Origin of the sequence: Paracoccus isoporae, assembly GCF_900101865.1 — a bacterium.
Taxonomy (GTDB): Bacteria; Pseudomonadota; Alphaproteobacteria; order Rhodobacterales; family Rhodobacteraceae; genus Paracoccus; species Paracoccus isoporae.
The window spans coordinates 1-221,653 of record NZ_FNAH01000004.1 but is presented as its reverse complement, the minus strand read 5'-3'; the positions used below and the strand labels follow the sequence as shown (position 1 = coordinate 221,653).

Annotated in this window: 227 protein-coding genes and 2 pseudogenes (1 of these 229 cut by a window edge); 124 read left to right on the top strand and 105 right to left on the bottom strand. The window is 66.9% G+C overall.

Annotation, left to right across the window (positions count from 1 at the left end):
* Window positions 1–623: the 5' portion of an OmpP1/FadL family transporter gene (locus tag BLT73_RS08990; protein ID WP_090523004.1), read on the bottom strand. It extends 538 nt beyond the left edge of the window; 623 of the gene's 1,161 nt are visible here — the first part of the coding sequence; the start codon lies at window positions 621–623; its stop codon lies beyond the left edge, outside the window.
* 430 nt (window positions 624–1,053) lie between these two features.
* Between BLT73_RS08990 and guaB the strand changes: the two genes are divergently transcribed.
* The 9 genes from guaB (at window position 1,054) to paaZ (ending at window position 10,032) form a co-directional block, all read left to right on the top strand.
* Window positions 1,054–2,502 carry an IMP dehydrogenase gene (gene guaB / locus BLT73_RS08985; protein ID WP_090523002.1) on the top strand — a complete coding sequence of 483 codons (1,449 nt, stop codon included), beginning with the start codon at window positions 1,054–1,056 and terminating at the stop codon, window positions 2,500–2,502.
* Between the two features lie 602 nt (window positions 2,503–3,104).
* Window positions 3,105–4,094 (top strand): 1,2-phenylacetyl-CoA epoxidase subunit PaaA, encoded by a 990-nt coding sequence (gene paaA / locus BLT73_RS08980; RefSeq protein WP_090523000.1) that lies wholly within the window; start codon window positions 3,105–3,107, stop codon window positions 4,092–4,094.
* 6 nt (window positions 4,095–4,100) lie between these two features.
* Window positions 4,101–4,448, top strand: coding sequence for a VOC family protein (locus tag BLT73_RS08975; protein ID WP_090522998.1), 348 nt, complete (start codon window positions 4,101–4,103; stop codon window positions 4,446–4,448).
* Window positions 4,449–4,485: 37 nt separating this feature from the next.
* The gene (gene paaB, locus BLT73_RS08970; protein ID WP_090522996.1) at window positions 4,486–4,770 is read left to right on the top strand and encodes a 1,2-phenylacetyl-CoA epoxidase subunit PaaB; all 285 of its coding nucleotides are present in this window, start codon (window positions 4,486–4,488) and stop codon (window positions 4,768–4,770) included.
* A complete protein-coding gene (paaC, locus tag BLT73_RS08965) occupies window positions 4,770–5,615 on the top strand; it encodes a 1,2-phenylacetyl-CoA epoxidase subunit PaaC (protein ID WP_090522994.1) in 846 nt (281 codons plus the stop codon). The genes paaB and paaC overlap by 1 nt, the downstream gene beginning before the upstream one ends.
* A gap of 1 nt (window position 5,616) precedes the next feature.
* Complete coding sequence (paaD, locus tag BLT73_RS08960) at window positions 5,617–6,123, top strand: 1,2-phenylacetyl-CoA epoxidase subunit PaaD (RefSeq protein WP_090522992.1); 507 nt, start codon at window positions 5,617–5,619, stop codon at window positions 6,121–6,123.
* Between the two features lie 10 nt (window positions 6,124–6,133).
* Window positions 6,134–7,210: a 1,2-phenylacetyl-CoA epoxidase subunit PaaE gene (paaE, locus tag BLT73_RS08955; RefSeq protein WP_090522990.1), complete on the top strand. Its 1,077-nt coding sequence runs from the start codon at window positions 6,134–6,136 to the stop codon at window positions 7,208–7,210.
* Between the two features lie 15 nt (window positions 7,211–7,225).
* Window positions 7,226–7,969: a Phenylacetic acid catabolic protein gene (locus BLT73_RS08950; protein WP_090523137.1), complete on the top strand. Its 744-nt coding sequence runs from the start codon at window positions 7,226–7,228 to the stop codon at window positions 7,967–7,969.
* Window positions 7,970–7,980: 11 nt separating this feature from the next.
* Entirely contained in the window at window positions 7,981–10,032 is a 2,052-nt protein-coding gene (gene paaZ / locus BLT73_RS08945) for a phenylacetic acid degradation bifunctional protein PaaZ (protein WP_090522988.1), read from the top strand.
* A 72-nt stretch (window positions 10,033–10,104) separates the two neighbouring features.
* Here paaZ and BLT73_RS08940 read toward each other — a convergent pair whose 3' ends face one another.
* Window positions 10,105–10,857 carry a Bax inhibitor-1/YccA family protein gene (locus BLT73_RS08940; protein ID WP_090522986.1) on the bottom strand — a complete coding sequence of 251 codons (753 nt, stop codon included), beginning with the start codon at window positions 10,855–10,857 and terminating at the stop codon, window positions 10,105–10,107.
* 476 nt (window positions 10,858–11,333) lie between these two features.
* Here BLT73_RS08940 and BLT73_RS08935 point away from each other — a divergent pair, with 476 nt between their 5' ends.
* From BLT73_RS08935 to mgtE, 3 genes are all read left to right on the top strand, one after another.
* The gene (locus tag BLT73_RS08935; RefSeq protein ID WP_090522984.1) at window positions 11,334–11,693 is read left to right on the top strand and encodes a helix-turn-helix domain-containing protein; all 360 of its coding nucleotides are present in this window, start codon (window positions 11,334–11,336) and stop codon (window positions 11,691–11,693) included.
* 63 nt (window positions 11,694–11,756) lie between these two features.
* Complete coding sequence (gene hisN / locus BLT73_RS08930) at window positions 11,757–12,569, top strand: histidinol-phosphatase (protein ID WP_090522982.1); 813 nt, start codon at window positions 11,757–11,759, stop codon at window positions 12,567–12,569.
* 64 nt (window positions 12,570–12,633) lie between these two features.
* Complete coding sequence (gene mgtE / locus BLT73_RS08925) at window positions 12,634–14,091, top strand: magnesium transporter (protein ID WP_090522980.1); 1,458 nt, start codon at window positions 12,634–12,636, stop codon at window positions 14,089–14,091.
* Window positions 14,092–14,392: 301 nt separating this feature from the next.
* Here the strand turns inward: mgtE and BLT73_RS08920 are convergent, their stop codons facing one another.
* Window positions 14,393–16,672, bottom strand: a complete 2,280-nt coding sequence (locus BLT73_RS08920; RefSeq protein WP_090522978.1) for an NADP-dependent malic enzyme — start codon at window positions 16,670–16,672, stop codon at window positions 14,393–14,395.
* A gap of 262 nt (window positions 16,673–16,934) precedes the next feature.
* Here BLT73_RS08920 and BLT73_RS08915 point away from each other — a divergent pair, with 262 nt between their 5' ends.
* The 6 genes from BLT73_RS08915 (at window position 16,935) to BLT73_RS08890 (ending at window position 22,634) form a co-directional block, all read left to right on the top strand.
* Window positions 16,935–17,333 (top strand): cytidine deaminase, encoded by a 399-nt coding sequence (locus BLT73_RS08915; RefSeq protein WP_090522976.1) that lies wholly within the window; start codon window positions 16,935–16,937, stop codon window positions 17,331–17,333.
* Window positions 17,330–18,643, top strand: coding sequence for a thymidine phosphorylase (locus BLT73_RS08910; RefSeq protein WP_090522974.1), 1,314 nt, complete (start codon window positions 17,330–17,332; stop codon window positions 18,641–18,643). Before BLT73_RS08915 ends, BLT73_RS08910 begins: the two co-directional genes overlap by 4 nt.
* Complete coding sequence (locus BLT73_RS08905) at window positions 18,640–19,824, top strand: phosphopentomutase (RefSeq protein ID WP_090522972.1); 1,185 nt, start codon at window positions 18,640–18,642, stop codon at window positions 19,822–19,824. Before BLT73_RS08910 ends, BLT73_RS08905 begins: the two co-directional genes overlap by 4 nt.
* A 24-nt stretch (window positions 19,825–19,848) precedes the next feature.
* A complete protein-coding gene (locus tag BLT73_RS08900; RefSeq protein WP_090522970.1) occupies window positions 19,849–20,829 on the top strand; it encodes an adenosine deaminase in 981 nt (326 codons plus the stop codon).
* 17 nt (window positions 20,830–20,846) lie between these two features.
* Window positions 20,847–21,482 (top strand): uracil phosphoribosyltransferase, encoded by a 636-nt coding sequence (upp, locus tag BLT73_RS08895; RefSeq protein ID WP_090522968.1) that lies wholly within the window; start codon window positions 20,847–20,849, stop codon window positions 21,480–21,482.
* Window positions 21,483–21,548: 66 nt separating this feature from the next.
* Window positions 21,549–22,634, top strand: coding sequence for an SPOR domain-containing protein (locus BLT73_RS08890; RefSeq protein WP_090522966.1), 1,086 nt, complete (start codon window positions 21,549–21,551; stop codon window positions 22,632–22,634).
* 184 nt (window positions 22,635–22,818) lie between these two features.
* Here the strand turns inward: BLT73_RS08890 and BLT73_RS08885 are convergent, their stop codons facing one another.
* From BLT73_RS08885 to BLT73_RS08875, 3 genes are read right to left on the bottom strand one after another with little or no spacing between them, the layout of a single operon-like run.
* Window positions 22,819–23,859 carry a hypothetical protein gene (locus BLT73_RS08885; protein ID WP_090522964.1) on the bottom strand — a complete coding sequence of 347 codons (1,041 nt, stop codon included), beginning with the start codon at window positions 23,857–23,859 and terminating at the stop codon, window positions 22,819–22,821.
* 50 nt (window positions 23,860–23,909) lie between these two features.
* Window positions 23,910–24,815 carry an RNA polymerase sigma factor RpoH gene (gene rpoH, locus BLT73_RS08880; protein ID WP_090522962.1) on the bottom strand — a complete coding sequence of 302 codons (906 nt, stop codon included), beginning with the start codon at window positions 24,813–24,815 and terminating at the stop codon, window positions 23,910–23,912.
* A gap of 19 nt (window positions 24,816–24,834) precedes the next feature.
* Window positions 24,835–25,878: an RluA family pseudouridine synthase gene (locus BLT73_RS08875; RefSeq protein ID WP_090522960.1), complete on the bottom strand. Its 1,044-nt coding sequence runs from the start codon at window positions 25,876–25,878 to the stop codon at window positions 24,835–24,837.
* An 88-nt stretch (window positions 25,879–25,966) separates the two neighbouring features.
* Between BLT73_RS08875 and BLT73_RS08870 the strand changes: the two genes are divergently transcribed.
* Window positions 25,967–26,239: a DUF6476 family protein gene (locus BLT73_RS08870; RefSeq protein ID WP_245727201.1), complete on the top strand. Its 273-nt coding sequence runs from the start codon at window positions 25,967–25,969 to the stop codon at window positions 26,237–26,239.
* Here the strand turns inward: BLT73_RS08870 and BLT73_RS08865 are convergent.
* A complete protein-coding gene (locus tag BLT73_RS08865) occupies window positions 26,230–26,490 on the bottom strand; it encodes an accessory factor UbiK family protein (RefSeq protein WP_090522958.1) in 261 nt (86 codons plus the stop codon). The genes BLT73_RS08870 and BLT73_RS08865 overlap by 10 nt on opposite strands.
* Window positions 26,491–26,599: 109 nt before the next feature.
* Between BLT73_RS08865 and lgt the strand changes: the two genes are divergently transcribed.
* Genes lgt through pgeF form a run of 3 tightly spaced genes read left to right on the top strand, consistent with a single transcriptional unit; the run spans window position 26,600 to window position 29,288 of the window.
* Window positions 26,600–27,463 carry a prolipoprotein diacylglyceryl transferase gene (lgt, locus tag BLT73_RS08860; RefSeq protein ID WP_090522956.1) on the top strand — a complete coding sequence of 288 codons (864 nt, stop codon included), beginning with the start codon at window positions 26,600–26,602 and terminating at the stop codon, window positions 27,461–27,463.
* Window positions 27,460–28,527: a class I SAM-dependent methyltransferase gene (locus BLT73_RS08855; protein WP_090522954.1), complete on the top strand. Its 1,068-nt coding sequence runs from the start codon at window positions 27,460–27,462 to the stop codon at window positions 28,525–28,527. Before lgt ends, BLT73_RS08855 begins: the two co-directional genes overlap by 4 nt.
* Window positions 28,524–29,288 (top strand): peptidoglycan editing factor PgeF, encoded by a 765-nt coding sequence (gene pgeF, locus BLT73_RS08850; protein ID WP_090522952.1) that lies wholly within the window; start codon window positions 28,524–28,526, stop codon window positions 29,286–29,288. The genes BLT73_RS08855 and pgeF overlap by 4 nt, the downstream gene beginning before the upstream one ends.
* 27 nt (window positions 29,289–29,315) lie before the next feature.
* Here the strand turns inward: pgeF and BLT73_RS08845 are convergent, their stop codons facing one another.
* A complete protein-coding gene (locus BLT73_RS08845; protein ID WP_090522950.1) occupies window positions 29,316–29,813 on the bottom strand; it encodes an Lrp/AsnC family transcriptional regulator in 498 nt (165 codons plus the stop codon).
* 150 nt (window positions 29,814–29,963) lie between these two features.
* On the opposite strand from BLT73_RS08845, the gene trxB reads away from it, so the two are divergent.
* Together trxB and BLT73_RS08835 are read left to right on the top strand one after the other, a co-directional pair.
* Entirely contained in the window at window positions 29,964–30,953 is a 990-nt protein-coding gene (gene trxB / locus BLT73_RS08840) for a thioredoxin-disulfide reductase (RefSeq protein ID WP_090522948.1), read from the top strand.
* Window positions 30,954–30,957: 4 nt separating this feature from the next.
* Window positions 30,958–31,461 carry a hypothetical protein gene (locus BLT73_RS08835; RefSeq protein ID WP_245727200.1) on the top strand — a complete coding sequence of 168 codons (504 nt, stop codon included), beginning with the start codon at window positions 30,958–30,960 and terminating at the stop codon, window positions 31,459–31,461.
* A 27-nt stretch (window positions 31,462–31,488) separates the two neighbouring features.
* Here the strand turns inward: BLT73_RS08835 and BLT73_RS08830 are convergent, their stop codons facing one another.
* From BLT73_RS08830 to BLT73_RS08820, 3 genes are all read right to left on the bottom strand, one after another.
* A complete protein-coding gene (locus BLT73_RS08830) occupies window positions 31,489–31,893 on the bottom strand; it encodes a GFA family protein (RefSeq protein ID WP_176805012.1) in 405 nt (134 codons plus the stop codon).
* An 89-nt stretch (window positions 31,894–31,982) separates the two neighbouring features.
* Window positions 31,983–32,282 carry a hypothetical protein gene (locus BLT73_RS08825; protein ID WP_090522944.1) on the bottom strand — a complete coding sequence of 100 codons (300 nt, stop codon included), beginning with the start codon at window positions 32,280–32,282 and terminating at the stop codon, window positions 31,983–31,985.
* Between the two features lie 14 nt (window positions 32,283–32,296).
* Window positions 32,297–33,370 carry a zinc metalloprotease gene (locus BLT73_RS08820; protein ID WP_090522942.1) on the bottom strand — a complete coding sequence of 358 codons (1,074 nt, stop codon included), beginning with the start codon at window positions 33,368–33,370 and terminating at the stop codon, window positions 32,297–32,299.
* Window positions 33,371–33,711: 341 nt separating this feature from the next.
* Between BLT73_RS08820 and BLT73_RS08815 the strand changes: the two genes are divergently transcribed.
* The 3 genes from BLT73_RS08815 (at window position 33,712) to BLT73_RS08805 (ending at window position 37,085) form a co-directional block, all read left to right on the top strand.
* Window positions 33,712–35,421 (top strand): bifunctional sulfate adenylyltransferase/adenylylsulfate kinase, encoded by a 1,710-nt coding sequence (locus BLT73_RS08815; protein WP_090522940.1) that lies wholly within the window; start codon window positions 33,712–33,714, stop codon window positions 35,419–35,421.
* 81 nt (window positions 35,422–35,502) lie between these two features.
* Window positions 35,503–36,282, top strand: coding sequence for a hypothetical protein (locus tag BLT73_RS08810; protein WP_090522938.1), 780 nt, complete (start codon window positions 35,503–35,505; stop codon window positions 36,280–36,282).
* A complete protein-coding gene (locus tag BLT73_RS08805) occupies window positions 36,270–37,085 on the top strand; it encodes a glycosyltransferase family 2 protein (RefSeq protein ID WP_245727198.1) in 816 nt (271 codons plus the stop codon). Before BLT73_RS08810 ends, BLT73_RS08805 begins: the two co-directional genes overlap by 13 nt.
* 173 nt (window positions 37,086–37,258) lie before the next feature.
* Here BLT73_RS08805 and BLT73_RS08800 read toward each other — a convergent pair whose 3' ends face one another.
* Both BLT73_RS08800 and BLT73_RS08795 read right to left on the bottom strand, forming a co-directional pair.
* Complete coding sequence (locus tag BLT73_RS08800) at window positions 37,259–37,486, bottom strand: DUF1150 family protein (protein WP_090522935.1); 228 nt, start codon at window positions 37,484–37,486, stop codon at window positions 37,259–37,261.
* Window positions 37,487–37,498: 12 nt separating this feature from the next.
* Window positions 37,499–37,909 carry an Hsp20 family protein gene (locus BLT73_RS08795; RefSeq protein WP_090522933.1) on the bottom strand — a complete coding sequence of 137 codons (411 nt, stop codon included), beginning with the start codon at window positions 37,907–37,909 and terminating at the stop codon, window positions 37,499–37,501.
* 181 nt (window positions 37,910–38,090) lie between these two features.
* Between BLT73_RS08795 and BLT73_RS08790 the strand changes: the two genes are divergently transcribed.
* The 4 genes from BLT73_RS08790 (at window position 38,091) to BLT73_RS08775 (ending at window position 40,375) form a co-directional block, all read left to right on the top strand.
* On the top strand, window positions 38,091–38,309 hold the full coding sequence (locus tag BLT73_RS08790; RefSeq protein WP_090522931.1) for a YdcH family protein: 219 nt from the start codon (window positions 38,091–38,093) through the stop codon (window positions 38,307–38,309).
* Between the two features lie 71 nt (window positions 38,310–38,380).
* Window positions 38,381–38,881, top strand: a complete 501-nt coding sequence (purE, locus tag BLT73_RS08785) for a 5-(carboxyamino)imidazole ribonucleotide mutase (RefSeq protein WP_090522929.1) — start codon at window positions 38,381–38,383, stop codon at window positions 38,879–38,881.
* Entirely contained in the window at window positions 38,874–39,923 is a 1,050-nt protein-coding gene (locus tag BLT73_RS08780; RefSeq protein ID WP_090522927.1) for a 5-(carboxyamino)imidazole ribonucleotide synthase, read from the top strand. The genes purE and BLT73_RS08780 overlap by 8 nt, the downstream gene beginning before the upstream one ends.
* Before the next feature lie 2 nt (window positions 39,924–39,925).
* Window positions 39,926–40,375: an NUDIX domain-containing protein gene (locus tag BLT73_RS08775; RefSeq protein ID WP_090522925.1), complete on the top strand. Its 450-nt coding sequence runs from the start codon at window positions 39,926–39,928 to the stop codon at window positions 40,373–40,375.
* Between the two features lie 36 nt (window positions 40,376–40,411).
* Here the strand turns inward: BLT73_RS08775 and BLT73_RS08770 are convergent, their stop codons facing one another.
* The 5 genes from BLT73_RS08770 to BLT73_RS08750 form a co-directional block, all read right to left on the bottom strand.
* Window positions 40,412–41,587 carry a dipeptidase gene (locus BLT73_RS08770; RefSeq protein WP_090523130.1) on the bottom strand — a complete coding sequence of 392 codons (1,176 nt, stop codon included), beginning with the start codon at window positions 41,585–41,587 and terminating at the stop codon, window positions 40,412–40,414.
* Window positions 41,551–42,072 (bottom strand): GNAT family N-acetyltransferase, encoded by a 522-nt coding sequence (locus BLT73_RS08765; protein ID WP_090522923.1) that lies wholly within the window; start codon window positions 42,070–42,072, stop codon window positions 41,551–41,553. Before BLT73_RS08765 ends, BLT73_RS08770 begins: the two co-directional genes overlap by 37 nt.
* A 146-nt stretch (window positions 42,073–42,218) precedes the next feature.
* Window positions 42,219–44,054, bottom strand: coding sequence for a M3 family oligoendopeptidase (locus BLT73_RS08760; RefSeq protein ID WP_090522921.1), 1,836 nt, complete (start codon window positions 44,052–44,054; stop codon window positions 42,219–42,221).
* A 48-nt stretch (window positions 44,055–44,102) separates the two neighbouring features.
* Window positions 44,103–45,077 carry an alpha/beta fold hydrolase gene (locus tag BLT73_RS08755; RefSeq protein ID WP_090522919.1) on the bottom strand — a complete coding sequence of 325 codons (975 nt, stop codon included), beginning with the start codon at window positions 45,075–45,077 and terminating at the stop codon, window positions 44,103–44,105.
* Window positions 45,078–45,112: 35 nt separating this feature from the next.
* Window positions 45,113–45,400 (bottom strand): SCP2 sterol-binding domain-containing protein, encoded by a 288-nt coding sequence (locus BLT73_RS08750; RefSeq protein ID WP_090522917.1) that lies wholly within the window; start codon window positions 45,398–45,400, stop codon window positions 45,113–45,115.
* Window positions 45,401–45,552: 152 nt separating this feature from the next.
* On the opposite strand from BLT73_RS08750, the gene BLT73_RS08745 reads away from it, so the two are divergent.
* Genes BLT73_RS08745 through BLT73_RS08735 form a run of 3 tightly spaced genes read left to right on the top strand, consistent with a single transcriptional unit; the run spans window position 45,553 to window position 49,542 of the window.
* Window positions 45,553–46,011 (top strand): hypothetical protein, encoded by a 459-nt coding sequence (locus BLT73_RS08745; RefSeq protein ID WP_143025651.1) that lies wholly within the window; start codon window positions 45,553–45,555, stop codon window positions 46,009–46,011.
* Window positions 46,012–46,034: 23 nt separating this feature from the next.
* Window positions 46,035–48,935 carry a helicase-related protein gene (locus tag BLT73_RS08740; protein ID WP_245727196.1) on the top strand — a complete coding sequence of 967 codons (2,901 nt, stop codon included), beginning with the start codon at window positions 46,035–46,037 and terminating at the stop codon, window positions 48,933–48,935.
* A 4-nt stretch (window positions 48,936–48,939) separates the two neighbouring features.
* Window positions 48,940–49,542, top strand: coding sequence for a pyridoxamine 5'-phosphate oxidase family protein (locus BLT73_RS08735; RefSeq protein ID WP_090522914.1), 603 nt, complete (start codon window positions 48,940–48,942; stop codon window positions 49,540–49,542).
* Between the two features lie 82 nt (window positions 49,543–49,624).
* Here the strand turns inward: BLT73_RS08735 and rpsD are convergent, their stop codons facing one another.
* Window positions 49,625–50,245 carry a 30S ribosomal protein S4 gene (gene rpsD, locus BLT73_RS08730; protein WP_090522912.1) on the bottom strand — a complete coding sequence of 207 codons (621 nt, stop codon included), beginning with the start codon at window positions 50,243–50,245 and terminating at the stop codon, window positions 49,625–49,627.
* Window positions 50,246–50,413: 168 nt separating this feature from the next.
* On the opposite strand from rpsD, the gene BLT73_RS08725 reads away from it, so the two are divergent.
* Window positions 50,414–51,211: a glycosyl transferase gene (locus BLT73_RS08725; RefSeq protein WP_090522911.1), complete on the top strand. Its 798-nt coding sequence runs from the start codon at window positions 50,414–50,416 to the stop codon at window positions 51,209–51,211.
* Window position 51,212: 1 nt separating this feature from the next.
* On the opposite strand, the gene BLT73_RS08720 is transcribed toward BLT73_RS08725, so the two are convergent.
* Window positions 51,213–52,178, bottom strand: coding sequence for a glycosyltransferase family 8 protein (locus BLT73_RS08720; protein WP_176805010.1), 966 nt, complete (start codon window positions 52,176–52,178; stop codon window positions 51,213–51,215).
* Between the two features lie 133 nt (window positions 52,179–52,311).
* Between BLT73_RS08720 and proS the strand changes: the two genes are divergently transcribed.
* On the top strand, window positions 52,312–53,664 hold the full coding sequence (gene proS, locus BLT73_RS08715; protein WP_090522907.1) for a proline--tRNA ligase: 1,353 nt from the start codon (window positions 52,312–52,314) through the stop codon (window positions 53,662–53,664).
* A gap of 46 nt (window positions 53,665–53,710) precedes the next feature.
* On the opposite strand, the gene hisG is transcribed toward proS, so the two are convergent.
* From hisG to hisS, 3 genes are read right to left on the bottom strand one after another with little or no spacing between them, the layout of a single operon-like run.
* A complete protein-coding gene (gene hisG / locus BLT73_RS08710) occupies window positions 53,711–54,388 on the bottom strand; it encodes an ATP phosphoribosyltransferase (RefSeq protein WP_090522905.1) in 678 nt (225 codons plus the stop codon).
* The gene (locus BLT73_RS08705; protein ID WP_090522903.1) at window positions 54,382–55,443 is read right to left on the bottom strand and encodes an ATP phosphoribosyltransferase regulatory subunit; all 1,062 of its coding nucleotides are present in this window, start codon (window positions 55,441–55,443) and stop codon (window positions 54,382–54,384) included. The genes hisG and BLT73_RS08705 overlap by 7 nt, the downstream gene beginning before the upstream one ends.
* On the bottom strand, window positions 55,437–56,927 hold the full coding sequence (hisS, locus tag BLT73_RS08700) for a histidine--tRNA ligase (protein ID WP_090522901.1): 1,491 nt from the start codon (window positions 56,925–56,927) through the stop codon (window positions 55,437–55,439). The genes BLT73_RS08705 and hisS overlap by 7 nt, the downstream gene beginning before the upstream one ends.
* 46 nt (window positions 56,928–56,973) lie before the next feature.
* Here hisS and BLT73_RS08695 point away from each other — a divergent pair, with 46 nt between their 5' ends.
* On the top strand, window positions 56,974–57,177 hold the full coding sequence (locus BLT73_RS08695; protein ID WP_090522899.1) for a SlyX family protein: 204 nt from the start codon (window positions 56,974–56,976) through the stop codon (window positions 57,175–57,177).
* A gap of 72 nt (window positions 57,178–57,249) precedes the next feature.
* On the opposite strand, the gene BLT73_RS08690 is transcribed toward BLT73_RS08695, so the two are convergent.
* The 5 genes from BLT73_RS08690 to BLT73_RS08665 all read right to left on the bottom strand — a co-directional run bounded on the left by BLT73_RS08690 (window position 57,250) and on the right by BLT73_RS08665 (window position 62,583).
* Window positions 57,250–57,606 (bottom strand): SUF system Fe-S cluster assembly protein, encoded by a 357-nt coding sequence (locus BLT73_RS08690; RefSeq protein WP_090523126.1) that lies wholly within the window; start codon window positions 57,604–57,606, stop codon window positions 57,250–57,252.
* Between the two features lie 466 nt (window positions 57,607–58,072).
* A complete protein-coding gene (locus BLT73_RS08680; RefSeq protein WP_090522895.1) occupies window positions 58,073–59,434 on the bottom strand; it encodes a mechanosensitive ion channel domain-containing protein in 1,362 nt (453 codons plus the stop codon).
* Window positions 59,434–60,267 carry a 3-deoxy-8-phosphooctulonate synthase gene (kdsA, locus tag BLT73_RS08675; protein WP_090522893.1) on the bottom strand — a complete coding sequence of 278 codons (834 nt, stop codon included), beginning with the start codon at window positions 60,265–60,267 and terminating at the stop codon, window positions 59,434–59,436. Before kdsA ends, BLT73_RS08680 begins: the two co-directional genes overlap by 1 nt.
* Window positions 60,264–61,946: a KpsE/RkpR family capsule polysaccharide export protein gene (locus BLT73_RS08670; protein ID WP_090522891.1), complete on the bottom strand. Its 1,683-nt coding sequence runs from the start codon at window positions 61,944–61,946 to the stop codon at window positions 60,264–60,266. The genes kdsA and BLT73_RS08670 overlap by 4 nt, the downstream gene beginning before the upstream one ends.
* Window positions 61,930–62,583, bottom strand: coding sequence for an ABC transporter ATP-binding protein (locus tag BLT73_RS08665; RefSeq protein ID WP_090523124.1), 654 nt, complete (start codon window positions 62,581–62,583; stop codon window positions 61,930–61,932). Before BLT73_RS08665 ends, BLT73_RS08670 begins: the two co-directional genes overlap by 17 nt.
* Before the next feature lie 181 nt (window positions 62,584–62,764).
* Between BLT73_RS08665 and BLT73_RS08660 the strand changes: the two genes are divergently transcribed.
* Both BLT73_RS08660 and BLT73_RS08655 read left to right on the top strand, forming a co-directional pair.
* Complete coding sequence (locus BLT73_RS08660; RefSeq protein WP_090522889.1) at window positions 62,765–63,364, top strand: uracil-DNA glycosylase family protein; 600 nt, start codon at window positions 62,765–62,767, stop codon at window positions 63,362–63,364.
* Entirely contained in the window at window positions 63,351–64,112 is a 762-nt protein-coding gene (locus BLT73_RS08655; protein ID WP_090522887.1) for an SseB family protein, read from the top strand. Before BLT73_RS08660 ends, BLT73_RS08655 begins: the two co-directional genes overlap by 14 nt.
* A 21-nt stretch (window positions 64,113–64,133) precedes the next feature.
* Here the strand turns inward: BLT73_RS08655 and BLT73_RS08650 are convergent, their stop codons facing one another.
* From BLT73_RS08650 to folK, 11 genes are all read right to left on the bottom strand, one after another.
* Entirely contained in the window at window positions 64,134–65,036 is a 903-nt protein-coding gene (locus tag BLT73_RS08650; RefSeq protein ID WP_090522885.1) for an NAD(P)-dependent oxidoreductase, read from the bottom strand.
* Between the two features lie 79 nt (window positions 65,037–65,115).
* The gene (gene rodA / locus BLT73_RS08645; RefSeq protein WP_090522883.1) at window positions 65,116–66,255 is read right to left on the bottom strand and encodes a rod shape-determining protein RodA; all 1,140 of its coding nucleotides are present in this window, start codon (window positions 66,253–66,255) and stop codon (window positions 65,116–65,118) included.
* Window positions 66,255–68,201 carry a penicillin-binding protein 2 gene (mrdA, locus tag BLT73_RS08640; RefSeq protein WP_090522881.1) on the bottom strand — a complete coding sequence of 649 codons (1,947 nt, stop codon included), beginning with the start codon at window positions 68,199–68,201 and terminating at the stop codon, window positions 66,255–66,257. Before mrdA ends, rodA begins: the two co-directional genes overlap by 1 nt.
* Complete coding sequence (locus tag BLT73_RS08635; protein WP_090522879.1) at window positions 68,201–68,731, bottom strand: hypothetical protein; 531 nt, start codon at window positions 68,729–68,731, stop codon at window positions 68,201–68,203. The genes mrdA and BLT73_RS08635 overlap by 1 nt, the downstream gene beginning before the upstream one ends.
* The gene (mreC, locus tag BLT73_RS08630; RefSeq protein ID WP_090522877.1) at window positions 68,728–69,669 is read right to left on the bottom strand and encodes a rod shape-determining protein MreC; all 942 of its coding nucleotides are present in this window, start codon (window positions 69,667–69,669) and stop codon (window positions 68,728–68,730) included. Before mreC ends, BLT73_RS08635 begins: the two co-directional genes overlap by 4 nt.
* Window positions 69,670–69,684: 15 nt before the next feature.
* The gene (locus BLT73_RS08625; protein ID WP_090522875.1) at window positions 69,685–70,719 is read right to left on the bottom strand and encodes a rod shape-determining protein; all 1,035 of its coding nucleotides are present in this window, start codon (window positions 70,717–70,719) and stop codon (window positions 69,685–69,687) included.
* Between the two features lie 203 nt (window positions 70,720–70,922).
* A complete protein-coding gene (locus BLT73_RS08620; protein WP_090522873.1) occupies window positions 70,923–72,485 on the bottom strand; it encodes a 2-isopropylmalate synthase in 1,563 nt (520 codons plus the stop codon).
* A 213-nt stretch (window positions 72,486–72,698) separates the two neighbouring features.
* Window positions 72,699–73,376, bottom strand: coding sequence for a DUF2062 domain-containing protein (locus tag BLT73_RS08615; RefSeq protein WP_090522871.1), 678 nt, complete (start codon window positions 73,374–73,376; stop codon window positions 72,699–72,701).
* Window positions 73,377–73,422: 46 nt separating this feature from the next.
* Window positions 73,423–75,549 carry a RelA/SpoT family protein gene (locus BLT73_RS08610; protein WP_090522869.1) on the bottom strand — a complete coding sequence of 709 codons (2,127 nt, stop codon included), beginning with the start codon at window positions 75,547–75,549 and terminating at the stop codon, window positions 73,423–73,425.
* Between the two features lie 18 nt (window positions 75,550–75,567).
* Window positions 75,568–75,924 (bottom strand): DNA-directed RNA polymerase subunit omega, encoded by a 357-nt coding sequence (gene rpoZ / locus BLT73_RS08605; RefSeq protein WP_090522867.1) that lies wholly within the window; start codon window positions 75,922–75,924, stop codon window positions 75,568–75,570.
* A gap of 20 nt (window positions 75,925–75,944) precedes the next feature.
* Entirely contained in the window at window positions 75,945–76,565 is a 621-nt protein-coding gene (gene folK / locus BLT73_RS08600; RefSeq protein WP_090522865.1) for a 2-amino-4-hydroxy-6-hydroxymethyldihydropteridine diphosphokinase, read from the bottom strand.
* A 74-nt stretch (window positions 76,566–76,639) separates the two neighbouring features.
* Here folK and BLT73_RS08595 point away from each other — a divergent pair, with 74 nt between their 5' ends.
* Window positions 76,640–77,206, top strand: a complete 567-nt coding sequence (locus BLT73_RS08595; protein ID WP_090522863.1) for a LabA-like NYN domain-containing protein — start codon at window positions 76,640–76,642, stop codon at window positions 77,204–77,206.
* Window positions 77,207–77,292: 86 nt separating this feature from the next.
* Here the strand turns inward: BLT73_RS08595 and BLT73_RS08590 are convergent, their stop codons facing one another.
* Window positions 77,293–78,474: a PQQ-dependent sugar dehydrogenase gene (locus BLT73_RS08590; protein WP_090522861.1), complete on the bottom strand. Its 1,182-nt coding sequence runs from the start codon at window positions 78,472–78,474 to the stop codon at window positions 77,293–77,295.
* A gap of 109 nt (window positions 78,475–78,583) precedes the next feature.
* Here BLT73_RS08590 and ispH point away from each other — a divergent pair, with 109 nt between their 5' ends.
* The 4 genes from ispH (at window position 78,584) to rnhA (ending at window position 81,325) form a co-directional block, all read left to right on the top strand.
* Complete coding sequence (gene ispH / locus BLT73_RS08585; RefSeq protein ID WP_090522859.1) at window positions 78,584–79,540, top strand: 4-hydroxy-3-methylbut-2-enyl diphosphate reductase; 957 nt, start codon at window positions 78,584–78,586, stop codon at window positions 79,538–79,540.
* A 66-nt stretch (window positions 79,541–79,606) separates the two neighbouring features.
* Window positions 79,607–80,212 (top strand): glutathione S-transferase family protein, encoded by a 606-nt coding sequence (locus BLT73_RS08580; RefSeq protein WP_090523122.1) that lies wholly within the window; start codon window positions 79,607–79,609, stop codon window positions 80,210–80,212.
* Window positions 80,209–80,811, top strand: coding sequence for a LysE family translocator (locus tag BLT73_RS08575; protein ID WP_090522857.1), 603 nt, complete (start codon window positions 80,209–80,211; stop codon window positions 80,809–80,811). Before BLT73_RS08580 ends, BLT73_RS08575 begins: the two co-directional genes overlap by 4 nt.
* 40 nt (window positions 80,812–80,851) lie before the next feature.
* Complete coding sequence (gene rnhA, locus BLT73_RS08570; protein WP_090522855.1) at window positions 80,852–81,325, top strand: ribonuclease HI; 474 nt, start codon at window positions 80,852–80,854, stop codon at window positions 81,323–81,325.
* Window positions 81,326–81,533: 208 nt separating this feature from the next.
* Here rnhA and BLT73_RS08565 read toward each other — a convergent pair whose 3' ends face one another.
* Both BLT73_RS08565 and BLT73_RS08560 read right to left on the bottom strand, forming a co-directional pair.
* The gene (locus BLT73_RS08565; protein ID WP_245727194.1) at window positions 81,534–81,980 is read right to left on the bottom strand and encodes a GFA family protein; all 447 of its coding nucleotides are present in this window, start codon (window positions 81,978–81,980) and stop codon (window positions 81,534–81,536) included.
* Window positions 81,981–82,068: 88 nt separating this feature from the next.
* Window positions 82,069–82,596: a YceD family protein gene (locus BLT73_RS08560; RefSeq protein WP_090522852.1), complete on the bottom strand. Its 528-nt coding sequence runs from the start codon at window positions 82,594–82,596 to the stop codon at window positions 82,069–82,071.
* A gap of 124 nt (window positions 82,597–82,720) precedes the next feature.
* Here BLT73_RS08560 and BLT73_RS08555 point away from each other — a divergent pair, with 124 nt between their 5' ends.
* On the top strand, window positions 82,721–83,161 hold the full coding sequence (locus tag BLT73_RS08555) for an outer membrane protein assembly factor BamE (protein ID WP_090522850.1): 441 nt from the start codon (window positions 82,721–82,723) through the stop codon (window positions 83,159–83,161).
* Window positions 83,162–83,221: 60 nt separating this feature from the next.
* A complete protein-coding gene (locus BLT73_RS08550) occupies window positions 83,222–84,415 on the top strand; it encodes an AI-2E family transporter (RefSeq protein ID WP_090522848.1) in 1,194 nt (397 codons plus the stop codon).
* Between the two features lie 148 nt (window positions 84,416–84,563).
* On the opposite strand, the gene msrB is transcribed toward BLT73_RS08550, so the two are convergent.
* A complete protein-coding gene (gene msrB, locus BLT73_RS08545; protein ID WP_090523119.1) occupies window positions 84,564–84,956 on the bottom strand; it encodes a peptide-methionine (R)-S-oxide reductase MsrB in 393 nt (130 codons plus the stop codon).
* A gap of 85 nt (window positions 84,957–85,041) precedes the next feature.
* Here msrB and BLT73_RS08540 point away from each other — a divergent pair, with 85 nt between their 5' ends.
* Window positions 85,042–85,797, top strand: coding sequence for a GNAT family N-acetyltransferase (locus BLT73_RS08540; RefSeq protein WP_090522846.1), 756 nt, complete (start codon window positions 85,042–85,044; stop codon window positions 85,795–85,797).
* A gap of 81 nt (window positions 85,798–85,878) precedes the next feature.
* On the opposite strand, the gene BLT73_RS08535 is transcribed toward BLT73_RS08540, so the two are convergent.
* A complete protein-coding gene (locus BLT73_RS08535) occupies window positions 85,879–86,625 on the bottom strand; it encodes a MipA/OmpV family protein (RefSeq protein ID WP_090522843.1) in 747 nt (248 codons plus the stop codon).
* 193 nt (window positions 86,626–86,818) lie between these two features.
* Window positions 86,819–88,666, bottom strand: a complete 1,848-nt coding sequence (locus tag BLT73_RS08530) for an ABC-F family ATP-binding cassette domain-containing protein (RefSeq protein WP_090522841.1) — start codon at window positions 88,664–88,666, stop codon at window positions 86,819–86,821.
* A gap of 91 nt (window positions 88,667–88,757) precedes the next feature.
* Between BLT73_RS08530 and BLT73_RS08525 the strand changes: the two genes are divergently transcribed.
* From BLT73_RS08525 to BLT73_RS08500, 6 genes are all read left to right on the top strand, one after another.
* Window positions 88,758–89,531, top strand: coding sequence for a hypothetical protein (locus BLT73_RS08525; RefSeq protein ID WP_090522839.1), 774 nt, complete (start codon window positions 88,758–88,760; stop codon window positions 89,529–89,531).
* A gap of 254 nt (window positions 89,532–89,785) precedes the next feature.
* Entirely contained in the window at window positions 89,786–90,208 is a 423-nt protein-coding gene (ndk, locus tag BLT73_RS08520) for a nucleoside-diphosphate kinase (RefSeq protein ID WP_090522837.1), read from the top strand.
* Window positions 90,209–90,323: 115 nt separating this feature from the next.
* A complete protein-coding gene (gene fabD, locus BLT73_RS08515) occupies window positions 90,324–91,253 on the top strand; it encodes an ACP S-malonyltransferase (protein ID WP_090522835.1) in 930 nt (309 codons plus the stop codon).
* Complete coding sequence (locus tag BLT73_RS08510) at window positions 91,253–91,963, top strand: aspartate/glutamate racemase family protein (protein WP_090522833.1); 711 nt, start codon at window positions 91,253–91,255, stop codon at window positions 91,961–91,963. Before fabD ends, BLT73_RS08510 begins: the two co-directional genes overlap by 1 nt.
* A complete protein-coding gene (fabG, locus tag BLT73_RS08505; protein ID WP_090522831.1) occupies window positions 91,956–92,693 on the top strand; it encodes a 3-oxoacyl-ACP reductase FabG in 738 nt (245 codons plus the stop codon). Before BLT73_RS08510 ends, fabG begins: the two co-directional genes overlap by 8 nt.
* Before the next feature lie 215 nt (window positions 92,694–92,908).
* Window positions 92,909–93,142 carry an acyl carrier protein gene (locus BLT73_RS08500; RefSeq protein ID WP_090522829.1) on the top strand — a complete coding sequence of 78 codons (234 nt, stop codon included), beginning with the start codon at window positions 92,909–92,911 and terminating at the stop codon, window positions 93,140–93,142.
* An 88-nt stretch (window positions 93,143–93,230) separates the two neighbouring features.
* Here the strand turns inward: BLT73_RS08500 and BLT73_RS08495 are convergent, their stop codons facing one another.
* Window positions 93,231–93,851, bottom strand: a complete 621-nt coding sequence (locus tag BLT73_RS08495; protein ID WP_090522827.1) for a DUF1190 domain-containing protein — start codon at window positions 93,849–93,851, stop codon at window positions 93,231–93,233.
* A gap of 2 nt (window positions 93,852–93,853) precedes the next feature.
* Window positions 93,854–95,077, bottom strand: a complete 1,224-nt coding sequence (locus tag BLT73_RS08490) for a glutathionylspermidine synthase family protein (protein ID WP_090522825.1) — start codon at window positions 95,075–95,077, stop codon at window positions 93,854–93,856.
* A gap of 148 nt (window positions 95,078–95,225) precedes the next feature.
* Between BLT73_RS08490 and BLT73_RS08485 the strand changes: the two genes are divergently transcribed.
* From BLT73_RS08485 to BLT73_RS17575, 3 genes and pseudogenes are all read left to right on the top strand, one after another.
* Window positions 95,226–97,496 carry a M10 family metallopeptidase C-terminal domain-containing protein gene (locus tag BLT73_RS08485; RefSeq protein WP_090522823.1) on the top strand — a complete coding sequence of 757 codons (2,271 nt, stop codon included), beginning with the start codon at window positions 95,226–95,228 and terminating at the stop codon, window positions 97,494–97,496.
* 212 nt (window positions 97,497–97,708) lie between these two features.
* A pseudogene (locus tag BLT73_RS17580) lies at window positions 97,709–98,281 on the top strand (efflux RND transporter periplasmic adaptor subunit); the annotation flags it as partial.
* 88 nt (window positions 98,282–98,369) lie between these two features.
* A pseudogene (locus BLT73_RS17575) lies at window positions 98,370–99,230 on the top strand (efflux RND transporter permease subunit); the annotation flags it as partial.
* A gap of 71 nt (window positions 99,231–99,301) precedes the next feature.
* Here the strand turns inward: BLT73_RS17575 and BLT73_RS08470 are convergent.
* Entirely contained in the window at window positions 99,302–100,000 is a 699-nt protein-coding gene (locus BLT73_RS08470) for a TetR/AcrR family transcriptional regulator (protein WP_176805008.1), read from the bottom strand.
* A gap of 449 nt (window positions 100,001–100,449) precedes the next feature.
* Between BLT73_RS08470 and BLT73_RS08465 the strand changes: the two genes are divergently transcribed.
* Genes BLT73_RS08465 through BLT73_RS08450 form a run of 4 tightly spaced genes read left to right on the top strand, consistent with a single transcriptional unit; the run spans window position 100,450 to window position 108,099 of the window.
* The gene (locus tag BLT73_RS08465) at window positions 100,450–101,757 is read left to right on the top strand and encodes an efflux RND transporter periplasmic adaptor subunit (RefSeq protein ID WP_090523117.1); all 1,308 of its coding nucleotides are present in this window, start codon (window positions 100,450–100,452) and stop codon (window positions 101,755–101,757) included.
* On the top strand, window positions 101,754–104,810 hold the full coding sequence (locus tag BLT73_RS08460; RefSeq protein ID WP_090522814.1) for an efflux RND transporter permease subunit: 3,057 nt from the start codon (window positions 101,754–101,756) through the stop codon (window positions 104,808–104,810). Before BLT73_RS08465 ends, BLT73_RS08460 begins: the two co-directional genes overlap by 4 nt.
* Window positions 104,807–105,976: an RsmB/NOP family class I SAM-dependent RNA methyltransferase gene (locus BLT73_RS08455; protein ID WP_090522812.1), complete on the top strand. Its 1,170-nt coding sequence runs from the start codon at window positions 104,807–104,809 to the stop codon at window positions 105,974–105,976. Before BLT73_RS08460 ends, BLT73_RS08455 begins: the two co-directional genes overlap by 4 nt.
* A gap of 59 nt (window positions 105,977–106,035) precedes the next feature.
* Window positions 106,036–108,099 (top strand): hybrid sensor histidine kinase/response regulator, encoded by a 2,064-nt coding sequence (locus tag BLT73_RS08450; protein ID WP_090522810.1) that lies wholly within the window; start codon window positions 106,036–106,038, stop codon window positions 108,097–108,099.
* Here BLT73_RS08450 and BLT73_RS08445 read toward each other — a convergent pair.
* On the bottom strand, window positions 108,081–108,665 hold the full coding sequence (locus BLT73_RS08445) for a sulfotransferase family 2 domain-containing protein (RefSeq protein WP_090523115.1): 585 nt from the start codon (window positions 108,663–108,665) through the stop codon (window positions 108,081–108,083). The two genes, BLT73_RS08450 and BLT73_RS08445, sit on opposite strands and share 19 nt — an antisense overlap.
* A 208-nt stretch (window positions 108,666–108,873) precedes the next feature.
* Between BLT73_RS08445 and recA the strand changes: the two genes are divergently transcribed.
* The 3 genes from recA to BLT73_RS08430 all read left to right on the top strand — a co-directional run bounded on the left by recA (window position 108,874) and on the right by BLT73_RS08430 (window position 112,223).
* Window positions 108,874–109,923 (top strand): recombinase RecA, encoded by a 1,050-nt coding sequence (recA, locus tag BLT73_RS08440; protein ID WP_245727192.1) that lies wholly within the window; start codon window positions 108,874–108,876, stop codon window positions 109,921–109,923.
* A gap of 243 nt (window positions 109,924–110,166) precedes the next feature.
* A complete protein-coding gene (locus tag BLT73_RS08435) occupies window positions 110,167–111,147 on the top strand; it encodes an imelysin family protein (protein WP_090522808.1) in 981 nt (326 codons plus the stop codon).
* Entirely contained in the window at window positions 111,147–112,223 is a 1,077-nt protein-coding gene (locus tag BLT73_RS08430; RefSeq protein WP_090522805.1) for a DUF1513 domain-containing protein, read from the top strand. Before BLT73_RS08435 ends, BLT73_RS08430 begins: the two co-directional genes overlap by 1 nt.
* Here the strand turns inward: BLT73_RS08430 and BLT73_RS08425 are convergent.
* Window positions 112,220–112,552 (bottom strand): hypothetical protein, encoded by a 333-nt coding sequence (locus BLT73_RS08425; RefSeq protein ID WP_090522803.1) that lies wholly within the window; start codon window positions 112,550–112,552, stop codon window positions 112,220–112,222. The two genes, BLT73_RS08430 and BLT73_RS08425, sit on opposite strands and share 4 nt — an antisense overlap.
* A gap of 74 nt (window positions 112,553–112,626) precedes the next feature.
* Window positions 112,627–114,501: an extracellular solute-binding protein gene (locus BLT73_RS08420; protein ID WP_090522802.1), complete on the bottom strand. Its 1,875-nt coding sequence runs from the start codon at window positions 114,499–114,501 to the stop codon at window positions 112,627–112,629.
* 233 nt (window positions 114,502–114,734) lie between these two features.
* Here BLT73_RS08420 and BLT73_RS08415 point away from each other — a divergent pair, with 233 nt between their 5' ends.
* On the top strand, window positions 114,735–115,517 hold the full coding sequence (locus BLT73_RS08415) for a 3-hydroxybutyrate dehydrogenase (RefSeq protein WP_090522800.1): 783 nt from the start codon (window positions 114,735–114,737) through the stop codon (window positions 115,515–115,517).
* A 186-nt stretch (window positions 115,518–115,703) separates the two neighbouring features.
* On the opposite strand, the gene BLT73_RS08410 is transcribed toward BLT73_RS08415, so the two are convergent.
* Window positions 115,704–116,606, bottom strand: a complete 903-nt coding sequence (locus BLT73_RS08410) for a LysR substrate-binding domain-containing protein (RefSeq protein ID WP_090522798.1) — start codon at window positions 116,604–116,606, stop codon at window positions 115,704–115,706.
* 209 nt (window positions 116,607–116,815) lie between these two features.
* Here BLT73_RS08410 and BLT73_RS08405 point away from each other — a divergent pair, with 209 nt between their 5' ends.
* Window positions 116,816–117,076: a hypothetical protein gene (locus BLT73_RS08405; RefSeq protein WP_090522796.1), complete on the top strand. Its 261-nt coding sequence runs from the start codon at window positions 116,816–116,818 to the stop codon at window positions 117,074–117,076.
* A gap of 63 nt (window positions 117,077–117,139) precedes the next feature.
* Here BLT73_RS08405 and BLT73_RS08400 read toward each other — a convergent pair whose 3' ends face one another.
* On the bottom strand, window positions 117,140–117,523 hold the full coding sequence (locus BLT73_RS08400) for a host attachment family protein (RefSeq protein ID WP_090522794.1): 384 nt from the start codon (window positions 117,521–117,523) through the stop codon (window positions 117,140–117,142).
* A 46-nt stretch (window positions 117,524–117,569) separates the two neighbouring features.
* Window positions 117,570–118,778: a pyridoxal phosphate-dependent aminotransferase gene (locus BLT73_RS08395; RefSeq protein WP_090523111.1), complete on the bottom strand. Its 1,209-nt coding sequence runs from the start codon at window positions 118,776–118,778 to the stop codon at window positions 117,570–117,572.
* Between the two features lie 70 nt (window positions 118,779–118,848).
* On the opposite strand from BLT73_RS08395, the gene BLT73_RS08390 reads away from it, so the two are divergent.
* On the top strand, window positions 118,849–119,172 hold the full coding sequence (locus tag BLT73_RS08390) for an FAD assembly factor SdhE (RefSeq protein ID WP_090522792.1): 324 nt from the start codon (window positions 118,849–118,851) through the stop codon (window positions 119,170–119,172).
* Between the two features lie 55 nt (window positions 119,173–119,227).
* Window positions 119,228–119,728 (top strand): MarR family winged helix-turn-helix transcriptional regulator, encoded by a 501-nt coding sequence (locus BLT73_RS08385; protein ID WP_090522790.1) that lies wholly within the window; start codon window positions 119,228–119,230, stop codon window positions 119,726–119,728.
* 424 nt (window positions 119,729–120,152) lie between these two features.
* Here the strand turns inward: BLT73_RS08385 and BLT73_RS08380 are convergent, their stop codons facing one another.
* The gene (locus BLT73_RS08380) at window positions 120,153–120,578 is read right to left on the bottom strand and encodes a VOC family protein (protein WP_090523109.1); all 426 of its coding nucleotides are present in this window, start codon (window positions 120,576–120,578) and stop codon (window positions 120,153–120,155) included.
* A 112-nt stretch (window positions 120,579–120,690) separates the two neighbouring features.
* Between BLT73_RS08380 and BLT73_RS08375 the strand changes: the two genes are divergently transcribed.
* The gene (locus BLT73_RS08375; RefSeq protein ID WP_090522788.1) at window positions 120,691–121,524 is read left to right on the top strand and encodes a thymidylate synthase; all 834 of its coding nucleotides are present in this window, start codon (window positions 120,691–120,693) and stop codon (window positions 121,522–121,524) included.
* Window positions 121,524–122,000 carry a dihydrofolate reductase gene (locus tag BLT73_RS08370; protein WP_090522786.1) on the top strand — a complete coding sequence of 159 codons (477 nt, stop codon included), beginning with the start codon at window positions 121,524–121,526 and terminating at the stop codon, window positions 121,998–122,000. The genes BLT73_RS08375 and BLT73_RS08370 overlap by 1 nt, the downstream gene beginning before the upstream one ends.
* A gap of 4 nt (window positions 122,001–122,004) precedes the next feature.
* On the opposite strand, the gene BLT73_RS08365 is transcribed toward BLT73_RS08370, so the two are convergent.
* The 8 genes from BLT73_RS08365 to BLT73_RS08330 all read right to left on the bottom strand — a co-directional run bounded on the left by BLT73_RS08365 (window position 122,005) and on the right by BLT73_RS08330 (window position 128,680).
* Window positions 122,005–122,847, bottom strand: a complete 843-nt coding sequence (locus BLT73_RS08365) for an alpha/beta fold hydrolase (protein WP_090522784.1) — start codon at window positions 122,845–122,847, stop codon at window positions 122,005–122,007.
* Window positions 122,844–123,494: a haloacid dehalogenase type II gene (locus BLT73_RS08360; protein ID WP_090522782.1), complete on the bottom strand. Its 651-nt coding sequence runs from the start codon at window positions 123,492–123,494 to the stop codon at window positions 122,844–122,846. Before BLT73_RS08360 ends, BLT73_RS08365 begins: the two co-directional genes overlap by 4 nt.
* Complete coding sequence (locus tag BLT73_RS08355; RefSeq protein ID WP_090523107.1) at window positions 123,491–124,279, bottom strand: enoyl-ACP reductase FabI; 789 nt, start codon at window positions 124,277–124,279, stop codon at window positions 123,491–123,493. Before BLT73_RS08355 ends, BLT73_RS08360 begins: the two co-directional genes overlap by 4 nt.
* A 5-nt stretch (window positions 124,280–124,284) precedes the next feature.
* Complete coding sequence (fabB, locus tag BLT73_RS08350) at window positions 124,285–125,514, bottom strand: beta-ketoacyl-ACP synthase I (protein WP_090522780.1); 1,230 nt, start codon at window positions 125,512–125,514, stop codon at window positions 124,285–124,287.
* 196 nt (window positions 125,515–125,710) lie between these two features.
* On the bottom strand, window positions 125,711–126,385 hold the full coding sequence (locus BLT73_RS08345) for a hypothetical protein (RefSeq protein ID WP_090522778.1): 675 nt from the start codon (window positions 126,383–126,385) through the stop codon (window positions 125,711–125,713).
* A gap of 83 nt (window positions 126,386–126,468) precedes the next feature.
* Window positions 126,469–126,978 carry a bifunctional 3-hydroxydecanoyl-ACP dehydratase/trans-2-decenoyl-ACP isomerase gene (gene fabA / locus BLT73_RS08340; RefSeq protein ID WP_090522776.1) on the bottom strand — a complete coding sequence of 170 codons (510 nt, stop codon included), beginning with the start codon at window positions 126,976–126,978 and terminating at the stop codon, window positions 126,469–126,471.
* 113 nt (window positions 126,979–127,091) lie between these two features.
* Window positions 127,092–127,952: a hypothetical protein gene (locus BLT73_RS08335; RefSeq protein WP_090522774.1), complete on the bottom strand. Its 861-nt coding sequence runs from the start codon at window positions 127,950–127,952 to the stop codon at window positions 127,092–127,094.
* Window positions 127,949–128,680, bottom strand: coding sequence for a hypothetical protein (locus BLT73_RS08330; protein ID WP_090522772.1), 732 nt, complete (start codon window positions 128,678–128,680; stop codon window positions 127,949–127,951). Before BLT73_RS08330 ends, BLT73_RS08335 begins: the two co-directional genes overlap by 4 nt.
* A gap of 27 nt (window positions 128,681–128,707) precedes the next feature.
* Here BLT73_RS08330 and infC point away from each other — a divergent pair, with 27 nt between their 5' ends.
* The 4 genes from infC to BLT73_RS08310 are packed head-to-tail and all read left to right on the top strand — an operon-like array spanning window position 128,708 to window position 133,042.
* On the top strand, window positions 128,708–129,379 hold the full coding sequence (infC, locus tag BLT73_RS08325) for a translation initiation factor IF-3 (RefSeq protein WP_090522770.1): 672 nt from the start codon (window positions 128,708–128,710) through the stop codon (window positions 129,377–129,379).
* A gap of 48 nt (window positions 129,380–129,427) precedes the next feature.
* Window positions 129,428–129,886, top strand: coding sequence for a dUTP diphosphatase (gene dut, locus BLT73_RS08320; protein WP_090522768.1), 459 nt, complete (start codon window positions 129,428–129,430; stop codon window positions 129,884–129,886).
* 57 nt (window positions 129,887–129,943) lie between these two features.
* A complete protein-coding gene (locus BLT73_RS08315) occupies window positions 129,944–130,978 on the top strand; it encodes a HesA/MoeB/ThiF family protein (RefSeq protein ID WP_090523105.1) in 1,035 nt (344 codons plus the stop codon).
* A gap of 39 nt (window positions 130,979–131,017) precedes the next feature.
* Window positions 131,018–133,042 (top strand): M3 family metallopeptidase, encoded by a 2,025-nt coding sequence (locus BLT73_RS08310; protein ID WP_090522766.1) that lies wholly within the window; start codon window positions 131,018–131,020, stop codon window positions 133,040–133,042.
* Between the two features lie 25 nt (window positions 133,043–133,067).
* Here BLT73_RS08310 and selD read toward each other — a convergent pair whose 3' ends face one another.
* Window positions 133,068–134,093, bottom strand: a complete 1,026-nt coding sequence (selD, locus tag BLT73_RS08305) for a selenide, water dikinase SelD (protein WP_090522764.1) — start codon at window positions 134,091–134,093, stop codon at window positions 133,068–133,070.
* 106 nt (window positions 134,094–134,199) lie between these two features.
* Here selD and BLT73_RS08300 point away from each other — a divergent pair, with 106 nt between their 5' ends.
* From BLT73_RS08300 to glmM, 5 genes are all read left to right on the top strand, one after another.
* Window positions 134,200–136,743 carry a putative PEP-binding protein gene (locus tag BLT73_RS08300; protein WP_090522762.1) on the top strand — a complete coding sequence of 848 codons (2,544 nt, stop codon included), beginning with the start codon at window positions 134,200–134,202 and terminating at the stop codon, window positions 136,741–136,743.
* A gap of 230 nt (window positions 136,744–136,973) precedes the next feature.
* A complete protein-coding gene (locus BLT73_RS08295; RefSeq protein WP_090522760.1) occupies window positions 136,974–137,489 on the top strand; it encodes a cell wall hydrolase in 516 nt (171 codons plus the stop codon).
* Window positions 137,490–137,586: 97 nt separating this feature from the next.
* Complete coding sequence (locus BLT73_RS08290; RefSeq protein ID WP_090522758.1) at window positions 137,587–138,369, top strand: dihydroneopterin aldolase; 783 nt, start codon at window positions 137,587–137,589, stop codon at window positions 138,367–138,369.
* Window positions 138,366–139,358: a dihydropteroate synthase gene (folP, locus tag BLT73_RS08285; protein WP_090522756.1), complete on the top strand. Its 993-nt coding sequence runs from the start codon at window positions 138,366–138,368 to the stop codon at window positions 139,356–139,358. Before BLT73_RS08290 ends, folP begins: the two co-directional genes overlap by 4 nt.
* The gene (gene glmM, locus BLT73_RS08280) at window positions 139,355–140,701 is read left to right on the top strand and encodes a phosphoglucosamine mutase (RefSeq protein ID WP_090522754.1); all 1,347 of its coding nucleotides are present in this window, start codon (window positions 139,355–139,357) and stop codon (window positions 140,699–140,701) included. The genes folP and glmM overlap by 4 nt, the downstream gene beginning before the upstream one ends.
* Window positions 140,702–140,707: 6 nt before the next feature.
* On the opposite strand, the gene BLT73_RS08275 is transcribed toward glmM, so the two are convergent.
* Together BLT73_RS08275 and dksA are read right to left on the bottom strand one after the other, a co-directional pair.
* Window positions 140,708–141,838, bottom strand: a complete 1,131-nt coding sequence (locus BLT73_RS08275; RefSeq protein ID WP_090522752.1) for an FAD-dependent monooxygenase — start codon at window positions 141,836–141,838, stop codon at window positions 140,708–140,710.
* A gap of 40 nt (window positions 141,839–141,878) precedes the next feature.
* A complete protein-coding gene (dksA, locus tag BLT73_RS08270) occupies window positions 141,879–142,301 on the bottom strand; it encodes an RNA polymerase-binding protein DksA (protein ID WP_090522750.1) in 423 nt (140 codons plus the stop codon).
* Between the two features lie 161 nt (window positions 142,302–142,462).
* On the opposite strand from dksA, the gene BLT73_RS08265 reads away from it, so the two are divergent.
* Window positions 142,463–143,305 carry an AAA family ATPase gene (locus BLT73_RS08265; protein WP_090522748.1) on the top strand — a complete coding sequence of 281 codons (843 nt, stop codon included), beginning with the start codon at window positions 142,463–142,465 and terminating at the stop codon, window positions 143,303–143,305.
* 12 nt (window positions 143,306–143,317) lie between these two features.
* Complete coding sequence (gene aroQ / locus BLT73_RS08260) at window positions 143,318–143,749, top strand: type II 3-dehydroquinate dehydratase (protein WP_090522746.1); 432 nt, start codon at window positions 143,318–143,320, stop codon at window positions 143,747–143,749.
* Window positions 143,750–144,177: 428 nt separating this feature from the next.
* On the opposite strand, the gene guaA is transcribed toward aroQ, so the two are convergent.
* Window positions 144,178–145,731, bottom strand: a complete 1,554-nt coding sequence (gene guaA / locus BLT73_RS08255; protein ID WP_090522745.1) for a glutamine-hydrolyzing GMP synthase — start codon at window positions 145,729–145,731, stop codon at window positions 144,178–144,180.
* Window positions 145,732–145,862: 131 nt separating this feature from the next.
* Here guaA and BLT73_RS08250 point away from each other — a divergent pair, with 131 nt between their 5' ends.
* Window positions 145,863–146,435, top strand: a complete 573-nt coding sequence (locus BLT73_RS08250) for a CAP domain-containing protein (RefSeq protein WP_090522743.1) — start codon at window positions 145,863–145,865, stop codon at window positions 146,433–146,435.
* 99 nt (window positions 146,436–146,534) lie between these two features.
* Here the strand turns inward: BLT73_RS08250 and BLT73_RS08245 are convergent, their stop codons facing one another.
* The 6 genes from BLT73_RS08245 to BLT73_RS08220 all read right to left on the bottom strand — a co-directional run bounded on the left by BLT73_RS08245 (window position 146,535) and on the right by BLT73_RS08220 (window position 152,377).
* Window positions 146,535–147,875 (bottom strand): branched-chain amino acid ABC transporter permease, encoded by a 1,341-nt coding sequence (locus BLT73_RS08245; protein ID WP_090522741.1) that lies wholly within the window; start codon window positions 147,873–147,875, stop codon window positions 146,535–146,537.
* Between the two features lie 14 nt (window positions 147,876–147,889).
* Window positions 147,890–148,894, bottom strand: coding sequence for a branched-chain amino acid ABC transporter permease (locus BLT73_RS08240; RefSeq protein ID WP_090523103.1), 1,005 nt, complete (start codon window positions 148,892–148,894; stop codon window positions 147,890–147,892).
* A gap of 70 nt (window positions 148,895–148,964) precedes the next feature.
* Window positions 148,965–149,444, bottom strand: a complete 480-nt coding sequence (locus BLT73_RS08235; protein WP_143025650.1) for a hypothetical protein — start codon at window positions 149,442–149,444, stop codon at window positions 148,965–148,967.
* Between the two features lie 4 nt (window positions 149,445–149,448).
* Window positions 149,449–150,279: an ABC transporter ATP-binding protein gene (locus tag BLT73_RS08230; RefSeq protein ID WP_090522737.1), complete on the bottom strand. Its 831-nt coding sequence runs from the start codon at window positions 150,277–150,279 to the stop codon at window positions 149,449–149,451.
* Entirely contained in the window at window positions 150,276–151,058 is a 783-nt protein-coding gene (locus tag BLT73_RS08225; protein WP_090522735.1) for an ABC transporter ATP-binding protein, read from the bottom strand. Before BLT73_RS08225 ends, BLT73_RS08230 begins: the two co-directional genes overlap by 4 nt.
* Window positions 151,059–151,195: 137 nt before the next feature.
* Entirely contained in the window at window positions 151,196–152,377 is a 1,182-nt protein-coding gene (locus BLT73_RS08220) for an ABC transporter substrate-binding protein (protein WP_090522733.1), read from the bottom strand.
* 187 nt (window positions 152,378–152,564) lie between these two features.
* On the opposite strand from BLT73_RS08220, the gene BLT73_RS08215 reads away from it, so the two are divergent.
* Window positions 152,565–153,971, top strand: a complete 1,407-nt coding sequence (locus tag BLT73_RS08215) for a class II 3-deoxy-7-phosphoheptulonate synthase (RefSeq protein WP_090522731.1) — start codon at window positions 152,565–152,567, stop codon at window positions 153,969–153,971.
* Between the two features lie 160 nt (window positions 153,972–154,131).
* On the opposite strand, the gene BLT73_RS08210 is transcribed toward BLT73_RS08215, so the two are convergent.
* Window positions 154,132–154,455 (bottom strand): hypothetical protein, encoded by a 324-nt coding sequence (locus BLT73_RS08210; RefSeq protein WP_143025649.1) that lies wholly within the window; start codon window positions 154,453–154,455, stop codon window positions 154,132–154,134.
* A gap of 203 nt (window positions 154,456–154,658) precedes the next feature.
* The gene (locus BLT73_RS08205; RefSeq protein WP_090522727.1) at window positions 154,659–155,282 is read right to left on the bottom strand and encodes a thiamine phosphate synthase; all 624 of its coding nucleotides are present in this window, start codon (window positions 155,280–155,282) and stop codon (window positions 154,659–154,661) included.
* Window positions 155,283–155,381: 99 nt separating this feature from the next.
* On the opposite strand from BLT73_RS08205, the gene BLT73_RS08200 reads away from it, so the two are divergent.
* From BLT73_RS08200 to BLT73_RS17005, 10 genes are all read left to right on the top strand, one after another.
* The gene (locus BLT73_RS08200) at window positions 155,382–156,122 is read left to right on the top strand and encodes an RNA methyltransferase (RefSeq protein ID WP_425438812.1); all 741 of its coding nucleotides are present in this window, start codon (window positions 155,382–155,384) and stop codon (window positions 156,120–156,122) included.
* A gap of 32 nt (window positions 156,123–156,154) precedes the next feature.
* Window positions 156,155–156,322 (top strand): hypothetical protein, encoded by a 168-nt coding sequence (locus tag BLT73_RS17280; protein ID WP_176805006.1) that lies wholly within the window; start codon window positions 156,155–156,157, stop codon window positions 156,320–156,322.
* Window positions 156,322–157,602, top strand: a complete 1,281-nt coding sequence (murA, locus tag BLT73_RS08195) for a UDP-N-acetylglucosamine 1-carboxyvinyltransferase (protein WP_090522725.1) — start codon at window positions 156,322–156,324, stop codon at window positions 157,600–157,602. Before BLT73_RS17280 ends, murA begins: the two co-directional genes overlap by 1 nt.
* Complete coding sequence (locus tag BLT73_RS08190) at window positions 157,595–158,074, top strand: DUF2948 family protein (protein ID WP_090522723.1); 480 nt, start codon at window positions 157,595–157,597, stop codon at window positions 158,072–158,074. Before murA ends, BLT73_RS08190 begins: the two co-directional genes overlap by 8 nt.
* Window positions 158,071–158,604, top strand: a complete 534-nt coding sequence (locus BLT73_RS08185) for a GNAT family N-acetyltransferase (RefSeq protein WP_090522721.1) — start codon at window positions 158,071–158,073, stop codon at window positions 158,602–158,604. The genes BLT73_RS08190 and BLT73_RS08185 overlap by 4 nt, the downstream gene beginning before the upstream one ends.
* A 47-nt stretch (window positions 158,605–158,651) precedes the next feature.
* A complete protein-coding gene (gene hisD / locus BLT73_RS08180; RefSeq protein WP_090522720.1) occupies window positions 158,652–159,965 on the top strand; it encodes a histidinol dehydrogenase in 1,314 nt (437 codons plus the stop codon).
* The gene (locus BLT73_RS08175; protein WP_090522718.1) at window positions 159,962–160,441 is read left to right on the top strand and encodes a UPF0262 family protein; all 480 of its coding nucleotides are present in this window, start codon (window positions 159,962–159,964) and stop codon (window positions 160,439–160,441) included. The genes hisD and BLT73_RS08175 overlap by 4 nt, the downstream gene beginning before the upstream one ends.
* 3 nt (window positions 160,442–160,444) lie before the next feature.
* Window positions 160,445–160,903: an arsenate-mycothiol transferase ArsC gene (locus BLT73_RS08170; RefSeq protein WP_090522716.1), complete on the top strand. Its 459-nt coding sequence runs from the start codon at window positions 160,445–160,447 to the stop codon at window positions 160,901–160,903.
* A gap of 39 nt (window positions 160,904–160,942) precedes the next feature.
* A complete protein-coding gene (locus BLT73_RS08165) occupies window positions 160,943–162,148 on the top strand; it encodes an acetyl-CoA C-acyltransferase (protein ID WP_090522714.1) in 1,206 nt (401 codons plus the stop codon).
* 262 nt (window positions 162,149–162,410) lie between these two features.
* Window positions 162,411–162,755, top strand: coding sequence for a DUF4440 domain-containing protein (locus tag BLT73_RS17005; protein ID WP_143025648.1), 345 nt, complete (start codon window positions 162,411–162,413; stop codon window positions 162,753–162,755).
* 145 nt (window positions 162,756–162,900) lie between these two features.
* On the opposite strand, the gene edd is transcribed toward BLT73_RS17005, so the two are convergent.
* Entirely contained in the window at window positions 162,901–164,703 is a 1,803-nt protein-coding gene (gene edd / locus BLT73_RS08160; protein WP_090522712.1) for a phosphogluconate dehydratase, read from the bottom strand.
* 155 nt (window positions 164,704–164,858) lie between these two features.
* Here edd and BLT73_RS08155 point away from each other — a divergent pair, with 155 nt between their 5' ends.
* From BLT73_RS08155 to pgi, 5 genes are all read left to right on the top strand, one after another.
* A complete protein-coding gene (locus tag BLT73_RS08155; protein ID WP_090522710.1) occupies window positions 164,859–166,052 on the top strand; it encodes an RSP_2647 family RNA methyltransferase in 1,194 nt (397 codons plus the stop codon).
* Window positions 166,052–166,594 (top strand): RSP_2648 family PIN domain-containing protein, encoded by a 543-nt coding sequence (locus BLT73_RS08150; RefSeq protein WP_090522707.1) that lies wholly within the window; start codon window positions 166,052–166,054, stop codon window positions 166,592–166,594. Before BLT73_RS08155 ends, BLT73_RS08150 begins: the two co-directional genes overlap by 1 nt.
* 65 nt (window positions 166,595–166,659) lie before the next feature.
* Window positions 166,660–168,108 carry a glucose-6-phosphate dehydrogenase gene (zwf, locus tag BLT73_RS08145; protein ID WP_090523099.1) on the top strand — a complete coding sequence of 483 codons (1,449 nt, stop codon included), beginning with the start codon at window positions 166,660–166,662 and terminating at the stop codon, window positions 168,106–168,108.
* Window positions 168,105–168,779, top strand: coding sequence for a 6-phosphogluconolactonase (pgl, locus tag BLT73_RS08140; RefSeq protein WP_090522705.1), 675 nt, complete (start codon window positions 168,105–168,107; stop codon window positions 168,777–168,779). The genes zwf and pgl overlap by 4 nt, the downstream gene beginning before the upstream one ends.
* Window positions 168,769–170,382 carry a glucose-6-phosphate isomerase gene (gene pgi / locus BLT73_RS08135; RefSeq protein WP_090522704.1) on the top strand — a complete coding sequence of 538 codons (1,614 nt, stop codon included), beginning with the start codon at window positions 168,769–168,771 and terminating at the stop codon, window positions 170,380–170,382. Before pgl ends, pgi begins: the two co-directional genes overlap by 11 nt.
* A gap of 220 nt (window positions 170,383–170,602) precedes the next feature.
* On the opposite strand, the gene BLT73_RS08130 is transcribed toward pgi, so the two are convergent.
* The 15 genes from BLT73_RS08130 to mdh form a co-directional block, all read right to left on the bottom strand.
* Window positions 170,603–171,799 carry an MFS transporter gene (locus tag BLT73_RS08130; protein WP_090523098.1) on the bottom strand — a complete coding sequence of 399 codons (1,197 nt, stop codon included), beginning with the start codon at window positions 171,797–171,799 and terminating at the stop codon, window positions 170,603–170,605.
* Window positions 171,800–171,848: 49 nt separating this feature from the next.
* On the bottom strand, window positions 171,849–172,487 hold the full coding sequence (eda, locus tag BLT73_RS08125; protein WP_090522702.1) for a bifunctional 4-hydroxy-2-oxoglutarate aldolase/2-dehydro-3-deoxy-phosphogluconate aldolase: 639 nt from the start codon (window positions 172,485–172,487) through the stop codon (window positions 171,849–171,851).
* 70 nt (window positions 172,488–172,557) lie between these two features.
* The gene (locus BLT73_RS08120; protein ID WP_090522700.1) at window positions 172,558–173,583 is read right to left on the bottom strand and encodes a TAXI family TRAP transporter solute-binding subunit; all 1,026 of its coding nucleotides are present in this window, start codon (window positions 173,581–173,583) and stop codon (window positions 172,558–172,560) included.
* The gene (locus tag BLT73_RS08115) at window positions 173,583–174,113 is read right to left on the bottom strand and encodes a lytic transglycosylase domain-containing protein (protein ID WP_090522698.1); all 531 of its coding nucleotides are present in this window, start codon (window positions 174,111–174,113) and stop codon (window positions 173,583–173,585) included. The genes BLT73_RS08120 and BLT73_RS08115 overlap by 1 nt, the downstream gene beginning before the upstream one ends.
* On the bottom strand, window positions 174,106–175,500 hold the full coding sequence (lpdA, locus tag BLT73_RS08110) for a dihydrolipoyl dehydrogenase (protein WP_090522696.1): 1,395 nt from the start codon (window positions 175,498–175,500) through the stop codon (window positions 174,106–174,108). The genes BLT73_RS08115 and lpdA overlap by 8 nt, the downstream gene beginning before the upstream one ends.
* A 164-nt stretch (window positions 175,501–175,664) precedes the next feature.
* The gene (locus BLT73_RS08105) at window positions 175,665–176,054 is read right to left on the bottom strand and encodes an MAPEG family protein (protein WP_090522694.1); all 390 of its coding nucleotides are present in this window, start codon (window positions 176,052–176,054) and stop codon (window positions 175,665–175,667) included.
* A gap of 24 nt (window positions 176,055–176,078) precedes the next feature.
* Window positions 176,079–176,468, bottom strand: coding sequence for an MAPEG family protein (locus BLT73_RS08100; protein WP_090522692.1), 390 nt, complete (start codon window positions 176,466–176,468; stop codon window positions 176,079–176,081).
* 5 nt (window positions 176,469–176,473) lie between these two features.
* Window positions 176,474–176,728, bottom strand: coding sequence for a hypothetical protein (locus BLT73_RS08095; protein WP_090522690.1), 255 nt, complete (start codon window positions 176,726–176,728; stop codon window positions 176,474–176,476).
* A gap of 518 nt (window positions 176,729–177,246) precedes the next feature.
* On the bottom strand, window positions 177,247–178,869 hold the full coding sequence (odhB, locus tag BLT73_RS08090) for a 2-oxoglutarate dehydrogenase complex dihydrolipoyllysine-residue succinyltransferase (protein WP_090522688.1): 1,623 nt from the start codon (window positions 178,867–178,869) through the stop codon (window positions 177,247–177,249).
* Between the two features lie 3 nt (window positions 178,870–178,872).
* Window positions 178,873–181,839 carry a 2-oxoglutarate dehydrogenase E1 component gene (locus BLT73_RS08085; RefSeq protein WP_090522686.1) on the bottom strand — a complete coding sequence of 989 codons (2,967 nt, stop codon included), beginning with the start codon at window positions 181,837–181,839 and terminating at the stop codon, window positions 178,873–178,875.
* 2 nt (window positions 181,840–181,841) lie between these two features.
* A complete protein-coding gene (locus BLT73_RS08080) occupies window positions 181,842–182,456 on the bottom strand; it encodes a DUF805 domain-containing protein (RefSeq protein WP_245727189.1) in 615 nt (204 codons plus the stop codon).
* Window positions 182,457–182,466: 10 nt separating this feature from the next.
* On the bottom strand, window positions 182,467–182,859 hold the full coding sequence (locus tag BLT73_RS08075; protein ID WP_090522684.1) for a hypothetical protein: 393 nt from the start codon (window positions 182,857–182,859) through the stop codon (window positions 182,467–182,469).
* Window positions 182,860–182,926: 67 nt separating this feature from the next.
* Window positions 182,927–183,811, bottom strand: coding sequence for a succinate--CoA ligase subunit alpha (gene sucD, locus BLT73_RS08070; RefSeq protein ID WP_090522682.1), 885 nt, complete (start codon window positions 183,809–183,811; stop codon window positions 182,927–182,929).
* Window positions 183,812–183,816: 5 nt separating this feature from the next.
* Complete coding sequence (gene sucC, locus BLT73_RS08065; protein ID WP_090522680.1) at window positions 183,817–185,010, bottom strand: ADP-forming succinate--CoA ligase subunit beta; 1,194 nt, start codon at window positions 185,008–185,010, stop codon at window positions 183,817–183,819.
* Window positions 185,011–185,266: 256 nt separating this feature from the next.
* Window positions 185,267–186,229: a malate dehydrogenase gene (gene mdh / locus BLT73_RS08060; RefSeq protein WP_090522678.1), complete on the bottom strand. Its 963-nt coding sequence runs from the start codon at window positions 186,227–186,229 to the stop codon at window positions 185,267–185,269.
* Between the two features lie 96 nt (window positions 186,230–186,325).
* On the opposite strand from mdh, the gene BLT73_RS08055 reads away from it, so the two are divergent.
* The 11 genes from BLT73_RS08055 (at window position 186,326) to BLT73_RS17275 (ending at window position 193,451) form a co-directional block, all read left to right on the top strand.
* Window positions 186,326–187,078, top strand: coding sequence for a sulfite exporter TauE/SafE family protein (locus BLT73_RS08055; protein WP_090522676.1), 753 nt, complete (start codon window positions 186,326–186,328; stop codon window positions 187,076–187,078).
* A gap of 99 nt (window positions 187,079–187,177) precedes the next feature.
* A complete protein-coding gene (locus BLT73_RS08050) occupies window positions 187,178–187,990 on the top strand; it encodes a sulfotransferase family 2 domain-containing protein (protein WP_090522674.1) in 813 nt (270 codons plus the stop codon).
* 91 nt (window positions 187,991–188,081) lie between these two features.
* Window positions 188,082–188,636, top strand: a complete 555-nt coding sequence (locus BLT73_RS08045; RefSeq protein WP_090522672.1) for an NnrU family protein — start codon at window positions 188,082–188,084, stop codon at window positions 188,634–188,636.
* A 1-nt stretch (window position 188,637) separates the two neighbouring features.
* Window positions 188,638–188,844 (top strand): DUF1737 domain-containing protein, encoded by a 207-nt coding sequence (locus BLT73_RS08040; RefSeq protein WP_090522670.1) that lies wholly within the window; start codon window positions 188,638–188,640, stop codon window positions 188,842–188,844.
* 180 nt (window positions 188,845–189,024) lie between these two features.
* Complete coding sequence (sdhC, locus tag BLT73_RS08035) at window positions 189,025–189,414, top strand: succinate dehydrogenase, cytochrome b556 subunit (protein WP_090522668.1); 390 nt, start codon at window positions 189,025–189,027, stop codon at window positions 189,412–189,414.
* Between the two features lie 10 nt (window positions 189,415–189,424).
* Window positions 189,425–189,814 carry a succinate dehydrogenase, hydrophobic membrane anchor protein gene (locus BLT73_RS08030; RefSeq protein WP_090522666.1) on the top strand — a complete coding sequence of 130 codons (390 nt, stop codon included), beginning with the start codon at window positions 189,425–189,427 and terminating at the stop codon, window positions 189,812–189,814.
* Between the two features lie 7 nt (window positions 189,815–189,821).
* Window positions 189,822–191,624 (top strand): succinate dehydrogenase flavoprotein subunit, encoded by a 1,803-nt coding sequence (sdhA, locus tag BLT73_RS08025; RefSeq protein WP_090522664.1) that lies wholly within the window; start codon window positions 189,822–189,824, stop codon window positions 191,622–191,624.
* Window positions 191,624–192,001 carry a hypothetical protein gene (locus BLT73_RS08020; RefSeq protein ID WP_090522662.1) on the top strand — a complete coding sequence of 126 codons (378 nt, stop codon included), beginning with the start codon at window positions 191,624–191,626 and terminating at the stop codon, window positions 191,999–192,001. The genes sdhA and BLT73_RS08020 overlap by 1 nt, the downstream gene beginning before the upstream one ends.
* Window positions 192,001–192,336, top strand: coding sequence for a hypothetical protein (locus tag BLT73_RS08015; protein WP_245727187.1), 336 nt, complete (start codon window positions 192,001–192,003; stop codon window positions 192,334–192,336). The genes BLT73_RS08020 and BLT73_RS08015 overlap by 1 nt, the downstream gene beginning before the upstream one ends.
* A 96-nt stretch (window positions 192,337–192,432) precedes the next feature.
* Window positions 192,433–193,212, top strand: a complete 780-nt coding sequence (locus BLT73_RS08010) for a succinate dehydrogenase iron-sulfur subunit (protein ID WP_090522660.1) — start codon at window positions 192,433–192,435, stop codon at window positions 193,210–193,212.
* A gap of 101 nt (window positions 193,213–193,313) precedes the next feature.
* Window positions 193,314–193,451: a hypothetical protein gene (locus tag BLT73_RS17275; protein ID WP_176805004.1), complete on the top strand. Its 138-nt coding sequence runs from the start codon at window positions 193,314–193,316 to the stop codon at window positions 193,449–193,451.
* Window positions 193,452–193,494: 43 nt separating this feature from the next.
* Here the strand turns inward: BLT73_RS17275 and BLT73_RS08005 are convergent, their stop codons facing one another.
* Window positions 193,495–193,857: an ArsR/SmtB family transcription factor gene (locus tag BLT73_RS08005; protein WP_090522658.1), complete on the bottom strand. Its 363-nt coding sequence runs from the start codon at window positions 193,855–193,857 to the stop codon at window positions 193,495–193,497.
* Between the two features lie 195 nt (window positions 193,858–194,052).
* On the opposite strand from BLT73_RS08005, the gene BLT73_RS08000 reads away from it, so the two are divergent.
* The 5 genes from BLT73_RS08000 to BLT73_RS07980 all read left to right on the top strand — a co-directional run bounded on the left by BLT73_RS08000 (window position 194,053) and on the right by BLT73_RS07980 (window position 196,727).
* Complete coding sequence (locus tag BLT73_RS08000; RefSeq protein WP_090522656.1) at window positions 194,053–194,424, top strand: AtpZ/AtpI family protein; 372 nt, start codon at window positions 194,053–194,055, stop codon at window positions 194,422–194,424.
* Window positions 194,402–195,154 carry a F0F1 ATP synthase subunit A gene (locus tag BLT73_RS07995; RefSeq protein ID WP_281246295.1) on the top strand — a complete coding sequence of 251 codons (753 nt, stop codon included), beginning with the start codon at window positions 194,402–194,404 and terminating at the stop codon, window positions 195,152–195,154. Before BLT73_RS08000 ends, BLT73_RS07995 begins: the two co-directional genes overlap by 23 nt.
* A gap of 64 nt (window positions 195,155–195,218) precedes the next feature.
* On the top strand, window positions 195,219–195,443 hold the full coding sequence (locus BLT73_RS07990) for a F0F1 ATP synthase subunit C (RefSeq protein WP_090522652.1): 225 nt from the start codon (window positions 195,219–195,221) through the stop codon (window positions 195,441–195,443).
* Window positions 195,444–195,519: 76 nt separating this feature from the next.
* Window positions 195,520–196,173 (top strand): F0F1 ATP synthase subunit B', encoded by a 654-nt coding sequence (locus tag BLT73_RS07985; RefSeq protein WP_090522650.1) that lies wholly within the window; start codon window positions 195,520–195,522, stop codon window positions 196,171–196,173.
* Window positions 196,173–196,727, top strand: coding sequence for a F0F1 ATP synthase subunit B (locus tag BLT73_RS07980; RefSeq protein ID WP_090522647.1), 555 nt, complete (start codon window positions 196,173–196,175; stop codon window positions 196,725–196,727). The genes BLT73_RS07985 and BLT73_RS07980 overlap by 1 nt, the downstream gene beginning before the upstream one ends.
* Before the next feature lie 132 nt (window positions 196,728–196,859).
* On the opposite strand, the gene BLT73_RS07975 is transcribed toward BLT73_RS07980, so the two are convergent.
* Complete coding sequence (locus tag BLT73_RS07975) at window positions 196,860–197,525, bottom strand: YiaD family glycine zipper/OmpA-like lipoprotein (protein WP_090522645.1); 666 nt, start codon at window positions 197,523–197,525, stop codon at window positions 196,860–196,862.
* A 219-nt stretch (window positions 197,526–197,744) separates the two neighbouring features.
* Between BLT73_RS07975 and nth the strand changes: the two genes are divergently transcribed.
* Both nth and BLT73_RS07965 read left to right on the top strand, forming a co-directional pair.
* Complete coding sequence (gene nth, locus BLT73_RS07970) at window positions 197,745–198,398, top strand: endonuclease III (RefSeq protein ID WP_090522643.1); 654 nt, start codon at window positions 197,745–197,747, stop codon at window positions 198,396–198,398.
* On the top strand, window positions 198,395–199,390 hold the full coding sequence (locus tag BLT73_RS07965) for an adenosine kinase (RefSeq protein ID WP_090522641.1): 996 nt from the start codon (window positions 198,395–198,397) through the stop codon (window positions 199,388–199,390). Before nth ends, BLT73_RS07965 begins: the two co-directional genes overlap by 4 nt.
* Before the next feature lie 175 nt (window positions 199,391–199,565).
* On the opposite strand, the gene BLT73_RS07960 is transcribed toward BLT73_RS07965, so the two are convergent.
* Entirely contained in the window at window positions 199,566–200,501 is a 936-nt protein-coding gene (locus BLT73_RS07960) for a prephenate/arogenate dehydrogenase family protein (RefSeq protein ID WP_090522639.1), read from the bottom strand.
* Window positions 200,498–201,598, bottom strand: coding sequence for a histidinol-phosphate transaminase (hisC, locus tag BLT73_RS07955; protein ID WP_090522638.1), 1,101 nt, complete (start codon window positions 201,596–201,598; stop codon window positions 200,498–200,500). The genes BLT73_RS07960 and hisC overlap by 4 nt, the downstream gene beginning before the upstream one ends.
* Window positions 201,599–201,759: 161 nt before the next feature.
* Here hisC and BLT73_RS07950 point away from each other — a divergent pair, with 161 nt between their 5' ends.
* Window positions 201,760–203,046, top strand: a complete 1,287-nt coding sequence (locus BLT73_RS07950; RefSeq protein ID WP_090522636.1) for an O-acetylhomoserine aminocarboxypropyltransferase/cysteine synthase family protein — start codon at window positions 201,760–201,762, stop codon at window positions 203,044–203,046.
* A 61-nt stretch (window positions 203,047–203,107) separates the two neighbouring features.
* Here the strand turns inward: BLT73_RS07950 and BLT73_RS07945 are convergent, their stop codons facing one another.
* Complete coding sequence (locus BLT73_RS07945) at window positions 203,108–204,439, bottom strand: SIMPL domain-containing protein (RefSeq protein WP_090522634.1); 1,332 nt, start codon at window positions 204,437–204,439, stop codon at window positions 203,108–203,110.
* Between the two features lie 138 nt (window positions 204,440–204,577).
* Between BLT73_RS07945 and BLT73_RS17270 the strand changes: the two genes are divergently transcribed.
* Both BLT73_RS17270 and BLT73_RS07935 read left to right on the top strand, forming a co-directional pair.
* Window positions 204,578–208,018: a hypothetical protein gene (locus tag BLT73_RS17270; RefSeq protein WP_176805002.1), complete on the top strand. Its 3,441-nt coding sequence runs from the start codon at window positions 204,578–204,580 to the stop codon at window positions 208,016–208,018.
* A gap of 6 nt (window positions 208,019–208,024) precedes the next feature.
* A complete protein-coding gene (locus BLT73_RS07935) occupies window positions 208,025–209,923 on the top strand; it encodes a monovalent cation:proton antiporter-2 (CPA2) family protein (protein ID WP_090522630.1) in 1,899 nt (632 codons plus the stop codon).
* Window positions 209,924–209,935: 12 nt separating this feature from the next.
* On the opposite strand, the gene BLT73_RS07930 is transcribed toward BLT73_RS07935, so the two are convergent.
* The 6 genes from BLT73_RS07930 to BLT73_RS07905 form a co-directional block, all read right to left on the bottom strand.
* Entirely contained in the window at window positions 209,936–210,478 is a 543-nt protein-coding gene (locus tag BLT73_RS07930; RefSeq protein WP_176805000.1) for a methyltransferase family protein, read from the bottom strand.
* 119 nt (window positions 210,479–210,597) lie between these two features.
* Window positions 210,598–211,107 (bottom strand): CarD family transcriptional regulator, encoded by a 510-nt coding sequence (locus tag BLT73_RS07925; protein ID WP_090522626.1) that lies wholly within the window; start codon window positions 211,105–211,107, stop codon window positions 210,598–210,600.
* 322 nt (window positions 211,108–211,429) lie between these two features.
* The gene (gene fdxA / locus BLT73_RS07920) at window positions 211,430–211,768 is read right to left on the bottom strand and encodes a ferredoxin FdxA (RefSeq protein ID WP_090522624.1); all 339 of its coding nucleotides are present in this window, start codon (window positions 211,766–211,768) and stop codon (window positions 211,430–211,432) included.
* Window positions 211,769–211,858: 90 nt separating this feature from the next.
* On the bottom strand, window positions 211,859–212,701 hold the full coding sequence (gene olsA / locus BLT73_RS07915) for a lyso-ornithine lipid O-acyltransferase (protein ID WP_090522622.1): 843 nt from the start codon (window positions 212,699–212,701) through the stop codon (window positions 211,859–211,861).
* A complete protein-coding gene (gene olsB, locus BLT73_RS07910; RefSeq protein ID WP_090522620.1) occupies window positions 212,683–213,468 on the bottom strand; it encodes an L-ornithine N(alpha)-acyltransferase in 786 nt (261 codons plus the stop codon). Before olsB ends, olsA begins: the two co-directional genes overlap by 19 nt.
* 137 nt (window positions 213,469–213,605) lie before the next feature.
* The gene (locus BLT73_RS07905) at window positions 213,606–213,785 is read right to left on the bottom strand and encodes a DUF3553 domain-containing protein (protein ID WP_090522618.1); all 180 of its coding nucleotides are present in this window, start codon (window positions 213,783–213,785) and stop codon (window positions 213,606–213,608) included.
* Between the two features lie 17 nt (window positions 213,786–213,802).
* Here BLT73_RS07905 and BLT73_RS07900 point away from each other — a divergent pair, with 17 nt between their 5' ends.
* Entirely contained in the window at window positions 213,803–214,462 is a 660-nt protein-coding gene (locus tag BLT73_RS07900; protein ID WP_090522616.1) for a histidine phosphotransferase family protein, read from the top strand.
* A gap of 20 nt (window positions 214,463–214,482) precedes the next feature.
* Here the strand turns inward: BLT73_RS07900 and BLT73_RS07895 are convergent, their stop codons facing one another.
* Window positions 214,483–215,751, bottom strand: a complete 1,269-nt coding sequence (locus BLT73_RS07895) for a glutamate-5-semialdehyde dehydrogenase (RefSeq protein ID WP_090522615.1) — start codon at window positions 215,749–215,751, stop codon at window positions 214,483–214,485.
* A gap of 41 nt (window positions 215,752–215,792) precedes the next feature.
* A complete protein-coding gene (locus tag BLT73_RS07890) occupies window positions 215,793–216,992 on the bottom strand; it encodes a phosphoglycerate kinase (RefSeq protein WP_090522613.1) in 1,200 nt (399 codons plus the stop codon).
* 151 nt (window positions 216,993–217,143) lie between these two features.
* Here BLT73_RS07890 and BLT73_RS07885 point away from each other — a divergent pair, with 151 nt between their 5' ends.
* The 4 genes from BLT73_RS07885 to BLT73_RS07870 all read left to right on the top strand — a co-directional run bounded on the left by BLT73_RS07885 (window position 217,144) and on the right by BLT73_RS07870 (window position 219,811).
* Entirely contained in the window at window positions 217,144–217,650 is a 507-nt protein-coding gene (locus BLT73_RS07885; RefSeq protein WP_090522611.1) for a peptidylprolyl isomerase, read from the top strand.
* Entirely contained in the window at window positions 217,643–218,239 is a 597-nt protein-coding gene (locus tag BLT73_RS07880; protein WP_090522609.1) for a peptidylprolyl isomerase, read from the top strand. The genes BLT73_RS07885 and BLT73_RS07880 overlap by 8 nt, the downstream gene beginning before the upstream one ends.
* Before the next feature lie 268 nt (window positions 218,240–218,507).
* Window positions 218,508–219,173, top strand: a complete 666-nt coding sequence (locus BLT73_RS07875) for a 3-oxoacid CoA-transferase subunit A (protein ID WP_090522607.1) — start codon at window positions 218,508–218,510, stop codon at window positions 219,171–219,173.
* Window positions 219,170–219,811 carry a 3-oxoacid CoA-transferase subunit B gene (locus BLT73_RS07870; RefSeq protein WP_090522605.1) on the top strand — a complete coding sequence of 214 codons (642 nt, stop codon included), beginning with the start codon at window positions 219,170–219,172 and terminating at the stop codon, window positions 219,809–219,811. The genes BLT73_RS07875 and BLT73_RS07870 overlap by 4 nt, the downstream gene beginning before the upstream one ends.
* A gap of 26 nt (window positions 219,812–219,837) precedes the next feature.
* Here BLT73_RS07870 and BLT73_RS07865 read toward each other — a convergent pair whose 3' ends face one another.
* On the bottom strand, window positions 219,838–220,653 hold the full coding sequence (locus BLT73_RS07865; RefSeq protein ID WP_090522603.1) for an IclR family transcriptional regulator: 816 nt from the start codon (window positions 220,651–220,653) through the stop codon (window positions 219,838–219,840).
* A 575-nt stretch (window positions 220,654–221,228) separates the two neighbouring features.
* Between BLT73_RS07865 and BLT73_RS07860 the strand changes: the two genes are divergently transcribed.
* Window positions 221,229–221,653: thiolase family protein (locus BLT73_RS07860; protein WP_483874353.1), on the top strand; the 425-nt coding region annotated here is incomplete at its 3' end.

Sequence of the window (221,653 nt, the reverse complement as noted above, 5' to 3'; positions counted from 1 at the left end):
TCGGTGGTGCCGAAATCATGCTCGATCTCGGAATAATAGGTCAGGGCCACGCGGGCCGCGATCTCCGGCCGCTCCCAGGAGACGCCGGCCAGCCAGCCGGTGGCGCTGTCATTGTCCAGCCGCGCGCGGTAGCCGGAGACCGGGCCGTAAGCTAGGCCCGACAGGCTCACATCGCCCGAGGCCTTGGTCATGCGCAAACCGCCGTGAACCGCGAAGGCATCGTTGAACTTGTAGCGGCCGATGGCCGAGATATGGGCGCTTTCGACATTCGCCTTGGTGCCGCCCAGCATCACCGAGCCGCCCTGCGCCGCGGTCGGATAGTCGACATCCGCGCCGTAGGGATGCTCGACGATCACCGCGCCCGACAGCTTGTCGGTGAACTGGTGCTTGTAGCCGAAGCCGACGACGTTGAAGTCTTCCGCGACGCTGCCGGTGGGCGAGCCGCCGAAGATGGCCAGGTCGTTGCCATCCACTTCCGGCTTGGTCAACTGGGCGTTGAATTCGAGATAGTTGCCCTCCTCGAACAGGATGCCGATCGACTGCGTGGAGCGCTCGATCCCGCCTGCGAAAACGGGCGCGGCGCTGATGAGTAGCGCGGTTGCACCGGCAATAGTCTTTTTCATTCCTTATTTCCTCCCTAGGCGGCATGTGCAGCCGCGAAACTTCTGGCCCTCAGGCATCTGCAATCCACAGTAGCCTGCGCCGGAAACCCGTCAATTCTTACGATTATATGACGTGACGTTCACCTGTTCGTGTTGTTAACCATCGTGTCGCGATGGCAACGGTTGGGGTGATCCGGGGCAAAATGTTACGTTAGGTAAAGCAGGATATTATCGGGTGACGCACCGGAAGGGCGGGCGGTGAGGCGGGGCGGAGGACGCCGCGCCGGGGGGCGGGGCGAGCGATTCGCTCTTGACCTCTGGCGCGGGGCCGTGATGCCGGGACGGGGCGAAGGATCACGCCGGGGTTGCCGCGACATTTCAAGGGGGTGGACAAAACCGGTGCGAGGTGAAAAGGGGAACTGCCAAACGAACCCCCGAAAGGATGGCTGCGATGCAGATTCGTGAGGCGCTCACCTTTGATGATGTTCTTCTGGTTCCGGCGGCATCCAGCGTGATGCCCTCCACCGCCGATGTCTCGACCCGCGTCACGCGGTCGATCCGCATGAACATCCCGCTGCTCAGCTCGGCCATGGACACGGTGACGGAAAGCCGCATGGCGATCGCGATGGCCCAGTCGGGCGGGATGGGGATCGTGCATCGCAACCTGACGCTGGAGCAGCAGGCCGACGAGATCCGGCGGGTGAAACGCTTTGAATCCGGCATCGTCTACAAGCCGATCACGCTGCGCCCCGACCAGACCCTGGCCGATGCCAAGGCGCTTCAGGACCGCTACAACGTCACCGGGTTCCCGGTGATCGACGAAGCCGGGCGCGTGCTTGGCATCGTGACCAATCGCGATATGCGCTTCGCCAGCGAGGACAACACCCCCGTCCGCGCGATGATGACGGCGGAGAACCTGGCCATCCTGCGCGAGCCGGCCGACCGCGGCCAGGCCATCGCGATGATGAAGGAGCGCCGGATCGAGAAGCTGCTGGTCACCGATGACCGGGGCCATCTGACCGGGCTGCTGACGCTGAAGGACACCGAAAAGGCGGTGCTGAATCCGCTGGCCTGCAAGGATGATCTGGGCCGTCTGCGCGTGGGCGCAGCCTCGACCGTGGGCGATGAGGGGTTTGCGCGCAGCGCGGCCCTGGTCGATGCCGGGGTCGATATGGTGGTCATCGACACCGCGCATGGCCATTCCGAGGGCGTGGCGCGCGCGGTCGAGAAGCTGCGGGCGCTGTCGAATGACGTGCAGATCGTCGCGGGCAACATCGCCACCGGCGCGGCGGCGCGGGCGCTGATCGACGCCGGGGCCGACGCGGTGAAGGTGGGGATCGGGCCGGGCTCGATCTGCACGACGCGGGTGGTCGCGGGCGTGGGCGTGCCGCAACTGACCGCGATCATGGATGTCGCCGGCGAGGCCGGGGATGTGCCGGTGATTGCCGATGGCGGGATCAAGTTTTCCGGCGATTTCGCCAAGGCCATCGCGGCGGGCGCGAGCTGCGCCATGGTCGGCAGCGCCATTGCCGGGACCGATGAAAGCCCCGGAGAGGTCATCCTGTACCAGGGCCGCAGCTTCAAATCCTATCGCGGGATGGGCAGCCTGGGCGCGATGGCGCGGGGATCGGCGGATCGCTATTTCCAGAAGGATGCGGCGACCGACAAGCTGGTGCCGGAAGGGATCGAGGGGCAGGTGCCCTATAAGGGGCCGGTCAGCGCGGTGGTCCATCAGATGGTGGGCGGTCTGCGCGCCGCGATGGGCTATACCGGCAATGCGACGGTCGATCAGATGCGCGGCGGCTGCAACTTCGTGCGCATCACCGGGGCCGGGCTGAAGGAGAGCCATGTCCATGATGTCCAGATCACCCGCGAGAGCCCGAATTACCGTCTCGGCTGATCGCGGTTAACGGCACCGCGCGTTGCCCGTCCTCCCGCGACGGGGTGCGCCTGCCGGAACCCCAGCAATTGCTGGAAAACTTATGGCACGGCGCGTGCACCGCCTGTGCACTGGGCGTACACAGGCTGTACACCGGTTGCGCGCTGTTGCGCGGTGAAACCGTCATTTCTGGCGGATGGCGCGGTGAACCAGAGGTCGGGGCCGGGCGTCCATCTGCGACCCGGCCGGGCGATTGCGCGCCTTGTGTCCGGGTTTTGCGCCGGGTCCGGCGCGCTGCCTCGGGGAAGTTTTGTCTTGCCCGGAGCAGGAATGTCCTTATAAATAACCGAACGGTCGGTCAGGGAATTGGAGCCGGGCCGGGCGAAGGGGGAACGCGCATGGCCGGAGCTTTCGGAATTGCCGCGCCGGACGGGGCCGTGCCGCGCCGGACCCTGCCGCGTCAGTTCGGGTCGGGTGTTGGCGTTTGCGGCGATTCCCCCCATGTTGGGACAAGTGGAACCGGCCGGGCCGCGACCGGCCGGACAGGGGGCGCCGGAGACGGCAACGTCTCCGCGCGGCCGGTTGCCGCCGCCACCGAACACCGCGTCTGAGGAGGAACTGCCATGTATGCCCAGCTCGTCAAGTCCGAAGGCACGTCGCGAGAGGAGATGTCGCCCGAGGAGATCGCCTTTCAGGAGCGCATCGACCGCAACGAGAAGATCGAGCCGAAGGAATGGATGCCCGAGGGCTATCGCAAGACGCTGATCCGCCAGATCGGCCAGCACGCCCATTCCGAGATCGTCGGCCAACTGCCCGAGGGCAACTGGATCACCCGCGCGCCGACGCTGGAGCGCAAGCAGATCCTGCTGGCCAAGGTTCAGGACGAGGCCGGGCACGGGCTGTATCTGTATTGCGCCGCCGAGACGCTGGGGGTAAGCCGCGACGAACTGCTGGAGCGGCTGCATTCGGGGGATATGAAATACTCCTCGATCTTCAACTATCCGACACTGACCTGGGCCGATATGGGCGCGGTGGGCTGGCTGGTCGACGGGGCGGCGATCATGAACCAGGTGCCGTTGCAGCGGACCTCCTACGGGCCTTACAGCCGCGCGATGATCCGCATCTGCAAGGAGGAGAGTTTCCACCAGCGGCAGGGCTATGCGATCATGATGAAGATGGCCAATGGCACGCCCGCGCAGAAGAAGATGGCGCAGGATGCGCTGAACCGGCTGTGGTATCCCTCGCTGATGATGTTCGGGCCGTCCGACAAGGACAGCGTGCATTCCGCGCAGTCGATGGCGTGGAAGATCAAGATGAACACCAATGACGAGCTGCGCCAGAAATTCGTCGACCAGACCGTGCCGCAGGCCGAATATCTGGGGCTGACCGTCCCGGACCCGGATCTGAAATGGAATGAGGAAAAGGGCGGCTATGATTTCACCGAGCCGGACTGGGACGAGTTCTACCAGGTGCTGAAGGGGAACGGGCCGTGCAACAAGGAACGGCTGGGTGCCCGCGTGAAGGCCTGGGAGGACGGCGCCTGGTATCGCGAGGCGATGACTGCCCATGCCAAGAAGAAGGCAGCGCGCCGCAGCGCCGTCGCGGCAGAGTGACAAGTCATGGCGCGGCTGAACCATGTGGCTTTGACAGTATCGGATCGCGAAGCCTCGGCGCGGTTTTATGGCGCATATTTCGGCCTGACGCAGCGTGTCCATGACGATGCGCATCTGCTGATCCTTGCCGATGACAGCGGCGGTCTTCTGGCGCTTAGCAGTGGCGAGGTGCCGCCGGAATTGCCGCGCACGAACCATTTCGGCAGCCTTGTCGGCTCTGCCGCCGAAATCGAGACAATGCGCGCACGTTTTCGCGCCGATGGCGTGACCGAAACGGAATACAGCGCTGAAGGCCCGGCGCGTGTGCAGGTGCTGGACCCGGATGGCTATCGGGTCGAACTCTACGCCTATTGAGCCGCGGCGGGAACGCGCCGCAAGAAGGGAGGAACAGATGTCCAGCGAATGGCCTCTTTGGGAGGTGTTTATCCGGGGTCAGCACGGGTTGAACCATCGCCATGTCGGCAGTCTGCATGCGCCCGATGCGGAGGTGGCGATCAAACATGCGCGCGATGTCTATACGCGGCGCAATGAGGGCGTCTCGATCTGGGTGGTGAAATCGGGGGATATCGCGGCGTCGAGCCCGTCAGAGAAGGGGCCGATGTTCGAGCCGTCGAATGACAAGGTTTACCGGCACCCGACCTTTTACGACATTCCCGACGAAATCGGGCATATGTGATGCCGTCGCTTCCGGACATCATGACCCCGAACGCCGCCGAACTGGCGAAGCAGGATGGCGGCGCGGGCGGCCACGCGCCTGCGCCCGACGCCGATCAGGACGCGTTGGTCGAATTCCTGCTGCGGATGGGGGACAATGCGCTGATCCTCGGGCATCGCAATTCGGAATGGTGCGGTCACGGGCCGCAGCTCGAGGAGGATATTGCGGTCTCCAACATCGCTCTGGATCTGATCGGGCAGGCGGCGATGTGGCTGGAGCTGGCCGGTGCGGTCGAGGGGCAGGGGCGCAGCGCCGATGATCTGGCCTATCTGCGCGACGTGTGGGATTTCCGCAATGTGAAGCTGGTCGAGCGGCCGAATGGCGATTTCGGGGCGACGCTGATGCGGCAATTCCTGTTCGATGCGTTTCATTTTCACCAGTTGCGGGGGCTGGTGGCGTCCAGCGATGCACGGGTGTCGGAGATCGCGGCGAAGGCGCTGAAAGAGGTCAGCTATCACCTGGAGCGTTCGGCCGGGCAGGTCATCGCGCTGGGGGACGGGACCGGGGAAAGCCGGGGCCGGATGCAGGCCGCGCTGGAGGACCAGTGGAGCTATGCGCTGGAGCTGTTCGCAAGCGACGGCACCGACCGCAACATGGCCGAGGCGGGGATTGCGCCCGATCCTGCGGAGCTGCGCGGGCTTTGGGATGAGACGGTCGGCGCGGTGATGGCGGAGGCCACGCTGGAAATCCCCGACAGCGATTTCGCCCATCAGGGCGGCAAGCAGGGCACCCATACCGAGCATCTGGGCTATATCCTCGCTGAAATGCAGTTCCTGCAGCGCGCCTATCCCGGTGCGGAGTGGTAGGGTGCGGCCCGCCGTCTCGACCATATGGGACTGGCTGGCGGAACTGCCGGACCCGGAGATCCCGGCGATCTCGCTGACCGATCTGGGGATCATCCGCGATGTGGGCTGGCAGGGCGAGACGCTGGTGGTCACGGTGACGCCGACCTATTCGGGCTGCCCGGCCACGTCGGTCATCAACCTGGATATCGAGACCCATCTGCGCGGCAAGGGGATCGAGGATCTCCGGCTGGAGCGCCGCCTGTCGCCGGCCTGGACCACCGACTGGATCAGTGATCAGGGTCGCGAGAAGCTGCGCGAGTATGGCATCGCCCCGCCGATCGCGGGCACCGCGCCGGATGGTCACGTCATGGCCCGGATCGGCGCGCTTGGCGGCAATCTGGCCGTGCCCTGCCCGCGCTGCGGGGCGACCGACACACGGCGGGTCAGCCAGTTCGGTTCGACGCCGTGCAAGGCGAGTTGGGTGTGCAATGCCTGCCTGGAACCCTTCGACTATTTCAAGTGCCATTAGAGGATCCGCCATGGCCCGTTTCCTTCCGCTCCGCGTCACCGAATTGCGCCGCGACACGCGCGATGCGGTGGTGGTGACGCTGCAACCGAGGCCGGAGGATGCGGGGGCGTTCGATTTCACCCAGGGGCAATACCTGACCTTCCGGCGCGAGTTTGACGGCGAGGAATTGCGCCGGTCCTATTCCATCTGCGCCGGGCGCGACGACGGGGTGCTGCGGGTGGGGATCAAGCGGGTGGATGGCGGCGCCTTCTCGACCTGGGCCAATGAGGAGTTGCAGGCCGGGATGGAGCTGGAGGCGATGGCGCCGATGGGGCGGTTTCACACCGATCTCGACGGGGCTGTGGCGAAACATTACCTGGGTGTCGCGGCGGGGTCTGGCATCACGCCGGTCCTGTCGATCATCAAGACCACGCTGGCGCGGGAGCCGAAAAGCCGCTTCACGCTGATCTACGCCAACCGCTCGGTCAATTCGATCATGTTCCGCGAAGAGCTGGAGGATCTGAAGAACCTGTATCTCGGGCGGTTCTCGGTCATCCATATCCTGAAATCCGAGGGGCAGGAGATCGATCTGTTCACGGGGCGGATCGACGCGGAGAAGATGGCGGCGCTGTTCGAGAACTGGATCGACCCGGAGAGCCTCGATGCGGCCTTCATCTGCGGGCCGGAGGGGCTGATGCTGACCGTGGCCGACAGCCTGCGCGAGGCGGGGCTGGAGGACGGGCAGATCAAGTTCGAGCTGTTCGCCTCGTCCCAGCCGGGGCGGGCGAAGAAAAAGGCGGTCAGCCGCGATTCCGCGCAGGCGGGAGAGGCGACCGAGGCGGTGGTGACGCTGGACGGGGCGACGCGCAGTTTCCGCATGCCGAAACAGGGCGAGACCCTTCTGGATGCAGCACTGGCGCAGGACATGGACGCGCCGTTCGCCTGCAAGGCCGGGGTCTGTTCGACCTGCCGCGCCAAGGTGCTGGAGGGCGAGGCGGAGATGGCGGTCAACCACGCGCTAGAGGATTACGAGGTCGCGCAGGGCTATGTGCTGACCTGCCAGTGCTATCCGCTGACCGACCGCATCGTCGTCAGCTATGACGAATAGGGGGCGGCGATGGAGATGAAGATCGAGGACTATCTGGCGCAGGGCGGCCAGCTCACCTCTCCGGGCAATGTCCCGCCGCGTTACCGGGGCGAGCTGATGCGGCTGATGGCCAGCTTCGTGGACAGCGAGCTGGCCGGGGCGGCGGGGTTTGCCGACACGATCAACGACGCGCCCGGCATCCGCAACCGGATCGCGGCGGCGAAGATCACCCAGGAGAAGCTGGATCATGCCGGCCGCGTGCTTGAGGTGATGGGCGAATTCGGGGCCGACACGGCGCGCTATGACACCCGCCATGACTGGGCGGCGCGGATGGCGCGCGACGCCGATCTGGACGCGGCGCGGCATGGCGACGACATGCGGCTGTCGGTGTTTCACTATCCGATCGCGGGCTATGTCGATGCGGTGGTGCTGAACGTGCTGATGGGGCTGGCGACGGTGGTGCAGTTGCACGAGATGGGCCGGGTCAGCTATGCCCCGCTGGCCGATGCGTTTCGCGAGATCGCTCCGCGCGAGGCGGCGCATGTCGATCTGGGGCTGAAAGGGCTGCGCCAGATCGTCGGGGATGACGCGGGCCGGCAGAAGGCCGCGCAATCCGTTGCCTACTGGCTGCCGAAGGTCGAGGCGAGCTTCGGGCAGGCCGGATCTGCGCGGTTCGAGAAACAGGCGCGGCTGGGGCTGCGCCATACCGAGAACGAGACGCTTCGCGAGGACTGGGCGGGACGCGTGGCGGACGCGATGTCGCCGCTGGGGCTGGGCTGAAAGGATTTGCCATGACCATGCAGACCGCACCGCGCGTGCTGGAATCCTATCTTTGCGGGCAGTGGCAGGCCGGGTCGAAGGACGGCAAGCCGCTGCTGAATGCCGCGACCGGCGAGACGGTGGCGCTGATCGACGCGACCGGCTTGGATTTCGCGGCGGCCTTGCAATACGGGCGCGAGAGGGGCGGTCCGGCGCTGCGGGCTATGACGCTGCATCAGCGGGCGCTGATGCTGAAGGAAATCGGCCTGAAGCTGATGGAGATGAAGGAGGATTTCTACGTCGAGAATCTCTGGACGGGTGCGACCCGCGCCGAGGGCTGGGTGGATATCGAGGGCGGGATCGGGACGTTGCTGACGCTGGCCTCCAAGGCGCGGCGCGAATTGCCCAATGCCCGCGTGATCCCTGACGGGCCGGTCGAGGCCCTGTCGAAGGATGCCAGCTTCTCGGGCCAGCATATCTTGTCGCCCCTGCAGGGCGTGGCGGTGCATATCAACGCGTTCAACTTTCCGATCTGGGGAATGCTGGAAAAGATCGCGCCGACGCTGATCGCGGGGATGCCGGCCTTGGTGAAACCGGCCAGCCAGACCGCCTATCTGACCGAGCTGATGGTGCGGCGGATCATCGCGATGGGGGTGCTGCCGGAGGGCGCGTTGCAGCTTGTCAGCGGCTCGGCGGGCGACATGCTGGATCATGTGACCTGTCAGGACGTGGTGACGTTCACCGGCTCGGCCGAGACCGGGCGGATGCTGAAGACCGCCCCGGCGATCACGGGGAATTCGGTGCGATTTACCATGGAGGCGGACAGTCTGAACGCCTCGGTTCTGGGGCCGGATGCGGGGCCGGGGACGGAAGAGTTCGATCTGTTCGTGCGCGAGGTCATGCGCGAGATGACCAGCAAGGCCGGGCAGAAATGCACCGCGATCCGGCGGGCCATCGTGCCGGGCCCGCATGTCGATGCGGTGATCGCGGCGCTGAAGGACCGGCTTGCGGGGGTCGTGACCGGCGATCCGGCGGTGGAGGGGACGCGGATGGGGCCGCTCGCCAGTCTGGATCAGCGCGAGGAGGTGCGCGACCGGATCCGCGATCTGGCGCGGGATGCGGAGATCGTGCTGGGCGATCCGGGCGAGGTGCGCGTCGCCTCCGGCGATGCCGAGAAGGGGGCCTTCGTGAACCCGGTGCTGCTGCTGGCGAATGATCCGGGCGCGGATTGTGCGGCGCATGATGTCGAGGCGTTCGGGCCGGTGGTGACGCTCATGCCCTATGAGGGCGTCGATCAGGCGGTGGCGCTGACCCATCGCGGCAAGGGCTCGCTGGTGGCGTCGGTGTTTACCGACAGCAGGGAGGTGGCCGAGGAGATGGTGCTGGGCATGGCACCGATGCATGGAAGGGTGCTGATCGGGAACCGGCGTTCGGCCAAATCCTCGACCGGGCATGGCTCTCCGCTGGCGCCGCTGATCCATGGCGGGCCGGGGCGCGCGGGCGGCGGCGAGGAGCTGGGGGGCATGCGCGCGGTCAAGCATTACATGCAGCGCACGGCGGTGCAGGGCGCGCCGCATCTGCTGAGCGCGGTCACCGGGATCTGGTCCGAGGGGGCCGGGACGCGGGCGGACAGGCACCCGTTCCGCAAATCCGTGGAGGAGCTGGAGATCGGCGACCAGATCGTGACCGAGGCGCGCCAGGTGACGGAGGAGGATGTGGAGCATTTCGCCCGCTTCACCGGCGATACGTTCTACGCCCATATGGATGCGGAGGCCGCAAGGGCGAATCCTTTCTTCGACGACCGCGTGGCGCATGGATACCTGATCGCGTCCTTCGCGGCGGGGCTGTTCGTCGATCCCGATCCCGGCCCGGTGCTGGCGAATTACGGGGTGGACAATCTGCGCTTCCTCACCCCGGTCTATTTCGGCGACAGCCTGCGCGTCCGGCTGACCTGCAAGGAGATCAACCCGCGCGAGGGGGCCGATCATGCCGAGGTGCGGTGGGATTGCCGCGTGACCAACCAGAGCGACGAGGTGGTGGCGCAATATGACGTGCTGACCATGGTGGCGAAGCACTGGCCGTAAGTCTGGCCGGTGGCCCATGAAAAAGGCCCCGCGATTGCGGGGCCTTTCCTGTCCGTTCCGGCAGAGCCGGGATCAGTCGTTGCTGGAACCCATGAACTGCAGCAGGAACATGAACATGTTCAGGAAGTCGAGATACAGGCTGAGCGCGCCGAGAATGGCGGCCTTGCCCAGAAACTCGCGATCCGAGTCGCGCAGTTGCAGATAGGTGTTCTTGATCTTCTGCGTGTCATAGGCGGTCAGCCCGGCGAAGATCAGGATGCCGATCACCGAGATGGCGAACTGCATCGCGCTCGACTGCAGGAAGATGTTGATGATCGAGGCGATGATGAGGCTGATCAGACCCATCATCAGGAAGGTGCCCATGCCTGACAAATTGCGCTTGGTGGTGTAGCCATAGAGCGACAGCGCGGCGAAGGCGCCGGCCGTGGCAAAGAAGGTCGAGGCGATCGAGGTGCCGGTATAGGCCATGAAGATCCAGCTCAGCGACATGCCCATCAGCGCGGCGAAGCCGTAGAAGACCAGCGTGGCGGTCTGGGTGGACAGCCGGTAGACCACCGCGCCGAAGGCAAAGACCATCAGCAGCGGCGCGAACATCAGCACCCATTTCAGCGGCGAGGTATAGACCGCGACCCCGATCGGGGTGAGCTGGCCGTTCTGCACGGCGAGCATGTTGAGCCCGAGGGCGAAGAAGGCGGTGACGGCCATGCCGGTGGCCATGATGCCGTAGACCTTGCTCATGTATTCGCGAAGGCCGACATCAATATCGGCACGGGTCGCGGCACCCGTCCGGGCCTGGGCCTGTCTCAGGGTGTCGTATTCAGCCATTCATCTCTCCATCACTGGCGTTGGCGGTGCGCAACCGCACCTGTCCGGGTCAATATCGGTCCAGTATGGCATGTTTTCAACGCTGCCACAGGTAAAATAACGCGGATGTCACGTGGCGGGCCGGATTCGCGGATTTCGCTTCGCGACGGAGGCGGGCAGGCGCGCCGCGCGGCTTGCCGGGAACCGGAAGGATCGGGACCCGGAGCGGCCCCGCTTACTGCCGCATAGCGTGTCGCTGGCAGTCGTGATTCGCGCCATTAAAGGATGATTGAACGGTGTTAAACGAACTGATTCGGTCAGTAATGGGCGGTTTTGAGCAATTTGCGGGCCGAAAACCGCTCACGCCCCCGATGCGTGGCAAGAAGCACGTGCAAGAACCTGTACTTTTAGTCAACTGCAACGTGTCGACGTGGATTCTCGGTCGCCAGTCTCGGACCACATCGTGTATTAATCTCGGAGTTTTTGTGAGGTGTAGTATGAAGCACGAAGTTGATGTGCATGTTGGTACGCGGATCCGCCATCGTCGCTGGCTGATCGGAATGACCCAGCAACAATTGGCCGACCAGGTCGGAATCAAATTCCAGCAGATCCAGAAATACGAGACGGGCGCCAACCGCGTCTCTGCGTCGCGCTTATGGGACATTGCCCGCGCGCTCGACGTGCCGATCAGCTTTTTCTTCGAAGGGCTGACCGATGGCCGCGCCAGTGCCACCGTCGATGACGACGTGCTGGCCAACAAGGAGGCGCTGCAACTGATCCGCGCCTACTACGCCATGCCCGAGGCGCAGCGCCGCCAGATCTTCGAGCTGGCGCGGGTGCTGTCGCACGCGGCCTGACCCCGCATCCCTGTTCGCCCCCCTCATTCCGCGTTAAGACCGGCGCCAGAATGAGGGGGCAGCATGCAGCACGACATGATTTTCGAGACCGCCGCCGCGATGGCGGATGCCGCGCGACGCGAGACGCTGCGGCTGTTCCGCAGTGCCGGTTTGCGGCCTGACAACAAGCTGGCGGCAGGGTTCGACCCGGTGACCGAGGCCGACCGCGCCAGCGAACGCGCGATGCGCGAGATCCTGGCCGAACGCCGCCCCGACGACGCGATCCTGGGCGAGGAATTCGGGCCCAGTCCGGGCCGCTCCGGCCTGAGCTGGATCCTGGACCCGATCGACGGCACCCGTGCCTTTATCTGCGGCGCGCCGAGCTGGGGGGTGCTGATCGGGCTGGTCGATTCGGACGGGCCGATCTATGGCATCATCGACCAGCCTTTCACCGGCGAGCGGTTCGAGGGCGGGCTGGGCCGCGCCCGGCTGGTGGACCGCGAGGGCGAGCGGCCGCTGGGGGTTCGGACGGGCGTGACGCTGGCGCAGGCGACGCTGCTGAGCACCTATCCCGAGATCGGCAGCGAGGCGGAGCGCGCGGCGTTTGCGCGGGTGGCCGGGCAGGTGCGGCTGACGCGCTACGGGCTGGATTGCTACGGATACGCGCTGCTGGCGCTCGGCATGGTGGATCTGCTGATCGAGGCGGGGTTGCAGCCCTATGACGTGGCCGCGCCCATTGCCGTGGTGCAGGCGGCGGGCGGGATCGTCACCGACTGGCAGGGCGGCCCGGCCCATGGCGGCGGGCAGATCATCGCCGCCGCCTCGCCCGAGCTGCACGCCGCGGCCCTGGCGCTTCTGAACGCGGATCGCGTTGAAGCCGCACCGGTGCTGGACTAAGATCCCGGACGGGCGCCGCCGCCCATCCGCAACCCAATCGACAGCATGAAAAGGGGAGGTGTCCATGCAGGATGAACCGCAGCGCCCGGATCTGTCCGACGACGCGTCGGACCCGCGCCGCAGCCTCGCCCCGCAGCCGGAGAACGAGCCGGAGCCCGAGCGCGGGGAAGAGGAGGATGACTTCACCCCCTCGCGCGCGTTGATCGACCAGATCCGCGACGCCATCGACGCCGAGGAACAGGACCGGCTGGACGCGCTGCTGGAGCCGATGCACGCCGCCGACATCGCGGATGTGATCGAAAACCTGTCGGCGGCGCGGCGGCGGGTGTTCATGTCGCTGTGGTCGGGCGAGATCGACGGCGAGATCCTGGCCGAGATCGACGAATCGATCCGCGACGAGATCGTCGAACAGCTTCCCGGCGACGTGCTGGCCGATGCCGTGCGCGAGATGGACAGCGACGACATCGTCGATCTGATCGAGGAGCTGGACGAGGACGATCAGCGCAAGATCCTCGACGCGCTGGACGAGACCGACCGGGTCGCGGTCGAACAATCGCTGACCTATCCCGAATACTCCGCCGGCCGGATGATGCAGTCGGAGGTGGTGACCGCGCCGGAGCATTGGACGGTGGGCGACACGATCGACTATCTGCGCGGCGAGGAGGAGCTGCCCGACCAGTTCTATCACGTCATCCTGACCGATCCGCGCCGCCACCCGGTGGGCTACGTCGCGCTGGGTCGTCTGCTGGCCGCGCGACGTGCGACGCCCTTGCGCGAGATCGTCGAGGACAGCTTCCGCCCTATCGGCGTCTTTGCCGAGGAGGCCGATATCGCCTACGCGTTCAACCAGTATCACCTAATCTCCGCCCCGGTGGTGGACGAGGATGACCGGTTGGTCGGCGTCATCACCATCGACGACGCAATGGAGGTGCTCGACGAGGAACACGAGGAGGACATCCTGCGCCTGGCCGGGGTCGGTGACGACTCCTCGATCCAGGACACGGTGATGGAGACTTTGTGGCAGCGCATCCCGTGGCTGGCGGTGAACCTGGGCACGGCGATCCTCGCCTCTTTCGTGATCGCGATCTTCGAGACCACGATCTCGGAGGTGGTGGCGCTGGCGGTGCTGATGCCGATCGTGGCCTCGATGGGCGGGAATGCGGGCACCCAGACCCTGACCGTGGCAGTCCGCGCGCTGGCGACGAAAAGCCTGACCGGATCGAATGTCTGGCGGGTCGTCGCGCGCGAGGCGGTGGTCGGGCTGCTGAACGGGGTCTGCTTTGCCGTGGTGATGGGGATCGTGGCCTGGATCTGGTTCGACGGCGTTTCGCTGGGCGGGGTGATCGCGATTGCGATGGTGGTGAACCTGATGGTCGCGGCGCTGGCGGGGATCCTGGTGCCGCTGGCGCTTGACAAGGTTGGGGCCGATCCGGCGCTGGCTTCGGGGGCATTCGTGACGACCGTGACCGATGTGGTTGGTTTCTTTGCCTTTCTGGGGCTGGCGCAGGCGGTGCTGCTTTAGACCGCACCGGCGGGCGCTGCGCCGCGGCGTATTATTTCTGTCGGAATTGAGAAATATTTCTTGATCTGCCGGGGTGGTTTCAGCAATTTGGGTCACAGAAAGCTAAAAACACTACATGTGGTGGCAAAACGCGCCACCCAGCCATGATCCGGCTCCGGCAGGTCTTCAAGGGACAGGCACATCCCGTCTGCGTCATGCAGGCGGGATGACGCATTTCAGGGGTGCCGCGCAGGGCAGGTCAGCAGGGGTTTCCGAACGGTCCGGCCAACGCGCGCGGCCGGGGTGACATCTGCGACAGGTTCTATTGGTAATGCGCGACCGGGGTGCCGGCGATGGCCGACATGTTCAGCAGCCCGCGCGCGGTGATGGACGGGGTCACGATATGGGCGCGGTTGCCCATCCCCATCAGGATCGGCCCGACCTCCAGCCCCTCGGCCTTGGTCTTCAGGATGTTGCGCACGCCCGATGCGGTGTCTGTATCCGCGAAGATCAGCACATTCGCCTCTCCCTTGAGGCGCGAGGCGGGGAAGATGCGGCGCCGGATCTCGGGGTCGAGGGCGGCATCGACATGCATTTCCCCGTCGAAGTTGAAATCGGCCTCGCGGCCTTCGAGGATCTCCATCGCCGCGCGCATCCGGCGGCCGGAATCGCTGTCGAGATTGCCGAATTGCGAGTGGCTGCACAGCGCCACATGCGGTTCCAGCCCGAAGCGGCGGACATGGCGCGCAGCGCCGATGGCGGCGCGCGCGATCTCTTGCGGCGAGGGGCGTTCATGGACCTGGGTGTCGGCCACGAAGAGCGGGCCGTCCTCCAGGATGATCATCGACAGCGCGCCATGCGGTTCCAGCCCGCCGCGGCCGAGGATCTGGGTGATGTAGTTCAGATGCCAGCTATACTGCCCGAACGTGCCGCAGAGCAGGCTGTCGGCCTCGCCGCGATGGACCATGACGCTGCCGATGGCGGTGGTGTTGGTACGCATGATGGCGCGGGCGAGATCCGGGGTGACGCCGCGCCTTGCCATCAGGTCGTGATAGGTCTCCCAGTATTCGCGATAGCGCGGGTCGTTTTCCGGGTTCACGATCTGGAAATCCGTGTCTGGCCGGATCGGCAGGCCGGCGCGTTCGGCGCGCATCGAGATCACCTCGGGCCGGCCGATCAGGATCGGGACGTCGGTGGTTTCCTCCAGCATCGCGTTGGCGGCGCGCAGCACGCGCTCATCCTCGCCCTCGGCAAAGACGATGCGGCGGGTGGCGGTGGCCGCCGCCTCAAAGACCGGGCGCATGATGAGCGCCGAGCGGAAGACCGAGCCGTCGAGGCGGCGCTTATAGGCGTTCAGATCGGCAATCGGCCGCTGCGCCACGCCGGACTCCATCGCGGCCTTGGCCACGGCGGTCGAGACCACGCCGATCAGCCGCGGATCGAAGGGTTTCGGGATCAGGTATTCGGGCCCGAAGGTCAGCGTCTCGCCGCGATAGGCCGCCGCGGCCTCGGCCGCCGTGGTGGCGCGGGCGAGGGCGGCGATGCCTTCGATACAGGCGATCTGCATCTCGTCATTGATCTGCGTCGCGCCGACATCGAGCGCGCCGCGGAAGATGAATGGAAAGCACAGGACGTTGTTCACCTGGTTGGGGAAATCGCTGCGCCCGGTGGCAATGATCGCATCGGGTGCCACCTGTTTCGCCAGGTCCGGCATGATCTCGGGCGTCGGGTTGGCGAGCGCGAAGATCACCGGGCGCGACGCCATCCGCGCCACCATCTCGGGTGTCAGAACGCCGGGGCCGGACAGGCCCAGGAACAGATCCGCCCCGTCGATCACCTGATCGAGCCTGCGCAGATCGGTCGCTTGCGCGAATTCGGCTTTTTGCGGGTTCATGTCCTCTTCCCGGCCCTCGTAAACGAGGCCGTGAATGTCGCAGAGCCAGACATTTTCGCGCCGCACGCCCAGCTTGAGCAGCATGTTCAGGCAGGCAATCCCCGCCGCCCCGCCGCCGGTGGAGACGATCTTGATCTCCTCGAACGACTTGACCGCCACGCGCAGGGCATTGGTGGCGGCCGCACCCACGACAATGGCGGTGCCGTGCTGGTCGTCGTGAAAGACCGGGATGTTCATCTTCTCGCGGCACAGCTTCTCGACGATGAAGCAGTCGGGGGCCTTGATATCCTCCAGGTTGATGGCGCCGAAGCTGGGCTCCAGGCTCTGGACGATGGCGGCGAGCTTTTCGGGGTCGGTCTGGTCGATCTCCAGGTCGAAGCAGTCGATATTGGCGAATTTCTTGAACAGGACCGCCTTGCCCTCCATCACCGGCTTGGAGGCGAGCGGGCCGATATTGCCGAGCCCCAGCACGGCGGAGCCGTTGGACACCACCGCGACCAGATTGCCCCGCGCGGTAAAGCGGGCGGCATCGGCGGGGTTCTGCTTGATCTCCAGACAGGCTTCCGCGACGCCAGGGCTGTAGGCGCGCGACAGGTCACGGCCATTGGCGAGCGGCTTGGTCGCGCGGACCTCCAGCTTACCGGGGCGGGGAAACTCGTGGTAATCAAGCGCCGCCATGCGGGCATTGTCCTGCCGCTGTTCGTCCATCGGTGTCCCTTTCCTGCATGCGCGGCGGGATGGCGCGGGCAAGGCGGCGGGTCCGGCCGCCGGCCCGGCCGTCCCCGGCCAGTTGGTTCAGCGTTAAACCAGTTGCATGACGCTTCACAACCGTCCAGCCGCAACCGGCCTGAAACTTCTGTCGCGAAAACGCGAAGCCGGCCCGCCGCCCCGCCCGGAGACGCCGCGCCACACTTGCATCGCGGCACCGCCGGGCGCAGAATCGCCCAAACCAACACGGGGGGACCGTTCCATGTCGCTTCTCGACGCCGCGCGCGAGGTCCGCGAGGCCGCCTATGCGCCCTATTCCAACTTCAAGGTCGGCGCGGCGCTGCGCGGGCGCTCGGGCCGGATCTATCGCGGCTGCAACGTGGAGAACGTGGCTTACCCCGAAGGCACCTGCGCCGAGGCGGGCGCGATTGCCGCGATGGTTGCGGCGGGGGAGACGGAGCTGGTCGAGGTGGCGGTGATCGCGGATTCGCCCAGCCCGGTGCCGCCTTGCGGGGGATGCCGGCAGAAGCTGGCGGAGTTCGGGGCGGGCGAGACGCCGGTTTTGCTGGCCACGACCGGCGGGGCCACGATGCAGACGACGATCGGGGCGCTGCTGCCCGGCCGCTTCGATGCGGGCCATATGGAAGGTGCCAAGGGGTGAGCGATCCGCGCCCGATCATTGCACGGCTGCGTGACGGCGGCGGGCTGACGCCGGAGGGCGCGGCGCAGTTCGCGCGCGGTCTGGCCGACGGGTCGGTGTCCGATGCGCAGGCGGCGGCCTTCGCGATGGCGGTGGTGACGCGCGGCCTGCCGGTTTCGGCGCGCAGCGCGCTGACGCTGGCGATGCGTGATTCCGGCGATGTGCTGGATTGGGATCTGCCGGGGCCGGTGTCCGACAAGCATTCGACCGGCGGGGTGGGCGATGTGGTGTCGCTTATCCTCGCCCCGCTTCTGGCGGCCTGCGGGGCCTACGTGCCGATGATATCGGGGCGCGGGCTGGGCCATACCGGCGGCACGCTGGACAAGCTGGAGGCGATTGCGGGGTTTCGCTGCGATCTGCCCGAGGCCGATTTCCGCCGCGTGGTCGGCGAGGTCGGCTGCGCCATCGTCGCCGCCTCGGGCGATCTGGCCCCGGCGGACCGGCGGCTCTATGCGATCCGGGATGAGGCGGCCTGCGTGGAATCCATTGACCTCATTACCGCCTCGATCCTGTCGAAGAAGCTGGCGGCGGGGCCGGATACGCTGGTCCTCGATGTGAAATCCGGCTCCGGCGCGTTTCTGGGCGATCCGGCCCAGGCGGAGGCGCTTGCGCAATCGCTGGTCTCCACCGCGAATGCGGCGGGGTGTCGCTGTTCGGCGCTGATCACCGACATGGATCAGCCGCTGGCCCGTGCGGCCGGCAACGGGCTGGAGGTGCGCGCGGCGATTGCCTGTCTGCGCGGCGAGGGTTCGGCGCTGCGCGAGGTCACGCTGGCGCTGGCGGCGGAGGCGTTGGCTCTGGCCGGGATCGACGATGCGGCAGACCGCGCGGAGCGGGCGCTCGACAGCGGTGAAGCGGCAGAGATTTTCGGCCGCATGGTCGCCGCGCAGGGCGGGCCGGGCGATCTGATCGACGCCCCCGACAGGCATCTGGCCGCTGCGCCGGTGACGCGCGATGTGTCCGCCCCGCAGGGCGTGGTGGCCGGGATCGATGTGGCTGCATTGGGTCACGCGGTGATCGGACTGGGCGGCGGGCGCGTCCGGGCCGGGCAGAAGATCGACCACCGGGTCGGGCTGTCGGAGCTGCGAAGGCTGGGTGAGGCGACGGAGGGGCGGATCGCGGTCGTGCATGCGGCCAGCGAGGCCGAGGCAGAGGCAGCGGTGGATGCGGTGAGAGCGGCTTACCGCATTGCCGACGACGCGCCGCCGCCCGGACCGCTGATCCGGGGCAGGGTGCCGCCATCCGATCCGGTCGACGGGGGTCAGGCATGAGCCGGGCCTTTCTGGTGGTGATGGATTCCGTCGGCATCGGCGGCGCGCCGGATGCGGGGCAGTTCTTCAACGAAGGGCGTCCCGATACCGGCGCCAACACCGTGCTGCATATCGCCGAGGCGCAGCGCCTCGATCTGCCGCATCTGGACCGGCTGGGGCTGGGGGCCGCGATCCGGCTGGCCTCGGGCGCGGAGGCGCCGGGGCTGGGGGCCGCGCCGCAGGGGATCTGGGGTGCGGCGACCGAGATCTCGCCGGGCAAGGATACGCCTTCGGGGCATTGGGAGCTGGCCGGCGTGCCGGTGCCCTGGGACTGGCATTATTTTCCCGACCGTCAGCCCGCCTTCCCGCCGGAGGTGGTGGCGCGGGTCTGCGAACTGGCCGGGACCGAGCGCATCCTCGGCAACCGGCACGGCTCCGGCACGGTGATGCTGGAGGAGCTGGGCGCGGAGCATCTGCGCACCGGCTGGCCGATCTGCTACACCTCCGCCGACAGCGTGTTCCAGATCGCCGCGCATGAGGAGGCCTTCGGGCTCGACCGGCTGTTGAAGCTGTGCGAGACGCTGGCGCCGATGCTGCACGAGATGCGCGTGGGCCGGGTGATCGCGCGGCCCTTCCTGGGCGGGCCGGGGGGGTTCCAGCGGACCGCCAACCGCCGCGATTACGCCATCGCGCCGCCCGCCGACACGATCCTGGACATTGCCGCGCAGGCCGGGCGCGTGACCCATGCGGTGGGCAAGATCGGCGATATTTTCAGCCATCGCGGCATCACCCGCCTGCACAAGGGCGGTTCCGACGCCGATCTGGCGGGTCACCTGCTGCGCCTGATCGAGGAGGCGGAGCCGGACAGCCTGACCTTCGCCAATTTCGTCGAATTCGACAGCCTCTATGGCCATCGGCGCGACATTCCCGGCTATGCCGCGCATCTGGAATGGTTCGACGGGATCGTCGGGCAGGCGCTCCACCGGCTGAAGCCCGGCGATCTGATCCTGTTCACCGCCGATCACGGCAATGACCCGTCCTGGACCGGCACCGACCACACGCGCGAGCGGGTGCCGGTGCTGGGCGCGCGCCATGGTGCGGCCTCGCAGGCGGTGGGGCAGGTCGGGTTCTCCGACATCGGGGCCAGCGTCGCCGCGCATCTGGGCCTGCCCGCGCCGGGCCACGGCAAGAACTTTCTCTGATACCGGATCAAGGGCCATGACCGCATGAAGGATCTCAGCAAGATCGAACTCCATCTGCATCTGGAAGGGGCCGCCCCGCCCGGCTTCGTGCGCGGGCTGGCGGCGGAACAGGGGGCGGATCTCTCCGGCATCTTCGATGGGCAGGGGCATTATGCCTATGACGGCTTCACCGATTTCCTGCGCGTCTACGAGGTGGCGACCTCGGTGATCCGCACCCCGCAGGATTATGCGCGGCTCTTGCGCGAGGTGCTGGGCAATTGTGCCGAGCATGGCGCCATCTATGCGGAGCTGTTCGTGTCGCCCGAATTCTGCGGCGGCGGCGATCTGTCCGCCTGGCGCGACTATCTGGCCGCCATGGTCGAGGTTGCGGAGGAGATGGGCGCCCACGGCATCGACAGCCGCGCCATCATCACCCCGATCCGACATTTCGGCCCCGACCGCGCCCGCGCAAGCGCCATCTGCGCGCGCGAAACCGCGAGCGAGGATCATACCGGATGGGTCAGCGGCTTCGGCATGGGCGGCGCGGAAACCGTCGGCACGCCTCAGGATTTCACCTGGAGCTTCGATTGCGCGCGAGAGGCCGGGCTGGGCCTGACCTGCCATGCCGGGGAATGGGGCGGGCCGCAATCCATCCGCGACGCGATGAGCCTAGGCATCAGCCGGGTGGGCCATGGCGTTCATGCCGTGCAGGATCCGGCCCTGATGCGGGATCTGGCGGAGCAGGGGATCGTGCTGGAGGTCTGCCCCGGCTCCAACATCGCGCTTGGCATCTATCCCGACTGGTCCGCCCATCCCATTGCAAAGCTGGCCGATGCCGGGGTGAAGGTGACGGTGTCCACCGACGATCCGCCGTTCTTCCACACCACGCTCAGCCATGAATATGCGCGGCTGGCGGATGCATTCGGCTGGGCCGAGGCGGAGTTCCGCGAGATGAACCTGATTGCCGCCGAGGCCGCCTTCTGCGATGCCGCCACCCGAGACAGGCTGCGCGGCCGCTTTGCCTGACCGAAACGGAGATCCCCATGTCCGAGACGCATCTGACCATCGTCGATCACCCGCTGGTGCAGCACAAGCTGACCATCATGCGCGACCGCGACACCTCGACCGGCGCGTTCCGCCAGCTTCTGCGCGAGATCAGCCTGTTGCTGGCCTATGAGGTGACGCGGGAGCTGCCCATCTCCACCCAGCGGATCCAGACCCCGCTGCACGCGATGGATGCGCCGGTGATCGCGGGCAAGAAACTGGCCCTCGTCTCGATCCTGCGGGCGGGCAACGGGCTTCTGGACGGGATCCTTGAGCTGATTCCGTCGGCGCGGGTCGGGTTCGTGGGGCTGTATCGCGACCCCGACACGCTCCAGCCGGTGCAGTATTATTCAAAGCTGCCGAAGGGGCTGGAGGCGCGCATGACCATCGTGGTCGATCCGATGCTGGCCACCGGCAATTCCTCGGCCGCGGCGGTGGATCTGATCAAGCAATCCGGCGCGCGCGACATCCGGTTCCTGTGCCTGCTGGCGGCGCCGGAGGGGGTGGCGCGCATGCAGGAGGCCCATCCCGATGTGCCGATCGTGACCGCCGCCCTGGATGAGCGGCTGGACGATCACGGCTATATCGTGCCGGGTCTGGGCGATGCGGGCGACCGCATGTTCGGGACGAAGTGACGGATTAACCGCGCGTCAATCCCGCCGGGGCTAGAACCGGGGCATCCCGTCCGATTCGAGGTGCCGATGCGGATCGCACTGCTCTGTCTCTGCCTGATCGTCGCAGGCTCCGTCCGGGCCGGCCCGGTGGAGGCCCCGCCGCCGGGGTTTCGTGCCGCGCAATATATCGACAGCGCGGGCTGCGTCTATCTGCGGCAGGAGGGCGGCTGGATCGCGCGGCGGGACAGCGATGGCATGCCGATCTGCGGCTTTCCGCCCAGCCTGACCGGGCGCGGACAGGACGCGGCGGAGAGTGCGGCGGAGACATTGGCCTCGCCGGAGCAGATCGAGCGCGACCTGGTCACGCGCGTGGTGACCTCCGGCGCGGCGATTGCGGGCGATGGGCCACGGCAGCCGGACCCGCCGGGCGCAGGGGCGGGGCAGGGCGGCAAGCCGCCGCCGGATGCGGCCCCGCCGCCGGGGGGCGATCTGGCCGAGGACATTGCGCTGGCCATGCGGCTGCGTGACGGTCTCGCCGTGGCCGGTCCGGCGACGGCCGACGCGGCGCGGCTGTGCGCCCTGCTGGGGATGCGGGCGGCCGGTCCGGGACGGCCGCCTGCCGCGGATGATCCGACGCGCGGGCGCTGTGCCGCCGGACGTGACAGTGAGGATCTTTTGCAGCGGCGCGTGGCGACGCGGCCGGAGCCGGAAGATGCAGGGGCGGAGGAGGAACGTCTCCAGCACGGGTCTGATCCGCGCATGGCGAAGCTGACGCCGCCAGTAAAGGCACAGAATGGCAGATCGGCACCGGGATCGGGCGGAGGCGGGCGGATGATGCGCAGCGAAGCGGCCGTCTCGAAGGACGCGGCCCGGACGGCGCCGCGCAGTGTGGGCCTGCCTCGGGAGCGCGTCACAGCGCCGGGACAGGCCCATACCCCCACGCGCGCGCAGCCTGCGCCCCGCTATATCCAGATCGGCCGCTACGGTCCTGCGGGGGTGGACAAGGCGCTCAGCGACCTGCGCGGCATGGGCTACCGCGCCCTGCGCGAACGCAGCGGGGACAGCGCGGCGGACCGGCGGGTGCTGACCGGACCCTTCGCCTCACCCGCCGATCTGCAGGCGGCGCTGCGCCGGCTGCAAAGGGCGGGATACGTCGCTGCGTTTTCGCGATGAACTGCGGGCCTGCCGCCGGCGAATCGCGTGCCGGCCCGCCGTCGTCTCGGAGCCATGAGTATTCGGCGGCATTGCGGAGCCGGGCCAGCCGGGGACGGACGCTGCTGCCTGTCCGTCATGCGACGACGGCAGCCGCCCCGCCGCTGCGGCTTGCCGGTCATGCGCCATGTCACGCGGCGTGGTGCTAGCCCGTCACCGTGCAGATCTGCTGAAGGGCGACCCAGTCGCGCTCGCTCATCAGGGGCGGATAGGGATCGGAGCGGAACGGGTCGGATTCGGAGAGCGGGACGGAGGCGCGATTGCCCTCGGCCAGCGTGTCCGCGAACGGGCCGGACGGGATCCGGGTCTGGCCGAAGGCCTCCAGCAGGGCGTGTTCATCGGCCATCGGCGGCGGCACCGCCCAGATCGCGGCCGAAATACCGCTCAACGCATGCTCTGGCAGCGCGCCGCTGGTCAGCAGGGCCAGCACATCGTTGATCCGCGCCTGCCGCATCACCGCATCCATCGGGTCATGGGTCTCGGCGCTGAGCCTTGCGGCCAGCAGATGCCCGGCCAGGGCCTCCGGCCCGCTGCGCCCGGTGACGAGATCGGCGGAGATGGCGACGATGCCGCCGGGCAGCATGCGCGCGCCGGCCATCCCGTCTGGCAGCACCACGAGCCGGGCCGGGTCCGGCAGGCCGGTGCGCGCGGCGAGGCGGTGCAGCGCCGCCTGCCCGGCGGGTGCGGAGCAGGCGGGGCCGGTCATCGGCGCCATGTTCGACAGGATGGCGGCACCGATCCGGCCGCGCTCGGCCGCCGGTGTGATCCGCACCGCGTGATCGCGCAGCGCCGGTGGCAGCCAGACCGCCGCCGCGACGATCAGCGCCAGCAGCACCGCGACGGTCAGCCCGCCGCGGACCCGGCCGGGATGGGCGCGGCGCGCGGCGATGGCCGACTGCACGCGGTCGATCGCCTCGATCATCAGAACATCGTCCAGAACCAGCGTCTCCGACCCGGCGGCCTCGGCCGCGGCGGGGCGGTAGCGCGCCGGCATCTGGCCGGGATTGGCGCGCTCCACCGCCGGCAGAGACCAATGCGCCAGCGGGGCGTCGGAGCCGGGATCGCTGAGGATCAGCGTCGCCTCGCCGATCGAGACGATCACCTCGCGCGGCTGTGCATCGGGCACGGCCTGCCACTGGCCGGAGGCCTCGAGCCGCTGGAACTGTTTCAGCGCGGTGGATCTCATCTCATCCGGCCACCCTCCACGCCGCCGTGGCGCTCACTGCGGGGCGGCGCTCAATCGGCGGCCTCGACCGACATGCCCTTGTCGCGGGCCAGGTTGCGCATCCGCTCCTGCAGCTTCTCGAAGGCGCGCACCTCGATCTGGCGGATGCGTTCGCGCGACACGTCATAGCGGCCGGACAGCTCTTCGAGCGTCAGGGGATCATCGCGCAGGCGGCGCTCCATCAGGATGTCCTTCTCGCGGTCATTCAGCACATCCATCGCCTCGACCAGCATCTCGCGGCGCAGGTTCAGCTCGTCGGCCTCGGCATAGGCTTCGGCCTGGTCGGCATCCTCGTCCTCCAGCCAGTCCTGCCATTGCGCCGTCGATTCGCCGTCACCCGCGCCGACCGTGGCATTCAGCGAGGCGTCAGACCCGGCCATGCGCCGGTTCATCTCGATCACCTCCTGCTCGGTCACGTTCAGGTCATTGGCGATCTGGGCCACGTTTTCGGGGCGCAGGTCCCCTTCCTCCATCGCGCCGATGCGGTTCTTGGCCTTGCGCAGGTTGAAGAACAGTTTCTTCTGGCCGGATGTGGTGCCCATCTTCACCAGCGACCAGGAGCGCAGGATATATTCCTGGATCGAGGCGCGGATCCACCACATGGCATAGGTGGCCAGCCGGAAACCGCGTTCCGGATCGAACCGCTTCACCGCCTGCATCAGACCGACATTGGCCTCCGAGATCACCTCGGCCTGGGGCAGGCCGTAGCCGCGATAGCCCATCGCGATCTTGGCGGCGAGTCGCAGGTGAGACGTCACCAGCTTATGCGCGGCCTCGCTGTCCTCGTGATCGGTCCAGGCCTTGGCCAGCATGTATTCCTCTTCCGGTTCCAGAAGCGGGAATTTGCGGATTTCCTGAAGGTAGCGATTGAGCCCCTGCTCGGGGCTCGGGGCGGGAAGAGTCGTGTAATTGGCCATGTCCTGTCCTCTCGCCGGATCAACGCGGTTGGGATGGGGCAGTTCCGCGCAGCCCGGTCAGAAGCGCCTGCATATCCGCGGGCAGTTGCGATGTGAATTCCAGATACGCCCCGGTGACGGGATGCACGAATCCCAGCCGGGCGGCGTGCAAAGCCTGGCGGGCAAATGCCTGCACCATATCCGCCGCCGGGCCGAGGGCGCGCGCCGAGGCCTTGCGCGCCCCACCATAGACCGGATCTCCGATCAGCCCAAGACCGGCATAGGCCATGTGCACGCGGATCTGGTGGGTGCGCCCGGTTTCCAGCCGGCATTCGACCAGCATCGCCGCGCCGGGGCGGCCGAATTGTTCCAGCATCCGGGCGCGGGTGACGGCGTGCCGGCCGCGCCCGCCGTCGAAGCTGACCGCCTGTTTCTGCCGGTCGCCGGGATGGCGGTCGAGGCGCGAAGTGATCTTCAGGACCGCGCCCGGCTCGAAGCTGATCCCGCGCAGGCCGCGAAGTCTTGAATCGGCGGCGTCGATCACCCCATGCGCGAGCGCCAGATAGGCCCGCTCGGCGCTGTGCGCCTCGAACTGGGCGGCAAGCCCATGATGCGCGCGGTCCGATTTCGCCGCGACCAGCAGGCCGGAGGTGTCCTTGTCGATCCGGTGCACGATGCCGGGCCGTGCCGCGCCGCCGATCCCCGACAGGCTGGAGGCGCAATGGTGCAGCAGCGCGTTGACCAGCGTGCCGTCCGGGCTGCCCGGCGCCGGGTGGACGACCATGCCCGCGGGCTTGTCGATCACGATCAGATCGGCATCCTCGTAAACGACATGCAGCGGAATGTCCTGCGGGCGGGTCTCCACCGGCTCCGGCTCGGGCAGGTGGATGCGAAAGCTCTGGCCCGGCTGCACCTTCAGCTTCGCGCCGCGCACCACCCCGTCCGGGCCGCTGACCGCGCCCTCCGCGATCAACCTGGCAATGCGAGAGCGCGACAGCGCGGCTTCTGCTGGCACCAGATCGGCAAGTGCCTTATCGATGCGGTCGTCGACATTGTCGGGAATAGTCAGGAACAGCTCAGTCATGGATCGTTTCTCAGCCCCATCATCGCCGCACGGTCCAGGTGAGGAATCCGACCGGCCGCGAGAGGCTGCCCACCCCGGACCGGATGAGGTGCCGCATCTGCGTTTTCTCAAGCTGGTCGTCGGCGGGCTGGCGGCGGGGATGGTGGCCGGGTTGGCGGTGATCGCGCTGATCCTGTGGGTCCGGCTGGGCACGCCGCCCTTGCCGGAACTGCCCGAGGCCGTGACGCTGCCTGCCGGTCACGGCGCCGTCGCCATCACCTTTGCGGGTGAGCGGATCATCGTGCTGACCGACCGGGACGAATTGCTCGTCTATGACCTGAGCGGAGTGTTGCAGGGGCGTGTCTCGCTCGATCAGCCCTGAGTGCCGCCGCGCTGCGCCGATTCGAGCGCGTCGAGCCGCGCCTTGAGCTCGGCATTCTCGGTCCGCGCCTTGATCGCCATGTCGCGCACCGCATCGAACTCCTCGCGGGTGACGAGGTTGCGCTCGGCCAGCCAGCGATCGACCCAGGACTTCATGGCGTTCTCGGCCTCGTCCTTGGCGCCCTGGGCCACGCCCATCGCGTTGGTCATCATCCGCGACATGTCGTCGAAGAACTTGTTTTGCGTGGACATATCGCCCTCCTGAATCACTTTCGCGCAATATGGGGTGGAGGGCGACCGGGTTCAATGTTGACACCCCGCCCGAGGCGACTAGCGTGCCGGCGAAACAGCGAGGACCGACATGATCCCCTTCCCCGACATCGCGCCGGAGATCTTCACCATATCGCTCGGCGTCGCGGAATTGTCGCTTCGCTGGTACGCGCTTGCCTATCTGGTCGGGCTGGTCGGCGGGGCCTGGGCGGTCTGGCGGCTGATAAAATCCGACGCGCTCTGGGGCGACGCCGCGCCGATGCAGCCGGCCAAGGTCGAGGAGTTGCTGACCTGGATCGTGGCCGGGGTGATCCTGGGCGGGCGGCTGGGGTTCGTTCTGTTCTATCAGCCGGGATATTATCTCGCGAATCCGCTGGAGATCGTGAAGGTCTGGCAGGGCGGCATGTCCTTTCATGGCGGGTTCGCCGGGGTCGTCATTGCCGCGTGGCTTTGGGCGCGCCGGAATGGCGTCGCACCGCTCCGGCTGGCCGATGCGCTGGCGGTGGCGGCCCCGATCGGGCTGTTCTTCGGGCGGATCGCGAATTTCATCAATGCGGAGCTTTGGGGACGTCCCACCGAGTTGCCATGGGGGGTCATCTTCCCCGGCGAGGCGGCGCAGAGCTGTCCCGGTGTCGAGGGTCTGTGCGCCCGCCATCCCAGCCAGCTCTACGAGGCGGGGCTGGAGGGGCTGGCGCTGGGGCTTTTGCTGCTGGTGCTGATCCGACGCGGGGCGTTGCGCCGGCCGGGCCTGGCGCTTGGTGTGTTTCTGGCAGGCTATGCGGCCGCGCGGATCTTCGTGGAGTTCTACCGTGTCGCGGATGCGCAGTTCATTACCCCGGACAATCCGCTGGGCCGGGTGGCGCTTGGCCTCAGCATGGGGCAGCTTCTGTCGCTGCCGATGTTGGCGCTCGGGCTGGTGTTCATCCTGCGCGCGATGAGGCAGCCGCGCAGATGACGCGATTGGCCGCGCTCATCGCCGATGAGATCCGGCGCAGCGGTCCGATCTCGGTCGCGCGCTACATGGAGCTGTGCCTGCTGCATCCCGATCACGGCTATTACGCGACGCGCGATCCGTTCGGCCGGGCCGGTGATTTCGTGACAGCGCCGGAGATCAGCCAGGTCTTCGGCGAGTTGCTGGGCCTGTTCCTGGGGCAGTGCTGGATGGATCAGGGCGGGCCTGCGCCGTTCACGCTGGCCGAGATCGGGCCGGGTCGCGGCACGCTGATGGAGGATGCGCGGCGCGCGATGCGGGTGGTGCCGGGCATGGCAGAGGCTGCAAGGCTGCATTTGGTCGAGGCCTCGCCACATCTGCGAAGCCTGCAGCGCGCGCGGCTGGGTGCGGATCTGCGCCATCTCGATCAGGTGGCCGATCTGCCGGACGCGCCGCTCTATCTGCTGGCCAACGAGTTCCTGGATGCGCTGCCGATCCGCCAGTTCCAGCGGGTCGAGGCGGGATGGGCCGAGCGTCTGATCGGGCTGGGAGAGGAGAGGCTCGCCTTCGGTCTGGGGCCGCTGATGACGCTGGATTTGCCAGGCCGGCCCGGAGAGGTGATCGAGCGCTGCCCGCCTGCGGAGGCGGTGATCCGCGCCGTGGCCGGGCGGATCGCTGCGCAAGGCGGGGTTGCGCTGTTCATTGATTACGGCGGCTGGAACGGGCGGGGAGACACGTTTCAGGCCGTGGCCGGGCACCGGCCTGTCGATCCGCTGGCCGCGCCGGGCGAGGCCGACCTGACTGCGCATGTCGATTTCGCGCCTCTTGCCGCCGCCGCGCATGCGGCCGGATGTGCGGCTGCCATGACCACGCAGGGGGCGCTGCTGCGCGATCTGGGCATCGGGGCGCGCGCGGCACGGCTGGCTGCGTCCGGCGATCCGGGCGCGATCCGGGCCGCAGAACGCTTGACCCGCGGCGACGAAATGGGAGAGTTGTTCAAGGCGCTTGCAATCTGGCCGCGCGGAGGCCCCGCGCCGCCGGGTTTCGGAAATCCGCACCGCACCGATCCCGCCGATGGGGGAACATGAAGCTGACGCTGGAAATCCTGACGCATGATCTGCTGGCTCCGGTCCGGCACGGGTTCTTCACCCGAAAGGGCGGGGCGAGCACCGGGCTCTATACCGGGCTGAACTGCGGCCGTGGCTCCAGCGATCAGCGCGACGTGGTGGAGACCAACCGGGCGCGGGTGGCCGAGGCGATGGGCGTCGATGCGCCCGCCCTGCTGACCGTCCACCAGGTGCATTCCGCCGAGGTGGTGACGGTAAAGGCCGCCAGCGATCTGGCCGCGATCCGCGAGACACGGGCCGATGCGCTTGTCACGGCGACGCCGGGGCTGGCGCTCGCGGTGCTGACGGCGGATTGCCAGCCGGTGTTGCTGGCCGATCCGGCGGCCGGGGTGATCGGCGCGGCCCATGCGGGATGGAAGGGCGCCCTCTCGGGTGTGCTCGAGGCCACGGCGGATGCGATGCGGGCGCTCGGGGCCGGACGGATCAGGGCGGTGATCGGGCCGACCATCTCGCAGCGCGCCTATGAGGTCGGATGGGACTTCATGGAGGACGTGACCGCCGATGATCCCGAGGCCGAGCGGTTCTTTGCCGGCGGGGCCGGGGGCAAGCCGATGTTCGATCTGCCGGGATACGGGCTGGCGCGTCTGCGCGAGGCCGGGGTCGATGCGGCATGGACCGGCCATTGCACCTATTCCGACGCGGAGCGGTTCTTTTCCTATCGGCGCAGCACCCATCGGCAGGAAGCCGATTACGGGCGGCTGATCTCTGTCATCTCGCTGTGATCGGATGCGGGCCGCGCGCGCCGCAAGTCAGCCCGAAGCTGTGGCGATGCCGATTTCCGAGAACGGCACCCCGGCCTCGTCCTTGGCGCAGCGGATCACCAGCGAGGTCTTGACCGAGGCGACATTCGGCGCGGCGGTCAGGCGTTCGGTCAGGAAGCGCTGAAAACTGGTCAGGTCGGGGGCCACGCATTTCAGGATGAAATCGATCTCGCCGTTCAGCATGTGGCATTCGCGGACCAGCGGCCAGCCCTGGGCGCGATGCTCGAACTCCGCCAGGTCGCGCTCGGACTGGTTCTGCAGCCGCACCATGGCAAAGACCTTGACCTCGAACCCCAGCGTCTTGGCATCGACATCGGCGTGATAGCCGCGGATATACCCGGCCTCTTCCAGAACCCGGACCCGGCGCAGGCAGGGCGGCGCGGAAATCCCGACGCGCCGCGCCAGTTCCACATTCGTCATGCGCCCGTCGGATTGCAGCTCGGCCAGGATCTTTCGATCGATTCCGTCAAGCTTGGTTCCGGCCATTCTGGTTTCTCCGCTGCAACGTGAAGGAAACTACACGCAGAGGTTGGATTGCGCAATATTCTTACGCGAGGTCGCCGAACACGGGCCGGGATTGAAGCATGGCCCCGCCTGCACTAGCTAGATGGCAAGCAGGTATGACAGGAGGCCCGCATGGCCGAGCAACATCGCAAGCTACTCATCATCGGCTCGGGCCCGGCGGGGTACACCGCCGCGGTCTATGGCGCGCGGGCGATGCTGGAGCCCCTGCTGATACAGGGAATGCAGCCCGGCGGGCAGCTCACCATCACCACCGAGGTCGAGAACTGGCCGGGCGAGACGGAGATCCAGGGGCCCGACCTGATGGTGAAGATGGAGGAACATGCCCGCGCCATGGGCACCGAGATCAAGTTCGACACCGTCTCGAAGCTGGATCTGGGCGTGCGGCCGTTCCGCGCGGAATGCGATTCGGGAGATGTGGTGACGGCGGATGCGGTGATCCTGGCCACCGGGGCGCAGGCGAACTGGCTGGGCCTGCCCAGCGAGGAAAAATACAAGGGCTTCGGCGTCTCGGCCTGCGCGACCTGCGACGGGTTCTTCTATCGCGGCAAGGAAGTGATCGTGGTGGGCGGGGGCAATACCGCCGTCGAAGAGGCGCTGTTCCTGACCAACTTCGCCTTCAAGGTGACGCTGATCCATCGCCGCGACGAATTGCGCGCCGAAAAGATCCTGCAACAGCGGCTGCTGAAGAACCCCAAGATCGAGTGTGTCTGGGATCACGAGATGGTCGAGGTTCTGGGCGAGGACGATCCGCTGGGCGTGACCGGGGTGAAGATCCGCCATGTCGCGACCGGCGAGGAGCAGGTGATCGACGCCGCGGGCGCGTTCATCGCCATTGGCCATGCCCCGGCCTCGGAACTGGTCGCGGATCAGCTGGAGCTGCATAGCGGCAAATATGTGAAGGTGCAGCCCGGCACGACGCTGACCTCGATCCCCGGCGTCTTTGCCGCGGGCGATCTGACCGACCATGTCTATCGCCAGGCGGTGACGAGCGCGGGGATGGGCTGCATGGCCGCACTGGATGCCGAACGCTATCTGGCCGCGCAGGAGGATGCGGGCGAGCCCGCGCCCGATGCCGCCCAGATCGCCGAGCCGGCGGAATAGGGTCGTGGCGCGCCGGGTCGAGGTCAATGACAAGATGCAGCAGGGCTACAGCTACGATCTGACGGCCCGGCCGGGACAGGATTTCGCCGAGGGTTTCACACCCGATCTGACCCCGAAAGACATGCTGGAGATGGGCGTGTTCGGCGGCTGCTACATGACCGATTGCCGGGACGAGTTCCCGAAATCCTGGTTCGAGGGGGCCAAGCTGTCGCCCGGCAAGCCGGACAAGGCGCTGAATTATTTCGGCATCCATGCCAGCCAGCCCTTGTCGGAGTGGCGCAGGAAGGGCTGGATCCACGAGGATGACCCGCGCGGCTGGTTCCAGTGGTATTGCCGCTATTACACGGGCCGCCGGCATGCGGATGACGAACGCCAGATCGGCCGCTGGCGGGCGATGCGCCGCCATGTCGGGCAGGTGCGCAAGGGCTGTGAGGAGGGCGATCTGTCCTGCCGGCCCAAACAGCGGCAGGCGCTGCTGCACTGGGCCTATGACAGCCGCAGGCTGTAGCGGCGGGGTCGGCGCGTCGCGTGTCGCTCAGTCTTTTTTGGGCAGATCATCGTCGATGGAGACGATGCGAGCTGCGTAGTGGAAATGGCTGAGCGGAGCGAGATCGTCGGGAATCTCGCCATCGTTGTTTTTGGCGATGAGATGCAGCGAGACCACGCGCCAGTCCATCGCGTTGGTGTTGTACACGGTCTCGCCACACTCGGCGCAGAACACGCGCTTCATCTGCAGCGCCGGGTGCTGGAATTCGATCAGCCTGTCGCCGCCTTGCGTCACCTCGAGCTGGTCGGGGTTCCAGGCTGTGACCGAGTGATAGGGCACGTCCAGCAGGGTGCGGCAGTCCTGGCAATGGCAATGGCCGCGCACGCGGGGCGCACCGGACAGCCTGATCGAGACGGCACGGCAGTCGCAGGAAATATCGTGGCTCTGGGTCATGTCTTGCCTTTCCGGCTGAGGTGGGATGACGGGTTGAAGAAGGCGAACGCGGCGCCTTCGGCACGGGTTCCGGGCATGGCCTGCGGGTGTCAGGGACAGTCGAAATCGCCCGTGTCCCAGCTTTCGCCGTCGCCGGCGCGGGCCTTGTCCTGACGGCGCGAGAACCATGCGCTCGCAAACAGGCTGTCGCTCTGGCTGAGCATATCACGGATCGCCGCGAGATCCTCGGGGCCGTGCAGGATCTGCGCACCCTGGGGCGCTGCGCCACCGTCGGAACTGATGACGTAGAGCCGCCCGCCCGAGCTTTGCTGTGCCGTGCGGATCGTCGATTGCAGCGTCGCCGAGCTGGCGGTTGTTTCTGCCACATAGATCAGCACCGTGTCGCTCACACCAGGGGTCGCTCCTATATCTCCGAGAGACCAGAATAGCCCAGATGTCGCCGCGTTGCATCGCACATTGCCCAGTCATTCGACTGCATGATGCATTTCTGGCTACCGCCCGGCGCGCAATTGGCGCAGTTGCGGTTGGGTTCGCCGAAATGGCCCCAGGCCCCGCCGCAATCGCATCCGGACTGGGCGTATTCGTCGGGCGCGTGAAAGATATGGCCGGTTTCATGCGCGAAGACGCGGTCGATCTGCTCCGGTCCCCAGCCGTCATTGTCGAAATGCATGACCAGGCGCGGCCCGCCCAGGCTCGCATAGGCGAAATGCCAGAGGCGGTATTTGGTGAAGAAGGCGATATAGGCCCAGTCCGTCCCGTGCCTGTCGCGCAACGCGCGGGCATAGGCATCCGCCCCCGCCAGCCCCGGCCGGTGACCGAGCTGCGCTAGGGCGCCATCGCGCCATGGCGCCTCGAAGGCGTCGAAATCCCGCGCGTCGGGCGGCGCCTCCGCCGCGCTGACCGACAGGACGGAGATGTCGTGCACGAAGGTCACATCCTTCTGCGGCGCCTCATTGGCCAGGAAGGACAACCCGTTCTGCACCTCGGACACGACGAGCAACTGCTCATCGGTGGTGAAGCGCAGATGCGCGGCGGTGCCCGACACGATCACCAGCCCCACCGCGATCCGCCCGGTCATCCGCGCCGACAGCGGCGGCAATTCCTCCGGTGCGGCCCATTGCGGCGGGGCGGGTGTGTCGAACCGCGTCAGCGCCTCGCCCGGCGGGTGGATCGGGGCCGGGCCGCCATCCGCCGCACCCTGCCAGGACAGCCCCTCGAAATTCCGCTTCTTCCCGGCGGCGCGGCTGTTGTTTGCGCTACGGCGCCGGAAGGCATGCGCGCCCATCAGCTCCGTCGCCGACATCTCGGCGGCATTATAAGGCGAGGGCGGGGCCGGGTCCGTGACGCCGGGCGCATCCGCGATCGCGACGCGGCCATATTGATGAAACACCGGCTCGTTGCGCGGCGCGGCGGCGCCCGGCGCGCGGGACGGGTCGGAAAAGGTCATAAATTCATTCGTGCTGAGATCGGCGGTCATAATATTCCTCTCTCGATCTGGATCGTGGAATGAGCCTACCACGAACAAAAGCAGAACATAAGCGCAGCCGGCCGGCGGCGGAAGGCGGTTGCGATGCCCGAAGCGGTGGGCTGGAGCGGGCTAAATGGTTAAAATCGCAGAGATTAACTGCTGCGCCCCGGTCGCGATTCCGTGGCCAATGCGCAACCATCCACGAAAAGTGAAGATATTTGCCCGCTGCATGGCTGCCACGCGGCGGCGAGAGTTGAAACTGCGTGTCGCCGTCGCTAATCCAGCCCAAGACGATCTCGCCCCGTGCGGGGCGCGTGACGCCGCAATCCGAATCCGACCGAGTAACTGACATGACCGCAACCAACCACGCCCCGATCCCGGAACTCTATGTCGCGCCAGAGGCTGCGGACAAGCTGAAAGACGATGCCGGCAACATGCCAAGCTGGGATCTGACCCCGCGGCAGATCTGCGATCTGGAACTGCTGATGAATGGCGGGTTCAGTCCGCTGAAGGGGTTTCTGACCGAGGCGGATTACGACAGCGTCGTCAACGAGATGCGGCTGACCGATGGTGCGCTCTGGCCGATGCCGATCAATCTCGACGTGTCGGAAAAATTTGCCGAGGGGCTGGAGCCCGGCACCGACATCGCGCTGCGCGACCAGGAGGGCGTGATCCTCGCCATCATGTCGGTGACCGATAAATGGGTGCCGAACAAGTCGCTGGAGGCCGAGAAGGTCTTCGGTGCCGACGATCTCGCCCATCCGGCGGTGAATTACCTGCATAACCAGGCCGGGCCGGTCTATCTGGGCGGGCCGGTCAAGGGGCTGCAGCCGCCGACCCATTACGATTTCCGCGGCCGGCGCAACACGCCCAATGAACTCCGCGCCATGTTCAAGAAGCTGGGCTGGCGCAAGGTCGTGGTGTTCCAGACCCGCAACCCGCTGCACCGTGCGCATCAGGAACTGACCTTCCGTGCCGCGCGCGAGGCGCAGGCCAACCTGATGATTCACCCGGTTGTCGGCATGACCAAGCCGGGCGATGTGGACCACTTCACCCGCGTGCGCTGCTATGAGGCGGTGCTGGACAAGTATCCGTCCTCGACGACCACGCTGTCGCTGCTGAACCTGGCGATGCGGATGGCCGGACCGCGCGAGGCGGTGTGGCACGGGCTGATCCGCCGCAATCACGGGGCGACGCATTTCATCGTCGGCCGCGACCATGCCGGCCCCGGCAAGAACTCCGCCGGCGAGGATTTCTACGGCCCTTATGACGCGCAGGAGCTGTTCCGCAGGCATGAGGACGAGATCGGCGTGAAGATGGTCGATTTCAAGCATATGGTTTACGTGCAGGAACGCGCCCAATACGAACCCGCCGATGAGATCGAAGAGGGCGTGACGGTCCTGAACATCTCGGGCACCGAGCTGCGCCGCCGCCTGCGTGAGGGGCTGGAAATCCCGGAATGGTTCAGCTTCCCCGAGGTGGTGCAGCAGTTGCGCCGCACCTCGCCCCCGCGCGCGCAGCAGGGCTTTACGGTGTTCTTCACCGGGCTGTCGGGATCGGGCAAATCCACCGTCGCCAACGCGCTGATGGTCAAGCTGATGGAGATGGGCGGGCGTCCGGTCACGCTGCTGGATGGCGACGTGGTGCGCAAGCATCTGTCATCCGAGCTGGGCTTCAGCAAGGAGCATCGCGACATCAACATCAAGCGCATCGGCTATGTCGCCTCCGAGATCACCAAGAATGGCGGCATCGCCATCTGCGCGCCGATTGCGCCCTATACCGCGACCCGCCGGTCGGTCCGCGAGATGATCGAGCAATATGGCGCCTTTGCCGAGGTCCATGTCTCGACCCCGCTGGAAGAATGCGAACGCCGCGACCGCAAGGGTCTGTACAAGCTCGCGCGCGAGGGCAAGATCAAGGAATTCACCGGCATCTCGGACCCTTACGAAGAGCCGCAGGCACCGGAACTGCGCGTGGACACGACCGATATCGATGTGGACAACGCGGCCCATCAGGTGCTGCTGAAACTGGAACAGATGGGGCTGATCGGCCTGAACTGATCCCCTGCTTGACATTGTGAACCCGCCGGGCGCGTATGGCCCGGCGGGTGTTTTTATCAGTTTTTGGTTTGCGAGGTTTCCATGTCCGACATGGTCAATGTCATCTGCATGAAATGGGGCACGCTTTACGGCGCCGCCGATGTGAACCGGCTCTACCGGCAGGTGCGCCGCCATCTGGATCGTCCGCATCGCTTCGTCTGCTTGACCGACAACCCGCGGGGAATTGATCCCGGCGTCACCTGCCTGCCCCTGCCCGATCTGGGCCTGCCGGACGGACATCGCGACACGCGGTGGCGCAAGCTGGCCCTGTTTCGCCGCGATCTTGGCGGGATGACCGGGCAGACCGCGCTGTTTCTGGATCTCGACCTGGTGGTGGTGGACGATCTGTCGCCGTTCTTCGACCTTCCGGGCCGCTTCTACATCATCCGCGATGACGACCTGTTCCGCGCCAAGCCGCTGCGCAAGGTGAACCCTCAGCGCGATAGGTTCCTGCATTCGGTCGGCAACTCCTCGGTGTTCCGCTTCGTGGTCGGCGCGCATGGCTATATCCTTGATGCCTATCTGGCCGACCCGTCTGCCGCGACCGCGCATTACGAGATCAGCCAGCAATTCCAGTCGGCGCAACTGGCCGCGCATGGGGATCTGGACTACTGGCCCGAGGGCTGGGTGGTCAGCTTCAAGAATGACTGCGTGCCGCTCGGGCTGCGCAGCTATTTCGCCGATCCCGGTCTGCCGCGAGGTGCCAGGATCGTGGCCTTTGCCGGCGCGCCCAAGATGGAGGATGTCTTCGCCGGGCGCGGCAATACCTGGTATCGCAAGATCGGCAGGATCGACTGGCTGCGTGCCGCATGGCAGGGCTGATCGGCGGGGCATGGCGGCGCTGGAAACATGCACGCCGCGTCGCCCATGCGCAGGCCGAGATCGCGGCGCGCGACTTCTCCCCTGCGCCGCACGGGCTGGACGCGCCGCTGATCGTCAACCTGACCTCCTATCCGCCGCGCTTCGGCGCATTGCCGCATGTGCTGGCCTCCCTGATACGGCAGAGCGTCCGGCCCGATCGCGTGATCCTGTGGCTGGCGGAAGAGGACGAGGCGCGACTTCCCGACGCGCTGCGCGGGATGGGTGTGGAGATCCGGCTCTGCACCGATGTGAGATCCTACAAGAAGATCGTGCCGGCGCTGCGCGCGTTTCCGGGCAGCTATATCGTGACGGCGGATGATGATGTCTATTACGGACCTGACTGGCTGGCGCAGCTCGTAGCCCATGCGGCGGCGGGTGTCGTTTCCCACCGCGCCCATCGGGTCACGCTGGATGCGGGCCGGCCGCGCCCCTACGCGGCGTGGGACCGCAATCTCGCAGCGCCCCTCGTCGACAAGCTGATCTTTCCGACCGGGGTGGGGGGCGTGCTCTACGCGCCGGGGGTGTTTCACCCCGACGTCACCGATGCGGAACTGTTCCAGCATCTCGCGCCATCGGCCGATGATGTCTGGCTCTACTGGATGCACCGGCTGAAGGGCTCTCGCCCGGCAAAGATCGGCGGGCGGTTCCGTATCGTCGAATGGCCGGACAGCCAGACGGAGAACCTGCGCAGCGCCAATCTCGGCGGGGACGGGAATGACCGGGCGGTCAGTGCCTTGCTGGACAGATATGGCTGGCCGGGCTGAGGTCGGACAGGGATCCTCGATGGGCAATTCGGCTTTCTGATCGGGCGGTGGCTTCGCGAGGAAACCGCGCGCAGGTCAATCGGGCGAATGCCACAGCCGCTGCGGAGCACATGAACGAAACGCGCCGCCCGGCCTGGTGGCGGGCGGCGCGTCGGAATTGGACGGGGCGGCGGTCAGTGCACGCTCACCGGGCTCAGATCGTTCTGCCGGGCCAGATAGAACGCCATCTGGCGGTCCTTCACCAGGGCCAGCCGTTCCCCGTCGATCCCGTGCACGGCATAGAGGCTGTCCAGCCCCGATGCCTGCTCGCGCACCTCGTCAGGCAGGCTATCCACGGCGACGCGGCGGATATAGACGGTGTTGCCGTTTGCTTCCGGCATCTCTTCATATTTCGTGTTCATGGCGATCCCCTTTCATTTGCGGCTGATCGGAATGGTCTGGACCACGTTTTGCTGCGGCTTGCGCTGAAGCGAGATGGAGAGCAGGCCGTTCTCCAGCCGTGCACCGTCAACCTCGACCCCGTCGGCCAGCACAAAGCCGCGCTGGAACGCGCGCGATGCGATGCCGCGATGCAGGAACACCCGCTCCCGCGTGTTATCGGGCAGGCGACCGCTGACGGTGAGCTGGCGGTTTTCCAGCGAGATCGTCAGGTCGTCTTCGGCAAACCCGGCGACGGCGAGGGTGATGGTGAACCCGTCCGGCGCGCAATGCTCGATATTGTAGGGAGGGTAGCCTTCCCCCCCCTTGGCCGCGCGCTCCGCCAGACGCTCGATCTGGTCGAATCCCAGCAAATGCGGATGCGTGGCCAGTGTCAGCTTCGTCATGTTCCTCAAGCCCTTGTCAGCGACTCGTGATCCTGCGGGCCCCGGTATGGCGACCCGTCTGTGCCTAATATGTGGTCAGCACGCATCGGGAACAAGGGCGACGCCTTGCATGGAACAGTGAGTTAACATTTTTCCGGTTCGCGCTATAATCTGCACACGCAGCCAGGAAGAGTTCGCCCGCATGAATTTCCACGCCGAGATGAGCCATGAAGAGATTGCCCGCGCCCGGCTGGAGGTGCTGCGCCGCGAGCATCGCGACCTCGACGATGCGATCGCGGCGCTCGCGGCCCAGCCCGGCGCGCCGTCACTGACGCTGCAGCGGCTGAAACGGCAGAAACTGGCGCTGAAGGACCGCATAGCCCGGCTGGAGGACGAGTTGACGCCGGATATCATCGCCTGAGCGGGACGCCGCGGGAATTGCGTCCGGCAAGGTTGTGAATATAGTGCGGGCTTCCTGCGACGAGGGGCAATATGGACAGCAAGCAAGCGGGCGTGCCCGTGGGGATCATCATGGGCAGCCAGTCCGACTGGCCGACGATGCGCGAAGCGGCGACAATTCTGGACGAGTTGGGCGTGGGGTATGAGACTAGGATCGTCAGCGCCCATCGGACCCCGGACCGGCTGTGGGAGTACGGGCGGCAGGCCGCGGATCGCGGGCTGAAGGCGATCATCGCGGGTGCGGGCGGGGCGGCGCATCTGCCCGGCATGATGGCATCCAAGACGCGCGTGCCGGTGATCGGCGTGCCGGTGCAGACGCGCGCGCTGTCCGGCGTCGATTCGCTTTATTCCATCGTCCAGATGCCCAAGGGCTTTCCGGTGGCGACGATGGCGATTGGCGCGGCGGGCGCGGCGAATGCCGGTCTGATGGCGGCGGGGATCCTGGCCGTGTCCGACCCGGAACTGGCCGCGCGGCTGGATGCGTGGCGCGCGGCGCTGTCCGAGTCGATCCCCGAGGAGCCGCGCGATGAGTGAGGCGCTCCCGCAAGGCGCGGTGATCGGCATTCTGGGTGGCGGGCAGTTGGGGCGGATGCTGTCCGTCGCGGCCTCGCGCCTCGGCTATCGCACGCATATCTATGAGCCCGGCGCCGCGCCTGCGGGCGATGTGGCGCATCAGGTCACCCAGGCAAGCTATGACGATGCGGACGCGCTGCGCCGCTTTGCCGAGTCGGTCGATGTCATCACCTATGAATTCGAGAACGTCCCGGCGGCGTCGCTCGACCTGCTCGAATCGATCCGCCCGATCCGTCCGAACCGGCGCGCGCTTGCCGTGTCACAGGACCGGCTGACGGAAAAGGAGTTCCTGCGCGGCCTGGGTCTGCGCACCGCACCCTTCGCCAATGTCGAGACCGAGGCCGATCTGCCGGCCGCCCTGGCCGAGATCGGCACGCCGTCGATCCTGAAGACACGGCGGATGGGCTATGACGGCAAGGGACAGATCCGGTTCCGCGATCCCGCGCAGCGCGACTGGACCGGCGCGGCCTCGGTGCTGGAAGGATTCGTCGCGTTTTCCGGCGAGATCAGCGTGATCGTGGCGCGGGGCGCGGATGGCGCAGTGGCGGCCTATGATCCGGGGCTGAACCTGCATGAGGGCGGCATTCTGCGGACCACTACCGTGCCCTGCGGTCTTGCTCAGAAGCCGGTGACGGATGCGGTGTTGCTGGCCGCGCAGATCGTCAATGCGCTCGATTACGTAGGCGTCATGGGAGTGGAGCTGTTCGTCACGCCAGACGGGCTGGTGGTGAACGAGATCGCGCCGCGCGTCCATAATTCCGGTCACTGGACGCAGGCCGGCTGCGCGGTGGACCAGTTCGAGCAGCATATCCGCGCGGTGGCGGGTCTGCCGCTTGGCGATGGCCGGCGACATGCCGATGTCATCATGGAGAACCTGATCGGCGACGACATGGACCGGGTGCCGGAGTTGCTCGGCACCGCGGATGTGCAGATCCATCTCTACGGCAAGGAAGAGACGCGGGCGGGCCGCAAGATGGGCCATGTCAACCGGATCTGCCGGTGAGGATGGCGCGGCCCCGGCTGGCGGTGCGGGCGGCGATCCTGCGCGGCGACCGGCTTCTGGTGGTGAATGCCTATCCGCCGGAATACGGTTCGGATCTCTGGTGCCTGCCGGGCGGAGGGGCGGAGGCGGGGCAGTCGCTGCACGAGAACCTGATCCGCGAGGTGATGGAAGAGACCGGGCTCAGCATCACGGTCGGCGCGATCATTCTGGTCAACGAGTTCAAGGATTCGAAGGCGGGGTTTCACCAGGTCGACCTGATCCACCGCGCCACGCTGTCGGAGGGCGATGGCAGCGCGATGGTGCTGGCCGATCCCGAAGGTGTGGTGGACCGCGCCCGCTGGGTGACGCGCAGCGAGTTGGCAAAGCTGCATCACCGGCCGCGCCTGCTGGCGCGCGCCGTGTGGTCCGATCACGCGGCCTGGCACGATCCGATGGAGGAAACCATCTGGTAGGTCTCAGGGTATTTGCGTGAAGAAGAAGCGGACGGCTCAGCTCTCGGGCAACCGCTCTGACAGGAAGCGCATCATGTTGCCGCCCATGACCTTCTCGATCTGCGCGGTCGAGACGCCCTCATCCAGCAGCGCCTGGGTCAGCGCGGGCAGACCCGCCGCGTCGAAGGGCGCATCGACCGAGCCGTCGTAATCCGAGCCGAGAGAGACGTGATCCTCGCCCAGCAGGGCGATGGCAGCGCGGATCGAGCGGGCCACGTCGGACGGGGTGCTGCCGCAGGTCACGTCGCTCCAGAAGCCGATGCCGATGACGCCGCCCTTGGCCGTGATCTCCTGCAGAAGCTCGTCGGGGACGTTGCGCGGCGTCTCGCAATGGCTGCGAATGCCGGTATGGGAGACGATCGGAACGGTTCCGTCCATCGCCAGCACGTCGCGGACCATGGCCGGGCTGGCATGGGCGAGGTCGATGACCATGTTGCGGGCGACCATCTCGGCCACGACCTCGCGGCCGAAATCGGACAGCCCCTCGCCGCTCTGACCGTGCAGCGAACCGCCCAACTCGTTGTCGAAGAAATGCGTGAGCCCCATCATCCGGAACCCGGCATCATAGAGCGCCGCCACATTGGCAATATCGCCTTCCAGCGGATGCGCGCCTTCGGTGCCGAGGATCGCGCCGACCGTCTCGGCGCCGCCTGCGCGGCGTTCCAGATGCGCGGACAGATCCGCCCGGCTGCGGATGACGACCAGTTCATCAGGGGCGCGCTCGGCCATGTGGTGCAGCCGCGCGGCCTGATCCAATGCGCGTTCCCTGAGGCTGCTCCATGTCCGGATCGGGCGAAGCTGGCCGATCACCAGCCGGGTGATGTTGTCGGCGCTTTCGGCGCTGTTTTCGCCGTAATTCAGGCCGGAGGGGCTCTTGGTGACGGTGGTGAAGACCTGCACGGCGACATTGCCCTCGCGCAGGCGCGGAATGTCGGTATGGCCGCGATCGACGCGTTCCAGCAGGTCACGATCCCAGAGCAGCGCGTCGGAATGCCAGTCGCCGATGACAAGCCGGTCATGGAGCGCGCGTGCATCCTCGCTGACCGGCCAGCCCTCAGCCGGGGTGTTTAGCGGGTTCAGATTGCGCTCCACATAGGCCGGGCCGAAGATCAGCACCACGGCGACGGCAAGAACGATCAGCCCGGCAAGGGCGAGGAGGAGTCTACGGAGCATCGGGCCTCGGCTGGTTCGGCAAGCGGCAGATCTGCCCAGAGGATATGCTGAGGCCCGCGGGATCCGCCAGCATAAATCCCGCCAACGTCGCGGAACCCGGCATGGCGATAGACCCGGTAGCCCGCCGGATTCATCAGGTTGACGGTCAGAACCAGCCGCCGCATCCCGGGATAGAGTGCCGCGGCATAGCCGGGCAGGGCGCACATCGCCTGCGTCCCCAGACCGCGCCCCTGTCGCGCCCGGTCGATCAGCACGCCGCGCAGTCCCAGATCGGTCGGTTCCGCAAAGCGGTGACGTTCGGCGTAGCGCGGGTCCAGCTTGAACATGCCCACCAGCTCTCCATCCGCGCGGATGGCGTGGAAGCTGAGACCGGGCGTATCATCCTCGATCATGTCGATGCCGTCATTGGCGTATTGACCGGGGTGCTGGCGAAGCCCCGCCAGTGACGCCAGATCCGCATGACGGACAGAGGACAGCGTGATCATTCCCGACCCTTCCGATGGCCGGACGATACGCGAAATCCCGCGTCGGAGCGACGAAAAACTGCGCCGCGGCGGCAGGGCGGCGGGGTGGCGCGGCTGCGTGGCGGATCCGGGCGTTTTGTGCTACCTCGCCCGCCATCGCAACGCGATCAGTCCTCCATCGCCTCCAGCTCCGCGATGAAGCCCTCGATCATCGACAGGCCCTGGTCCCAGAAGGCCGGATCGGACGCGTCGAGGCCGAAGGGCGCGAGCAATTCGGAATGATGTTTCGATCCGCCGGCGGCCAGCATGTCGAAATATTTCTCCTGGAACCCGTCCGGCGCGGCCTCGTAGGCGGCGTAGAGCGCGTTCACCAGACCGTCGCCGAAGGCATAGGCATAGACATAGAAGGGCGAGTGGACGAAATGCGGGACATAGGACCAGAAGGTCTCGTAGCCCGGCATGAACTCGAAGGCGGGGCCGAGGCTTTCGCGGCTGACCTCCAGCCAGATCGCGTTGATGTCGTCCGGGGTCAGCTCGCCCTCGGCACGCGCAGCGTGCAGCCGGCATTCGAAATCGTAGAAGCTGATCTGGCGGACGACGGTGTTGATCATGTCCTCGACCTTGCCGGCCAGCAGCGCCTTTTTCTGCGCCGGGTCGGTGGTCTCGGCCAGAAGCTTGCGGAAGGTCAGCATCTCTCCGAAGACCGAGGCGGTCTCGGCCAGGGTCAGCGGCGTCGCGGCAAGCAACTCGCCCTGGCCCGCGGCCAGGCGCTGATGCACGCCGTGGCCCAGCTCATGGGCCAGCGTCATCACGTCGCGCGGCTTGCCCATGTAGTTCAGCATCACGTAGGGATGCGCCGTCACCACGGTGGGATGGGCGAATGCGCCCGGTGCCTTGCCCGGCTTCACCGCCGCGTCGATCCAGCCACTGTCGAAGAACGGCGCGGCAAGTTCGGCCAGCTTGGGCGAGAACCCGGCATAGGCGTCCAGCACGGTCTGGCGGGCCTGCGCCCAGTCGATGGTCTCGGGGCGCGCCGTCGGGAGCGGCGCATTGCGGTCCCAGACCTGCAGCTTGTCGAGTCCCAGCCACTTGGCCTTCAGCGCATAGTAGCGATGCGACAGCCGCGGATAGGCGTCGGTCACGGCATTGCGCAGCGCCTCGACAACCTCCGGCTCGACATGGTTCGACAGATGCCGCGCATGCTGCGGAGATGGCATCTGGCGCCACTTGTCCTCGACCGCCTTTTCCTTCGCCAGCGTATTATGAATGCGGGAGAACAACTTGATGTTCTTCCCAAACACCGAAGCCAGCGCCTGTGCCGCGGCCTCGCGGCGGGCGCGGTCGTGATCTGTCAGCAGGTTCAGCGTTGCTTCCAGCCCCAGCATCTCGCCATCCACCGGGAATTCCAGCGCCGCCATGGTTTCGTCGAACAGCCGGTTCCAGGCAGCGGCGCCGACGACGGAATTGTCGTGCAGGAATTTCTCCAGCTCGTCGGAAAGCTGATGGGGGCGCATGGCGCGCATCCGGTCGAAGACCGGCTTGTAGCGGGCCGGACCCTCTTGGGCCGCGAACACGGTCTGGTAACGCTCTTCCGGGATGCGGTTGAATTCGAGGCTGAAGAACACGAGCGGCGTGGTAATGTCGGTGATCCGCGACTGAAGATCGCTCAGCAGCTTGGCGCGGGCCGGATCGGTGGTGTTCTGATAATAGCGCAGACCGGCATAGGACATGATCCGGCCGCCGAGAATGTCGATCTCCTCATAGCGGCGGATGCAGTCCAGCATGGCGGCGGGATCAAGCTCGGCCAGCCGGCCCTCGAAATCGGCGGCGAAGCGCGCGGCCTTGTCGGTCAGAGCCTCGAGATCGGCGGCCAGCTCCGGCGCGTCCGGGCCGGCATAGAGGTCGCTCAGATCCCAATCGGGGAGGTCGCCGAATTCCGTTGCGGTGGCGCCCGTTTCGGCATCACGGGTGATCTGCGGGGCGCGGCTTGGGTCTGGCAACATCGGCGGTCCTTTCGTTTGACCCTGATGTGCAGTCTGCGCCCGGCAGGTTCAACCCCTCGCTTCCCGCCCGATCCGCTGCGCGGATGCGGCGCCGACATGCGACAGGAAGGCGTCGAAGAACTGCTCCTGTCGCGCCATCGTCTCGAACATCACCTCGTGATTGCCGCCCTCGATCTCGATCAGTTGCGATTCCGGCCAGGACGCCGCGCGGTCACGGATGGCCTTGGCCGACACGATCTTCTCATTCGTGCCGAGCGAGACCAGCATCGGCACATCCGGGGACGGCTCCGCCGCCAACCTGCGGCATTCGCGAAGCGCCGTGCCCACCCAGTCATAGCTGGCGCCGCCCAGGGTGAGTTCGGGCCAGGCCTCGGCCTCGCAAACCAGTCGGCACCAGCTTTCGGTGCTGGCCGTCAGCAGATTGTCGCGGAACGGCTCGTCGAGCACATAGGTGCCGCCACCGCCGGTGCCGAAGGCGGCACGCTGGCCGCGCCCGATCCGGCTGGCGATGCTGGACAGCAGCATGGCGGCGGAATGCGGCATCGGCGCATGGTTGATCCCCCACATCGGGGCGGAGAAACTCGCCGTCTCGACCGGCAGCCCGTTCATCAGCGCCGCGAGCCCGATGCCGCCGCCCATGGAATGCGCCAGCAGATGCCAGGGGGCGCGGATCGAGAGGCTGTCCGCCGCCTCGATCATCGCCACCACGTCGAGCTGGTAATGGGCGAAATCGCTGACATGGCCGGGACGCGGATCATCCTGCAACCGGTCCGACAGACCCTGCCCCCGCCAGTCCAGCGTCAGCACGTTCAGCCCGTGCGCGGTCAGCCGCGCCGCGACCGGGGCGTATTTCTCGGCATATTCGGTGCGGCCCGGCAGCAGCAGGACGGTGCCCTGCGCCGCATCGGCGCGCCACAGCGCGATGCGCAGCCGGATCTCGTCATCCGTGCGCAGCCAATAGGCCTCGGCTTGCGGATCGGCGCAGTCGCTGAACCGGTGAAAGGGAGCGGGGGACAGGGTCATTGGTCGGGCGGGTCGGTCTTCGTCTTCAGGATCGTTCAGGCCAGGGCGGAGCCCAGCTTCATCGCCAGACCCATATTGCCATCGACCTTCAGCTTGCCGGTCATGAAGGCGGTGGTCGGGTTGACGTCGCCGTTCAGCATGCCCTCGAAGGTTTCGCGGCTGGCGGTCAGCGTCACATCCGCCTCTTCGTCGCCGGCGCGGGCGCCGTCGCTGTCGATCATCACCGAGCCTTCATCCTTGATGATGAATTTCGCGGTGCCGTCTTCGAAACCGCCCATCTTGGCGTTCAGCGCGTCGACGGCACTGTTCACTACATCGCTCATGACTCTCTCCTAAAGTTCACTGGCAGAGCGCCAGCATGTCAGGTTACAACACGTATATGAGTACGCGCGCTACGTATTTCCATCGTGCCGTGACGGCATTTGCCACCGCATTTCTCTCGGTGCAAGCTTTCGCTGATCCGGCGGACCCCGCATTGTTCGAAACCCTTGCCAAGACACAGGGAGATGGCTGGATCGAGGCCGAGGCCCGGATCCTGACCGCCTGGGCCGAGACCGGGTCCGAGGCGCTGAACCTGCTTCAGTCGCGCGGCGAATCGGCCATCGACGAAGGGGATTTCGGCGCCGCGATCGGGCATCTGACGGCGCTTCTGGATCACGCGCCCGATCATGCGATGGGCTATCAGCTCCGCGCCCTGGCCTACTGGTCGAATGGCGATTTCGGCCCGGCCGCGGCCGATCTGGCGCAGGCGCTGACGCTGGAGCCGAAGCAGTATCTGGCGCTTGCGCAGCTCTCCGCGATGCTGGACGAGATCGGCAGCCGCGAACGCGCCCTTGAGGCGGTGCAGATGAGCCTCGAGATCAATCCGCACCAGCAGGACGTGAAGGACGCCGTGGCGCTTCTTGACACCGGCGAGGACGGCACCGACATCTGACCGGTCAGGACCGAAGGGCAGCTATGTCACGCATCACGGCCGTGCTGGGCCCGACCAATACTGGCAAGACCCATTATGCCATCGAACGGATGCTGGCCCACCGGACGGGGATCATCGGCCTGCCGCTGCGGCTTCTGGCGCGCGAGGTCTATGACCGCATCGTGAAGGCGCGCGGACCCTCCGTCGTGGCGCTCGTCACCGGCGAGGAGCGCATCGTGCCGCCGCGCGCGCAATACTGGGTGGCCACGACCGAAGCGATGCCTGATTTCGCTGCTGATTTCGTGGCGGTGGACGAGATCCAGCTCGCCGCCGATCCGCAGCGCGGCCATGTCTTCACCGACCGGCTGATGCGCGCGCGCGGCCTGCACGAGACGCTGCTGCTGGGGTCGGACACGATGCGCCCTGCCATCTCCGCGCTGATCGACCGGGTGCAGTTCATGCGGCGCGAGCGGTTTTCGACGCTGAGCTGGGCCGGGTCGAAGAAGATAAGCCGGATGCCGTCCTGTTCGGCCATTGTCGGATTCTCCGTGGATGATGTCTATGCGATTGCCGAGTTGCTGCGCCGCCAGAAGGGCGGGGCTGCGGTGGTGATGGGCGCGCTCTCGCCGCGGACCCGGAACGCGCAGGTCGAGATGTATCAGTCGGGCGAGGTCGATCACCTGGTCGCCACCGACGCCATCGGCATGGGGCTGAATCTTGATATCCGCCATGTCGGCTTCTTCTCCACGGTCAAGTTCGACGGCCGCCGGATGCGGCCGCTCTTTCCCCATGAGATGGGCCAGATCGCGGGCCGTGCGGGGCGACACACCGAACCTGGCACGTTCGGCGTCACTGGCGAGGCCAGCCCGCTGGACGAAGGGCTGATCGGCGCCATCGAGAACCACCGCTTCGCCCCCATCTCTCGGCTGATGTGGCGCAACCCGGCGCTGGAATTCGGCACGATGGACCGTCTCGTGGCCAGTCTGGAGGCGGCGCCGGACAGCCCGTGGCTGGTCAAGGGCCGCGAGGCGGACGACCTGTCGGCGCTGAAATCCCTGCGCGATCTGCCCGAAATCCGCGACCGGGTGACCACCGCGCCGGATGTGCGCCTGCTCTGGGATGTGTGCCGCATCCCGGATTTCCGCTCCATCTCTCCGGCGGAACACACCAGCTTGCTGTTGCGGATCTTCACCTTTCTGCAGGACGGTGCGATCCCCGATGACTGGCTGGCCCGCGCGATCAAGCGGATCGACAGAACCCAGGGCGACATCGATGCGTTGTCGAAGCGCCTCGCCTTCATCCGCACCTGGACCTATGTGGCGCAGCGCACCGGCTGGGTCGGGGATGAAACTTATTGGCGCGAGGCGACGCGCACTGTAGAAGATCGCCTGTCGGACGCGCTGCACGCCGCGCTGACGCAACGATTTGTGGACCGGCGCACATCCGTTCTGATGCGCCGGCTCAAGCAGAAGGAGACCCTCGTGGCCGAGGTGAATGACAAGGGTGAAGTCAGCGTCGAGGGCGAGTTCGCCGGGCGGCTGGAAGGGTTCCGCTTCAAGGCCGACGCCACCCAGAATCCGGACGAGGCGCGGATGCTGAACCGTGCCGCCTACGAGGCGCTGCGCCCGGAATTCCATCTGCGCGCGGACCGGTTCCACAATGCGCCCGATACGGAGCTCGATTTCACCGAACAGGGCGGGCTGATGTGGGGCGACACCGCCATCGGCAAGCTGGTCAAGGGCTCCGAGCCGATGAAGCCGGGGGTGGACGCCTTCGTGGATGAGGAGGCCGGCACCGACATCGCCGACAAGGTCCGCCGCCGCCTTCAGCATTTCATCGACCGCAAGGTGGCCACGCTGTTCGAGCCGCTGCAGGCCATGAGCCGGGACGAGACTCTGACCGGGCTGGCCCGCGGCTTCGCGTTCCGCATGGTCGAACATCTGGGTTTGATCCGGCGCGAGGAAGTCGCGGCCGAGGTCAAGGATCTGGATCAGGAGGCGCGTGGCATGCTGCGCAAGCATGGCGTGCGCTTCGGGCAGTTCACGATCTTCATGCCGGCGCTGCTGAAACCCGCGCCGACGCGGCTGCGGCTCGTTTTGTCCGGGCTGTGGCAGGGGCTGGACGAATTCCCCGAATCGCCGCCGCCGGGGCTGGTCACCATCCCGAACCTTCCCGATGTGCCGGCCTTGGCCTATACGCTGTCGGGCTACCGTCCGGCCGGCGAGCGCGCGATCCGTATCGACATGCTGGAACGTCTAGCCGACATGCTGCGCAGCCAGGACACGCGCGGCGGGTTCGAGGCCAACCCGGACATGTTGTCGATCACCGGCATGACGCTGGAGCAATTCGCCAATCTGATGGAGGGGCTTGGCTACGCCGCCGAGAAGGGCGAGCGTGAAAAGACCAAGCCGGATCCCGTCCCGGCGGCGACGCCCCCCAAGCCGGAGGCCGAGGCCGATCACGACCACCCGCTGACCGAAGAGGAATCGGTGCTGGCTGCCGAGACCCGCGCGAAATGGGAGGCCGAACAAGCCGAAAAGAAGAAGGCGGCAGCAGATGCAGCCGCCGCGTCCGGCGAAGCGCCCGCAGAGGGGGGGCCGACCGAGGAGGCCGCCGCGCCCGAGACGGAGGTCTTCTATACCTTCCGCTGGGCACCGAAACCGCGCGGCCCGCGTCAGGGACAGGGCGCGCGCCGTCACGGCAACCGGTCCGATGCGGGCGAGGGCGGCGGCGGTCGCCGCCAGGGCAGGAAACCGCAGGGCGAGCCCGAGGGCGGCAAGCAGGGCCGGGGCGGCAAGCCGGGCAAGGGCGGGAAACCGCGCGGCAAGGGCGAGCGGAGCGATCGGCCGAAGAGCTTCAGCACCCGGCCACCCAACGCCGAGAAGCGGATCGACCCGGACAACCCTTTCGCGGCGGCGCTCGCCGGGTTGATCAAGAAGGACTGAGCCGATGCGCTGGCTGACCGAGGATGATCTGTCGCGGATCTACGGTCAGCCCGCCGCGCCCGCCACCGCGAAGGTGGCCGATCACCTGACGCCGGATTATCGCGCCTTCATCGAGCGGGCGCGGTTCTGCGTGCTCAGCACTGTCGGCCCGGAAGGAACCGATGCCAGCCCGCGCGGCGATGACGGCCCTGTGTCGACTGTCCTCGACCCGGTGACGCTGGCCATCCCCGACTGGCGGGGCACTGACCGCATCGATTCGCTGCGCAACATTGCCCGCGACGATCGGGTGAGCCTGATGTTCATGGTGCGGGGCTCTGGCAATGTCATCCGGGTCAATGGAAGGGCGCGGCTGACCGACGATGCCGGTCTCTGCGACCGGCTGGCGCGGAAGGGGGTGCGTCCGCGCTGCGTGATCGTGGTCAAGCTGGGCGAGGTGTATTTCCAATGCGCACGCGCCGTGATCCGGTCGGAACTGTGGAGCGGGAAAGATGACAGCGACGGACTTCCGACGCCGGGCCGGATCCTGGCCGGGATGACCGATGGCGAGGTCGGCGGCGCGGAGTACGACCGCGACTGGCCCGCCCGCGCGGCGCGGACCATGTGGTAGCGCCGCCTCCGCCGCGGCTGGCTCTCCGACAACGAAAAGGGCCGCCCCGAAGGACGGCCCGAAACATCGCTGACGGCGAAGATCAGTTCTTCGCGTAATATTCGACGACCAGGTTCGGTTCCATCTGCACCGCATAGGGCACATCGCCCAGGGCCGGGGTGCGCACGAAGCTGGCGGTCATCTTGTTGTGGTCGACTTCCAGATAGTCCGGCACATCACGCTCGGGCAGCTGAACGGCTTCCAGCACCAGGGCCAGCTGGCGCGAACGCTCGCGCACCGAGATCACGTCGCCTTCCTTCACGCGGTAGGAGGCGATGTTGACCTTCTGGCCGTTCACCTCGACATGGCCGTGATTGACGAATTGACGCGCGGCGAAGATCGTCGGCACGAACTTGGCGCGATAGACGACCGCGTCCAGACGGCGCTCCAGCAGACCGACCAGGTTTTCGCCGGTATCGCCCTTGACCCGCTCGGCCTCGGCATAGATGCGGCGGAACTGCTTTTCGGTCAAATCGCCGTAATAGCCCTTGAGCTTCTGCTTGGCGCGAAGCTGGGTGCCGAAATCGGACATCTTGCCCTTGCGGCGCTGACCGTGCTGGCCGGGGCCGTATTCGCGGCGGTTGACCGGGGACTTGGCGCGGCCCCAGATGTTTTCGCCCATGCGGCGGTCGATCTTGTACTTGGCAGAGGTGCGTTTGCTCACCGCTGATCTCCTTTTGTCAGTTTCAAAAGGGCGTTGTCCTTTCCCCGAAGGGCGACAGGCTGCCTCTCGCGAGGGCCCCCAACACCAATGAAGCGGCGCTTATAGCCGGGTTGCGGGCAGAGTCAACAGCCCTTGCCGGTCCTGCCGCATCGGGCCACAAAGGCAGTCATGAAACAGATCATCTGCATCAAATGGGGCACGAAATACGGCCCGGATTACGTAAACCGCTTCTACGGCATGGTGTCGCGCAACATCACCCCGCCGTTTCGGGTGATCTGTTTCACCGATGACGGCGCGGGGCTCGACCCTGCGATCGAGACCCGCCCGCTGCCCGACCCGGATTTCGTGATGCCGAAAAACACCCCCGGCAAATGGCCGAAATCCCAGCTCTGGGGCGATCTGGGCGACATCACCGGCACGGTGCTGTTCATGGATCTGGACATCATCGTCACCGGCAATCTCGACGGGTTCTTCGAGTTTGGCGACCCGTCCGACACGATCACCGCGAAGAACCCGAACACCCCGCTGGAACGGATGGCGCAGACCTCGATCTACCGGATGGAAGTGGGCAGGCTCGCCCCGATGCGGGAGAAATTCCTGTCCGATCCGCAGGGTTACGCGGATAAGTTCCGCTATGAACAGCGCTTTGTCACCCGCAATGCGCCCGGCGGGGTGAAATTCTGGCCGCGCGGCTGGGTCAGCCATTTCCGCATGCACTGCATCCCGCCCTTCCCGCTGAACTATCTGCGCCCGCCGCGCATTCCGCGCGGCACCAAGGTGGTGATCTTCGCCGGGCATCTGAACCCGGATGACGCGGTGATCGGGCAATGGTCCAAAAGCGATCCGGTGCGTTCGCCCGGCGATCATCTCAAGGCCACATTCGACGGGCGCCGCCGCGAGAGCCTGTCGAAACATCTGCGTCATTTCTATCTGCCGGCCACCTGGATTGCCGAGAAATGGCGCTGAATCAGGGCTGAAGAAGCGTGTATTCATCCGGGAAGCGTCCCAGATATTCCAGCATCGGCCCGACCGCCCGCCATTGCTTGAACATGGATTTGCCCAGATCCCGCCGCGCGGGCCAGTGGCGGCGATCGAGTGCCGCGCCGCGCGGCGCATCGGGAAAATGGCGCGGCAGGATGGCTGCGTAATCTTTTCGCAGCCGCATCGGCACCCGCGCATCGGCGCTGTCCAGCCACGGTTTGTGCGGGCCGATGAAATGCACGATGCAGGGATCGGCAATCGCCATGATCTGCGCCGAGGACCAGGTGAACTGCCAGTTCCAGAGCGGGCTGATCTCGGCCCAGTCTCCGGCGAGCACCCCGTTCATCAGCGCCTGATCGCGCCCCAGCCCGGCCAGGTGATCGCGGGCAAACCCCGCGGCCCTGCCCGTCAGATCATGCTCGGCCCAGGCCTCGGTGTCGATCATCACGACGCCTGCGTTGAAATAGGGCCGGGCGGACAGACCCAGTTCGCGGAACTCGCGCATCCGGCGCTTCGGCGTGCGCCATTGCCGGTTGTCGCGCACCGCCGCCACGGCGTGACCGCCCATATCCGCGCAGAGCAGGCGTCGCGGATCGCCGCGCTCGAACACCACGTCGCTGTCGAGAACGAGAATGCGGCGATAGATCCCGCGCAGCGCCGCGGCCGCGAATAGCTCCATATAGGTCGCGACGCTGCGGCGGGCATCGGTGGGCAGCGCATCCATGATCTGATCCTGACGCGCCGCAAGATGCGCGATCCCGGCGTTGCGCAGCAATGGCGGCAGCTCCAGAGGCTCCGGCCCGCCAATCAGCACGTCATAACCGCGATCCGCTTCGGCCAGTTGCAGGGCGGGGATCGCGGCATAGGGCAGGTAATTCGCATCGCAGGCGACGATCACCGCCACGTCGTTTCGCGGCGCGAACCCGGCCGTGATCTGCGAGAATGCGGTCATCGGAAAGCACCCACTCGGAACCACGCCCCATGCCGGGCGGTCTCTGCCGCGCCGCCGGGGCAAGGAGTAACCCTTGCGGGGATGGCGGGGTTCCGCTAACCGTCGCGGAAACCCGCAATCCGAAGGCCCGCCCATGCGTCTGTCGCGTTATTTCCTGCCCGTCCTGAAGGAAGACCCCAAGGAGGCGCAGATTGTCAGCCACCGGCTGATGCTGCGCGCCGGCATGATCAAGCAGCAGGCGGCGGGGATTTATTCCTGGCTGCCGCTGGGTCAGAAGGTGCTGCGCCGGATCGAACAGATCGTGCATGAGGAACAGCAGCGCGCCGGGCATATCCCGGTGTTGATGCCGACCCTGCAATCGGCGGATCTGTGGCGCGAAAGCGGGCGCTACGATGCCTATGGCGCGGAGCTGTTGCGCATCACCGACCGGCATGAGCGCGACATGCTCTATGGCCCGACCAACGAGGAGATGATTACCGACATCTTTCGCAGCCATGTGAACAGCTACAAGGATCTGCCGCTAACGCTGTACCACATCCAGTGGAAATTCCGCGATGAGCTTCGCCCGCGTTTCGGCGTGATGCGGGGGCGCGAGTTCCTGATGAAGGACGGCTATAATTTCGACCTGACGCGCGAGGATGCGCTTCATGCCTATAACCGGCATCTGGTGACCTATCTGCGCAGCTATGAACGCATGGGGCTTCAGGCGATCCCGATGCGCGCCGATAGCGGGCCGATCGGGGGCGATGACACGCATGAATTCCTCGTGCTGGCCGAGACCGGCGAGTCGGAAGTGTTCTACGACAGCGAAATCACCGGGCTGAAATTCGGAGACCGCGAGATCGACTATGACAGCGTCGAGCAGTGCCAGGCCGTGCTTGAGGAGTTCACCAGCCGTTACGCCCGCACCGATGAAACCCATGACGAGGCGGTGTTCAACGAGATCCCCGAGGACCGCCGCCGCTCCGCCCGCGGCATCGAGGTCGGCCAGATCTTCTATTTCGGCACCAAATATTCCGAGCCGATGGGGGCCACGGTGGTCGGCCCGGACGCGCAGCGCGTGCCGGTCCATATGGGCAGCCACGGCATCGGTGTCAGCCGCCTGGCCGGCGCGATCATCGAGGCCAGCCATGACGACAAGGGCATCATCTGGCCCGAGGGCGTGACGCCGTTTCATGTCGGCATCGTCAATCTGAAACAGGGCGACGCGTCCGTCGATTCCGCCTGCGAGGCGCTGTATCGCGATCTGACGGCCAAGGGCTTCGATGTGCTCTATGACGACCGAGATGAGCGGGCGGGGGCGAAATTCGCCACGATGGACCTGATCGGCCTGCCCTGGCGGCTGACCGTGGGTCCGCGCGGATTGCAGGCCAACAAGATCGAACTGACCTCGCGCCGGTCGGGCGAATCCGAGGAACTGTCCCCGGCCGATGCGGTGGCAAAGCTGGAAAAGATCTATCAGCCGGTGTTCGACGCGGCGAAATAGCCTGCCATTGCTGCCGTCCGGGCCGGACCGGCCCGGCTGAGGCGCATTAGCCCGGCAGATTCAGCCGCCGCGCAAAGGACGCAACTTCGGCGTCGTCCGCGCGCAGCGACGCGAACAGCGTGGCCTGGCTGGAATGGATCAGCGCGTCGGGCAGCACTTTCAGGTGATTGGCCCTGAGCGTGGCACCGCTGCTGGTGATGTCGGCAATCGCCTCTGCCGTCAGATTGGCAACCGTGCCTTCTGTCGCGCCCTGGCTGTCGACAAGCTGGTAATCCGCCACCTCCGCCTCGGACAGGAAGGCGCGCACCAGCCGGTGATACTTGGTGGCGATCCGCAGCCGGAACCCGTGGTCACTGCGGAATTGACGGGTGATGGCCGCGAAATCGTCCAGCGTTTCGCAGTCGCGCCAGCAGGCGGGGACCGCCAGCACCAGATCGGCGTGACCAAACCCCATCGGCGCGATCTCACGCACATCAGAGCGCCAGCCGGCCAGCTTTTCGCGCACCAGATCCGATCCGGTCACGCCCAGATCGATCCGCCCCGCCGCCAGCTCGCGCGGGATTTCCCCCGCAGACAGCAGCACCAGAACCAGATCCGCTCCCTCGACCCGGCCCGCATATTCGCGGTCCGATCCGCTGCGGCTCAGCGTGATGCCGCGATCGGCGAACCAGCCGAACGTGTCCTCCATCAGCCGCCCCTTCGACGGCACACCGAGTTTCAGCATGTGGCCTCCAGCTCCGCGATCAGGCCGGGGCGGATGATGCCGCCCACCGCCGGGATGGCCCGGCCCTGCCCAAGCTGCGCGGTCAGTGCGTCATAGCGCCCGCCCGACGCGACCGGGGGCCAGTCGGGGTGATCGGCGGCGAAGGTGAAGGTCATGCCGTCATAATATTCCATCGTCTCCCGCCCGTGGCTGGCGGCAAAGCGGATCGTCGCGGGATCGACGCCGCGCGACGCGATCTGGTCGAGCCGGGTGGCCAGCCGGTCCACCGCCTCGGCGATCTGGGGGATTTCGTCCGCAAGTCCGCGCAGCGCGGTCACGGCCTCGGGCGCGGGCGCATCGACCGCGAACAGCCGGGTCAGCCGGTCGGCCCATATCGCGGGCAGCGGCGTCTCGTCGGGCTGCGTCTCCAGCAGGGCGATGCGCGCCTCCATCTGCGGCCCGGTTCGCAGCCCCGTCCAGGGCGCGTCCGTCTGCGACAGATTGCGGGGCGCGGCGGGCCGGGAATAGCGTGCCAGCAGCCGCGAGAAGCGGATCGGCCGCCAGACATGGTGCAGCAATGCCCCGCGGCGCGCGTCAGAGACCGGCAAGGCGCGAATCGCGTCCAGCAGGATATCCATATCGCCCATCGCAGCGCTGAGCCCGTAGGGCAACAGCAGCCGGTGAAACAACGCGAAGATCTCGGCATCCGCCTCCGGGTCGCGGGCGAAGATCTCGAACCCCGCCTGCAGGTATTCGTTGTCGCGCGGGTGATCGGGCCGGGTGTCGCCGTGATCCTGCTTGCGGAACACCTCGCCCAGATAGCAGTAGCGGGCGGGCTCGGCCCCATCCCGCATCTGCATCTGCACCACCGGCACGGTAAAATCCGGGCGCAGCACGACCTCGCCCCGGACCGGATCGGTGGTGACATAGGCGCGGGCGCGAATATCCTCGCCATAGAGATCCAGCAGCGTGCCGGCGTCGAGAAGGATGTCGGGCGCGACCTCCACCGCGCCGGCATCGCGGAACGCCGCCAGAAGGCGTTGCCCGGCCTGCAACTTGGCGGCCTTGCCTACCATCGCGCCAGCATCTCCCTGACCGCCGCAACCAGATCGCCGCGCGGCGCCTCGGCCTGAGCGGGCTGGGATTTCCATTCCTCGTGGCTGACCTCCGCGGCCAGCTTCGCGCCGAGGATCAGATCCTTGAGCTGCACGATGCCGCGCGCGGCCTCGTCTCCGCCCTGGATGATGGCGATGGGGGCACTGCGCTTGTCGGCATATTTAAGCTGGTTGCCGAAATTCTTCGGGTTGCCCAGATACACCTCGGCGCGGATCCCGGCGGCGCGCAGCTCGGCGGCCATGGCGTGATATTCGGCCATGCGGTCGCGGTCCATGACGGTGACGACGACCGGGCCACGCTCTTCTGCGCCCGTCAGCCCCTTGGCCTGGAGCGCCGCCAGCAGCCGGTCCACGCCGATCGAGACGCCGGTGGCCGGCACCTTCTGCCCGGTGAAACGCTCCACCAGACCGTCATAGCGCCCGCCCCCCGCGACCGAGCCGAATTGCCGCTTGCGGCCTTTTTCGTCGAGGATTTCAAAGGTCAGTTCGGCCTCAAAGACCGGGCCGGTGTAATATCCCAGCCCGCGCACGACCGAGGGGTCGATAATCGCGCGATCCTCGCCTACGCCGAGCCCGCGCAGCAGCGCGGCGATCTGGGCCAGCTCCTCGACGCCCTCCGCCCCGATGGCGGACGGGCCGACGGCGCTGCGCAGATTCATCAGCGTCATCGAGTTATCCGTGCCGCGCGAGGTCAGGAAGCGCAGCACCGGCTCGGCCTGTTCGTCGCTCAGCCCGACACCCTCGATTTCCGCGCCGGAGGAGTCCTTGCGCCCGGTGGTCAGCAGCGCCCGCACCCCGTCCTCGCCCACCTTGTCGAACTTGTCGATCTGGCGCAGCACATCATCGGCCTTGTCGCCACCCGCGACGCCTGCCGCTTCCAGCACACCGTTCAGCACCTTGCGGTTGTTGATCCGCACGAGATAATCGCCGCGCGCGATGCCAACCGCTTCCAACGCGCCCGCCAGCATGGCGCAGATTTCGGCATCCGCCGCGACCGAGGCGCTGCCGACCGTATCGGCGTCGCATTGATAGAATTGCCGGAAGCGGCCCGGTCCGGGTTTTTCGTTGCGCCAGACCGGCCCCATCGCATAGCGGCGATAGGGCGTCGGCAGATCGTTGCGGTATTGCGCCGCCACCCGCGCCAGCGGTGCGGTCAGGTCATAGCGCAGCGCCAGCCAGTCGCCCGCGCCGCCACCCGGAACGGCCTCTTCCTGCCAGGCAAAGACACCGGCATTGGGACGATCCACATCGGGCAGGAACTTTCCGAGCGCCTCGACCGTCTCCACCGCCGAACTTTCCAGCGGCTCGAAGCCGTGCAGGTGATAGATCTCGGCGATGCGGTCCAGCATGGCCTTGCGCTCGGTGACCTCAGCGCCGAAATAGTCGCGAAAGCCCTTGGGCGTGGCGGCCTTGGGGCGCGGGGATTTTGTCTTGTCCTGCGGCATGGAACCTGTCTCCGTCTCAGCCGGGGGCTTAGCGGAGATGAATGGAATGGACAAGTTGCAGCATCTGGAGGAGGGCATCGCCCATCTGACGCGGATTTTGGACGAGCTGTCCGAGGTGGTCGCAACCCAGGATCGAGACATCGCGCGACTGAAATCGCGGGTCGGCATGCTTCTGGAACGCGAGGCGGAGCGGGAGGCCGATGCGGGCGGCACGATCCCGCTGGCCGATCAGCGCCCGCCGCACTGGTAGACGCCGCAACCGGGGCTGCGCAGCACCCTGCGACGTGCCGCGCAGGCGCGCCCGCGCGATGACGGAACGGCTCTAGATGAAGCCTAATTCCAGCCGGGCCTCTTCGGACATCATGTCCATGCCCCATTGCGGCTGGAAGGTCATTTCCACATCGACCTCGCGCACGCCGGGCACGGATTCCACAGCATCCGCGACCCAGCCGGGCATCTCGCCCGCCACCGGACAGCCCGGCGCGGTCAGCGTCATCACGACGCCAACCTTGCCCTCATCCGAGATGTCCAGCGTATAGATCAGGCCGAGATCGTAGATATTCACGGGAATCTCGGGGTCGTAAACCGTTCGGCAGGCCTCGACCACCGGATCGTAAAGCGGATGCTCCGTGCTCGACGGCCGGATCAGCGGTTCACCTTCTTGCGGTTCGTCAGTCATTGGCGTCATCCCGTTCTGCTGCCTCAAGATATAGGTCATGATCCGCCCCGCTTCCAGTGCCGCCCTGCGCTGCGGAGAGACGAGATGCACGCGACAATCTATCTTGCTCCGAAATGCGCGACCCTCCGGAAGCTGCCGACCAAACTGCGCGAACGCGGCATCGATCCGCAGATCGACGTGTGTCTGAAAACGCCGCCGTGGCGGAACAGGCTCCGCCGGATCGTGCGGGAACCCGGTTGTGTCTGCGCGGCTTGCCGCGCCGCAAGGAAAGGCCGTTTTGCGAACTGGAGTTGGATGACACCGCGCCAGCCGATGGCGAGATCCTTGACGCGGTGGAGGGGCACCCGGCGCTGCTGACGAGGCCGGTCGAAGTGACCGGAATGGGGACGCGGCAGTTTCGGCCAATCGTAACACCGGCCGACAGCATCTGATCGTCTCAATCACATCGGGGGCCGCGCGCTTGTATTCACTCCTGCGGGGCGTCCGAGGAGAGCAGGTTCGGCTCTCCATCGTCGGTGCTGTTCTCGACCATGCGCTCGAAGGCGTCATCCGGCCGGATATCGGCGGCCGAAGGGGGCTGCGCGGCGGCTTTCTCCGGTTGCGGCTTCGGCGGCTCGGCGTCCGTGGTCGCGGCGGTGTCCACCACCGCCTCCGAGCCGGGCGGCGGGATTTCCTCCATCCGCACCCGATAGATCGGTTCCGGCAGGCCATAGCCGGCGGATTCCAGTGTCTCCTTCAGCATGCGGATGGCCTCGCCGCGGGCCTTGTTGAACTCCGCCCCCTGCTGCGTCACCCAGCCCGAGAAGCGCATGATGACATTCGAATCCCCGACCTCGGCCACCCAGACCGCGGGCTCGGGGGAGGGCAGCACGAATTCCATCGCCTGCAGCGTGCGCAGCCCAAGCTCCCGCACCGCGTTGAGATCGGAGGCCGCATCGACGCCCAGATCGAAGATGAAGCGGCGTTCCGGGTTGCGGGTGTAGTTGGTGATGACGGCCTTGAAGACGGTCGAATTGGGGATGCGGATATGGTTGCCGTCGAGCGAGAGCAGCGTGGTCGCACGGCTGGTCAGCCGGATGACGCGGCCCTCATTGCCCTCGATCAGGACCAGATCGTTGGGGCGGAAGGGCTGGCGCAGCGACAGCATGACCGAGGCGATGAAATTCTCCACTGTGTCGCGCACCGCAAAGCCGAGCGCGATCCCGACGATCCCCGCCGCGCCCAGGAAGGTGCCCAGAAGCGCCGTCGCCCCGAGAATGTCGAGCGCCACGACGAGTGCTGCCACCCAGAACCCCATGCGGATGGCGGTGCGCAGGATCTCGGCGATGAACGGGTTCGGGGCCAGACGGTCCCAGGGCTGGCGCAGCCGGGCCACCAGGTTGCCGATCCAGCCGATCAGCACCGCCGCCAGCACCGCCACCAGCAGCAGCGGCAGGAACGCGACGCTTTGCAGCAAATGATCCTGGAACCTTTCCACGACCGGCTCCAGCCGGGCGCGAAGCTGGGTGTTCTCCTCGACCCGGTTCTGGATCTCCACTACGCCTTCCACGCGGCCGATCAGCCGGTCCAGCCGCTCCACCGCGCTGCTGTCGAGCGCCGTGCCGTCCAGCGTGACGATGCCCGCACTGACATCCACCGCGACATCCGCGTATCCGTCGAGCTCCGACAGGATCGATTCGATCCGGGCGCGGATGGCGGCATCGGTGCTGGCGTCGTCGCTGACCGCGATGACCGAGTCGGGCTGCGGCTCCGCCTCCTGCGCGGCAAGCAAGCCTGGCGCAAATAACAGGCTCGCGGTCAGCAGCAGGAACGCAAAGCGGTGCAGCATCAGCCCATGACCGGGTCGGATTTCGCCAATTCGTCGAACCGCATCAGGCTGGCGACGAGCGCCGGCATCCGGTCCAGAGGCACCATGTTCGGCCCGTCCGACGGCGCGTTGTCCGGGTCCTGATGGGTTTCGATGAACACCCCCGCCACGCCGAGCGACACCGCCGCCCGAGCCATGACCGGCGCAAATTCGCGTTGCCCGCCCGAGGAGACACCCTGTCCGCCCGGCTGCTGCACCGAATGGGTCGCATCCATGATGACCGGGTATCCGCTGCGTGCCATGATCGGCAGCGAGCGCATATCGGCCACCAGCGTGTTGTACCCGAAGCTGGCCCCGCGCTCGGTCAGCAGGATATTCTCGTTTCCGGTGGACGCGACCTTCTCGGCCACGTTGGGCATATCCCACGGCGCCAGGAACTGGCCCTTCTTGATGTTGACCACCGCGCCGGTCTGTCCCGCCGCCAGCAGCAGATCGGTCTGACGGCACAGAAAGGCGGGGATCTGGATCACGTCCACCACCCCGGCGGCGGCGCGCGCCTGTTCGGCATCGTGGATATCGGTCAGCACCGGGCATCCGAGCCGGTCGCGCAGCGTCTCCAGCATGCGCAGGCCGTCTTCCATCCCGACGCCGCGGCGACCGCCAAGCGAGGTGCGGTTGGCCTTGTCATAGCTGGCCTTGAACACATAGCCCGCCCCGCTTTCGGCGCAGGCCTTTGCCATCGCTTCACCGATCATCAGCGCGTGATCCAGCGTTTCAAGCTGGCACGGCCCGGCGATGACGGTCAGCGGCAGGTCATTGCCGCAATCGAGATTTCCGATCCGGACATGCTTCATGTGGACACCTGTTCGCGCAGAATCGATGCCGTCAGCGACATCAGCAGATAGATGCCCAGGAATATAAGGAAGGCAACGATGGTATTCGAGACCGCCTTCGGATAGGCGGCGGCTTCCGGCACGATCGGCGCGACGGAGAGCGAGAGATAGCGCACCTGCTTGTTCGCCTCCACCCGCGCGACCTCCAGCAATTCGGCGGAGTTGGCCATCAATTCTTGCCTGATGGCCAGATCGGCCTGCGCCATTTGCAACCGCCCGCCGATCTCGGCAATCGATTCCCGCGTGTCGCTGCCCTGCGTCAGCTCGGAGCGCGAATCGTCGATCATCTGCTGAATGCGCTCGATATCGCCGCGCACGCCCTGAACGCGGCTGGCATTGGGGCTGAGATTCGATTCGAGCTGGGCCAGTTCCAGCCGCTTGGTGGTCAATTGCCCTTCGAGCTGGGTGATCCGGTTCATCACCAGCGAGCTTTCCGACTCGGCGTCGAAGACCCCCATCTGCTGCTGCAACTCCTGCACGGCATCCTGCGCCTGCAACACGCGCTGCTCGGCATTGAGGTAGTTCTGCTGTGCTCCGGCCATCTGGTCCTCGCGCACCCGCGAGGTCATGTCGTCGACCATCCCCTCGGCATAGCGGATCAGGGCGCGCGAATACTGCTCGCTCAACTCCGGATCCGGCGCGACGACATCCATGTTCAGCACGCCCTCGGTCGGGTCATACTTGACCTTGACCATGTCCTTGAAGGTCTTGAACGCGGTGTCGTCATTCACGTCCTCGGGCAGCCGCAGCAGCGGGTCGAGCGACGGGTCCTGGAAGGCGGATTTGAAACCGATTTCCTCGTCGAGCCGCAGCATCGCGTTCTTCGAGGTCAGATAGCTCTGCACCGCGACGAAATCCGGGTTGAGCTGGATGCCCGACAGGATCGAGTTGCCGCTGGCGGTGATGGCGGAATCGGCCTGCTGGATCAGGAATTGCGATTTCGTCTCGTAAAGCGGGGTGGCGATGCGGAAATAATACCAGCCCGCGATCAGCGTCGGAATGCCGACCAGCAGAAGCAGACGGACCGCCAGCCAGAACTGCTTGCGTCGGCGCCTGCGGGCAATGTCGCGCTGAATGCGGATGATCTCTGCCGCGCGCTTCTCCTCGGTCAACTGTTCGCGCGACGGCAGGCCGTCCTTGCCGGCCGGCACCTTCACCGGGGTGATCTGGCCGAGGGGCTGCGGGCTGCCGGGCAGTTGCGGGTCGCGGCGCAGCGCGATCTCGCTGCCGGTGGCCGGGCCAGCGGCGCGGTTCTGTGCCCCGCCCGCCGCGCGGGAGGAGGCGGTTCCGGCCGAGGCCATCACCTTGCTGAGCGAGGAGCGGTGGAACGGGTCGACACCGCGTTCGCGCAGCGCGATCACCGCTTCCTCGTCACTCTCGACATCCATGCCGTGCATGGTGGCGATGCGGCGCGCCAGCCGAAGCTGCCGCCCGGTCAGTTCCTCGGCCTTCACCGCCGCGATCCGTTCGGCCATCTGGCTGTCTTGCCCGGCCTTCTCCCGTCTCGCCTCGGCCTCATTCGCCGCGCGTTCGGCGTTCGCCATCTCCTCGGCGGCACGGCGGCCGGCGCCATCCTGTTCGTGCAGCGCCGCCCCCGCCCGCTTGCTGCGATAGATGCGGACCTTAGGCCGTGTAGTCATAGTATTGCTTCGCCTCTTGCAGCGTTTCGAACATATAAAGCTTGCCATCGCGCAGCACCGCGGCCTGGCGGCAGAATTTCTCCAGGATCTCGGCCTGGTGCGACACGATCACCACGGTCGCGTTCTTCAACCGCTCCTCCAGCACCTGACCGGCCTTGCGGTTGAAGCTCGCATCCGTCGCCGTCGGCATGCCTTCGTCGATCAGGTAGATGTCGAATTCCAGCGCCAGCAGCAGCGAGAACACGAACCGCGCCCGCATCCCGCCCGAATAGGTGCCGACCGGCATGTCGAAATATTCGTCGATATCGGTGAGCCAGCGCGAGAAGGCGGCGACGTAATCCGGGTCGAGCCCGTAGATGCGGGCGATGAATCGCGCATTCTCGTTCGCGGAATGCTGGGGCACGACCCCGCCCATGAATCCCAGCGGAAAGGAGATCCGGCAATCGCGGCGGATGATCCCCTCATCAGGCTGTTCCAGACCGCACATCATGTTGATGATCGTTGTCTTGCCGGTGCCGTTGGGGGCGAGAATGCCAAGCGACTGGCCAAGCTCGACCCGGAACGACGCATTGTCGAGGATCACCTTGCGCTGCGTTCCGGTCCAGAACGATTTCGAGACATTGTCGAATTCCAGCATAACCCCGTCCAAGGCCTGGGTGCGGGTCGGCCCGTGTCCATACACCCCTGCGGCGGCCGCGCCGTCCGCACCGGCAAAAATAGCAGTTGCCTGCGTGAAGTCCACCAATGGTTGTCCGGCTGGTTTATAACATCACAACGCACAGCTTCATTTCTTCGGCCCCGGCACCTAGTTTGCGGGGATGCCCCGCGTTCAGGACTTGTCAGACCGGATCTCGCGATGCCGCATCTGCGCGGACAGGTTCGCGGCCACGGCAACCCGCCACGCCCCGCGGCCGGTGACCTGGTTCGCGTCCGGGGCGCGGATCCTGGTCGTCGGGCAGGCGCCCGGCGCGCGGGTTCATGCCAGCGGCATCCCCTTCGACGACCGCTCCGGCGAGCGGCTGCGCGACTGGATGGGGGTGGGGCGGGCGCAATTCTATGACCGCAGCCGGGTGGCGGTCGTGCCGATGGCGTTCTGCTTTCCCGGCTATGACGCGAAAGGCGCGGACCTGCCGCCGCCGCGGGTTTGTGCCGACACATGGCGCGCGCAGGTGCTGGCGCTGCTGCAACCGCGTCTGACCCTGCTGATCGGCGGGCATGCCCAACGCTGGCATCTGGGCACGCGCGCCGGCGTGACCGAAACTGTTGCGAACTGGCGCGATCACGCGCCGCGCGTGTTCCCCTTGCCTCACCCGTCCTGGCGCAATACGGGATGGCTGAAGCGCAACCCCTGGTTTGCCGAAGACCTGCTGCCGGTGCTGCGCGCCCGGATCGACGAGGTGCTCAATGACCCCGCTTGACGCGCTCTGCCCGGCGCCGTTCCACACGCTGCCCGATGCGGATCGGGCGCGCGTACTGAACCGGCTGGCCGATACCGAGCTTTTCGTGGCTCTGGCAGAGGAGCCGCGCGGCGACCGGGTCCGGCTGCATCTTTTCGCGTTCGACGGCTCGCAGACCGGGATCGCCGCCGACAGCGAGGACCGGCTGGCGTCGTTCTTCGGCGGTCCGGTGGCCTATGCGGCGCTGCCGGGGCGGGTGCTCGCCGCGATGCTCTCCGCCGAAGGGGTCGCGCTGACGGTCAATCCCCGCCAGAGATCGGAGATGATGCTGGACCCGGCAACGCTGGGCTGGCTGGCAGAGGCCTTGTCGTCAGCCCCGCAGGAAGAGCGCGCGGCCTCGGCCTATCTTGCCGCCCCGTCGCCGGAGATGGTCGCGGCCTTGGCCGAACCGCTGGCGACGCGGCTGGCGGACATGACCGGGCTGGCCGAAAGCGCGGCGCTTGTCAGCGCCCGGTGGCCGGACGGGGCGCAGGGCCATCTGATCGTGGTGACCGGCGCGCCCCCGCCGCGCCACAAGGTGATCGCGAAGGCCTTGGCAGAGATGATCGCCTTCCTTCCGCCGCTGCCCGACGCCTGCGACGTGGCCTTTGACCTGAAGCTGCCGCCGAACGCGCCCGTCATCCGGGCCGAGCGTAACGCGCCCGCCGCGCCACCCGCCCTGCGCGCGCCGGGCAGCGATCCCGACAAGCCGCCGATCCTGCGGTTCTAGCGCGGTGGGGCGGGGGCTGGATCAGTAGCCCTTTCCGCGATCCACCAGGAACAGGGGCGTCTCGCCGCGCTGAACTCGCCGCAGATTTTCGGCCACGACGGGGGCCGCGGTCTCTGCCCGTGTTGCGGCGGCGATATGCGGGGTCACGGTGACGCGCGGATGCAACCAGAAACGGTGATCCGGGGGCAGGGGTTCGGTGCGGAACACGTCGAGCACCGCATGGCGAAGGTGGCCCGAATCGAGCGCGGAGAGCAGCGCCTCCTCCTCGATCAGCACGCCACGGCCCGGATTAATCAGCGCCGCGCCCTCGGGCATCGCGGCCAAAGCGTCGGCGCCGATCAGCCCGGCCGTGCGATCGGTGTGCGGCAGAAGCGTGATGAGGATCTCGGCCCGGGCCAGTGCCGCGCCCAGTTCGGATCCGCCGAGCGCCGGCACATCCCCGACGCCGCGTCCCGATTGCGACCATGTCGTCACGTCAAAGCCCAGCCCGGCCAACGCAATGGCCACCGCCCCGCCAAGTGCGCCGGCGCCCAGCACCGTCACCCTGCGCGACGCGGCCAGCTTCGGTGCCATCTCGTTCCGCCACACTCCGTCCTGGGCGTAGCGATCCATCCCCAGATGCAGCCGCATCACCCAGCCGACGCAATATTCCACCATGCCCTGCGTCAGTCCCGGATCGACCATCCGCGCGAGAGGCTGCGTCAGCGCGGGATCCGGCGCGATCTTCTCGACACCGGCCCAAAGGCTCTGAACCAGCCGCGCCGAAGGATAAGCCGCAAAATCGCAGCCATCGCCGCCGGGCGCGTACAGGATCGCATCGACACTGTCCGGCGCGGCCTGCCGCAAAAGCTCGATCTCCGGGCAGGCTTCGCGCAGGGCAGGGGCCCAGTCCTCCCAGCCGTCAGCCGCGAATAGAACGCGCATGGCAAATGCTCCCCTTTTGTGTGTTGCGGCCGGATCCCGTCGCGCGGTAACGGCCGAAAAACACCGCCCGCCTTCAGCGTCACCGCGGCCGGTGGACATGGGCCGACTGCACCATGCCGAAGGCCATCAGCAGGATCATCATCGCCGTGCCGCCATAGCTGACCAGCGGCAGCGGCACGCCCACCACCGGCAGCAGCCCCATCACCATCCCCATATTGATCGCGAAGAACAAGAAGAAGGTCGAGGCCACGCCGATGGTCAGCAGACTGGAGAAACGATCGCGATTGGTCAGCGCCGAATACAGGCAGAACCCGACGATAAGCGTATAGAGCAGCAGCAGCGAGCCCGCCCCGATGAAACCGAACTCCTCGGCCAGCGTGGTGAAGATGAAATCGGTTTCTTTTTCCGGCAGAAAGTTCAGCCGCGATTGCGTGCCCTGCATGAAGCCACGCCCCGACCATCCGCCGGAGCCGAGCGCGATCTGCGCCTGGGTGATGTTGTAGCCCGCGCCCAGCGGGTCGGAGGAGGGGTCCAGAAACGTGTCGATGCGGCGGAACTGGTAGTCGTGGAGCAACTGCCAGGAGGTGCCGCGGCTCTCCAGCACCGTCCAGATCAACCCGACGCCTGCGGCGATCACCGCGCCGAAATACCACAGGCTGACCCCTGCGGCGAACATCACGATGCCGCCGCCCATCAACAGCAGCAGCGAGGTGCCCAGATCGGGCTGTTGCAGGACAAGCCCGGTGGGGATCAGGATCAGCACCACCGGCACCAGCACCCAGACCGGGTGAGAGACCTTGGACAGGTCCAGCCAGTCGTAATAGGCCGCCAGCATCAGCACGAGCGCGATCTTCATCAGCTCGGAAGGTTGCAGCCGGATCGGGCCGAGATCGATCCAGCGTTGCGCCCCCATGCCGATCTGGCCGAACAGATCGACCGCGAACAGAAGCGCCAGACAGGCCATGTAGGCGAAGACCGAGATCCCCCGCCAGAACCAGATCGGCACGAAACCCAGCGCGATCATCGCCGCCATGCCGACGGCAAACCGCTCCATCTGCGGCCGCGCCCAGGTGTTGATGTTCCCGCCCGCCACCGAATACAGCATCAGGAACCCGACCGAGGCGACGGCCGCCAGCAGGAACACCAGCGGCCAGTTCAGATACAGGATCTTGCGGATGCCGCGCGGGGTCTCGGCGACCTGGTAATCGAGATAGCTCATCACGCGCGCGTCCGTGTGCCGCCCGCACCGGCCATCGGGCTGATGAGCCGCATCTGGCGGTGCATCTCCTCGATGCCGGCGCGCTGCCCGTCGGGATAGGCGGTCAGCGGCGGCACCCCGCCGGCAAGCGCGTAAAGCAGGATGTCGCGCGCGATCGGTGCCGCGACCGCCGATCCGCCGCCGCCATGTTCGACCACGACGGAGACCGCGTATCTGGGCGCGTCAAAGGGGGCGTAGCAGACAAACAGCGCGTGGTCGCGGCGGTTCCAGGGCAGTTGCTCGTTGCGGATCACGCCGCGCGCGCGCTCGGCTGCGGTGATGTTGCGGACCTGGCTGGTGCCGGTCTTGCCGGCCATGCGCCATTCATCGGCCACGATCCGCGACGACCTGGCCGTGCCGGCGCTGGAATTCATCACCGCATCCATGCCGCGCCGCGCGACATCCAGATGACGTGCGTCGATGCCCAGATCGGCAAATTCCGGCTGCGGTTCCGGCACGCCGTCAATGGCGCGAACCAGCCGCGGCTTCACCTCGCGCCCGGTGGCGACGCGCGCGGTCATCACCGCGAGTTGCAGGGGCGAGGCCAGCACATAGCCCTGGCCGATCGAGGCATTGAGCGAATCGCCCACCACCCAGGGCTTGCCGTAACGGTCGTTCTTCCAGGCCTTGTCCGGCGCGATGCCGGTGGCCACCGCGGACATCGGCAGATCATGCTCGACACCCATGCCCAACCGCCGCGCCATTGCCGCGATCCGGTCGATGCCGACGGCGCGCGCGGTCTCGTAATAGAACACGTCGCAGGATTTCTGCAGGCTCTCGACCGGGTTCACATGGCCATGCCCGCCCCGGCTCCAGCAATGGAATTTACGCCCCGCCACTTCGAGCGCGCCGTTGCAGAAATAGCTGGTGCCGCCATTGATCAGCCCCGCATCCAGCCCGGCCAGCAGCGTCGCCATCTTGAAGGTGGAGCCGGGTGGATAGACGCCCTGCACGGTCTTGTCGGCCAGCGGGCGGTGGTCATGTTCCATCAGCGCCCGGTAATCCGCCGAGGAGATGCCGCGCACGAACAGGTTGGGATCAAACACCGGGGCCGAGGCGATGGCCATGATGTCGCCATTGGTCACGTCGATCACCACCGCGGCGGCCGATTCCTCTCCCAGCCGCTGCACGGCATAGTTCTGCAGACCGGCATCCAGCGTCATCTGGACGGTGGCGCCCTGCTGCCCCTCCTGGCGGCTGAGCTCACGCATCTCGCGGCCGGCGGCGTTCACCTCGACCTTGCGGGTGCCGGCGCGGCCGCGCAGGATCGGCTCCAGCTTGTTTTCCACGCCGACCTTGCCGAACTGGAATTCCGGCAGCATCAGCACCGGGTCGGGATCTTCCATCTTCGACAGATCGTAATCCGACACCCGGCCGACATAGCCCAGCACATGCGCGAAATCGCCGCCCTGCGGATAGACCCGCGACAGCACCGATTCGGGCTGCACGCCGGGCAGGGCCGGGGCATTCACCGCGATGGAGCTGAATTCATCCCAGCTCAGATGATCTCCGATGCTGACCGGGGTGATGGCGCTGCGCTTGGAGATCGTCTCCAGCAGCTCCGCCGCCTCTTCGTCCGACATCGCCACCAGCTTGCGCAGCCGGGCGATGACCTGTTCCACGTCGCCCGCGGATTCGCGGGTGATGGTGGCGCGGTAATTCTGCTCGTTTCCCGCGATGACCCGGCCATTGCGGTCATGCAGCAGCCCGCGCACCGGCGGCAGCAGCCGGATCTTGATCGAATTGCCATCCGACAGCAGCCGGTATTCATCGGCATGGTCAAGCTGCATCGACCGCATCCGCCAGCCCAGCGTGCCAATGACCGCCGCCTGAGCCGCGCCCAGCATGATCCCGCGGCGCGACACGATCCGCGCGCTGTCGATCACGTCCTTGGGCGATTTGCGCATCAATGCACCATCATTTCGAGTTCGGCCGGGCTGAGCCTGCGCACGCCGATCGCATGCAGCACCAGCACCACCAGCGGATAGGCCGCAACCGTTGCCAGCCACAAGAGCACCACCGGGCCGAGCGCCGGAACCGGCACAAGAAAGACTATCATGAACAGCCGATGCGCCACCAGCAACAACCCCGTCAGCGCGGCAATGCGCAGCCACTCGAACAGGAATGCCTGATCGGCCCAGCTCTGGGAGCGGCCGCGCAGAACCTCGGTTCCGATCAGCACGAAGAAGCTCCACAGCCCGAACGGGCGGCCCAGCAGGAAATCACCCGTCAGCAGCAGCGCCACGATGGCCAGGGCGGGCAGTTGATCGGGCCGGCGCAGCACCCAGGCCAGGCTGAGGCACAGCGTCAGATCGGCGCCGGGCAGGCCGGGGATGCCGGGGTTGAGCGGCATCAGCCGGAAAAACAGGATCGCCAGCCCGAGCGCCAGATAGGCCAGCATCCCCGCCATCCGCCGATGCAGGATCGGGCCGGTCATGGGCCGGACGGGGACGCGGCTTGCCCCGGCACCGGGCCGGGGCGGGCAGAGGGCGCGGCCGGATAGCGCGGCCCGATCAGCCCCGGTTCGGGCGGCAGGATCAGCGCGCCGCCATCCTCCAGCCGCTCGGCCGGGTGCGAGCGCAGCACGCGCAGGAATTCCAGCCGCCCGTAATCCGCGGCCATGCGCAGCCTCAGCCGCCCGTCACTGCCCTGCACCACCTGCCCGATCAGGATGTCGGGCGGGAACACCCCGCCATCGCCCGAACTGACCACCCGGTCGCCGGGGCGGACATTTTCCGGCCGCTCGATAAAATCCAGCGTCGGCAGGGTCGAGTTGTCGCCGGTCAGCAGCGCGTTTTCGCCCGAGGGCTGGACCATCACCGGGATGCGCGATGACGGGTCGGTCAGCAGCACCACACGGCTGGTCTGGTTGCCGACGCCCGAGATGCGGCCCACAAGCCCCAGCCCGTCCATCACCGCCCAGCCATCGATGACGCCGTCGCGCCGCCCGACATTCAGCAGCACCGACTGGCGGAAGGCGGTGCCCGAATCGGTCAGCACCACCCCGGTGATGGAGGTCAGAGACGGGTCGATCTGGACATTGTTCTGCGCCAGCAGCTTGGCGTTTTCCTGCTCAAGCTGGACGGCGGCCTCTTTCCAGCGCTCCATCTCGCGCAACTCGCGGCGCAATTCCTGGTTCTGCTGGTAGATGCGGGAATAGCTTTGCAGGCTCGACACCATCCGGGTGAACTGCGTCACGGGCGTCATCGCCCATTCGAAGCCCGGCACGAAGCGGTCCACGAAATCCGAACGCATCGCCTCGGCGCGCGGGCTGTCGATGCGCCAGAACAGGAACAACGCCAAAAGGAACAGGGCCAGCAGGCCGATCAGGATGCGGCGGACAGGGGTGGCAAAATCGTAACCCTTGCGGGCCATCGCGCCGGCCCCGCCTTAGCTGTCGTAATCGATGACGTGGCGAAGCTGCTTTTCATATTCCAGCGCCTTGCCGGTGCCGAGCGCCACGCAGCTCATCGGCTGATCGGCGAGGCTGATCGACAGCCCCGTCTGCTCGCGCAGCGCCAGATCCAGATCGCCCAGCATCGCGCCGCCACCCGTCAGCATGACGCCCCGGTCGACGATATCAGCGGCCAGATCGGGCGGGGTGGCCTCAAGCGCCACCATCACCGCCTCGCAGATCTGCTGCACCGGCTCGGCCAGGGCCTCCGCGACCATGGCCTGGGTGATTTCCAGCTCGCGCGGGACCCCGTTCAGCAGGTCGCGCCCGCGCACCGCCAGCGTCGCCCCGCGCCCGTCATCGGGCATCCGCGCCGTGCCGATGGAGGTCTTGACCCGCTCCGAGGTCTGGTCCCCGATCAGCAGGTTATGGTTGCGGCGCAGATAGTTGATGATCGCGTCATCCATGCGGTCGCCGCCCACGCGGACCGAGCGCGCATAGACGATATCGCCCAGCGACAGCACCGCCACCTCGGTCGTGCCGCCGCCGATATCGACCACCATCGAGCCGGTCGGATCGGTGATCGGCATGCCCGCGCCGATGGCCGCCGCGATCGGTTCCGCGATCAGCCCGGCCTTGCGCGCGCCCGCCGACAGCACCGATTGCCGGATGGCGCGTTTCTCGACCGGGGTGGCGCCATGCGGCACGCAGACGATGATCTTGGGCTTCGAGAAGGTGGTGCGCTTGAACACCTTCTTGATGAAATGCTTGATCATCTCCTCGGCGCTGTCGAAATCCGCGATCACGCCTTCGCGCATCGGCCTTATCGCCTCGATGCTGCCGGGCGTCCGGCCCAGCATCAGCTTGGCATCCTCGCCCACCGCCAGGACCTGCTTCTTGCCGTCCTTGACGTGGTAGGACACCACAGAGGGCTCGTTCAGGATGATCCCCTTTCCCTTGACATAGACCAGCGTGTTCGCCGTCCCCAGGTCAATCGCGATATCCGTCGAAAACAGCCCGAAGAACGCCATGCCCGTATCCTTTCGCGCCGGTTGCCCCGGCCTGTGTTTCGTGTCGATGGTGGAAGGGCCGGGAATCGCACCCGGCCCAGTCCGGCTTCATATAAAGCCCAAATCCCCTGTGTCAAAGCCCGAGTTTCCGCGCCGTGGCGGCCGGCGGCACGCCGCAGAGGCGGCGCGCGCCGGGCCGGGGCAGGCGCCTCGCGGCGGCAGGATCAGTGCGAATACATGCTGACCTGTTTGGCGTCGGCGTCCTTGCCGACCTGTTCGCGCCGGACCCGCAGCCGGTTCAGCGCCCCGATATAGGCCTTGACCGAGGCGAGGATCGTGTCGGTATCCGCGGCCTGCCCGGTGGCGATCCGGCCCTCTTCCTCCATCCGGACCGAGACGGTTGCCTGCGCATCCGTGCCCTCGGTCACGGCATGCACCTGGTAGAGCTGCAACCGCGCCTCATGCGGATAAATCTGGCGGACCGCGTTGAACACGGCGTCAACCGGTCCGTCGCCGGTGGTCGAGGCGGTCTGTTCCTGCCCGTCCACGATCAGCGTCAGATCGGCGGTCTGGCCGTCCGAGCCGCAGACCACGCGCAGATGCTTGACCTGCAGGTAATCGTCGCCGGTATTGGCGGCGCTGTCCTGCATCAGCGCGACGATGTCCTCGTCATAGACCTCCTTCTTGCGGTCGGCGAGCGCCTTGAAGCGCACGAAGACATCCTTCAACTGGTTGTCGCCCACCTCGTAGCCCAGATCCTTCAGCTTGGCGCGCAGCGCGGCGCGGCCAGAATGCTTGCCCATGGCGATGTTGTTTTCGTTCAGACCGATATCGGCCGGGCGCATGATCTCGAAGGTCTCGACATTCTTCAGTACCCCGTCCTGGTGGATGCCGCTTTCATGCAGGAAGGCGTTCTTGCCGACGATGGCCTTGTTGAACTGCACCGGAAAGCCCGAGACCTGCGCCACCCGGCGCGAGATGCCCATGATCTTCGTGGTGTCCACGCCGGTATCGAACGGCATGATGTCGTGGCGCACCCGCATCGCCATCACCACTTCCTCGAGGGCAGTGTTGCCGGCCCGCTCGCCCAGACCGTTGATGGTGCATTCGATCTGCCGCGCGCCGGCCTCGACCGCCGCCAGGCTGTTGGCCGTCGCCATCCCCAGATCGTTGTGGCAATGGGTGGCGAAGATGATCCCGTCGGCGCCCGGCACGCGCTCGATCAGCATGCGGATCAGATCGGCACTTTCCTTGGGCGCGGTATAGCCCACCGTGTCGGGGATATTGATCGTGGTGGCGCCGCATTTGATCGCGATTTCCACCACCCGGCACAGGTAATCATGCTCGGTGCGTGTGGCATCCATGGGCGACCACTGCACATTGTCGCACAGGTTCCGGGCATGGGTCACGGTCTGCTCGATGCGCTCCGCCATCTGGTCCATGTCCAGATTGGGGATCGCCCGGTGCAGGGGCGAGGTGCCGATGAAGGTGTGGATGCGCGGGCGTTTCGCGTGGCGGATCGCCTCCCAGCAGCGGTCGATATCGGGGATCTGCGCGCGTGCCAGCCCGCAGATCACGCTGTTCTGCGATTGCCGGGCGATCTCGGATACGGCCTTGAAATCCCCTTCCGAGGCGATGGGGAACCCGGCCTCGATGATGTCCACCCCCATCTCGTCCAGCATGGCGGCGATTTCCAGCTTCTCGGCATGGGACATGGTGGCGCCGGGCGATTGCTCGCCGTCGCGCAGGGTGGTGTCGAAAATATAGACTCGGTTCTGGTCGGTCATGGTCTTGCTTCTTCTGCTTGATCGGATCTGGGGCCGGGCGCGTGACCGGACTGAGCGGCGGCCCGGCGGGACCCGCTCAGCGCAGCGTAAGAAGCAGCAGACCGCGGAGGTTCACGGCAAACCGCGCGCCGAATTGCGCGTTGCGGATTGGGGCGATATGTCGCGTCCGGGTCATGGGCGTGACTATACAAGCGCTTGGGCCGATGAAAACCCCTAATCTTCGCGGCGCGGCGCGGGCCGCGCGGCCGGGCGCGGCGGCGGGCGGGCGACGCCCGAGGAGGCATCGCGCATCCGCTCGATCCGCTTGGACAACAGCCGCGCGCGGCGGCGGTGATAGGCGCGGATGACCGGCACGGTCAGGTAATGCGCGGCGATCCCGGCCAGCGTGCCCAGGATCAGCCCGCCGGTCAGATAGGGCAGGAAGATATCGTGAAAGAAGCTGGCCAGCCGGTCCCAATGCACCTCCTGCGGGCCGAACATGGCGCGCAGATTGTGCCAGATCTGGGTCGAGGCGTCCGCGAACTCGTTCAGGATCATCCGCGGCGACAGGTTGCCCTCCGCCCCCAGGATCAGCCGGCCCAGCCAGGTCGAGGCATAGGCGATGAAAGGGAAGGTGATCGGATTGCCGACGAATGTGGCCAGCAGCGCGGCCAGGATATTGCCGCCCAGAACCCAGGCCACCCCGGCCGCGGCCAGGAAATGCAGCCCGAACAGCGGCGTGAAGGACACCGACACGCCGGCCGCCATGCCGCGCCCGATCCGGTGCGGCTGATCGGGCAGGCGGCGCAGCCGGTGCAGCACATAGATGCCCGCGCGCCACCAGCCGCCGCGCGGATAGATCATCTCCGTCGCCATCTGCGAATAGCTGCGGGGTTTGCGGCGTTTGAACATGGTGGTCGCGGTCGGGGCTGTGGTCAGAAGGCGGGGAAACGCAAGGTCACGGCGCAAGTTCCGGCCGCAGCAGCCGGGCGAGCTGCGCCACGTCCGATTCCGCCTCAAGCGCGGTCAAAAGCGCGTGTAGCTGGTCCACCCCGTGCAGATCGACCTCGACCTCCAGGCGATAGAAATCCGGCTTGCGGTCGGCGAATACGAGGTTCGAGATATTCGCCCCCTGGCTGCCGATCAGCGTGCAGATCCGGCCCAGCACGCCCGCATCGTGGCGGATCGTGACGCTCAGCGTCACCGGGTAGGCGGGCGGATGGGTGCCGTCGCGCCATTGCAGATCGACCCAGCGTTTCAGGTCCTCCTCGCTGTCCAGCTCGGCCAGGCTCGGGCAGTCGATGGAATGGATGATGACGCCGCGCCCGCGATAGGTGATGCCGACGATCCGCTCCCCCGGCAGGGGCTGGCAGCATTCCGCCCGGCCCAGCGTCTGATCGGCCTCCAGCCCGGCGACGGGCCGGGCCGGATCGACGGTTTCCTTGCGCGTGCCAAGCTCGGGATAGAGCGTCTGCAACACCTCCTGCGCCGACATCTCCGCGCAGCCGATCCGGGCCAGCAACTCATCGGCGTCGGGCAGGGCCAGTTTCGAGGCCGCGGTGCGCAGCGCCTTGTCGGTCACCCGCCTTCCGTGATGCTCGAAACTGATCCGCACCAGCTCGGCTCCCAGCCGGATCAGCCGCGCCCGGTCTTCTTCGCGCAGGCTGCGCCGGATCGCGGCCTTGGCCCGCCCGGTCTGCACGATCTCCAGCCACGCCGCCTGCGGGCGCTGCCCGGCCGCGGTGATGATCTCGACCAGTTGCCCGTTCTTCAGCCGCGTCCACAGCGGCACCCGGATCCCGTCGACCTTGGCGCCGACGGTGGAGTTGCCGATCCGTGTGTGGATCGCATAGGCGAAATCAATCGGCGTCGCGCCCTTGGGCAACTGGATCACGTCGCCCTTGGGCGTGAAGATGAAGACCTGGTCGGAATACATCTCGAGCTTCACGTGCTCGAGGAACTCGTCGTGATCCTCGCCGCCCAGCCGTTCGTTGAGCTGCGCGATCCACTCTGCCGGGTCCACGGCAAAGGGGTTGGTCGACCGCACCCCGTCGCGATACGCCCAATGCGCGGCCACCCCCGCCTCGGCCACCTCATGCATCTGGCGGGTGCGGATCTGCACCTCGACCCGCTTGCCGTCGCGCCCGGTCACGGTCGTATGGATCGAGCGATAGCCGTTGGCCTTGGGCTGGCTGATGTAATCCTTGAACCGCCCCGGCACCGCCCGCCACCGCCGGTGGATCAGCCCGAGCGCGCGATAGGCCTCGCTTTCCGTGCCGACGATCACCCGGAAGCCGTAAATATCCGACAGGCGCGAGAAGGTGAGCTGTTTTTCCTGCATCTTGCGCCAGACGCTGAACGGGCGCTTGGCGCGACCATAGACATTGGCCTCGATCCCCTCGCGGTCCAGCTCGGCCCGGATATCGGCGGTGATCTTTGCGATCACGTCGCCGCTTTCCTTCTGAAGCGTCAGGAAACGGCGGATGATGGAATTGCGCGCCTCGGGGTTGATGACCTTGAAGGCCAGATCCTCCAGCTCCTCGCGCATCCACTGCATCCCCATGCGCCCGGCCAGAGGCGCATAGATATCCATGGTTTCGCGGGCCTTCTTGACCTGTTTTTCCGGGCGCATGGCGCGGATCGTGCGCATATTGTGCAGCCGGTCGGCCAGCTTGACCAGGATCACGCGAAGATCGCGCGTCATCGCCATGAAAAGCTTGCGGAAATTCTCGGCCTGCTTGGAGTGGCTGCCGGACAGCTGAAGATTGGTCAGCTTGGTGACGCCATCGACCAGCTCGGCGATGTCGCGGCCGAACTTGTCGGCCACATCGCCCCATGTCGAGCGGGTGTCCTCGATCGTGTCGTGCAGCAGGGCGGTGACCAGCGTCGCATCATCCAGCCGCATCTCGGTCAGGATGGCGGCGACGGCGACGGGATGGGTGAAATAGGGCTCGCCCGAATGCCGGGTCTGGCCCGCATGCATCCGCTGGCCGTAATCGAAGGCCCGGCGGATCAGCGCCTCATCGGTGCGGGGATTGTAATTGCGGATCAGTGCGAGAAGGTCTTCGACGTCGAACTTGTCCACTCGAAGACCCCGTCACTGTCAGCCGCGCTGGTTCGCTTCCAGCATCATCCGCAGCATCTTCTCCTCCGACTCCTCGTCGGCGGGCTTCGGACGGTCCACCTCGGCCCCCAGCAGAAGCGCCATGGCGTCCTCTTCGGGCTCGTCCACCTCGATCTGGGTCTGGCTGGATTCGATCATCCGCTCGCGCAGCTCATCGACCTGCTGCGTCTCGTCGGCGATCTCGCGCAGGGCGACGACGGGGTTCTTGTCGTTGTCGCGGTCCACGCTCAGCGGGCTGCCGGTGGCGATCTCGCGGGCGCGGTGCGATGCGAGCATCACCAGATCGAAGCGGTTCGGAACCTTGTCAACGCAGTCTTCGACGGTCACGCGAGCCATGAATCACCTATCGGTTCGAATCATAAAAGGGCGGAAGCGGCGTTGTGATCGCTCTCACCGGGATTGTCAAGAAGAACCCGGATGTCCCGCCGTGCCGACACGGGCAGGGCGTCGCGCATCTCGGCCACGCTCTGCCCGGTTGCCGGGTGGCGCCAGCCGGCCGCGATCTCGGCCAGCGGCACCAGCACGAAGCCGCGATCCTGCATCCGGGGATGGGGCAGGATCAGCCGGTCGGGGGCGATCCGTGCCTGCCGCTCGGGATCGAGGCCGCGCCAGCGATCCTGCGTGGCGCGGTCCGGCAGGATCTGGTCCTCCATCGCCAGAAGATCCAGGTCGATGCCGCGCGCCGCCCATCTGCCGCCATCCCGGATGCGGCCGAGATTCGCCTCGAGCTCGTGCAGCACCCCCAGCACCGCGCCGGCCGTGGCCGTGGCGGCGTCCAGGGCCGCGCAGGCATTGACATAATCTGGCCCGCTGCCCGCCGGATGTGCAGGGGTTGCGTAAAACCGTGATACTTGCCGCAGCGTCAGCCCCGGATGCGCCGCAAGCGATATAAGCGCAGCCTTGAGCGTTTTGGCAGGCGAACCTGCCGAAGAAGACAAGTTTGCCCCGAGCGCGATGAGAACTAATTTGGACGGCATTCTGGTTTCGGCAGTCGTTTCCAGCAGTTGGATTTAATCTGATACGCAGCGGGGGGCGTGTCGAGGGAGATTACGTGTTCTATAAAGACGACCGACTCGCGCTGTTCATCGACGGCGCCAATCTCTACGCCGCGGCGAAATCGCTTGGCTTCGACATTGATTACAAGCTGCTGCGGCAGGAGTTTGAACGCCGCGGAAAATTATTGCGGGCCTATTACTACACCGCGCTGCTGGAGAACGAGGAATATTCCCCGATCCGGCCGCTGGTGGACTGGCTGCAATATAACGGCTTCTCGCTCGTGACCAAGCCCGCCAAGGAATACACCGACGCGGTCGGGCGGCGGAAGATCAAGGGCAACATGGATATCGAGCTGACGGTGAACGCGATGGAGCTCGCGCCGCGTCTGGATCACGCCGTGCTGTTCTCGGGCGATGGCGATTTCCGTCCGCTGGTCGAGGCGCTGCAGCGGCAGGGGGTGCGTGTCTCGGTGGTCTCGACCACCCGCAGCCAGCAGCCGATGATCGCCGATGAGCTGCGCCGGCAGGCCGACAATTTCATCGAACTCGACGCGCTGCGCGACGTGATCGGCCGCCCCCCGCGCGAGGCCGCCCCGCGCGAGGATCACGCGCTGGAGACATGATCGCCGCCGCGACGGCGGTGCGGTCGGAACAGGGGCGGCGCAATGCCGCCCCTTTTCGTTTCAGCGCGCTTTAGATACCGCGCCGCCTATTGCTGCGGCGACAGGCGGTAAAGCCCGCCCGGATCTTCATCCGTGACCACCCAGATCGTGCCGTCCCCGGCGACCTTCACGTCGCGGATCCGGCCGATCTCAGGCTGCAGCCGCTCCTCGCCCGTCACCCGGTCGCCATCCACCGACAGCCGGACCAAGGATGGCGGGTTCAGCGCACCCAGCAGCAGGTCGCCCTGCCACTCCGCGAAAAGCTGGCCGTCATAGAAATCCGCCCCCGACGGCGCGATCACCGGATCCCAGTAATAGATCGGCTGTTCCATCCCCTCGCGGGCGGAGATCCCCTCGTTCACCGGCGAGCCGTCATAGTTGTAGCCATAGGAGATCACCGGCCAGCCATAGTTCAGCCCGGCCTCGGGCTTGTTGATCTCGTCGCCGCCCATCGGGCCGTGTTCAATTGTCCACAGCGCGCCGTCCGGGCCGATCGTCGCCGCCTGCACGTTGCGCAGCCCGCTGGCATAGATCTCCGGCAGGGCCTGCGATCCGTCCGCGTAGGGGTTGTCGGACGGCACGCTGCCATCCGGGGTGATGCGGATCAGCTTGCCCAGATGGTTCTGCATGTCCTGCGCGCTGTCGCGGATCGGCACGTCGGAGCGTTCGCCCAGCGTGATGAACAGGTTGCCGTCCGGCGCCGGCACCACACGGCTGCCGAAATGCTTGTCGCCGTCATAGGTCGGCGTCTGGCGGAAGATCACCTGCACATCGCTGACCGAGGCGCCGTCCTGGGCCAGCACCATCCGCGCGACCGACGTGCCATTGCCTCCATCGCGCGGCTCGGCATAGCTCAGGAAGATCACCCGGCTCTCGTCGAAATCCGGCGACAGCGCCACGTCGAGCAGCCCGCCCTGACCGCCGGCATCGACCTCGGGAATGCCGCTGACATCGGTGACAGTCCCGTCGGCATAGTATTTCAGCCGCCCCGGCCGCTCGGTGACGAGCGCGGCATTGCCGGGCAGCAACTCGACCGCCCAGGGATTGACCAGCCCCTCGATCACCGGCTCGACCTTCAGCGTGACGCCGCTGTCCATCGCCTCGGCGCGGGTCTGCTCGGGAAAGGCGGGCTCGAAATCCGTGTTCGGCTCGGCCTGCGGCCATGGGGCGGCCCCGGCGGCGGTGGCGCTCAGCAGGGCCATGGCGGCGGTGGTGGCAAAGATCCTCATCCCGAAACTCCTGTGACTGAAACGCATTTGAACAAGTCCGGGATCACAACGCGGCAATCGCGGCGCGGGTCCACTGGATTTTCCCCGGCCGGGTTGCTACCTGACCTCTATGACAGATGCGCGCCCCCCCCTGACCCTCTATCTCGCCGCGCCGCGCGGCTTCTGCGCGGGCGTGGACCGGGCCATCAAGATCGTCGAGATGGCGCTGCAGAAATGGGGCGCGCCGGTCTATGTGCGCCACGAGATCGTGCACAACAAATTCGTCGTGGACGGGCTGCGCGAGAAAGGCGCGGTCTTCGTCGAGGAGCTGGATGAATGCCCCGATGACCGCCCGGTGATCTTTTCGGCCCATGGCGTGCCCAAGGCGGTCCCGGCCGAGGCCAGGCGGCGCGAGATGATCTTCGTCGATGCGACCTGCCCGCTGGTCTCCAAGGTCCATGTCGAGGCGGAGCGTCACCACGCTGCAGGCCTGCAGATGGTGATGATCGGCCATGAGGGCCACCCCGAGGTGCTGGGCACGATGGGCCAGTTGCCACCCGGCGAGGTGCTGCTGGTGGAAACCGTGGCGGATGTGGCCGCGATCGAACCGCGCGACCCCGAGCGGCTGGCCTTCATCACCCAGACCACCCTGTCGGTCGATGACACGGCGGCGATCGTCGCAGCCCTTCAGGCGCGGTTCCCGGCGATCATCGGCCCGGCCAAGGAAGATATCTGCTACGCCACCACCAACCGCCAGGCGGCGGTGAAATCGGTGGCACCGAAAATCGACGCGCTGCTGGTGATCGGGGCGCCGAACTCCTCCAACTCGCGCCGGCTGGTCGAGGTGGGGCGCGCCGCGGGCTGCGCCTATTCCCAGCTGGTGATGCGCGCCGACCAGATCGACTGGCGGGCGATGGACGGCGTGCGCGCTGTCGGCGTCACCGCCGGGGCAAGCGCGCCCGAAGTGCTGGTGAACGAGGTGATCGACGCCTTCCGCGCACGCTTCGCGGTCGATGTGCAGATCGTCGAGACGGCGCAGGAAAACGTCGAATTCAAGGTGCCGCGGGTGTTGCGCGAACCGGCGTGATACGCCCCCCGGGTCGCGGGGCGCGGGCGGGCGCGGTTGCCGGGTATTTGGGTGAAGAAGAACGCCATGAAGCTCTATTCGATGCCGTCCTCCGGCAATTCCTACAAGCCGCGCCTGCTGCTGGCGCTGCTCGGCCGCGCGGTCGAGCTGGTCGATGTCGAGGATGGCTCGCCCGCCATCGCGCAGGCCAAGCAGGCGGGCGTCCTGCCCTTCGGCAAGGCCCCGGTGCTGGAGCTGGATGACGGCAGGCTGCTGCCCGAATCGAATGCGATCCTGGTCTATCTGGGCGAGGGCACGGCCTTCATGCCCGATGATGCCGTCACCCGCGCCGAGATGCTGGGCTGGATGTTCTGGGAACAGAACCAGCATGAAGGGGTGATCGCGGTGCGCGCCGCGCTGCGCTGTTACGAGAACCGCCGCCATCTGGCCACGCCCGAGCGGATGGCGGAACTGCTGGATCGCGGTCACGCGCTGCTGCGGAACATGGAGGCGCGTCTGTCGGGTCACGACTGGCTCGCAGGCGACGCGCCGAGCCTCGCCGATATCAGCCTTTACGCCTATACCCACACCGCGGCTGCGCGCGGCGGGTTTGACATGGACGGATTTCCGGGCATCAATGCGTGGCTGGGGCGCATCGCCGCGCTGCCGGGCTACAAGGGGCTGGACGAATGAGCTGGGATTACCTTCTGACCGCCTTCATCGTCTGCGTCGCACCGGGGATCGGCGTGGTCTATACCCTGTCGGCCACGCTGGGCGGCGGGCTGCGGGCCGGGTTCTGGGCCGCGCTTGGCTGCACCATTGCCACGGTGCTCCACATGGTCGTGGCGCTCGCGGGGCTGGCCGCCATCCTGCATTCCAGCGCGGTGCTGTTCCAGCTCATCAAGTTTGCGGGCGTGGCCTATCTCATGTGGATGGCCTGGGCGGTGCTGAAGGATCGCGGCGGGCTGTCCGTGCGCCCGGCGCAGCCCGCCGCGGCGTCCGAACTGGTGCGTCGCGGGGTGCTGCTGAACATGCTGAACCCGAAGCTGCCGCTGTTCTTCATGGCCTTCATCCCGCAATTCATGCCGGCCGGGGCCGGAACGCCGATGCTGATCCAGCTTGGCGCAGGGTTCACCGCCACCACCTTTGCGGTGTTCATGGGCTATGTGCTGCTGGCCGCCACCGGCCGGCAGCGCGTGCTGGCCAGCGAGACCGCGATGTCCTGGATGCGCCGCGTCTTTGCCGCCAGCTTCGCGGCGCTTGGCCTGAAACTCGCAACCGAGCGCGCCTGAGCGGTTTTGCTTCGCCCCGGCTTCGGCTATCACCTGCCCGATGAGCGAGTTGTTTGCATGGACCGACGGCGCCTGCAGCGGCAATCCCGGCCCCGGCGGCTGGGGGGTGCTGATGCGCGCGATGAACGGCGCCGAGATCGTCAAGGAGCGCGAACTGAAAGGCGGCGAGGCGCAGACCACCAACAACCGGATGGAGCTGATCGCCGCGATCGAGGCGCTCGAGGCGCTGAGGCGGCCCTCCGCAATCACCATCACCACCGATTCGGCCTATGTGAAAAATGGCGTGACCGGCTGGATCCACGGCTGGAAGAAGAACGGCTGGAAAACCGCCGCCCGCAAGCCGGTCAAGAATGACGATCTGTGGCAACGCCTCGACGCGGCGCAGAGCCGCCACCAGGTCCGCTGGGAATGGATCAAGGGCCATGCCGGGCACCCGGAAAACGAGCGCGCCGATGAGCTGGCGCGGGCGGGGATGAAGCCCTACAAACCGGCCAGCAAAGCCGCGACGGATTAATTGCGCCTGTGCTCCGGTCGGGCCGCGGCGCGCCTCTGGCTGCTTCGTAAAGACCGGAGCTGTCGCGTGTCTTTCCACTCAGGAACTGCCTGAGAGCCGGGGATTGACGCGCCGCCGTGCCTTCAATGTCGGGCCGTTGATACGGTCGCCGTCATTCGGCCCGCGCCGGGCTGGCGAGACACGCCAGTCTCGTGAGCGCGGCGAAAGATCACGGTTTCTGATACGAAATCACCTGTGCATTCCAGGCGTCGTTTTCCGCGATCGTCTGATCATCCGGTTCCGGCAGCGCCCCGATCCCGTCTGCGAAGGAACAGGCGTAGCGATGATTGATTTGCAGCCCGGGCGGCGCCTGCTCCGGATCGTCAAGCGTGCCGGTCGCGATCTCGACCTGATCATCGGCGAAGTTCTCGAGGCTCAGCGGCGTGCCGCAATCGGCGCAGAAGCCGCGCTTGCTGATGTTGGAGCTGGTGAAGTAGCGGGGTGTCCCCTGTGTCCATTCCAGCCCGTTGGCGACGACAAGCGCCGCGTAGAACGCGCCGAAGGCACGCTGGCACATCCGGCAATGACACACAGAGGACCGGCCGAGCGCGTCAATGCGATAGCGGATCGCACCGCACTGGCACCCTCCGGTGATTTCGGCGTCATGGCTCATCATGGAACGGTCACATAATGACGCGGGTCAGTAAAGCACCGCGCGGCGCGGCGCGTCCGGACGGCGGTTACCGGCACTTGTCAGCCTGCGGTCAGTTCTCTTTCTTCATCATCTCGGCCAGCCCGGCGAAGGGCTTGCGGGTCTCCTCCGGCCCGGGCGCGTCGTCGCCCGCGATCTCCGGCATCTCGGCGCCCGGCGCGCGGGGATGGGTCGGCAGGGCCAGCGACAGCGCCTCGATGGCGATGGCGCCGATATCGATCGTCTGGCCCAGCGGCTCGACGCTGTCATCGCCCATCTCGACCTCCTCCTCCTCAGGTGCCGCGACATGGGGCGAAAAGATCAGCGACACCGGCTCCGCGATCTCCGTCTCCACCGGCTCCAGCGTAATCACGCAGGGCTGCACGACGCGGGCCGAGAGCCTGCCGCTCAGCGCCCACTCATCCGCGCCGGACGCCCGCACGGCACCCTCGAACCGCATATCGGGCAGATCGCTCAGCCCCAGCTCCGCGGCGATGGCCCGGCGCGCCGCCGCATCGGGGGCGACGGTGAATTCATTGTCCCGGCCGGGCGATAGATGCGCCACCCGAAGCCGGTCGGAGAGGGGGGTGAAAACGGACATGATGCCTTTCCGGGGTGGTTTGCTGCCGGCCCGCCGCGATCTTCTTGAGCGGGCTGGCCGAGTTTGCTAAGCCATGCGGGCGGCGTCAACCGGGGCCGTCCATCGACGGGGAAGAACAAGATCAATGAAACTGATCCGCGGCATCGTCATCGCTCTGACTGTTACCGTCGCTGCGTGCTCCCCGATCTATCGCCATCACGGCTATGTGCCGCCCGAACAGGATCTGGCCATGGTGGTGCCGGGCCAGACCAGCCAGTTCGAGCTGGAGGGGCTGATCGGGCGGCCCACCTCGATGGGGCTGCTGGAGGGATCGGGCTGGTATTACGTGGGCTCGCGCTGGCGTCATTACGGGCTGCGCCGCCCCGAGGAGATCCAGCGGCAGGTGGTTGCGATCAACTTCGCCCCGGACGGCACGGTGTCCAATGTCGAACGCTTCGGCCTTGAGGACGGGCGGGTGGTGGTGCTGTCGCGCCGGGTGACCGATTCGGGCGTGACCTCGATCAGCCTGGTGCGCCAGCTCCTGGGCAATCTGGGCAATTTCAACGCCTCCGACTTTATCGATTGACGCGCGCCCTGTCCGCGCAGGCCGCGGGGGCAGGCGCCAGAGTGACCGGGGAACAGGACCATGCCAGACCGCCGGGAATTGCCCCGCAGCCATGAGCCCGAGGGCGAGGCTTCGCTGAAGATCTCGCGCCGGCCGGTGCCGGTGCCGACGATCCTGACCACCTTCGCGGTGGCGCTGACCCTGCTTCTGGCGTGGAAACTCTCCTTCATGCTGCTGATGGGCTTCGCCGCCATCCTGCTGGGCATCGCGTTTCGCAAGACCGCGAATTACCTGTCCCGCTTCACCGGGCTGTCGCCCACCGTCTCGGTGTTCATCGTGCTGGCCGCGGCGGTGCTGGCGGGGCTGCTGCTGGTGATGATGGCCGGGCCGCAGGTCACCCAGCAGATGCGCCAGCTGATCGCGGCCATCCCGCAGGCCTGGCAACAGGTGATGGACTGGCTCAACAGCTCGGCCATCGGGAATTTCCTGCTCGAACGCGCGCAGGACAGCGGCCAGCAGGGCGGCGAGGCCGCGTCGGGCGGATCGGGCGGCGGCGGCGGCGGCGGCGGCGCGATGGGCCCCTTCGCCGGTTCGGTGATGAGCGTGTTCGGCGTGCTGCGCGGCACGGTGAACGCGGTGATCGGCGGCATCGCCAATCTGGTGCTGATTGTGACCGTGTCGATCTTCCTCGCGCTCAATCCCGGCCCTTATGTGCAAGGCGTGCTCAGGCTGGTGCCCATGGATCACCGCGACGAGGCCGCCAGCATCCTGCGCGAGATCGGCGACAAGCTGTGGAGCTGGCTGGCCGGGCAATCGCTCGACATGCTGATCGTGGCGATCCTGACCGGCGGCGGGCTGTGGCTGCTGGATATTCCGCTGGCCCTCGTGCTGGGCATCATCGCCGGGCTGACCAACGCCATCCCCTTCATCGGCCCGTTCATCTCCGGCGTGCCGGCGGTGCTGTTCTCGCTGACCCAGGGCCCGCAGGACGCGCTCTATGTGCTGCTCCTTTTCGTGGCGGTCCAGCAGCTCGAGGGCAATGTCATCATGCCGCTGATCCAGCGTCACGCGGCGGGTCTGCCGCCGGTGATGACCATCTTCGGGGTGATCGGCTTCGGCGTGCTGTTCGGCCTGCCGGGCATCCTTGTCGCGGCGCCCTTGATGGTGGTCGCGATGGTGCTGGTCCAGCGGCTCTATATCGAGGGGGTGCTGGGCGACGATCTGCCCGATCACGTCCCCTCGGACGAGGACAAGCCACGAGGCGAGTCGGGCTGACCCCCGCCGCCGCGCCCCCGCTACCGCGTCATGGGGGACGGGGACGGTGGCCCGGATGCTGTCGCGGTTGCTGCGTCCCGCCACGCGCGGCGCGGCTCAGCTCAGCGCCGTCTCTGGCGCCGGCGCCCCGGCTGCGGGCAGCCCCCGCTCAGCCCTCCTGCGCCGGGACGAACTCGATCGCGACGCCGTTGATGCAATAGCGCAACCCGGTCGGCGGCGGGCCGTCGGGAAAGACGTGACCCAGATGGGCGTCGCAATTATGGCAGCGCACCTCGGTGCGGACCATGCCGTGAGTGGTGTCGTGATGTTCGTCGATCTCGCCGCCCGGCGCGGAAAAGCTGGGCCAGCCGCAATGGCTCTCGAACTTCGCATCCTGCTCGAACAGCGGCGCCCCGCAGCAGATACAGGCGAAATGGCCGGCCTCCTTCGGAAAACCCGGATGCGAGAAGGGGCGCTCCGTGCCCGCCTGCCTTGTCACGTAATATTCCTCGTCGCTCAGCTGCGCGCGCCACTCGGCATCGCTCTTGGTCACCTGGGCCATGACAATCTCCTGTTGCGCCATCGTTACATGATGGGAATATGTCTCGTGCCATCATGTAGGTGGTCGCTGGCGCGAGGATAAGGGCATGTTGCTGATCAAGGGCCGTTTCCGGGTCCGCCTGGCCGACACCGCCGAGGATCTGCGCGCCGCGCAGCGCCTGCGCTGGCTGGCCTTCATCGGCAAGCGCGGCCGCGCGGCCGATGACGGCGCGGCGATCGACGCAGATGCCTTCGATGCGCAATGCCAGCATGTGCTGATCGAGGATCAGCGCAGCGGCCAGTTGCTGGCCACCTTCCGCTTCATGGCGCTCGACAGCGGGGCAGAGATCGGGCGCAGCTATTCCGCCAGCCATTACGATCTGGCCCGGCTGCGCGACTTCGACGGCCCGATGGTCGAGATGGGGCGGTTCTGCATCCATCCCGAACATGCCGATCCCGACATCCTGCGCGTCGCCTGGGGGGCGATGACGCGCTTTGTCGATGATCACGGCATCCAGCTTCTGTTCGGCTGCTCCTCCTTCATGGGCACCGATACGCAGGGCTATGCCGACACCTTTGCGCTGCTGAAGGAGCGTCACTTGGCCCCGCGCCGCTGGCTGCCGCGCGTCAAGGCGCCCAAGGTGTTCCGCTTCGCCCGCGCGCTCCGGCTGAAGAAACCCGATCCGCGGCTGGCCCAGGCCGGTCTGCCGCCGCTTCTGCGCAGCTACCTGATGATGGGCGGCTGGGTCAGCGATCATGCGGTGGTGGACGACCAGCTCGGCACGCTGCATGTGTTCACCGGGCTGGAAATCGCCGCCATCCCGCCCGCGCGGCAGCGGCTCCTGCGCGGCGTCGCTGGGTAAAATCGCATCGCTGAAAGGCATCTGCCGGCCATGAGAAAAGGGGCGGTCGCCCGCCCCCGCCTGCCGCGCCGTCCGTGGCGATCAGAACCCGAAATTCAGCGTCCGCACGATGCCCAGCCGGACCGAGGGCTGGTTTTCGTCCAGCACGATCGGGCTGTCGGCCGCATCGCCGATCACGCGCGAGAACTTCACCTCGCCCATCACCGCGGTGTTCGGGCTCAGATCATAGCGCGCCTCCAGCGTCGCCGCGGCCGAGTTGATGCCGCCGCCTGGCGCATAGGGGCCGTAGGCGGTCCGCGCCGCCTCGTCCGGGGTCACGCCGAAATAGGTCTGGTTGTAGTCGTCATTGCCGTAGCCCGCTTCCAGCCCCGCCCACATGGTCAGCCGGTCGCTGTAATCGATCCGGTATTCGGCCCCGAACTCGCCAGTGATCCCGTCATGCCCGCCGAACCCCTTGCGCGCGGTGACGAAGGCGCGGGTCGGCCCGGTGCGATAGGTCGCCTTGACGCCGAATTCCAGCGTCCGGTCCACCTCGTCCAGCCCGGCCAGCCGGCTGTCATCGTCGCTGTCGCGCTTGCCCAGATAGTTGAAGCTGGGGGTGATCGAGAACCCGTCGCCCGGACCGCTGCGCGTGCCGTTCAGCTCCAGATTGCGGAAGATCAGCCACGGCACCGTCTCATGCTCGTCCGAGCCGGGATAAGTCGGCTTGTAGGCCGCCCCCGCGCCCACGTCGAGCGAGATGGATTGCGGCGGATTGATGACGGTTTCCTGCGCCAGTGCCGGGGCGGCAAAAGCGGTGGCGGCGATCAGCGGAAACAGGATTCTCATGAACTCACCCGGCAGAAGATGATGATGTGGCGACCTGACCAGAACTGCCCCCCGCGGGCGCGGAAATCAAGTCACGGAAAGTTAACCGCGCCGCGCGATCAAGGTTCCGTGACATCGTGACAACAGATCGGGGCCGACGCGCCGCTCGGCGGGGGCGGAGTACACAGCCCGCGCCGCGGCGGGGCGACGCGATTCAGCCGCGTTCGGCCCGCTCCAGCCGCTCCATCGCGGTCATCCAGATCGCCTCGGCCCGTGTCATCGCCTCGCTGGCCTCGGCATGCTTGCGGCCCCATTTCTCGACCTCGGCGGCGTCGTCATAGATGCCGGGATCGGCCATCTTCCCGCCGATCTTGTCCAGCATCTCGGTCAGCTTCTCGACCCGCGCCTCGGCCTTGCGCGCCTCGGCCCGCAATTCCAGGATTTCGTCTCGGCTCGCCCGTTTCGGCTTCGGCGCCGGGCTGGCCTTCGCGGGCTTCTCCTCGGGGGTCTGCAACAGCATGGCGCGGTAATCGTCCAGATCGCCCTGCCACGGCGCGACCCCGCCCTGATCGACCAGCCACAGCCTGTCCGCCACAAGCGACAGAAGATGCATGTCATGGCTGACCAGCACCACCGCGCCGGTATAGTCGTTCAGCGCCTCGGTCAGCGCCTCGCGGCTTTCGATGTCCAGATGGTTCGTCGGCTCGTCCAGCACCAGCAGATGCGGCGCGTCGATCGTGGCGATCAGCAGCGACAGCCGCGCCTTCTGCCCGCCCGACAACTGGCCGACCCGCGTCTCGGCCTGCGCCTCCATCAGCCCGAACCCGGCCAGCCGCGCCCGCAGCTTCGACGGGGCCTCATCAGGCCGCAGCCGCCGGACATGATCCAGCGGCGTCTCGCCCAGCTCCAGCTCATCGACCTGATGCTGCGCGAAATACCCGACCCGCAGCTTGCCCGACCGGGTGATCTGCCCCTCCATCGGCGCCAGCCGTTCGGCCAGAAGTTTCGACAGGGTGGATTTGCCCTGACCGTTTCGCCCCAGAAGCGCGATCCGGTCGTCCTGATCGATGCGCAGATCCAGCCGCCGCAGCACCCGCCGCTCGCCATAGCCGACACTGACCCCCTCCATGGCGATGATCGGCGGGGAAAGCTGCTCCGGCGCGGGAAAGCTGAAGCGGTGGAACTTGGCCTCCTCCGGCGCGGTGATCGGCTCCATCTTCGCGATCATCTTGATGCGCGCCTGCGCCTGCTTGGCCTTGGTGGCCTTGGCGCGGAACCGGTCCACGAAGCTTTGCAGATGCGCCCGCCGCGCCTCCTGCTTCTTGGCCTCCGACGCCATCAGCGCGCGTTTCTCGGCGCGCAGCTTGGCGAACTGGTCATACCCGCCGGTATAGAGCGTCAGCTTGCGATCCTCGACATGCAGGATATGGCCCACCGCGCGGTTCAGCAGGCCCCGGTCATGGCTGATGACGATGACCGTATAGGGATAGCGCGCCAGATAGCTCTCCAGCCACAGCGCGCCTTCCAGATCCAGATAGTTGGTCGGCTCGTCCAGCAGCAGCAGGTCGGGCTGCGCGAACAGCACGCCCGCCAGCGCGATGCGCATCCGCCAGCCGCCCGAGAAATCGGCGCTTGGCCGCTGCTGATCGGCGTCGGAGAACCCCAGACCTTTCAGGATGGTCGCGGCCCGCGCCTCGGCCGACCAGGCGTCGATATCGGCCAGCCGTGTCTGGATCTCGGCGATGCGTGCGGCGTCGCTGGCCGCCTCGGCCTCCCGCATCAGCCCGGCGCGCTCCGTATCCGCGTCCAGCACCGTGTCCAGCACGCTGCGCGCGGTGCCGGGCGCTTCCTGCGCCACCCCGCCGATCCGGGCGCGGGCGGGCAGGGCGATCTGGCCGCCATCAAGGGAAAGCTCGCCCCGGATCAGCCGGAACAGCGTCGTCTTGCCCGCCCCGTTGGGTCCGACCAGCCCGACCTTGTGGCCGTCCGGCACCACCGCGCCCGCATGTTCGAACAGCGGCCGCCCGGCGATGGAATAGGAGATGTCTTCGATCCGCAGCATGGCGCACGCCATGACCCAGCAAGCCAGTTGCGTCAATACGCCTCGGCACATATCAATTGGCAGTTGAACAGACCGGAGTGATCGTGGCCCCATGACCGAACTCGGCAAGACCGGCCATACATGCCGTTTCCTCATCGTCGCCCAACCGCGCAGCGGCTCCTATCATCTGGCCTCGCTGCTGGACAGCGCGCCGGACGTGACCTGCCTGGGAGAGATCTTCAAACCCGACCGGGTCGAGCTTCCGGCCCCGCTGGCCGAACAGATCGGGTTCGGACCCGCCGACACGGCGCGGCGCGACGCGGATGTGCGCGCCTATCTGGGCCGGATCCTGGAGGCCATCGAGACGCCGGTGGTGGGGTTCAAGGAATTTCCCGCCCGGCTGGTGCAGTCGGGGATCGGCCCCGACACGCTGCGCGCCCGGCGCTGGCAGAAGATCTTCCTGACCCGCAACCCGCTGCGCAAATATGTCTCGCTCCAGCGGGCGCGCGAGACCGGCAGCTTCACCAAGCGCCGCGATGGCGACCGGCCGCAGGACAACCGCCCGATCCGCTTCGATCCCGCGCAGTTCGAGACGGTGCTGCAGGCCGACCGGCATTTCACCGAGATGCTGACGACCATGCGCGCCCGCCGCCCGCTGCGCGTGACCTCGGTGGATTACCGCGCGCTCGGCGACCGGGCGGAGATGGCGCGGCTTCTCGGCTTCATCCGCTCCGAGGCCGACCCGGCCGATCTGGCCAGCAGCTATTTCCGCCAGAACACCGTCCCGCTGGAAGACAGCGTCGAGGATTTCGGGGTGATGGTGACCTACCTGCGCGAGAACGGCCACGCCGCGCTGCTGGATGACGCGCTCCACCCCGACGCCTGAGACCGCCTGTGCGTGGCGGGGCGCGGGCCATGTTGCGCGTGCGCAGAACGGTGCACGAACGGTGTACACCCGGTGCACAGGTTGTGCACGCCCCGTGCCCTCTCCTTGAGGGCCCCGAAAGGCGCGCCGCAAACCGCCCTGCGGACCGCCGCGCGGGATCGCAATCACGGGTTTTCAACCCGCTATCGCCATGCTAGGTGCCGCCCAGAATTGACGCGCGGCCGCGCCGCGCCCATCCTGACGGAGTTATCCAAATGGCTACCGAGCTGACGCTCTCGATCATCAAACCCGACGCCACCAAGCGCAACCTGACCGGCAAGATCATCTCGAAATTCGAGGAAGCCGGGCTGCGCGTCGTCGCCTCCAAGCGCATCCATCTTTCGCCTGCACAGGCTGGCGCGTTCTACGCCGAACACAGCGAGCGCCCGTTCTATGCCGAGCTGTGCGAGTTCATGTCGTCGGAGCCGGTCGTGGTGCAGGTTCTGGCCGGTGAAAACGCCATCGCCAAGAACCGCGAAGTGATGGGCGCGACCGACCCGGCGGAAGCCGCCGAAGGCACGATCCGCAAGGAATTCGCGCTGTCCAAGGGCGAAAACTCGGCCCACGGCTCCGACAGCCCGGAATCGGCGGCACGCGAAATCGCCTTCTTCTTCTCCGGCCTCGAACTGGTCGGCTGATCCTGCATCGCAGGTCTTGTGCGGGGCGCGGACCGTCAGGGTTCGCGCCCCTTTCTGTTGCCGCCCCTCGCCCGCCGCGCTAGGACGGGGAAACCATCAACCGAGGGGCATCATCATGCGCGCATTCGTATTTCCCGGACAGGGTGCTCAGAGCATCGGCATGGGCCGCGAACTGGCCGAGACCTATCCCGCCGCGATGGACGTGTTCCGCGAGGTCGATGAGGCGCTTGGCGAGGATCTGTCCCGGCTGATCTGGGACGGCGAGGCCGACGAGCTGACCCTGACCCGCAATGCGCAACCGGCCCTGATGGCAACCAGCATGGCCGCATTCCGCGCACTGGAGAGCGAGGGCATCAACATCGCCCAGGCCGATTACGTCGCGGGCCATTCGCTGGGCGAATATTCCGCGCTCTGCGCCGCCGGCGCGCTGAGCCTGGCCGATACCGCGCGGCTGCTGCGGCTGCGCGGGCAGGCTATGCAGGACGCCGTGCCGGTGGGTGTGGGCGCGATGGCCGCCATTCTCGGGCTGGATTTCGCCGCGGTGGACGAGATCGCGCGCGAAGCGGCGGGCGATGAAGTATGCCAGGCCGCGAATGACAATGACCCGGCGCAGGTGGTGATCTCGGGCCACAAGGACGCGGTGGAGCGCGCCACCGTGCTGGCCAAGGAGCGTGGCGCCAAGCGGGCGCTGATGCTGCCGGTCTCGGCGCCGTTTCACTGCGTGCTGATGCAGCCCGCCGCCGCCGCCATGGCCGATGCGCTGGCGGCGATCGACATCCAGCCCCCCGCCGTGCCGGTGATCGCCAATGTCCGCGCCGAGCCGGTGATCGAACCCGGCGCGATCCGCCGCCTGCTGGTGGAACAGGTCACGGGTTCCGTCCGCTGGCGTGAATCCATCGAGTTCCTGTCGGGCGCGGGCGTCACAGAGTTCTGGGAAATCGGCGCCGGCAAGGCGCTCTCGGGCATGATCAAGCGCATCGCCAAGGGTGCCGAGACCCGCGCCGTGGGCACCCCCGCCGATATCGCCGCGCTGAAGGACGCTTGATGCGGCCGATCGGCATTCTCGGCGGCATGTCCTGGGTCTCCACCGCCCATTACTATGCCACGCTGAACCGGATGGCGGCCGATCGGCTGGGTGGTCTGCACTCCGCACCGCTGCTGCTGCACTCCTTCGATTTCGCCCAGATCGCCGCGCGTCAGGAGGCAGGCGATTGGGACGGGCTGGGAGAGATGCTGGCCGAGGCCGCGCAACGGCTGGAGGGGGCGGGGGCCGGGGTCATGCTGATCGCCGCCAACACCATGCATCTGGTTGCGGCCCCTGTGGCCGCTGCCATCGCGGCCCCGCTGGTGCATATCGCCGACGCCACGGCCGATGCGATCAGCGCCGCCGGGTTGCGCCGTCCGGGGCTGATCGGGACGGCGTATACGATGGAAAAACGCTTCTATCTGGACCGGCTGGAGGCCGCCGGGCTGTCCCCGGTGCTGCCCGACGCCGCCACCCGCGGCGAGATCCACCGCATCATCTTCGACGAGCTGGTGCGCGACGATGTGCGCGAAGACAGCCGTCGCACCTATGAGGCCGCGGCGGCCGATCTGGTCGCGGCCGGGGCGGATTGCGTCATTCTGGGCTGCACGGAGGTCGGGCTGCTGCTGAATGCCGACAATGTGCCAGCCCCGGTCTTCGACACGGTCGAGATCCATTGCCGGGCGGCGATCGAGGCCGCCTCATTCGAGACAGGAGAGACTTATGTTTGATCTGACGGGAAAACGCGCGCTCATCACCGGCGCGTCGGGCGGGATTGGCGGCGCGGTGGCCGAGGCGCTGCACGCAGCCGGGGCCACCGTTGCGCTGTCGGGCACGCGCGAGGCGCCGCTGAACGACCTCGCCGGGCGTCTGGGTGAGCGCGCCCATGTCGTGACCGCCAATCTCGGCGATGCGGAGGCGGTCGAGGCGCTCCCCAAGGCCGCGACCGAGGCGATGGGGGGAATTGATATTCTGGTAAACAATGCCGGCATCACCCGCGACAACATCTTCATGCGCATGTCTGACGAGGAATGGGCGCAGGTCATCGACGTGAACCTGACCTCCAGCTTCCGGCTGTGCCGGGCGGTGCTGCGCGGCATGATGAAGGCGCGTTGGGGCCGGATCGTGAACATCACCAGCGTCGTCGGCACCACCGGCAATCCGGGGCAGGGGAACTACGCCGCCGCGAAGGCCGGTCTGGTGGGGATGTCGAAATCGCTGGCCTATGAGGTGGCGAGCCGCAACATCACCGTCAACTGCATCGCGCCGGGATTTATCGCGACCGCGATGACCGACAAGCTGAACGACGACCAGAAGGGCAAGATCCTGACACAGATTCCCGCCGGGTCAATGGGATCGCCCGACGATATCGCCGCCGCGGCGCTGTATCTTTCCAGCCCGGAGGCGGGCTATGTCACCGGCGCCACGCTGCATGTGAATGGCGGAATGGCGATGATCTGAGCGCCGCAAGGCGCCCCGCGGCGCCGCGCGGCGCGGCCCGATCGGACCTGTCCTTTCAGGCAGGTTTCCGCGCGGATCGCGGCGGAAAATCGGGCAAAAGCGGTTGCATGGACCCAAGTGGCTGCTATATCCCGATTTGAGGCCATGGGGGACACCCCGGCATCGCGGCATGGCCGCAACCATTGGGCAGATGCCCGCGAACATGAGGAACAGACATGAGCGATATTGCTGATCGCGTTAAGAAAATCGTCGTCGAGCATCTCGGCGTGGATGAAGACAAGGTCGTCGAATCGGCCTCGTTCATCGACGATCTGGGTGCGGACAGCCTCGACACCGTCGAGCTGGTCATGGCGTTCGAAGAAGAATTCGGCATCGAGATCCCGGATGACGCCGCCGAGACCATCCAGACCTTCGGCGACGCCGTGAATTTCATCAAGGGCGCGGTCTGATCCGTCCCTGACAGTCACCGACTGCGAAACGGCGTCCCGCGGGGCGCCGTTTTTCGTGGCGGTGGATGGATGTGAATCGGTCGCCCGGTCAGCCGCCATAGCTGCGCGACGCACCGCCGCGCGCGGTGGACGACGCGCCGAACCCGCCCCGCTGGCGGACCTGTGCGGCACTCATCGGGGCCTTGCCGATGGTCGCAGGGGCCTTGGTGAAGGCCGATCCGGCCACCCGCCCGGTGCCGCGATTGGTCGCGAAGCTCTGCTTGCCGTCGGGCGTGGCAAACCCGCCCTGCGCGGTGCGCACCATGGGCTGCGACATCACCCCGCGATTGCCACCCAGCATCGAGCCGAGCATATAGCCCATGAACAGCGGCATGAAGATCGACCCGCCGCCGGACTGGTTCTGCGCCGCCGGGTCGCCCTCGCAATTCCCTGCGCCGTGTTCCTGTTCGCACAGCTCCTTGGATTCGTAGCGCGGCGCGGTTTCCAGATGCGTCTGCTGGGCCTGCGCGAACTGGGTCTCGCAATCCTCCACCGTGAAGAAGAGCGAGCCGTTCTGCGCCTCGGCCACGCAGCTTTGCAGGTCGGGGAAGGCGGCGGCGTCGGTCTTTTCCTCTTCGCAGGCGGCGAGGCCCAGAACGGCGCTGCCGGCCAGCATCAGCGCCACGCGGCGCGAGCGTTTGCGGATGGGGGTGCGAAGCGGTGCGGTCATGGTCAGCCCTCGATGAAATGCGGCTTGAAGCGCGACAGGTTGTGGGTGATCCGGGATCGGTCCTCCCGTATTCCCATGCCGGCGCAGGCTTGTCCAATGATCCATGCGCCGATCACCGGGTAGAACCCGCCCATCTCCGGCAGTGGCGCGAGCGCCTGCACGATGCGCGGGTGGTCGTCATAGCTGTCATCGGGCGCGCGTTCGGTGTCGCGCCCGTTTTCGCGGATCACCACCCCCGCCCCCTCGCGCGAGAAGATGGGTTTGGAGACGTGGCCTGCCGCAAGCGCCGGTTCTGCCGCGGCAAAGGCGCGGGCCAGATGGGCGGGCGGGCTGCCGCCCTGCAGCGCATCGGCGATGTCAGCCTCGAAAAACGCCGGCAGCAGGTTGGGGTGACCGGGATAGATCTGCCACAGAAGCGGCAGGATCGCCTTGTTGGATACGAGCGCCTTCCAGGGCGGCTCGATATAGCGCGCGCCCGCTGCTTCGAGATGCCGGGCGAAATCGTCGCGCAGCATGTCCTCCCACGGATAGAGCTTGAACAGCGTGCCGATCACGCGGTCCTGATCGTCGGCGAACTGCCCGTCCTCGGTCAGCCCGATCCCGGCCAGATCGGTGAAATGCGCGCCCAGCCCGGCCTCGCGCGCGGCATAGGCCAGGGTTTCGACGGTCGCGTAATCCTCCGGGTTGTTGCGGTCGGCGGCGAAGTGGACATCCGTGCCCTCGGACGCGATCTGCGCCCATCGCATGACGAGCGCCTCGTAGATGCCGTTGAACTGATCGGTCTGGGGCGAAAGAACGCCGAGCTGCTGCTGCTCCTCCAGCCAGAGCCACTGGAAGGAGGCGGATTCGTAGAGCGAGGTCGGTGTGTCGGCATTGTACTCCAGCAGCTTGGCCGGGCCATGCCCGTCATAAGCCAGGTCCATACGGCCATAAAGTTCCGGCTCGCCGTCCTGCCAGCTTTGCGCAACCAGATCCCAATGCGCGGTCGGGATGGCCATGCGCGTCATCCAGTCCTCGCTGGTGACGGCGTCGGCCACCGCCGCGCGGGCCATCTCGTGCAATTCGGTTGCCGGGTCCTCGATATCATCCTCGATCTGGTTGAGCGACAGCCGGTAGGCCGAGCTTTCCTCCCAATAGGGTTCCCCCTCCATATCCGCGAAGGTAAATCCCAGCTCCTGTGCCCGGTCGCGCCAGCCGGGGCGCTCGGGAAGGTCGATCTTGTCCATGTCCAGCCTGTCACCTGCCTTTGACTTGCAGATGGCGTCGCAGGCGGGCGGATGCAAGCCGGAAGCGGGATCGCAAATGCCGACAGGGGTAGCCATATCACGGAAATTAAGGCAGAATATCGCAAACGCAGGTTAGGTAGGGACAGGCATGCAAACGACCACTGCGGGCGGTTTTGCCCATTACATGACCAACATTTTCTGGGATCAGCGCACCAGCTCGCAGCCGCGGCTGGGTGACGGGCCGGTTCAGGTCAATCTGAGCGCCCTGCGCCCGGACAATGCGGACACCGCCCGGCTGGCGCTGCAGGCCTGGTCGCTGCTCGGCACCCAGTTCTACGAGGTCTCCTCGCCCAACGCGGATGTGATCCTGACCGATTCACGCAATGGCGGTCTGACAAGCTGGGAGCGGGGGCTGGACAGGCCGACGGTGAATGTCGGGACGAATTTACTCGACAAGCATGGCGGCGGGATTGGCAGCTATACCTATCATAGCTGGGTGCATGAGCTCGGGCACGCGCTCGGGCTGGGGCATCCGGGCCCGTATGATGCCAGCGGCGAGTACGGGCGCGACAATCTGTTTGCCAATGACAGTTGGCAGATGACGGTGATGTCCTATTTCAATCAGAAGGAGAACACCTTCATCGACGCGACCCGCGCGCCGGTGCTGACGCCGATGCTGGCGGACATGGTGGGATACGAGACGATCTATGGCATCAGCAGCGCCGTCGGCGCGGGCAACACCACCTATTTCCACAACAGCAATGCCACCGGTCTTTACGGCATGATCAGCAGCGCCATCGTCAAGGGTGAGCTGGACGATCCATTCTCGATGACCATCATCGACCGTGGCGGCGACGACCTGCTGGATTTCAGCGGCGAGACCGATCCGGTGACGCTGGATCTGTCGCCGGGCGGCATCGGTTCGGCTTTCGGGGCGGTTGGTAACCTGGTGATCGAGGGCAAGACCGTGATCGAGCGTGTCGTCGGCTCTCATGCCGGCGACGTGGTCCTGGGCAACGCGGCCAGGAACCGGCTGGACGGAAGGTCCGGCAATGACCATCTGGAGGGCCGTGACGGCAACGATCTTCTGTTCGGCGCCGAGGGGCGCGACACGCTGATCGGCGGGAATGGCGATGACACGCTGTCGGGCGGTGCCGGCGCGGACCAGCTCGATGGCGGGGCGGGGATCGACACGATGCTGCTTGGCGGAGGCGGGGTGCATTTCGATCTCGCCTCACCAAGCGACACGACCGGCGATGCGCGCGGCGATGTCTATACCGGGATCGAGCGGTTCATCGGCGGGTCGGGAGATGATTTCATCTATGGCACCCATGTCTGGAACACCCTGGGCGGCGGGGCCGGCAACGACTATCTGAACGGCCGCGGCGGAAATGATCATCTCATCGGCGGCGACGGGCGTGACACGCTGATCGGGGACGCCGGCAATGACCGGATCCAGGGCGGCTCCGGGCCGGATCAGATCAGCGGCGGGGACGGGTTCGATACGCTGATTATCGGTCACTCGGCCTCGGTCGTGGATCTGATCGAACAGGCGCAGAACCGTGGCGAGACCGCGGGCGACCGGATCACCGGGATCGAGCGGATCGTGTCGGGCGACGGCAATGACCGGCAATTCGGCAATCACGGCGACAACGTGCTGAATGGCGGCGGCGGAAATGACTGGCTGGACGGGCGCGGCGGCAGCGACCGCATCTATGGCGGCACCGGGCAGGATTACCTGATCGGAAAATTCGGCGCCGATTCGCTGCTGGGGGCGGCCGGGGACGACACGCTGGTCGGCGGTCAGGGGCCGGACACGCTCAATGGCGGGCTGGGCAAGGATGTCGCGGCCTATTGGGGCAACCAGGCCGCGGTGGTGGACCTGGTGATGCAGGGCCAGAATGCCGGAAACGCCGCGGGCGACGTGATGATCGGTGTCGAGAATGTCCATGGTGGCAACGGAAATGACCGGATCTCGGGGAATGCGTGGGACAATGTGCTGCTCGGCAATGCCGGCAATGACGCGTTGCGCGGACGGTCCGGCAATGACCTGCTGCAAGGCCAGATGGGACAGGACACGCTGGTCGCCGGCGCCGGGACCGACCGGCTTTACGGCGGGGCGGGCGATGACTGGCTGGTGAGCGATCTGGGCCAGAACACCGCCTATGGCGGGCTCGGCGCGGATGATTTCGTGTTTCAGCGCGGCACCCTGTTCATCGGCGATTTCCGCAACGATGTGGACGAGCTCTATATCTCGCGCGGGGCGCTGCATAACGGGGCGCGGACGGTGGCGGATGTGGTGGACGGCGCGATGATGCGCGGCGGCAATCTGGTGCTGGATCTGGGTGCGGGCAACATGGTGCGGATCAACGGGTTGCACAACGCCGATGCTCTGGCGGATGACCTGTTTCTTCTCTGAGTCAGGCGCGGCGTCGGGCCCTGCGACCGGCCGGCCCGGGCAGCGATGCGGCCGCGCCGCGGATCGGCGGCGCTGCGATGCGGTGACCGGCTTGTAAGCTTGTGCTTGGCGGCGCGTCCCGCTAGGGCTGCGATACGGGTTGTGTTGCGGCGCAATGGCCCCGGTTGCGCCCGTCGCTACGGGGCGATGTTGACCAGTGGAGTAGTTGTTCCATGCGCGCCATGCCGATCCTTCCGCACCTGATCCTGACCGCCGCGTTGATCCTCGGGTCGCCTTTGTCTGCGCAGCAGCCCGATGCGCCTGCCGCGGTCCAGGTCGGCACCGTGACGCTGACGCGCGAATCCGTGCCGATGTCGCTGAACCTGTCGGGCGTCGCGGTCGCCAGCGAAAGCGCCGATATCCGTCCGGTGGTGCAGGGCGTGGTCGAACAGATCCTCTATCGGCCGGACCAGCAGATGAAGCCGGGCGATCCGATGTTCAAGATCGACGCCACCAGCTATGAGGCTGCGTTGGCCGAGGCCGAGGCCAATCTGCGCAGTGCCGAGGCAGCCAGGGACGAGGCGCAGGCCAATGCGGAGCGCTACGAAGCCCTGGCCGGGCGCGGCGTGACGGAGGCCGACGCGCAGTCGGCGCAAAGCACGCTGGCGCAGGCCGAGGCCGCGGTGGCCGTGGCGCAGGCGCAGGTGCAGACGGCGGAATTCAACCTGGGCAACACCACCATCCAGAGCCCGATCGAGGGGCAGGCCTCGGTCCAGGCGGTGTCGGTGGGTGATCTGGTCACCGCCGGTCAGGCCGACGCGCTTGCCACGGTGACGCGGCTCGACCCGATCTATGCCGATCTGGCCGATACGAGCGCGCAGATGCTGCGGCTGCCTTGGCACCGATCTCAAGCCGGTGATCGTGCAGGGCGACGCGCCCTATCGGATGCAGCCGGACGATATCGGGGACTGGAGTGCGCGCAACAGGGCGGGCGAAATGGTGCCGTTCGGTGCCTTCTCCACCGTGGACTGGCAGGATGTGCCGGTGTCGCTGGACCGCTATGGCGGCACCTCGGCGCTGCAGATTTCCGGCGCGCCGGCAGCCGGGCTGAGCTCCGGCGATGCAATGGATCTGGTCGAGGAACTCGCCGCCGACCTGGATGGCGGCTACGGCATCGCCTGGACCGGGATCTCCTACCAGGAGCGGCTGTCAGGCTCGCAGGAGATGTTCCTCTACGCGATCTCGGCGCTCGTCGTGTTCCTGTCGCTCGCGGCGCTCTATGAAAGCTGGACGATCCCGCTGGCGGTGATGCTGGCGGTGCCGGTCGGGCTGATGGGGGCGCTGATCGGCGCGCATGTGCTGGGCCAGTCCAACGACGTGTATTTCAAGGTCGGGCTGCTGGCGACGATCGGGCTTGCGGCGAAGAATGCCATCCTGATCGTGGAATTCGCGGTCGAATTGCAGCAGCAGGGCAAGTCGCTGATGGACGCGACGCTGACCGCGGCGCGGCAGCGGCTGCGCCCGATCGTGATGACTTCGCTGGCCTTCATCCTCGGCGTGCTGCCGCTGGCGCGCGCGACCGGGGCGGGGGCGGGGGCGCAGAATGCCATCGGCTCCGGCGTGATGGGCGGGATGATTGCGGCGACCCTGTTCGGGGTGTTCCTGATCCCGATGCTGTTCATGCTGGTGCGCCGGATCTTCGGTGGCAGGGCGGAGCTTGAACGTGCGCAGGATGCGGGCGTCCCGCCGGCGTAGGACCGGTAGGGCCGCGGCCCATCACCGTGCCGGAAGGGCGTGGCATGCGCCGGGAAAGGGCGGCCGCGCCATCAGCCCCGATCCGTGCTGGCGCGTGCCCCGTGGCCCCGGTCCTCGGTCTCGCCCCCGCCATCGCTGCGATCCTCGCCCCGCGACAGATCGCGCAGGATCCGCGTCACCAGCCCGTCGGCCAGCGTTGCGGCGGTTTCCTGGGTCAGAAGGTCCAGCCGACCGGATGCGTGCAGCGACGCGATACCCTGGATCGCGGTGAACATGGCGACCGATTCGCGATGCGCATCGGTCTTGCTCAGCCCGGGCGAGAGCAGCATCAGCTCCGAGGCGATGCTGTCCAGAAGCGCGCTGATCGCGTTCAGATACCAGTCAGGGAAGGTCTCACTGCGCCGCGGCCCGTCGAACAGGGCCCGGAACAGGGTCGGCTCTTTCTCGATCAGATCCAGATAACGGACCGCCAGATTGCGCAGCCGCGTCTGCGGATCCTCACCCGGCAGATTGCTGAAAAGCGTCGACATTCTGGCGAAATGCTCGCGGTTCACCTCCCACAAGACATCGGGCAGGCTGTCGAACAGGTTGTAGATCGTGCCGGGCGTATAGCCCGCAGCCTTCGCAAGCTTGCGCGCCGTCAGCGCCTCCGGCCCCTCGTCGAGAATGATCTGCCGGGCGGCTTCCAGCGTCCGCTGGCGCAATTCTTCGCGAGGTCGGCGCGCGCGCGGATTCTTGCGCGAGGGATCGTCGGGCGCTTCGGATGTCATCTGCCAGGACTTTTTGCCGCGTCGTGAGGGTCTGGACGGTGGTCGTGACGACACTGACCCAGCCATGCCGCGCCCGTCAACCTTAGAGATTGAACAGCGTTTAATAAACCCTTGAGTTCCTTGGCACCTCTGCCGCATGGTTCGCGGGTCCGGTGGACGTGGTGGCAGGGCCTGTTTCCGGTCGCGCGGCATCGGCGCGGCGCCTGCTATGCCGGGCGGTCAGGACGTGACGAGTGATATGTCAGCGCACACGACAAGTTCACCGGGGTTTTCCCCGCGTCAGACTTGCCCACCCCACCAAACTGTTGAAGATGTTGCGGAACCGCCGGGCGTGGATGGCGCGCGCGGATCGGGTTATCGTGGCGGCGGGTCCGGCTGTCCGCCGGGGCCATTTGCCAAAGCCGGAACACGGCCACGACCCGGCCACCCATCCAGAAGATCGGATCGAGATGCTGCGAATTTTCCTTGCCCTGCTGCTAAGTGCCGCCACGCCCGCCATCGCCGATGATGCGGAACAGGGGGAGTCGGCGGCGCCGGGCAGTGTCCAGGCGCGGCAATCTGCCACGGTCGTCGATGCCCGCATCGCCCCGGTCGAGATCCGGGTGCCCGTCTCCGGCTCGCTGGTGCCGCGCCAGGAGGCGCTCGTCTATCCCCAGCTTTCCGGCTACGAGGTGACCGAGGTTCTGGCGGAGATCGGCGATGAGGTCTCGCGCGGGGATGTGCTGGCGCGGCTGTCGGATCTGACGGTCAGGGCGCAGCTCGCGCAGGCCGAGGCGGAGGCGGAGCGCGCCGAGGCTGGGGTCGGGCAGGCCCGCAGCCAGATCGACAGCGCCGAGGCCACGGCCGCGCAGGCCGAGGCGTCGCTGGCCCGCACGCAGCGACTTCAGCGCGGCGGCACGGCGACGCAGGCGGCGCTCGATGATGCGGTCGCTGGCGAGGCGGCGGCCCGCGCGGCCGTGGCCTCGGCGCGCGACGGTCTGGCGCTGGCAATTGCCACCCAGGCCACCGCCGCGGCCGCCGTCGAGATCGCGCGGCTGAATCTTCAGCGCACCGAGATCCGCGCGCCGGTGGACGGGATCGTGACCGGACGGAATGCGCGGATCGGTGCGCTTGGCAATGCCGCCGGAGAGCCGATGTTCGAGATCGTGGCCGCGGGCGAGATCGAATGGGAGGCCGAGGTGATCGAGACCGCGCTCGGCGCGCTGTCCCTGGGCGATCCGGCCATAGCTTCGGTCGCCGGCCTGGGCGCGGTCGAGGGCGAGGTGCGGCTGTTGCCCGCCACGGTCGACCAGGCAACGCGGCTCGGCCGGCTGCGAATCGCGATGGACGCGACCGAGGGGCTGAAACCGGGCCTTTTCGCCAGCGGCTGGGTCATCACGGACCGCCATGACGGCGTGACGGTGCCGCTGACCGCGGTTCTGGCCGCGACCGATGGCGAGATCGTTCAGGTCGTGTCGGACGGGGTGATCGAGACGCGCCCAGTCCTGGCCGGCGCAATCTGGCAGGGCCGGCGCGAGATCCTGCGCGGGCTGGAGGAGGGCGAGACCGTCGTCGCCCGCGCCGGGGCGTTTTTCCGCGACGGTGACCAGATCGACGCAGTGCGCGCTGCGGATAATTCGGCGGCGTCCGGTGCGGACACGGCAGAGGATGTGACCGGCGCGGCGGGCGAAGCGCAGGCCCCGGCGGCGACCGAAACCGCCGCGAACGCGACCGGCGCAGGGGAGGCGGAGCGCGCTTCGGGCGAGGTGGCGCGATGAACCTGTCCACCTGGTCCATCCGGCATCCCGTCCCCCCCATCGCACTATTCCTGGTGCTGCTTCTGGCCGGGATGTTCAGCTTCCGCTCGCTCGCCGTCACGCAATTTCCCAATATCGACCTGCCGCTCGTGACCGTCTCGGTCGCGCAGCCCGGCGCGGCACCGTCCGAGTTGATTACCCAGGTCGCGCAACCGATCGAGGATGCCATCGCCTCCGTCACCGGCGTGCGGCACACGACCGTCACGGCCACCGATGCGGCGCTCTCGGTTCTGGTGGAGTTCGAGCTTGAAACCGACAGTGACCGGGCGGTGAACGACATCAAGGACGCCGTTGCCGAGGTGCGCGGCGATCTGCCCGACGACATCACCGAACCCGTGGTGCGACGGCTCGATGTGACCGGGATGCCGATCCTGACTTACGCGGTGCGCGATCAGGGGCGCTCCATCGAGGAATTGTCGAGTTTCGTCGAGGATGTGATCGCCCGCGAACTGGCGACGGTGGACGCGGTCGGCAAGGTCAGCCGCATGGGCGGCGCCGATCGCGAGATCAAGGTGGAGCTCGACCCCGACCGGCTGCTGGCCCACGGGCTGACCGCCGCCAGCGTGTCGCAGCAGCTTCGGGCCCTCAATATCGACCTGGGCGGGGGCAGGGGGGATCTGGCCGGCACCGAGTTCTCGATCCGCGCGCTTGGTGCGGCGGACACGCTGGACCAGCTTGGCGCGACCCCGATCCGCATCGGCGACGGCGCGACGATCCGGCTGGACCAGATCGGCCAGATCATTGACGGCGCGTCCGAAGAGCGCAGCTTCGCGCTGTATGACGGCGCGCCGGTGGTGGCGTTCGGGGTGTTCCGGGCCAGCGGGGAATCGGATCTTGAAGCCGCCGAGGGCACGAAGGAGCGCCTGGCCGAGCTTCAGCAGGCCTATCCCTCGACCGAGATCTTCCTCATTGACGATGTGACGGTCTATACCGAGGCCAATTTCCACCAGGCGATGGAAACACTCTACGAGGGCGCGGCGCTCGCCATCATCGTGGTGTTCCTGTTCCTGCGCAACTGGCGGGCGACGCTGATCGCGGCGGTGGCGTTGCCCCTGTCCATCATCCCGACCTTCTTCGTGATGGAGATGCTGGGCTTCACGCTCAATTCCATCAGCCTGCTGGGGATCACGCTGGTGACGGGCATCCTGGTAGATGACGCCATCGTCGAGATCGAGAACATCGTGCGCCACATCAATATGGGCGTCCCCGCCTATGAGGCGTCCGAGGAGGCGGCGACCGAGATCGGCACGACGGTCATCGCCATCAGCTTTTCCATCGTCGCGGTCTTCGCGCCGGTCAGCTTCATGTCGGGCATTGCCGGGCAGTATTTCAAGCAGTTCGGCCTGACGGTGGCCGTTTCTGTGCTGTTCTCGCTGCTGGTGGCGCGGATCATCACGCCGATGATGGCCGCTTATCTGATGAAGGATGCCCATCACAGCGAGGCGCGGGACGGGTTCATCATGCGCGGCCTGATGGCGGTGTCGGGCTGGACGCTCAGGCACCGGCTGCTGACGCTGCTCGCCGGGGTGATGATCTTCATCGGCTCGATCTACTCCGCCACGCTTCTGCCGACCGAGTTTATGCCGCCCACCGATATCGGCCGGTCCACCGTCACCGCCGATCTGCCGCCGGGCGCCACCATCACCGACACCGAGGACGTCGCCCGCCGCATCACCCGCAGGCTGGACGAGGTGCCGGAGGTGCAATCGGTCTTTGTCGAAGGCGGCGGCAGCGACGTCGCCTCGGCGAAGCTGTTCATCAATTATGGCGACAAGGCGGATCGCGCGCGCAGCCAGTTCGCGCTTGAGGAGGAGGTGAAGCGGCTTCTGTCCGACATGCCGGATCTGCGGCTGAGCTTTCAGAACGAGAATGGCGACAATGATCTGGCGATCAGCGTTCTGGGTGACAGCGAAGCAGGTGCGGCGGAGGCCGCGCAGCTTCTGGCCGACGAGATGAAGCAGATGCCGGAGCTGGAAGGTGTCTCCAGTTCCGCCAATCTGCGGCGGCCGGAAATCACCGTCACCCCGAAACCCGATATTGCGGCGCAGCTCGGCGTGACGGCGATCGACCTGGCCACGACGCTGCGCATCGCCACGATCGGAGATTCCGAATCCAACCTGGCCAAGTTCAATGCCGGCGACAGCCAGGTGCCGATCATGGTCCGGCTGGATCGCAATTCCCGCGAGAACCTGGACGAGGTGCGCAATCTGCGGGTGCCAAGCGCGGTCGGCCAGGTGCCGCTCGAGGCGGTTGCGGATGTAGGCATCAGCGCGGGTGCCACCGAGATCAGCCGCTATGACCGGCGTTTCCGCACCTCCGTCACCGCGAACCTGACCGAGGGCACGACCCTGGGCGAGGCGGATCAGAAGGTGAAGGCCTTGCAGGGCCAGATCGAATTGCCGCCGGGGACCGAGATCCAGGCCTCTGGCGATGCCGAGATCATGGGCGACATCTTCGAGGCGTTCGGCACCGCGATGGCGGCGGGGATCCTGCTGGTCTTCGTGGTGCTGGTGCTTCTGTTCCACAGCTTCATCACCCCGATCTCGATCCTGCTCTCCCTGCCGCTGGCCATTGGCGGGGCGATTTTCGGGCTGTATTTCTTCGGCTTCGCGATGAGCCTGCCGGTGATGATCGGCTTTCTGATGCTGATGGGGATCGTCACCAAGAACGCCATCATGCTGGTCGAGTTCGCCCTGACCGCAATGACAGAGGGCGTCCCGAAACGCGAGGCGCTGCTCGACGCGGTGCACAAGCGCGCCCGGCCCATTGTGATGACCACCATCGCCATGACGGCGGGGATGGTCCCGTCGGCCATCGGCAGCGGCGCGGGCGGGGAATTCCGCTCTCCCATGGCGATTGCGGTGATCGGCGGGCTGCTGCTCTCGACGCTGTTGTCGCTGCTCTTCGTGCCGGCGCTGTTCTCGGTGATCCATGGCGGGCAGACGCGGCTTGGCCGCTTCATCTCGCGCCGGGTCGGCATCAACAGCGCGCGGGAGACGGAGCCCGCGGAATGACGCCCGGCGCGCGTGTCGCGGCCGCGATCCCGATCCTCGACCGCGTGCTGGCGGGTGACGCGGCAGAGCCGGCGCTGATCGGCTGGGCGCGGTCCAGCCGGTTTGCCGGATCCGGCGACCGCGCGGCGGTGCGCGACCTGGTCTTCGAGGCGCTGCGGCGGCGCGACAGCCTCGCCGCGCTTGGCGGCGGGATGAGCGGTCGGGCGATCTTTCTCGGCATGATCCGTGCCGAAGGCGGTGCACCGAAGGAGATCTTCAGCGGTCAGGGGCATTCTCCGGCGCCCTTGTCGGAGGCAGAGAGAGCCGCCGGGATAGACCGCGCGCAGGCGCTCGCCCTGCCGGATCTGCCGGGCTGGATCTGGCCCGACTGGCAGGCTTCTCTGGGGGAACGGGCGCTGCATCTGGCCCATGCGATGCGCAGCCGCGCGCCGGTCTGGCTGCGGGTGAACCCGCGCCGCGCCACCCCGGAACAGGCGCGGGCCGGCCTGGCGGCAGCAGGCATCGAGACGGTGGCGTCGCCGCAGTTGCCCACGGCGTTGCAGGTGACGGCGGGGGAGCGGCGGATTGGCCGCTCGGACGCCTATCTCGGCGGGATGGTGGAGTTGCAGGATCTGTCGCCGCAACTGGCCTGCGCGGCGCTGCCGTTGAGACCGGGCGACAGCGTGCTGGATTATTGCGCGGGGGGCGGCGGCAAGTCGCTGGCGCTTGCCGCGCGGAGCGATGCGCGGATCGTGGCCCATGACGCCGCACCGGGCCGCATGGCCGATCTGCCCGCGCGCGCCCGCCGGGCCGGTGCCGCGGTGGAGATCGCCTCGCCGGGCCAATTGCGCGGCAGCTATGATCTGGTTGTCGCGGATGTGCCCTGCTCGGGCTCCGGCACCTGGCGCAGAACGCCCGACGCCAAATGGCGGCTGACACGGGCGGGGCTCGACCGGCTGCTTCAGACACAGGCCGCGATCCTGGACGAGACCGCCCCGCTGGTTCTGCCAGGCGGTCATCTGGCCTATATGACCTGTTCGCTTCTGGAGGGCGAGAACGACGCCCAGATCGCCGCGTTCCTGGATCGCGCGCCGGGCTTTCGCGAGATAGAGCGCCGACGCTGGACCCCTGACGACGCGTCGGACGGGTTTTTCATGGCGCTTCTTCAGGCTGGCGAACCGGGTTAACCTTTTGTTAAACCGGGGCTTCTAGGGAACGATCTGGATCGGAACGGGAGCATATTGCCATGGCCAGACTGACAGGGCTCGTGCCACGCAACGCCGCGCTCTGGGTGCCTGTGCTGATGCTGCCGATGCTGATCGGGGAAATCTGGCTCGCCGCCACCTCGGAGCGCGACAATCCCGGCACGCCGCTGATGCTGATCCTCGCCGTGATGGTGCTGGCCTGGTACGTCCTCGGGATCGGCATCGCGCTGACGCGGCTTCGGGCGATCTGGGTGCAACGTCGCCACCTGGCACTGCTGCGGCGCGAACTGGCGCGGAGCGAATGGACCGAATGGGCGGTCGCGGCGGATTCGGGCGTGGTGCTGGGCCAGTCGGCCGAAGCGCGACGGAATTGGGGCGACCAGCAGGGCCGGCCGCTCTCCGCGTCACTGTCCTCGCTGCTCGCCGATGCGGCAGGGGAGATGTCGCGGCTGATCGGTCGGGCGGCCCGCGCCGGCACGGCGGAGCGCGGCCTGGGTGATGGGCGGATGCTGCAGGCGGATTACATCGGCGGCGATGTGCTGCGCCTGACGCTGAAACGCCAGCCCCCGCGATGCACGGCGGAGCCGGGCGATCTGGCGCCGCTGGATTACGACCGCCTGCCGATCGCCGTGCTGCGCGTGGCCCAGGACGGCACGATCCTGCATGCCAACGAGGCGGCCGGGCAGTTCTGCGGCGGCGACGCGACCGGGCTGCATGTCTCGAAACTGCTCGACGGGCTGGGCCGGCCCTATGAGGACTGGCTGAGCGAGGCGCTGCAGGCGCGCACCCCGCCACCGCCCGAAGTGCTGCGCGCCCCGCGCGCGGGGCAGGACAGGTTCATCCAGGTCTCGCTTCACCCCGAGGCGGAGGATGCGCAGACCCTGATCGCGGTCTTGTCGGATGCCCGCGCGCTGAAGACGCTGGAGGCGCAGTTCGTGCAAAGCCAGAAAATGCAGGCCATCGGCCAGTTGGCCGGCGGAATTGCGCATGATTTCAACAATCTGCTGACCGCGATCAGTGGCCATTGCGACCTGCTGATGCTGCGCCACGACAAGGGCGACCCGGATTTCGGCGATCTCGACCAGATCAGCCAGAACACCAACCGCGCCGCCAACCTGGTCAGCCATCTGCTGGCGTTCTCGCGCAAGCAGGCGCTGAAGCCGCAGCAGCTCGACATGCGTGACACCATCGCCGATCTCTCGCATCTGCTGAATCGGCTGGTCGGAGAGAAGATCGTGGTGGAGATGCGCCACGACTCGACGCTGGAGCCGGTTCGCGCGGATCGCGGCAAGATCGAACAGGTCATCATGAACCTCGTCGTCAACGCCCGCGACGCCATGCCGGAGGGCGGCCGGATCGTCATCTCGACCGAGAATGTGGAGCTTGGGACCGCAAGGCTGCTCGGCCGGTTCGCGGTGCCGCCCGGCCGCTACGTGCTGGTGCGGGTGACCGATGAAGGCGTGGGCATGCCGCCCGACGTGATGGGCAAGATCTTCGAGCCGTTCTTCACCACGAAGCGCTATGGCGAGGGCACCGGGCTGGGCCTGTCCACGGCGTACGGGATCGTGAAGCAGACCGGCGGCTATATCGTGTGCGATTCCACGCCGGGGGCGGGCACCGCCTTCTCGATCTATCTTCCTGCGCATAGCGGTGCGGAGACGGACAGCGAGAGCCCCGATCCCGACCCGGCCAAGCCCGCCGCGCCCGCCGCGCCGGCCAACCGGACCGTTCTGCTGGTCGAGGACGAGGATCCGGTGCGCGCCTTTGCCGGGCGCGCGCTGCGCCTGCATGGCTACGAGGTGATCGAGGCCGATTCAGGCGAGGACGCGCTCGAATTGCTACGCGACGAGCGGCTGACGGTCGATCTGCTGATCTCCGACGTGGTCATGCCGGGGCTTGACGGGGTGAGCTGGGTCCGCCGCGCGCTGAAGGACCGGCCCGGCACCGGCGTCATCTTCATGTCCGGCTATACCGAGGATGTGTTCGAGGATGGACGCAACCCGGTCGCCGGGGCGGCGTTCCTGCAAAAACCCTTCTCGCTCACCGAGTTGGTCGGCCTCGTCGCCGAACGGCTGAGCGCAGGGGATCAGCGCAGCGAATCGTAAAGCGCGAAGTCCTCTGACAGCGCCTGGCGCAGCGCGGTCTCGGTGGCCGGCGACAGGCTGACATCGGCCGATGGCGGCACGTTGATCCGCGGCAGGCTGATCTCGCAATCCAGCCACTCGTCCAGGAAGCGGGTGAAAGCGTCGATCTGCTCGTAGCGGAAGATCCGGTCCACCGGCGCTTCGGCCGCGGTCAGGAAGGCCGATTGCGTGCCGATCCCCTGGGTCAGCGATTTGGGCTGGTCGAGATAGCGCCGCGCAAAACCCTCGAACTGCTCCGCCGGCATGGCTGCGTCCTCCTCCTGCGCGTCGCGCAGATGGAACCGGTACCAGCTTCGCAGCCACTCCACCGGTTCGCGCATCAGCGCGACGGTGGTGAAATGATCGGCGGTCATCTCGCGCAGCCAGGGATGGATATGGCGGTGGAACCGGGCCGCATCGGCGTGCTTCATCTCGGGCGGGCGCTGCACGGCCAGGCTCGCCAGCGGCTCGAGCGCGGTCTCGATGGCGGTCGAACCCGCTTTCGGCGTGGCCAGAAAGACCAGCCGGTGTTCCCAAAAGATCAGCATGCCGTCCCCCTTGTCAGCGGCGACGGGAATATTGCGCGCCACCGGCCAAGTAAACCGTTGCTTAAGCTTTGCGCGGTAACCGTGCTCTGTGCTTGCCAATAACCCTGGCTTCGCGTATGGAGAACATTAACAGAACATAACCCCGCGCCAATTGAGCAACCGGACCGGGTCTGACATAAGGGCAAGGAGTGCAGGCAGGATGAACGACATGACCATGGACAAGAAATCGGCCGACAAGCAGAAGGCCCTGGACAGCGCCCTTGCGCAGATCGAGCGGCAGTTCGGCAAGGGGTCGATCATGAAGCTGGGCGCCGACAACCCGGTCGCCGAGATCGAGGCGACATCGACCGGCTCGCTGGGTCTCGACATCGCGCTTGGCATTGGCGGTCTGCCGAAGGGCCGGATCATCGAGATTTACGGCCCCGAAAGCTCCGGCAAGACCACGCTGACGCTGCATGCTGTGGCCGAGGAACAGAAAAAGGGCGGGGTCTGTGCCTTTGTCGATGCCGAACACGCGCTCGATCCGCATTACGCCCGCAAGCTGGGCGTGAACCTGGACGAGCTGCTGATCTCGCAGCCCGATACCGGCGAGCAGGCGCTTGAGATTGTCGACACGCTGGTGCGCTCCGGCGCGGTCAGCATGGTCGTGGTCGACTCCGTTGCCGCGCTGACCCCGAAATCCGAGATCGAGGGCGATATGGGCGATCACCAGGTCGGCGCCCAGGCCCGGCTGATGAGCCAGGCGATGCGCAAGCTGACCGCCTCGATTGGCCGGTCGAACTGCATGGTGATCTTCATCAACCAGATCCGCATGAAGATCGGCGTGATGTTCGGCAGCCCGGAAACCACATCGGGCGGGAACGCGCTGAAATTCTACGCCTCGGTGCGGCTCGACATCCGCCGGATCGGTGCGGTGAAGGATCGCGACGAGGTGGTCGGCAACACCACCCGCGTCAAGGTCGTCAAGAACAAGGTCGCGCCGCCCTTCCGCCAGGTCGAATTCGACATCATGTATGGCGAGGGCATCTCCAAGATGGGCGAGCTGATCGACCTGGGCGTGAAGGCCGGCGTGGTCGAGAAATCCGGCTCTTGGTATTCCTATGGGGATGAGCGGATCGGGCAGGGGCGCGAGAACGCCAAGCAGTTCCTGCGCGAAAACCCGGCGCTTGCCGTCGAGGTCGAGGACAAGATCCGCGCCAGCCACGGGCTGGAATTCGACGCGAACCCCGAGGACGAGGATGTGCTGTCGGAGGAATGATCCGCCAGACTTCCTCCGAAAGTCAGACCCGCCCGGCATCCCTCTGATGCCGGGCTTTTTCTTGCATCCCGATAGCTGACCGCCGCGCCAGCAGCCCCGCAAGTTCTTGAGCGCCATGCAGTTATCTGGCATCCAGCACATCACATGGCCGCGCCCCGCCAGCATCACCCTCAGCAAGCATCGGGCGCATCTTAAATTCCGCGGCTGATCCGCGAAGCTCATGGCGAGAGGACGAACGAGGTGATGCGACTGACCGGACCATTTGTGCTTCTGTGCTGCCTCGGAACCGCCGCGATGGCCGATATGGACGAGGTGACGCAGGACGTGATCGGCCCGTCCTATCAGCGGTTCGCCATGCAAAGCGCCGCGCTCGCGGCGGCGGCCGAGCAGGACTGCGATGCCGAGGCGCTGCGCGCGCCCTACCAGACAGCCTGGGATGCATGGGCACGGATCGGCTTCTTCCGCCTCGGCCCGGTGGAGGAGGACGGGCGGGCGCTCGCCATCAGCTTCTGGCCCGACCCGAAATCGTCAGGACGCCGCACGCAACAGGCGATCGCACGGGACAATCCGCCGCTGCTCGATGATGCTGAGGCCTTTGCCGGGGTGTCGGTCGCGGCGCGCGGGTTTTCGGGGCTGGAGCGTTTGCTCTATCCGCCGGGCCTCGACGGCGCGCCGGACGTGCTGTGCCGGATGCGCCGCGCGACGGCTGCCGATCTTGCCCGCATGTCGGCGGAGATCGCGGCGGCATGGCCGGAATTTGCGGAGACGCTGCGCCGCGCCGGTCAGGAGGGCAATGACCGGTATCTGACCGCAGATGAAGCGCAGCAGGCGATCTTTACCCAGATCATCACCGGATTGGACTATGCCGCGGACACCCGTATGGGCCGACCGATGGGCACGCCCGAACAGCCGCGCCCGGAGCGTGCGGAAAGCCGCGCCTCGGGGCGCAGCCTGCGCAATCTGGCGCTGTCGCTGCAGGGAATACGGGACATGGCCCTGGCGCTCTACCCCGACGCATCCCGCAGCGCGGCGGCGTTCGACGCGGCGCTCTCGCGCGCGGAGAGCCTGGACGACCCGGTCTTCGACGGGGCCGCCGAGCCGGAGGGCCGGCGGCAATTGATCGCGCTGCAACGCGCCATCCGCCAGACCCGCAACATCGTCGAGGAAGAGATCGGTCAGGCGCTCGGCCTCACTCTGGGGTTCAACTCGCTGGATGGCGATTGATGGCGGATCGGCGGGTCTTCCTGAAGGGTCTGGCCGCCGCTGCGGTGCTGCCGGTGCGTGGTTGGGCGGCGGTGGGCCAGCCGGGATGGGTGGCCGCCGCGCGGCAGGCGGATGGGCGCCACGCGCTTTGCGGGCTGGATGCGGATGGGCGCATCACCTTTTCCGTGCCGCTGCCGGATCGGGGCCATGCCGCCGCCGCCCATCCCTACCGGGCCGAGATCGTGGCCTTCGCCCGCAGGCCGGGGCGGTTCGGGCTGGTGATCGATTGCCGCGATGGCGCGGTGATCCGGCGCCTGAGCCCGCCTGCGGGGCGGCAGTTCAACGGGCATGGCGCCTATGCCTCGGACGGGCGGCTGCTGTTCACCTCCGAGGTGGTGGCGCAGGGCTCTGCCGGGCGGATCGGGCTGTGGGATGTGCGTGCCGGATATGCGCGGATCGGGGAGTGGGACAGCCACGGCATCGGCCCGCATGAGATCAAGCTGTGTCCCGATGGCGGGCTGGCAGTCGCGAATGGTGGGATCGAGACCGACCCCGATGATCGCAAACCGCTGAACCTGGACCGGATGCGGCCAAATCTCGCGCTGATCGGCGCGGAGGGCGATCTGGTCTCCCGTCGTGAAATGCCGGATGAACTGGCGCAGAACTCCATCCGGCACCTGGCCCTGCTGCCCGGCGGGATCGGCTTTGCCATGCAGTGGCAGGGCGACGTGGCAGAGCCGGTCCCGCTGCTCGGCATCGCGCCTGACGGGGCGTCGCTGCGTGGCTGCCCGCCGCCCGAACCCGAACGCTTTGCGATGAAGGCCTACGCGGGTTCCATCGCCGCGACCGCGTCGGGATTGATCGCCATCACCTCGCCCCGTGGCGGGGTGGTGATGATCCACCGCGCGGACGGGGCGCATCTGTCCACGCTGCGCCGCGCCGATATCTGCGGGGCCGCCAGCCGCGACGCGGACGGCTTCATGCTGACTGACGGCGGCGGTGCGATCTGGGTGGCGGATGCGGATGGCCTGTCGCTCATGTCGAGCCACGCGCTTGCCTGGGACAACCACCTGGTGCGGATCGGCGGCGCGGGTTAGTCGCGCGCGTCCTCCTCGTCATCGCCGAAGCGGGAATCGTCGGCGAATTCGTCCTCGCCCTCGCCGACATATTTGGCCGAGTTGCGGATGGAGATATCGTCGTGGGATTCGTCCATCACCACGTCGGACGGGATCTCGCCCGCCAGCCAGTCGCGCAGCTCCTCGCGCGCCTCGGACCGCTCCATCCCCTCCAGCTCGGCGATATAGCGGATGAAGGCGGCCTGATCGCCATCGATCTCGTCAAGATCCGCCTCGTCCGCGTCGGGCCACTTGTCCAGGATCGCCTCGTAGAAGGCGGGCCAGTTATTCGCGACGTGATGCCATTTCATGCGCTGCTCCTCTACTTGAAGCGAACCATGCCGTTCGTGTTCCGGCTAACTTCGACACGCCTGACGGGGTTCCCTCAGGGAGCGGCAGTTTCGCGCCACCAGGTTTCCGGCAGGAATCCAGGATAATCGCCATAGGTCGGAATTTCATCGGGAAATTTCAGTGTCGTGTCATGGGCCAGCCGGCTGACGGGGGAATACCCGGCCGGGATCACGTAGCGCCCGGCGGTCAGGATCCGGTCGAGCGCGCGCACGGCGGACACGAAATCCTCGCGCGAGGCGGCGTTCAGCATCTCGTCGATCATCGCTTCGGCTGCGGGAGAGGCCATGCCCATGAAGTTGCGGGTGCCGGGATCGCTCACCCCGGCACTGCCCCAGTAGAGAAGCTGCTCATTGCCGGGGGACAGCGACAGCGCGCGGTCGTACCAGGTCATGTCGAAGGCGTAATTATTGGTGCGTTCGATATATTGCGCGCTGTCCAGCATGGTGATGCGGGCGTTGATCCCAAGGCTGCGCAGCGATTCGACGAAGATATCGACAAGCTGCTTCATCTCGGAGGCGGTGGTCATCGCCGCGCCGGACTGGTTCAGCAGGATCTCGAACGCCATGGGCTCGCCGTCGCCATTGACCAGGGCGCCATCCCGGACGGTCCATCCCGCCTCCTCCAGCAGCGAAAGGGCACGGCGCATCGCGCCTCGATCCAGCGGCCGGTCCGCGCCTTCGGGCAGCGCATATCCGTCAATCGCGCCGGGTGGCAGCTCCTCTGCAAAGGGTTGCAGCAATTCCAGCACCCTGCCTTCGGCCGGTGCATCGGGCGTCATGGCGAGTTCGGAATTGGCGAAATAGGAGGTGATGCGGCGCTCCTGCCCGCCGGACAGGGTGGCGTTGATGAATTTCCAGTTGAACGCCTCGATCATGGCCTGGCGGACGCGCCAGTCGGCAAAGACCGGGTTCCGCGTGTTCATCACCAGCCCCATGATCCCCGAGGGGCGCTCGTTGGGGATTTCGGATTTGGTGATCTCGCCCGCCACGGCGCGGGGGAAATCATACTCGGTGTCCCATTTCGTCGGGCTCAGCTCGCGCCAGACGTCAATGTCCCCGGCCTTGAACGCCTCGAACATGGCGTTGTTGTCCCCGAAATAGTCGTAGATGACCCGGTCGAAATTATGCAGCCCCTGATTGATCGGCAGATCCTTCCCCCACCAGTCGGGGTTCTTGCGGAAGGTGAAGGCCCGGCCGGGATCGACATTCTCGATCACATAGGGCCCGGAGCCGATCGGCACCTCCAGCCCGGACTGGCTGAAATCCGTGCCCTCCCATTGCGCCTTCTTGAGGATCGGCCGCATCCCCATCAGCAGGGCCAGTTCGCGGTCCTGAGTGTTGAAGGTGAAGCGGACCTTGTTCGGGCCGGTCTGCTCCATCGATTCGACCTTCGACCACGCGCCGCGATAACGCGGATGGCCTTGCGTGCCGAGCGTCTCATAGGACCACATCACATCCCCGACCGTGACCGGCGATCCGTCCGAGAAGCGCGCCTCGGGGCGCAGGGTGAATTCGACCCAGCTGCGCGCCTCGTCCGTCTCCACCGATTCCGCCAGCAGCCCATAAAGCGTGAAGGGCTCGTCCATCGACCGCAGCATCAGCGTTTCGGCCAGCACGCCGGGCATGGTGTAGACGGGCCAGGCCGGGCTGCCTTTCAGCACCCAGGGCTTCAGGGAATCGAAACTGCCCGATTCGGCGAGGCGAATCGTCCCCCCCTCCGGCGCCTCGGGATTCGCATAGGGCAGGTGGGCGAACCCCTCGGGCAGGGCCGGCTCGCCATACATGGCGATGCCGTGTGACGGTTCCGCGACGCTTGCCAGCGGCATTGCGGCAACAGTGGTGAACATGGCGAATCCGGCCAGAAATGCGGCGCTGATCGCGGATTCGTTAGGATTCTTGATGATTTGCATCTTGGCGACTGCTCCCCTGCGGCAAATGCCTGTTATTTCAATGCCGAGCCTATCCGAGTGACTTTACCCTGACAAACAACAGCCTTGGACTCACGCACGGTTTCGCCTATACATGAGTCACTGCTCGATAGGTTTCTTGCCTGTATGAAACCTGCCTCATGACTGGCGCCCGCCTTGTGCGGGCGCTTTTTTTATGGTCCGCTCGCGCCGGAAAAATCATGTGAGGAATCCCGATGTTCGAGAATGTGCTGAAGGGCAAGACGGCGGTGGTGACGGGGTCCAACTCCGGCATCGGTCTGGGGATCGCGAAAGAGCTGGCGCGGGCCGGGGCGAATGTCGTTCTGAACAGCTATACCGACGACGCGGCCGATCACAAGCTGGCCGAGGACGTGGCGGCGGAGTTCGGCACCGAGGTGCGCTATATCCAGGCCGACATGTCGAAGCCGGATCAGTGTCGCGCCCTGATCGAGAAGGCCGGGGCCTACGACATCCTGGTGAACAATGCCGGGATCCAGCATGTCGCCCCGATCCCGGAATTCCCGGTCGAGAAATGGGATGCGATCATCGCGATCAACATGTCCTCGGCCTTCCATTGCACGGCGGCGGCGCTGCCGGGGATGCAGAAGAACGGATGGGGCCGGGTCATCAACATCGCCTCGGCCCACGGTCTGACCGCCAGCCCGTTCAAATCCGCCTATGTCGCCGCCAAGCATGGTGTGGTCGGGCTGACCAAGGTCACGGCACTGGAAGAGGCGGGCAAGGGCATCACCTGCAACGCGATCTGCCCCGGCTACGTGCTGACGCCGATCGTGGAAAAGCAGATCCCCGACCAGATGAAGACCCATAACATGAGCCGCGAGGATGTGATCGCCAAGGTGATGCTGGAACGCCAGCCCTCGGGCGAGTTTGCCACGGTCGAACAGATGGGCGGCACGGCGGTATTCCTGTGCAGCGACGCGGCGGCACAGATCACCGGCACCACGATCAGCGTCGATGGCGGCTGGACCGCCATGTAAGCGCGCCGGCCGGCCGGGGCGGTTCGCCCGCTGGCTGGACGGCTGGACGAAGCGGCGGGCAGAGAAGAACCGCCGCTTCAAGATCCCGTGCCACCTGACCCTGCCGGACGCGGAACAGGACGGATCCTCGCCTCCAGACCGCGACCCGCCCCCGACACGGCGCGACGGATAACGGCGGCGAGCCTGTCAGGCGGCCTTGGCGATGGCCGCGTCCTCGGCCGCGATCTCGGCGGTCAGGAAGCGCAGGAATGCCTTGATCGCCGGGCGGTTGCGCCGCGCATGGGGATAGACCAGCCAATAGGCGCCATCGCAGCGCCAGCAGGTTTCGAATGGCTGGATCAGCGCGCCCGTCGCCAGCTCGAAGCGGAAAAAGCGGGGGTTGAGCAGCGCCACCCCCTCGCCAGTCAGCGCCATCCGGCCCAGATGAAGCTGCGAATCGACCTCGAATCGCCGCGTCGGGGCGCAGGACAGTTCTTCCACACCGGCGCAGCGCAGCCATTCGTCCCAGGCGCTGTCGGTGCTGTTGAGCCAGGGCAGTGCCTCGACATCTTCCGGCGTGTTGATCGGCCCGAACCGGTCCAGCAGGGGCGGGGCGTAGAGCGGCGTCAGCTCGGATGAAAACAGCTTGTGGCTGACAAGCCCGTCCCAGTCGCCGCTGCCGAATCGGATCGCGACATCGACATCCTGCCGCGCGAAATCGACCAGCCGGTCATTCGTATCCAGCCGAACCGCCAACCCGGGCTGCTCCATCTGGAACCGGCCCAGCCGGTGCGACAGCCAGTTCCCGGCCACGGTGGTCATGGTCGAGATGGTCAGCGTCTCGGCCTGGCCACTGCCGCCGGAAAACGCCTCGCGCAGCAGATCGAACGCTTCGGAGGTGGGACCGGCAAAGCGCCGCCCCAGTTCGGTCAGTTCCAGCCCTTTCGGCTTGCGCAGGAAAAGCGGCCCGCCGAGGCGTTCCTCCAGCAGCTTAATCTGATAGCTGACCGCCGCCTGCGTCATCCCCAGGCTTTCGGCAGCGCGGGTGAAGCTGAGCTGGCGGCTGGCGGCGTCAAAGACGCGCAATGCGGCGAGGGGCGGGATCTCCATAAGGGCACCTTATGCCGACTTCTCGGCGTTTTGTTGGCAAATCGGCCCTGATCCTAGCATTCTGTGAACACGGATCAACGGGAGATGCGCCGGATCACAAGCCGGATCACGCCCGAAGACAGCAAATGAAACGCCCGATCCCGCGCGCCAGGCGGCACAAGCCCGCTTTATGGTGGACGGGAGAGGTTTGGCAAAAGGAGGGCCCGGATATGGCCATGATCGCAATGAACGATGTTGGACGGAGGGAATATCTCTCGCCCCTGGCGCGGTGCCTGATGCGCATCGCAAGCTGGCAGGAGGCCCGGCATGCCCGGAACACGTATCGCCGCAGTCTCGCGGAGATTCCCGAACATCTGCGCCAGGATATCGGGCTGGATGGCGGCGCGCGGTTGCAGGCCGGGCGACACGCCGGCCGGACCTTCATCCGGGACGACCGGCCGGACAGCAGCCTGAGTTCGTGGTTCTGGTAGGTTTCAATGCGGCCCGCGGGGCAGGCTGCTCCGCGGGCCATCCGTTCGCGAGGGTTCAGCCTGTCAGGACAGAGCCTTCGCGACATCCGCCGGGGAGGATTTGGTCAGATCCTTCGCCAACTCCTTGGCGATGATCGATTCCAGCTCCTTGTGGTAATGCTTGCGCATCGTGCCAAGCGTCGTCGGATCGGCCACGATGGCCACCTGCTCCGCCTTGTGGCGCAGCACGATCCGGTTCAGCCGCTCGGCCAGTTGCTTGGCGAAGGTGGCCTCGTCCTCATCCTTGGGAGAGCGTTCCTGCGGCGCATGGCCCTCGCCTTCATCGGCCAGGTTCTGCGGGGTCAGGTGATCGACCTCGGCCAGTTCCAGACCCTGTTTTGCGACGTTGCGATAGAGAAGCGCGTGTTTGCCGTCGGCGACGACGACGAGTGCGTTGTGGTCCAGCATGTCTGCTCCTTCTCTTCATGCAGGCAGGAGCAACGCCGCAACCGGATCAGGGTTCCTGCCAGCCCGCACAGAAGCGATGGATGCGCGACATCGCCTCGCGCAGCGCCTCGTCGCTGGCCGCGTAGCTGACGCGGAAATGCGGCGACAGGCCGAAGGCCGCGCCGAACACCACCGCGACGCCGGTCTCGTTCAGCAGCGCGGTGGCGAAGGCCTCGTCATCGGTGATCTTCGTGCCACCGGCCGAGACCCTGCCGATCAGCCCGGCAATGGAGGGATAGACATAGAACGCCCCCTGCGGCGTCGCGCAGTCGATCCCCGGACAGGCATTCAGCCCCGCCACCACCATGTCGCGGCGCCGCTGAAACGCTTCGCGCGATTCGGTGATATAGTCCTGCGGCCCGGTCAGCGCCGCGATTGCGGCATACTGGCTGATCGTGCAGGGGTTGGAGGTGGATTGCGATTGCAGCTTCGCCATGGCGCGGATCAACGCGCGCGGCCCGGCGCCGTAGCCGATGCGCCAGCCGGTCATCGCATAGGCCTTGCTGACCCCGTTCATGGTCAGCGTGCGGTCGATCAGCCCCGGCTCGACCTGCGCGGGCGTGGCAAAGGCGAAGCCGTCGAACACCAGGTGCTCATAGATGTCGTCCGCCAGCACCCAGACCTGCGGATGCGCCATCAGCACATCAGTCAGCGCGCGCATCTGCGTGTCGTCATAGGCCGCGCCGGACGGGTTCGAGGGCGAGTTCAGGATCAGCCATTTCGTGCGCGGCGTGATGGCGTCGCGCAGTGCATCTGCCGTCAGCCGGAACCCGTCCTCGGCCGGGCAGGGCAGCACGACCGGAACGCCGCCGGCGAGCGCCACGATATCGGGATAGCTGACCCAGTAGGGCGCGGGAATGATGACCTCGTCGCCAGGATTGACCGTCGCCATCAGCGCATTGAACAGGATCTGCTTGCCGCCCGACGCGACGCTGACCTGATCGGGCGCGTAGTCCAGCCAGTTGTCCCGGGCGAACTTGTCGCAGATTGCCTGTTTCAGCGGCGCGATCCCGTCCACCGTGGTGTAGCGCGTCTGGCCCGCGTCGATCGCGGCCTTGGCGGCGTCGCGGATATGTTCGGGGGTATTGAAATCGGGCTCTCCTGCCGACAGCGCGATGATGTCACGACCTTCGGCCTTCAGCTCTGCCGCGCGTCCGGTCATCGCGACGGTGGGCGAGGGCTTGATCCTGGTGATGGCGTCTGAAAGGAAGGCCACGGCGCGCTCCTTGGCGGGGGAATTCACCCGTCATAGGCTGCGCGCGGTCAGGCGACAAGCGAGGCGAGGCATGGAAACGCCGGAAAACCGGCTCAAGCGGCTGCGGATGCGAAGCTGGCGGCGCGGCATGAAGGAGATGGACCTGATCCTGGGTCCGTTCGCGGATGCCGAACTGGCCGGTCTGACCGACGCGCTGCTGGCTGACTATGAGCAATTGCTGGCGGAGAATGATCAGGATCTCTATCGCTGGATCGTCGCCCGGTCGCGCCACGAGGCGGCGGGGCCGGAGGCGCTGTCGGCGCTTCTGGATCGCATCGCCGCCTCGGCCTTCGGCCGGTTCGGCCCGGATGATCGGCATTTTACGAATATGCCGGCGAAAACCCGCGCCGATTAACCGCGGATTCGGGAATGGCCGCCATCATCCCTGTCAATGAGGGGATGATGACGACATGACGGCACTTTCTGCCCGGCAGCCGAAGGAGGAGACGCCAGACCAGGTGCAGGCCTATTTTCATTGCCTGCAAATGCTGGAACGGCTTCACCGGCTGATGCTGGATCTGATCAAGGACGATTTCGAGCGGTTGGGACGCTGTGACCTGACCCCTGTTCAGGCGTTGCTTCTGTATAATCTGGGCGAGGCGGAGGTTTCGGCGGGCGAATTGCGCAGCCGCGGCATGTATCAAGGCTCGAACGTGTCCTACAACCTCAAGAAGCTGGTCGGCATGGGCTATGTCCATCACGCCCGCAGCGATCAGGACCGCCGCTCCGTTCGGGTGCGGCTGACCGGTGCAGGACAGGAGATCCGGGCCCAGATCGGTGAACTCTTCGCCCGCCATGCCCAGGCCCTGGTGATGTCCGGTATCCTGGACGATCCTCCGCTGGACCGTGTCAACCTGCAATGGCGGCGGATCGAGCGGTTCTGGGGGGACCAGATCCGCTACATCTACTAGGGCCGCGCTGCCATCTTGGAACCGGAGAGGATCGGTGCAGTCATACCCGCGCAACCGGGGGCGAGCGGGTCGGGGCGGGGCGGTTTGCGAAATATAGGGTGGGGCGGACGCGGGCAGGTTTGACGCTCTGACTCAACTGGAGAGTCGCGCAGATCCTAGGCGCATGGCGCGCTCTGCGCGGATCGGGTGTCCGGGCGTTGATCTCGGTGCCGAAGCGCCGTCGTCGGTGCTGGACGCAGCGATGCGACATGTTGCTTCCCGGTCATCGGCGCGGCCTTAACCAACTTCGTCTTAGCGAGCCGTGCTCTGACCGCCGCCGTATTCGGTCGGCACTCTATTTCAGGCCGGGGCCGGCGCTGACCTGCGGCCTCATCGCGCGGCGGTTGGCGTCTGCCGCGCGATGGGCTGTGCCCGGCTCAGCCCCTCACCAGTGGCCGGTATTTTCCATGCTGGCCCAGGGTTCCTGCGGCTCCAGGTGTCCGTCCTGCAGCAGCTCGATGGAAATATTGTCCGGACTGCGCACAAACGCCATATGACCATCGCGCGGCGGCCGGTTGATGGTCACGCCTGCATCCATCAGCTTCTGGCACATCTCGTAGATATTCTCCACGCGGTAGGCCAGATGCCCGAAATGGCGGCTGTCGGAGGGCAGCCCCTCATCGCCGTCCCAGTTATAGGTCAGCTCGACCGGGCACTCCTCCTGGCCGGGCGGGGCCATGAAGACCAGGGTGAACCGGCCCTCGTCATTCTCGATGCGGCGCACCTCCTCCAGCCCGAGCAGGGCGAAGAACTCCATGGTCTTGTCCAGATCCTTCACGCGGACCATCGTGTGCAGGTAACGAAGCGGCATCATCCGTCCTTTCCTCGTAAAAATCGCGGTCACTGTGACACGGACCCGAAGCGGCTTCAAACCGGTTCCGCCCTTGGGTATGACGGGAAGGCGGACATGGCGGGAGGCAGAGTTGCAGCAATATCACCAGGCGCTTCGGACGGTGCTGGAAAAGGGCGCGGAATCGAGCGACCGCACCGGCACCGGCACGATTTCCTATTTCGGGATGCAGTGCCGCTATGATCTCTCCGACGGGTTTCCGCTGGTGACGACGAAGAAACTGCATCTGCGCTCCATCATCCATGAATTGCTGTGGTTCCTGTCCGGCGACACGAATATCGCCTATCTCAAGGAGAACAAGGTCTCGATCTGGGACGAATGGGCGGATGAAAAGGGCGATCTCGGCCCGGTCTACGGCCATCAATGGCGGCGATTTCCGACGCTGAAGCCCGCGGGTGAAACGCAGGGCGACGATCCGCTCTACCTGGCCGGATCGGTGGACCAGATTGCCGATCTGGTGGAGAATATCCGCAACACCCCCGACAGCCGCCGGCTGATCGTGTCGGCCTGGAACCCCGGCGATGTGCCCGACATGGCGCTGCCGCCCTGCCACACGCTGTGGCAGGTCCGCATCATCGGGCGCAAGATGCATCTTCAGCTTTACCAGCGTTCGGCGGATATGTTCCTGGGCGTGCCGTTCAACATTGCCTCCTATGCGCTGCTGCTGGCGATGCTGGCGCATGTCACGGGCTACGAGCCGGGCGAGTTCATCCATACCATGGGTGATGCGCATATCTATTCCAACCATCTCGAACAGGTCCGCACCCAGCTTGCGCGCAGCCCCAAGCCCCTGCCGCAATTGCGCATCACCCGGCAGGTTGACTCGATCTTCGACTTCCGCTTCGAGGATTTCGAGTTCCTGGACTACGACCCCGATCCCGCCATCAAGGCGCCGGTGGCCGTCTGATGCTGAGCCTGATCGTCGCGCGCGCCCGCAACGGCGCCATTGGCCGGAACGGGGACATCCCGTGGCACATCCCCGCGGATCTGGCGTTCTTCAAGCGCGAGACGCTCGGCGGGGCGCTCATCATGGGACGCCGCACCTGGGAGAGCCTGCCGGTCCGGCCGCTGAAGAACCGGCTGAACCTGGCCGTCTCATCGACGCTGGAGGAACCGGATCACGTCGTCCCCGATCTCGACCGCGCGATCGACGTGGCGCGGGACCGGGGCTATGCCCGGATCTACGGCATTGGCGGGGCGCGGATCTATCGCGATCTGTTGCCGCGGGCCGATCGCCTGCTGATCACCGAGGTGGATCTGGACGTGCCAGATGCGGACACGTTCTTTCCCGAACCCGAGCCGCAGGACTGGCGCCGGGTCAGCGAGATCGAACTGGACACGGACGGCCCGCGCAGCGTGGTCGGGGAATGGCTGCGGCGCTAGCCGCTCAGGACGCCGGGCGGGCCGCCCGCACCGCCGAAAGCCATTCCCTGAGTGCCGCGAGGCTCTCCGGCTCGTCCAGCCACGGCACATGGGCCCGCCCCGGCACCTCGACATAAATCCCTTCAGGCCGGCGGCGCTGCATTTCCGCGAAGGTATCCGCGCTGAGCAGATCGGAATTCGCGCCGCGGATCACCGCAACCGGCAGCCCGGCGGTCGCATCCCAGAGCGGCCAGAGATCGGGATCTTTGCCGTCGAATGCCGCCAGGAACGCGTCCCGCAGGGCCGGATCATAGCGGATGCGCAGCCCGTCCGCTGTCTCTTCGTAATGTTTCTGCGCATCGGCCAGCCAACGGCCATCCGGGACGTCGGCGAAGCCCGGCATGTTCGCCGGCAGCTTGTCGGCCAGCTCGGCATGGCTGCGCGCGGTCGGGTTGCGCCCGACATAGTCGAAGATCCGCTCCAGCCCGCCGCGCGAAACCACCGGGCCGACATCGTTCAGGCACAGCCCGGACACCCGGTCATGGGCCGTGGCCGCCAGCACCAGCCCGATCAGCCCGCCCCGCGAGGTGCCGAGCAGCGCGGCATTCTCAACGCCGAGATGGTCGAGCAGTTGCACCGCGTCCTTCGCCTCGCGCGGGACGGTATAGCTGTCGGCGCCGGTCCGGTCGGACTGGCCGCGGCCGCGGTAATCCATGCGGATCATGCGGACCCGATCAAGATGCGGGGCCACGTAATCGAAATCCGCCATGTTCCGGGTCAGCCCGGCGAGGCAAAGAAGCGGAAGCCCCTCGCCCTCGTCGCGAAAGGCCAGGCGCGCGCCGTCATCGGCGGTGAAGAACTGCGTCATGAAAGCTCCGTCAGATCGGGAATGATGCGGCCCGGCCGATGCGGCAGGCGGTCCACCGGCAGGCGGGCGCGGTTGACCCAGACCGTGTCGAAGCCGAAATGCGCGGCGCCATAGATGTCCCAGCCATTCGAGGACACGAAGGTCACGTCGCCCGGCCCGCAGCCGAAATGATCGGTGACGACGCGATAGGCCTCGGCCGCGGGCTTGAAGCGGCCCGCCGTCTCGACCGAGAGAAGCGCATCAAGCCGCCCGTCCAGCCCCGCCGCGTTGACCGCATCCCGCAACATCTCGGGCGCGCCGTTGGAGAAGATGGCTGTAGCTGCTCCGGCGTTGCGCAGCCGGTCGAGCATCGCCGCCACCTCGGGATAGGCGGGCAGGGCGCGATAGAGATCGAGCAGATGCGCCGCCTGTGTCGCACCGACGCCGTGGCGCTCCGCGGCCCAGTCGAGCGCGTCGGCCGTGACCTGCCAGAAATCCGCATGATCGCCGGTGATCGCCCGCATCCAGCTATATTCGAGCTGTTTGCGCCGCCAGTCGGCCGACAGCGCGGCCCAGCTCTCTTTCAGGGCGGGGTCGGTTTTCGCCGCCTCCCGCGCCGCGCCGTCCACGTCGAACAGCGTGCCGTAGGCGTCGAAGACGAAGGTCATAGGTTCTCGCTCTGCGGCATGCCCAGAACGTGGTAGCCGCCGTCCACCGTGACGATCTCGCCGGTGGTGCAGGCGCCCCAGTCGCTGGCCAGCCAGACGGCGGTCCCGCCAATCGCGTCCAGTGTGGCATTGGCGCGTAGCGGCGCGTTGGCGGCGGTGTGGCGGAAGGTCTTGCGCGCGCCGCCGATGGCCGCGCCTGCCAGCGTCTTCATCGGGCCGGGACTGATCGCATTGACGCGGATCCCGTCGGGGCCCAGATCATTGGCCAGGTAGCGCACGCTGGCCTCCAGGGCTGCCTTGGCCACGCCCATGACATTGTAGAACGGCGTCACCCGGTTCGAGCCGCCATAGGTCAGCGTCAGGATGGTGCCGCCCCCGGTCATCAGCGTATGGGCGCGCCGGGCGACCTCGATCAGCGAGTAGCAGGAGATGTCGAGCGAGTTCTTGAAGTTCTCGCGCGAGGTGTTCATGAACCGGCCGGTCAGCTCGTCCTTGTTGGAATAGGCGATGGCGTGGACCAGGAAATCCAGCCGCCCCCATCTGTCGGCAAGCTGCGAGAACGCGGCGTCGAGGCTCGCGTCATTGGTCACATCGACATCGACCAGCAGATCCGATCCGACCGATTCCGCCAGCGGGGCCACGCGCTGCGCGAACATGTCGCCCTGATAGGTGAAGGCGAGTTCCGCGCCCTCTGCGGCCAGTGATCTCGCGATTCCCCAGGCGATCGAGCGGTCATTCGCGACCCCCATCACGAGGCCGCGCTTGCCCTTCAAAAGATCGCCCATGCACATCACTCCCGATAGGTGGACATCACCAGTGTCGCGTTGGTGCCGCCAAAGCCGAAGCTGTTGGACAGGACCGAGTCGAAATCGACATTGTCGACACGCTGCGTCGCGATTTCCTCGGGTTTCAGTTCAGGGTCAAGCTCGCGAACATTCGCCGAGGCGGCGATGAAGCCATTCTGCATCATAATAAGCGAATAGATCGCCTCATGCACACCGGTCGCGCCCAGGCTGTGGCCGGTCAGCGACTTGGTGGAGGACACCGGCGGGGTGCTGCCCTCGCCGAACACCCGGCGGATGGCATTGATCTCGCCGATATCGCCCACCGGGGTCGAGGTGCCATGCGCGTTGATATAGCTGATCTCGCGGCCTTCGGGCAGGGTTTCGAGCGCGACACGCATCGCCCGCTCGCCGCCTTCGCCGGAGGGGGCAACCATGTCATAGCCGTCCGAGGTGGCGCCGTATCCGGTGACTTCCGCATAGATCTTGGCCCCGCGGGCACGCGCGTGATCCAGATCCTCCAGCACGACGACGCCCGCGCCGCCCGCGATCACGAAGCCGTCGCGGCTGACATCATAGGGGCGCGAGGCAGATTCCGGCGTGTCGTTATACTTGGACGACATCGCCCCCATCGCATCGAACAGGCAGGACAGTGTCCAGTCCAACTCCTCGCCGCCGCCGGCGAAGACGATATCCTGCTTGCCCATCTGGATCTGCTCGACCCCGTTGCCGATGCAATGCGCACTGGTGGAGCAGGCCGAGGTGATGGAGTAGTTGACGCCCTTGATCTTGAACGGCGTCGCCAGGCAGGCGGAATTGGTCGAGGACATGCAGCGCGTCACCATGAACGGGCCCATCCGCTTCGGACTGCCTTTCTGCATGACGATCTGGTGGGCGTCGAAGAAATTCGAGGTGGAAGGTCCGCCCGATCCCATCACCAGCCCGGTGCGCGGATTGGACACGTCGCCGTCGTCCAGGCCGCTATCGGCGATGGCCTGCTCCATTGCGATGAAGTTATAGGCGGCACCCGGCCCCATGAAGCGCAGGTTCCGCTTGTCGATATGATCCTCCAGCGTGATCTGGGGCTTGCCGTGGACCTGGCTGCGAAAACCGTGCTCGGCGTATTCCGGCGCGAACACGATGCCGGAACGGCCCTGTTTCAGGCTCTCCGTAACCTCTGCGGCATTGTTTCCGATGGGCGAGACAATCCCCAGCCCGGTGATGACGACGCGGCGCATGCACGCTCCTCTTCCCGTTCGTTCAGGGGGCTGACCCCGTTCGGCCCAGAAATAGTCCTGAGAGCGCGGCGGCACAACCCCGGCGCTGCATTGCCTTGTTTTCGCCGCGTTTTGATGCCGCGGCCGCCGTGACGCCGATCTTGTGAATCACGCTGAACCTGACTGCGTTATCGCGGGCCGCGCGGCGGCAGCCGGCTCAGTCCCGGTCCGTCTGCGCCCGCAGATACCGCAGCGCGTGGCCGAACCCCGCCAGCAGAACCGCCTCGGCCAGCAGTTTAAGCGCCTCCTCGGCCAGGCTGGCCCAGCGATGCACGGTCTCGGCAACCCGGCCGGAGAGATCCAGCCAGACCAGGAACTCCTCGCCATTGGTCAGCGCGTCGAAGCCGGTTTGCAGCAGCGTCAGCACAAAGCCCGCGATCAGATAGGCGCTGAGCCGCGGGATGCGCGTGACCTCCCGGCGGTGAAAGACAAGGATGCCCACGCCGATCAGCCCGTAGGCGAGGATGATGAGATCGTCGATCCGGTCGGTCGCGGCGGTCTCGCGCAGCACCGTGACCAGATGGAAGACCCGGTCGATTCCTTCATGGATCTGGAACGTCTCGTCCAGAAACAGGAACAGAAAGGCCAGAGACAACAGCAGCCAGAGCGTCTCGGGCGCGGAGAGGCGGAACATCCCCGGCCCGCGGCGCGCATGATAGATCCTGAAATTCACCAGCCCGATCAGCGCCAGCATCAGCCCGGACAGCACGGTCCCCGCCTTGCCTTCGCCGAACTGATCGGTCACGTCGCCCTCGGCCGCGCCGAGCGCGGTCAGGATCAGGATCAGGGCGAAGATGCCCCCCAGGGTCCGGCCGAGCGTGAAAAACTGCACCGCTTATCTCCTCGAACCCGAGGAGATAGCGCAACGCCGCGTGATCCGCGAGGCCCGGCCCGCGGGCCGCCGCTAGATCTTTGTTAGCTTTCCGACAGGGCGACCTTCATGTCCTTGACCTGATAGATCACCTCGCCATCGGCCTCGACGATGCCGTCGGCCACGCCCATGGTCAGACGGCGGGTCTGCACGGCCTTGGTGAAGTCGATCTTGTAGGTCAGCAGCTTGCGGTCGGGCCGGACCATCCCGGTCAGCTTGACCTCGCCCACGCCGAGCGCATAGCCGCGCCCGGTCCAGCCCCGCCAGCCGAGGTTGAACCCCGTCAATTGCCACAGCCCGTCCAGGCCCAGACAGCCGGGCATGATCGGGTTGCCGGGGAAATGGCATTCGAAAAACCACAGATCGGGCGTGATGTCGAACTCCGCCAGCACATGTCCCTTGCCATGCGCGCCGCCATCCTCGGAAATCCCGGTGATGCGGTCCATCATCAGCATGGGCGGTTCCGGCAATTGCGCGTTGCCGGGACCGAAAAGCTCGCCGCGGGCGCAGGCCAGCAGGTCGTTCTTGTCGAATTGGGTCTGTTCCATGGCCATGCGGGGTCTTGCCTTCCGTGTCGGGCGGGTTTCGCGAATGTGACGCGACGTCTAGCATTCGCACGTGATTTGGCGCAAGCGCAGCCTCGGCTAGGACGGCTCGACCGCGCTGCTCAGAACCACTGCCCCGGCTCCATCAGCCCCAGATCCATCAATTGCTGCGCGGTCCAGTCGAATTCGCGCGAGTTGCGCCATGTGAACCCGTTGATCTCGTCGCGCGAACCGGGATTGCGCGCAAGCGCCTTGGCCGCGCGGAACGAGGCGATCGCGGCGGTCAGGTTGTTGTGCCACGGGCAGGCATAGGTGTTGTACTCCTCGTCATCGAAGCGGAAATCCGGCAGCAGACGCAGGCCGGGACGGGACCGGAACAGCGCGATGCGGTCGATGCGGCGGCGGGCTTCGGGAATGAATTCCTCGAACCGCCAGCGCAGCCCGCCGTGGAAATCGAGCTGCCGCTCCTGAATCTGCCCATCCGCATTCTTCCGGCCGAGCGCGAAATAGCCGGTGGCGTCGAACATGGCGTGATCCATGCTCACCCCGCTTGGGAACCTCTCCAGATCGGGCGCGTAGAGATCGACCGTGTAGCTCAGCATGGCGCTGCGCCGCTCCTCGCTGTGAAAGCGCAGCATCTCGCCGATGCGCCGGGATTCCGAAAAGGGGAAGAACAGATATTCGGCATTGAACCCGTAATGGATCCAGATGCCCGGTCGTGCGGCGTCATTGACCGCGTTCACCGCCTCGACATGGGCATCGCGTCGCCGCGTCTCGAAGCACAGGTTGCGGGCATTGTCCGGCAGGATCTCCGGGTCCAGGGGTTCCGGCGACAAGGCCAGGATGCTGTCGAAGCCGCGATGCATCGCGTGGTCCAGCGTCGAATCCAGCTCCACGTCATCCTCGCACAGGATGATCGCGATCGGGCCGCGCGACAATTCGGCGGGTTTGCCGCGCAGGAAATCTTGCAGGGTGGGGATCATTGCAGAACCTCGCGGATCCGGGCGATATAGGCTGCGGGATCGGGCGCGTCGCCCTGGCTGGCGGCGGCAGAGGAGGCGTCAGGCGGGACTTCCTCGGTGGACTGCGTCCCGAGCTCGATCTTCCCGCTCGCCCGGTCAAACTCGGTCAGCACGGCGTCGATGGTGGCGAAAAGCTGTCCGTGAATGCGCTGCGCCAACGGGTCCAGCGTCTCGCCGTGCTCCGACAGACGGGCGCGGATGTCGCCCGTGTCGAACCGATCCGCGCTCAGCGCCGGTTCCAGCCGGGCCGAGACCTCGTCCAGCACCGCGACGCGGATGGCGGCCTCGGCCTGCGCGGTGGCTTCGGCGCGGGCGCGGGCGTCGGCGGCGGCAATGACGGCTTCCGCGGCACGTTCGGTCAGGATCGCCATCTCGCTGCCGGTTTCGGGCGGCAATTCCGCGTCGCGCGGCGGCGGGGTGTCGGCCGGCACTGCCGGGCTGGCAGTGTCCTGCGGCGCAGGCGGCTCAGGCACCGCGTCGGCATCCTGCGGCGCAGCCTCGGCTGCCGCATCCGTCTCCGCCATTTCCGGCACCGGGCCGGGCGCGTCGGCCGGTACGGAATCGGGGGTGCCAACCGTCTCCGGCTCGGGGGAGGCCCGCTCCGATCCGGGGCGGGCAATCTGCCAGCCCCACCACCCCGCGCCGAGCAGGACAAGCGCGGCAAGGATCAGGGCAATCGTCCGATTCATGCGGGGCCTTTCTGGTTGTGCAACCTCATGCCACAACGATTACTGCGCGGAAAGGCTGCACAGGGGAACCGATTTCGTTCAAATTTGGTTGAATCGCCGCAGGCAACTGCCTATTTTGCCCGCCATTCACCGCGATACGATAAAAGGAATCCCACCATAGCCCGTCGTCCCCATAACGCGCCGCCCCCCAACCGAGACTCTGGCCCGCGGGTCAATGAACGAATTCGTGTCGCCGAAATCCGCCTGATCGGCGCGGATGGCGAGAATATCGGCGTCGTGCCGCCCGCGCGCGGGCTTGAGATGGCCCAGGAGGCCGGGCTGGATCTGGTGGAGATCTCGCCCAATGCATCGCCGCCGGTCTGCAAGATCATGGATCTCGGCAAGTTCAAGTATGAACAGCAGAAGCGCGAGGCCGAGGCCCGCAAGAAGCAGAAGGTCATCGACATCAAGGAGGTGAAGTTCCGTCCGGGAACCGACACCCATGACTACGATGTGAAGATGCGCAACGTGATGAAATTCCTTGAGGCCGGCGACAAGGTCAAGGTCACCCTGCGCTTCCGCGGCCGCGAGATGGCGCATCAGGATCTGGGTCTGGACCTGCTGAACCGCGTCCGCGACGATGTCGGAGAGGCCGGCAAGGTCGAGAACATGCCGAAGCTGGAAGGCCGGCAGATGGTGATGATGATCGCGCCGCGCTGAGGCGGCGCAGGAACAGGGGGCCGCCTTCGGGCGGCTTTTTTTTGACCGATGAACACACCCGAGATCCTGATCCTGAAAGATGACGGCGCCGACCCGGACCTGCCGCTTCCGTCCTACGAAACCGACGGAGCGGCGGGGGCCGATCTGCGCGCCGATCTGCGCGGCGGCGAGATGGTGCTGGCGCCGATGCAGCGCGCGCTGATCCCGACCGGGCTGAAGATGCAGATCCCGCCCGGATATGAGGTGCAGATCCGCGCCCGCTCCGGCGCGGCGCTGCGCGACGGGCTGTCGCTGGTCAATGGCGTGGGCACCATCGACGCGGATTATCGCGGCCCGGTGGGCGTGATCGCGATCAATCTCTCGGACCGGCCGCTGACCATCCGCCACGGCGACCGGGTGGCCCAGATCGTCGTGGCCCCGGTGGTGCAGGCGCGCTTCACCGCGGTCGCTGCCATCGACGACACCGCGCGGGGCGGCGGCGGGTTCGGCTCGACCGGACGGGGCTGAGCCTTGGGCGTCCTGCTGCCCCTGGGACTTCTCAGCATCGCGGCGGTGGCCTGGATCATGGGCTGGGGGATCTTGCGCGTCCTTGCCGCGCTGTTCGCGGCATGGCTGATCGTGCTGGCGCTGATGCTGGCCGCTCCCGCAGCGGAGATGCGCGTATTCGGCGGGATGGACGTGCGCGCCTGGCTGGCAATGGGCGTGCTGCTGGCGCTTGTGCTGGGATATATGGCGGTCTTGCGCAAGGCCCGCGCCGCGGCCGGGGCGCGGTGGGGCGATCCGCAGGGCGAGGCGGGGCATGAGGCGCGCCGGACCGCCCCCGATCCCGAGGCGTCCCGCGACCCGCTGGAACGATATGCCCGCCATTATGTCCTGCGCGAGATCGGCGGGCCCGGTCAGGCCCGGCTGCGCGACGCGCGTGTGCTTCTCGTGGGCGCAGGCGGGCTGGGGGCGCCGGCCGCGCTCTATCTCGCGGCTGCCGGAATCGGGCGGCTCGCCATCGCGGACCCGGACCATGTCAGCATCTCGAATCTTCAGCGCCAGATCATTTACCGCAGCGGGGATGCCGGCCGGCCCAAGACCGCCGCCGCCGCCGAGGCGCTGCGGGCGCTGAACCCGCTGGTCGAGGTCGAGACGCTGGATCGGCGCATCACCGCAGCCGACACGTCGCTGATCTCCCGGTTCGATCTGGTGCTGGATGGCTGCGACAGCTTCGCCGACCGCGCCGCGATCAACGCGACCTGCGTCGATGCCGGGGTGCCGCTGATTGCCGGTGCCATCGCGCAATGGGAGGGGCAGGTCACGATCTACGACCCCGCCCGCGGCGCGCCCTGTCTCGCCTGCATATTCCCGGAGCCACCCGCCCCCGGCCTTGCCCCGTCCTGCGCCGAGGCCGGGGTGGTCGGCCCGCTGCCAGGCGTCATCGGTTCGATGATGGCGCTCGAGGCGATCAAGCATCTGACCGGCGCGGGCGAGACGCTGGCGGGCGCGATGCTGATCTATGACGGGCTGCATGGCGAAACCCGGCGGATCGCGCTCGGCCGCCGGACAGACTGCCCGGTCTGTTCCGGGGTGGCTCTCCGGCCCGGCGGGGCGTAGCCTGTGGCGCAGATCACATCCGGCAAGGGGAGACTCTCCATGAACCGCGAACTCACCGACTGGGCCGGCCCGCACGGTCTGCCGCGCTTCGACCACATCTCCGACGATGATTTCGCCCCGGCGATGGAGCCGGCGCTGACCGCGTCCGCCGAAGCGATGGAGGCCATCGCCGCAAATCCCGAACCGGCCAGCTTCGACAACACCGTCGCGGCCATGGAAACCGCCGAGGAGAAGCTGAACCGGGTCTGCGCGGTGTTCTACACGCTGACCGGGGTGGATTCGAACGACCGGCGCGAGGCGCTGAGCCGTGAGTTCGCGCCGAAGCTCGCCGCCTATAACAGCCGGGTCAGCATGGACAAGCGCCTGTTCGACCGGGTGTCGGCGGTCTGGAATCAGGCCGACACCCTTGCGCCCGAGGATCGCCGGATCACCGAGCTTGCGCTGCGCGACCTGCGCCGGGCGGGGGCCGGGCTGACCGGGGCCGACCGCACGCGCATGACGGAGATCCGTCAGCGTTTGGCCGTGCTCTATACCGATTTCGGGCAGAACGTGCTGGCGGATGAGCGCGATTTCGTCATGGAGGTGCCGCAGGATCGTCTGGACGGGTTGCCGGACTGGTTGCTGAACTCGATGGGGGCGGCGGCGAAGGAGAGGGGCCGGACAGGGCAGGTGGTGACGCTGAACCGGTCGCTGATCGTGCCGTTCCTGCAATATTCCGATGACCGCGACCTGCGCGAACGGGCCTGGCGGGCCTGGGTCGCGCGGGGCAGCGGCGATGGCGCGGGCGGGGCGGAGACGGACAATACCGGAATCATCGCCGAGATCCTGGCGCTGCGCCACGAACGCGCGCAATTGCTGGGTTACGCGGATTTCGCCGCCTACAAGCTGGAACCGGAAATGGCCGGCACGGCCGAGCGGGTGGAGGATCTGCTTTCCGAGGTGTGGCAGGCCGCGAAGCGCCGCACGGATGAGGATGCCGCCGTGCTGTCCGCGATGATGCAGCAGGATGGGCTCAACGCGGAGCTGGCGCCCTGGGACTGGCGCTACTATGCCGAGCGCCGCCGCCAGCAGGAGCATGATTTCGATCAGGGGGCGGTGAAGCCCTATCTGACGCTGGATGCCATGCTCGGCGCAGTTTTCGACGTGGCGCATCGCCTGTTCGGGCTGGAATTCACCCCGTTCGAGGCGCCGCTTTGGTCGCATGATGTCCGCGCCTGGCAGGTCACGAGAAACGGGCGCGAGATGGCGATCCTGCTGGGCGATTACTTCGCGCGGCCGTCGAAGCGGTCGGGCGCGTGGTGCGGCGCGTTGCAATATCAGCACAAGATCGGGGCGGGGCAGCGGGCGATCGTCACCAATGTCTGCAACTTCACCCCGCCCGCCGAGCCCGGCGCCCCGGCCTATCTGTCCTGGGACGATGCCGGCACGCTGTTCCATGAATTCGGCCACGCGCTGCATCACATCCTGTCCGACGTGACCTGGCCGTCAATCTCGGGCACATCGGTTGCGCGGGATTTCGTGGAACTGCCGAGCCAGCTTTACGAGCATTGGCTGGAACAGCCCGAGGTGCTGGACAAACATGCCCGCCATGTCGAGACGGGCGCGGCGCTGCCCGCCGATCTGCGCGACCGGGTGATCGCGGCGGGCAATGCCGATCAGGGGTTCTCGACGCTGGAATATCTTCAAAGCGCCTTTGTCGATCTGGCCTTGCATCGCGGCCAGCCCCCCGCCGACCCGATGGCGCGGCAGGCCGAGATCCTGGCCGGTCTGAACGCGCCGATGGCGATCCCGATGCGCCACGCCTCGCCGCATTTCGGGCATGTGTTTTCGGGGGACGGCTATTCCGCCGGGTATTATTCCTATCTGTGGTCCGAGGTGATGGATGCCGACGCCTTCGCCGCCTTCCGCGAGGCGGGGGATGCTTTCGATTCGGACACCGCGCGGCGGCTGGAGGAGACGATCCTGTCGCGCGGCGGATCGGCCCCGGCCGATGAGCTGTGGACGGCCTTCCGCGAGCGGATGCCGGGGGTGGAGCCTCTGTTGACCGGGCGCGGGCTGATCTGAGCCCGGGCTATCGCGGCTCGGCTGGTCAGACGACCTCGATCCCGGCGCCTTCAACGACCGAGCCGATCATCGCCGCCTTGGGGTGGCGCGCGCGGATCTGCGCCAGCACCCGGTCCGCTGCGTCGGGTGTGATGGCGACCAGCAACCCGCCCGAGGTCTGCGGATCGGTCAGGATGGTGCGCTCAGCCTCTGTGATGTCACCCGGCAGGCGAACCGCTTTGCCGACCGCGTCCCAGTTCCGCCCGCTGGCCCCGGTGCCGTGGCCGCTTTCTGCCAGCTCCGCAGCCCGGTCCAGTAGCGGAAGGGCGGAACGCGTGATCCGCAAGCCGCAGCCCGCGCCGCGCGCCATCTCCATCCCGTGGCCCAGAACGCCGAAGCCGGTCACATCGGTCAGGGCGTGGACCTCCGGCAGGTGCGACAGATCCTGCCCGATCCGGTTCAGCGTGGTGCAGCTCTCGATCATCTCCGCCACATCCTCTGCCCGCGCCGTGCCCTTCTTGATCGCGTTGGAATAGATCCCGACGCCGAGCGGCTTGGTCAGGATCAGCGCATCGCCGGGCCGGGCGCCACCATTGCGGCGCAGATCCTCGGGCGCGCACAGCCCGATCACGGCGAGGCCGTAGATCGGCTCAGGCGCGTCGATGGAATGGCCGCCCGCAATGGGTATCCCCGCCTCGGCGCAGATATCGGCCCCGCCCCCCAGGATCTCGCGGATTGTGGCCGGGTCCATCACGTTGATCGGCATGCCGAGAATGGCGAGCGCCATGATCGGCCGTCCGCCCATCGCATAGATGTCGGAAATCGCGTTGGTCGCGGCGATGCGGCCGAAATCGCGCGCATCATCCACCATCGGCATGAAGAAATCCGTCGTCGCCACCACGCAGGTACGCTCGTCGATCTGCCACACCGCGGCATCGTCGGATTCCGCGTTGCCGACCAGCAATTGCGGAAATGCCTGCGTTATCGGCTGATCGGCCAGCAATTCGCTCAGCACCGCCGGGCCCAGCTTGCACCCGCATCCGCCGCCATGGGCCAGTTCCGTCAGTCGCATCGCCGCCTCCTTGGATTTCCGGCCAGTCTAACGCCGCGGAAAAGCGAAGCACAGCGCCATCTCGCACTTGCAGAAAATGCGGCATGATAGGTAATGTATCACCAAGATGACACGCCGCCTGACCCCTTCGGATATCGTGGAAATCGCAGCGGATGCGAAGGTGTCCGTCGAGGCGCATGGCTGGCGTGCGAAATGCCTGCAACGGCTGGTGCGGATGGAGCTGCCGGTGCCGCGCTCCTTCGCCATCGCCGCCGAGGCGGTGCGCGCCATGGCGCAGGGGGTGATGCCCGATGCCGATGCGCTCGGCGCGCTGTTTGCCAATGGCGACGGGCTGGTGATCGTGCGCCCCTCGGCGGTCAATCCCGAATGGGGCGGGCCGGGCACTGTGCTGAATGTGGGGATCAACGATGCCTGCTATCAGCGGCTGATCGAAAGCCACGGCCGGCAGGCGGCGGATGCGATCTACCTGTCCTTCGTGCAGTCCTATGCCATCAACGTCGCCCGGCTTGACCCGGACATGTTTGCCGAAAGCGGCGAGGGGGCGTTGTCGCGCAGCCTGGCCGCCTATCGCGCCGAGATGGACGAGGAGTTTCCGCAGGATCCGATCCGGCAGTTGACCGAGGTGCTGCGCTCCATGGCGCGGGCCTGGGAATCGCCCACCGCTCGCCTGCTGCGCCAGGCCAAGGGCGCGCCGGAAGATGCGCCGCTTGGCCTGGTGGTCCAGCAGATGGCGCTTGCCGTCGGGCCGGGCCTCAGCGGCTCCGGCACGATCCAGCTTATCGATTCGGTCAGCGGCGCTGCGCGCATCACCGGGCGGTTCCGCGGCCAAATGCAGGGCACGACGAAGGCCGAGAATGCCGAAACGCTCTATCTGACCCGCGACGAGCGCGGCCCGGCCCTGGAAGACGCAGCGCCGCAGCTTTTCGCGGATCTGGTGGAATATTGCCGCGCCGCGCGGGTGCGGCTGCGCGACGAGATGATGATCGAATTCGTGGTTTCCGACGGGGCGCTGTCGATCATTGACGCGCTGCGGGTCCAGCGATCCTCGCGCGCGGCGGTGCGGATCAGTGTCTCGCTGGCCGAGGACGGGATCATTCCCACCGAGGAGGCGGTGCTGCGGGTGGAGCCGCGGGCCCTGTCGGAGCTGATGCATTACCAGGTCGATCCGCGCGCGCCCCGCGACATCGTCGCCCGCGGCATCGATGCCAGCCCCGGTGCCGCGGCAGGGCGGATCGTGTTCTCGGCCACCGCCGCGCAATCCTCGGCCGCGCGGGGGGAAAGCTGTGTTCTGGTTCGCCGGGAAACTGCGCCGGAGGATATTCGCGGGATGCATGCCGCCGTGGCCGTGCTGACCGAACGTGGCGGCATGACCAGCCATGCGGCGGTGATCGCGCGCGGGCTGGGCCTGCCCTGCATCGTGGGCGCCAGCCGGATCAGCATCGACGCGCGGGCGGGCGTGCTGCGCGCGGGGGGGCGGGTGCTGAAGGAGGGCGACCTCATCACCATCGACGGCACCTCCGGCGAGGTGCTGGCAGGCTCGGCCGAGATGCTGGAGCCGGCGCTTGACGACAGTTTCAACCAGCTTCTGACATGGGCGGACGATCTGCGCGACCTGGGGGTGCGGGCCAACGCCGACACGCCGGAGGATGCGCGCACTGCCCGCATGTTCCAGGCCGAAGGGATCGGGCTGTGCCGGACCGAGCATATGTTCTTCGACGAGATGCGCCTGCCGATCATGCGCGAGATGATCTTCGCCGACAGCCCCGAGGATCGTCGCGTCGCACTCGCCCGGCTGCTGCCGATCCAGCGTCAGGATTTCTCCGAGCTGTTCCACATCATGGCCGGCCATCCGGTCACGATCCGGCTGTTCGACCCGCCATTGCACGAATTTCTGCCGCAGGATCGCGAAGGGATCCGGGGGCTGGCCGAATCGCTGGACCTGCCGCTGTCCGACGTGACCCGCCGGATCGACGCGCTGTCGGAGTTCAACCCGATGCTCGGCATGCGCGGGGTAAGGCTGGGTCTGACCGTGCCCGAGATCTACGACATGCAGGCCCGTGCCATCTTCGAGGCCGCGATTGCCGCCGCCTCCTCCGGCGACGTGGTGGTGCCGGAGATCATGATCCCGCTCGTCAGCGCGCGGCGCGAGGTCGAGATCGTCAAGACCCGAATCGACGCCGTGGCCGCGGCGGTGCGCAACGAGACCGGTCAGGATTTCACCTATCGGCTGGGGGTGATGGTCGAAACCCCGCGTGCCGCGCTGCGCGCCGGCGACATTGCCCGGCACTCCGCCTTCCTGTCCTTCGGCACGAACGACCTGACCCAGATGACCTACGGGCTGTCGCGCGACGATGCCGGCCGGTTCATGGGATCCTACGTCCAGCAGGGCGTCTATGACGAGGATCCGTTCCATATTCTCGACGAGGACGGGGTGGGCGAATTGCTGCTGACCGGCGCCGGCCGCGCCCGCGAGGTCGCGCCCGACATCACCATCGCCGTCTGCGGAGAGCATGGCGGCAACCCGCAATCCATCGCCTTCTGCCACCGGGCGGGGCTGGATTACATTTCCTGTTCGCCCTTCCGGGTGCCGGTGGCGCGACTTGCCGCGGCACAGGAATCGATTCGGGGACGGCGCGGCGCGTCTGCGTGATTCGCCGCCTCCTGCGGCGCGGCCGCGGGATGCTGCAAGCGCGAAATGGCGCGAACTTGCCCATGCTGCAGTGAAGCATCGGCGGGATCTCGCCTGTAATCGGTTGAATCCGCATTGTTCTGGATCCGGGCGCGGCTTTGCGTGGCCTGCGGCGATGCCAACTGTGTAGGTTCCGCGACGATCCGCGGGCCTCTGCTCGGTCCGCAAGAACGAGAGACAGGAAACCACCAATGCCGATGCCGACCCGCAAGCTGGCCGGACTAGCCGTGAGTGTTTTGCTTGCGCTGCCGCTCACCGCACCGATTGCTGCCAATGCCGATCCCGCCCGCGGTCCCGAAACCCTGACCCAAGCGCGCTATGGCGGCGCGGATTCGCTGGCCTGCCTGACCGAGGCGCTGTATTTCGAGGCCCGCGGCGAAGGTCGCAGCGGTCAGCGCGCCGTGGCCGAGGTGATCCTGAACCGCGTCGACAGCGGTGCGTTCCCGAACTCGGTCTGCGGCGTCGTCTATCAGCGCGGCCAGTTCAGCTATAAGAAGGGGCTGCGCATGGCCAATGCCGCCGCCGCCGCCCGCGCGCGCCAGATCGCCGCGGATGCGCTTGCCGGCGCGCCGCGCGCCCTGACCGACGGGGCCACCTATTTCCACACCACGGCAGTCCGCCCGTCCTGGTCGAAACGCTTCACCCGGACCACCAAGATCGGCGCGCATATCTTCTATCGCAACGGTCGCCGCGTCGCCTCGAACTGAGCGGTTGCCGCACGGCATTGCCGAATGTCGCCAGCGACTTGCCCCCGGACCGGCCCTGCCCCTTGCGGCGGGGCCTTTTCTTTGAAATCTGGGGTCGATGGACCAGCCTGATCAGATCCACCTGCGCGATTACGTCCTGGAGGCCGAAATCGGCGCCTTCCAGTCCGAACGGGGCCGCCTTCAGCGCCTGCGCTTCGGCGTCACGGTGGATCTCGCCCAGCCGGTGATCGGCGTGGCCGATGATGTGGACCGGATCCTGTCTTATGACGTGCTGACCGATGCGGTCGCCGCCGCCGTGACGGATGAGCGGCTGAACCTGCTGGAAACCCTGGCCGAAAAGATCGCGGCGGGGGTGCTCGTCCACCCGCGCGCGGGGCGCGTCACGGTGACGGTCGAAAAGCTGGACCGCGTGCCCGGCGCGCTTGGCGTGACGCTGACCCGGCGGCGCGGCCGGGTTGCCGCCGATGCCTGGTTGCTGGCCCCGATCGTGCTGTTCCACGGCGCCGAGGTGCCGCGCCCGGAAGGGGCCGTCATCCTGACCCCGGACGCGCCGGATCTGCCGGTGCCTGCGGGCGGCAATGACCGCCGGGTCGCGCTGCTGGCGCTCGATCAGGCGGCCTGGGCGCTTGGTGGCCGGCTGGGCCTGGACGTGGCCGACAGCCGGACCGAGCTTGACTGGGCGGTGAAGGAGGCGCGGCCGATCGTCTGGGCGCCGGCGCGGATGACGGCCGATGTGGCCGGGCTGGAGGCCGATCCGGTCGCGATTGCGCTGTGGCTGGCCGAACGGATCGGGGCGGGGCGGCTGGACCTGGCCCTGCCGGCGCAGGCAGAGATGCCGGATCTGCCGACGGCCCTCCCTGTTGCGCGGAGCGGGACGTGACCGCAGATGACGCATATTGGCGCCCGGTCCCCGAAGACCGCGGCGCCCATCTGATCGCCGGTGGCTGGGTGCGGTTCTCACGGCTCGAGCGGCTGTCGCGCGGCGGCGGGGCCGAGATCCTGCCGGCCGAGGCCGCGCCGGATGCGGTGCTGGCACGGCTGACCGCGCCGCGCGCGCCGGTCTGCGGGATTGCGATGGACCGGCCCGCGCTGATGGGGATCGTCAATGCGACGCCCGACAGCTTCTCGGATGGGGGTCTCTATGATGGGGTGGCGCAGGCCCGTGCGCTGAGCGCGCAGGGCACCGATATTCTGGATATCGGCGGGGAATCGACCCGGCCCGGCGCGGTGCGCATCGCTGACGCCGAGGAAATCGCGCGCATCCTCCCGGTGATCGAGGCGTTGCGGGGGCAGGTGCCGATCTCGGTCGATACCCGAAAGGCCGGTGTCGCCCGCGCCGCAATCGCCGCCGGGGCCGGGATGGTGAACGACGTCTCCGGCTTCGATTTCGACCCCGATCTGGCGTCGGTGGTGGCGGAGAGCGGGCTGCCGGTCTGCCTGATGCACGCGCAGGGCGTGCCGGAGACGATGCAGGACGATCCGCGCTATGACGACGTGCTGCTGGATGTCTATGACGCACTCGCCGCGCGCATCGACCACGCCGGGGCGGCGGGCATCCCGCGCGACCGGATCGTGGTGGATCCGGGGATCGGCTTCGGCAAGACGCTGGCACATAACCTCGCCATCCTGAACCGGATCGGGCTGTTCCATGCGCTCGGTTGCACGGTCCTGCTGGGGGCGTCGCGCAAGCGCTTCATCGGCGAGGTCACCGGCCTGTCCGATCCGCTGGAACGCGGGCCGGGATCGCTGGCGGTGACGCTTGCGGCAGTGGCGCAAGGGGTGCAAATACATCGGGTACATGATGTGGCGATGACAGGGCAGGGGCTGGCGCTGTGGCGCGCGGTCGCGCAAGGAAAGGCAGAAGGATGACACGCAAGCTGTTCGGAACCGACGGGGTCCGGGGACGGGCCAATTCCGATCCGATGACGGCCGAGATGGCGATGCGGCTGGGGGCGGCGGCGGGGCGGTATTTCCGCCGCGACGGGCGCAACGGGCATCGCGTCGTGATCGGCAAGGACACAAGGCTGTCCTGCTATATGCTGGAAACCGCCCTGACCGCCGGTCTGACCTCGACCGGGATGAACGTGCTGCTGCTCGGTCCGGTGCCGACCCCGGCGGTGGGGTTTCTGACCCGCTCCATGCGGGCGGATCTGGGGATCATGATCTCCGCCAGCCACAACCCGGCCCATGACAACGGGATCAAGTTCTTCGGCCCCGACGGCTTCAAGCTGTCCGACGAGGCCGAGACCGAGATCGAGAACATCGTCGCCGGTCAGATCCGCCCGGCCGAGCCGCAGAACATGGGCAATGTGCGCCGCATCGATGACGGGCGCGGACGCTATGTCGAATACGCCAAGACCACCTTCCCGGCGCGGCAACGCCTGGACGGGATGAAGGTGGTGGTGGACTGCGCCAATGGCGCCGCCTATCGCGCCGCGCCCGATGTACTCTATGAGCTGGGGGCGGATGTGGTGCGCATCGGCGTCACCCCGAACGGGCTGAACATCAATCACGGCGTCGGCTCGACCCATCCCGAGGCCGCGGCGCAGGCGGTGCTGGACAACCAGGCCGATCTAGGGATCTGCCTCGACGGCGATGCCGACCGGGTGATCCTGATCGACGAGAAGGGCCGGGTGGCCGATGGCGACCAGCTCATGGCGCTGATGGCCGGGCGTTGGGCGGAGCAGGGGCGGCTCGACGGCGGTGCCCTTGTGGCCACGGTGATGTCCAATCTGGGGCTGGAGCGGTTCCTGGACACTCGTGGCCTGCGGCTGGAGCGCACCAAGGTCGGGGACCGCTATGTCGTGGAGCGGATGCGCGAGGGCGGCTTCAACCTGGGTGGCGAGCAATCCGGCCATATCGTGATGACCGATTACGCCACCACCGGCGACGGACTGATCGCCGGGCTGCAATTCCTCGCCGCGATGGCCGAGACCGGGCAGACCGCCTCGGAACTGGTCCACCAGTTCGACCCGGTCCCGCAATTGCTGAAGAATGTGCGCTACGCGGCAGGCTCCGATCCGCTCGCGGCACAGAATGTGCAGCGCGCCATCACCTCGGGCGAGACGCGGCTGAACGGCACCGGCCGGGTGCTGATCCGCAAATCCGGCACCGAGCCGCTGATCCGCGTGATGGCCGAAGCCGAGGACGAAATCATGCTGCGCGAGGTGGTGGACAGCATCGTCGAGGCGGTGGAAAACGCCGCCGCCTGAGCCGGCTCAACGCGGGGTGTCGGCCAGCGGGTCGTAATCATAGATCCAGTCGAAGCGCCGCATCAGCAGAGCCGGCGACAGGCGGGACAGGCTGCGCAGCCCGGCATGCCCGATGACGCGGGCCGGGCCGCGCAGGTGATAGTTCCGCGCATTGCCGTTCGCCGCCGCGACGATCCGGCGGACCCGCGGCGCGCGGATCTCCTGATAGCGGGCCAGGGCCGTCTGCTGGTCGGAGATCGCGTCCAGACAGGCGGCCAGGATCCACGCATCCTCGATGGCCATGACCGCGCCCTGCGCCATGAAGGGCAGGGTCGGATGGGCGGCATCGCCCAGGATCGCAAGGCGCGCATCATGCCACCGCGCCGCGACGTCGTGCCGGAACAGCCCCCAGATCCCGACCCGCTGCACCTGATCCAGCCAGCCCGGCACCGGCCCGCCGAACCCGGCGAACGCGGCGCGCAGATGTGCGGGATCATCCTCATGCGACCAGCCCTCCGCGGTCCAAGCGGCGCGTTCCTGCACGGCGACGAGATTGCGCAGCCCCCCGGCGAGGCGATAGCTGACGAAATGCTGTCCCGGCCCCATGAAGACCCGCGCCATGGTGTCGGGCTGGTCATCGACAATCAGCCCGCGCCAGGCGGTCTGGCCGGTGAAGAACGGCTGCTCCGCCCCGTTCAGCCGCGCCCTGACGGCGCTGTGCAAACCATCCGCACCGATCAGCAGCTCCGCCTCCGGCAGGGACTCGACCCGTGCGCCGAGCCGCAGCGTCACCCCCGCCGCGCGCGCGGCATCCGCCAGCACCTCCACCAGCCGGGCCCGATGGACCATGCGGAACGCGGCACCGGGGCGTCGCCGGGCCAGGGGCAGCGCGGCGACCTGCCGCCCCGCCATGTCATGCAGCACCACCCCGTCGGAGCGGGCAGAGACCGCGTCGAGCGCCGGTCCAAGGCCGAGCGCGTCGAGCACATGGCCGGCATTCGGGGAAATCTGAAGGCCCGCGCCGATTTCGGTCAGCGCCGTTGCCTGTTCCATAACAATGATCGATGCGCCGCGACGGGCAAGCGCGAGCGCGGCGGTCAGACCGCCGATCCCGGCACCGATGATGGTGATGTCCCGGCCTTGCAAAGATCCGGTCACGGCTCGGGCCCCTGCTAAGGACCGCCCCGCGCGGCGACGATCAATCGTCGCGATGCACCCGCTCGCGGCGTTCGTGCTTTTCCTGCGCGGCGACGGTCATGGTGGCGATGGGGCGGGCATCCAGACGCTTGAGGCTGATCGGCTCTCCGGTCACTTCGCAATAGCCGTATTCGCCATTCGCGATGCGGCGCAGGGCCGAATCGATCTTGCCGACCAGCTTGCGCTGACGGTCGCGGGTGCGCAGCTCGAGCGCGCGGTCGGTCTCTTCCGAGGCGCGGTCGGCCAGATCCGGCACGCTGCGCGCGCTGTCCTGCAACCCCTCCAGCGTCTCTGCCGACTGCTCCAGCAGCTCTGACTTCCACGCTTCCAGCTTGCGCCGGAAATACTCCAACTGGCGATCGTTCATGAACGGCTCGTCTTCGGCCGGGCGATAATCATCGGGCAGGAAAATCTGCGGTTTCATACGTCCTCCGACAGATCGGGGTGCCTGTCCCCCGGTCCTCGGCGCCGCTTTAAAGGAAGCGGACGGGCTTGTCACTAGGCCAATGGTTCCATTTGTCTGAAGCGTTCTTGTGGCAGGGGGGGCGGGGCGGTAGATTGCGCGGCGACATGAAAGGAACCGCTATGAACTTCGCCTCGACCGACAGCTATGTCGCGCCGCCGGATCTGGCCATTGCCGTCAATGCCGCCGTGACGCTGGAACGGCCGCTTCTGGTCAAGGGCGAACCCGGCACCGGCAAGACCGAACTGGCCCGCCAGGTCGCGCAATCGCTGGATCTGCCGATCATCGAGTGGAACGTGAAATCGACCACCAAGGCGCAGCAGGGGCTGTATGAATACGACGCGGTCAGCCGGCTGCGCGACAGCCAGCTGGGCGAGGCGCGGGTCCATGACGTGGCCAACTACATCCGCAAGGGCAAGCTGTGGCAGGCCTTCGAGGCGCCGGGCAAGGTGGTCCTGCTGATCGACGAGATCGACAAGGCCGATATCGAGTTTCCGAACGACCTGCTGCAGGAACTCGACCGGATGGAATTCCATGTCTACGAGACCGGAGAGACCGTCCGCGCCGCGCATCGCCCGGTGGTCATCATCACCTCGAACAACGAGAAGGAGCTGCCCGACGCCTTCCTTCGGCGCTGCTTCTTCCACTATATCCGCTTCCCCGATGCCGAGACGCTGAAGCGGATCGTGGAGGTGCATCATCCGGGGCTGAAGCCGCGCCTGCTGGAGCGCGCGCTGAGCCAGTTCTTCGAGATCCGCGAGGTGCCGGGGCTGAAGAAGAAGCCCTCCACCTCGGAGTTGCTGGACTGGCTGAAGCTGATCCTGGCCGAGGATCTGACGCCGGAAGACCTGCAAAGACCGGCCGGGGAGATGCTGCCGCGGCTGCACGGGGCGCTGCTGAAGAACGAGCAGGATGTGGCCTTGTTCGAGAAACTGGCCTTCATGGCCCGGCGCCAGGCGCGATAGGGAGGGGATGCGGTGAACACCATCCTGCTGCTGAACGGACCGAACCTGAACCTGCTGGGTCAGCGCCAGCCGGAGATCTACGGTCATGCCACGCTGAACGACGCGGTGACGCTGGCGCGGGCGGCCTGTGCCGAGGGGTTCGGGATCGAGGCGAAACAGTCGAACTGGGAGGGCCAGCTCATCGACTGGATCCACGAGGCGCGCGGACATGCCGCAGGCATCGTCATCAATCCGGGCGCGCTGACCCATACCTCCATCGCGCTGCTGGATGCGCTGAACGCATTCGACGGGCCGGTGATCGAGGTGCATGTCAGCCAGGTCCACAGGCGCGAGCAGTTCCGGCATCACTCCTATGTCAGCCTGCGGGCCGATGCGGTGATCGCGGGGCTGGGGCTGGAGGGCTATGCCGCGGCCGTGCGCCGGATCTGCGACCTGACCGGCTGAGCCGGGTTGTGCGCTTAGCAGCCGATCCGCGGGTCAGTCCCGACCTTCTCCGCGACTTTTCAAACCGGGCCGCGCAACGCCGCGCAACATCTGCGTGCGGTGGTTGCGTGCATATAATCGCAGGCGATGGCGCGCGGCCAGCAATTGCTGGGTTTTGCGGCGCACAATGCGTGCACCATGCGTACACAGCCTGTACACCGCGCGTACACAGCGCAACGCCCGGCGGCGGACGATGACCGGCGGCGCAGGGTCGATGAGGTGAAGTCAGCCTGGGCCGCAGAGCCGTCACGCGTCGGCAGGCAGGCGCGGCGGTGGGCGGCGACCCCGCATTCTAGGGCGGGTCACCGTGTCGCGTGCGATCAGCGCGCGTTCAGATCACATTCTCGAACTGATGTCGGACGCGCGGGGAGCCGGGTTTCAGCCGCGCCTCACTCCCATTCGATCGTGCCGGGGGGTTTCGAGGTGATGTCGTAGGTCACGCGGTTGATGCCCTTCACCTCGTTGATGATCCGCGTCGCGGTCTCGCCCAGGAAGTCGTGGCTGAACGGATAGTAATCCGCGGTCATCCCGTCCACGCTGGTCACGGCGCGCAGCGCGCAGGCATAGTCATAGGTGCGCCCGTCGCCCATCACGCCCACGGTGCGCACCGGCAGGATGGCGACGAAGGCCTGCCAGATCTCGTCATAGAGCCCGTGCTTGCGGATCTGGTCGATATAGACCGCATCGGCCTTGCGCAGGATGTCCAGCTTGTCGCGGGTGATCTCTCCGGGGCAGCGGATGGCGAGGCCGGGGCCGGGGAAGGGGTGACGGCCGATGAAGCTGTCGGGCAGGCCCAGTTCGCGGCCGAGCGCGCGGACCTCGTCCTTAAACAATTCGCGCAGCGGTTCGACCAGTTTCAGCCCCATCTTCTCGGGCAGGCCGCCGACATTATGGTGCGACTTGATCGTCACGGACGGCCCGCCGCTGAACGACACGCTTTCGATCACGTCGGGGTAGAGCGTACCCTGCGCCAGGAACTCCGCCCCCTCGATCTCATTGGCGTATTTCTGGAACACCTCGATGAACAGGCGGCCGATGGTCTTGCGCTTCACCTCGGGGTCCGAGACGCCTTCGAGCGCGCCGATGAACAGATCGGATTCGTCGGCGTGGATCAGCGGGATGTTGTAATTGTCGCGGAACATGGTCACGACTTCCTCGGCCTCGTTGAGGCGCAGCAGTCCGTGATCGACGAAGACGCAGGTGAGCTGATCGCCGATCGCCTCGTGGATCAGCACGGCGGCGACCGAGCTGTCGACGCCGCCGGACAGACCGCAGATCACGCGCTTGTCGCCGACCTGCTCGCGGATCTTGCGGATCGCCTCGTCGCGATAGGCGGCCATGGTCCAGTCGCCGGTGAAGCCGGCCATGCGGATGAAGTTTTCCAGCATTGTCTTGCCGTTCGGGGTGTGGTGCACCTCGGGGTGGAACTGCACGGCGAAGAAGCTGCGCGATTCGTCGGCGGTGATGGCGAAGGGGGCGTTGGGCGAGGTGCCGATCACTTCGAAGCCGGGGGCGAGTTCGGTGACGCGGTCGCCATGGCTCATCCAGACCTGCTCGCGGTCGGACAGACCGGCGAAGATGCCATCCTTCCTGTGCCCCGGCGCGGGGGTGACGAAGGCGCGGCCATACTCGGCGTGATGCCCCGCCTCGACCCGGCCGCCGAGCTGGGTCATCATCACCTGCTGGCCATAGCAGATGCCGAAGACCGGCACGCCCATGGACCACAGCGCGTCGGGTGCGCGGGGGCTGCCCTCGCGTGTCACGCTGTCGGGGCCGCCGGACAGGATCACCGCGCGCGGCGCGAGTTCCGCGAGCTTGGCGTCGGTGAGGTTCTGATAGGGATGGATCTCGCAATACACGTCCAACTCGCGCAGGCGCCGCGCGATGAGCTGGGTGACTTGGCTGCCGAAATCGATGATGAGAAGGCGCTGATGCTGGGTCATGTGCGGCATTTACGGCGCGGGATGGCGCGTGGCAAGCCTGCAGCGCGGGGGCGGGGCGCGGGAACCGGGCGCGGCCGGGGGGCGTTGCGAATTCAGCTTGATTAACAGTGGCTTGATTCGAGGAGCGCCGCATGACCCGCCAGACCGCCCCTTTCCTTTGCCTTGCCGCGGCGCTGCCCCTGCTGCTGGCGGGCTGTACGGGCGACAATATCGCCGCGGCCGGTGATACCGAGCAGCTCGTCGAGATCGTGCCGTCGGCCGATCCCTCGCTGCCCGATCCGGCGGTCGAATCGCTGGCCCCGGTCTGCGCGGCTGCGGATGCGGCGCAGGTGGCGCAGATGCAGGAGCAGATCAATGCCGAGCGGGTCCGGCTGGGCCGCTCGCCGCTGTCCTTCCAGGACAACCTGGCCTTCGCCGCCCAGGCTCATGCCTGCGACATGGCGACGATGGGCCGGGCCACGGTGGCGGGCTCGAACGGGTCTTCCGTGGTGCATCGGGTCCGGGCGGTGGAATATGCGGCCTGCTCCTCGGCGCAGCTAATCGGGCGGTCGGGCGATGCCTATTCCCAGGCCGCGGCCTGGATGGGGCATGTGCCGGACGAGGAGATCCTGGTGCATCAGAAATTCGACGATGCGGGGGTGGGCGTGGTCCGCTCGGGCGGGCAGCAATGGTGGTCGGTGGTGATGGCCGATAGCTGCGACTGATCCCGGTCGCGGCGCGCGCTGTCATCGCGAGAGACGTGCGGATGACGATACGGGGGGCAGAGGCCCCCCGTTTTCGTGTCTCGCCGTGGGGATCCGGGCCTATTTCTCCGGCACCAGCCCGCGCGGTGCGAAGCGCAGCACAAGAAGCAGCGTCGTGCCCATGGCGATGAAGCGCATATGCGGCGCGCTTTCGAGCAGATGGGTCTTGATGGCGCCCGCGGGCAAAGGCGAGGTCAGCAGTCCGATCAGTTGCGGGCCCCAGCTTTCGGCCTTGATCCACAGAAACCAGATCAGCACGCCGCCAAGCGCCGCGCCCCAGTTGTTGCCGGACCCGCCGACGATCACCATCACCCAGATCAGGAAGGTATAGCGCAGCGGGTTATACTGCGTCGGCGCCATCAGCCCGTCATGGGTGATCATCATCGCGCCGGCCAGCCCGATCACCGCCGAGCCGATCACGAAGATCTGCAGATGCCGGCCGGTGACATCCTTGCCCATCGCCTCGGCCGCGGTCTCGTTGTCGCGGATGGCGCGCATCATCCGGCCCCAGGGCGATTTCAGCGACAGCTCGGCCAGCACGATCAGCAGGATCAGCACCGCGCCGAACAGCCCGGCATAGCAGAGCTTGACCCAGATCCCCGACAATTCGGCCGAGTTCATCCCCCAATTCGCCGCGCGCTGCACGAAATCGGGATCCTGTTGCAGGTTGATCTCATAGGGCACGGGGCGGGGGATGCCGGTGACGTTCTTGACGCCGCGGGCCAGCCATTCCTCGTTCTTGAGCACGGCGACGATGATCTCGCCAATGCCCAGCGTGGCGATGGCGAGGTAATCCGAGCGCAGCCCGAGCGCCACCTTGCCCACCCCCCAGGCGGCGGCGGCGGCGAAGAGCGCGCCCACCGGCCAGGACAGCAGCACCGGCAGGCCCAGCCCGCCGAGATTGCCGTATTGCGCGGCCTGGTTCGCCTCGATCGCGACGACGGCATGGTCGAAGAGCCAGCGATAGACGAAGAAGCCCGCGATCAGCACCGCGAGGATGGCGGGGACGCGCCAGTTGCGCGGTGCGCGCGACCAGGTCAGCGCGGTCAGCGCCAGCGTGCCCAGCCCGACGATCAGGGCCAGCATCACGCGCGGCCCGCCCGCGCCCCAGCCGCCATCGACGGGGGCGACCGAGATCAGCACCGGGGCCAGCCCGCCAATGGCGATGAAGCCCACCACGCCGGAGTTGAAGAGCCCCGCATAGCCCCATTGCATGTTCAGCCCGAGCGCCATCACGGCCGAGATCAGCCCCATGTTCAAAATCGCGAGCGAGGTGTTCCATGACCCGGTGAACAGCGCATTGCTGGTCGTGCCCTCCAGCACGAAGAGCAGCACGAGGATCGCGAAGATCACCGGCGCGCGGAACGGGTGGGAGGCTTCGGCCTGACGTGTGGTTGCCATGATCTTGTGCCCCCTTACACGGATTTGCCGCGGAACAGGCCGGTCGGCCGGAACAGCAGGACGATGATGAGGATGACGAAGCTGACGGCGAATTTATACTCGGTCGACAGCAGTTGCAGCATGGCGCTGCCGGTGTCGAAGCCCAGATATTCCGCCACGCGCTTCCAGGGATAGGTCACCGCCACCTCGGAAAACGCGACGATGAAACCGCCGGCGATGGCACCAACCGGGCTGCCCAGACCGCCGACGATGGCGGCGGCGAAGATCGGCAGCAGAAGCTGGAAATAGTTGAACGGCTTGAACGCCTTGTCGAGCCCGTACATGGTGCCTGCGATGGTCGCGAGGCCGGCGGCGATGATCCAGGTCAGCCGCACCACACGTTCGGGGTCGATGCCCGACAGCAGCGCCAGATCCTCGTTGTCGGAATAGGCCCGCATCGCCTTGCCGGAGCGGGTCTTGTTCAGAAACCAGAACAGCGCCCAGACGACGAGCACCGCCACGACCAGCGTGATGACCTGGGTGGAGCGCAGCGCCAGCCCCTCGGACAGGCCCGACCATTCGCGGAAGCTGCGCACGTCGATGACGAAGCGCGCCCCGTCATCGAAGCGGATCTCGTCCACGCCGATCAGCAGGCGGGTGACGCCGTTCATCACGAACATCACCCCCACCGAGGCCATGACCAGGATGATCGGATCGGATTTCTTGCGCCGGTAGAAGCGGTAGACGGCGCGGTCGGTGGCCAGCAGCGCCACGGCGCAGAGCGCGATGGCGAAGGGCAGGGCCAGCAGTGCTGTGGGCAGCGGGCCGAGGCTGATGCCGATGGTCTGCAGCCCCCAGGTCAGCAGGATGGTGATGGCGGTGCCGAAGGCCATGGTGTCGCCATGGGCGAAGTTGGAAAACCGCAGGATCCCGTAGATCAGCGTCACCCCGAGCGCGCCGAGCGCAAGCTGCGCGCCGTAAGCGGCGGCGGGGATGAACACGAAGTTCAGGAACACGACGATGGCGTTGAGGATCTCCATCAGCGGGCCCTCCGGGTATTGGTGGTCTGTGTCACGGTGCCGGCAGGCATGGTCTCGGCTCGTCTCGGCGTCATTCGCACTGCCCCGCATAGGTGATCGACATGACCGGGTCGGTCAGATGGGTGGTGAAGCGCGCTTCGCCGCTGTCCAGCACGGTCATCAGCCGCTGCTTGGCGGGTGCGGTGCTCTCTGACAGGCTGGCCAGCGTGGCACCGCCCGCGGTGATGGCCGACATGGCCAGGGTTTCGGACGGGTCGATCCATTCGGCCTCGGCAAAGCCCGCGCCGTCGGAGATGACGGTAAGCTGGCCCTCATATTCGGTCTCGGCGCAGTCGCCATCCACGCATTCGGTGGTGAAGCGGCAGCTCATCTGGCGCGAGACCGCGTCGGGCTGGCCCATCGCATCGGGGGCGGCGTCGGAAATCGGCGCGATGTCATCGACCGGCGCCTGACCGGCGGGCGGCAGCGCTTCGGATGCGGTTTCCTGCGCGACTGCCAGCACGGGCAGGGCAGAGGCCAGCAGCGCGGCGGCGATCATCTGTCGTGTCATCGTCTCAGCCCCCCAGGAAGGTGCGGCGCACCTCTTCGTTTTCCATCAGCTCCTTGCCGGTGCCGGTATGGGCGTTGGCGCCCTGCACCAGAACGTAAGCCTTGTCGGCGATGTTCATGGCCTGCTTGGCGTTCTGTTCGACCATCAGGACCGGCAGCCCGCCCCGCGCGATGGCGATGATGCGGTCGAAAAGCTCGTCCATCACGATGGGCGAGACCCCGGCGGTGGGTTCGTCCAGCATCAGAAGCGACGGCTTGGTCATCAGCGCCCGGCTGACCGCGACCTGCTGGCGCTGACCGCCGGACAGCTCTCCCGCCGCCTGCTTGCGCTTGTCTGCCACGGCCGGGAACAGCTCATAGACCTGTTCCATGGTCTGGCGGATGTCGTCGTCGCGGATATAGGCGCCCATCTCCAGGTTTTCCTCGACCGTCATCGAGGGGAAGATGTTGTTGACCTGCGGCACGAAGCCCATGCCGGCCTTCACCCGGTCCTGCGGGTTCAGTTCGGTGATGTCGCGCCCGTTCAGCCGGACCGAGCCTTCGCGCAGGTTCAGCATCCCGAACAGCGCCTTCATCGCGGTGGATTTGCCCGCGCCGTTGGGGCCGACGATGACCGCGATCTCGCCCTGTTCGACGGCAATGGTGCAGTCATGCAGGATGTCGGGGCCCTTGCCGTAGCCGCCGGTCATGTTCTCGCCGATCAGGAAGGGGTCGCCCGCGCGGCCCTCGCCCACCGGGCCGGAGCGGCGGGTGCCGTCGATCTGGCCGCGGCCCTTCATGTTGACGATGGAGGCGTCGCGATGGCCGCGCCCGCCGAAGGGATCGCTGTCGCTCATGCGCCGATCATCTCCTTGTTCTTCAATCCGCGGCCGAGATAGGCCTCGATCACGGCTTCGTTCTGCATGATGGAATCGGCGCTGCCCTGCGCCAGCACCTTGCCCTCGGCCATGACGATCACCGGGTCGCAGAGCTTGCCGATGAAATCCATGTCATGCTCGATCACGCAGAACGTATAGCCGCGTTCCTTGTTGAGCCGGGTGATGGCGTCGGCGATGGTCATCAGAAGCGTGCGGTTCACGCCCGCGCCAACCTCGTCCAGAAACACGATCTTGGCATCGACCATCATCGTGCGGCCCAATTCCAGCAGCTTCTTCTGGCCGCCGGAGAGGTTGCCCGCCTTTTCGTCCGAGAGATGGTCGATGGTCAGGAATTCCAGCACCTCGTCGGCCTTGGCGCGCAGGGCGCGTTCCTCGTCGCGGATGCGGCCGCGGCCGAACCAGGTGTTGATGATCGACTCGCCCGCCTGCGACGCAGGCACCATCATCAGGTTCTCGCGCACGGTCATGGTGCTGAACTCATGGGCCAGCTGGAACGTCCGCAGCAGCCCCTTGTGGAACAGCGCGTGCGGCGGCAGGCCGGTGATGTCCTCGCCATCCATGATGACGCGGCCCGAAGTCGGTTGATGAACGCCCGCGATCACGTTGAAAAGCGTCGATTTTCCGGCGCCGTTCGGGCCGATCAGCCCGGTGATGGAGCCGGTTTCGATGGTCAGGCTGGCGCCATCGACGGCGGAGAAGCCGCCGAATTTCTTGTGCAGGTTTTCGACCTGGATCATCACGCCCCCTGTTGCGTCGGATGATGTCTCGGAATGAACAAGCGTTCAATTCTTCGTCTTATGGACTGTTTCCGCCCATTTTACCATGACAAAAGGCCCGGCGCATCACGCGCCGGGCCTTTCAGGTCTTGATCGGATCAGTGGAAGCCCACCACTTCCAGCGCACCGTCGGTGATGGTGGTCTCGCGATAGGTGCCGGCGCTTTCGCCCGGCTCGACCAGCTCGACCGCGGTGGCGCCGACGTAATCGACATCCTCGCCCGCCGCGATCAGTTCGAGCGCCTTGCCAAGTTCGCCCGGCAGGATCGGCTCGCCCGGTGCGTTGGCGACGTTCATCACCTGCTCCTTGGCCTCGGCCGGATCGGAGGAGCCGGCGGCCTGCATGGCCAGCAGGATCAGCGCGGCGGAGTCGTAGGCTTCGCCCGCATAGGCGGAGCTGCCGTCGAAGCCGGCCTCTTCGGCCAGTTCCATGAAGCGGTCGCGCCCGTCACCCTCGGCCGCCGGGTTGATGCCGATCGAGCCGTCGATTTCCGTGCCGAAGCGGTCCACCAGTTCCTGGCCGACCATGCCGTCGGGGAAGACGAACATGTCGAAGGCGCCGGTGTCGAGCGCGCCGCGGGTCACGCCCGAACCGCCCTGGTCCACATAGCCGGCCACGACGAGCGCGTCGCCGCCCGCCGCCGCGAGCGCCGCGACCTCGGCCGAGTAGTCGCCCTTGCCGTCATCATGCGCGGCGGAGGTGGTGACGGTGCCGCCCAGCTCCTCGAACGCGGCCTGGATGCTGTCGGCCAGACCCTTGCCGTAATCGTTGTTGGTATAGGTGATGGCCATCGATTCGATGCCCTTGGCCTGTGCCAGCTCCGCGATCACCACGCCCTGACGCGCGTCCGACGGGGCGGTGCGGAAGAACAGGCCCTGATCCTCGATCGTGGTCAGCGCCGGCGAGGTGGCCGAGGGCGAAATCATCATCACCCCGTTCGGAAGCGCCACACGCTCCAGCACGGCGATGGTTTCGCCCGAGCACTGCCCGCCGACCATGGCGCGCGCGCCCTCGGCGACCTGGCGTTCGGCGGCGGCGACACTGGCCGCGGCGTCGATGCAAGTGGTGTCCGATTCCGAGGTGACCACGGTAGATCCGTCAAGGAAGTTACCGGATTCGCTGACTTCTTCGGCCGCGGCACGGCCGCCGGCCGCGATGTCGGGCGCCATGGATTCCAGAGGACCGGTGAAGCCGAGATGCAATGCAAGCTTCACTTCCTCGGCCCCGGCGGACCCGGCGACAAGCGCGGTGGCAGCGGTGGCGAGAAGCAGATGTTTCATTGAAAATTCCCCTGTTGGTTCTTTGTTGATGCGGCGCAGGTTATCGGCTGACCCCCAAAAGTAAAGTTGAATATGCGTGACGATTCGCGCGGATTTCGCGGCGCGGGCGGCGGCTCTGCCGGGGTTTCACTTTGATTCGCGCCGTTCTATATACGGGCCTCGCGAGTTTTCACCGAAAGGCATCGAGATGACGCAGGATCCGCGCACCACCCCCGCCGCACCCGCCTGGGACAAGGCCGGCTGGCGCAGCTATCCGCGCGTGCAGATGCCGGATTATCCCGATGAGCACGCGCTGAACGCGGTCGAGGCGCAATTGGCGAAATACCCGCCGCTTGTGTTTGCCGGCGAGGCGCGGACCTTGCGCGCCCATCTGGCCGATGTGGCGGCGGGCCGGGCCTTTCTGCTGCAGGGCGGCGATTGCGCCGAGAGCTTTAACGAATTCAGCGCCGACAATATCCGCGACACGTTCAAGGTGATGTTGCAGATGGCGGTGGTGCTGACCTGGGGCGCGCAACTGCCCGTGGTCAAGGTCGGCCGCATGGCGGGCCAGTTCGCCAAGCCGCGCAGCGCCCCCACCGAGACGCAGGAAGGGGTCGAGCTGCCCAGCTATCGCGGCGACATCATCAACGGGTTCGACTTCACCTCGGCCGCGCGGGTGCCCGATCCGCAGCGGATGCTGGCGGCCTATACTCAGGCGGCGGCGTCGCTGAACCTGCTCCGCGCATTCTCCTCGGGCGGCTATGCCGATATCCACCGGGTGCAGAGCTGGATTGCCGATTTCGTCGGCGGGCCGGAGGCGGAGCGGTATCGCGACATTGCCGGGCGGATCAGCGATGCAATGGCCTTTATGAAGGCGGCCGGCGTGACCTCCGAAATCGCGCCGGAGCTGGGGCAGGTGGAGTTCTATACCAGCCACGAGGCGCTGCTGCTGGAATATGAAGAGGCGTTGGCGCGGGTCGATACGACGACGGGGCTGCCGGTGGCGGGATCGGGCCACATGATCTGGATCGGCGACCGGACGCGCCAGCCGGACGGGGCGCATGTGGAATTCTGCCGCGGCGTGCAGAACCCGATCGGGCTGAAATGCGGACCCACCACCACCGAGGATGATCTGAAGGTGCTGATGGAGAAGCTGAACCCCGAAAACGAGGCCGGGCGGCTGACGATGATTGCGCGGTTCGGGGCGGGCAAGGTGGGCGACCACTTGCCGCGGCTGATCCGGGCGGTGCAGGCCGAGGGCGCGAATGTCGTGTGGTCCTGCGATCCGATGCACGGCAATGTCGTGAAATCCTCGACCGGCTACAAGACCAGGCATTTCGATTCGATCCTGCGCGAGGTGCGCGAGTTCTTCGAGATCCACCGCGCCGAAGGCACCATCCCCGGCGGCGTGCATTTCGAGATGACCGGCAAGGATGTGACCGAATGCACCGGCGGGGTGCGGGCCGTGACCGACGAGGATCTGTCGGACCGCTATCACACCGCCTGCGATCCGCGGCTGAACGCCAGCCAGTCGCTGGAGCTGGCCTTCCTGGTCGCGGAGGAGCTGCGCAACCGCCGCACCGCCGATCAGGCCGCGCAGAGCAAGGCGGGCTGAGGGCCGCGCGGGCGCGTCCCGCTTCAGTATCAAGGAAAAAGGGGCCGGGCGGCCCCTTTTTCTTGCGGCGGCGCATCGGCGCTGCGCGTGACATGCAGACGGGCCATTCGGACGACCCCAGCCGGAGAGCGGCGTTAACCTGGCAGGTGTCGCAACGGCTTCAGCAGAAGCGGGCCCGGATCTGCCGGATGGCCTCGCCGGGGACATCCTCTGCTGACAGGTATCCGCCTTCGGCGACCCAGCGGGAATATCGGGGCGTGTCGCAGTCGAGATGCATGACGCCCCAGAAATCCCCGGCCTTGCCCGCGCCGCCGACGAAGATCTCGCGGGTTCCAGGGCCCGAACTGCCGACATCCGCCGCGCGCCATGTCTGGGTGTAGAGACCGCCCATTTCCGCGACGTGCACCACCTCCGCCGGCGCGGCCCGAAGCGGCAGCGCGGCCAGGGCTGCGAAAACGGTGACGGCCGATCGGGTTGCGGTCATGGCGAACATCCCCTCCTGCGCATGAACGCTACAGCGCGGCCCGGCATCGGGGCAACATGGCGCGCCAGATCGCCGGTATCATGCTGTGCTGCTGGCTTGGCGACAGTTTGGACGAAAGGGCTGGAAAAACCGCTGGTCCCGAACTCGCCCGAGCGTGTGTCGGGCGATTCCGCACAGCAGACCCCCGGCGTTGGCCCGAAACCTCACCGCCACAGCGCCGAGAGCGCCGCGACCGGGTCGTCTTCGCCCCAGATCTCGGGGCCGAGGGCGAAGAAATCGGTCAGCGGGCTCAGCCGGCCGATCAGCGCGGCATCCAGCCCGCCTTCGGCCACAACCGGCACTTCGATCATCTCGGACCACCAGGCAAAAAGTTCCGCGGGCGCGGTGTCGCCGCTGCCAAGGCCGGTTTCCCCCGCCGGGCCGAAGCTGACATAATCCGCGCCGGCCTCGCCCGCGCTCATCCCGTCATGGCGCGAGGCGCCGCAGAACGCGCCGACGATCGCATCGGCACCCAGTTCCTTGCGGGCATAGCGGACCTGTTTCGCGCCGCCGGTCAGATGCACCCCGTCCAGACCGTGGCGCTGCGCGAGCTGGATATGGTCGTCGATGACCACCGCCACGTCCTTGGCATGGGCGATGTCGCGAGCCGTGTCGGCCATGCGGCCAAGTGCGGCCTCATCGCCCGCGCCGGGGATGCGGATGCAGGCGATCTGGAACCGGTCCAGCATCTCGGCCAGCATCGGGGCGAAGGCGCTCGGCTCGGCGCCGACGGGGGCGATCAGGTAAAGCTGCGGCGCGGCGGGCGCGTCCTGGGGGTCATCGGTCATGGCGTGTCCTCTTTCGCACCGCAATATCAGCGCGCCGGGCGCCGCGCCAGTCTCCGCGACCGCTTGCGGGCCGGGGCGGGCGGCGCTAACAGGCGCGCCATGTCAGAGATCGCACCCCGTCCCGTCATCATCCTGTGCCGCCCGCAGATGGGCGAGAATATCGGCGCGGCGGCGCGTGCCATGCTGAATTTCGGGCTGACCGAGATGCGGCTGGTGGCACCGCGCGACGGTTGGCCGAACCCGAAAGCGGTGGCGATGGCCTCGGGTGCGGCGGGGCAGGTGCTGGACCGGGCGCGGGTGTTTCCCACCCTGGCCGAGGCGATGGAGGGGATCACTTACGCCTTCGCCACCACCGCGCGCGGGCGCGAGTTGACCAAGCCGGTCTTTACCCCTGCCACCGCCGCCGCCCGCCACCGCGAGGAGGTGTCGCAGGGCGGGCGCTCTGCCTTCATCTTCGGGCCGGAGCGGGCGGGGCTGGAGAATGATGACATCGCGCGGGCCAATGCCATCCTGACCGTGCCGGTCAACCCCGATTTCCCGTCGCTCAATCTGGCACAGGCGGTGCTGCTGACCGGGTATGAGCTGTCGCGCGGCGCGCTGCCCGACCAGCCGATGCCCACGAACCGCCGCCCCGCGGGCGAGGTGCCCGCCGACCGGATCGAGATCGAGAAACTGGCCGATCACTGCGAATCCCGGCTGGACGCGGCGGGGTATTTCTTCCCGGCCACCAAGGCCGCGGCGATGAAGCTCAACCTGCGCAATATGTGGTCGCGGCTGGCGCTCACCCGGGCGGATGTGCAGATGCTGCACGGCGCGCTGCGTCAGTTGACCCGACGCTAGACCTGTGCGGGTCAAACCGCTAACACGTCGCAATGACGAGGACGCGCAAACCCAAGACCGACACGACCGACAGCCGCGAAGACCGGCTGGGGGCGGCGCTACGGGCCAATCTGGCCCGGCGCAAGGCACAGGCGCGCGCACGGGCGGAACGCAAAGAGGGCGAAACGGACAGCGACAACGCCCCGGAAAGCGAGGAATGATGGACCAGATCATCGTGCAAGGCGGTGGCGAACTGCATGGCGAGATCCCGATCGCGGGCGCGAAGAATGCCTGCCTGACGCTGATGCCGGCGACATTGCTGACTGATGAGCCGCTGACGCTGACCAATGCGCCGCGCCTGTCGGATATCCGCACCATGGCCGAGCTGCTGCAATCGCTGGGGACCGAGTTCACCTCGATGCAGGACGGCAAGGTTCTGTCGCTGTCGAGCCATGATCTGACCAGCCTGACCGCCGATTACGACATCGTGCGCAAGATGCGGGCCTCGAATCTGGTGCTCGGCCCGCTTCTGGCGCGGGCGGGGCGCGCGGTCGTCTCGCTGCCTGGCGGCTGTGCCATCGGGGCGCGGCCGATGGATCTGCATATTTCCGGGCTGGAGGCGATGGGCGCTTCGATCGAACTGCGCGACGGCTATCTTCATGCCGAGGCCAAAGGCGGGCTGAAGGGCGCGGTCATCAATCAGGGCTTCGCCTCGGTGGGCGCCACGGAAAACATCGTCATGGCGGCGACGCTGGCCAAGGGCACGACGGTGCTCAACAACGCCGCGCGGGAGCCCGAGATCGTCGATCTGGTCAAATGCCTGCGCGCGATGGGCGCCCAGATCGAGGGCGAGGGCAGCAGCAGCATCACCATCCAGGGGGTCGAGGCGCTGCACGGAGCCACGCATCCGGTCGTCGTGGACCGGATCGAGCTGGGCACCTACATGATCGCGCCGGCCATTGCAGGCGGCGAGGTCGAACTGATCGGCGGGCGGATGGACCTGATCGAAGCCTTCTGCGAAAAGCTGGATGCGGCCGGGATCGCGGTCGAACAGACCAATCGCGGCCTCAAGGTGGCGCGCAAGAATGGCCGGATCCGCGCCGTGGATGTGAAGACCGAGGTGTTTCCGGGCTTTCCCACCGATCTTCAGGCGCAGATGATGGCGCTGATGTGCACCGCCGAAGGCGTCTCGGTGCTGGAAGAGACCATTTTCGAGAACCGCTTCATGCATGCGCCCGAACTGATGCGGATGGGGGCGAAGATCGACGTGCATGGCGGCCATGCCACCGTCACCGGGGTCGAGAAGCTGCGCGGCGCGCCGGTGATGGCGACCGATCTGCGCGCCTCGATCAGCCTGATCCTTGCCGGTCTGGCGGCGGAGGGCGAAACCGTGGTCAGCCGGGTCTATCATCTGGATCGCGGCTATGAGCGCGTGGTGCGCAAGCTGCGCGGGGTGGGGGCCAATCTGAAACGGGTGAAGGAAGGTGCAGCCGATGAGTGATGCGAGTTTCCACGACGCAGGCCCCGGACCGCTTCTGCTGCGCGCCGAGGGGGCAGAGGATCTGGCGGTGCTGTCGATGCTGGTGCAGGACGCAGTGCTGACCGGCGCCGACATCACCTTCGACCGCAAGCGCCGGCAGCTTGCCATGCTCATCAACCGCTTCCGCTGGGAAGATGCCGAGGATGCGGCGCGCGAGAAACGCGAGTTCGAGCGGGTGCGGACCCTTCTGGTCGTCTCGGACATCACCGGCATCCGCAGCGACGGCATTACCCGCGACGACGCCGACGAGGTGCTGTCGCTGCTGGCGATGATCTGGCAACCCGGTGAGGACGGCACCGGGCGGCTTCTGCTGGAATTCGCCGGGGACGGCACGATTGCGGTGGATGCGGAATGCGTCTCGGTCGATTTGCGCGACGTGACCCGGCCGCACGCGGCCAATTCGCGGCAGATGCCGCAGCATGACGGGGCGTGAGCGGCGGATTTCGCCTGTGGCAACTTACCCCGGATCGCGCCGCGGAGTTCCGTGCCATCCGTCTGGATGCGCTGCGCCGCGCGCCCGAAGCCTTCGGCTCCAGCTTCAGCGACTGGGAGGAGCGCCCGCTTGAGGATTTCGCCGCGCGGCTGGCGGGATGCGAGATGTGGGCGGCAGGCCCCGCGCCGGGCAGCCCGCTGGCGGTGGCAAGCTGGGAGAACGGCATCTCTCCGGCCGAGCCGGATCTGGGCTGGGTGATGTCGGTCTATGTCGCGCCGCAGGCCCGCGGGCAGGGGCTGGGGGATGCGATCTTTGCGCGGATGATCGGGAATGCCACCGCCGCCGGGATGACCCGGATGGGGCTGCATGTCGGGCAGAACAACCTGGCCGCGCAGCGGCTCTATGCGCGGGCGGGGTTCGTGGCGACGGGCGGGCCGCCGATGCTGAACGGGCGCGGGATCTGGGAAATCGAGATGCGCCGGATGCTGCGCCTTCCGCTGCGCGCCCGGATCCGTGCTTTGCGCGCTTGAGCGTGCTCCGCGCTGCGGCTAGTAATCGCGGGCAACAGGAGCCGCACATGCCGATCAGACTGACCACCTCTGCCGCCGATTTCGAGACGGGTTTTGCCGCGATGCTGTCGGCCAAGCGCGAGGATTCGGCCGATGTGGGCGATGTGGTGGCCGGGATCATCGCGGATGTGCGGGACCGGGGCGATGCGGCGCTGATCGACTATACCGCGCGCTTCGACCGGCTGGATCTGACGGCAGAGACGCTGCGCATCCCGGCGAAGGAGATGTCGCGTGTCGTGGCCGGGGTGCCGGCGGAGGATCGCGCGGCGCTCGAACTCGCGGCAGAGCGGATCCGGGCCTATCACGCTCGTCAGATGCCGCAGGACGAAAGCTGGACGGACGAGGCCGGCGCGACGCTTGGTTGGCGGTGGACGCCGGTGACCGCCGCCGGGCTTTACGTGCCGGGCGGGCAGGCGAGCTATCCGTCCTCGGTGCTGATGAATGCGATTCCCGCGCGGGTGGCAGGTGTCGAGCGGCTGGTGGTCTGCGTGCCGACGCCCGACGGCGTGGTCAATCCGCTGGTGTTGCTGGCCTGCGAACTGGCCGGGGTGGACGAGATCTATCGCGTGGGCGGGGCGCAGGCGATCGCCGCGATGGCCTACGGCACCGAAACCATCGCGCCCGTGGACAAGATCACCGGGCCGGGCAATGCCTTTGTCGCCGCGGCCAAGCGGCAGGTCTTTGGCCGGGTGGGCATCGACATGATCGCCGGGCCGTCCGAGGTGCTGATCATCGCGGAGGGCGATCAGAACCCGGACTGGCTGGCACTCGACCTGATGGCGCAGGCCGAACATGACGCGGATGCGCAATCGATCCTGATCACCCCGGATGCGGGGCTGGCGGATGCGGTAGAACAGGCCGTGGCGCGGCTGATCCCGACGCTCGACCGGGCGGAAATCGCCGGGGCGAGCTGGCGCGATTACGGGGCCGTGATCGTGACGCGGGATCTGGAGGAGGCGGCGGCGCTGTCCGACCGGATCGCGCCCGAACATCTGGAACTGTGCGTGGCCGAGCCGGAGGCGCTTGCCGCCCGGACCCGCCATGCCGGTGCGATCTTCCTGGGCGCGCACACGCCCGAGGCGGTGGGCGATTATGTCAGCGGGCCGAACCATGTGCTGCCCACCGCGCGCTCGGCCCGGTTCTCCTCGGGCCTGTCGGTGATGGATTTCCTGAAACGCACCACGCTTGCCCGGCTGACCCCCGGCGCGCTTGCCCGGATCGGCCCGGCCGCCGTGAGGCTGGCGGCATCCGAAGGTCTGGCGGCGCATGGCCAGTCGGTCGCCGCACGGCTGCAAACTCTGAACGAAGGGAGCGGGACATGAACCGCATTTCGAAGATCGAGATTGACGACAGCGCCATCCCTGCCGCCTCGGCCGAAGTTGCCCAGGACCGCAAGGTGGCGATCTACGACCTGCTCGACGAGAACAGCTTTGCGCTGCCCGGCCGCGAGGGGCAGGAGATCCCGCCCGGCCCCTATGCGCTGAAACTGGCGATCCGAGACGGCAGGCTGGTCTTCGACATCTCCACCGAGGGCGGCGAGAAGGTGGGCGAGTTCCACCTGTCGCTCGGCCCGTTCCGGCAGGTGGTCAAGGATTACTTCCAGATCTGCGACAGCTATTACGACGCGGTGAAGAACCTGCCGCCCGCCAAGATCGAGGCCATCGACATGGCGCGGCGCGGCATCCACAATGAGGGTGCGCGAACCCTGCAGGAGCGGCTGGAGGGCAAGGCGGACGTGGACAGCGACACTTCGCGCCGCCTGTTCACGCTGATCTGCGCGCTGATTCCCCAGGCCTGATTCATGGCCGCGCAGATCCCCCATTCGGTGCTGTTCTGCTGCGATCACAATGCCGTCCGTTCGCCCATGGCGGAAGGGATGATGAAGAAATTCTACGGCCATGCCGCCTATGTGCAGTCCGCCGGGGTGCGCAACGATCTGGAGATCGACGGCTTCGCGGTGGCGGTCTGCCAGGAGATCGGGGTGGAGCTGTCGCGCCACCGCTCGCGCAGCTTCGAGGAGATGCAGAGCTGGGGCGACGATCTGGGCAGTTTCGATCTGGTCATCGCGCTGTCGCCCGCCTCGCAGCGCCAGGCGATCGAGCTGACCCGTCATGCGCATCTGGAAATCGAATACTGGCCGGTGATGGACCCGTCCGGGCTGGCCGAGGGGCGCGAGGCGGTGTTGCAGAAATACCGCGAGACGCGCGAGCAGATCCGCAGCCGCATTCTGGAGCGGTTCGGCAGCCCGACGAGGGACTAGGACGGCCGGGACCATCCGGCCATGTCAGGGAGGGAACACATGTCCACTGAAACCAGCAACAGCTCCGATCCGGTGGTGATCGTCAGCGCCGCGCGCACCCCGATGGGCGGGTTCCAGGGCGATTTCGCCGCCGTGCCGGCCGCCGATCTGGGGGCGGCCGCGATCCGCGCGGCGGTGGAGCGCGGCGGGATCGCGCCCGAGCGGATCGAGGAAATCATCATGGGCTGCGTGCTGCCCGCCGGTCAGGGACAGGCGCCCGCCCGGCAGGCGGCGCTTGGCGCGGGGCTGCCGCGCGGCGCGGGGGCGACGACGGTCAACAAGATGTGCGGCTCGGGCATGAAGGCGGCGATGCTGGTCCATGACCTGATCCTGGCCGGCAGCGCGGATATCGCCGTCGCAGGCGGGATGGAGAGCATGTCGATGGCCCCCTATCTGCTGCCGAAAGCGCGGGGCGGGATGCGCATGGGGCATGGGCAGGTGATGGATCACATGTTCCTCGACGGGCTCGAGGACGCCTATGACAAGGGCCGGCTGATGGGCACATTCGCCGAGGATTGCGCGCAGAGCTATGGCTTCACCCGCGAGGAACAGGACGCATTCGCCATCGAATCACTGACCCGCGCGCAGAACGCCATCACGGGCGGGCAGTTCGCGTCCGAGATCACCCCGGTCACCGTGCCCGGCCGCAAGGGCGACGTGGTGGTGGAGATCGACGAACAGCCCGGCAAGGCAAACCTGGACAAGATCCCGACGCTGAAACCCGCCTTCCGCAAGGACGGCACGGTGACGGCGGCGAACAGCTCGTCCATTTCGGACGGGGCGGCCGCGATGGTGCTGATGCGGCGCAGCCAGGCCGAGGCGCAGGGCCTGACCCCGCGCGCGGTGATCGCCGGTCACGCGACCTTCGCCGACCAGCCCAGCCTGTTCCCGACCGCGCCGGTCGGTGCGATGCGACGACTGGCCGAGCGCACCGGCTGGGATCTGGCAAAGGTCGATCTGTTCGAGATCAACGAGGCCTTCGCCGTGGTGACCATGGCCGCGATGCGCGATCTGGATCTGCCCCATGGCAGGGTGAACGTCCACGGCGGCGCCTGCGCGCTCGGCCATCCGATCGGCGCGTCTGGGGCGCGGGTGATGGTGACGCTGCTGGCGGCGCTTGAAACCCATGATCTGCGGCGCGGCGTGGCGTCGCTCTGCATCGGCGGGGGTGAGGCGACGGCGGTGGCGATCGAGCGGGTGGGATGACGCGGCCTTTGTGGCGCCAGACCGCCGCGCGGCATGACGGATCTCAGCCCGGTTTCAACCGCCAGCGAGGGCAAGGGCCTGCCCGTGGGATGGCGCCGCCAGGTTCCGGGCGATGCGCCTTATCGCGGAAGCAGCATATCTTCGCTGGCCCGGCTGTTCCGGGCGGGGGCGTGTCGGAGCCGGTGTCCGCTCGGAGCCCGAAGTGCCGGATGCTGCGCTCGTAGCATGAACATGCTATTAGTTCGTCAAGGAGGCTCAAGAAATGGACTTTGAACCGCTTTGGGATATGGAAAAACGCTTCTGGCTCGACGGGCCGGATTTCTACAAAAGCTCGTTGGCATCGGATGCCCGAATGGTCTTCCCGCCCCCGGTCGGAATTCTTGCAGGAAAACAAATTGTTGAGGGTTTGAAGCAAGGCCCGCGTTGGCAATCCGTTGATTTCGAGGAAAAAACAGAGACGGGCTCGGGCAATACTGCTGTGCTTGCCTACAAGGCCACCGGCCAAAGAGAGAACGACGATCCTTACGTCGCTCTGTGCGCCAGTACATATGTGAAGAGCGAGGGAAGTTGGGTCCTCCTAGCCCACCAGCAAACACCAGAAGCATAGAGCGCTCTGCATCAAAGATTACACCAAGTGCGTACGGCAGCTTTGTCCCGCATAGCCGCCATCGAACAGGCATGACACTTGCAAAGACCCAAGGAGGCATCGACGCAACTCAACGCCTTCCCACGGTCCGCGCTCCGATCCGTGCCTACAGGATCGCGCAGGCCCCCTCGGTTGCATCGCTCGCCGCACGCCGGAAGGCGCCGAACATCTCGCGGCCCATGCCGAACTGGTTCGGGGTCAGGTCATGGGTGGCGCAGTCGCGGCTGTCGAAATCCTCCGCAAGACATTCGATGCCGCCATTCACCGCATCCAGCCGCACCATGTCGCCGTCGCGCAGCTTGGCGATGGGTCCGCCATTGGCGGCCTCGGGCGCGATATGGATCGCCGCCGGCACCTTGCCCGAGGCACCCGACATGCGGCCATCGGTGACAAGCGCCACCTTCAGCCCGCGATCCTGCAAGACCGAGAGGATCGGGGTCAGTGAATGCAGCTCGGGCATCCCGTTGGCCGCCGGACCCTGAAAGCGGACGACGACGATGGTGTCAGTGGTGAAATCGCCCGCCTTGAAGGCCGCCTTGACCTGCTCCTGATCGGTGAAGACGCGGGCCGGGGCCTCGATCACATGGCGCTCGGGTGCCACGGCAGAGACCTTGATGACCCCGCGACCGAGATTGCCGACAAGCTGTTTCAGCCCGCCGGTCTTGGCGAAGGGGTCGGTGGCCGGGCGCAGGATCTTGTCGTTCTGCGAGTCGCGGCTGCCCTCCTCCCAGACCACGCGGCCGTCGCGCATCTTGGGCTCGGTCGTGTAGCGGTCCAGCCCGCCGCCCGCGATGGTGCGGACGTCTTCGTGCAGCAGCCCGGCCTCCAGCAGGTGCCGGATCATGTAGCCGAGCCCGCCCGCGGCGTGGAAATGGTTCACATCGGCCAGCCCGTTGGGATAGACCCGGGCCATCAGCGGCACGTTGTCCGAAATGTCGTTGAAATCCTCGATATCCAGCAGCACCCCCGCCGCCCGCGCCATGGCCGGCAGATGCAGCACCAGATTGGTCGAGCCGCCGGTGGCCATCAGCCCGACAATGCCGTTGACGAAGGCGCGTTCGTCCAGCACCTCGCCCACCGGCAGGAAATCATTGCCGAGTTTCGTGATCGAGGCCGCGCGCTCCACCGCCGCCCCGGTCAGCGCGTCGCGCATCTCGGTGCCGGGATTGACGAAGCTGGAGCCGGGCAGATGCAGCCCCATGAACTCCATCAGCATCTGGTTGGAGTTCGCGGTGCCGTAGAAGGTGCAGGTGCCGGGGGAGTGGTAGGAGGCCATCTCGGCCTCCATCAGCCGGTCGCGCCCGACCTCTCCGGCGGCGAATTGCTGGCGGACCTTCGATTTTTCGTCATTGGGCAGGCCAGAGGGCATCGGCCCCGCCGGCACGAACACGCTCGGGATATGCCCGAAGCTGCCCGCCGCGATGATCAGCCCCGGCACGATCTTGTCGCAGACGCCCAGATACAGCGCCGAATCGAATGTGTCATGTGACATCGCCACCCCGGCGGCGAGCGCGATCACGTCGCGGGAAAACAGCGACAGCTCCATCCCGGCGCGGCCTTGCGTGACCCCGTCGCACATGGCGGGCACGCCGCCCGCGACCTGCGCCGTTGCCCCGTTCTGCGCGGCGGCGGCGCGAATCAGCTCGGGGAAGCGTTCATACGGCTTATGGGCTGACAGCATGTCGTTATAGGCAGTGACAATGCCGATATTCGGTTTTCGGCTGGCGGCCAGATCGTCCTTGTTCTCCATCCCCGCATAGGCATGGGCCTGGTTGCCGCAGGACAGATGCGCCCGGCGCGGCCCCTCCTCGGCCGCCTTGGCGATGCGGTCCAGATAGGCGGAGCGGGTCTTGCTGGACCTTTCGCGGATCCGGTCGGTGACGCGGTCGATGGTGCTGTGCAATGTCATGGCTCTCTCCCGTGGCTGGGGCGCAAATCGGCTTTCGGTGAGTCTAGTCTGTTAGCGGTAACTATTCAATGCTGGCTGGACCTGAAAGCGGCACCCGGTCTTGTCGTCGGGCGGGGGGCGTGTCACATCCGTCTTAATCGAGAGGAACCCCCGGCATGAGCACGCTACCAGTCATCCGCCTGCGACCGAAGTCGAAACCGCAGGCCATCCGCCACGGTTTTCCCTGGGTTTTCGCCGACGAGGTGGTGACGGACCGGCGCACCCGCACCATCGCACCGGGCAGTTTCGCCTGTCTGGAGGATGCCGAGCGGCGCCCGCTGGCCCTTGTGACAGTCAACCCGGCCTCAAAGATCATCGCGCGGGTGATGGATGCCGACCCGCAGGCGCAGATTGACGGCGATTGGCTGCGGGCGCGGCTGCGCCGGGCGCTCGCGCTGCGCAACCGGCTGTTCGATGTGCCGTTCTATCGTGTCGTCCATGCCGAGGCGGACGGGCTGCCCGGCCTCATCATCGACCGCTTCGGCGATACCGCGGTGATCCAGCCCAACGCCGCCTGGTCCGACGCGATGTCGGGCGAGATCGCGGCGGCGCTGTGCGCGGAGGCCGACATTTCCACCGTAATCCTGAACGGGCAGGGCCGGTCGCGCAGTCTCGAAGGTCTGGCCGAGCGGATGGAGGTGCTGTGCGGAACGGCACCGGCCGCACCCATCCAGGTGCCGATGAACGGCACCATCTACATGGCCGATGTGATGGGCGGGCAAAAGACCGGGCTGTTTTACGATCAACGGCCGAATCACGCCTTTGCGCAGCGGCTGGCATCCGGGCGGGTGCTCGACGTGTTCAGCCATGTCGGCGGGTTCGGGCTGGCGATGCTGGGGGCGGGGGCCGAACATGCCACGCTGGTCGATGGCTCCGCCCCGGCGCTTGATCTCGCGCAGCAGGGGGCGGGCGCGATGGGCGTCGCGGACCGGCTGGAGGTGCGGCAGCAGGATGCGTTCGCGGCGCTCGAAGCATTGGCTGCGGAGGGTGCCCGGTTCGATGTGGTGATCTGCGATCCGCCCGCCTTCGCGCCCGCGAAACCCGCGCTTGAGGCAGGGCTGCGGGCCTATGAGCGGGTGGCGAGGCTGGCGGCACCGCTGGTGGCGCCCGGCGGCTATCTGGGGCTGTGTTCCTGTTCCCACGCCGCCGATCTGACCAGCTTCCGCAATGTCTCTTCCCGCGGCATCGGCCGGAGCGGACGGCGCGGCCAGCTGATCCATACCGGGCAGGCGGGCCCCGATCACCCGACCCTGCCGCAACTGGCCGAGACCGGCTATCTCAAGGCGCTGTTCTTTCGGCTGGACGGCTGATGCGGGCGGCGGTGCTGGATGCCTGCGTGCTGTTCCCGACCGTGCTGCGCGAGATCCTGTGCGATGTCGCGGCGGCGGGTCTGTATCGGCCCGTCTGGTCCGAGCGGATCCTGGTCGAATGGACCCGCGCGGCCGCCCGCCTGGGTCCGGTGGATGCCGAGATCGCCGGGGCCGAGGCGGCCCGGCTGCGTGACCGGTTTCCGGGTGCGGCGGTGGACGCGGCGGAGGATGCGGCCGCGGGTCTCGATCTGCCCGACCCGGCCGACCGGCATGTCGTGGCCACGGCGCTGCAGGCGGGCGCCGGGCAGATCGTGACCTTCAATCTGCGCGATTTCCCCCGCCCGGCCATGGCCGCCGCCGGACTGCACGCGCTGCACCCGGACGCGTTTCTGACCGATCTCTGGGCGCATGATCCCGACCCCGTCGCCCGCGCCGCTGCAACCGCGCATGCCAAGGCCGAACGGCTGGGCGGGGCGATGGAGCTGCGAGCGCTGATGAAACGCGCCCGCCTGCCACGTCTCGGCAAGGCATTGAGCCGTTGATGCGCGCACTGCTTGCTGATACCGCTAACATCGGTTACGGAGAGCTTCATTCCAAGGAGGTGCCCATGGTCGTTCGGACTATTCCTGTCGAGGATTTCGATCTGGTGATTTTCGGCGCCACGGGCGATCTGGCCCGGCGCAAGATCCTTCCCGGACTGTATCGCCGCTTCCTGGCCGGGCAGATGCCGCCGGAGGCACGGGTCATCGGCGCGGCGCGGTCGGATCTGACCGATCAGCGGTTCCGCGACGATGTGCGCGCCGCGATCGACGAGTTCGACGCCAAGGCCGATCGCAGCCAGCTCGACGCATTTCTGGATCAGCTTCACTATGTCGCCATCGACGCCAAGGGCACGGGCGGCTGGGACAGCCTGCGCGACATGATGCGGCCCGGCGTGGTGCGGGCGTTTTATTTCTCGGTTGCGCCGTCGCTGTTCGGAGATCTGGCGCAGCGCCTGTCGGAATATGACATTGCCGATCAGAACAGCCGCATCGTGGTCGAGAAACCCTTCGGGCGCGACCTGGAATCGGCGCGTGCGCTGAATGCCACGCTGGCGGAGCATTTCGACGAAGGGCAGATCTACCGGATCGACCATTATCTGGGCAAGGAAACCGTCCAGAACCTGATGGCGGTGCGGTTTGCCAATATCCTGTTCGAGCCGCTCTGGAACGCGCAGCATGTCGATCACGTCCAGATCACCGTGGCCGAGACGGTGGGCGTGGGCGGGCGCGGCGGCTATTACGACCAGTCAGGCGCGATGCGCGACATGGTCCAGAACCACCTGATGCAGCTTCTCTGCCTGACGGCGATGGAGCCGCCCTATCACTTCGATCCGAACGCCGTGCGCGACGAGAAGCTGAAGGTCATCCGCGCGCTCGAACCCGTGGCCGAGGATGAGATCGTGCGCGGCCAGTATCAGGCCGATGGCGACCAGCCGGGCTATGTCGAGGATTCGGAAAATCCCGAGAGCCGCACCGAAAGCTATGTCGCGCTGAAGGTCCGCATCTCCAACTGGCGGTGGCAGGGCACGCCCTTCTATCTGCGCACCGGCAAGAAGATGCGCGCGCGCACCAGCGAGATCGTCATCACCTTCAAGGAACCGCCGCATTCGATCTTCGACGACAGCGGCACGCAGCGCGCCAATCAACTCGTCATCAAGCTGCAACCTGATGAGGGGATGGACCTGACCGTGATGATCAAGGAACCCGGCCCAGGCGGGATGCGGCTCATGCAGGTGCCGCTGGATATGTCCTTTGCCGACACGTTCGGCCCGGCGGGGGTGGATATGCCCGATGCCTATGAACGCCTCATCATGGATGTGATCCGGGGCAACCAGACCCTGTTCATGCGCGGCGACGAGGTCGAGGCGGCCTGGGCCTGGGCCGATCCGATCATCGCCGCCTGGGACGGCAGCAAGGCCCGGCCGGAACCCTATGACGCAGGCTCATCCGGCCCGGAGGAGGCGCTGCGCCTGATGCATCGCGACAATCGCCGCTGGAGGGAGATCCGCGCATGAGCCATCCCGAGATCGTGACCTATCCCGACCGCGAGATGATGGCACTGTCGCTGGCCGACCGCATCGCGACGGAGCTGCGCCAGAACCTCGATGCGATCGGGGCGACCAGCCTGTGCGTGCCGGGCGGCTCGACGCCTGCGGCCATGTTCCGGGCGCTGTCGGACCTGCCGCTCGACTGGGGCAATGTGACGGTGTTCCTGAACGACGAACGCTGGGTGGACTGGGATCATCCTCGCTCCAACTCTGCCATGCTGCGCCAGACGCTGCTGACCGGGCCGGCAGAGGCGGCGCAGTATCTGGATCTCTATACCGGCGCCGCGACGCCCGAGGTCGCCGCGCCGGATCTGGCGGAAAAGATGCAGGCGCATCTGCCGATCACGGTTCTGGTGCTGGGCATGGGCGACGATATGCACACTGCCAGCCTGTTCCCGAATGCGCCGGGTCTCGACCGGCTGATGGCCCATGACGCGCCCGCTGTCATGGCGGCAGGTGGCGGGGCCGAGCCGCGCATCACCCTGACTGCGCCGGCGCTGCAATCGGCGCTGCACACCCATATCATGATCGCGGGCGCCGAGAAGCGCGCCGCGCTCGACACCGCCATCGGGGCCGATCCGGCGGATGCCCCGATCTCCCTCTTCCTTCGCGACGCCACGGTGCATTATGCCGAATAATCTCGACCCGATCTGGACCCGCCTCGACACGCTGCGCCCGGCCGAAGGGCGCCGCATCTCCGATCTGTTCGACGCCGATCCCGACCGCGCCTCGGGCTTTCGCATCGCGGCGGACGGGATGGTCTTCGATTATTCCAAGACCAGCATCGACGCGGAGCGCCGCGCCGCGCTGCTCGAACTGGCCGCCGATCTGCCCGAACGCCGGGCCGCGATGTTCGACGGGGACCGCATCAACGAAACCGAGGATCGCGCGGTTCTGCATACGGCCCTGCGCAACCCGGATCGGAAGCTGGTGGTGGATGGCGAGGAGATCTCGGCCGATGTGTCGGCCACGCTCGACCGGATGGCGGGATTCGCAGACGCGGTCCGCGATGGCAGTTTCGCGGGGCAGGGCGGGCGCATCACCGATGTGGTCAATATCGGCATCGGCGGCTCGGATCTGGGCCCGGCCATGGCCACGCTGGCGCTGTCTCCCTTCCATGACGGGCCGCGCACACATTTCGTCTCCAACGTGGATGGCGCGGATATTGCCGAGACGCTGGGCGGGCTCGACCCCGCGACGACATTGGTGATCGTGGCGTCCAAGACCTTCACCACCATCGAGACGATGACCAATGCCGAAACCGCGATGGCATGGATGAAGCAGTCGATCCGCGAGCCCTCCGCGCAATTCGCGGCGCTGTGTTCGGCCGAGGACAAGACCGCGGAATGGGGGATCGACCCGTCCCGCGTGTTCGGCTTCGCGGACTGGGTCGGCGGGCGCTATTCGATGTGGGGGCCGATCGGGCTGTCGCTGATGATCGCCATCGGCCCGCAGCATTTCCGCGACTTCCTGCGCGGCGCGGCGGCGATGGATGCGCATTTCCGCGACGCGCCCCTGGCCGAGAATATGCCGGTCCTGCTGGCGCTCGTGGGGATCTGGCATCACCAGATCTGCGGCTATCCGACCCGCGCCGTTCTGCCCTATGACAACCGTCTTGCCCGGCTGCCCGCCTATCTTCAGCAACTGGAGATGGAATCGAATGGCAAGCGCGTGGCGATGGATGGCACCGCGCTGACCCGCCCATCCGGCCCCGTCGTCTGGGGCGAGCCGGGCACGAATGGCCAGCACGCCTTCTATCAGCTTATCCATCAGGGCACCCAGATCGTGCCCTGCGAATTCATCGCCGCCGCGCGGGGCCATGAGCCGGAGCTGGATCACCACCACAGGCTTCTGCTGGCCAATTGCCTCGCCCAGTCCGAGGCGCTGATGCGCGGCCGGGATCTGGACACTGCCCGCGATCTGATGCGCAAGAAGGGGCTGGAAGGAGAAGAGCTGGAGCGGCAGGCGAGCCACCGCGTGTTCCCCGGCAACCGACCGTCCACCACGCTGCTGATCGAGCAACTCACCCCCTACACGCTGGGCCAGATCGTGGCACTTTATGAGCATCGGGTGTTTGTCGAGGGCGTGATCCTCGGCATCAACAGCTTCGATCAATGGGGGGTGGAGCTGGGCAAGGAGCTGGCGCTGAAGGTGGCGCCGCTTCTGGATGGCGAGGACGCGCCGGGACATGATGCCTCCACCCTGGCATTGGCGCGGGATATTCTGGCGATGAGGGGCTAGGCGCAGACCTAGCCCGTCACTCCAGACAGAGGGCCAGCGGCCGACCGCGGGCTGCCGCTGCTGAGGGTTTGCTGTGCGCCTTTATGGTACAGCCACATGTGACAGAACTTCAGCGCGGACCGGCGAAGAAGCGGCCGCCCTGTGGGGCGGTCGGCCGCTGGCCCGGCGGGGCTACGCCCCTTGCTCCGGGCCGGCCTGTACGCGGCGGTGATTGCTAGACCTACGCTTCTTTCGGCCGCATCCGCAGCCAGATCAGCGCGCCCCCCGCCAGCACCAGCAGCGGCGCCATCGCCATGTTGACCGCGTCCCAGCCCGATTCCGCGCTCAGCGCACCCGAGCAGTTCATCAGCCCGCCCGAGGCCAGCGAAGCCATGAACACCCCGCCGAACACGACCAGATCATTGATGCCCTGCACCTGACCCCGCTCCTCCGGCGCGTGGGCGCGGGCCAGCATGGTGGTGGCACCGATAAAGCCGAAATTCCAGCCGATGCCGAGCAGGATCAGCGTGACATAGAACTGCCCGAGCGCAACGCCGCTCAGCCCCACCGCCCCGGCGGCGGCCAGAATGGCAAGCCCGGTGCCGACGATCAGCGCCGCGCCGAAGCGGTTTATCAGATGCCCGGTGAAGAAGGACGGCACGAACATCGCCAGCACATGCGCGAACACGACATCTCCGGCCTGGCTGCGGTCCAGCCCGCAGCCGACCATGGCGAGCGGCGTCGAGGTCATCACCAGGTTCATCAGCGCATAGGACACCATCGCGCAGATCATCGGCACCAGCAGGCGCGGATCGCGCAGGATCTCAATCGCGCTGCGCCTTGTCTTTGCGGCCCCGTCCTCGGGCGCAGGCGGGCGCGGGATGTCGAGGGCGAAAAACACCAGGAACCCGACCAGGTTCAGCCCGATGATCGCCGCATAGCTCAGCAGGAACGGGATGGCCGAGCCGCCATCGGTCACGCGCAACAGCCCGAGCGCCACGAAGGCCGAGGCCAGCCCGCCGGCCAACACGAAACTTATGGCGCGCGGCGCGAAATGATCCGGCGCTGTGTCGGTGGCGGCGAAGCGGAAAAACCCCTGCGACGCCATGTAGACCCCGGTCAGCACATGCCCGGCCAGATAGATCACGAAACTGCCCTGCCACAGCCCCAGCATCGAGACCGCCGCCCCCACCGCGCCGCTTACCGCGCCGACCTGGAATCCGGCGCGGCGCCCGTGTCGCTGCATGAACCCCGCCAGCGGCCGCGCGCTCAGCGCCGTGGCCAGCACCACCATCGAGATCGGCAGCGTCGCGAGACAGGGATTGGGCGACAGCATCTGGCCCGCCAGCCCGCCGACGGTGAAGATCATCGGCATCTGCGCCCCCATCAGCGCCTGCGCGATGACGAGCACGGCCACATTGCGCCATGCCCTGCGCATCGGCAGATCGCCGGGATCGGTTCCGGGGGCGGGGCCGACCAAACCCGTGCTAGCCCAGGATCGCGGCGCTGCGGGCGCGGCTTTCGATGCCGTCCCAGTCGCCATCACTGACCGCGGACGCCGGCGCGACCCAGCTCGATCCCACGCAGACCACGTTGGGCAAGGACAGGTAATCGGCGGCGTTCTGCGGCGTCACCCCGCCCGTCGGGCAGAAGGAGACGCCGGGCAGGGGCGCGGACAGCGCCTTGAGCGCCGGTGCCCCGCCAGAGGTTTCGGCGGGGAAGAATTTCAGCATGTCATAGCCGTATTCCCTCGCCTGCATCACCTCGGAGGCGGTGACGGCGCCGGGCAGAAGCGGCAGCGAGGCGTCTTCGCATGCGCGGATCAGCGTCTCGGTCGCGCCCGGCGCGACGGCGAAGGCGGCTCCGGCCTCCTTGGCGCGGTAAACCTGTTCGGGGGTCAGCACCGTGCCGGCACCGACATGGCCGCCCTCGATCCCGGCCATTTCGCGGATCGCATCGAGCGCGGCCTCGGTGCGCAGCGTGACCTCCAGCACCGGCAGCCCGCCGCTGACGAGCGCCTCGCCCAGACGGCGGGCCCGTGCCGCGTCCTCGATCACCAGCACCGGCACCACCGGGGCCAGCTGGCACAGCTTGCGGGTCTGTTCGGACTGCGTCTTGGGGATCATGGCGACATCTCCTGGAAACTGTTAGCGCGAACTTGAACCGGATGCGCCGCGCTTGCAAGCGTGGCGCGCGCTATTTCAGCAGCCCGGCCTCGCGGTAATAGCGGGCCGCACCGGGATGGAGCGGGATGGCCACCCCGTCAAGCGCGCCCTCGCGCAGGATGCGGCGCCCGATCGGGTGGCCATAGCGGAGCTGGCGCATGGTGTTGTCATTCCACAGAACGCGGGTGATCGCGTGGATCAGATCCGCCGGCTGCTCGGCAGAGGTGATCCACAGCGCGCCGACCGACAATGTGGGCGTGTCCTCCTCGATCCCGCGATAGGTCCGGGCGGGCAGGGTGTCGGGCACGAAGAAACTGTTCGGCCCGCTCAGCCGCGCGGCGACCTCGCCCGCGATCGGGACCAGGGTGATGTCCGCTTGCCCCGCCAACTGGCTGATCGCCGGGGCCGGATAGCCGCCGACGAAGAAGAACGCGTCCAGCTCTCCCTTGCGCAGGGCGATGGCGGCGCGACTGGCGGGCTGATGGGACAGTTTCAGCTCGTGATCGTGGATATCGGCCGCGTCCAGCACCAGCCGCGCATCGACCAGCGTGCCGGAGCCGGGCTCGTCCAGCGAGACGCGCTTGCCGCGCAGATCGGAGAGCGCGCGGATCCCGGCGTCGCGCCGTGCCACGAGATGCAGCGTCTCGGGGTAAAGCCGCGCAATGGCGCGCAGATTGGGGATCGGCGGCAGGCCGGAGAAATTGCCGGTGCCGGTCTGCGCCCAGAAGGCCACATCGGCCTGCGCGAAGCCGGATTCGATGCTGCCCCGGCCGACCGCCTCGACATTCTCGACCGACCCGGCCGACGACACGGCGGAGGCCAGCAGACCCGGCACGCCGCAATCGCCGCCCTCGGCGCAATCCGGCCCGCCCGGCGGGTTGGAGATTGCCGCCGCGATGATGCCCCCGATCGGATAGTAGGTGCCGGCGGTGGAGCCGTTGGCGATGCGGAAAAAGCTCAGCTCGGCGCGACGCTGCGCCTCGTCCTGCGCGGCGGCGGGGACGGGCGCAAGCGCCAGCAGCGCCAGACAGACCATCAGCCGCGCCAGCCAGCCCATCAGGTCCGAAGCCCCGTTTCTTTCAGCAGCCCCTTGCGCTTGGCCTCGTAGTAATAGCCGCGCGCATACCATTTCACCGCCTCCGCCTCGTTGCCGCCCGACACGATCCAGGCCCCGCGCAGATAGCGCCCGGCATATTTCAGGTTGGTGTCGGCATCCAGGAGCCCCGAGGCCGGGCCGCGATAGCCCATGGTCCGCGCCGTCTGCGGCAGGATCTGCATCAGCCCGTAATAGGGCCCGTTGCGCGCCCCCGCGCGGTAGTCGGATTCGCGCTGAATGACCCGGTGCAGCAGCGAGGCCGGGATGCCGTGCTGGCGCGCCCAGTAATTGATCTTGCGCCGCATCGCCGGCGTCTCGCCGGGATAGAGCCCGTCCGGCCGCGCCCCGTCGGGCATCCGCTCGCCGCCGCCGCGCCGCCCGCAGGCGGCGAGCAGGCCCGTCAGACCCAGCCCCAGCAGCGCGCCGCGCCGCGACAGCCGCGCCGCGGTCGCGCCGCCGGTGGGCCGGGAGGACGCGCAAGTGTCAGACATGGATCGCGCCGTCTCCGCAGGCGAGCGCCGCCTCGCGCACCGCCTCCGAGGTGGTGGGATGGGCGTGGCAGGTCAGCGCGATGTCCTCGGCCGAGGCGCCGAACTCCATGGCCACGCAGACCTCATGGATCATCTCGCCCGCGTTGGGCCCGATGATGTGGCAGCCCAGGACCCGGTCGGTGTCCGCATCCACCACCATCTTCACGAAGCCGTCGCCCTGGAACATCGCCTTGGCGCGGGCATTGCCCATGAAGGGGAATTTCGCGGTCTTGATCTTGCGCCCGGTCTCTTTCGCGGCGGCTTCGGTCAGGCCGACATTCGCGACTTCGGGCGAGGTGTAGATGACGCCGGGGATGACGTTGTAGTTCACGTGGCCCGACTTGCCGGCGATGACCTCGGCGGCGGCCATGCCTTCGTCCTCGGCCTTGTGGGCCAGCATGAGGCCCGGCACCGCGTCGCCGATGGCGTAGATGCCTTTCACATTCGTCTGCCAGTGATCGTCGATCTTGACTTGGCCGCGTTCGGTCATCTCGACGCCGAGCTTGTCGAGGCCCAGCCCCTCGACATAGGGCCGCCGCCCGGTGGCCAGCAGCACGACATCGGCGGACATCTCCTTCTCGCTGTCATCCTTGCGCAGCTTGTAGCTCAGCGTGGCCTTGCCGCGCTTGGCGGTGGCGGATTGCACCGCCGCGCCCATGACGAACTCCATCCCCTGTTTCTTGAGGATCTTCTGGAACTGTTTCTGCACTTCGGCATCCATGCCCGGCGTGATCGCGTCGAGATATTCGATCACCGTCACCTTCGTCCCGAGCCGCGCATAGACCGATCCCAGCTCCAGCCCGATCACGCCGGCACCGATCACGACCATGCTTTCGGGCACGCCCGGCAGTGTCAGCGCGCCGGTGGAATCGACGATGACGCCGCTGGCATTGTCGACCTCCACGCCCTTCAGCGGCGCGGGTTCGGAGCCAGTCGCGATGACGATGTTCTTCGCCTCATGCGTGTCGTCACCCACCTTGACCTTGCCGGGTGCGGTGATCTCGGCCCAGCCCTTGATCCAGTCGATCTTGTTCTTCTTGAACAGGAACTCGATGCCCTTTGTGTTGGTCTCGACCGTCTCGGCCTTGTAGCCCTGCATCACCGTCCAATCGATGCTGGGCCGGTCGCCCATCAGCCCCATCCTGGTGAAGTTATGCGCCGCCTCGTGATACATGTGGCTGGCATGGAGCAGCGCCTTGGAGGGGATGCAGCCGACATTCAGGCAGGTCCCGCCGAGCGTCTCGCGCCCCTCGACACAGGCGACCTTCAGACCGAGCTGGGCGGCGCGGATGGCGCAGACATAGCCGCCGGGGCCGGCACCGATGACGATGAGGTCGTAGCTGGACATTCGGGTCTCCTTCAGATCCTGACCCCGGCCCGTCCTGCGGCGCGGGGCGTTCATGCACGTGCTTACACAAGCCGGACGGCGGTTTCACCCGCAAAATACGCGCAACGGGCGGGATCCATCGGGTTGTGACCGGACCCCGTGCGCGGGCCTGACGCGTCGGCCGCTCAGAACAGCGCGGCCAGGATCATCAGCAGCGTCGCGGCAAACCCAGCCGCCCAGATCACCGTGCGCCAGGGCGTCCAGCCGAAGGCATAGGCCGGGATATAAAGCAGCCGCGCCAGCAGATAGAGCCAGGCGCAGATGGCGGTCAGCGCGCTGTTCTGGCCGGTCGTTTCGACCAGCAGAACGGCGATGGTCAGAAAACACAGCGCCTCGAAATGATTATCCACGGCGCGGCGCAGACGCCCGGTCAGCGGCGAGAAATCCGGCTGGCGGTCGCGGGGGCCGGTGTTCCAGTCCAAGCCGACATCGCGGTTCAGCGCGGCGCCGGCAAGGCCGATCTGGATGGCCTGGAACAGCGCCGCGAGGGCCAGCACGTTCAGTTCGGGGCTCATGGTCGTCCTTTCATCAGCGCAGCCTCAGAACAGAGCCACAAGGATCATCAGCAGCGTCGCCGCAAACCCCACCATCCAGATCACGCTGCGCCAGGGCGACCACCCGAAGGCATAGGCTGGCACGTAGAGCACCCGCGCCGCCACGTAGAGCCAGGCGCAGAAGGCCGTCAGCGCGGAGGCCGCGCCGCCGAGCGTCACCACGATCACCGCGATGGTGAAGAAGGCCAGCCCCTCGAAATGATTGTCCATGGCGCGTTTCAGCCGCCCGGTGAGCGGCGACAGCTCGATCGGGCGGTCGCGCGGGCCCATGGTCACGCGGGGCCCCAGTTCCAGATTGGCGCGCACCGCGAACAGCGCAAACTGGACGGCCTGGATCAGCGCCGCCACAGCCAGTGCGGAGAGTTCGGCGGTCATGGTCATCAGGCGGTTTCCAGCGTGTGGGCGCTGACCGCGCTGACGCCGGCCTGCGAGTTGAAGGCGCCGGCCGCGCCGTCGAGGTAATCGCGGGCCTTCTTGGCGTCGTGCAGGTCGAACAGCGCCCAGGCCGAGCTGCCATCCTCGCGCCAGAGTTGCAGCAGGGACAGGCCATTATTGCGGCGGTCCTCGTTGTCGGCGTCGAAGGCGGATTTGAACTTGGCGTAGTCCGAGATCGTGTAGTTGATGAGCATCTGCATGGCGTTCCCCTCGTGATCTGGTCGGCGTGGCCGCGGGTTCGGGCCGCTGATCGTGGCTGGCGGCAGGGCCAGATTGCGCGGCAGCCCCGGTTCTGTCCAGTCAACGATGCGGGGCGGTTTTCGGTTGCGTGAGACGGGCCGCGCGGGGCGGGTGACGTGGCGGCGCAGCGGGCGCGGGGATATGCGCTGCGCTTATGCTGCAACAGGGGCGTGCGCAGGGGGTTGCGGCGCGGCCAGGGCGGCGCGGCGTGCGGCCTGCCATGGCTGGCGAAGGGGCGGGCACAGGGTGTGCACCGCGCGTACACAGCCTGTACACAGGGCGTGCATATCGGGATGCCGCCTTTCACACCCCAAGCTGGGACGGGATGCCGGGTGGTTATGACGCGTCGCGAGGGGAAGGGGCAGGTGGTGCGACGGGTCGTCGCGGATCGCCACAGGCTGACGCCGCGCCGCACGACATGAAAAGGCCCGGCGCGCGATGCGGCCGGGCCTTGCGTTGAGTCGTCAGCGGTGGCGGATCACAGATCCATCAGCAGGCGGCGCGGATCCTCGAGCGCCTCTTTCACCCGCACCAGGAAGGTCACGGCGCCCTTGCCGTCGACGATGCGGTGGTCGTAGCTGAGCGCCAGATACATCATCGGGCGGATGACGATTTCGCCGCCCACCACCATCGGGCGCTCCTGGATCTTGTGCATCCCCAGAATGCCCGATTGCGGCGGGTTGAGGATCGGCGAGGACATGAGCGAGCCATAGACGCCGCCATTCGAGATGGTGAAGGTGCCGCCCTGCATCTCGGCCATGGTCAGCTTGCCGTCGCGGCCCTTCTTGCCCAGCTCTCCGATCTCCTTCTCGATCGCGGCGAAGCTTTTCTGGTCGGCATCCTTGACCACCGGCACGACGAGACCCTGGGGCGTGCCCACGGCCACGCCCATATTGACGTAATGCTTGTAGACCACCTCGGTCCCGTCGATCTCGGCATTCACCTCGGGGACTTCCTGGAGCGCGTGGCAGCAGGCTTTGACGAAGAACGACATGAAGCCCAGCTTGACGCCGTGCTTCTTCTCGAACTGGTCCTTGTACTCGCTGCGCAGATCCATGACCGCCTTCATATCCGCCTCGTTATAGGTGGTCAGCATGGCGGCGGTGTTCTGCGCGTCCTTCAGGCGGCGCGCGATGGTCTGGCGCAGGCGGGTCATCTTGACGCGTTCCTCGCGGCCCGCCTGATCGGAGGCGGCCGGCGCCTTCTTGGCCGGGGCCTTGCTCTCGCCGCCGGACGTGCCGCCGCCGGATTTCGCCTTGGCCACATCCTCCTTCATCACCCGGCCATCCTTGCCGGAGCCCGTGACCTGATCGCGGCTGATGTTCTTTTCCGCCATCGCCTTCTTGGCCGAGGGCGCATCCTCGACATCCTCGCGCGGCCTGGTTTCCTCGGGCCCGGCACCGGGGGAGCCGACATCGCCCGCATCGTCGTCATCGCCGTCGCCGGCCGCTTCCGGCTCGGGCGCGGATTTTCCGGCGGATGTGCCGCCCGCGGCCCCTTGGGTGATGACCGCAAGCTGGGCCTTGGCATCGACGGTGGTGCCTTCCTCGGCCAGGATCTCGGCCAGCACGCCCGCGGCGGGGGCGGGCACCTCGACCGAGACCTTGTCGGTTTCCAGTTCGCACAGCATCTCGTCGGCCGCGACCTCGTCGCCGACATGCTTGAACCAGGTGGCGACGGTGGCTTCGGAGACCGATTCCCCGAGCGACGGCACCATCACCTCAATCGACTTACCGCTCATCTTCTTCTGTCCTTCCTGCGATGTCTTGGCGGGCGCATCCTGCGCCGGGGCGTCCCTGGCGGGGGCGTCGTCGTCCGGCGCCGCGTCGTCCTTGCCGCCGTCACCCGACGCAGCCCCCTTGCCGGATTCGTCGATCTGGGCCAGCAGCGCATCGACGCCGACGGTTTCGCCTTCGGCGGCGACAATTTCGGCCAGCACGCCGGCGGCGGGGGCGGGCACCTCCACCGTGACCTTGTCGGTTTCCAGCTCGCACAGCATTTCATCCACCGCGACGCTGTCGCCCGGTTTCTTGAACCAGGTGGCGACGGTCGCCTCGGTGACGGATTCGCCCAGGGTGGGCACGCGGACTTCGGTCGCCATGATTTATCCTTCCATGGTCAGCGCGTCGTTCACGAGCGCTTCCTGTTCAGCTTTGTGACGTGAGGCGAGGCCGGTGGCCACCGAGGCGGCGGCGTGACGGCCGATATAGCGGGCGCGGCTGGCGGTGCCGCCGATCTTGTCGAGCACCCATTCGAGATTGGGCTCTACGAAGCTCCACGCGCCCTGGTTCTTGGGTTCTTCCTGGCACCAGACGATCTCGGCCTTCTTGAACCGGCCGAGATCCTTGGTCATCGACTGGGCCGGGAACGGGTAGAACTGTTCCAGACGCATCAGGTAGATGTCGTCGATGCCACGCTCGTCGCGTTCCTTGAGCAGATCGTAATAGACCTTGCCCGAGCAGAGCACGACGCGGCGGATCTTGTCATCCGCCACCAGCTTCGTGTCCGACCGCCCGCGTTCGGCATCGTCGGGCAGGACGCGGTGGAAGGTCGAGCCGGTGAGGAATTCATCGGCATCCGACACCGCCAGCGGGTGCCGCAGCAGCGATTTGGGCGTCATGATGACCAGCGGCTTGCGGAAGCCGCGATGGAGCTGGCGGCGCAGGATGTGGAAGAAATTGGCCGGGGTCGAGCAGTTCGCGACGATCCAGTTCTCCTCGGCGCACATCTGCAGGAAGCGTTCCAGCCGGGCGGAGGAGTGTTCCGGCCCCTGGCCTTCATAGCCATGCGGCAGCAGCATCACCAGGCCCGACATGCGCAGCCATTTCTTCTCGCCTGAGGAGATGAACTGGTCGAACATGATCTGCGCGCCATTCGCGAAATCGCCGAACTGCGCCTCCCACATGGTCAGCGTGTTGGGTTCGGCCAGCGAATAGCCGTATTCAAACCCCAGCACCGCATATTCCGACAGCATGGAATCATGCACCTCGTAGCGGGCCTGGCCTTCGCGGATATGGTTGAGCGGGTAGTAGCGCTGCTCGTTGACCTGATCGACGAAGGCCGAGTGGCGGTGGCTGAACGTGCCGCGGGTCGAATCCTGCCCGGTCAGCCGCACCGGGTGGCCTTCGAGCAGCAGCGAGCCGAACGCCAGCGCCTCGGCCGTGGCCCAGTCGAAGCCCTTGCCGGTCTCGAACATCTTCTTCTTGCCCTCGATCAGCCGGCCGACCGTCTTGTGCAGGTTGATGTCGTCGGGCGCGGTGGTCAGGGCGCGGCCGATCTCCTCCATCGCTTCGGACGGGATGCCGGTTTCGCCGCGGATATACTCCTCGCCCTCGCGGCCCATGCCGGTCCATTTGCCGTCCAGCCAGTCGGCCTTGTTCGGCTTGAAGTTCTTGCCGATCTCGAACTCCTCGGCCAAATGGGCCTGGAAGGCGGATTTCATGTCCTCGATCTCGCCTTCGGGGATCAGCCCGTCAGCGACCAGCCGGTCGGTATAGAGTTGCAGCGTGGTCTTCTGCGACTTGATCTTCTTGTACATGGCCGGGTTGGTGAACATCGGCTCGTCGCCTTCGTTATGGCCGAAGCGGCGATAGCAGAAGATGTCGATGACCACGTCCTTGTGGAATTTCTGGCGGAACTCGGTCGCGACCTTGGCGGCGTGGACCACCGCCTCCGGGTCGTCGCCATTGACGTGGAAGATCGGCGCCTCGACCATCAGCGCGATGTCGGTCGGATAGGGCGAGGTGCGGCTGAAGGCGGGGGCGGTGGTGAACCCGATCTGGTTGTTCACGATGATATGGATGGTGCCGCCGGTGCGGTGGCCGCGAATGCCCGAAAGCTGCAGGCATTCCGCGACGATGCCCTGACCGGCGAAGGCCGCGTCGCCATGCAGCAGGATCGGCAGGACCGCGGTGCGGTGGGTTCGGTCCTGGTGCTGGTCCTGCTTGGCGCGGACCTTGCCCAGCACGACCGGGTTCACCGCCTCCAGATGCGAGGGGTTGGCGGTCAGCGACAAATGCACGCTGTTGTCGTCGAATTCACGGTCCGAGGACGCGCCGAGATGGTATTTCACATCGCCCGAGCCATCCACGTCTTCGGGCTTGAAGCTGCCGCCCTGGAATTCGTGGAAGATCGCGCGATAGGGTTTGGCCAGCACATTGGCCAGCACCGACAGGCGGCCCCGGTGGGGCATGCCGATGACGATTTCCTTCACGCCGAGCGCGCCGCCGCGCTTGATGATCTGTTCCATCGCCGGGATCAGCGATTCGCCGCCATCGAGGCCGAAGCGCTTGGTGCCCATGTATTTCACATGCAGGAACTTCTCGAATCCCTCGGCCTCGACCAGCTTGTTCAGGATCGCGCGGCGGCCGTTCTGGGTGAAGGCGATTTCCTTGCCGTAGCCCTCGATCCGCTCCTTTAGCCAGGCGGCTTCCTCGGGATCGGAGATATGCATGTATTGCAGCGCGAAGGTGCCGCAATAGGTGCGCTTCATCAGCTCGGTGATCTGGCGGATCGTGGCGACTTCCAGCCCCAGCACGTTGTCGATGAAGATCGGGCGGTCCATGTCGCCGGCCTTGAAGCCGTAGGTTTCGGGCAGCAATTCGCCGTGATCGGGGACTTCGCGCAGCCCCAGCGGGTCGAGCTGGGCGTGCAGATGGCCCCGGATGCGGAAGGCGCGGATCAGCATCAGCGCGCGGATCGAATCCAGCACCGCCTGGCGCATGGCGTCGGGGCCGATCTCCTTGCCCTTCTCGGCGGCCTTGGCGGCGATCTTCTCCATCGCGGCGTTGGCCTCTTCCTTGGAGGCCATCGGCCATTCGCCGGTCAACGCGGCGGTGATCTCTCCATTCTCGACCGGCGGCCAGTCGGCGCGCTTCCAGCTCGGCCCCTCGGCCTCGGCCACGGCGTCATCGGCGCTGTCGCCCAATGCCGCGAAATAGCGGTCCCAGGCCTCGTCCACGGCATGGGGGTCGCGCGCCCATTGCCCGTAGAGCTGTTCGACATATTCCGCGTTGTGGCCCTGAAGAAAGGAGGATTCGTGGAAATCGGCGTTCTTGGGGTGGTCGTTCATGGTCATTGCTCCAGCGGGCTTGGCCCGAAGCGGTTGGTGCCGGGATGTGAGCGGGTCACGGTCCAGACGAAGATGAGAAGATAGATGACGAGCGTGCCGATCAGCAGGATCATTCCGATCGGCGCCATGAGCCCGGCGGTCACGGCGGTCATGGAGATGGCGAGGATGGCGGGGACAGCGGGGGCCAGCAGCCACCAGCCGCTGCGCCCGACATCATGCAGCCGGCGCACATTCACGGCCAGGCCGGGCAGGAAATTGGCCAGGGCGAAGACGCTGCTGATCGGGCCGGGCGTGTCGGCATCGGGGCTGATCCCGGCGGCGACCTCCACAAAGCCCAGCACGAAGCTGACCAGCACGTAGAACAGCATGTACCACCAGTATTCCGCCCGCCGGGCGCGGCCGGAAAAGGTGAAGGGTTTGCTGTAGACGGCGCGGATCGCGTCCACCATCGACATGGGCGGTGCTGCGGCGGATTGCGCCCCGGCCGCGCGGTCGCGCCGGTCGGGGCCGGGCTGGCGGGGGCGGCGGATGCCCTCGCCCCCGCCCGCGCCACCGCTTTGGCCGGGCCATGCGGCGCCGCCGATCCGGCCGCCCTGTCTGTCGGAAGGTTGCGTCATGCCGCCCGCCTCATGCGCAGTAAATGTCGATCATGCGCGCGCCGGGATCGTCCAGCGGGGCGCGCAGCGCCACCGGCAGGATCTCGGCCACGCGGCGGCGTTCCAGCCGGCACAGCGCCACGGCGGCGCGCCGGTCGGCATCGGGCGGGGCGGCGGCGGGGTGATAGATCAGCCGCCATCCGAAGTCGCGGCGCGAGACGGTGCGCACCGCCTCGGTCGGCAGGCTGGTCGCGTCGGGCAGGTTGGTGCGCGCCGGCACCCCGCCGCGCAGCATCTCGTCGGTGGAGCGCGGGCCGCAGCCGCTGAGCCCCAGCACCGTCGCGGCGATCAGCGCGGTGGGCGCAAACAGCCGACTGGCCCCGGTTTCCGGGGCATGTGCGGCGTGGCTGGGGCTGGCGTCCATTGTCCACCTGGCGGTTGGGGTTTGCCGTGCCCCCATAGTTAGTGCGGGGGCACGGCCTGTCAAATCATCAGCCCTTGATCGCGGCCAGCACAGCCTCGCCCAACCCGGCGGGGCTGTCGGCGACGACGATGCCGGCTTTCTTCATGGCCTCGATCTTGGATTCCGCGTCGCCCTTGCCGCCCGAGACGATGGCGCCGGCATGGCCCATGCGGCGGCCCGGAGGGGCGGTGCGCCCGGCGATGAAGCCGGCGGTGGGCTTCCATTTGCCCTTCTTCTTCTGCTCGGCCAGGAACTCGGCGGCTTCTTCCTCGGCGGTGCCGCCGATCTCGCCGATCATGATGATCGACTCGGTTTCGTCGTCGTTGAGGAACATCTGAAGCACGTCGATATGCTCCATCCCCTTGATCGGGTCGCCGCCGATCCCGACGGCCGAGGACTGGCCCAGCCCGACATCGGAGGTCTGTTTCACCGCCTCATAGGTCAGCGTGCCGGAGCGCGAGACCACGCCGACCGAGCCGCGCTGGAAGATCGAGCCGGGCATGATGCCGATCTTGCATTCGCCCGGCGTCATGATGCCCGGGCAGTTCGGGCCGATCAGGCGGCTGGCGGAGCCTTCGAGGGCGCGCTTGACGCGCATCATGTCGAGCACCGGAATGCCTTCGGTGATGGCCACGATCAGCGGCACCTCGGCGTCGATCGCCTCCAGGATCGAATCCGCGGCGAAGGGCGGGGGGACATAAATCGCGGTGGCGGTCGCGCCGGTTTCGGCCACGGCCTCATGGACCGAGTTGAAGACCGGAAGGTTCAGGTGATCCGTGCCGCCCTTGCCCGGCGTCACGCCGCCCACGACCTGGGTGCCGTAATCAATGGCCTGTTCGGTGTGGAACGTCCCCTGCGAGCCGGTGATGCCCTGGGTGATGACTTTGGTGTTCTTGTCTACGAGGATCGCCATCGGGATTATCCTTTCACCGCTTTAACGATTTTTTCTGCGCCGTCTTTCAGATCGTCTGCGGCGATCACGTCGAGGCCGGAGGTGTTGATGATCTCCTTGCCCTTCTCGACATTGGTGCCTTCGAGGCGGACGACCAGCGGAACCTTCAGCCCGACCTCTTTCACCGCGGCGACGATGCCCTCGGCGATGATGTCGCAGCGCATGATGCCGCCGAAGATGTTGACCAGGATGCCTTTGACGTTTTCGTCCGAGGTGATGATCTTGAACGCCTCGGTGACTTTTTCCTTGGTGGCGCCGCCGCCCACGTCGAGGAAGTTGGCGGGTTCGGCGCCGTAAAGCTTGATGATGTCCATCGTCGCCATGGCGAGGCCCGCGCCGTTGACCATGCAGCCGATCTCGCCATCCAGCGCGATGTAGTTCAGATCGTATTTCGATGCGGCGAGTTCCTTGGGGTCTTCCTCAGTCTCGTCGCGCAGGGCGAAGATGTCGTCATGGCGGTAGAGCGCGTTGTTGTCGAAGCCCATCTTGGCGTCGAGCGCCTTGAGATTGCCGTCGGTGGTCACGATCAGCGGGTTGATCTCCAGCATCTCCATGTCCTTTTCGAGGAATAGGCGATAGAGATCGCGGACCAGCTTGACGCATTGCTTGACCTGCTGGCCTTTCAGGCCGAGCGCGAAGGCCACGCGGCGGCCGTGGAAATCGGACAGGCCGGAGGCCGGATCGACGCTGAAGCTGACGATCTTTTCGGGGGTGGAGGCCGCGACTTCCTCGATATCCATGCCGCCTTCGGTCGAGGCGACGAAGCTGACGCGGGAGGTGCCGCGATCGACCAGCAGGGCCAGATAGAGTTCGGTTTCGATGTCCGAGCCGTCTTCGATATAGATGCGGTTGACCTGTTTGCCGGCCTCGCCCGTCTGATGCGTGACCAGGGTGCGGCCGAGCATCTGGCGGGTCATCTCCTCGGCTTCGGAGGTGGATTTGGCCAGGCGCACGCCGCCTTTCTCGCCCGCGCCGGATTCCATGAAATGGCCCTTGCCGCGGCCGCCTGCGTGGATCTGTGCCTTCACCACCCAGAGCGGGCCGTCGAGTTCGGATGCGGCGCGCTTGGCGTCCTCGGCACGGGTGACGACGCGGCCGTCGCTGACCGGAACGCCATAGTCGCGCAGCAGCGACTTGGCCTGATATTCGTGGATGTTCATGGCAAACCTCGCTTTGATACGGTTTGCCCGGCCTTTTGGCACATCCGGCCGCGGTGATGAACCGTTTTCGTCATCAGCGCCACGGATGGCGTGAAAAACCGGGCTTTGTGATCACAGTCGGAAATGGCGTGATCACAAGGGGCGTTTCCCGGAAGGTTCCGCTGCGTCGCGGCATGGGACGTGCGGGGTTCGGAACGCAGAATGCCGGCGCGGTGGGCGCCGGCATTCGGGGTTGGGTCGCCGAATTGGCCGGGTGTCAGGCCAGCGAGGAATCGATTTCCTTGCAGGCGTCCACCAGCCCCTTCACCGCGTCGACCGACTTGTCGAACATGGCCTGTTCGTCCTTGTTCAGCTTGATGTCGATGACGCGCTCGATCCCGCCCGCGCCGATCACGGCGGGCACGCCGACATAGAGATTCTTCAGCCCGAAGGCGCTGTCCACATGGGCCGCGCAGGGCAGGACGCGCTTCTGGTCCTTCAGATAGGCCTCGGCCATCTCGATGGCGGAGGTGGCGGGGGCGTAGAAGGCCGAGCCGGTTTTCAGCAGCCCGACGATCTCGGCGCCGCCATCGCGGGTGCGCTGGATGATCGCGTCCAGCTTCTCCTGCGTGGTCCAGCCCATCTTGACCAGATCCGGCAGCGGGATGCCCGCGACGGTCGAGTAGCGCGCCAGCGGCACCATGGTGTCGCCATGCCCGCCCAGCACGAAGGCCGAAACGTCGCGCATCGAGACGCCGAATTCCAGCGACAGGAAATGGCGGAACCGCGCCGAATCCAGCACGCCGGCCATGCCGCAGACTTTCTCGGCGGGCAGGTCGGAGAATTTCTGCAGCGCCCAGACCATCGCGTCGAGCGGGTTGGTGATGCAGATCACGAAGGCATTGGGCGCATGGGCCTTGATGCCCTCACCCACCGATTTCATCACCTTGAGGTTGATGCCCAGCAGGTCGTCGCGCGACATGCCCGGCTTGCGCGGCACGCCCGCGGTCACGATGCAGACATCCGCGCCCGCGATGTCGGCGTAATCGCTGGTGCCCTTCATCTTGGCGTCGAACCCTTCCGCCGGGCCGGATTCGGCGATGTCGAGGGCCTTGCCCTCGGGGATGCCTTCGGCGATGTCGAACAGCACGACGTCACCGAGTTCCTTCATCGCGGCCAGATGGGCCAGCGTGCCGCCGATCTGACCGGCGCCGATCAGGGCGATTTTGGGACGAGCCATGGTTTCCTCCGGGAAATGGTCATTTGGTCGTGGCATGGGTTAGACCCTCGCCGGGACGCTTTCAAGGCGCGATTCGCGTCAGCCGGGAGGCCGAGCATGGAGTTATCGCAAACATCCTGGGTTCTTGCGGTGATCGGCGCGCTGGCGGTCGGCATGGCCAAGGGCGGGCTGAGCATGGTGGGGATGATCAGCGTGCCGCTGATGTCGCTGACCATGTCGCCGGTGGTGGCGGCGGGGATCATGCTGCCGGTCTATATCGTGTCCGATATCGGCGGGCTGATCGCGTTCCGGCGCAGCTTCAACCGGGCGGTGCTGCGCAGCATGCTGCCCGGCGCGGTGGCCGGGATCGGGCTGGGCTGGGCCACGGCGCATCTGGTGAATGATGCCGCGATCATGCTGATCGTCGGGCTGATCGGGCTGGCCTTTGCGCTGAACGCGCTGATCCGGCCGCGCATGTCGGGGCTGCGCCGCCCGAGCCTGGGGGCCGGCAGTTTCTGGGGGGCGATCACCGGATATACCAGCTTTGTCAGCCATTCCGGCGCGCCGCCCTATCAGGTCTATGCGCAGCCTATGGGGATGGACAGCCGGGTCTATGCCGGCACGACCACGATCTTCTTTGCCATCGTGAACGGGGTGAAGCTGATCCCCTATGCCGCGCTCGGCCAGCTCAACCCAGGCAATCTGGCGATCTCGGCGCTGCTGTGTATCCCCGGCGTGATCGGGGTGGTGCTGGGGGTGCGGCTGTTGCGGGTGATCCCGCAGGCGCTGTTCTATCGCATCATCACGGTGCTGCTGCTGCTGATCTCGGCCCGTCTGCTTTATGCCGGGTTCACCGGGATGGGTGGATAGAGGCGCATAGCCGCGCATCTGTGATCGTGCCGCGGCGGCGCGGGAACCGGAGTGACCGTCTGCCGGTTCTTGTCCTTTGGTTTGTGACGAGTGGGTGACATGGCCGATGCGCAGCGAATCCTGATCTCCGTTCATGTGCCCAAGACCGGCGGGACCAGCTTTCGGCACGTGCTGGAGCGCCTGTTCGGCAGCGGGCTGCTGATCGATCATCCCTGGACCAACCGGCCCGCGGCGCTGCGCGGCGACAGGCTGGCGGGCAGCGAGGCGGAGATCCGCCACGCGCTGCGCGGGATCACCTGCATTCACGGCCATTTCGATGTCCGCAAATACCGCCCGCTGCTGGAGATGGGGGGCATTGCGCCGGTCTTCATGTCATGGCTGCGCGATCCGGTGGAGCGGGCCGTCTCGACCTATTATTTCCTGCGCTCGCAGTCGGATTCGCCCATGCGCGACTCTGACTGGGAGCGGCGCGCGAAATCCGTCTCGCTGGAGGCGTTTTTTGCGGATGGCGTCTACGGCCGCAACCGGCAATCCGGGCAGCTCGAGGGGCTCGACACGCAGCAATACGCCTTTCTCGGCCGGACCGAGCGATATGCCGAGTCGATGGAGGTGTTCTCGCATGTGTTCTTCGGCGGGCAGTCCCTGCCGGAGCCGCCGCATCGGCGCCGGAACACCGAGCGGACCGGCGCGAATTATGACATCTCGCCGGAATTGCGCGCCACGCTGACAGAGGCGAATGCGAAGGACGCGGCGCTGTGCCGCCATGCGGATGCGTGGCTGGACGCGTCGCTTGCGGCGATCCGTCGCGGGGACGCGGCGGCGGGGCCGGCGCAGGTCGATCTGCGCGAGAAATCGCAGGTGTTCCCGCTTTTGCGCAGCAGGCTGAAGCGGCTGCGTCAGCGCCTCGCCTGATCGTTCGTTGACCATCTCGGCCGCAGGCGATTGCTGCAGCGGCGAAAGAATGGCAGGCTCCGGTCAGATTGCATCAAGCGGGAGCAGCCAGATGTTCATCCTGATCCTCGGAGTCGCGCTGTGGTGGGCGGCGCATCTCTTCAAACGGGTCGCGCCCGCCGCGCGGCGCGATATGGGCCAGCGGGGTCGGGGGCTGGTCACGGCGGCGCTGATCTTCGCTGTGCTGCTGATGATCTGGGGCTATCGCGTGGCCGAGACCGGGGCGGTCTGGTGGGGGCCGAGCCCGATGATGAAGGGCATCAACAACCTGCTGGTGCTGGCGGGGCTGTATCTGTTCGCGGCCGACGGGATGAAGACCCGGATCGGCGTGCGCCTGCGTCATCCGCAACTGATCGGGTTCAGCCTGTGGGCCGTGGCGCATCTGCTGGTGAATGGCGACATGCCGTCATTCGTTCTGTTCGGCGGGCTGCTAGCCTGGGCGCTGGCGGAGATCGTGCTGATCAACCGTGCGGAGCCGGACTGGCAGCCGCGTGGCGGTGACGTGTCGTGGAGCAAGGACGGCATGGCGCTGATCGGGGCGCTGGTGGTGTTCGGCGTCATCGGGCTGATCCACGCCTGGCTCGGCTATAACCCCTTCGGAGCATGAAATGACGACGATCTATCGCCTGCTGACCGAGGATGACACATCGGCCTTCTGCCACAAGGTCAGCGCGGCGCTGGCGAAGGGCTGGCAGCTTCACGGCCCGCCGGTCATGGCCTTCGATTCCGCGCGCGGGGTGATGCGCTGCGGGCAGGGGCTGACCAAGGAAATCGAGGCCGCCTATGACCCGGAGATGAAGCTGGGCCAGCAATGAGCGGGTTTGTGATCACGCGCCTTGCGGCTGTGATCACAAACCGGCGAAATCCGCGGTTTTCGTCGCGGCACTGGACAAGCGGGCGTGACAGGGGTCAAAAAAACCGTATGAGAGAGCCAAACCAGCCAGCCCGCGCGCCAGCTGACGCCGTGGGCCCGCAATCGATTGAAGGGGGACGACATGGCTGACGTGAACCGGGGAAACCGGCCGCTTTCACCGCATCTGCAGGTCTACCGGCTGCCGCTGGCGGCGATCACCTCGATCCTGAACCGGGCCACCGGCCATGCGATGGTGGCGGGGCTGCTGCTGCTGGCGCTGTGGCTTCTTGGCGCGGCGGCGGGGGGCGGGCTGTGGTCCTTCGCCGACGGGCTGACGCGGAGCTGGTTCGGCTGGATCGTGCTGGTCGGCTGCACCTGGTCGCTGTGGTTCCACTTCCTGGCCGGGATCCGGCATTTCTTCTATGATGCCGGTCTGGGGCTGGAGATCGACGAGGCCCATAAATCCAGCATCGCCGTCATCGCCGGGTCGGTCATCCTGACCCTGCTGAGCCTGATCCTGTATTATGTCTGAGGGGAAAGCCATGCGTTACGTCACCCCGCGCAAAGCCGCCGTCGGGATGGGCGCCTCCCATACCGGCACCCAGCATCACTGGTGGATGACGGTCAGCTCGGTCGCGCTTGCGGTGCTGACCCCGTCCTTCCTGATGGTCATCGGCACGGCGTTGCAACTGCCCGAGCGCGCCGAGATCATGGCCTATTTCAGCCGCCCCTATCCGGCGATCGTGGTGGCCATCTTCATGACGCTGGGGATGCTGCATTTCATCAAGGGCACGCGGATCATGATCGACGACTATCTCGATCACACCGCCCGCAAGGCGGCGCTGATCGCCGCCGCGATCTTCGGCTGGGCCGTGATTGCCATGTCTCTCTTCGCGCTGGCGCGGCTGATGCTCGCCCCGGCCCAGCTCTGAGGTTCAGATGTCGGACTACGAATACCAGGTGCATGATTACGATGTCGTCGTGGTGGGCGCGGGTGGATCCGGGCTGCGCGCGACGCTGGGGATGGCCGAGCAGGGGCTGCGCACCGCCTGCGTGACCAAGGTGTTCCCGACCCGCTCGCACACCGTGGCGGCGCAGGGCGGGATTGCCGCATCGCTGTCGAATATGGGCCCCGACAACTGGCAGTGGCATATGTATGACACGGTCAAGGGTTCCGACTGGCTGGGTGACACCGACGCGATGGAATACCTGGCGCGCGAGGCCCCGAAAGCGGTCTATGAGCTGGAACATTACGGCGTCCCGTTCTCGCGCACCGAGGAGGGCAAGATCTATCAGCGCCCCTTCGGCGGGCATACCACCGAATTCGGCGAAGGCCCGCCCGTGCAGCGCACCTGCGCCGCCGCCGACCGCACCGGCCACGCGATCCTGCACACGCTCTATGGCCAGTCGCTGAAGGAAAATGCGGAATTCTTCATCGAGTATTTCGCGCTCGATCTGGTCATCACCGACGGCAAATGCACCGGCGTCGTGGCGTGGAAGCTGGATGACGGCACGATGCATGTGTTCAACGCCAAGATGGTGGTGCTGGCCACGGGCGGTTACGGCCGCGCCTATTTCAGCGCGACCTCGGCCCATACCTGCACCGGCGATGGCGGCGGCATGGTGGCCCGCGCCGGGCTGCCGCTTCAGGATATGGAATTCGTGCAGTTCCACCCGACCGGCATCTATGGCTCGGGCTGCCTGATCACCGAGGGCGCGCGCGGCGAGGGCGGCTATCTGACCAATTCCGAGGGCGAGCGCTTCATGGAGCGTTATGCCCCGACCTACAAGGATCTGGCGTCGCGCGACGTGGTCAGCCGCTGCATGACCATGGAAATCCGCGAGGGCAGGGGTGTCGGCGACGACAAGGACCATATCTTCCTGAACCTGATGCATCTGGACCCCGAAACCCTGCATGAGCGTCTGCCCGGCATCTCGGAATCCGCGAAGATCTTCGCCGGGGTGGATGTGACGCGCGAGCCGATCCCGGTGCTGCCGACCGTGCATTACAACATGGGCGGCATCCCGACCAATTACTGGGGCGAGGTGCTGGACCCGACCGAAGACGCGCCGGATCGCGTTTTCCCTGGCCTGATGGCCGTGGGCGAGGCGGGATGCGCCTCGGTGCACGGGGCGAACCGGCTGGGTTCGAACTCGCTGATCGACCTGGTCGTGTTTGGCCGCGCCGCGGCGATCAAGGCCGGCGAAGTGGTGGACCGCGACAGCGCGATTCCGGCCACGAATACCGCGGCGGTGGACGCGATCCTCGACCGGTTCGACCGCATCCGCAACGCCGATGGCGGCACGCCGACGGCGGAGCTGCGCGGCGAGATGCAGCGCACCATGCAGGCCGATGCGGCGGTGTTCCGCACCGACAAGACGCTGGCCGACGGGGTCGGCAAGATGAAGGAGATCGCCGCCAAGCTGGACGATCTGCACGTCACCGACCGCGGGCTGATCTGGAACACCGACCTCATGGAGACGCTGGAGCTGACCAATCTGATGCCCAACGCGATGGCCACCATCGTCGCGGCCGAGGCGCGCAAGGAATCGCGCGGGGCGCATGCGCATGAGGATTACCCGGATCGCGATGACGAGACCTGGCGCAAGCACAGCCTGGCCTGGGTTGATGGCGCGGATGTGAGGCTCGACTATCGCCCCGTCCATCTTGATCCGTTAACGAAAGCAGACGAAGGTGGCATCGATCTGAAGAAGATTGCACCGAAGAAAAGGGTATATTGATGCGTCTCATCCTGTCTCTTGGCGCCGTGTCGCTGGCTCTGGCCGGCTGCGTGGCCCCCGTTTCCGCGCCGCAGCAGCCGAGCGCGCCGATCGTCAATCCGACGGTCCGCCCGGCCCAGCCGTCGGGCGACGCGCTCAACAGCTCCACCCGTGCGGTGGCGCGCGATGTGGTCAACCGCGAGATGGCCAAGCGCCTGCCGGGCCGAAATGTCGGGCCCTATACCGACTGCGTGGTCAACAACGCCTCGATGGCCGAGCTGTCCGACATCGCCGCGCGCGGTGTGAGCGACAGCGGCGCGGCCGCGTCCTCGGTGGCGGTGATCGTGCAGCGTCCGGCGGCGACCGATTGCATTGCGCGGGTGGCGCAGACCGCCTGATGATGCAGGGGACCGGGATCATCCGTGGCGGGCTGGGCGCAGCACTGCTGGTGCTCGCGGGCTGCGGCCCGATGACGCTGGCCGATGCCGAGCGGTCCTGCATCAACACGGCGCGCGACGCGCTCGGACCCCGTGGCGAGGCGGATATCGGCATCGCCACGGATGGGGACCGGGTGCTGCCGGTGGCGCGGTTCGAGGTCTCGGTCTCCTCCGATTACATCGCCGGGCGCGACCCCGCGCTCGTCTATGACAATTGCGTGCGCCGCCGCACCGGCGGGCAGTCGCCGTCGCGCCCGCTTTACGATCAGCCCGGCTGGACCGGGCGGCGGTGGTAGCGATGCCCCGCATCTGCACGGATGCGCCCGGACGGCGCGCCGGACGTTGTATCGACGCCTTCCAGGTCCGCGTGGCCCAGAAGAAAGGAGCCTGACATGGTCGAGTTCACCCTGCCCAAGAACAGCAAGATCCGGGTCGGCAAGACCTGGCCCAAGCCCGAGGGCGCGACCAATCTGCGCAAGTTCAAGATCTATCGCTGGGACCCGGACACGGGCGAGAACCCGCGCGTCGACACGTATTTCGTCGATCTGGACAAATGCGGCCCGATGGTTCTGGACGCGCTGATCAAGATCAAGTCGGAGATCGACCCGACCCTGTCCTTCCGCCGCTCCTGCCGCGAAGGGATCTGCGGCTCTTGCGCCATGAATATCGACGGCGGCAACCATCTCGCCTGCATCTACGGCATGGACGAGATCGAGGGCGACGTGACCATCTATCCGCTGCCGCATATGGCGGTGGTGAAGGATCTGATCCCGGATCTGACGCATTTCTATGCCCAGCACGCCTCTATCAACCCCTATCTCATCACCAAATCGCCCACGCCCGGCAAGGAGTGGAAGCAGTCCATCGAGGATCGCAAGAAGCTGGACGGGCTGTATGAATGCATCATGTGCGCGTCATGCTCGACCGCCTGCCCGAGCTATTGGTGGAACGGCGACAAGTATCTGGGACCGGCGACGCTGCTGGCGGCCTATCGCTGGATCATCGACAGCCGCGACGAGGCGACGCCGGAACGGCTGGACCAGCTTGAGGATCCGTTCAAGCTGTATCGCTGCCACACCATCATGAACTGCACCAATACCTGTCCGAAAGGGCTGAACCCGGCCAAGGCCATTGCGGAAATCAAGCATATGCTGGTGGACCGTATCGTCTGAGCCGGTCTGTCGCAGCGTCGTGACCGCGCCGCGCTTGCTGATGCTGCGGCGCGGCATTATATGGGGGCATGGGAGGAACCACGCGACACGGGGGTTCGACCATGCCCAGCCCGACACCGACACCGAAACCTGCGCCGAAAGCTGAGAGCCGCGCGGCGCTTGCCGTGCTCGAACAGATGTTCGGCTATTTCAGCTTCGATGCGCTGCCGCTAGAAAAGCCGCTCTACAAGGCGGCGTGATCCGGCACCAGACGAGGCGGCGCGGGTTTCGGCCCGCGCCGTTTTACGTATCCGGCTCGTCCTGCGCCTGCTGCGCATCGGCCAGGGCCTGCGTCAGGAAGCGTTCAAAATCGTCCAGATCCACCGGGTCGAACTGACCGAAGCCCTGCATCCAGATCGAGGCCTGCCGCATTCCGTCCGGGTCGATCTGACACCAGGTGATCCGCCCGCGCCGCTCCTGCCGGATCAGCCCCGCCGCCGCCAGCACCGCCAGATGTTTCGAGACCGCCGCAAGGCTGACCTCGAAAGGCGCGGCCACGTCCGATACCGCCATGTCGTCTTCCAGCAGCATCGCCAGAATCCGCCGCCGCGACGGGTCGGCCAGGGCCGAGAAGATCTGATCGAGGCGCTGTTCCTGATATGTCATGCCGGTTTCGTGCCGTAACGCTCAACTTCGCGGTTGAATTATGGGGCAGGGCGCGGGGCAATGCAAATGCAGCATGCGCCTTTGGGCGCGGGATAAAATGGACAATAAATCAATAGCTTGACTGGATTCCGGTCGCACTTGACTCGGGCCGCCGCGATGCCTATCACCGCCCCGAAGATAACAGGGGTGTGAGATTTGCCCGACCGCCATGATGGTGCGCCCGATCCGGAACGGCTGAGGCGGCTGGAAGAGCGGCTGGAGAAGCTCAGGGCCCCGAAACCGCTCTCGCGGGCGCAGGTCACCTTCAACCATGCCGACACGGCATGGCGCATGGTGATCGAACTGGTGACGGGGCTCGGCTTCGGGTTCGCCATCGGTTACGGGCTGGACAGGTATTTCGGCACGATGCCGGTGTTCCTGATCCTGTTCCTGCTCGTGGGGCTGGCGGCCGGCATCAAGGTGATGCTGGGCACCGCCGAAGAGATGCAGCGACGCGCTGCGAAAAACATGCAGGGCGACCTGCCGCAGACGAGGGATGACGCACGTGGCGACGGAAACGGAAGCTGAAACCGGCCTTGCTTTCCACCCGATGGACCAGTTCATGGTCAAGCCGATCTTCGGCGACGGCCCGGTGCACTGGTACACCCCCACCAATGCCACGATGTGGTTCGCCATCACCCTGCTGGCGGTGATCGCGCTGCTGGTGTTCGGCACGCGCGGCCGCGCCGTGATCCCCAGCCGTGTCCAGTCCATCGCCGAGATGACCTATGGCATGGTCTACAAGATGCTGGAGGATATCTGCGGCAAGGAAGGGGTGAAGTATTTCCCCTATGTCATGACGCTGTTCTGCTTCATCGTATTCGCCAATTACCTGGCGCTGATCCCGATGAGCTTCTCGACCACCTCGCATATCGCGGTGACGGCGGTGCTGGCGATGTTCGTGTTCATCGGCGTGACGGTGCTGGGCTTCGTCAAGAACGGCATGCATTTCCTGGAGCTGTTCTGGGTCAAGTCGGCGCCCCTGGCGCTGCGCCCGGTGCTGGCGGTGATCGAGGTCATCTCCTACTGCGTGCGCCCGGTCAGCCATTCCATCCGACTGGCCGGCAACGTCATGGCCGGTCACGCGGTGATCAAGGTCTTCGCCGCCTTCGCCGCGGTGCTGTGGATCGCGCCGCTGGCAATCCTGGGCATCATCGGCGTCTATGCGCTGGAAATGATGGTCTGCATCATCCAGGCCTATGTCTTCACCATCCTGACCTGCGTCTATCTGAAGGACGCGCTGCATCCGGCGCATTGACGCCCTGGCGGTCAGGTTCATCCATCCATCCATCCATTCCATAAAGCCTCAAGGAGCAAGTAACATGGAACAACTGGGTCAGTATCTCGGCGCGGGTCTCGCATGCATCGGTATGGCGGGCGCCGCCATCGGTGTGGGCAATGTGGCCGGCAACTATCTGTCGGGCGCGCTGCGCAACCCGTCGGCCGCCGCTTCGCAGACCGCGACGCTGTTCATCGGCATGGCCTTCGCCGAAGCCCTGGGCATCTTCTCGTTCCTGGTCGCGCTGCTGCTGCTGTTCGCAGTCTGATCCCCTGCCATCCTTGCGGTTGGGTGGGGGCGGCGTTCCCCACCCGATTGTGAACTGAAAGGCCAGAGGATAGGACATGTTCAGCCTGTTGCAACAAGCGGTCGAAGTGGTCTCCGATACCGGAACCCATGTCGAGGCCGCGAACCAGGAAGCCGCCATTGCGGCCGAGCACGCGGCCGACGCGGATCTCGTGATCGTGGCCGGCGACCACACTGTCGCCGCAACCGAGAACGCGGCCGGCATGCCGCAGCTCAATCCCGAATATTTCGGCAACCTGATCTTCTGGCTGCTGGTGACGCTGGCGGTGCTCTACTGGGTGCTGTCCAAGGTCGCGCTGCCGCGGATCGGATCGGTCATCTCGGACCGTCAGGGTGTCATCACTGGCGATCTGATGCAGGCCGAGGAATACAAGAAAAAGGCCAAGGACGCCGAGGCCGCCTATGACAAGGCGCTGTCGGATGCCCGGGCCGAGGCGGGCAAGATCGTGACCGCGCAGAAGGCCGACATCCAGAAGGAACTGGACGAGGCGATTGCCAAGGCGGATGCCGAGATTGCCGCCCGCACGGCGGAATCGGAAAAGCGCATCGGCGCGATCCGGGAATCGGCGGCGGTCGATGCCCGCAGCGTGGCGCGCGATGTCACCGCCGAGCTGGTGCGCCGTTTCGGCGGCACGGCCGACGATGCCGCCATCGACGCCGCCGTCGATGCGCGACTGAAAGGGGCGTTCTGATGAAGAGACTTGCCGTCATCCTGTCGCTGTCCGCGACCCCGGCACTGGCTGCGACGGGTCCGTTTTTCAGCCTGCGCAACACCGATTTCATCGTCACCATCGCGTTTCTGCTGTTCGTCGGCATCCTGGTCTATTTCAAGGTGCCGCGGATCATCGGCAACATGCTGGACAAGCGGGCCGAGGGGATCCGGGCCGATCTGGAAGAAGCGCGGAAGCTGCGCGAAGAGGCGCAGGAGCTCTACGCCTCCTATGAGCGTCGCCAGCGCGAGGTGAAGGGCCAGGCCGACGAGATCGTCGCCAATGCCAAGCGCGAGGCGGTGGCCCAGGCCGACAAGGCCAAGGCCGATCTGGAAACCTCGATCCAGCGTCGCCTGAAAGGCGCCGAGGATCAGATCGCCTCGGCCGAGAATGATGCCGTGCGCGCGGTGCGCGACCGCGCCGTGCAGACCGCCATCGCCGCGGCGAGCGAGATCCTGCGCCAGCAGGGCAGCGAGGCGGATCGCCGCGCGGCACTCGACAGCTCGATCGACGAGGTGGCGCAGCGCCTGCACTGATCGGGTGACGCGGACAGAGAAAGAAGGCCCGGCGGATCGGCTCCGCCGGGCCTTTTGCATGGGGCGGGCGGATGCGGCGCGCACGAAAAAGGCCGGGCGCGTGGCCCGGCCTGATGTCGCATCGCTGCCCGATCAGCGCGTCGGGCGGATCAGGATCTCGACCCGGCGGTTCTGCGCCTTGCCCGACTCGGTGTCGTTCGAGGCGACCGGCTGGCTCTCGCCACGCCCGATCATCACGAGACGCGAGCTGCTGACCCCGGCTGCGGCGAGGATGCCGCCGACCGACTGGGCGCGGCGCTGCGAGAGGTCCATGTTGTAGCTGTCCGAGGCGGTGGAGTCGGTGTGGCCGTAGATCTCCACCCTGCTGTCGGGATATTGCTGCAGGTTCTGCGCCAGACCGTAGAGGTCGTTCTGCGCCTGACCGGAGACCGCCGCGCTGTCCGAGGCAAACAGCAGCCCCGAGGGCAGGATGACCTGCAGGTGATCGCCGCGATTGACGATCTGGACGCCGGGCGTGGTCATGACTTCGCGCAGCGCGCGTTCCTGACGCTCCAGCACATTGCCGATGGCGGCACCGGCGGCCGCACCCAGGATGGCGCCGCGCGCCGCGTCGCGGCCCTGGTTGTTGTTGTCATCGTCGCGCTGCGCGCCGTAGAGCGCCCCGGCCGCGGCCCCGGCAAGCGCGCCCTGCTGGGTCTTGGTCAGGGTGGTGCCCATCGTGCCGTCGGGATTCGTGGCGCAGGCGCCGAGCGCAAATACGCCGACCGTGCCGATCAGGAGGGATACACGCTTCATCATTCGCTTGCCTTTCCGTCGTTCAGGTGAAGATGCCATGCTGGCAGAAATCAGTGTCGAAACGCCCGCATCGTGTCACAGGTTCCGCCGCTTTCCTAGACGGCGCACCCCTATCCGGCTGAATTCCGGTCACATCTTGATGACCGGAGAGGTGGCCGGGCGAAACCGGGGTCGGGGTGATCTGTGCTTGAACTGGCGCGCCGGGGCGGGCAAAGACGGCGCATGGCCCGTCTGCCCGCCCCCTTGTCCTATTCCCAGCAGGTCGCGATCTTCTCGCGGCTGCGCGACGCCAACCCCGCGCCGGTGACCGAGCTGCGCCATGGCAATGCGTTTCAGTTGGTCGTGGCGGTGGCGCTGTCGGCGCAGGCGACGGATGCCGGGGTCAACCGCGCGACGGAGCAGCTGTTTGCAACTGTCACGACCCCGCAGCAGATGCTGGATCTGGGCCTGGACGGGCTGACCGAGCAGATCAAGACCATCGGGCTGTTCCGCCAGAAGGCGAAGAACGTGATGAAGCTGTCGCAGATCCTGGTCGAGAGTTACGGCGGCGAGGTGCCTGCCAGCCGCGCCGCGCTGATGCGCCTGCCGGGTGTCGGGCGCAAAACAGCGAATGTCGTGCTGAACTGCATCTTCGGTCATCCGGCGCAGGCGGTGGACACGCATATCTTCCGCGTCGCCAACCGCACCCGCATCGCGCCGGGCCGCGATGTCGAGGCGGTCGAGCGCGCGATCGAGGATCACGTCCCCGCGCCCTTCCAGCAGAATGCCCATCACTGGCTGATCCTGCATGGCCGCTATGTCTGCCAGGCGCGGCGTCCGCGCTGCGCCATCTGTCCCATCGAAGATCTCTGCCCCTATGAGGAGAAGACCCCATGACCGCTTTTGACGTGATCGGCATCGGCAATGCCATCATCGACGTGATCGCCTCGGCCGATGACGCCGATCTCTCGGAAATGCGGGTCGAAAAGGGGATCATGCAGCTTGTCGAGCGCGAGCGGTCTGAATTCCTGCTGGCGCAGCAGGCCAAGCGCGGCGAGGCGCGGCTGGTGCCGGGCGGCTCGGTCGCCAACACGCTGGCGGGGATCGGACGGCTGGGGCTGAACACTGCCTTTATCGGGCGGGTGGCCGATGACGAGCTGGGCCGGTCCTATGCCGCCCAGACCGAGGAGGAGGGCACGCGCTTCGTCAACGCGCCGGTCACGGGGGGCGCGCTGCCGACCTCGCGCTCGATCATCTTCGTGACGCCGGATGGCGAACGCTCGATGAACACCTATCTGGGGATCTCGGGCAATCTCGGGCCGGACGATGTTGATGAGGCCGTGTTCGCCGGCAGCAAATGGCTGTTCCTGGAGGGGTATCTGTTCGACAAGCCGGCCGGGAAATCCGCGTTCACGGCGGCGGCCGAGGCCTGCCACAAGGCGGGCGGGCAGGCGGGGATCGCGCTCAGCGATCCGTTCTGCGTGGACCGGCACCGCGACGATTTCCGGAGGCTGGTGTCGGAGAGCATGGATTACGTGATCGGCAACGCGCATGAGTGGGAATCGCTCTACCAGACCAATCTGGACGAGGCGCTGCGGCTGGCCACGGCCGATTGCCACACGGTGATCTGCACCCGCTCAGGCGATCCGGCGCTGCTGTTTCGCGGCAACAGCCGGGTGGAGGTGCCGGTGCACCGGATCACGCCGGTCGATGCGACCGGGGCCGGGGACCAGTTCGCCGCCGGGCTGATCTATGGGCTGGCCACCGGGCAGGATCTGGAGACGGCGGGCCGGATGGGGGTGATGGCGGCCTCCGAGGTCATCAGCCATGTCGGCGCGCGCCCCGAACGCGATCTGCGGGTGGATTTCGAGAAGGCGGGGCTGATCTGAGAGGGGGCCGCCTCAAACCCCGATCGCCGCGGCCACCCGCCCGCGCGAGCGGCCCGGCGGGGCCAAACCCCCTAGGTTCGGACCGGGGATCAACCGTTGCCGGGTATTTGCGTGAAGAAGAAGGGCCGCCGGTCGGGGCGGGAGCGCTGCGGTTGCGGCGCGGATCGGCCGAAGCCTAATCCAGCCGCTTGCCGCCCGGCTGCGCGCTGCGCCCGAAATCGGGCGCATCCGTGTCCTGCCCGGCCTCGATGATGCCGCGACGGATGGCGCGGGTGCGGGTGAAATACTCGTGCAGGTGGTCGCCATCGCCCATGCGGATCGCGCGCTGCAGCACGAACAGCTCCTCGGTGAAGCGGCCGAGAATATCCAGCACCGCGTCCTTGTTGTTCAGGAACACGTCGCGCCACATGGTCGGATCGGATGCGGCGATGCGGGTGAAATCGCGGAAGCCCGCGGCGGAATACTTGATGACTTCGGATTCGGTGACGCGCTTGAGGTGATCGGCCACGCCGACCATCGTGTAGGCGATCAGATGCGGGGTGTGGCTGGTCACCGCCAGCACCGTGTCGTGATGGGCGGGCTCCATATCCTCGACATTGGCGCCGAGCGCGCGGATGAAGCGGCGCAGCCGCGACAGCTCCTCGGGGTCGGTGTCGGGCAGCGGCGTCAGCAGCCACCAGCGGTTGGAAAAAAGGCCCGCAAAGCCGGAATAGGGGCCGGACTGCTCGGTCCCGGCCAGCGGGTGGCCGGGGATGAAATGCACGTGATCGGGCAGATGCGGAGAGACCTCGGCGATCACCTCCTGCTTGACGGAGCCGACATCGGTGATGACTGCGCCGGGTTTCAGATGCGGCTTGATCTCGGACATGACCTTGCCCATTGCGCCGACCGGCACGCACAGGATCACCAGATCGGCATTGCGCACCGCGGCGGCGGCATTGTCCACGATCTCGTCGCAGAGTTGCAGATCGCGGGCGGCGGACCGGGTCTTGGCGGTGCGGGCTGTCCCGCTGATCCGGCCGGCCGCGCCGGATTCGCGGGCGGCAAGCGCGATGGAACCCGCGATCAGCCCCAGCCCGATCAGGGCGACCTTGTTGTAAACGGCGCTCATCCCCGCCCCCTTTCGGCCATGAACCGGCCGATGACATGGGCGACGCGCCGACAGGCGGGCTCGTCGCCTATGGTGATGCGCAGGCAGTTGGGCAGGCCGTAGCCGCCCATCTTGCGCACGATCAGCCCTTCGGCCTTCAGCGCCGCATCGCAGCCATCGGCGGTGGATTCGTCGGCGAAGCGGGCGAGGATGAAATTGGCGCAGGACGTGTCGGACGGCACCCCCTTCTCGGCCAGGGCGGAGGACAGCCAGTCGCGCAGCCTCGCGTTATCCTCGCGCGAGCGGGTGACGTGGTCCTGATCGTTCATCGCAGCCTCCGCCCCCGCGAGCGCGAGGTTGGACAGGTTGAACGGGCCGCGAAGGCGGTTGAGCACGTCGATCACCGCGCGCGGACCGTAAGCCCAGCCGACGCGCAGACCGCCCAGGCCGTAGATCTTGGAGAAGGTGCGGGTCATGACGACATTGGGCAGCCGCGTCGCGAGGTCGGCCCCGCCATCGTAATCGGGGACATATTCGGCATAGGCCGCATCGATCACCAGCAGCGCGCCCGGCGGCAGCCCGGCCGCCAGCCGTTCGAGCTGGTCCAGCCCGATCATGGTGCCGGTCGGGTTGTTGGGGTTGGCCACGAAGACCAGCCTGGTGCGATCGGTGCAGGCTGCCAGGATCGCATCGACATCCGTGACCCGGTCGCGCTCGGCCACCGCGATCGGGGTGCCGCCCGCCGCCAGGGTCGAGATGCGATACATCAGAAACCCATGCTCGGTGAAGACCACCTCGTCGCCCGGCCCGACATAGGACTGGGCCAGAAGATGGATGATCTCATCCGACCCGACGCCGCAGATGATCCGGTCGGGGTCGAGGGCGTGGACACGCCCGATGGCCTTGCGCAGTGCGGCGTGATCGGTGCTGGGATAGCGGTGCATGTTATGCGCCGCGCGCATCACCGCCTCGCGCGCCTTTTCCGAGGCGCCGAACGGGTTCTCGTTGGACGACAGTTTTACCACGTTCTCCATCCCGGCAACATGGGACGCGCCGCCTTCGTACAGCGCGATCTCCAGAATGCCGGGTTGCGGCCGGATGCGGGGCTCTTCGGACATGGTGGCGGCTCCTTTGACTGCTGCCGTCATAGCCGGGGCGGAAGGCGTTGGAAAGCGGGCGAAAGCCGCAGCCAGCCTTGTGTGGCGCCACGGCCAGTTCGGCGTTGCCTCCGCGCCGCCCGCCGCCCTAAGCTGCGCCGGACAGACCGAGGGGAGAGACCATGAGCGATCAACTGGGATTCGACACGCGCGCCATCCATGCCGGCACGCCGCCCGATCCGGCGACCGGGGCGCGGCAGGTGCCGATCTATCAGACCACGTCATATGTGTTCAAAGATGCCGACCACGCCGCGCGGCTGTTTGGATTGCAGGAGGTCGGCTATATCTATTCGCGGCTGACCAACCCGACCATCGGCGCGTTGCAGGCCCGCATCGCCGATCTGGAAGGCGGCGCGGGGGCGGTCTGCACCGCGTCCGGCCATGCCGCGCAGATCCTCGCGCTGTTTCCGCTGATGGCGCCGGGCAAGAATATCGTGGCCTCGACACGGCTCTATGGCGGCACGGTCACGCAGTTCAGCCAGACCATCAAGCGCTTCGGCTGGTCGGCGAAATTCGTCGATCTGGACGACACCGACGCGGTGAAGGCGGCCATTGACGAGGATACCCAGGCGATCTTCTGCGAATCGATCTCCAATCCCGGCGGCTATGTCACCGATATTCCGGCGATTGCCGCGATTGCGGACGGCGCGGGGATTCCGCTGATCGTGGACAACACGCTGGCCACGCCCTATCTGTGCCGTCCGATCGAGATGGGCGCGACGCTGGTCGTCCACAGCCTGACCAAGTTCATGACCGGCAATGGCACGGTGACGGGCGGCGTGGTGGTCGATAGCGGCGCATTCGACTGGTCGGCCAGCGGGCGCTTTCCGTCATTGTCCGCGCCCGAGCCCGCCTATCACGGGCTGAAATTCCACGAGACCTTCGGCAATCTCGCCTTCACCTTTCACGGCATCGCCATCGGGCTGCGCGATCTGGGCATGACGATGAACCCGCAGGCCGCGCATTACACGCTGCTGGGGATCGAGACCCTGCCGCTGAGGATCGGGAAACATGTCGCCAATGCGCAGAAGGTCGCTGGGTGGCTGGAGGCCGATCCGCGGGTGAGTTCGGTGACCTATGCGGGGCTGGAAAGCTCGCCCTGGAACGCGACGGCGCAGCGGCTCTATCCCAACGGGGCGGGGTCGCTGTTCACCTTTACCATCCAGGGTGGCTACGAGGCGGGGGTGAAGCTGGTCGATGGGCTGGAGCTGTTCAGCCATGTCGCCAATCTGGGGGACTCGCGCTCGCTGGTCATCCATTCCGCCTCGACCACGCATCGCCAACTGACCGAGGACCAGCAGATCGCTGCAGGCGCGGGACCGGATGTGGTGCGGCTGTCCATCGGGCTGGAGGATGCCGACGACCTGATCGCGGATCTGGATCAGGCGCTGGCGAAGGCCACCGGCTAGGGCTGCCGGACGCGGTCCCGTCCGGGGTCGCGTGCGGCCCGGACGGGGTTGGTCATGCGGCTCAGTTCTGCGCGGGCTGCGCCGCAGTGCCATTGCTTTCCGACTGCGATGCGGCGTCGGCGGATTGCCCGGCCGAGGCGTCAGGGATCGGCATGATATCTTCGGGACGCAGCAGGTCGGTGCCGTCCTGAGCCGGTGCGGCGGCATCGGCGGGCGCAGCCTCCTGCGGGCCGGTCTCGCTGTCGGGCTGCGGCGTCCCTGCGGGCGCCGTGTCAGGCTGCGTGACGTCCGCTTGCGGCAACTGCCGATCCTGCATGACGGGCTGGGGCGCCTCCGCCGGGCCTGCATCGCCGGGTGCCGGCTGGGACGCGCCGCCATCGCGGCCGTCCCCGTTCATGGCGTCGCCGCCCATCTGATCTCCAGACATTGAGTCCTGGTTCATGGCGTCAGCGTCCATGCCGTCGCCGGCCCGGTCGTCATCGGCCATGTCGCCGCGCCCCCGGTCGTCACGGGTCATGTCGCCGCCCCGGTCGTCACCGTGCCGGTCCTCATCTCGATCCTTGCGGTCATCCCGGTCCTTGTCGCGGCCCTTCTTGCCGTCCCCGCGCGGCTTGTCCTTCCCGGCGCATGAAGCGTCGTCACCGCCGAGCGAGAACGTCACCTCTACATCGGCGGTGAAGGCGACCTCGCCGCCCTCGACCGGGATGCTGTTGGCCTGTGCGCCGGATGCATCCATTGCCCGCATCGCCAGCGGGCCGGGGGTGGCGATCTGCTGGCGCGGCTCGCCCATGCGCATGATCCGGCCAAGCTCCGCCCCCGCCGCCGAGGCCATCACCCCGGCGCGATGGGTGGCATCCTCCACCGCCATGCGCAGCGCCTCGTCCTCGGTGGTCTGGGAGTCCTCGCGCACGAAGCGGATGCCCTGCATCTCGTTGGCGCCCGCATCGACGATGCTGTCCAGCACCTCGCCCACCCGCGCGATCTCCGTCACCCGCACCGTCAGCAGGTTCTGCGCCATGTAGCCGTCGATGGACGGCGCGGCCCCGTCCTCGGGGTAGTTCATCATCGGGTTCAGCGTCAGGCCGGAGGTCTGGATGTCGGCCGGTGCCACCCCCGCCTGACCCAGCGTCTCGAGCACCGATTGCTGGCGCTCGGAATTGTCCTGCATCGCCTGATCGGCGGTGTCGGCCTGGGTGGTCACGCCAAGCGAGATCAGCACCTGGTCGGGCGCCACGCGGGATTCGCCATGCCCGGTGATGGTCAGCATGCCGGGATGGCCGCAGCCACCCATGGAGCCGCCGCCCGGCGCGGCGACGGCGGGGGCGGCAATCAGGGCGGTGCAGGCGCTGCCGAGCAGGGCCGGGACGAGGCGGCTGGAACGGGTGCGGGGCATGGGATCTCCTTGCGGTTGTTTCACGCTGAACGCGGGGTCATGCCGATTTGTTCAATCACATAAGCGCGCGTTCTTCCCATGCGGCTCTGTTCGGGTTATTCAGGGTTAAAACAAGAGCGCCGGAACAAGGCACAGCATATGAACGAGCAGATGGTTACGGGGGCCGCGGCCCCTGACAGGGATTTTGCATTGGGCTTTCAGCCGGACGGGGTGCAGCTTTTGCGCCGCGATGGCGGGGGCTGGTCCGAATTGGGGCGGGCGCTTTTCACCGGCGATCTGCGCGAGGGGCTGGGCGATTTCGCCCGCCAGCTTCGCGCCGCGAACGCGCCGGGGCTCGCGCTCGTCATCCCGGAGGACCAGATCCTCTATACCGACATGATCCTGCCCGAGGCATCGGATACGCGCGATGCGCTGCGCGCCGGGCTGGACGGGCTGACACCTTACCCGGTGGAGGATCTGGCCTATGACTACGCGCCGGGCGACGCCGCACCGGGCAGCACGGTCAAGATCGCCGCCGTGGCGCGCCAGACCTTGCAAGAGGCCGAGGATTTCGCCGTCCGCCACGGTTTCGCGCCGGATCGTTTCCTGGCCGCGCCTGCCGCGGGGCAGTTCCCGCATATGCCGGATTTCGGCCGCACCGACCTGGCCTCGGAATGGGCGCGGGCCGAGGAACTGACCGATATGGCGGGTGGCGACGCCGAAGCCGCAACCGACGCAGCGGGGGCTGACGCGGATGCCGATCTCCGGTCTGATGACAGTCAAGCGCCGATGGACGCGGAGACCACCTCCGCCGGTGACGCGACCGCGCCGGCCGTTGCGCAGAGCACGACGGACCCGTCAGCCACCCCGGTGCGGGACGATTCCGCACGTCCGGCAAATCGCGAGATGACAAGCGTGACCGTGACCCCGGCGGGCGGCGAAAGCATTTCCCCTCCGGTTGCGGCGTCTGTGCCTGTGCCCCAACCGCCGGTGATTTCGCGGATCACCGCGCATGTGGTGCCCGGCCTGCCTGTGCACACCAGTGAGACCCCGGACGCGGCGGCACCACGGGACGCGGCGGCTGCGGAGGTCGGCGTGGCCGCGCTTTCGGCGTCAACTGGCACGATCACCGGATCGGTCGCGGCAGCGCCCTCGGTCAATCGCGGCTCGATCATCCTGCCGGGCGAAACCGAAACGCCGCCGCCGGGAGCCCCGGACCCCGCCGCAGACGCGGACAGCACGGGCGACAGCACCGCGGCCCCTGCCGGAGAGCCCGTGACCGCGCGTCCGGCGGCACAGATGTCGGAACGGGCGCGGAAATTCCACGAACGGGCGCAGGAAGGCCGCAAGCTGCGCGCCGCGCCGACCCCGCCGCCGCGCGCGGCCGCCCCGGCCGGGCGGCGCAGCGGGCTGGCCGGCGCCCTGCCATTGGTGGGGGTGCTGGTCCTCGGGCTGGGCATCGCCGCCGTCGTCACCGGGCGCGACCCGGAGCCCAAGGACAGCGCGTCTGCCACGCCGGAAAGCGCCGTGCAGAGCCAGGCCGAGGCGCCGGCTTCCGCCGATCCGGCGGTGATGTCCGACAGCGTTCAGCCCGAGGCCGCGGCTCCCGGCGTCGCCACCACCCAGGCCGGTCCCGGCACAGGGGACAGCACGGATTCCGCGCCGGCGGTTCAACTGACCGAGGCGCAAGGCTCCGCCGAACCGGGTGCCGCGCCTGCGGTGCCCGCCGACGAAACCCCGCAAGACATCGCGCCTTCGGCCGATACGGCGGGCGCCACGGCGGTCCCGGCCGTCACGACCGGGCAGGGCAGCGAGGGCCAGCCCGCCGCCGAGGCGACGCTGAGCCAACCGCCAGCCCAGACCGCCACGAGCGCCGCGGCGCGGATGGTGGAATCGGCCTATGGCGACACCGATCCGCTGCCAGACAGCGCCCCGGCCGCGACGGTGTCAGATGCGGGGGCCGAGGCCTCCGAGGATGCGCCACAGCGCACCGCGCCCGCACCCTCCGCGCAGCCAACCGCCACGCCGCAAACCGCGACAGCGACCGGCCCGGCCGACAGCGCCGGCGATCCGGCCGCGGTCACAGGCTCGGCCCGGCCGGCAGCGCGTCCCGACGGGCTGGCCGCGCGCCGGCAAGCCGCCGGTGCTGCGTCGGATCCGCCCGCCACATCGCAGGCACAGGCGGCGCCGCAGCGTTCGGCGGCGCGCGCGCCGGTCAGCCGTCCGGGCGATTCCGCAGGCAGCACTGCGACCGCGCCGGCGGCGAGCCGCGCCGCACCCGGCGCCCCGGCAAGCGCCACGCTGCGCAGCTCGGCCCGGCCGGTCACCGCGCCCTCTCGCAGCGCCGGTCCCGCCAGCGGCTCCGCCGCGCCGGATCCACGGCCTTCGGTTCCGCGCAGCCCGCAGCCCTATGAGCGGCGCGACCAGCCGGAACCGACCGGGATCAGGCCGCCACCGAAGCCTGAGACAGTTTCCTCCGTTCAGGGCGCCGCGCTGCAGATGCAGCCGGCGCCTCGTCATTTCAGCATGTTCTCTGCGGCGGGTCACGACGCGATGCGGGAGTTTCTGGATGCGCCCTGGCGCGCGGCCTCGCAGCAGGCCTGGCCGCTGATCCGCACGGCGCAGGCCCGTCCCGCCCCGCGTCCGGGGCGCAGCGACGCGGTGGAGAGCGCGGTGGCCGATGCGCTGGCTGACGCGGTGGCGGGCGACCGGCCGCCGGCCGCGCCGGATGCGGCACCACGCGCCGCGGCGCCTGCATCGGCCACCGCCAGCAGTGCCACACCGCGCCTGTCGCGCTCGGCCCGGCCGCAGCGCCGTCCGGGGAATGCGGCCGGTGCCAGCACCTCCGGCATCGCCGCGGCGGCGGACAAGGCCGTGGAAAGCGCGATTGCAGAAGCCGTCTCTGCCTCGGCCGCGGTGCCGGGGCAGGTGGGCCTGACCGCGCTGCGCAGCTCCTCCCGGCCAATGCGGCGGGGCAATATTTCCAGCCGCAACGCCGGCACGGATGCGGCGGTGACAGCGGCCCTGGCTGCCCCGACCGAACGCGCCGGGGGCGAGGGAACGCTCGCCCCGGAGCCGCAGCCGGACGCGGCCGCGTCCAAGGCCGCCGCCGAGGCCGCGGCCCTGGCCGAGCGGCGGCGGCTGGATGATGAATTGCAGCGCCAGGCCGAGCAGCGCATCCGCGAACGCGCGGCCGCCGATGCGCGCGCGGCGGCGCAGGCCAAGGCCGCGGCAGAGGCCCGCGCCCGCGCCCAGGCCGAGGCCGAGGCGGCAGCGGCACGGCGGCGCAATCAGACCTATCGCCCGCCGGAAATCGACAACGAGCCCGAGGTGCAGCGCGCCTCGGTCACCCCCTCCAGCGGGTCGGTGGCGGGGGCCGCGACGAGCAAGGGGATCGACCTGAATGCCACGCAGTTGATCGGCACGGTGGGTGCGGGCAAGGCCAGCCGCGGGCTGATCCGGCTGCGCAACGGCAAGATCGTGACGGTCCGGCTGGGCGACAAGATCAATGGCGGGCAGATCACCCAGATCGGCGGCGGCGGGCTGCAATACCAGAAGGGCGGGCGCAAATACTCGCTGCCGATCCTGAACGGGCGCTGACCGGTCATGGCCGATTTCCTGCTGCTCGCCACAGTCTACCTGCTGTCGATGATCATCGCCGTGCCGGTCTCGGCCCGCCTGGGGCTGGGATCGGTGCTGGGCTATCTGATCGCCGGGATCGTGATCGGCCCGGTCCTGGGGATCGGCGGCGGCAATGCGGAGATGAACGAGCTTCAGCATTTCGCCGAGTTCGGCGTGGTGATGATGCTGTTCATCATCGGGCTGGAGCTGGAGCCGCGCGTGCTCTGGGCGATGCGGGCGCGGCTGATCGGGCTGGGCGGGTTGCAGATCTTCGGCACGCTGGGGCTGATCTTCGCGGTAGCCCTGGCGATGAACCAGTCCTGGCAGGTGGCGCTGGCGCTTGGCATGATCCTGTCGCTCAGTTCGACCGCGATCGTGTTGCAGACCCTGACCGAGAAGAACCTGATGCAGACCCGCGGCGGGCGCGACGCCTTCGCGGTGCTGCTGACACAGGACATCGCCGTCATCCCGATGCTGGCGCTGATGCCGCTTCTGGCGCAGGCGCCGATGCGGGCAGAGACCGGGGCGGACTCGATGGGCGGCGCGTTCATGGCGCAGCTTCCCGGCTGGGCGGCGACGCTGGCCACGATCGCGGCGGTGGCGCTCGTCATCCTGATCGGCAATTACGTCTTTCGCCCGCTGTTCCGCTTTGTCCATTCCGCGCGGCTGCGCGAGATGGACACGATCCTGGCGCTGTTCATCGTCGTGGGCATCGCCTCGCTGATGAGCTTCGTGGGTCTGTCGCCCGCGCTCGGCACCTTCCTCGCCGGGGTGATGCTGGCCGGGTCTGAGTTCCGGCACGAGTTGGAATCACAGATCGAGCCGTTCAAGGGGCTTCTGCTGGGGCTGTTCTTCATCACCGTGGGCGCGGGGATGGATTTCAACCTGCTGGCCGAGATGCCGGTGATCGTGATCGGCGTCACCGCCGTGCTGATTGCCATCAAGGCCGGGGTGCTGCACCTGATCGCGCGCAGCACACGGATGCCGGGCCGCGACCGCGCCCTGTTCACACTGTCGCTGGCCCAGGCGGGGGAGTTCGGATTCGTGCTGATCGCCTATGCGGTGTCGCTGCGCGTGTTGCCCGAACGGCTGGCGCAGGGTTTCCTGCTGGTCATCGCGCTGTCGATGCTGATCACCCCGCTTCTGTTCATCGCCAGCGACCGGCTGCGCCGGAGGGCGGGCGAGGTCGCGCCGGATGCGCCCGGCCCGGACGAGATCGAGGATCAGCAGCCCATCATCATCGCCGGGATCGGGCGCTTCGGCCAGGTGGTCAACCGGCTGGTGACGTTCTCGGGGCTGAAGACGACCGTGCTGGACCACGATCTCAAGCTGATCCAGCTCATGCGGCGCTTCGGCTTCAAGGGCTATTTCGGCGATCCGACCCGGCCGGAGATCCTGGCCGCGGCGGGACTGGACAAGGCACAGATCCTGGTCGCGGCCCTGGATGACCCGGACAACAACATCAAGCTGGTCCGCTATGCGCGCGAGAAACGGCCCGATCTGACGATCATCGCGCGGGCGCGGGACCGGATCACGGTCTATGCGCTCTACAAGGCCGGGGCCGACCACATCGTCCGCGAAATGTTCGATTCCAGCCTGAGGGTCGGACGCTATGTGCTGGAGAACGCAGGGTTTTCGGAATACGAGGCGCATGAGGCCGAGGCGATCTTCTACAAGATCGACCGGGCCAGCCTGCGGGAACTGGCCGAGCTGTGGGATCCCGCGCAGCCGACCGAGGCGAACGAGCCCTATATCGAGCGCACGCGGCGCGTGAACCAGGAGTTGGAATCGGCACTGATGGACCGCTTCTCGCACGGGCCCGCGGCGCCGCCGATCGTCCCGGATGACGACGATCCCGAGCCCGAGCACGGGTTGAAGGAGTGAGTGCGCGGCTGGCTAGCGCCAGCCGATCCAGCGGGGGGTGGTCCGGGCGTATCGCCGCCAGTCGGGGTCGCGTGACAGCACCGCCTCTTCGCGGCGGATCTGCAGGATGGCGGCGGCGGTCAACATCGCGGCGCCGGCCAGCATGATCCAGCCCGCCGGCGGAACGAGCGCCCAGACCAGCAGGATCTGACCCAGAAACACCGGATTGCGTGAGACGCGGAACGGACCGTCCGTGACCAGATCGCCGGTGGCGCCTTCGGCCGCACCGATGCGCCAGGATTGCCGCATATGGATCTGCCCCCACAGCGCAAGCCCGGAGCCGAGGCCCGCCAGCACCGGCCAGACCGGCAGGGCACTGCCGAAGCTGCGTTCCAGCGGCCAGAGCAGCAGGGCGGCGAAACCCAGCCGAAAGCCCGTGGCCTGCCAGCCCTGCCGGCCTGCGCCGAACAGCCAGACCGGCCGGTCACTGCGCCGAGCGGCGCGCCATGTCAGCAGCAGGAAGGCCGCCACATAGGCCGCGCCGATCAGCCATGATGCCATCTGCGTTTCGGTCATTCCGGCCTCATCCATTCCGAACCTGCGCAGTCTCGCGCCGAACCATACACGACCCGAGTCACGCCGCGCATGAAAAAGGGCCGCCCGAAAGCGGCCCTTTTGTCAGATCCGGCAACGGCTCAGGCCGCGCGGGCGACGAGCACTTCGTCCACTTTCTTCTGCGCGCCTTCGGCGTCGATCCCGCCGACGGCCGCGACCTCGCGGGTCAGGCGGTCGAGCGCAGCCTCATAGAGCTGACGCTCGGAATAGGACTGTTCGCGCTGATCGTCATTGCGGTGCAGGTCGCGCACCACCTCGGCAATGGCCAGCAGATCGCCGGAGTTGATCTTCTGTTCATATTCCTGCGCGCGGCGCGACCACATGGCGCGCTTGACCCGCGCCTTGCCCTTGAGCGTGGTGAGCGCCTGCTCCACCAGATCCGGGCTGGCGAGGCTGCGCATGCCGATCTCGGCGGCGCGGGCGGTGGGCACGCGCAGGGTCATCTTGTCCTTCTCGAACGAAATCACGAACATTTCCAGCGACATGCCGGCGACTTCCTGCTCCTCGATCGAGACGATCTTGCCCACGCCATGCGCGGGGTATACGACGAAGTCATCGGGGCGGAATTCGGATTTCTTGGCTTTGGACATTCCTGTTCCTTCCTTGGGCGCCGCCGCTGCGCAGGGTATCCGCGGCGCAAATGACCCATCGGCGGGACGAGCCCGTTTCCGCTGGGTCAGATTATTCGATTCATCTCTCCGCCGGGCAGACGGCGGTTGCCTTCCTTTCACGCCGGGAGAGGGCGTTCGCCCGGCATATTATGACAATAATATATCACAAAAATCGGCGTAGAAAAAGACGGCTCTCTGCACTGCGACATCGTGGTGCAGAGATCGTTTTAAATAAATAAAATCAATCTATTGGACGGCATATCTCGAAAGGATCGAGCGGCGCCGGGGCCGGTCTGACGACTCAGTCGCCCTCGCCGGGATTCGCACTGAAATACTTCTCCAGCTTGCCGGTGACGCCGTCCATCTCCTCATGGCCCGCCATCGGCTCCTTCTTCTGGGTGATGACCGGCCACTGCTCGGCATATTTCCGGTTCAGCTCCACCCAGGGCTCCATATCCGGCTCGGTGTCGGGGCGGATCGCATCTGCGGGGCATTCGGGCTCACAGACGCCGCAATCGATGCATTCATCGGGGTGGATGACCAGGGTGTTCTCGCCCTCGTAGAAGCAATCCACGGGGCAGACCTCGACACAATCGGTGTATTTGCACATGATGCAATTGTCGGTGACGATATAGGTCATCGCGTCCTCTCGGCGTTCGGTCCTTCACCTAGACCGCGCCGACCTGCCTTTCAAGCCAATTTCCTGCGGATTTCGCGCCGGCGCGGCCCGTCAGCCCTGCGCAAACGGCAGCGCGCCCCGGACCGCTTCTTCCGTCAGCCGGGACAGTGTTTTGCGATCCTTGCCACCGACGGGAACCGGTTCGTGAAGCACGATGTCCACGCGACCCTGTCGCTTCAGGGCCAGCACGGCGAGAATATGCGGCCCGAGCGCCATGTCGCCCCACCAGCCATAGATGCGCGGGTCAGAATTTTCCGGCGCGTGATAGATCGCGGTGACCGGCTGGACGGCCAGGTCACGCGGCAGGTCGGGGTCCAGGAACCCCTGGAACAGCGTCGGCTTGAAGGGCAGCACCCTGATGCCGTCGCTGGACGTGCCTTCGGGGAAGAACAGCAGCCGGTGCCCGTTGCGGGTGCGGGAGGCGAACTGCGCCGACTGGGCGGCGGCAAAACGGCGGTCGCGGGCGACGAAATGCGTGTCGGTGACGCGGGTCAGGATGTTGATGCCGGGCCAGGTCGAGACCTCGGATTTCGCGACGAAGAACACCGGCATGGCCGAGTTCAGCGTGAAGATGTCCAGCCAACTCGAATGATTGGCCACCACCGCGCCCGGCCCGGTCATCGGTCGTCCGATGCGCCGCCAGCGCAGCCCGATCGCGAACAGCACGCCGCGGCAGACCATCTGCACGAAAGGGCCGGTGACCGGGCGGCGCGGCCCGGCAAACACCCGTTCGACCGCGCGCAGCAGCACGAGGACCGGCACGCCGAGCGCAAGGATGCCGATGGCCGGGACACCGCGCCGCAGGATCCGCAGCCAGACGCGCCAGCCGGGCGGCGGCGTGACCGGGGGCGGATCCCCGATCCAGCCGGGCTGGCTTATTTTTTCGTCTGCCATCGGGTCGTGTAGAAATCGCGGTGCTTCGCTGACATGGCCGTCGTATCCATCAGCAGCAGCACATCGGTGGTGTTGAAATCGCGGTCCAGGAAGGCGCCGTGACCGACCCGGCCGCCAAGCCGCAGATAGGCCTTGATGAGTGCCGGCATCGCCACCATCGCGGCGCGGCGGTCGAGATCTTCCGGTGCGACCAGGTCCATGCGCTGGAAGCCCTCCGGTCGGGCGACGGGGCGGATGGAGTCGGGGGCCAGGTGGTTCTCATGCAGCCAGCTCAGCGGCTGGGCCAGGGCGGCGGCATCGGTGCCGTGGAAAGAGGCCACGCCGAACAGCACCTCGATCCCCAGTTCCAGCACGTATTCTGACAGCGCGTTCCACAGCAGATACATTCCCGCCCCGCCGCGATATTCCGGCAGCACGCAGGACCGGCCCAGCTCCAGCAGCGGGCGGCCGCAGGATTTCAGCAGCGTCAGATCGTATTCGCCGTCGCAATAGAACCGGCCGAACTCCGCTGCGCGCGTGCCGGGCAGGAGCCGGTAGACCCCGACGACGTGATCGAGCGCCGCCGGGTCGCGGCGCAGATCGATCAGGACGAGGTGATCGACGATCTCGTCGAACTCGTCGCGTTCCAGCCGCGCGGCGTGATCGACCATCGGGCCGTCGCCGCCCAGTTCCTCGACAAACACGCGGTAGCGCAGGCGCTGCGCGGCCTTCAGGTCGGCCTCGCTCTTGGCGATGCGGATGTCGAAGAAATTGCTGTCGGGATTCATGGGGTTACCTGACTGTCGCGTTGGGGGGTCTCTACGGAAATGCCCCGGCCGATGCAACTGCGATCAAAATTCTCAAAGTTGAGTGCGGGAGTATTGACTCGCCTTCAGGTCGCGCACATCTTTGTCCCGTGACGAGGTCATTCTTCATCGAAATCAATCAGTTCCAGTTGCACCCGCGATCCGTCGATCATCTGTTTTCCGGCTTCAGCGAAGTTCACCGTGATCCGGTCGCCGATGCGCGACTGCACCTGTCCCGGACCCCAGTCCGGCGCAGCAGGGTGGCGCACGATCATGCCCGGTTCGAGAAGTTCATTCATCACAAGGATCCTTTCCCATGGAATACGCCGATGACGGCAGGCTCGCAATCACTCAGCACGCGGACGCGTTGACGGCGCGGATTGTCGCGCTTGTCGGATCACGCATCTGCCACGATCTGATTTCGCCCCTGGGGGCGATCGGGAACGGGCTCGAATTGCTGCGCATGGCCGGGCCGGCCGGGGCGGTGATGGCCGGGGGCGAGGAGGTGGCGCTTGTCGAGGGCGCGACCCAGGCGGCGCGCGACCGGGTCGAGCGGTTCCGCATCGCCTTCAGCGCAGCGGGCAGCACCGCAAGGCTGACCCGCGCCGAGACTGAATCGCTGATCCGCGGCTTCGACGAGGCGGGGCGTCTGCAGATCGAGATCGACATTGATGCGGAGCATCCGCGCGGCATCGTCAAGCTGGGGGCGCTGTCGCTGATGTGCCTGCAATCGGCGCTGCCCTGGGGCGGGCGGGTTCAGATCCGCCAGAACGGCCGGGGATGGGCGCTGCACGCAAGCGCCGACCGGCTGCGGCGCGACCCGGCGCTGTGGGGGTGGCTGGCGCCCGACCGGGGCGATCTGCCGCTTCCGCCGGCGTCCGAGGTGCATTTCCCGCTGCTTGCCCTCTCCGCGCAGGAGATGGGCCATGCGCTCGACTGCGACATCCGTGAGAACGCGGCGCGGATCGCCTTCTGAGCAGCACCGCGCCGTCCGGGTCAGTCGCGCGTCGTGCCGTCGCCGGTGACCAGGTATTTGAAGCTGGTCAGTTGCTCGGCCCCGACCGGGCCGCGGGCATGCATCTTGCCGGTGGCAATGCCGATTTCTGCGCCCATGCCGAACTCTCCGCCATCGGCAAACTGCGTCGAGGCGTTGCGCATCAGGATCGCGCTGTCCAGTCGGTCGAAGAAGCGCCGCGCGGTGGCGTCATTCTCGGTCAGGATCGATTCCGTGTGACCGGAGCCGTGCTGGCGGATATGGCCAATCGCCTCGTCCACCCCGTCCACCAGCCGCACGGCGATGATGCTGTCCAGAAATTCGCGGCCGAAATCTTCCGCCGTGGCCGGTATTGTGCCCTTGATTGCGGCCAACTCGCCCGCGGCCCGCACCTCGACGCCCGCATCCAGCAAATCGCGGATCAGGACATCGCCATGCCGGTCGCGGAAGCCGCGGTCGATCAGCAGGCATTCCGCCGATCCGCAGACGCCGGTGCGCCGGGTCTTGGCATTGAGCACCACGCGGCGGGCTTTTTCCAGATCGGCCTCGGCATCGGCATAGACATGGCAGATGCCTTCGAGATGCGCGAAGACCGGCACCCGCGCCTCGCGCTGCACGAGCCCGACCAGCCCCTTGCCGCCGCGCGGGATAATGACGTCGATCAACCCCTGCGCGCGCAGCATCGCGGCGACGGCGTCGCGGTCGCGGGTCGGCACGATCTGGATCGCGGCCTCCGGCAGACGCGCGGCGCGCAGCCCTTCGACCATGCAGCCATGCAGCGCGGCGGAGGAATGGATCGAATCGCTGCCGCCGCGCAGAATCACCGCATTGCCCGATTTCAGCGCCAATGCACCCGCATCCGCGGTCACGTTGGGCCGGCTTTCATAGATCACGCCCAGAACACCCAGCGGGGTGGCAACTTGCTGGATATGCAGCCCGGTCGGGCGGTCCCATTCCGCCAGCACCCGGCCGACCGGGTCGGGTTGTTCGGCAATCGCGCGCAGGCTGTCGATGATCCCGCGCAGACGGTCCGGGTCCAGCCTCAGCCGGTCCACCATCGCGTCGGACAGGCCCTTCTCGGCGGCGTAGTCCAGATCCCGCGCATTGGCCTCCAGGATCGCCGCTTCGCCTTCGCGCACCGCGTCGGCGGCGGCGATCAGCGCGGCGTGTTTGCGTTCCGCATTGGCGAAGGCCAGTTCTGCGGCCGCCGCGCGGGCGGCCTCGCCCATCTGGCGGATCAACGTCTCGGTATTCTCACTCGCGCCATCCATCTGCGTCTCCTTTCAGGGCGATGCGCGCCCCGGATATGGGTCTAGCGCCGCGCGTCGGCCAGCGCCTCAACACCGGGCAGATCCTTGCCCTCCATCCATTCCAGGAAAGCCCCGCCGGCGGTGGAGATGAAGGTGAAATCGCCCGCCACACCGGCCTTGTTCAGCGCCGCCACCGTATCGCCGCCGCCGGCGACCGAGGTCAGCACCCCGTCACGGGTCAGCCGCGCGGCTTCCTGGGCGCAGGCATTTGTTGCTGCGTCGAAGGGCGGGATCTCGAACGCGCCGAGCGGGCCGTTCCAGATCAGCGTCTTGCAGGCGGCGAATACATCGTTGATCGCCGCCACCGTCTTCGGCCCGGCATCGAGGATCATCGCGTCGTCCGGGCAGGCATCCGCCGCCACCGTCTCGGATGCAGCGCCTTCCTTGAACTCGCGCGCGACGACGACATCGAGGGGCAGGTGAATGCTGCATCCGGTCGCGTCGGCCTTCTCCAGGATCTCTTTCGCCGTCCCGGCCATGTCGCGTTCGGCCAGAGACTTGCCGACCTCGATCCCCTTCGCGACGAGGAACGTGTTGGCCATGCCGCCGCCGATCACCAGGTGATCGACCTTCTCGACCAGGTTGGAGAGCAACTCCAGCTTGGTCGAGACCTTGGCCCCGCCGACCACCGCCACGACCGGCCGCACCGGATCGCCAAGCGCCGCGTCGAGCGCGTCCAGTTCCGCCTCCATCAGCTTGCCGGCCACCGCGGGCAGCAGACGCGCCAGCCCCTCGGTCGAGGCATGCGCGCGATGCGCGGCGGAAAACGCGTCGTTCACATAGACCGCGCCGAGCGCCGCAAGCGACGCGGCGAAGGTGGAATCGTTCTCCTCCTCGCCCGGATAGAAACGGGTGTTTTCCAGCAGCAAGACATCTCCGGGCTGCATCCCGGCGACCGCGCGCTTGGCCGGTCCGCCCACGGCTTCCTCGGCGAAGGTGACGCTCTGGCCGAGCGCCTGTTCCAGCGCCGGGACGATCTGCTTGAGCGACATCTCCTCGACGCGCTTGCCCTTGGGGCGGTCGAAATGGGCCAGCAGCAAGACCTTGCCGCCTGCATCCTGAATCGCCCGGACGGTGGGAATGATCTTTTCGATCCGCGTGGTGTCGGTCACCCGGCCATTGTCAGTCGGCACATTAAGATCGACGCGGGTCAGAACGGTTTTTCCGTCGAGGTCCATATCTTCGATTCGATTGAACTTCATGCTGGCCTCCGGTGAAATGACTGAGGGGGTTTTGGGCCATCCTCACGGGATCGTCAATGCGGCCGGACGGGTCCGCGCGCGGCTTCGTGCGTTGCAGGGCAGGGGCGGACAGGATAGCTGTAGCCCGACCCGAATGCCAAAGGAGGCCCGCATGGCCGAGATCAAGGATCCCGAAAACACCATCATCATCGAGCTGAAGGACGGCCCGGTCACCATCGAGCTTCTGGCCGATGTGGCGCCGAAACACGCCGAGCGGATGAAGGAACTCGCCCGCGCCGGAAAATACGACAACGTGGCCTTCCATCGCGTCATTGACGGGTTCATGGCCCAGACCGGCGACGTGGAGCACGGCAATATGGAGCAGGATTACAATGCGCGCCGCTGCGGCACGGGCGGCTCGGATCTGGACGATCTGCCGGCCGAATTCTCGAAGCTGCCGCATGATCGCGGGACGCTGGGGGCGGCCCGCAGCCAGGATCCCAACAGCGCCAACAGCCAGTTCTTCATCAACTTCAAGGACAATCATTTCCTGAACGGTCAGTATACCGTCTATGGCCGTGTCATCGACGGGATGGAGGCCGTGGACAAGATCGCCCGTGGCGAGCCGCCGGCGAACCCGGACCGGATGATCTCGGTCAAGGTGGCCGCCGATGCGTAAGCAACCGATCATCGCCGCCGCCCTGGCGCTTTGCTGTGGTGCCGCAGCCGCGCAGGGGCTTCCCGGCGTGTCAGACGGGCCCGGCCCCAACCTGGTGATCGAGGTCGCCGATGCCTCGGGCGAGAGCAAGGGCACGATCACGCTGGATCTCTATGAGGACAAGGCCCCGAACCATGTCGCGCGGCTGATCGAGCTGGCGCAGGACGGCGCCTATGACGGGGTGGTGTTTCACCGCGTGATCGACGGGTTCATGGCCCAGACCGGCGATGTGGAGTTCGGCCGGCAGGGCGGCGACACCGCCATGGCAGGAATGGGCGGCTCGGAGTTGCCAGATCTGGCGGCGGAGTTCAGCGATGTTTCCTTCCAGCCCGGCACGGTGGGCATGGCCCGCAGCCAGAACCCGGACAGCGCGAACAGCCAGTTCTTCATCGACCTCGCGCCCGCGACATTCCTCGACGGCCAATACACCGTGGTCGGCCAGCTGGTGGACGGCTGGGACGTGCTGAACGCGGTCAAGAAGGGCGATGCCGCGGCCAACGGCGCGGTGGAAGATCCCGATTACATGGCGTCTGTCACCGTCACCGAGTAACCGCGCGGCCTGAACGCAATCCGCATCGACGGCCCCGGAGCGTAGCCTCCGGGGCCGTTTTCATGTCTGCGCAGGGCGCATGGATTGCCGCAACGACAGTTTCTCTTGACTTGCCGATCCGATCCACCTATCGGTTCGCATAGCGGACGTGACGTCCGCAATTGGTTTCAAAGGTGAACTGTATGGCGTCGCGCCCGACCGGCCAGTCAGTCGCGCGGAACGCGGTTGTTGCAGTGCATCCGATGGGTGACGAGACGGGGGAGCAAGGATGGACAAGCGCATCGCCACATTGGAGGAGGCCGTCGCGCCGATCCAGGACGGCGCGTCGGTGATGATCGGCGGGTTCGGCAATTCCGGCGTCCCCTTCGGGCTGATCGACGCGCTGATCGCAAAACGGGCGAGGAACCTCACCATCATCTCGAACAATGCAGGTGCCGGGGATTTCGGGCTCGGGCTGTTGCTGCGCGAGGGGCTGGTGTCGAAATTCATCTGCTCCTATCCGCGCTCGCGCGGCTCGGTCTGGTTCGAGAAGGCTTATGCCGCGGGCGAGATCGCGCTGGAGATCATCCCGCAGGGCACGCTGGCCGAACGCATCCGCGCCGCCGGTGCAGGGCTGGGCGGGTTCCTGACGCCCACCGGCTTCGGCACGCGGCTGGCCGAGGGCAAGGAGACCCGCGTGATCGACGGCAAGGGCTACGTGTTCGAATTGCCGCTTTCGGCCGATTTCGCGCTGATCCGGGCCGAGCGCGGCGATCGCTGGGGCAATCTGAGCTATCACGGCACGGCGCGGAACTTCAATCCGGTCATGGCGACGGCGGCGCGGCACAGCATCGCCGAGGTGCGCGAGCTGTCGGAGACGCCGCTCGACCCGGAACGCGTCGTCAGCCCCGGCATCTTCATCGACCATGTTGTTGAATACGGAGTGCGCCCATGATCTCGCTGACCGATGAACAGCTTGCCGCGCGGCTGGCGCTGGATATTCCCGATGGCGCGTACGTCAATCTCGGCATCGGCAAGCCCACCCATGTCTCCTCCTATGTGCCCGCGGATCGGGAGGTGCTCTACCATTCCGAAAACGGCATCATCGGTGTCGGCCCGACCCCGGTGGAGGGCGAGGAAGACCCCGAGATGATCGACGCCAGCAAGCGTCTCATCACCGTCGCGCCGGGCGCGGCCTTCTTTGAGCATGCGGACAGTTTCGCGATCATGCGCGGCGGTCACATCGACATCGCGGTGCTCGGCGCCTATCAGGTGGCCGAGAACGGGGATCTCGCCAACTGGGCCACGCAGGATGAGAAATTCCCGCCTGCCGTCGGCGGGGCGATGGATCTGGTCGTCGGCGTGCCCTGCATCTTCGTGATGATGAAGCATGTCAACAAGGATGGCAGCCCGAAACTGCTGAAACGCTGCAGCTACCCGCTGACCGGGCTGGGCGTGGTCAACCGCGTCTATACCGATCTGGCTGTGCTGGATGTGACGCCGGATGGGTTCCGACTGGTCGAGTTGACCGATGGCAACAGCCTGGCCGATGTCCAGGCGGTAACCGAGGCCCGGATCCTGCCCCCGTCCTGACCGCGTCCTGACCGGCCGCCGCGGAGCTACGGCTTGCCGAGCGCCTCGACCGCCGCGCAGAGCCGGTCGCCATATTGCTCATGCAGTTCGTCCGCCGGGACCAGGAAGGACGGGCCGCCGATATTCACCCCGTATATCGCGCTGCCGTCCAGCGACCGGATCGGGGCGGCGATGGCGTTGATCTCCGGTTTCCAGTCGCCGAAGCTGGTGCAGTATCCGTATCGCGCGTAATCCGCCACGGCCTTGCGCAGGCTGGTCTTCAGCCTGTCGCGCTGACCCGGAAATTCGGCGATGGCCTTGTCCAGCACCCGCACCCGCTCCGCCTCCGGCATACCGGCCAGGATGGCGCGGCCGATCCCGGAATAGAACAGCGGCAGCCGCGCGCCCAGATCGATCGACAGCGTCACCGCCTGGCGCGAGCGTCGCACGGCGAGATAGACCGCGCGGGTGCCGCTGCGCTCGGCCAGGGCGACCGTGACATGGGCGTTCGGCCCGCGGCAGAGATCGGCGGTCAGCTCGCTGAACCGTGTGCCGACATCGGTCGCGGCCAGCGTGCTGAACCCGAGCTGCAGGACCTTGGGCCCCAGCCGGTAGGCGCCGGTCTCCGCGATCTTCAGCAGGAAGCCGGTCTTCATCAGCGTATAGGTCAACCGCGAGACGGTCGGACGCGCCAGCCCGGTGCGGCGCGCGATCTCCTGATTGGACAGGCTGCGATCGCCGGTGCCGAAACAGGTCAGGATCTCCATGCCGCGCGCCAGGGCGCTGACGAATTGCCGGTCGGCATCCTCCGCCTCCGGCCTGTCGGGGGTGAACCTGTCGGGGGTGATCTCGTCGTCCGGCATGGTCGGTCGCCTCTCCAAGACTGGCCGCGATGGCCCAACGCCGCCGCGACAGCGCCGTTCGGCGACGCGAATCGCGAGCTTCGCCTGAAAGTTTCGCATAGCGGACGAGATGAACGAAATCGAGCCGAGGCTATGCCGCGCACCGCATCACGTTGCGTCGACCGCAATTCCTCCGACCGGGACATGCGGCAGATATTCGTTTTATAAACAATCACTTATTGGTGATTTGAGAGCCATATGTCCCGCACCGTCTGAACTGGAGAGGTGGCCCTGTTGCGCTATCCGTGCGGATGCTTGATTTGCGATGCAGGATCATGTTAATTTCGCTATGCGGACAATTAAAACGCTAAGCGAACGGATGAAGATGTCGCGGATGCGCAATTCGATCGATCCGCACGGAGAGGGTTGTCCCATGATAATGCCGGTTGTCGCCACACGGGCCAAGCCGCGCGCATCCCGGCGGGCTGTCTCCTTGCGAGGAGCGGGGGACGGCGCAGCGGTGCAGCCCGTGACGGGCAACGGAACGGGGCTGATGCGGCGAAGCCGTCTCACCAGTGGAACAAGGACCAGGACTGATGCTTGAAGGCTATATTTTTGACGGATTGCGGAGCGCGTTCGGGCGTCATGCCGGGGCGTTGTCGGGGATCCGGGCGGATGATCTGGCGGCGCAGGTGATCTCTGCGCTGGTGGGCCGGTCGGATCTGCCGGTGGAGCGGATCGAGGATGTGATCCTGGGCAATGTCTGCCAGTCGGGCGAGGACAGCCGGAACGTGGCGCGGTTTGCGGGTCTTCTGGGCGGTGTGCACGAGGCGGCGGGCGGTCTGACGGTGAACCGGCTCTGCGGCTCGGGGATGGCGGCGGCGCTGGATGCGGCGCGCTCGGTGACGGTGGGGGAGGCGGATCTCTATCTGGCCGGCGGCACCGAGAGCATGACGCGGGCGCCCTTCGTGGTGGCCAAGTCGCCCGCGGCCTGGGCGCGCCAGCCGGAGATCTACGATTC

Bases quoted from the DNA above. Each gene is read 5' to 3' on its own strand.
- mreC (WP_090522877.1), bottom strand. From the start codon at position 69,669: ATGGCCCGCAAGGGTTACGATTTTGCCACCCCTGTCCGCCGCATCCTG.
- BLT73_RS08615 (WP_090522871.1), bottom strand. From the start codon at position 73,376: ATGTTCAAACGCCGCAAACCCCGCAGCTATTCGCAGATGGCGACGGAG.
- fdxA (WP_090522624.1), bottom strand. From the start codon at position 211,768: ATGACCTATATCGTCACCGACAATTGCATCATGTGCAAATACACCGAT.
- BLT73_RS07925 (WP_090522626.1), bottom strand. From the start codon at position 211,107: ATGTCCAAAGCCAAGAAATCCGAATTCCGCCCCGATGACTTCGTCGTA.
- BLT73_RS08170 (WP_090522716.1), top strand. From the start codon at position 160,445: ATGGCCGCGCAGATCCCCCATTCGGTGCTGTTCTGCTGCGATCACAAT.
- BLT73_RS07880 (WP_090522609.1), top strand. From the start codon at position 217,643: ATGCGTAAGCAACCGATCATCGCCGCCGCCCTGGCGCTTTGCTGTGGT.
- nth (WP_090522643.1), top strand. From the start codon at position 197,745: ATGGCCCGTCTGCCCGCCCCCTTGTCCTATTCCCAGCAGGTCGCGATC.
- BLT73_RS08420 (WP_090522802.1), bottom strand. From the start codon at position 114,501: ATGCAAATCATCAAGAATCCTAACGAATCCGCGATCAGCGCCGCATTT.
- BLT73_RS07865 (WP_090522603.1), bottom strand. From the start codon at position 220,653: ATGCCGGACGACGAGATCACCCCCGACAGGTTCACCCCCGACAGGCCG.
- BLT73_RS08770 (WP_090523130.1), bottom strand. From the start codon at position 41,587: ATGCTCCGTAGACTCCTCCTCGCCCTTGCCGGGCTGATCGTTCTTGCC.
- murA (WP_090522725.1), top strand. From the start codon at position 156,322: ATGGACCAGATCATCGTGCAAGGCGGTGGCGAACTGCATGGCGAGATC.
- BLT73_RS08935 (WP_090522984.1), top strand. From the start codon at position 11,334: ATGAAGCACGAAGTTGATGTGCATGTTGGTACGCGGATCCGCCATCGT.
- BLT73_RS08525 (WP_090522839.1), top strand. From the start codon at position 88,758: ATGACCGAACTCGGCAAGACCGGCCATACATGCCGTTTCCTCATCGTC.
- BLT73_RS08415 (WP_090522800.1), top strand. From the start codon at position 114,735: ATGTTCGAGAATGTGCTGAAGGGCAAGACGGCGGTGGTGACGGGGTCC.
- BLT73_RS08080 (WP_245727189.1), bottom strand. From the start codon at position 182,456: ATGACGCAACCTTCCGACAGACAGGGCGGCCGGATCGGCGGCGCCGCA.
- BLT73_RS08210 (WP_143025649.1), bottom strand. From the start codon at position 154,455: ATGACCGCAACCCGATCGGCCGTCACCGTTTTCGCAGCCCTGGCCGCG.
- BLT73_RS08780 (WP_090522927.1), top strand. From the start codon at position 38,874: ATGAGTGAGGCGCTCCCGCAAGGCGCGGTGATCGGCATTCTGGGTGGC.
- upp (WP_090522968.1), top strand. From the start codon at position 20,847: ATGTCCGAGACGCATCTGACCATCGTCGATCACCCGCTGGTGCAGCAC.
- rodA (WP_090522883.1), bottom strand. From the start codon at position 66,255: ATGAGCTATCTCGATTACCAGGTCGCCGAGACCCCGCGCGGCATCCGC.
- BLT73_RS08740 (WP_245727196.1), top strand. From the start codon at position 46,035: ATGTCACGCATCACGGCCGTGCTGGGCCCGACCAATACTGGCAAGACC.
- BLT73_RS08040 (WP_090522670.1), top strand. From the start codon at position 188,638: ATGACGACGATCTATCGCCTGCTGACCGAGGATGACACATCGGCCTTC.
- BLT73_RS07905 (WP_090522618.1), bottom strand. From the start codon at position 213,785: ATGAATGAACTTCTCGAACCGGGCATGATCGTGCGCCACCCTGCTGCG.
- BLT73_RS08690 (WP_090523126.1), bottom strand. From the start codon at position 57,606: ATGACTGACGAACCGCAAGAAGGTGAACCGCTGATCCGGCCGTCGAGC.
- BLT73_RS08620 (WP_090522873.1), bottom strand. From the start codon at position 72,485: ATGACCGACCAGAACCGAGTCTATATTTTCGACACCACCCTGCGCGAC.
- BLT73_RS08405 (WP_090522796.1), top strand. From the start codon at position 116,816: ATGGCCATGATCGCAATGAACGATGTTGGACGGAGGGAATATCTCTCG.
- BLT73_RS08250 (WP_090522743.1), top strand. From the start codon at position 145,863: ATGACCCGCCAGACCGCCCCTTTCCTTTGCCTTGCCGCGGCGCTGCCC.
- BLT73_RS08750 (WP_090522917.1), bottom strand. From the start codon at position 45,400: ATGAGCGATGTAGTGAACAGTGCCGTCGACGCGCTGAACGCCAAGATG.
- paaC (WP_090522994.1), top strand. From the start codon at position 4,770: ATGCCGTCGCTTCCGGACATCATGACCCCGAACGCCGCCGAACTGGCG.
- BLT73_RS08530 (WP_090522841.1), bottom strand. From the start codon at position 88,666: ATGCTGCGGATCGAAGACATCTCCTATTCCATCGCCGGGCGGCCGCTG.
- mrdA (WP_090522881.1), bottom strand. From the start codon at position 68,201: ATGCGCAAATCGCCCAAGGACGTGATCGACAGCGCGCGGATCGTGTCG.
- BLT73_RS07875 (WP_090522607.1), top strand. From the start codon at position 218,508: ATGGACAAGCGCATCGCCACATTGGAGGAGGCCGTCGCGCCGATCCAG.
- pgl (WP_090522705.1), top strand. From the start codon at position 168,105: ATGAGCCATCCCGAGATCGTGACCTATCCCGACCGCGAGATGATGGCA.
- BLT73_RS08175 (WP_090522718.1), top strand. From the start codon at position 159,962: ATGAACCGCATTTCGAAGATCGAGATTGACGACAGCGCCATCCCTGCC.
- BLT73_RS07975 (WP_090522645.1), bottom strand. From the start codon at position 197,525: ATGATGAAGCGTGTATCCCTCCTGATCGGCACGGTCGGCGTATTTGCG.
- BLT73_RS08215 (WP_090522731.1), top strand. From the start codon at position 152,565: ATGACGCAGGATCCGCGCACCACCCCCGCCGCACCCGCCTGGGACAAG.
- BLT73_RS08220 (WP_090522733.1), bottom strand. From the start codon at position 152,377: ATGAAACATCTGCTTCTCGCCACCGCTGCCACCGCGCTTGTCGCCGGG.
- BLT73_RS08815 (WP_090522940.1), top strand. From the start codon at position 33,712: ATGACCGCAACCAACCACGCCCCGATCCCGGAACTCTATGTCGCGCCA.
- BLT73_RS08950 (WP_090523137.1), top strand. From the start codon at position 7,226: ATGAAGATCGAGGACTATCTGGCGCAGGGCGGCCAGCTCACCTCTCCG.
- BLT73_RS08875 (WP_090522960.1), bottom strand. From the start codon at position 25,878: ATGACTGAGCTGTTCCTGACTATTCCCGACAATGTCGACGACCGCATC.
- BLT73_RS08290 (WP_090522758.1), top strand. From the start codon at position 137,587: ATGGACCAGCCTGATCAGATCCACCTGCGCGATTACGTCCTGGAGGCC.
- BLT73_RS08855 (WP_090522954.1), top strand. From the start codon at position 27,460: ATGACGCGATTGGCCGCGCTCATCGCCGATGAGATCCGGCGCAGCGGT.
- BLT73_RS08845 (WP_090522950.1), bottom strand. From the start codon at position 29,813: ATGGCCGGAACCAAGCTTGACGGAATCGATCGAAAGATCCTGGCCGAG.
- paaZ (WP_090522988.1), top strand. From the start codon at position 7,981: ATGACCATGCAGACCGCACCGCGCGTGCTGGAATCCTATCTTTGCGGG.
- hisC (WP_090522638.1), bottom strand. From the start codon at position 201,598: ATGTCCGAAGAGCCCCGCATCCGGCCGCAACCCGGCATTCTGGAGATC.
- BLT73_RS08450 (WP_090522810.1), top strand. From the start codon at position 106,036: ATGGCCAGACTGACAGGGCTCGTGCCACGCAACGCCGCGCTCTGGGTG.
- BLT73_RS08975 (WP_090522998.1), top strand. From the start codon at position 4,101: ATGGCGCGGCTGAACCATGTGGCTTTGACAGTATCGGATCGCGAAGCC.
- BLT73_RS08055 (WP_090522676.1), top strand. From the start codon at position 186,326: ATGGAGTTATCGCAAACATCCTGGGTTCTTGCGGTGATCGGCGCGCTG.
- BLT73_RS08820 (WP_090522942.1), bottom strand. From the start codon at position 33,370: ATGACCGCCGATCTCAGCACGAATGAATTTATGACCTTTTCCGACCCG.
- BLT73_RS17005 (WP_143025648.1), top strand. From the start codon at position 162,411: ATGGACTTTGAACCGCTTTGGGATATGGAAAAACGCTTCTGGCTCGAC.
- edd (WP_090522712.1), bottom strand. From the start codon at position 164,703: ATGACATTGCACAGCACCATCGACCGCGTCACCGACCGGATCCGCGAA.
- BLT73_RS08165 (WP_090522714.1), top strand. From the start codon at position 160,943: ATGTCCACTGAAACCAGCAACAGCTCCGATCCGGTGGTGATCGTCAGC.
- pgi (WP_090522704.1), top strand. From the start codon at position 168,769: ATGCCGAATAATCTCGACCCGATCTGGACCCGCCTCGACACGCTGCGC.
- BLT73_RS08295 (WP_090522760.1), top strand. From the start codon at position 136,974: ATGCCGATGCCGACCCGCAAGCTGGCCGGACTAGCCGTGAGTGTTTTG.
- BLT73_RS08550 (WP_090522848.1), top strand. From the start codon at position 83,222: ATGCCAGACCGCCGGGAATTGCCCCGCAGCCATGAGCCCGAGGGCGAG.
- BLT73_RS08500 (WP_090522829.1), top strand. From the start codon at position 92,909: ATGAGCGATATTGCTGATCGCGTTAAGAAAATCGTCGTCGAGCATCTC.
- BLT73_RS08400 (WP_090522794.1), bottom strand. From the start codon at position 117,523: ATGCTGGACCACAACGCACTCGTCGTCGTCGCCGACGGCAAACACGCG.
- odhB (WP_090522688.1), bottom strand. From the start codon at position 178,869: ATGGCGACCGAAGTCCGCGTGCCCACCCTGGGCGAATCCGTCACCGAG.
- BLT73_RS08735 (WP_090522914.1), top strand. From the start codon at position 48,940: ATGCGCTGGCTGACCGAGGATGATCTGTCGCGGATCTACGGTCAGCCC.
- BLT73_RS08390 (WP_090522792.1), top strand. From the start codon at position 118,849: ATGGAAACGCCGGAAAACCGGCTCAAGCGGCTGCGGATGCGAAGCTGG.
- BLT73_RS08120 (WP_090522700.1), bottom strand. From the start codon at position 173,583: ATGGGCTGGCTGGCGCGGCTGATGGTCTGTCTGGCGCTGCTGGCGCTT.
- BLT73_RS07935 (WP_090522630.1), top strand. From the start codon at position 208,025: ATGGCCGATTTCCTGCTGCTCGCCACAGTCTACCTGCTGTCGATGATC.
- BLT73_RS08455 (WP_090522812.1), top strand. From the start codon at position 104,807: ATGACGCCCGGCGCGCGTGTCGCGGCCGCGATCCCGATCCTCGACCGC.
- BLT73_RS08580 (WP_090523122.1), top strand. From the start codon at position 79,607: ATGAAGCTCTATTCGATGCCGTCCTCCGGCAATTCCTACAAGCCGCGC.
- BLT73_RS08445 (WP_090523115.1), bottom strand. From the start codon at position 108,665: ATGCTGATCTTTTGGGAACACCGGCTGGTCTTTCTGGCCACGCCGAAA.
- BLT73_RS08625 (WP_090522875.1), bottom strand. From the start codon at position 70,719: ATGGCGTTCTTCGGGCTGTTTTCGACGGATATCGCGATTGACCTGGGG.
- BLT73_RS08795 (WP_090522933.1), bottom strand. From the start codon at position 37,909: ATGACGAAGCTGACACTGGCCACGCATCCGCATTTGCTGGGATTCGAC.
- BLT73_RS08330 (WP_090522772.1), bottom strand. From the start codon at position 128,680: ATGAATCGGACGATTGCCCTGATCCTTGCCGCGCTTGTCCTGCTCGGC.
- rpoH (WP_090522962.1), bottom strand. From the start codon at position 24,815: ATGGCCAATTACACGACTCTTCCCGCCCCGAGCCCCGAGCAGGGGCTC.
- lgt (WP_090522956.1), top strand. From the start codon at position 26,600: ATGATCCCCTTCCCCGACATCGCGCCGGAGATCTTCACCATATCGCTC.
- fabB (WP_090522780.1), bottom strand. From the start codon at position 125,514: ATGCGCCGCGTCGTCATCACCGGGCTGGGGATTGTCTCGCCCATCGGA.
- BLT73_RS07990 (WP_090522652.1), top strand. From the start codon at position 195,219: ATGGAACAACTGGGTCAGTATCTCGGCGCGGGTCTCGCATGCATCGGT.
- BLT73_RS08315 (WP_090523105.1), top strand. From the start codon at position 129,944: ATGGGCTGGGGGATCTTGCGCGTCCTTGCCGCGCTGTTCGCGGCATGG.
- BLT73_RS08190 (WP_090522723.1), top strand. From the start codon at position 157,595: ATGAGTGATGCGAGTTTCCACGACGCAGGCCCCGGACCGCTTCTGCTG.
- BLT73_RS08940 (WP_090522986.1), bottom strand. From the start codon at position 10,857: ATGGCTGAATACGACACCCTGAGACAGGCCCAGGCCCGGACGGGTGCC.
- BLT73_RS08510 (WP_090522833.1), top strand. From the start codon at position 91,253: ATGCGGCCGATCGGCATTCTCGGCGGCATGTCCTGGGTCTCCACCGCC.
- BLT73_RS08005 (WP_090522658.1), bottom strand. From the start codon at position 193,857: ATGACATATCAGGAACAGCGCCTCGATCAGATCTTCTCGGCCCTGGCC.
- BLT73_RS08465 (WP_090523117.1), top strand. From the start codon at position 100,450: ATGCTGCGAATTTTCCTTGCCCTGCTGCTAAGTGCCGCCACGCCCGCC.
- BLT73_RS08775 (WP_090522925.1), top strand. From the start codon at position 39,926: ATGGCGCGGCCCCGGCTGGCGGTGCGGGCGGCGATCCTGCGCGGCGAC.
- BLT73_RS07890 (WP_090522613.1), bottom strand. From the start codon at position 216,992: ATGAAGTTCAATCGAATCGAAGATATGGACCTCGACGGAAAAACCGTT.
- guaB (WP_090523002.1), top strand. From the start codon at position 1,054: ATGCAGATTCGTGAGGCGCTCACCTTTGATGATGTTCTTCTGGTTCCG.
- BLT73_RS08800 (WP_090522935.1), bottom strand. From the start codon at position 37,486: ATGAACACGAAATATGAAGAGATGCCGGAAGCAAACGGCAACACCGTC.
- olsA (WP_090522622.1), bottom strand. From the start codon at position 212,701: ATGGCAGACGAAAAAATAAGCCAGCCCGGCTGGATCGGGGATCCGCCC.
- infC (WP_090522770.1), top strand. From the start codon at position 128,708: ATGCCACAACGATTACTGCGCGGAAAGGCTGCACAGGGGAACCGATTT.
- fabG (WP_090522831.1), top strand. From the start codon at position 91,956: ATGTTTGATCTGACGGGAAAACGCGCGCTCATCACCGGCGCGTCGGGC.
- sdhC (WP_090522668.1), top strand. From the start codon at position 189,025: ATGGCTGACGTGAACCGGGGAAACCGGCCGCTTTCACCGCATCTGCAG.
- hisS (WP_090522901.1), bottom strand. From the start codon at position 56,927: ATGCCGCAGGACAAGACAAAATCCCCGCGCCCCAAGGCCGCCACGCCC.
- BLT73_RS07870 (WP_090522605.1), top strand. From the start codon at position 219,170: ATGATCTCGCTGACCGATGAACAGCTTGCCGCGCGGCTGGCGCTGGAT.
- BLT73_RS08805 (WP_245727198.1), top strand. From the start codon at position 36,270: ATGGCAGGGCTGATCGGCGGGGCATGGCGGCGCTGGAAACATGCACGC.
- BLT73_RS08920 (WP_090522978.1), bottom strand. From the start codon at position 16,672: ATGGACGAACAGCGGCAGGACAATGCCCGCATGGCGGCGCTTGATTAC.
- BLT73_RS08365 (WP_090522784.1), bottom strand. From the start codon at position 122,847: ATGACGCAGTTCTTCACCGCCGATGACGGCGCGCGCCTGGCCTTTCGC.
- BLT73_RS08810 (WP_090522938.1), top strand. From the start codon at position 35,503: ATGTCCGACATGGTCAATGTCATCTGCATGAAATGGGGCACGCTTTAC.
- hisD (WP_090522720.1), top strand. From the start codon at position 158,652: ATGCCGATCAGACTGACCACCTCTGCCGCCGATTTCGAGACGGGTTTT.
- selD (WP_090522764.1), bottom strand. From the start codon at position 134,093: ATGCGACTGACGGAACTGGCCCATGGCGGCGGATGCGGGTGCAAGCTG.
- BLT73_RS08385 (WP_090522790.1), top strand. From the start codon at position 119,228: ATGACGGCACTTTCTGCCCGGCAGCCGAAGGAGGAGACGCCAGACCAG.
- BLT73_RS08115 (WP_090522698.1), bottom strand. From the start codon at position 174,113: ATGTCTGACACTTGCGCGTCCTCCCGGCCCACCGGCGGCGCGACCGCG.
- BLT73_RS08045 (WP_090522672.1), top strand. From the start codon at position 188,082: ATGTTCATCCTGATCCTCGGAGTCGCGCTGTGGTGGGCGGCGCATCTC.
- BLT73_RS08790 (WP_090522931.1), top strand. From the start codon at position 38,091: ATGAATTTCCACGCCGAGATGAGCCATGAAGAGATTGCCCGCGCCCGG.
- BLT73_RS08765 (WP_090522923.1), bottom strand. From the start codon at position 42,072: ATGATCACGCTGTCCTCTGTCCGTCATGCGGATCTGGCGTCACTGGCG.
- BLT73_RS08265 (WP_090522748.1), top strand. From the start codon at position 142,463: ATGAACTTCGCCTCGACCGACAGCTATGTCGCGCCGCCGGATCTGGCC.
- BLT73_RS08650 (WP_090522885.1), bottom strand. From the start codon at position 65,036: ATGCGCGTTCTATTCGCGGCTGACGGCTGGGAGGACTGGGCCCCTGCC.
- BLT73_RS08130 (WP_090523098.1), bottom strand. From the start codon at position 171,799: ATGCGCAGGGCATGGCGCAATGTGGCCGTGCTCGTCATCGCGCAGGCG.
- BLT73_RS08030 (WP_090522666.1), top strand. From the start codon at position 189,425: ATGCGTTACGTCACCCCGCGCAAAGCCGCCGTCGGGATGGGCGCCTCC.
- BLT73_RS08425 (WP_090522803.1), bottom strand. From the start codon at position 112,552: ATGAAATGGCATCACGTCGCGAATAACTGGCCCGCCTTCTACGAGGCG.
- BLT73_RS08470 (WP_176805008.1), bottom strand. From the start codon at position 100,000: ATGACATCCGAAGCGCCCGACGATCCCTCGCGCAAGAATCCGCGCGCG.
- paaB (WP_090522996.1), top strand. From the start codon at position 4,486: ATGTCCAGCGAATGGCCTCTTTGGGAGGTGTTTATCCGGGGTCAGCAC.
- purE (WP_090522929.1), top strand. From the start codon at position 38,381: ATGGACAGCAAGCAAGCGGGCGTGCCCGTGGGGATCATCATGGGCAGC.
- BLT73_RS08655 (WP_090522887.1), top strand. From the start codon at position 63,351: ATGACCCCGCTTGACGCGCTCTGCCCGGCGCCGTTCCACACGCTGCCC.
- BLT73_RS08310 (WP_090522766.1), top strand. From the start codon at position 131,018: ATGAACCGCGAACTCACCGACTGGGCCGGCCCGCACGGTCTGCCGCGC.
- sucD (WP_090522682.1), bottom strand. From the start codon at position 183,811: ATGGCGATCCTCGTAGACAAGAACACCAAAGTCATCACCCAGGGCATC.
- BLT73_RS17270 (WP_176805002.1), top strand. From the start codon at position 204,578: ATGAACGAGCAGATGGTTACGGGGGCCGCGGCCCCTGACAGGGATTTT.
- BLT73_RS08460 (WP_090522814.1), top strand. From the start codon at position 101,754: ATGAACCTGTCCACCTGGTCCATCCGGCATCCCGTCCCCCCCATCGCA.
- BLT73_RS08720 (WP_176805010.1), bottom strand. From the start codon at position 52,178: ATGACCGCATTCTCGCAGATCACGGCCGGGTTCGCGCCGCGAAACGAC.
- BLT73_RS08360 (WP_090522782.1), bottom strand. From the start codon at position 123,494: ATGACCTTCGTCTTCGACGCCTACGGCACGCTGTTCGACGTGGACGGC.
- recA (WP_245727192.1), top strand. From the start codon at position 108,874: ATGACCATGGACAAGAAATCGGCCGACAAGCAGAAGGCCCTGGACAGC.
- rnhA (WP_090522855.1), top strand. From the start codon at position 80,852: ATGAGCGAGTTGTTTGCATGGACCGACGGCGCCTGCAGCGGCAATCCC.
- hisG (WP_090522905.1), bottom strand. From the start codon at position 54,388: ATGCTGAAACTCGGTGTGCCGTCGAAGGGGCGGCTGATGGAGGACACG.
- BLT73_RS08490 (WP_090522825.1), bottom strand. From the start codon at position 95,077: ATGGACAAGATCGACCTTCCCGAGCGCCCCGGCTGGCGCGACCGGGCA.
- BLT73_RS08105 (WP_090522694.1), bottom strand. From the start codon at position 176,054: ATGAGCCCCGAACTGAACGTGCTGGCCCTCGCGGCGCTGTTCCAGGCC.
- BLT73_RS08235 (WP_143025650.1), bottom strand. From the start codon at position 149,444: ATGACACGACAGATGATCGCCGCCGCGCTGCTGGCCTCTGCCCTGCCC.
- BLT73_RS08865 (WP_090522958.1), bottom strand. From the start codon at position 26,490: ATGTCCACGCAAAACAAGTTCTTCGACGACATGTCGCGGATGATGACC.
- BLT73_RS08485 (WP_090522823.1), top strand. From the start codon at position 95,226: ATGCAAACGACCACTGCGGGCGGTTTTGCCCATTACATGACCAACATT.
- BLT73_RS08725 (WP_090522911.1), top strand. From the start codon at position 50,414: ATGAAACAGATCATCTGCATCAAATGGGGCACGAAATACGGCCCGGAT.
- BLT73_RS08095 (WP_090522690.1), bottom strand. From the start codon at position 176,728: ATGCAGATGCTCATCAACTACACGATCTCGGACTACGCCAAGTTCAAA.
- BLT73_RS07930 (WP_176805000.1), bottom strand. From the start codon at position 210,478: ATGACCGAAACGCAGATGGCATCATGGCTGATCGGCGCGGCCTATGTG.
- BLT73_RS07885 (WP_090522611.1), top strand. From the start codon at position 217,144: ATGGCCGAGATCAAGGATCCCGAAAACACCATCATCATCGAGCTGAAG.
- BLT73_RS08540 (WP_090522846.1), top strand. From the start codon at position 85,042: ATGTTGCTGATCAAGGGCCGTTTCCGGGTCCGCCTGGCCGACACCGCC.
- BLT73_RS08635 (WP_090522879.1), bottom strand. From the start codon at position 68,731: ATGACCGGCCCGATCCTGCATCGGCGGATGGCGGGGATGCTGGCCTAT.
- BLT73_RS08230 (WP_090522737.1), bottom strand. From the start codon at position 150,279: ATGAGCGACAGCGATCCCTTCGGCGGGCGCGGCCATCGCGACGCCTCC.
- paaE (WP_090522990.1), top strand. From the start codon at position 6,134: ATGGCCCGTTTCCTTCCGCTCCGCGTCACCGAATTGCGCCGCGACACG.
- BLT73_RS08050 (WP_090522674.1), top strand. From the start codon at position 187,178: ATGGCCGATGCGCAGCGAATCCTGATCTCCGTTCATGTGCCCAAGACC.
- proS (WP_090522907.1), top strand. From the start codon at position 52,312: ATGCGTCTGTCGCGTTATTTCCTGCCCGTCCTGAAGGAAGACCCCAAG.
- BLT73_RS08410 (WP_090522798.1), bottom strand. From the start codon at position 116,606: ATGGAGATCCCGCCCCTCGCCGCATTGCGCGTCTTTGACGCCGCCAGC.
- BLT73_RS08155 (WP_090522710.1), top strand. From the start codon at position 164,859: ATGAGCACGCTACCAGTCATCCGCCTGCGACCGAAGTCGAAACCGCAG.
- dut (WP_090522768.1), top strand. From the start codon at position 129,428: ATGAACACACCCGAGATCCTGATCCTGAAAGATGACGGCGCCGACCCG.
- BLT73_RS08495 (WP_090522827.1), bottom strand. From the start codon at position 93,851: ATGACCGCACCGCTTCGCACCCCCATCCGCAAACGCTCGCGCCGCGTG.
- BLT73_RS08660 (WP_090522889.1), top strand. From the start codon at position 62,765: ATGCCCCGCGTTCAGGACTTGTCAGACCGGATCTCGCGATGCCGCATC.
- BLT73_RS07900 (WP_090522616.1), top strand. From the start codon at position 213,803: ATGGAATACGCCGATGACGGCAGGCTCGCAATCACTCAGCACGCGGAC.
- guaA (WP_090522745.1), bottom strand. From the start codon at position 145,731: ATGACCCAGCATCAGCGCCTTCTCATCATCGATTTCGGCAGCCAAGTC.
- lpdA (WP_090522696.1), bottom strand. From the start codon at position 175,500: ATGTCCAGCTACGACCTCATCGTCATCGGTGCCGGCCCCGGCGGCTAT.
- sucC (WP_090522680.1), bottom strand. From the start codon at position 185,010: ATGAACATCCACGAATATCAGGCCAAGTCGCTGCTGCGCGACTATGGC.
- glmM (WP_090522754.1), top strand. From the start codon at position 139,355: ATGACACGCAAGCTGTTCGGAACCGACGGGGTCCGGGGACGGGCCAAT.
- BLT73_RS08665 (WP_090523124.1), bottom strand. From the start codon at position 62,583: ATGCTGGAATTCGACAATGTCTCGAAATCGTTCTGGACCGGAACGCAG.
- BLT73_RS08755 (WP_090522919.1), bottom strand. From the start codon at position 45,077: ATGACCCTGTCCCCCGCTCCCTTTCACCGGTTCAGCGACTGCGCCGAT.
- BLT73_RS08885 (WP_090522964.1), bottom strand. From the start codon at position 23,859: ATGAGATCCACCGCGCTGAAACAGTTCCAGCGGCTCGAGGCCTCCGGC.
- BLT73_RS08355 (WP_090523107.1), bottom strand. From the start codon at position 124,279: ATGGGCGATCTTTTGAAGGGCAAGCGCGGCCTCGTGATGGGGGTCGCG.
- ispH (WP_090522859.1), top strand. From the start codon at position 78,584: ATGACAGATGCGCGCCCCCCCCTGACCCTCTATCTCGCCGCGCCGCGC.
- ndk (WP_090522837.1), top strand. From the start codon at position 89,786: ATGGCTACCGAGCTGACGCTCTCGATCATCAAACCCGACGCCACCAAG.
- BLT73_RS08150 (WP_090522707.1), top strand. From the start codon at position 166,052: ATGCGGGCGGCGGTGCTGGATGCCTGCGTGCTGTTCCCGACCGTGCTG.
- BLT73_RS08085 (WP_090522686.1), bottom strand. From the start codon at position 181,839: ATGAACGACCACCCCAAGAACGCCGATTTCCACGAATCCTCCTTTCTT.
- BLT73_RS08555 (WP_090522850.1), top strand. From the start codon at position 82,721: ATGAAACTGATCCGCGGCATCGTCATCGCTCTGACTGTTACCGTCGCT.
- fabD (WP_090522835.1), top strand. From the start codon at position 90,324: ATGCGCGCATTCGTATTTCCCGGACAGGGTGCTCAGAGCATCGGCATG.
- BLT73_RS07945 (WP_090522634.1), bottom strand. From the start codon at position 204,439: ATGCCCCGCACCCGTTCCAGCCGCCTCGTCCCGGCCCTGCTCGGCAGC.
- dksA (WP_090522750.1), bottom strand. From the start codon at position 142,301: ATGAAACCGCAGATTTTCCTGCCCGATGATTATCGCCCGGCCGAAGAC.
- BLT73_RS08705 (WP_090522903.1), bottom strand. From the start codon at position 55,443: ATGGTAGGCAAGGCCGCCAAGTTGCAGGCCGGGCAACGCCTTCTGGCG.
- fabA (WP_090522776.1), bottom strand. From the start codon at position 126,978: ATGGCCATGGAACAGACCCAATTCGACAAGAACGACCTGCTGGCCTGC.
- BLT73_RS07965 (WP_090522641.1), top strand. From the start codon at position 198,395: ATGACCGCTTTTGACGTGATCGGCATCGGCAATGCCATCATCGACGTG.
- BLT73_RS08695 (WP_090522899.1), top strand. From the start codon at position 56,974: ATGGACAAGTTGCAGCATCTGGAGGAGGGCATCGCCCATCTGACGCGG.
- folK (WP_090522865.1), bottom strand. From the start codon at position 76,565: ATGCCGTCCAAATTAGTTCTCATCGCGCTCGGGGCAAACTTGTCTTCT.
- hisN (WP_090522982.1), top strand. From the start codon at position 11,757: ATGCAGCACGACATGATTTTCGAGACCGCCGCCGCGATGGCGGATGCC.
- BLT73_RS08565 (WP_245727194.1), bottom strand. From the start codon at position 81,980: ATGATGAGCCATGACGCCGAAATCACCGGAGGGTGCCAGTGCGGTGCG.
- BLT73_RS08010 (WP_090522660.1), top strand. From the start codon at position 192,433: ATGGTCGAGTTCACCCTGCCCAAGAACAGCAAGATCCGGGTCGGCAAG.
- BLT73_RS17275 (WP_176805004.1), top strand. From the start codon at position 193,314: ATGCCCAGCCCGACACCGACACCGAAACCTGCGCCGAAAGCTGAGAGC.
- BLT73_RS08575 (WP_090522857.1), top strand. From the start codon at position 80,209: ATGAGCTGGGATTACCTTCTGACCGCCTTCATCGTCTGCGTCGCACCG.
- mdh (WP_090522678.1), bottom strand. From the start codon at position 186,229: ATGGCTCGTCCCAAAATCGCCCTGATCGGCGCCGGTCAGATCGGCGGC.
- BLT73_RS08245 (WP_090522741.1), bottom strand. From the start codon at position 147,875: ATGGCAACCACACGTCAGGCCGAAGCCTCCCACCCGTTCCGCGCGCCG.
- BLT73_RS08300 (WP_090522762.1), top strand. From the start codon at position 134,200: ATGACACGCCGCCTGACCCCTTCGGATATCGTGGAAATCGCAGCGGAT.
- BLT73_RS07960 (WP_090522639.1), bottom strand. From the start codon at position 200,501: ATGAGCGCCGTTTACAACAAGGTCGCCCTGATCGGGCTGGGGCTGATC.
- mgtE (WP_090522980.1), top strand. From the start codon at position 12,634: ATGCAGGATGAACCGCAGCGCCCGGATCTGTCCGACGACGCGTCGGAC.
- BLT73_RS08915 (WP_090522976.1), top strand. From the start codon at position 16,935: ATGTCGCTTCTCGACGCCGCGCGCGAGGTCCGCGAGGCCGCCTATGCG.
- BLT73_RS07980 (WP_090522647.1), top strand. From the start codon at position 196,173: ATGAAGAGACTTGCCGTCATCCTGTCGCTGTCCGCGACCCCGGCACTG.
- BLT73_RS08890 (WP_090522966.1), top strand. From the start codon at position 21,549: ATGCGGATCGCACTGCTCTGTCTCTGCCTGATCGTCGCAGGCTCCGTC.
- BLT73_RS08560 (WP_090522852.1), bottom strand. From the start codon at position 82,596: ATGTCCGTTTTCACCCCCCTCTCCGACCGGCTTCGGGTGGCGCATCTA.
- BLT73_RS08225 (WP_090522735.1), bottom strand. From the start codon at position 151,058: ATGATCCAGGTCGAAAACCTGCACAAGAAATTCGGCGGCTTCTCCGCC.
- trxB (WP_090522948.1), top strand. From the start codon at position 29,964: ATGGCCGAGCAACATCGCAAGCTACTCATCATCGGCTCGGGCCCGGCG.
- msrB (WP_090523119.1), bottom strand. From the start codon at position 84,956: ATGGCCCAGGTGACCAAGAGCGATGCCGAGTGGCGCGCGCAGCTGAGC.
- BLT73_RS07895 (WP_090522615.1), bottom strand. From the start codon at position 215,751: ATGGATGGCGCGAGTGAGAATACCGAGACGTTGATCCGCCAGATGGGC.
- BLT73_RS08760 (WP_090522921.1), bottom strand. From the start codon at position 44,054: ATGTTGCCAGACCCAAGCCGCGCCCCGCAGATCACCCGTGATGCCGAA.
- BLT73_RS08370 (WP_090522786.1), top strand. From the start codon at position 121,524: ATGCTGAGCCTGATCGTCGCGCGCGCCCGCAACGGCGCCATTGGCCGG.
- BLT73_RS08430 (WP_090522805.1), top strand. From the start codon at position 111,147: ATGGCGGATCGGCGGGTCTTCCTGAAGGGTCTGGCCGCCGCTGCGGTG.
- BLT73_RS08680 (WP_090522895.1), bottom strand. From the start codon at position 59,434: ATGCTGCACCGCTTTGCGTTCCTGCTGCTGACCGCGAGCCTGTTATTT.
- BLT73_RS08205 (WP_090522727.1), bottom strand. From the start codon at position 155,282: ATGACCGATGACCCCCAGGACGCGCCCGCCGCGCCGCAGCTTTACCTG.
- kdsA (WP_090522893.1), bottom strand. From the start codon at position 60,267: ATGAAGCATGTCCGGATCGGAAATCTCGATTGCGGCAATGACCTGCCG.
- BLT73_RS08015 (WP_245727187.1), top strand. From the start codon at position 192,001: ATGATGCAGGGGACCGGGATCATCCGTGGCGGGCTGGGCGCAGCACTG.
- BLT73_RS08435 (WP_090522808.1), top strand. From the start codon at position 110,167: ATGCGACTGACCGGACCATTTGTGCTTCTGTGCTGCCTCGGAACCGCC.
- BLT73_RS08535 (WP_090522843.1), bottom strand. From the start codon at position 86,625: ATGAGAATCCTGTTTCCGCTGATCGCCGCCACCGCTTTTGCCGCCCCG.
- zwf (WP_090523099.1), top strand. From the start codon at position 166,660: ATGGTCGTTCGGACTATTCCTGTCGAGGATTTCGATCTGGTGATTTTC.
- BLT73_RS08380 (WP_090523109.1), bottom strand. From the start codon at position 120,578: ATGCCGCTTCGTTACCTGCACACGATGGTCCGCGTGAAGGATCTGGAC.
- BLT73_RS08590 (WP_090522861.1), bottom strand. From the start codon at position 78,474: ATGAGGATCTTTGCCACCACCGCCGCCATGGCCCTGCTGAGCGCCACC.
- BLT73_RS08020 (WP_090522662.1), top strand. From the start codon at position 191,624: ATGCGTCTCATCCTGTCTCTTGGCGCCGTGTCGCTGGCTCTGGCCGGC.
- BLT73_RS08100 (WP_090522692.1), bottom strand. From the start codon at position 176,468: ATGACCGCCGAACTCTCCGCACTGGCTGTGGCGGCGCTGATCCAGGCC.
- sdhA (WP_090522664.1), top strand. From the start codon at position 189,822: ATGTCGGACTACGAATACCAGGTGCATGATTACGATGTCGTCGTGGTG.
- BLT73_RS08830 (WP_176805012.1), bottom strand. From the start codon at position 31,893: ATGACCCAGAGCCACGATATTTCCTGCGACTGCCGTGCCGTCTCGATC.
- BLT73_RS08200 (WP_425438812.1), top strand. From the start codon at position 155,382: ATGTCAGAGATCGCACCCCGTCCCGTCATCATCCTGTGCCGCCCGCAG.
- BLT73_RS08900 (WP_090522970.1), top strand. From the start codon at position 19,849: ATGAAGGATCTCAGCAAGATCGAACTCCATCTGCATCTGGAAGGGGCC.
- BLT73_RS17280 (WP_176805006.1), top strand. From the start codon at position 156,155: ATGACGAGGACGCGCAAACCCAAGACCGACACGACCGACAGCCGCGAA.
- BLT73_RS08335 (WP_090522774.1), bottom strand. From the start codon at position 127,952: ATGATCCCCACCCTGCAAGATTTCCTGCGCGGCAAACCCGCCGAATTG.
- BLT73_RS07985 (WP_090522650.1), top strand. From the start codon at position 195,520: ATGTTCAGCCTGTTGCAACAAGCGGTCGAAGTGGTCTCCGATACCGGA.
- BLT73_RS08075 (WP_090522684.1), bottom strand. From the start codon at position 182,859: ATGGACGCCAGCCCCAGCCACGCCGCACATGCCCCGGAAACCGGGGCC.
- pgeF (WP_090522952.1), top strand. From the start codon at position 28,524: ATGAAGCTGACGCTGGAAATCCTGACGCATGATCTGCTGGCTCCGGTC.
- paaA (WP_090523000.1), top strand. From the start codon at position 3,105: ATGTATGCCCAGCTCGTCAAGTCCGAAGGCACGTCGCGAGAGGAGATG.
- rpoZ (WP_090522867.1), bottom strand. From the start codon at position 75,924: ATGGCTCGCGTGACCGTCGAAGACTGCGTTGACAAGGTTCCGAACCGC.
- eda (WP_090522702.1), bottom strand. From the start codon at position 172,487: ATGATCCCCAAGACGCAGTCCGAACAGACCCGCAAGCTGTGCCAGCTG.
- BLT73_RS08670 (WP_090522891.1), bottom strand. From the start codon at position 61,946: ATGACTACACGGCCTAAGGTCCGCATCTATCGCAGCAAGCGGGCGGGG.
- BLT73_RS07950 (WP_090522636.1), top strand. From the start codon at position 201,760: ATGAGCGATCAACTGGGATTCGACACGCGCGCCATCCATGCCGGCACG.
- olsB (WP_090522620.1), bottom strand. From the start codon at position 213,468: ATGAATCCCGACAGCAATTTCTTCGACATCCGCATCGCCAAGAGCGAG.
- BLT73_RS08905 (WP_090522972.1), top strand. From the start codon at position 18,640: ATGAGCCGGGCCTTTCTGGTGGTGATGGATTCCGTCGGCATCGGCGGC.
- BLT73_RS08240 (WP_090523103.1), bottom strand. From the start codon at position 148,894: ATGGAGATCCTCAACGCCATCGTCGTGTTCCTGAACTTCGTGTTCATC.